General features: G+C 38.6%; 189 protein-coding genes and 2 tRNA genes (1 of these 191 cut by a window edge). 87 read left to right on the plus strand and 104 right to left on the minus strand.

What is annotated here, in order from left to right:
- The first annotated feature begins 142 nt into the window (after positions 1 to 142).
- The 16 genes from MWU82_RS03370 to MWU82_RS03445 all read left to right on the plus strand — a co-directional run bounded on the left by MWU82_RS03370 (position 143) and on the right by MWU82_RS03445 (position 7,613).
- Positions 143 to 445, plus strand: a complete 303-nt coding sequence (locus MWU82_RS03370; RefSeq protein ID WP_247095223.1) for a type II toxin-antitoxin system RelE/ParE family toxin — start codon at positions 143 to 145, stop codon at positions 443 to 445.
- A gap of 76 nt (positions 446 to 521) precedes the next feature.
- On the plus strand, positions 522 to 1,055 hold the full coding sequence (locus MWU82_RS03375) for a hypothetical protein (protein WP_247095224.1): 534 nt from the start codon (positions 522 to 524) through the stop codon (positions 1,053 to 1,055).
- A gap of 189 nt (positions 1,056 to 1,244) precedes the next feature.
- Complete coding sequence (locus MWU82_RS03380) at positions 1,245 to 1,409, plus strand: hypothetical protein (protein ID WP_247095225.1); 165 nt, start codon at positions 1,245 to 1,247, stop codon at positions 1,407 to 1,409.
- Positions 1,410 to 1,424: 15 nt separating this feature from the next.
- On the plus strand, positions 1,425 to 1,928 hold the full coding sequence (locus tag MWU82_RS03385; RefSeq protein ID WP_247095226.1) for a hypothetical protein: 504 nt from the start codon (positions 1,425 to 1,427) through the stop codon (positions 1,926 to 1,928).
- Between the two features lie 76 nt (positions 1,929 to 2,004).
- Positions 2,005 to 2,352: a hypothetical protein gene (locus tag MWU82_RS03390; RefSeq protein ID WP_247095227.1), complete on the plus strand. Its 348-nt coding sequence runs from the start codon at positions 2,005 to 2,007 to the stop codon at positions 2,350 to 2,352.
- 63 nt (positions 2,353 to 2,415) lie between these two features.
- Positions 2,416 to 3,378 carry an endonuclease/exonuclease/phosphatase family protein gene (locus tag MWU82_RS03395; protein WP_247095228.1) on the plus strand — a complete coding sequence of 321 codons (963 nt, stop codon included), beginning with the start codon at positions 2,416 to 2,418 and terminating at the stop codon, positions 3,376 to 3,378.
- A gap of 9 nt (positions 3,379 to 3,387) precedes the next feature.
- Entirely contained in the window at positions 3,388 to 3,597 is a 210-nt protein-coding gene (locus tag MWU82_RS03400) for a hypothetical protein (protein WP_247095229.1), read from the plus strand.
- Positions 3,598 to 3,612: 15 nt separating this feature from the next.
- The gene (locus MWU82_RS03405) at positions 3,613 to 3,801 is read left to right on the plus strand and encodes a hypothetical protein (protein WP_247095230.1); all 189 of its coding nucleotides are present in this window, start codon (positions 3,613 to 3,615) and stop codon (positions 3,799 to 3,801) included.
- A gap of 49 nt (positions 3,802 to 3,850) precedes the next feature.
- On the plus strand, positions 3,851 to 4,162 hold the full coding sequence (locus MWU82_RS03410) for a hypothetical protein (RefSeq protein WP_215950065.1): 312 nt from the start codon (positions 3,851 to 3,853) through the stop codon (positions 4,160 to 4,162).
- A gap of 82 nt (positions 4,163 to 4,244) precedes the next feature.
- Positions 4,245 to 4,487, plus strand: coding sequence for a type II toxin-antitoxin system ParD family antitoxin (locus MWU82_RS03415; RefSeq protein ID WP_103442986.1), 243 nt, complete (start codon positions 4,245 to 4,247; stop codon positions 4,485 to 4,487).
- A complete protein-coding gene (locus tag MWU82_RS03420) occupies positions 4,474 to 4,767 on the plus strand; it encodes a type II toxin-antitoxin system RelE/ParE family toxin (protein ID WP_247095231.1) in 294 nt (97 codons plus the stop codon). The genes MWU82_RS03415 and MWU82_RS03420 overlap by 14 nt, the downstream gene beginning before the upstream one ends.
- 106 nt (positions 4,768 to 4,873) lie before the next feature.
- Positions 4,874 to 5,029: a hypothetical protein gene (locus MWU82_RS03425; protein ID WP_247095232.1), complete on the plus strand. Its 156-nt coding sequence runs from the start codon at positions 4,874 to 4,876 to the stop codon at positions 5,027 to 5,029.
- 7 nt (positions 5,030 to 5,036) lie between these two features.
- Entirely contained in the window at positions 5,037 to 5,372 is a 336-nt protein-coding gene (locus MWU82_RS03430) for a DNA-directed RNA polymerase subunit alpha C-terminal domain-containing protein (protein WP_215950068.1), read from the plus strand.
- 646 nt (positions 5,373 to 6,018) lie between these two features.
- A complete protein-coding gene (locus MWU82_RS03435; RefSeq protein ID WP_215950069.1) occupies positions 6,019 to 6,480 on the plus strand; it encodes a JAB domain-containing protein in 462 nt (153 codons plus the stop codon).
- An 82-nt stretch (positions 6,481 to 6,562) separates the two neighbouring features.
- On the plus strand, positions 6,563 to 6,757 hold the full coding sequence (locus MWU82_RS03440; RefSeq protein WP_247095233.1) for a hypothetical protein: 195 nt from the start codon (positions 6,563 to 6,565) through the stop codon (positions 6,755 to 6,757).
- Between the two features lie 370 nt (positions 6,758 to 7,127).
- Positions 7,128 to 7,613 carry a hypothetical protein gene (locus MWU82_RS03445; protein WP_117018614.1) on the plus strand — a complete coding sequence of 162 codons (486 nt, stop codon included), beginning with the start codon at positions 7,128 to 7,130 and terminating at the stop codon, positions 7,611 to 7,613.
- A gap of 32 nt (positions 7,614 to 7,645) precedes the next feature.
- On the opposite strand, the gene MWU82_RS03450 is transcribed toward MWU82_RS03445, so the two are convergent.
- From MWU82_RS03450 to MWU82_RS03510, 13 genes are read right to left on the minus strand one after another with little or no spacing between them, the layout of a single operon-like run.
- Positions 7,646 to 10,684, minus strand: a complete 3,039-nt coding sequence (locus MWU82_RS03450; RefSeq protein WP_247095234.1) for a TraQ conjugal transfer family protein — start codon at positions 10,682 to 10,684, stop codon at positions 7,646 to 7,648.
- 11 nt (positions 10,685 to 10,695) lie between these two features.
- Positions 10,696 to 11,235 (minus strand): conjugal transfer protein TraO, encoded by a 540-nt coding sequence (locus MWU82_RS03455; protein ID WP_247095235.1) that lies wholly within the window; start codon positions 11,233 to 11,235, stop codon positions 10,696 to 10,698.
- 2 nt (positions 11,236 to 11,237) lie between these two features.
- Positions 11,238 to 12,212, minus strand: coding sequence for a DUF4138 domain-containing protein (locus MWU82_RS03460; RefSeq protein WP_247095236.1), 975 nt, complete (start codon positions 12,210 to 12,212; stop codon positions 11,238 to 11,240).
- 2 nt (positions 12,213 to 12,214) lie between these two features.
- Positions 12,215 to 13,225, minus strand: a complete 1,011-nt coding sequence (gene traM, locus MWU82_RS03465; protein WP_247095237.1) for a conjugative transposon protein TraM — start codon at positions 13,223 to 13,225, stop codon at positions 12,215 to 12,217.
- Positions 13,226 to 13,235: 10 nt separating this feature from the next.
- Positions 13,236 to 13,853: a hypothetical protein gene (locus MWU82_RS03470; RefSeq protein ID WP_187586175.1), complete on the minus strand. Its 618-nt coding sequence runs from the start codon at positions 13,851 to 13,853 to the stop codon at positions 13,236 to 13,238.
- Positions 13,854 to 13,899: 46 nt separating this feature from the next.
- Positions 13,900 to 14,811 (minus strand): type IV secretion system protein, encoded by a 912-nt coding sequence (locus MWU82_RS03475; protein WP_247095238.1) that lies wholly within the window; start codon positions 14,809 to 14,811, stop codon positions 13,900 to 13,902.
- A 7-nt stretch (positions 14,812 to 14,818) separates the two neighbouring features.
- Positions 14,819 to 15,436, minus strand: coding sequence for a hypothetical protein (locus MWU82_RS03480; RefSeq protein WP_147321425.1), 618 nt, complete (start codon positions 15,434 to 15,436; stop codon positions 14,819 to 14,821).
- A gap of 13 nt (positions 15,437 to 15,449) precedes the next feature.
- The gene (locus MWU82_RS03485; RefSeq protein ID WP_247095239.1) at positions 15,450 to 17,984 is read right to left on the minus strand and encodes a TraG family conjugative transposon ATPase; all 2,535 of its coding nucleotides are present in this window, start codon (positions 17,982 to 17,984) and stop codon (positions 15,450 to 15,452) included.
- Positions 17,969 to 18,292, minus strand: coding sequence for a DUF4133 domain-containing protein (locus MWU82_RS03490; protein WP_247095240.1), 324 nt, complete (start codon positions 18,290 to 18,292; stop codon positions 17,969 to 17,971). The genes MWU82_RS03485 and MWU82_RS03490 overlap by 16 nt, the downstream gene beginning before the upstream one ends.
- Positions 18,293 to 18,304: 12 nt before the next feature.
- Positions 18,305 to 18,625: a TrbC/VirB2 family protein gene (locus MWU82_RS03495; protein ID WP_157943811.1), complete on the minus strand. Its 321-nt coding sequence runs from the start codon at positions 18,623 to 18,625 to the stop codon at positions 18,305 to 18,307.
- Positions 18,597 to 18,947, minus strand: a complete 351-nt coding sequence (locus MWU82_RS03500) for a hypothetical protein (RefSeq protein WP_247095241.1) — start codon at positions 18,945 to 18,947, stop codon at positions 18,597 to 18,599. The genes MWU82_RS03495 and MWU82_RS03500 overlap by 29 nt, the downstream gene beginning before the upstream one ends.
- A gap of 9 nt (positions 18,948 to 18,956) precedes the next feature.
- Positions 18,957 to 19,403 (minus strand): hypothetical protein, encoded by a 447-nt coding sequence (locus tag MWU82_RS03505; RefSeq protein ID WP_247095242.1) that lies wholly within the window; start codon positions 19,401 to 19,403, stop codon positions 18,957 to 18,959.
- Between the two features lie 11 nt (positions 19,404 to 19,414).
- Positions 19,415 to 20,098: a ParA family protein gene (locus MWU82_RS03510; RefSeq protein WP_247095243.1), complete on the minus strand. Its 684-nt coding sequence runs from the start codon at positions 20,096 to 20,098 to the stop codon at positions 19,415 to 19,417.
- Positions 20,099 to 21,098: 1,000 nt separating this feature from the next.
- Between MWU82_RS03510 and mobC the strand changes: the two genes are divergently transcribed.
- The 5 genes from mobC to MWU82_RS03535 all read left to right on the plus strand — a co-directional run bounded on the left by mobC (position 21,099) and on the right by MWU82_RS03535 (position 29,958).
- Positions 21,099 to 21,482: a plasmid mobilization relaxosome protein MobC gene (mobC, locus tag MWU82_RS03515; protein WP_247095244.1), complete on the plus strand. Its 384-nt coding sequence runs from the start codon at positions 21,099 to 21,101 to the stop codon at positions 21,480 to 21,482.
- 1 nt (position 21,483) lies between these two features.
- On the plus strand, positions 21,484 to 23,778 hold the full coding sequence (locus tag MWU82_RS03520) for a relaxase/mobilization nuclease domain-containing protein (RefSeq protein ID WP_247095245.1): 2,295 nt from the start codon (positions 21,484 to 21,486) through the stop codon (positions 23,776 to 23,778).
- Positions 23,779 to 23,956: 178 nt separating this feature from the next.
- On the plus strand, positions 23,957 to 25,042 hold the full coding sequence (locus tag MWU82_RS03525; protein WP_247095246.1) for a Fic/DOC family N-terminal domain-containing protein: 1,086 nt from the start codon (positions 23,957 to 23,959) through the stop codon (positions 25,040 to 25,042).
- 265 nt (positions 25,043 to 25,307) lie between these two features.
- Positions 25,308 to 28,484, plus strand: a complete 3,177-nt coding sequence (locus MWU82_RS03530) for an N-6 DNA methylase (RefSeq protein WP_247095247.1) — start codon at positions 25,308 to 25,310, stop codon at positions 28,482 to 28,484.
- Complete coding sequence (locus MWU82_RS03535) at positions 28,456 to 29,958, plus strand: hypothetical protein (RefSeq protein ID WP_247095248.1); 1,503 nt, start codon at positions 28,456 to 28,458, stop codon at positions 29,956 to 29,958. Before MWU82_RS03530 ends, MWU82_RS03535 begins: the two co-directional genes overlap by 29 nt.
- A 147-nt stretch (positions 29,959 to 30,105) precedes the next feature.
- Here the strand turns inward: MWU82_RS03535 and MWU82_RS03540 are convergent, their stop codons facing one another.
- From MWU82_RS03540 to MWU82_RS03560, 5 genes are all read right to left on the minus strand, one after another.
- Positions 30,106 to 30,504 (minus strand): hypothetical protein, encoded by a 399-nt coding sequence (locus tag MWU82_RS03540; protein WP_247095249.1) that lies wholly within the window; start codon positions 30,502 to 30,504, stop codon positions 30,106 to 30,108.
- 21 nt (positions 30,505 to 30,525) lie between these two features.
- The gene (locus MWU82_RS03545) at positions 30,526 to 33,051 is read right to left on the minus strand and encodes a type IV secretory system conjugative DNA transfer family protein (RefSeq protein WP_247095250.1); all 2,526 of its coding nucleotides are present in this window, start codon (positions 33,049 to 33,051) and stop codon (positions 30,526 to 30,528) included.
- A 73-nt stretch (positions 33,052 to 33,124) separates the two neighbouring features.
- Positions 33,125 to 34,681, minus strand: coding sequence for a DUF3991 domain-containing protein (locus MWU82_RS03550; RefSeq protein ID WP_247095251.1), 1,557 nt, complete (start codon positions 34,679 to 34,681; stop codon positions 33,125 to 33,127).
- A 66-nt stretch (positions 34,682 to 34,747) separates the two neighbouring features.
- Complete coding sequence (locus MWU82_RS03555) at positions 34,748 to 35,590, minus strand: hypothetical protein (protein WP_247095252.1); 843 nt, start codon at positions 35,588 to 35,590, stop codon at positions 34,748 to 34,750.
- 123 nt (positions 35,591 to 35,713) lie between these two features.
- On the minus strand, positions 35,714 to 36,937 hold the full coding sequence (locus MWU82_RS03560; RefSeq protein ID WP_247095253.1) for a hypothetical protein: 1,224 nt from the start codon (positions 36,935 to 36,937) through the stop codon (positions 35,714 to 35,716).
- 62 nt (positions 36,938 to 36,999) lie between these two features.
- Here MWU82_RS03560 and MWU82_RS03565 point away from each other — a divergent pair, with 62 nt between their 5' ends.
- Positions 37,000 to 37,839 (plus strand): M23 family metallopeptidase, encoded by an 840-nt coding sequence (locus MWU82_RS03565; protein WP_247095254.1) that lies wholly within the window; start codon positions 37,000 to 37,002, stop codon positions 37,837 to 37,839.
- A 458-nt stretch (positions 37,840 to 38,297) separates the two neighbouring features.
- Here MWU82_RS03565 and MWU82_RS03570 read toward each other — a convergent pair whose 3' ends face one another.
- On the minus strand, positions 38,298 to 38,990 hold the full coding sequence (locus MWU82_RS03570) for a LytTR family DNA-binding domain-containing protein (protein ID WP_247095255.1): 693 nt from the start codon (positions 38,988 to 38,990) through the stop codon (positions 38,298 to 38,300).
- Positions 38,991 to 39,320: 330 nt separating this feature from the next.
- On the opposite strand from MWU82_RS03570, the gene MWU82_RS03575 reads away from it, so the two are divergent.
- The 3 genes from MWU82_RS03575 (at position 39,321) to MWU82_RS24365 (ending at position 40,548) form a co-directional block, all read left to right on the plus strand.
- Positions 39,321 to 39,458 carry a hypothetical protein gene (locus MWU82_RS03575; RefSeq protein WP_247095256.1) on the plus strand — a complete coding sequence of 46 codons (138 nt, stop codon included), beginning with the start codon at positions 39,321 to 39,323 and terminating at the stop codon, positions 39,456 to 39,458.
- 248 nt (positions 39,459 to 39,706) lie between these two features.
- Complete coding sequence (locus MWU82_RS03580; RefSeq protein ID WP_103441856.1) at positions 39,707 to 40,099, plus strand: response regulator; 393 nt, start codon at positions 39,707 to 39,709, stop codon at positions 40,097 to 40,099.
- A 281-nt stretch (positions 40,100 to 40,380) separates the two neighbouring features.
- A complete protein-coding gene (locus MWU82_RS24365; RefSeq protein ID WP_181422910.1) occupies positions 40,381 to 40,548 on the plus strand; it encodes a DUF6747 family protein in 168 nt (55 codons plus the stop codon).
- A 72-nt stretch (positions 40,549 to 40,620) separates the two neighbouring features.
- Here the strand turns inward: MWU82_RS24365 and MWU82_RS03585 are convergent, their stop codons facing one another.
- Positions 40,621 to 42,270: a sensor histidine kinase gene (locus MWU82_RS03585; protein ID WP_247095257.1), complete on the minus strand. Its 1,650-nt coding sequence runs from the start codon at positions 42,268 to 42,270 to the stop codon at positions 40,621 to 40,623.
- A gap of 1,023 nt (positions 42,271 to 43,293) precedes the next feature.
- A tRNA-Met gene (locus MWU82_RS03590) sits at positions 43,294 to 43,370 on the minus strand.
- 135 nt (positions 43,371 to 43,505) lie between these two features.
- Here MWU82_RS03590 and MWU82_RS03595 point away from each other — a divergent pair.
- The gene (locus tag MWU82_RS03595; RefSeq protein ID WP_215950097.1) at positions 43,506 to 43,889 is read left to right on the plus strand and encodes an START-like domain-containing protein; all 384 of its coding nucleotides are present in this window, start codon (positions 43,506 to 43,508) and stop codon (positions 43,887 to 43,889) included.
- Between the two features lie 54 nt (positions 43,890 to 43,943).
- Complete coding sequence (locus MWU82_RS03600) at positions 43,944 to 44,789, plus strand: aminotransferase class IV (RefSeq protein WP_247095258.1); 846 nt, start codon at positions 43,944 to 43,946, stop codon at positions 44,787 to 44,789.
- 10 nt (positions 44,790 to 44,799) lie between these two features.
- Here the strand turns inward: MWU82_RS03600 and MWU82_RS03605 are convergent, their stop codons facing one another.
- From MWU82_RS03605 to MWU82_RS03625, 5 genes are all read right to left on the minus strand, one after another.
- Positions 44,800 to 45,360: a YqgE/AlgH family protein gene (locus MWU82_RS03605; protein WP_215950099.1), complete on the minus strand. Its 561-nt coding sequence runs from the start codon at positions 45,358 to 45,360 to the stop codon at positions 44,800 to 44,802.
- Positions 45,361 to 45,474: 114 nt separating this feature from the next.
- On the minus strand, positions 45,475 to 45,747 hold the full coding sequence (locus MWU82_RS03610; RefSeq protein ID WP_031443811.1) for an HU family DNA-binding protein: 273 nt from the start codon (positions 45,745 to 45,747) through the stop codon (positions 45,475 to 45,477).
- Positions 45,748 to 45,925: 178 nt separating this feature from the next.
- Positions 45,926 to 46,873, minus strand: a complete 948-nt coding sequence (gene fmt, locus MWU82_RS03615; protein WP_215950100.1) for a methionyl-tRNA formyltransferase — start codon at positions 46,871 to 46,873, stop codon at positions 45,926 to 45,928.
- Complete coding sequence (locus MWU82_RS03620) at positions 46,870 to 48,774, minus strand: RecQ family ATP-dependent DNA helicase (RefSeq protein ID WP_247095259.1); 1,905 nt, start codon at positions 48,772 to 48,774, stop codon at positions 46,870 to 46,872. Before MWU82_RS03620 ends, fmt begins: the two co-directional genes overlap by 4 nt.
- The gene (locus MWU82_RS03625) at positions 48,774 to 49,316 is read right to left on the minus strand and encodes an ATP-binding protein (RefSeq protein WP_247095260.1); all 543 of its coding nucleotides are present in this window, start codon (positions 49,314 to 49,316) and stop codon (positions 48,774 to 48,776) included. Before MWU82_RS03625 ends, MWU82_RS03620 begins: the two co-directional genes overlap by 1 nt.
- A gap of 115 nt (positions 49,317 to 49,431) precedes the next feature.
- On the opposite strand from MWU82_RS03625, the gene MWU82_RS03630 reads away from it, so the two are divergent.
- The 3 genes from MWU82_RS03630 to murA all read left to right on the plus strand — a co-directional run bounded on the left by MWU82_RS03630 (position 49,432) and on the right by murA (position 51,783).
- The gene (locus MWU82_RS03630) at positions 49,432 to 49,719 is read left to right on the plus strand and encodes a DUF493 family protein (RefSeq protein ID WP_215950103.1); all 288 of its coding nucleotides are present in this window, start codon (positions 49,432 to 49,434) and stop codon (positions 49,717 to 49,719) included.
- An 87-nt stretch (positions 49,720 to 49,806) separates the two neighbouring features.
- Positions 49,807 to 50,460: a DUF4290 domain-containing protein gene (locus MWU82_RS03635; RefSeq protein ID WP_215950104.1), complete on the plus strand. Its 654-nt coding sequence runs from the start codon at positions 49,807 to 49,809 to the stop codon at positions 50,458 to 50,460.
- Between the two features lie 15 nt (positions 50,461 to 50,475).
- Positions 50,476 to 51,783, plus strand: coding sequence for a UDP-N-acetylglucosamine 1-carboxyvinyltransferase (murA, locus tag MWU82_RS03640; protein ID WP_215950105.1), 1,308 nt, complete (start codon positions 50,476 to 50,478; stop codon positions 51,781 to 51,783).
- Between the two features lie 120 nt (positions 51,784 to 51,903).
- Here murA and MWU82_RS03645 read toward each other — a convergent pair whose 3' ends face one another.
- The 11 genes from MWU82_RS03645 to MWU82_RS03695 all read right to left on the minus strand — a co-directional run bounded on the left by MWU82_RS03645 (position 51,904) and on the right by MWU82_RS03695 (position 58,156).
- Positions 51,904 to 52,380, minus strand: coding sequence for a GAF domain-containing protein (locus MWU82_RS03645; RefSeq protein ID WP_215950106.1), 477 nt, complete (start codon positions 52,378 to 52,380; stop codon positions 51,904 to 51,906).
- Positions 52,381 to 52,449: 69 nt separating this feature from the next.
- Positions 52,450 to 52,896 carry a VOC family protein gene (locus MWU82_RS03650; protein WP_247095261.1) on the minus strand — a complete coding sequence of 149 codons (447 nt, stop codon included), beginning with the start codon at positions 52,894 to 52,896 and terminating at the stop codon, positions 52,450 to 52,452.
- Positions 52,897 to 53,075: 179 nt separating this feature from the next.
- A complete protein-coding gene (locus MWU82_RS03655) occupies positions 53,076 to 53,747 on the minus strand; it encodes a lysoplasmalogenase (RefSeq protein WP_247095262.1) in 672 nt (223 codons plus the stop codon).
- Positions 53,748 to 53,780: 33 nt separating this feature from the next.
- Positions 53,781 to 54,071 (minus strand): hypothetical protein, encoded by a 291-nt coding sequence (locus tag MWU82_RS03660; protein ID WP_215950109.1) that lies wholly within the window; start codon positions 54,069 to 54,071, stop codon positions 53,781 to 53,783.
- A gap of 48 nt (positions 54,072 to 54,119) precedes the next feature.
- A complete protein-coding gene (locus MWU82_RS03665; RefSeq protein WP_247095263.1) occupies positions 54,120 to 54,779 on the minus strand; it encodes a hydrolase in 660 nt (219 codons plus the stop codon).
- A gap of 145 nt (positions 54,780 to 54,924) precedes the next feature.
- Positions 54,925 to 55,467: a DUF3124 domain-containing protein gene (locus MWU82_RS03670; RefSeq protein WP_215950111.1), complete on the minus strand. Its 543-nt coding sequence runs from the start codon at positions 55,465 to 55,467 to the stop codon at positions 54,925 to 54,927.
- A gap of 135 nt (positions 55,468 to 55,602) precedes the next feature.
- Entirely contained in the window at positions 55,603 to 55,833 is a 231-nt protein-coding gene (locus MWU82_RS03675; RefSeq protein WP_247095264.1) for a (4Fe-4S)-binding protein, read from the minus strand.
- A gap of 2 nt (positions 55,834 to 55,835) precedes the next feature.
- On the minus strand, positions 55,836 to 56,129 hold the full coding sequence (locus MWU82_RS03680) for a GNAT family N-acetyltransferase (RefSeq protein ID WP_247095265.1): 294 nt from the start codon (positions 56,127 to 56,129) through the stop codon (positions 55,836 to 55,838).
- Positions 56,130 to 56,177: 48 nt separating this feature from the next.
- Positions 56,178 to 57,056 carry a pirin family protein gene (locus tag MWU82_RS03685; protein ID WP_247095266.1) on the minus strand — a complete coding sequence of 293 codons (879 nt, stop codon included), beginning with the start codon at positions 57,054 to 57,056 and terminating at the stop codon, positions 56,178 to 56,180.
- Positions 57,057 to 57,137: 81 nt separating this feature from the next.
- The gene (locus MWU82_RS03690) at positions 57,138 to 57,728 is read right to left on the minus strand and encodes a Crp/Fnr family transcriptional regulator (RefSeq protein ID WP_215950114.1); all 591 of its coding nucleotides are present in this window, start codon (positions 57,726 to 57,728) and stop codon (positions 57,138 to 57,140) included.
- Between the two features lie 8 nt (positions 57,729 to 57,736).
- Positions 57,737 to 58,156 (minus strand): DUF1801 domain-containing protein, encoded by a 420-nt coding sequence (locus MWU82_RS03695; protein ID WP_215950115.1) that lies wholly within the window; start codon positions 58,154 to 58,156, stop codon positions 57,737 to 57,739.
- Between the two features lie 174 nt (positions 58,157 to 58,330).
- Here MWU82_RS03695 and MWU82_RS03700 point away from each other — a divergent pair, with 174 nt between their 5' ends.
- Positions 58,331 to 59,176: a DUF2911 domain-containing protein gene (locus tag MWU82_RS03700; RefSeq protein ID WP_215950116.1), complete on the plus strand. Its 846-nt coding sequence runs from the start codon at positions 58,331 to 58,333 to the stop codon at positions 59,174 to 59,176.
- Positions 59,177 to 59,321: 145 nt separating this feature from the next.
- Here the strand turns inward: MWU82_RS03700 and MWU82_RS03705 are convergent, their stop codons facing one another.
- The 12 genes from MWU82_RS03705 to MWU82_RS03760 all read right to left on the minus strand — a co-directional run bounded on the left by MWU82_RS03705 (position 59,322) and on the right by MWU82_RS03760 (position 79,930).
- Complete coding sequence (locus MWU82_RS03705) at positions 59,322 to 62,450, minus strand: DUF5107 domain-containing protein (protein WP_247095267.1); 3,129 nt, start codon at positions 62,448 to 62,450, stop codon at positions 59,322 to 59,324.
- A gap of 4 nt (positions 62,451 to 62,454) precedes the next feature.
- Positions 62,455 to 65,778, minus strand: coding sequence for a VCBS repeat-containing protein (locus MWU82_RS03710; RefSeq protein ID WP_247095268.1), 3,324 nt, complete (start codon positions 65,776 to 65,778; stop codon positions 62,455 to 62,457).
- Between the two features lie 265 nt (positions 65,779 to 66,043).
- A complete protein-coding gene (locus MWU82_RS03715; protein WP_247095269.1) occupies positions 66,044 to 67,621 on the minus strand; it encodes a SusD/RagB family nutrient-binding outer membrane lipoprotein in 1,578 nt (525 codons plus the stop codon).
- A gap of 10 nt (positions 67,622 to 67,631) precedes the next feature.
- Entirely contained in the window at positions 67,632 to 70,649 is a 3,018-nt protein-coding gene (locus tag MWU82_RS03720) for a SusC/RagA family TonB-linked outer membrane protein (protein ID WP_247095270.1), read from the minus strand.
- 175 nt (positions 70,650 to 70,824) lie between these two features.
- Positions 70,825 to 71,865 (minus strand): LacI family DNA-binding transcriptional regulator, encoded by a 1,041-nt coding sequence (locus MWU82_RS03725; protein ID WP_215950121.1) that lies wholly within the window; start codon positions 71,863 to 71,865, stop codon positions 70,825 to 70,827.
- 237 nt (positions 71,866 to 72,102) lie between these two features.
- Positions 72,103 to 73,809 carry a sodium:solute symporter gene (locus MWU82_RS03730; protein ID WP_215950122.1) on the minus strand — a complete coding sequence of 569 codons (1,707 nt, stop codon included), beginning with the start codon at positions 73,807 to 73,809 and terminating at the stop codon, positions 72,103 to 72,105.
- Between the two features lie 125 nt (positions 73,810 to 73,934).
- The gene (locus tag MWU82_RS03735; protein ID WP_247095271.1) at positions 73,935 to 76,445 is read right to left on the minus strand and encodes a PIG-L family deacetylase; all 2,511 of its coding nucleotides are present in this window, start codon (positions 76,443 to 76,445) and stop codon (positions 73,935 to 73,937) included.
- Positions 76,446 to 76,523: 78 nt separating this feature from the next.
- Positions 76,524 to 77,072, minus strand: a complete 549-nt coding sequence (locus MWU82_RS03740; RefSeq protein ID WP_215950124.1) for a mechanosensitive ion channel domain-containing protein — start codon at positions 77,070 to 77,072, stop codon at positions 76,524 to 76,526.
- A gap of 4 nt (positions 77,073 to 77,076) precedes the next feature.
- Complete coding sequence (locus MWU82_RS03745; RefSeq protein WP_247095272.1) at positions 77,077 to 78,027, minus strand: septum formation inhibitor Maf; 951 nt, start codon at positions 78,025 to 78,027, stop codon at positions 77,077 to 77,079.
- A 35-nt stretch (positions 78,028 to 78,062) separates the two neighbouring features.
- Positions 78,063 to 78,650, minus strand: a complete 588-nt coding sequence (locus MWU82_RS03750; protein ID WP_247095273.1) for a Maf family protein — start codon at positions 78,648 to 78,650, stop codon at positions 78,063 to 78,065.
- A gap of 4 nt (positions 78,651 to 78,654) precedes the next feature.
- Positions 78,655 to 79,182 (minus strand): HAD-IIIA family hydrolase, encoded by a 528-nt coding sequence (locus MWU82_RS03755; protein ID WP_215950127.1) that lies wholly within the window; start codon positions 79,180 to 79,182, stop codon positions 78,655 to 78,657.
- Positions 79,166 to 79,930 (minus strand): Rossmann-like and DUF2520 domain-containing protein, encoded by a 765-nt coding sequence (locus MWU82_RS03760; protein WP_215950128.1) that lies wholly within the window; start codon positions 79,928 to 79,930, stop codon positions 79,166 to 79,168. Before MWU82_RS03760 ends, MWU82_RS03755 begins: the two co-directional genes overlap by 17 nt.
- Before the next feature lie 485 nt (positions 79,931 to 80,415).
- Between MWU82_RS03760 and ccsA the strand changes: the two genes are divergently transcribed.
- From ccsA to bshB1, 4 genes are all read left to right on the plus strand, one after another.
- A complete protein-coding gene (ccsA, locus tag MWU82_RS03765; RefSeq protein ID WP_247095371.1) occupies positions 80,416 to 83,592 on the plus strand; it encodes a cytochrome c biogenesis protein CcsA in 3,177 nt (1,058 codons plus the stop codon).
- Between the two features lie 157 nt (positions 83,593 to 83,749).
- Complete coding sequence (locus tag MWU82_RS03770; RefSeq protein ID WP_215950129.1) at positions 83,750 to 85,159, plus strand: MATE family efflux transporter; 1,410 nt, start codon at positions 83,750 to 83,752, stop codon at positions 85,157 to 85,159.
- A gap of 53 nt (positions 85,160 to 85,212) precedes the next feature.
- Entirely contained in the window at positions 85,213 to 86,385 is a 1,173-nt protein-coding gene (locus MWU82_RS03775; protein WP_215950130.1) for a PLP-dependent aspartate aminotransferase family protein, read from the plus strand.
- Positions 86,386 to 86,489: 104 nt separating this feature from the next.
- Positions 86,490 to 87,212: a bacillithiol biosynthesis deacetylase BshB1 gene (gene bshB1, locus MWU82_RS03780; protein WP_247095274.1), complete on the plus strand. Its 723-nt coding sequence runs from the start codon at positions 86,490 to 86,492 to the stop codon at positions 87,210 to 87,212.
- Here the strand turns inward: bshB1 and MWU82_RS03785 are convergent.
- Positions 87,209 to 89,293: a tetratricopeptide repeat-containing sensor histidine kinase gene (locus MWU82_RS03785; RefSeq protein ID WP_247095275.1), complete on the minus strand. Its 2,085-nt coding sequence runs from the start codon at positions 89,291 to 89,293 to the stop codon at positions 87,209 to 87,211. The two genes, bshB1 and MWU82_RS03785, sit on opposite strands and share 4 nt — an antisense overlap.
- A 237-nt stretch (positions 89,294 to 89,530) precedes the next feature.
- Between MWU82_RS03785 and MWU82_RS03790 the strand changes: the two genes are divergently transcribed.
- A tRNA-His gene (locus tag MWU82_RS03790) sits at positions 89,531 to 89,606 on the plus strand.
- A gap of 160 nt (positions 89,607 to 89,766) precedes the next feature.
- The gene (locus MWU82_RS03795; protein WP_247095276.1) at positions 89,767 to 90,363 is read left to right on the plus strand and encodes a hypothetical protein; all 597 of its coding nucleotides are present in this window, start codon (positions 89,767 to 89,769) and stop codon (positions 90,361 to 90,363) included.
- An 18-nt stretch (positions 90,364 to 90,381) separates the two neighbouring features.
- Here the strand turns inward: MWU82_RS03795 and recG are convergent, their stop codons facing one another.
- The 6 genes from recG to MWU82_RS03825 all read right to left on the minus strand — a co-directional run bounded on the left by recG (position 90,382) and on the right by MWU82_RS03825 (position 100,180).
- Positions 90,382 to 92,481 (minus strand): ATP-dependent DNA helicase RecG, encoded by a 2,100-nt coding sequence (recG, locus tag MWU82_RS03800; protein WP_247095277.1) that lies wholly within the window; start codon positions 92,479 to 92,481, stop codon positions 90,382 to 90,384.
- A gap of 179 nt (positions 92,482 to 92,660) precedes the next feature.
- On the minus strand, positions 92,661 to 95,213 hold the full coding sequence (locus MWU82_RS03805) for a CHAT domain-containing tetratricopeptide repeat protein (RefSeq protein ID WP_247095278.1): 2,553 nt from the start codon (positions 95,211 to 95,213) through the stop codon (positions 92,661 to 92,663).
- The gene (locus MWU82_RS03810) at positions 95,214 to 97,166 is read right to left on the minus strand and encodes a PKD domain-containing protein (protein WP_247095279.1); all 1,953 of its coding nucleotides are present in this window, start codon (positions 97,164 to 97,166) and stop codon (positions 95,214 to 95,216) included.
- A gap of 179 nt (positions 97,167 to 97,345) precedes the next feature.
- A complete protein-coding gene (locus MWU82_RS03815) occupies positions 97,346 to 98,368 on the minus strand; it encodes a hypothetical protein (RefSeq protein WP_247095280.1) in 1,023 nt (340 codons plus the stop codon).
- Positions 98,369 to 98,483: 115 nt separating this feature from the next.
- Positions 98,484 to 99,050 carry a hypothetical protein gene (locus MWU82_RS03820; protein ID WP_247095281.1) on the minus strand — a complete coding sequence of 189 codons (567 nt, stop codon included), beginning with the start codon at positions 99,048 to 99,050 and terminating at the stop codon, positions 98,484 to 98,486.
- Between the two features lie 110 nt (positions 99,051 to 99,160).
- The gene (locus tag MWU82_RS03825) at positions 99,161 to 100,180 is read right to left on the minus strand and encodes a hypothetical protein (RefSeq protein ID WP_247095282.1); all 1,020 of its coding nucleotides are present in this window, start codon (positions 100,178 to 100,180) and stop codon (positions 99,161 to 99,163) included.
- Positions 100,181 to 100,493: 313 nt separating this feature from the next.
- Between MWU82_RS03825 and MWU82_RS03830 the strand changes: the two genes are divergently transcribed.
- Genes MWU82_RS03830 through MWU82_RS03850 form a run of 5 tightly spaced genes read left to right on the plus strand, consistent with a single transcriptional unit; the run spans position 100,494 to position 105,742 of the window.
- On the plus strand, positions 100,494 to 101,075 hold the full coding sequence (locus MWU82_RS03830; protein ID WP_247095283.1) for a sigma-70 family RNA polymerase sigma factor: 582 nt from the start codon (positions 100,494 to 100,496) through the stop codon (positions 101,073 to 101,075).
- A gap of 4 nt (positions 101,076 to 101,079) precedes the next feature.
- Positions 101,080 to 101,805: a hypothetical protein gene (locus tag MWU82_RS03835; protein ID WP_247095284.1), complete on the plus strand. Its 726-nt coding sequence runs from the start codon at positions 101,080 to 101,082 to the stop codon at positions 101,803 to 101,805.
- Between the two features lie 54 nt (positions 101,806 to 101,859).
- On the plus strand, positions 101,860 to 103,947 hold the full coding sequence (locus MWU82_RS03840) for a M1 family metallopeptidase (RefSeq protein ID WP_247095285.1): 2,088 nt from the start codon (positions 101,860 to 101,862) through the stop codon (positions 103,945 to 103,947).
- The gene (locus MWU82_RS03845) at positions 103,944 to 104,855 is read left to right on the plus strand and encodes a patatin-like phospholipase family protein (protein ID WP_215949938.1); all 912 of its coding nucleotides are present in this window, start codon (positions 103,944 to 103,946) and stop codon (positions 104,853 to 104,855) included. Before MWU82_RS03840 ends, MWU82_RS03845 begins: the two co-directional genes overlap by 4 nt.
- Positions 104,852 to 105,742: a patatin-like phospholipase family protein gene (locus MWU82_RS03850; RefSeq protein ID WP_215949937.1), complete on the plus strand. Its 891-nt coding sequence runs from the start codon at positions 104,852 to 104,854 to the stop codon at positions 105,740 to 105,742. Before MWU82_RS03845 ends, MWU82_RS03850 begins: the two co-directional genes overlap by 4 nt.
- A 12-nt stretch (positions 105,743 to 105,754) precedes the next feature.
- Here MWU82_RS03850 and MWU82_RS03855 read toward each other — a convergent pair whose 3' ends face one another.
- From MWU82_RS03855 to MWU82_RS03870, 4 genes are all read right to left on the minus strand, one after another.
- Positions 105,755 to 106,273 carry a hypothetical protein gene (locus tag MWU82_RS03855; protein WP_215949936.1) on the minus strand — a complete coding sequence of 173 codons (519 nt, stop codon included), beginning with the start codon at positions 106,271 to 106,273 and terminating at the stop codon, positions 105,755 to 105,757.
- Between the two features lie 266 nt (positions 106,274 to 106,539).
- Positions 106,540 to 107,343: an OmpA family protein gene (locus tag MWU82_RS03860; RefSeq protein ID WP_215949935.1), complete on the minus strand. Its 804-nt coding sequence runs from the start codon at positions 107,341 to 107,343 to the stop codon at positions 106,540 to 106,542.
- A 102-nt stretch (positions 107,344 to 107,445) separates the two neighbouring features.
- A complete protein-coding gene (locus tag MWU82_RS03865) occupies positions 107,446 to 109,026 on the minus strand; it encodes an FMN-binding glutamate synthase family protein (RefSeq protein WP_247095286.1) in 1,581 nt (526 codons plus the stop codon).
- Between the two features lie 114 nt (positions 109,027 to 109,140).
- Entirely contained in the window at positions 109,141 to 110,415 is a 1,275-nt protein-coding gene (locus tag MWU82_RS03870) for an amidohydrolase (RefSeq protein ID WP_247095287.1), read from the minus strand.
- Between the two features lie 256 nt (positions 110,416 to 110,671).
- On the opposite strand from MWU82_RS03870, the gene MWU82_RS03875 reads away from it, so the two are divergent.
- Positions 110,672 to 112,993, plus strand: coding sequence for a UvrD-helicase domain-containing protein (locus MWU82_RS03875; RefSeq protein ID WP_215949932.1), 2,322 nt, complete (start codon positions 110,672 to 110,674; stop codon positions 112,991 to 112,993).
- Positions 112,994 to 113,035: 42 nt separating this feature from the next.
- Here MWU82_RS03875 and MWU82_RS03880 read toward each other — a convergent pair whose 3' ends face one another.
- On the minus strand, positions 113,036 to 113,881 hold the full coding sequence (locus MWU82_RS03880) for an alpha/beta hydrolase (RefSeq protein ID WP_247095288.1): 846 nt from the start codon (positions 113,879 to 113,881) through the stop codon (positions 113,036 to 113,038).
- A 47-nt stretch (positions 113,882 to 113,928) separates the two neighbouring features.
- Here MWU82_RS03880 and MWU82_RS03885 point away from each other — a divergent pair, with 47 nt between their 5' ends.
- On the plus strand, positions 113,929 to 114,549 hold the full coding sequence (locus MWU82_RS03885; protein WP_247095289.1) for an L-threonylcarbamoyladenylate synthase: 621 nt from the start codon (positions 113,929 to 113,931) through the stop codon (positions 114,547 to 114,549).
- 82 nt (positions 114,550 to 114,631) lie between these two features.
- Here the strand turns inward: MWU82_RS03885 and MWU82_RS03890 are convergent, their stop codons facing one another.
- The 3 genes from MWU82_RS03890 to MWU82_RS03900 form a co-directional block, all read right to left on the minus strand.
- Positions 114,632 to 115,480, minus strand: coding sequence for an OmpA family protein (locus tag MWU82_RS03890; RefSeq protein WP_031443860.1), 849 nt, complete (start codon positions 115,478 to 115,480; stop codon positions 114,632 to 114,634).
- Between the two features lie 97 nt (positions 115,481 to 115,577).
- Complete coding sequence (locus tag MWU82_RS03895; protein ID WP_247095290.1) at positions 115,578 to 116,582, minus strand: glycosyltransferase family 2 protein; 1,005 nt, start codon at positions 116,580 to 116,582, stop codon at positions 115,578 to 115,580.
- Positions 116,583 to 116,741: 159 nt separating this feature from the next.
- Positions 116,742 to 117,191, minus strand: coding sequence for a type I restriction enzyme HsdR N-terminal domain-containing protein (locus tag MWU82_RS03900; protein ID WP_215949928.1), 450 nt, complete (start codon positions 117,189 to 117,191; stop codon positions 116,742 to 116,744).
- A 26-nt stretch (positions 117,192 to 117,217) separates the two neighbouring features.
- Here MWU82_RS03900 and holA point away from each other — a divergent pair, with 26 nt between their 5' ends.
- On the plus strand, positions 117,218 to 118,216 hold the full coding sequence (holA, locus tag MWU82_RS03905; RefSeq protein WP_215949927.1) for a DNA polymerase III subunit delta: 999 nt from the start codon (positions 117,218 to 117,220) through the stop codon (positions 118,214 to 118,216).
- Between the two features lie 130 nt (positions 118,217 to 118,346).
- Here holA and MWU82_RS03910 read toward each other — a convergent pair whose 3' ends face one another.
- The 5 genes from MWU82_RS03910 to uvrA form a co-directional block, all read right to left on the minus strand.
- Positions 118,347 to 118,709 carry a DoxX family protein gene (locus tag MWU82_RS03910; RefSeq protein WP_247095291.1) on the minus strand — a complete coding sequence of 121 codons (363 nt, stop codon included), beginning with the start codon at positions 118,707 to 118,709 and terminating at the stop codon, positions 118,347 to 118,349.
- 125 nt (positions 118,710 to 118,834) lie between these two features.
- On the minus strand, positions 118,835 to 121,246 hold the full coding sequence (locus MWU82_RS03915; protein WP_247095292.1) for an alpha-ketoacid dehydrogenase subunit alpha/beta: 2,412 nt from the start codon (positions 121,244 to 121,246) through the stop codon (positions 118,835 to 118,837).
- Between the two features lie 162 nt (positions 121,247 to 121,408).
- The gene (locus MWU82_RS03920; protein ID WP_247095293.1) at positions 121,409 to 124,255 is read right to left on the minus strand and encodes a metalloprotease; all 2,847 of its coding nucleotides are present in this window, start codon (positions 124,253 to 124,255) and stop codon (positions 121,409 to 121,411) included.
- Between the two features lie 11 nt (positions 124,256 to 124,266).
- Positions 124,267 to 124,953, minus strand: a complete 687-nt coding sequence (locus MWU82_RS03925; protein ID WP_215949924.1) for a TIGR00730 family Rossman fold protein — start codon at positions 124,951 to 124,953, stop codon at positions 124,267 to 124,269.
- A gap of 94 nt (positions 124,954 to 125,047) precedes the next feature.
- Positions 125,048 to 127,882, minus strand: coding sequence for an excinuclease ABC subunit UvrA (uvrA, locus tag MWU82_RS03930; protein ID WP_247095372.1), 2,835 nt, complete (start codon positions 127,880 to 127,882; stop codon positions 125,048 to 125,050).
- A 121-nt stretch (positions 127,883 to 128,003) separates the two neighbouring features.
- On the opposite strand from uvrA, the gene MWU82_RS03935 reads away from it, so the two are divergent.
- Entirely contained in the window at positions 128,004 to 128,531 is a 528-nt protein-coding gene (locus MWU82_RS03935) for a hypothetical protein (RefSeq protein ID WP_215949923.1), read from the plus strand.
- A gap of 122 nt (positions 128,532 to 128,653) precedes the next feature.
- Here MWU82_RS03935 and MWU82_RS03940 read toward each other — a convergent pair whose 3' ends face one another.
- Together MWU82_RS03940 and MWU82_RS03945 are read right to left on the minus strand one after the other, a co-directional pair.
- Positions 128,654 to 129,373, minus strand: a complete 720-nt coding sequence (locus MWU82_RS03940) for a TIGR03915 family putative DNA repair protein (protein ID WP_215949922.1) — start codon at positions 129,371 to 129,373, stop codon at positions 128,654 to 128,656.
- Positions 129,374 to 129,375: 2 nt separating this feature from the next.
- Entirely contained in the window at positions 129,376 to 129,555 is a 180-nt protein-coding gene (locus tag MWU82_RS03945) for a hypothetical protein (RefSeq protein ID WP_247095294.1), read from the minus strand.
- A gap of 174 nt (positions 129,556 to 129,729) precedes the next feature.
- Here MWU82_RS03945 and MWU82_RS03950 point away from each other — a divergent pair, with 174 nt between their 5' ends.
- The 3 genes from MWU82_RS03950 (at position 129,730) to MWU82_RS03960 (ending at position 133,803) form a co-directional block, all read left to right on the plus strand.
- The gene (locus MWU82_RS03950; RefSeq protein ID WP_215949921.1) at positions 129,730 to 130,497 is read left to right on the plus strand and encodes a LexA family transcriptional regulator; all 768 of its coding nucleotides are present in this window, start codon (positions 129,730 to 129,732) and stop codon (positions 130,495 to 130,497) included.
- 674 nt (positions 130,498 to 131,171) lie between these two features.
- Positions 131,172 to 133,097: a histidine kinase dimerization/phosphoacceptor domain -containing protein gene (locus tag MWU82_RS03955; RefSeq protein ID WP_247095295.1), complete on the plus strand. Its 1,926-nt coding sequence runs from the start codon at positions 131,172 to 131,174 to the stop codon at positions 133,095 to 133,097.
- A gap of 25 nt (positions 133,098 to 133,122) precedes the next feature.
- Positions 133,123 to 133,803 (plus strand): metal-dependent hydrolase, encoded by a 681-nt coding sequence (locus MWU82_RS03960; protein ID WP_247095296.1) that lies wholly within the window; start codon positions 133,123 to 133,125, stop codon positions 133,801 to 133,803.
- Here MWU82_RS03960 and MWU82_RS03965 read toward each other — a convergent pair whose 3' ends face one another.
- Positions 133,804 to 134,598, minus strand: a complete 795-nt coding sequence (locus tag MWU82_RS03965; RefSeq protein ID WP_247095297.1) for an SDR family oxidoreductase — start codon at positions 134,596 to 134,598, stop codon at positions 133,804 to 133,806.
- A gap of 48 nt (positions 134,599 to 134,646) precedes the next feature.
- On the opposite strand from MWU82_RS03965, the gene MWU82_RS03970 reads away from it, so the two are divergent.
- The 4 genes from MWU82_RS03970 to MWU82_RS03985 all read left to right on the plus strand — a co-directional run bounded on the left by MWU82_RS03970 (position 134,647) and on the right by MWU82_RS03985 (position 139,529).
- On the plus strand, positions 134,647 to 135,699 hold the full coding sequence (locus MWU82_RS03970; protein WP_247095298.1) for an o-succinylbenzoate synthase: 1,053 nt from the start codon (positions 134,647 to 134,649) through the stop codon (positions 135,697 to 135,699).
- The gene (locus tag MWU82_RS03975) at positions 135,690 to 136,649 is read left to right on the plus strand and encodes a CPBP family intramembrane glutamic endopeptidase (protein ID WP_247095299.1); all 960 of its coding nucleotides are present in this window, start codon (positions 135,690 to 135,692) and stop codon (positions 136,647 to 136,649) included. Before MWU82_RS03970 ends, MWU82_RS03975 begins: the two co-directional genes overlap by 10 nt.
- Complete coding sequence (locus MWU82_RS03980; protein WP_247095300.1) at positions 136,633 to 137,706, plus strand: AMP-binding protein; 1,074 nt, start codon at positions 136,633 to 136,635, stop codon at positions 137,704 to 137,706. Before MWU82_RS03975 ends, MWU82_RS03980 begins: the two co-directional genes overlap by 17 nt.
- Positions 137,707 to 137,783: 77 nt before the next feature.
- Positions 137,784 to 139,529: a carboxypeptidase-like regulatory domain-containing protein gene (locus MWU82_RS03985; RefSeq protein ID WP_247095301.1), complete on the plus strand. Its 1,746-nt coding sequence runs from the start codon at positions 137,784 to 137,786 to the stop codon at positions 139,527 to 139,529.
- 156 nt (positions 139,530 to 139,685) lie between these two features.
- Here the strand turns inward: MWU82_RS03985 and MWU82_RS03990 are convergent, their stop codons facing one another.
- Entirely contained in the window at positions 139,686 to 141,314 is a 1,629-nt protein-coding gene (locus MWU82_RS03990; protein ID WP_247095302.1) for a carboxyl transferase domain-containing protein, read from the minus strand.
- A gap of 73 nt (positions 141,315 to 141,387) precedes the next feature.
- On the opposite strand from MWU82_RS03990, the gene MWU82_RS03995 reads away from it, so the two are divergent.
- The 3 genes from MWU82_RS03995 (at position 141,388) to ettA (ending at position 144,612) form a co-directional block, all read left to right on the plus strand.
- Positions 141,388 to 142,371, plus strand: a complete 984-nt coding sequence (locus MWU82_RS03995; RefSeq protein ID WP_247095303.1) for a Gfo/Idh/MocA family oxidoreductase — start codon at positions 141,388 to 141,390, stop codon at positions 142,369 to 142,371.
- Positions 142,372 to 142,600: 229 nt separating this feature from the next.
- Positions 142,601 to 142,783, plus strand: coding sequence for a CAL67264 family membrane protein (locus tag MWU82_RS04000; protein ID WP_031443882.1), 183 nt, complete (start codon positions 142,601 to 142,603; stop codon positions 142,781 to 142,783).
- Between the two features lie 137 nt (positions 142,784 to 142,920).
- A complete protein-coding gene (gene ettA, locus MWU82_RS04005; RefSeq protein ID WP_215949911.1) occupies positions 142,921 to 144,612 on the plus strand; it encodes an energy-dependent translational throttle protein EttA in 1,692 nt (563 codons plus the stop codon).
- Between the two features lie 97 nt (positions 144,613 to 144,709).
- Here ettA and MWU82_RS04010 read toward each other — a convergent pair whose 3' ends face one another.
- Positions 144,710 to 145,510: an MBL fold metallo-hydrolase gene (locus MWU82_RS04010; RefSeq protein WP_247095304.1), complete on the minus strand. Its 801-nt coding sequence runs from the start codon at positions 145,508 to 145,510 to the stop codon at positions 144,710 to 144,712.
- A 12-nt stretch (positions 145,511 to 145,522) separates the two neighbouring features.
- Positions 145,523 to 145,987, minus strand: coding sequence for a GNAT family N-acetyltransferase (locus MWU82_RS04015; RefSeq protein WP_247095305.1), 465 nt, complete (start codon positions 145,985 to 145,987; stop codon positions 145,523 to 145,525).
- Between the two features lie 173 nt (positions 145,988 to 146,160).
- On the opposite strand from MWU82_RS04015, the gene MWU82_RS04020 reads away from it, so the two are divergent.
- Positions 146,161 to 147,048 carry a hypothetical protein gene (locus MWU82_RS04020; protein ID WP_215949908.1) on the plus strand — a complete coding sequence of 296 codons (888 nt, stop codon included), beginning with the start codon at positions 146,161 to 146,163 and terminating at the stop codon, positions 147,046 to 147,048.
- 71 nt (positions 147,049 to 147,119) lie between these two features.
- On the opposite strand, the gene fumC is transcribed toward MWU82_RS04020, so the two are convergent.
- The 3 genes from fumC to MWU82_RS04035 all read right to left on the minus strand — a co-directional run bounded on the left by fumC (position 147,120) and on the right by MWU82_RS04035 (position 151,208).
- The gene (gene fumC, locus MWU82_RS04025) at positions 147,120 to 148,517 is read right to left on the minus strand and encodes a class II fumarate hydratase (RefSeq protein ID WP_215949907.1); all 1,398 of its coding nucleotides are present in this window, start codon (positions 148,515 to 148,517) and stop codon (positions 147,120 to 147,122) included.
- Between the two features lie 91 nt (positions 148,518 to 148,608).
- Entirely contained in the window at positions 148,609 to 149,019 is a 411-nt protein-coding gene (locus tag MWU82_RS04030; protein ID WP_215949906.1) for a thiol-disulfide oxidoreductase DCC family protein, read from the minus strand.
- 17 nt (positions 149,020 to 149,036) lie between these two features.
- On the minus strand, positions 149,037 to 151,208 hold the full coding sequence (locus tag MWU82_RS04035) for a DNA mismatch repair protein MutS (RefSeq protein WP_247095306.1): 2,172 nt from the start codon (positions 151,206 to 151,208) through the stop codon (positions 149,037 to 149,039).
- A 241-nt stretch (positions 151,209 to 151,449) separates the two neighbouring features.
- Between MWU82_RS04035 and MWU82_RS04040 the strand changes: the two genes are divergently transcribed.
- Both MWU82_RS04040 and MWU82_RS04045 read left to right on the plus strand, forming a co-directional pair.
- A complete protein-coding gene (locus MWU82_RS04040) occupies positions 151,450 to 152,499 on the plus strand; it encodes a DUF6340 family protein (RefSeq protein WP_215949904.1) in 1,050 nt (349 codons plus the stop codon).
- Positions 152,500 to 152,808: 309 nt separating this feature from the next.
- On the plus strand, positions 152,809 to 153,858 hold the full coding sequence (locus MWU82_RS04045; protein ID WP_247095307.1) for a DUF6340 family protein: 1,050 nt from the start codon (positions 152,809 to 152,811) through the stop codon (positions 153,856 to 153,858).
- Between the two features lie 71 nt (positions 153,859 to 153,929).
- Here MWU82_RS04045 and MWU82_RS04050 read toward each other — a convergent pair whose 3' ends face one another.
- From MWU82_RS04050 to MWU82_RS04065, 4 genes are read right to left on the minus strand one after another with little or no spacing between them, the layout of a single operon-like run.
- On the minus strand, positions 153,930 to 155,750 hold the full coding sequence (locus tag MWU82_RS04050; protein ID WP_247095308.1) for an ABC transporter ATP-binding protein: 1,821 nt from the start codon (positions 155,748 to 155,750) through the stop codon (positions 153,930 to 153,932).
- The gene (locus tag MWU82_RS04055; protein ID WP_247095309.1) at positions 155,750 to 157,459 is read right to left on the minus strand and encodes a phospho-sugar mutase; all 1,710 of its coding nucleotides are present in this window, start codon (positions 157,457 to 157,459) and stop codon (positions 155,750 to 155,752) included. The genes MWU82_RS04050 and MWU82_RS04055 overlap by 1 nt, the downstream gene beginning before the upstream one ends.
- Positions 157,460 to 157,504: 45 nt before the next feature.
- Entirely contained in the window at positions 157,505 to 158,461 is a 957-nt protein-coding gene (locus MWU82_RS04060; RefSeq protein ID WP_247095310.1) for a glycosyltransferase family 2 protein, read from the minus strand.
- Between the two features lie 35 nt (positions 158,462 to 158,496).
- Positions 158,497 to 159,021: a DUF4199 domain-containing protein gene (locus MWU82_RS04065; RefSeq protein WP_247095311.1), complete on the minus strand. Its 525-nt coding sequence runs from the start codon at positions 159,019 to 159,021 to the stop codon at positions 158,497 to 158,499.
- A gap of 167 nt (positions 159,022 to 159,188) precedes the next feature.
- On the opposite strand from MWU82_RS04065, the gene MWU82_RS04070 reads away from it, so the two are divergent.
- The 3 genes from MWU82_RS04070 to mtaB all read left to right on the plus strand — a co-directional run bounded on the left by MWU82_RS04070 (position 159,189) and on the right by mtaB (position 162,150).
- Complete coding sequence (locus MWU82_RS04070) at positions 159,189 to 159,440, plus strand: type B 50S ribosomal protein L31 (protein WP_031443897.1); 252 nt, start codon at positions 159,189 to 159,191, stop codon at positions 159,438 to 159,440.
- A 67-nt stretch (positions 159,441 to 159,507) separates the two neighbouring features.
- Positions 159,508 to 160,683: a GlmU family protein gene (locus MWU82_RS04075; protein WP_215949898.1), complete on the plus strand. Its 1,176-nt coding sequence runs from the start codon at positions 159,508 to 159,510 to the stop codon at positions 160,681 to 160,683.
- 126 nt (positions 160,684 to 160,809) lie between these two features.
- Complete coding sequence (mtaB, locus tag MWU82_RS04080; RefSeq protein ID WP_215949956.1) at positions 160,810 to 162,150, plus strand: tRNA (N(6)-L-threonylcarbamoyladenosine(37)-C(2))-methylthiotransferase MtaB; 1,341 nt, start codon at positions 160,810 to 160,812, stop codon at positions 162,148 to 162,150.
- Between the two features lie 91 nt (positions 162,151 to 162,241).
- On the opposite strand, the gene MWU82_RS04085 is transcribed toward mtaB, so the two are convergent.
- Positions 162,242 to 162,535 (minus strand): GNAT family N-acetyltransferase, encoded by a 294-nt coding sequence (locus tag MWU82_RS04085; RefSeq protein ID WP_072861005.1) that lies wholly within the window; start codon positions 162,533 to 162,535, stop codon positions 162,242 to 162,244.
- A gap of 156 nt (positions 162,536 to 162,691) precedes the next feature.
- Here MWU82_RS04085 and MWU82_RS04090 point away from each other — a divergent pair, with 156 nt between their 5' ends.
- The 3 genes from MWU82_RS04090 to cls all read left to right on the plus strand — a co-directional run bounded on the left by MWU82_RS04090 (position 162,692) and on the right by cls (position 165,915).
- On the plus strand, positions 162,692 to 163,369 hold the full coding sequence (locus MWU82_RS04090; protein WP_247095312.1) for an alpha/beta hydrolase: 678 nt from the start codon (positions 162,692 to 162,694) through the stop codon (positions 163,367 to 163,369).
- A gap of 126 nt (positions 163,370 to 163,495) precedes the next feature.
- A complete protein-coding gene (locus tag MWU82_RS04095; protein ID WP_215949897.1) occupies positions 163,496 to 164,452 on the plus strand; it encodes a lytic transglycosylase domain-containing protein in 957 nt (318 codons plus the stop codon).
- Positions 164,452 to 165,915 (plus strand): cardiolipin synthase, encoded by a 1,464-nt coding sequence (gene cls / locus MWU82_RS04100; protein WP_247095314.1) that lies wholly within the window; start codon positions 164,452 to 164,454, stop codon positions 165,913 to 165,915. Before MWU82_RS04095 ends, cls begins: the two co-directional genes overlap by 1 nt.
- Before the next feature lie 48 nt (positions 165,916 to 165,963).
- On the opposite strand, the gene MWU82_RS04105 is transcribed toward cls, so the two are convergent.
- Both MWU82_RS04105 and MWU82_RS04110 read right to left on the minus strand, forming a co-directional pair.
- Entirely contained in the window at positions 165,964 to 166,479 is a 516-nt protein-coding gene (locus MWU82_RS04105) for a DUF2892 domain-containing protein (RefSeq protein WP_247095315.1), read from the minus strand.
- 1 nt (position 166,480) lies between these two features.
- A complete protein-coding gene (locus MWU82_RS04110; RefSeq protein ID WP_215949894.1) occupies positions 166,481 to 167,365 on the minus strand; it encodes a DUF6263 family protein in 885 nt (294 codons plus the stop codon).
- A gap of 207 nt (positions 167,366 to 167,572) precedes the next feature.
- Between MWU82_RS04110 and rpmH the strand changes: the two genes are divergently transcribed.
- Both rpmH and carB read left to right on the plus strand, forming a co-directional pair.
- Positions 167,573 to 167,734 (plus strand): 50S ribosomal protein L34, encoded by a 162-nt coding sequence (gene rpmH, locus MWU82_RS04115; protein ID WP_026809253.1) that lies wholly within the window; start codon positions 167,573 to 167,575, stop codon positions 167,732 to 167,734.
- Positions 167,735 to 167,835: 101 nt separating this feature from the next.
- Positions 167,836 to 170,688, plus strand: a complete 2,853-nt coding sequence (gene carB / locus MWU82_RS04120; RefSeq protein WP_215949893.1) for a carbamoyl-phosphate synthase large subunit — start codon at positions 167,836 to 167,838, stop codon at positions 170,686 to 170,688.
- 190 nt (positions 170,689 to 170,878) lie between these two features.
- Here carB and MWU82_RS04125 read toward each other — a convergent pair whose 3' ends face one another.
- Positions 170,879 to 172,729: a Xaa-Pro dipeptidyl-peptidase gene (locus MWU82_RS04125; RefSeq protein WP_247095316.1), complete on the minus strand. Its 1,851-nt coding sequence runs from the start codon at positions 172,727 to 172,729 to the stop codon at positions 170,879 to 170,881.
- Positions 172,730 to 173,123: 394 nt separating this feature from the next.
- Positions 173,124 to 173,753, minus strand: coding sequence for an arylesterase (locus tag MWU82_RS04130; RefSeq protein ID WP_247095318.1), 630 nt, complete (start codon positions 173,751 to 173,753; stop codon positions 173,124 to 173,126).
- A gap of 131 nt (positions 173,754 to 173,884) precedes the next feature.
- Here MWU82_RS04130 and MWU82_RS04135 point away from each other — a divergent pair, with 131 nt between their 5' ends.
- Together MWU82_RS04135 and MWU82_RS04140 are read left to right on the plus strand one after the other, a co-directional pair.
- Entirely contained in the window at positions 173,885 to 174,574 is a 690-nt protein-coding gene (locus MWU82_RS04135) for an ABC transporter ATP-binding protein (RefSeq protein WP_247095319.1), read from the plus strand.
- Positions 174,575 to 174,621: 47 nt separating this feature from the next.
- Entirely contained in the window at positions 174,622 to 177,120 is a 2,499-nt protein-coding gene (locus MWU82_RS04140) for an FtsX-like permease family protein (RefSeq protein ID WP_247095373.1), read from the plus strand.
- 95 nt (positions 177,121 to 177,215) lie between these two features.
- On the opposite strand, the gene MWU82_RS04145 is transcribed toward MWU82_RS04140, so the two are convergent.
- Genes MWU82_RS04145 through MWU82_RS04165 form a run of 5 tightly spaced genes read right to left on the minus strand, consistent with a single transcriptional unit; the run spans position 177,216 to position 183,061 of the window.
- Positions 177,216 to 177,728: a MepB family protein gene (locus MWU82_RS04145; RefSeq protein WP_247095320.1), complete on the minus strand. Its 513-nt coding sequence runs from the start codon at positions 177,726 to 177,728 to the stop codon at positions 177,216 to 177,218.
- Positions 177,729 to 177,778: 50 nt separating this feature from the next.
- A complete protein-coding gene (locus MWU82_RS04150; protein ID WP_247095321.1) occupies positions 177,779 to 178,741 on the minus strand; it encodes a metallophosphoesterase in 963 nt (320 codons plus the stop codon).
- A 3-nt stretch (positions 178,742 to 178,744) separates the two neighbouring features.
- Positions 178,745 to 181,189 carry a hypothetical protein gene (locus MWU82_RS04155; protein WP_247095322.1) on the minus strand — a complete coding sequence of 815 codons (2,445 nt, stop codon included), beginning with the start codon at positions 181,187 to 181,189 and terminating at the stop codon, positions 178,745 to 178,747.
- Positions 181,190 to 181,244: 55 nt separating this feature from the next.
- Entirely contained in the window at positions 181,245 to 182,057 is an 813-nt protein-coding gene (locus MWU82_RS04160; RefSeq protein WP_215949886.1) for an aldolase/citrate lyase family protein, read from the minus strand.
- 38 nt (positions 182,058 to 182,095) lie between these two features.
- On the minus strand, positions 182,096 to 183,061 hold the full coding sequence (locus MWU82_RS04165) for a D-2-hydroxyacid dehydrogenase (RefSeq protein WP_247095323.1): 966 nt from the start codon (positions 183,059 to 183,061) through the stop codon (positions 182,096 to 182,098).
- Between the two features lie 674 nt (positions 183,062 to 183,735).
- On the opposite strand from MWU82_RS04165, the gene MWU82_RS04170 reads away from it, so the two are divergent.
- The 8 genes from MWU82_RS04170 to MWU82_RS04205 all read left to right on the plus strand — a co-directional run bounded on the left by MWU82_RS04170 (position 183,736) and on the right by MWU82_RS04205 (position 194,989).
- Entirely contained in the window at positions 183,736 to 184,554 is an 819-nt protein-coding gene (locus MWU82_RS04170) for an alpha/beta hydrolase (protein ID WP_247095325.1), read from the plus strand.
- A gap of 111 nt (positions 184,555 to 184,665) precedes the next feature.
- Entirely contained in the window at positions 184,666 to 185,805 is a 1,140-nt protein-coding gene (locus tag MWU82_RS04175) for a glycerate kinase (protein WP_247095326.1), read from the plus strand.
- A 54-nt stretch (positions 185,806 to 185,859) separates the two neighbouring features.
- Positions 185,860 to 187,074, plus strand: a complete 1,215-nt coding sequence (locus MWU82_RS04180; RefSeq protein WP_247095327.1) for a Tm-1-like ATP-binding domain-containing protein — start codon at positions 185,860 to 185,862, stop codon at positions 187,072 to 187,074.
- Between the two features lie 86 nt (positions 187,075 to 187,160).
- Positions 187,161 to 188,021 carry a phosphoenolpyruvate hydrolase family protein gene (locus MWU82_RS04185; RefSeq protein WP_247095328.1) on the plus strand — a complete coding sequence of 287 codons (861 nt, stop codon included), beginning with the start codon at positions 187,161 to 187,163 and terminating at the stop codon, positions 188,019 to 188,021.
- Positions 188,022 to 188,028: 7 nt separating this feature from the next.
- Positions 188,029 to 188,442, plus strand: a complete 414-nt coding sequence (locus MWU82_RS04190) for a cupin domain-containing protein (RefSeq protein WP_247095329.1) — start codon at positions 188,029 to 188,031, stop codon at positions 188,440 to 188,442.
- A 76-nt stretch (positions 188,443 to 188,518) separates the two neighbouring features.
- A complete protein-coding gene (locus tag MWU82_RS04195) occupies positions 188,519 to 191,860 on the plus strand; it encodes a PVC-type heme-binding CxxCH protein (RefSeq protein WP_247095330.1) in 3,342 nt (1,113 codons plus the stop codon).
- A 174-nt stretch (positions 191,861 to 192,034) separates the two neighbouring features.
- Positions 192,035 to 193,498: a potassium/proton antiporter gene (locus tag MWU82_RS04200; protein WP_215949879.1), complete on the plus strand. Its 1,464-nt coding sequence runs from the start codon at positions 192,035 to 192,037 to the stop codon at positions 193,496 to 193,498.
- 372 nt (positions 193,499 to 193,870) lie between these two features.
- The gene (locus tag MWU82_RS04205; RefSeq protein WP_247095331.1) at positions 193,871 to 194,989 is read left to right on the plus strand and encodes an adenylate/guanylate cyclase domain-containing protein; all 1,119 of its coding nucleotides are present in this window, start codon (positions 193,871 to 193,873) and stop codon (positions 194,987 to 194,989) included.
- A gap of 135 nt (positions 194,990 to 195,124) precedes the next feature.
- Here the strand turns inward: MWU82_RS04205 and MWU82_RS04210 are convergent, their stop codons facing one another.
- The 5 genes from MWU82_RS04210 to nirB all read right to left on the minus strand — a co-directional run bounded on the left by MWU82_RS04210 (position 195,125) and on the right by nirB (position 201,080).
- A complete protein-coding gene (locus MWU82_RS04210; protein ID WP_247095333.1) occupies positions 195,125 to 195,502 on the minus strand; it encodes a hypothetical protein in 378 nt (125 codons plus the stop codon).
- A gap of 105 nt (positions 195,503 to 195,607) precedes the next feature.
- Complete coding sequence (locus tag MWU82_RS04215) at positions 195,608 to 197,452, minus strand: ATP-binding protein (protein ID WP_247095335.1); 1,845 nt, start codon at positions 197,450 to 197,452, stop codon at positions 195,608 to 195,610.
- A 30-nt stretch (positions 197,453 to 197,482) separates the two neighbouring features.
- A complete protein-coding gene (locus tag MWU82_RS04220) occupies positions 197,483 to 198,070 on the minus strand; it encodes a DUF4202 domain-containing protein (RefSeq protein WP_247095336.1) in 588 nt (195 codons plus the stop codon).
- Positions 198,071 to 198,094: 24 nt separating this feature from the next.
- A complete protein-coding gene (nirD, locus tag MWU82_RS04225) occupies positions 198,095 to 198,472 on the minus strand; it encodes a nitrite reductase small subunit NirD (protein ID WP_215949874.1) in 378 nt (125 codons plus the stop codon).
- A gap of 91 nt (positions 198,473 to 198,563) precedes the next feature.
- Positions 198,564 to 201,080: a nitrite reductase large subunit NirB gene (nirB, locus tag MWU82_RS04230; RefSeq protein ID WP_247095337.1), complete on the minus strand. Its 2,517-nt coding sequence runs from the start codon at positions 201,078 to 201,080 to the stop codon at positions 198,564 to 198,566.
- Between the two features lie 126 nt (positions 201,081 to 201,206).
- Here nirB and cobA point away from each other — a divergent pair, with 126 nt between their 5' ends.
- The 6 genes from cobA (at position 201,207) to MWU82_RS04260 (ending at position 211,204) form a co-directional block, all read left to right on the plus strand.
- Positions 201,207 to 201,974, plus strand: a complete 768-nt coding sequence (cobA, locus tag MWU82_RS04235) for a uroporphyrinogen-III C-methyltransferase (RefSeq protein WP_247095338.1) — start codon at positions 201,207 to 201,209, stop codon at positions 201,972 to 201,974.
- A 206-nt stretch (positions 201,975 to 202,180) separates the two neighbouring features.
- Positions 202,181 to 203,599, plus strand: a complete 1,419-nt coding sequence (locus MWU82_RS04240; RefSeq protein WP_215949871.1) for an MFS transporter — start codon at positions 202,181 to 202,183, stop codon at positions 203,597 to 203,599.
- A gap of 232 nt (positions 203,600 to 203,831) precedes the next feature.
- Positions 203,832 to 205,115 (plus strand): alginate export family protein, encoded by a 1,284-nt coding sequence (locus tag MWU82_RS04245; RefSeq protein WP_247095339.1) that lies wholly within the window; start codon positions 203,832 to 203,834, stop codon positions 205,113 to 205,115.
- A 225-nt stretch (positions 205,116 to 205,340) separates the two neighbouring features.
- Positions 205,341 to 206,012, plus strand: coding sequence for a response regulator transcription factor (locus tag MWU82_RS04250; RefSeq protein ID WP_215949869.1), 672 nt, complete (start codon positions 205,341 to 205,343; stop codon positions 206,010 to 206,012).
- 210 nt (positions 206,013 to 206,222) lie between these two features.
- A complete protein-coding gene (locus MWU82_RS04255; RefSeq protein ID WP_247095340.1) occupies positions 206,223 to 209,756 on the plus strand; it encodes a nitrate reductase in 3,534 nt (1,177 codons plus the stop codon).
- Positions 209,757 to 209,767: 11 nt separating this feature from the next.
- A complete protein-coding gene (locus MWU82_RS04260) occupies positions 209,768 to 211,204 on the plus strand; it encodes a rubredoxin (RefSeq protein WP_247095342.1) in 1,437 nt (478 codons plus the stop codon).
- 134 nt (positions 211,205 to 211,338) lie between these two features.
- On the opposite strand, the gene MWU82_RS04265 is transcribed toward MWU82_RS04260, so the two are convergent.
- Entirely contained in the window at positions 211,339 to 213,000 is a 1,662-nt protein-coding gene (locus MWU82_RS04265) for a glycosyltransferase family 39 protein (protein WP_247095343.1), read from the minus strand.
- 479 nt (positions 213,001 to 213,479) lie between these two features.
- Between MWU82_RS04265 and MWU82_RS04270 the strand changes: the two genes are divergently transcribed.
- Complete coding sequence (locus tag MWU82_RS04270) at positions 213,480 to 221,012, plus strand: gliding motility-associated C-terminal domain-containing protein (RefSeq protein ID WP_247095344.1); 7,533 nt, start codon at positions 213,480 to 213,482, stop codon at positions 221,010 to 221,012.
- A gap of 2 nt (positions 221,013 to 221,014) precedes the next feature.
- Complete coding sequence (locus MWU82_RS04275; protein ID WP_247095345.1) at positions 221,015 to 222,013, plus strand: PorP/SprF family type IX secretion system membrane protein; 999 nt, start codon at positions 221,015 to 221,017, stop codon at positions 222,011 to 222,013.
- Positions 222,014 to 222,067: 54 nt separating this feature from the next.
- Here the strand turns inward: MWU82_RS04275 and MWU82_RS04280 are convergent, their stop codons facing one another.
- The 3 genes from MWU82_RS04280 to MWU82_RS04290 all read right to left on the minus strand — a co-directional run bounded on the left by MWU82_RS04280 (position 222,068) and on the right by MWU82_RS04290 (position 225,538).
- Entirely contained in the window at positions 222,068 to 223,033 is a 966-nt protein-coding gene (locus MWU82_RS04280; protein WP_247095346.1) for an amidohydrolase family protein, read from the minus strand.
- 64 nt (positions 223,034 to 223,097) lie between these two features.
- Entirely contained in the window at positions 223,098 to 223,469 is a 372-nt protein-coding gene (locus MWU82_RS04285; RefSeq protein WP_247095347.1) for a high-potential iron-sulfur protein, read from the minus strand.
- 50 nt (positions 223,470 to 223,519) lie between these two features.
- On the minus strand, positions 223,520 to 225,538 hold the full coding sequence (locus MWU82_RS04290) for a PVC-type heme-binding CxxCH protein (protein WP_247095348.1): 2,019 nt from the start codon (positions 225,536 to 225,538) through the stop codon (positions 223,520 to 223,522).
- Between the two features lie 510 nt (positions 225,539 to 226,048).
- Between MWU82_RS04290 and MWU82_RS04295 the strand changes: the two genes are divergently transcribed.
- Complete coding sequence (locus MWU82_RS04295) at positions 226,049 to 227,686, plus strand: sulfatase (RefSeq protein ID WP_281502398.1); 1,638 nt, start codon at positions 226,049 to 226,051, stop codon at positions 227,684 to 227,686.
- A 134-nt stretch (positions 227,687 to 227,820) separates the two neighbouring features.
- On the opposite strand, the gene MWU82_RS04300 is transcribed toward MWU82_RS04295, so the two are convergent.
- Both MWU82_RS04300 and MWU82_RS04305 read right to left on the minus strand, forming a co-directional pair.
- Complete coding sequence (locus MWU82_RS04300; protein ID WP_215949860.1) at positions 227,821 to 228,039, minus strand: hypothetical protein; 219 nt, start codon at positions 228,037 to 228,039, stop codon at positions 227,821 to 227,823.
- 12 nt (positions 228,040 to 228,051) lie between these two features.
- A complete protein-coding gene (locus MWU82_RS04305) occupies positions 228,052 to 228,540 on the minus strand; it encodes a DinB family protein (protein WP_247095349.1) in 489 nt (162 codons plus the stop codon).
- 311 nt (positions 228,541 to 228,851) lie between these two features.
- Here MWU82_RS04305 and MWU82_RS04310 point away from each other — a divergent pair, with 311 nt between their 5' ends.
- Positions 228,852 to 229,811 carry a YafY family protein gene (locus MWU82_RS04310; protein ID WP_247095375.1) on the plus strand — a complete coding sequence of 320 codons (960 nt, stop codon included), beginning with the start codon at positions 228,852 to 228,854 and terminating at the stop codon, positions 229,809 to 229,811.
- Between the two features lie 156 nt (positions 229,812 to 229,967).
- Here the strand turns inward: MWU82_RS04310 and MWU82_RS04315 are convergent, their stop codons facing one another.
- A protein-coding gene (locus tag MWU82_RS04315; protein WP_247095350.1) for a T9SS type B sorting domain-containing protein crosses the window boundary here: on the minus strand, positions 229,968 to 230,686 show its 3' end. It continues 11,635 nt past the right edge of the window; the window shows 719 of its 12,354 coding nt (coding positions 11,636-12,354); the start codon falls outside the window, past its right edge; the stop codon is at positions 229,968 to 229,970.

Below are 230,686 nucleotides of genomic sequence, written 5' to 3' on the forward strand. Positions count from 1 at the left end.
TACGTCAGAGATATTATTCGTAAAGATCAGGAGCGAAGAAAGCGTATTGTGGATTTGAACGAAGCCCTCATCGATGGGATGGAGAGCGGGCCATCCGATGCGACTATAGATAGTATTTGGGAGGAGGCTATAAATGAGCATAATGCCGGAGAATAGATATGTCATTAGTGTCAAAGCAAGGAGTGACATTAAGTCCATTGCCAAATACACGATAAAGGAATTCGGGATTAGTCAATCTTTGAAATACGCAAAAGGCTTAAAGGATATTTTGGGAGAATTGGCAAATAACCCAGATATGGGTAGAAGATATGTTGCCGTCAAAAACCAAATGCTTTTGAGGTATCGATACAAATCACATATAGTTTTTTATTATATCGACACCAAAGGTATTTTCATAGTTAGGATCTTAGGTGGTAAGATGGACTTTCCAAAACACTTAAAGTAAAGTTTAAATAAAGGATTATTATTCTACTTTTGAACAGTTCGGTTTTACGGGGAGGAGTTCATTATAATAAAAAAATATGTGTAAGAAACTACTAGTTTTTGGGATAATAGTGTTTATCAGTCATAATATTTTTTCTCAGAAAGACAAATTTAAAGACTGGCATCCTACCGAAATTGAATATTACAAAAATCTAAAAAAGTTGGCATACCATGTCGGGGGGAAACCTGACGCTGATTTTGAAATTTCTAAAGATTCCATAATTCAGAAATACATATATATAAATGAAGAATCAAAGGATTCGATTCATAAAAACACAGTCTATAGTATTGAGTATAAAAATGGATTGTTCAATACTTATTTTACGAAAGCAATTGATAAGCACGGTTTAGAGAACTTAGATGCCCAACCTTTAAGGTTCTATAAAGAAACGGACTCGATTTATCGTCCTTTTAGAAAAGCTTTAAATAAAGTGTCACAGTATGTTCTAGTATATTATCTAAAAGGAAGCCCCGAAAAACCTATAGGAACTCTGGTATTTGAACCGAAATCAAAAAAATTGGCTTCTTGGATTCTATTAAGTCAAGGAAGCTCGGGGTGGTTTTATTTATAATTGTTTTCGAAATTTTAAGTTGGTTATAAGATATATGCCTGTTCTTATAAGTTACACTGCATAGTAAACACAATCATTTATAATAACCACTTATGTAATATAGGTCTCTTGAAACTGACCTCCCCCGCCCCCGTTAAACTAAACAGGCCATAATTCAAAATCATTACTTTAGTAAAGTTTAAATAAACGATGGGAAATATTCAAATTAAAGAGGTAAATAGAAAAAGGGCGCTTTTCAAAAAAAGCGGAAAGACTTGCGACCACAACTATGAGACCCTTCGAGAATATGACCTTGGAGGGAATACAGGAGATTTAATCTGCTCCAATTGTTTTAAGGTAGTTGGTTATCGCTAATATTATAAATAAAGGATGAACTTAATTCGAGAAGGCGCTTTTATAACAGAATTAATTTTCCAAGCTGAACTTGTATCACATTCTCACGAGCGATTGAAAGATTCTGTTGAGGACTTTGATAAAATTGCTGTTTGGTCTTGTATTCAATCCATTTTAATATCATCAGGTAATATTTCTAAAATTCTATGGCCAATGATATCTAAATATAAAGAAAGAGGTATACAACTTAGGGAACTTCTGAAAATTGATTCCGAAAGTATTTTAAAAAATAGGAAAATCAGGAATAAATTTGAGCACTATGATGAATTATTAGATAATTTTTTTAAAGACAAGAATAATTACTCTTATACTGATTTAGCAATGAATCCGTCTTTAAGTTCATCCATTGGAGAATCTTGTCACAGAGGATATAACTCTTACAATAATACTCTTGTGATTCATGGAGAAATTCTAAACTTAAATGATATTGTAGACGCTGTTGAGCAATTAAAGCTTAATTGCAAAAGCTTATTTACTTAATAAGATATTGAACAAATTGAATGGTTGATTATATTATCTTAACATTTATGAATTAAAAGTTCAAACAAACGATTTTATGGAAGATTGGAAAAGTATGGTTCGAGATCTCCTCGGGAGACATCGCGAAGAAATATTATTAAACTGTAGAGCTACACTGGAGACATTTCCAGATTTGACCAAACAAGATGAGGAGAAAGAATATTTTCAAAAACTTCATAACTCAATTTGTGATCAATGGAATGAGTTTCTTGTTAACAGCAAAAAAAGTGTTCCCTTCAAAGGAAATCTTGAGGATTTCCCTCAAAATGACCCTTCCTTTCTTGGCGAGTATTGGAAAATTCAAATGGAGGTTGATAAAATTTATGGGGATAGATTCAACAATATGGTAAAAGCTGTATGGAAGAATAAAACTAAAGTTCAATAAAACGATTTTCAAATATTAAGGTTTTTGCAATGTTTACCTGACTGATAAGCTTAAAATTAAATAATGAACTCCATAACCGACATTCCGCCCATTGAGGTCTTAGAAAATCTTGATCTATTACGATCAGATCTGGAATCAAAGATCCCACCAAAAAAACTTGACCAAAATTTATTGATCGCCTCATGGAATATTCGGGCCTTCGGTAATTTGACCCGAAAATGGGATTCGGATGAAAATGATTCTCCCAAGCGTGATCTTCATTCCATTCTGTGCATTGCCGAGATTATCAAAAGGTTCGATGTGATCGCGGTCCAAGAGGTCAAGGACAATATCAGGGCCTTACGGGATACACTCAAAATACTTGGTCATAATTGGTCCTTAATACTTACGGATGTTAACAAGGGCAAGGTTGGTAACGGGGAACGCATGGCCTACCTGTTCGACACCAGAAGAGTCCAAATGTCCGGACTTGCCGGAGAATTGGTTGTCCCGGAAGAATGGGAGGACGACATAAATGATGGCGCATTGGCGAAACAATTCGTACGATCTCCTTACGCTGTAAGCTTTCAGTCCGGTAAGCACACTTTTATTTTAGTGACCTTGCATATTTTATACGGGGACAGTCGAAAAAGCCGTATCCAAGAGTTAAAGGGAATCGCGAAATGGTTATCAAGCTGGGCGAATGACATGAACGCCTATCATCATGACCTGATTGCCTTGGGAGATTTCAATATAGATGAACGCGGGGATCTTTTGGATAAAACATTCTTATCGGAAGGATTGTACGTGCCCCCTCAGCTTCGGAAAAAGGAAGTGACGAGATCGATTTTTGACCAAACCAAGTACTATGATCAAATTGCTTGGTTCGATGGCCCGCCGAACGGACCAAAGCTTTCAATGGAATTCCTGAACGGAGGCAACTATGATTTTGTTCCAATAGCACTTCAAAACCGTGGGTTGACCAAAAACAGCCTTTCTTGGCTCATATCGGACCATTATCCGCTATGGGCGGAATTCAAAGTTTAAAATAACGAAATGTTAGAAGATGGATATAGGTCTCATAGATATAGTGATATATTGGACAATTTAAACGAGAATGGTTTTCTGACCACTGAGGATGTCATAAGGCTGCTAAAAGAATTTACCACCACCCAAAAAATTACTTTTGATTGCATAAGCGATGAAAAGGCTCAAATCGTGTCGGAAGCATTAATTGATAATTATAATCGGTCAAAGTCTAATTAAACGATTATCAAGAACATGAGATATAAAGTTGCTCAAGGCATAATAAGCTTTGTTATTCTTACATTAGTTGGTTGCACAAAAGAGGAAGAATGTACAAGGATTGATAAAATTGGTGGTGGATTATTGCACGAACAGGAAATTGAAGTCCCATGCGATTTTCCAGAGCCCAAACCCTTAGGCACGCTTCCAAATCAAAAAATCTAAATTGGGGTGAAGTAATCCCGAAACATAAAGTCTAAATAAACGATATTACATGACCATAAAAAGAACCAATCATATAATTCATGATGATGAAGTTGAAATAGATTCCTTTCAATTGCAAATAATGTTTGGTCCTTCATATAAAGAGGACATAGAAATTGCGGTGAACTCTATATTTTGTAATTGTGGTGCCCAAAGTAAAAAGTTGGTCAACTATAAAAGTTATCTAAATAACCTTAATGACGTTATTTTAAAAGGGTTGTGCAATTCTTGCAATACCTTTGCCGCAAGATATATCGAGACGGGAGAGCGCAAGGGCATCGAGAAAATCGCAAACCGAATCAGAAAATTAAACAAAGCTTAAAATTCAAATAAAGGGTGGTTAGAAAACAAGTATTTTTGATTATGGTGCAAAAAAGAACTATATTGCACCATAATTTAAAATTATGGAAACAGTAAGAAAATCAATCACTTTTACCGATCAACAGGATGGTTGGATAAAGCTTAGGGTTCAGGCGGGGGACTTTACCAATGATAGTGAATACATAAGAGATTTGGTAAGAAAGGATCAAGAACAGAATATGAAGCTCCTAGAACTTAAAACTGCCATAGATGAAGGGTTGCAAAGCGGAAGAAGCAATCTGAAAATAAGCGACATTATCGCAAAAGTGGATAATGGGGAATTATAGTTTATCTGCAAGGGCACAATATGACCTAGTGGGTATGTATAAGTACGGAATAAAGTTTTTTGGCCCTGACCAAGCGACCAAGTACTTACTCGATCTGGAAGGTTTTTTGGAAGAACTAGCTGAACGACCAGAATTGGCCAAAGATACCTCGACAATTGCCGATTCCTTAAAATATTTCAGTTATAAAGCCCATGTAATTTTTTATCAATTTCACAATGCAAACGAAATTTTTATTATCAGGATTTTGGGCAAACGCATGAACTTCATTGAACATTTATAAAGTTTAATAAAATGATGAAAGACCAAAAGGGCATATTGATAAAATGCATCAAAAATGATGTCCCGGCGTTCGTGACTGTCGGTCACGATTTATTTACCGTGCCAACTTGGAGGCCTATTATCAGGTCGCAAAGGAAAACGGGGCGGATACCGAGTTTTTGAAGGACATGAATCTTGTCGTACAGGAAATAAAAGATTTTCAACAGCAGGAACCGGATAGGGTACGCATACCCAAGCTAAAAGCGTTCGAGATCGAAAAATAAAAAGAACATGATCACTTACTATGAATTTTTGGAAGCCCTATCCACCATAAGAAAATTCAAGAAACAAGTTCCTCTCCTTTATAAGGAAATGGAAGAGGAGGTCAACTTGATATCCAAATTTGTCAACGTTGACAAGAACACCAAGATCTGCCAATTGCCGTTGTCCACCCGGGCATTGAACGTATTGAAAGCAATAGACCATATCGACATATGGGAAGGAACGACCCAGGACTTGGCCAAGCTCTCGATGAAGAAACTTTTGGGCACCAAGAATGCAGGAAGAAGAACTGTCGACGAGATAAAGGAACTTTGTCTGTTCGCCAATCTGCAAATGAAACCTTAGCACATTAACCTTCTAGCCAAACTTTCAGCAGTTCTTTTGCTACTTGTAATAGTTCTATTGAATTTACATTTGTAAATATGTAAATTATTCCCAATCCCAAACTTACTTGCCATCATTTCCATTTAGGAAACTTTATCTCTATTTTTTTTATTCTTATCATTTTTTCCATTTAAAAGACAACCATTTTGACCCTCTACGAGCAAGATATCCATTTGATATATGCAAAAAAAGGACATCGGTTCGAGTTAGCGTGTAACATGAACATTGGGGTTCCGTACTTGCGTAAATTTTCAGGAGTAAGGGATCGACTATGGGCGGAATCGTCCTAATATCAATATTTTATGGTTACAATTAATTTCTATACCGATCTAACTGGGTTCGTTTTAAAAAGGGAATCGAACCCTTCCAAAATGATCTGGGAGTTTCTTATTTATAAGGGTAGGTGCCAGCCTAAAAATTCATTTTTCATACTTATGCCGCAATTTAATCAAGCCGCATTTGCCCTGTCCATGTAGTATTTGAAAAAATGGGGTATCCCTCCTCTCGGGGGAGCCCACCACAATTTTTTAAAATCTCCACATGGACTTATCCCCACCGCTACGCTCCTGTTGATTTTTTCGCCGCATAATCTTAAAAACATACTATTATGAAAGACATTCGAATCGCAACCTTTAAAGATTTCGTTGGAGAGCTAACGGCCATTTACAGGAGAACAGAACTACCCACTTTTCAAATAACCTCTTCGAGTTCCGTGAGAGAGTTCATTTATCCATATTTTGACGATGTAATGGACGATCACGAAGAAGTGAAGGTCATACATTTGAACCGTAAAAATCAGGTGGTGAACATACACCATCTAACATCTGGCACCGATAACGGTTGTCTCATTTCGACAAAGGATGTGCTGCGACATGCAATCCTGATCAAAACAAGCTCCCTGATCCTGGTTCACAACCATCCATCTGGCAATCTGAAACCTTCAGAAGCAGATAAACAGATCTCCAACAAATTGAGGGAAGCCTCTAAGTTGGTGGACATATCAACCCTTGACAGTATAATAATCACCAGGGAGGGATATTACTCCTTCGCAGATGAAGGGCTTTTTTAAGTCCTTCATTTTGATTAAAATATATAATTTAAATTGTACGCTTTTAAGTACATTTGTAATAAGTTCAAAAATCTATACCATTATGGATTATAAGTTTGTGCCCCTAAGAAATTGGTTGTTGGAACGGGAAGCTCTCTCTATTAGGAAGTTGGAGGACAACTGTAAAATGCCAAGGGATACCCTACGCCATTTCCTGAATGAACGAAGGGACTTTCCGGAAAAGCATTATGAATCTTTATTGAAAGAGTTGGTAAAGTATGGGTTTCATCGCGATTAAATCCTCTACTTAAGAATTTAAAGAAACAAAACCCTAAAGCCAGAGCCATGAGGCCACGCAGGGCAACAGGTGTTACACTAAAGGGTTTTTGTAAATTTATGGAAGTTTAATTAAATGAAGATATAATTAGTGTTTTTTAGTGTTTTAATTATTGCCATACCTACGCTCATAATATTTATCTTTATGTAAAGGTCTAAAACATGTTCTTATGAAATGAGCCATGAAAATTCTTGATATCAACCGAAATCGAAGATTCACGAACTCCAAAATTTAAAATAAAAACTCGTGAGTACATGATTATTGGCGAATTACACCCGCCTGAATGAAGTAGTCGGGCAGGTCTGACCTTTTAAAAACAAAAAAATAACAGATGAAAATTATTACTAATGTTTTTCTCATTTTTTCTATTTTGATATTTTTTGCATGTAGTAATGATAATGATAATCTTTCAGAATCGGACAAGGCTCAAGCCTTACTGGGCCAATGGGAATATCAATCTATTATGACCGATAGGGCAGTGGATATCAATGGCGACGGCACCTCAAATATAGATTTGTTCAATACTCAGGAAATCAAACAATGTATCAAAGATAATTTGACCTTTTTTGCTGAAAGGGGAGAAGGCGAGAAAGGTGTTTATAACATTAACGAGAACGGGCTTGCTTGTGATGGAAATCAAGCTTTTACTACGATAGAAACCGACACTTATCAACTCGTAAACAATAATCGTATCGTTTTTGAAACACGAAATGAAATGAAGATAATGGAGTTTACCAAAAATAAACTTGTGGTAGAGACCCAGGATAATCTTGGCGGCACCGATGTTTTGGTAACCATTATTCTCAAAAAAAGTTAATTCCCATAATGGTTCTTATGTTACCTTTTCCTTTAGACTCTTATTATTGACCCCCTTACGGTATTACTCCATTGTCCATTACTGTCCTGTACCCTAACCTCATAATCTTGGTCTAGATACTTAAGTCTATTCTCTCTGGGTTCTTCCTCTAGTTCAAAATAACGTTCAACACCCGTTCCTCTGGCGTCATTGTAATTGAATAGCATTGTATCCCATCTTCTATCATCAATGTTGTAAATACGAACCTCCACCTGTTGTAAAGTAGCACCGTTGTACGCTTCGGAACAATTTGCAGCAAAACAGGTATATATCCGAACCACGTAGTCACAGCCATTTAGACCACCACATCGTATATTATGCTTCTCTCCTTTGACGGCTGCTGTGGGCTTTTTAAGCATTAATATCGATTCACTGGTGGTCTGTGATATGCCGGTTGAATTCTCGACACGGAAATTAATAGTAAAACTGTCGTCGATTTGTGGATAAAACTGCATCGCAACAGACCCGTACTCCAGGGGAATAACCTCACCTTCCCTATATATCTTTCCCTGATGGTTTATATAACCCCCATTCATATCGGCGAATTCAAATGTCATTTGGTACATGACAGTTGTATCGTGTCCAGAGGCGGCATTTGTGACCACATTCAATAGGAAGGGTTGATTTTCATATTTATCTTGGGTTGATTGGCCGATAGTAAGATCAAAAAATTCTTCATACTTTTCAAAATTGATATTTACATCTGCTGTTTTTTCAACCTCTGAAGATGATCTGACCGTAAACTCAATATTATGGTTGGATTCAGATATACCAGTATACCTTCCCTGGAAAGAGCCAACTGGAACGTTAAAACTTTCACCTGCCGCATAAGTATTGCCTTGAAATTCAAAGCTACTGTTGCTGCCTCCGGATGAAAAATACATCACATAGCTATCTCCTCCGATGCCCAATTCGGTAATATTGAAATTAATATCTACAGTTTCTCCAATATAAACCTGTGATTGTGTCGCATTTGCTGTAAAATTATAATTCTTTGGCGTTACGCCGATGGATATGGTAACCGTTTTTTCCAGACCGGTATCGTTTTGAACATAAAAGGTTAAATTGATATTGCTCTCGTCGGTACCTTCCAGACTCCAGTTGAAATTTCCTTTGGGAATATCATAAATATTTCCTGCACTCACTTCTGTGCCATTTTCATTCCTAATAAGGGCATTGCCGTTTGAGCTATATCTGATATTATATTCTGAAGAACCAATACTTTCCGAAATGTTGAAGTTAAGCGAGGTGATCTCCCCGACTGAAATATCTGTTTTTTGACTTCCACCTGTGAACAGAAAATCCACTTGGTTGTAGTTCACCATAGTATTCGCAGTATGAGTCACGTTTGCACTTGACTCTACACTCAGAACTATATCATGCTGACCAGCTTGGGTACCAGTATAGACTACATTATTGTTATTTGGTACAAGTTGAAATTTTTCGCCTGGTCCGTATTCTATTCCGTTTACTCGAAGTGAACTATTTCTGCCGGATGAATAAAAGGCTTCATAAGTATCATTGGTTCCTTCAGGTATTTCATTGATGTCAATAATTATATCTACTGGTAAATTTGCAAACTCGGAAGTCTTTGACGGGGTCATACTCAATGTAAAATCGTTCTGTTTAGTTTCAAGGTCAATATTGACCGGCCCCACTTCCTGACCGTAATTGTCGGTTACAATAAATGAAATTTGGTGCGAACCTAAACTTTCTGGATAATAAAAAAGTGAAAAGTTGCCAAGTTCCACTGGATAGCCTGTTGAGTTCTGTAGGGTGTTGTCATGGATCCCGGTCAGCCTTCCGTTGCCCTCCACAATTTCATAGGAAATATTGTAATCTATATTCTCTGTGTTGCCATTGGATTTAATATTAAAATTGAGTTGAGTACGCTCATTTAAAAAAACTGAATTGCTTTCTGAATTACCGGAAAAAGTAAATGGGATGTTCGCCACCTCGATTTCAACGCTGTCCTGTTTTATCTGTCCGTTGGAATCCCTCACATCAAAGAATATTGTCCGTTTTCCCAGTTCAGTACTCGTAAAAGTGAAATTGTAGGAATTGGGAATTATAGGCCTAAATTTACCTGGATCCATTACGCCACCGTTCTGGTCGCGCACGGTACCTGCACCTTCGCTAGTAGATGAAAAGGAATGGGTAATTTCATATGCTACGTCAGATTCTTCGTCTTGGGTCCTCAGATCTATGGCGACGGCCAAATTAGTATTCAATTCCACTTGGGTCGATGCAGCAGTGGCATTAATTGTAAAGCCGAGGTTAAGTACAGTAATAAGAAGAACCTCGGTCAAGGTAGCACCATCAGGAGCTTTGGCCGTAACGATTAATTTATGTTCGCCCAAGGTATCTGGAAGGTATCCCATCTCTGAAATTCCTTTTGGTAAGTTAAATGGCTTTCCAGCGTCAAAGGCTTCTTCTTTCAAATAGAGTTTCCCGGTTCCATTTTCTATCTGATACGTTATTTCAAATTCCCCTTTATTATCGGGGTTTTCAGTTTCCTTATCCCTAAGTAGTGTAACGTTCACAGGATTCTTGGAATTGATGATAAAATCGTTGACCCCTTTGTTTAGCAAAAAGCTAAAACTGGCGTATTTGGCATAGTGCAATAGTTCCAATTTTTTCTCCCTGGCATTTGAATCCCAAGCAATGAAGTTAATTTTATGCATGCCTGTATCGATGGCTACATAATTATATGACCACTGCTTGTCTATAATGTTCAGCGTATCATTCTCAAGGATAGTATCGCCTAACATGTTCATGAAGTATCCTTTGCCATTCAAAGTCGTAAATCGCGCATAATAATGAACAGTACTTATTTCTTTTTCAGGAACAATTGAAAATAAAGTTTTGGCACTTTCAAAAACGAAACTGGCTTCAGGCTGTTCAATGGAGAAATCAAAATCAAAATCATCCAAAATTGTATCCTCAAAATCCTTGCTACAAGCAATGATAAGCACTGATATTAAGGCGACAAGCCCCAGCACTACTTTAGTTACTATTTTGTAGTTTTTCATCTTCAATGAGTTTAGAACAGAAAATAGCGAAGACCGATTCCGACATAAGGATAAAAATTTCCTATATCGCTATTGACGTGATAGTATTCGTTGGCCTTTAGTAAAAAGGAGAAATCATTGCTGAGGGTTATTTCCCCTTCCAGTCCCAAATAGGCTCCATATATAAATTGACTTTTAGCATCTATGATCGCTCCGTTCTCAAGCAAGTTGCTGCCATTGTTAATGACCTCGTATCCGATAATTGCCCCACCGCCAAAATTGAGGGCATACCGTTTAAAATTTTTCTGTTCCCAAATCTTGATGAAGTATCCGGGCTGTACAGTGAAAATGTTATAAGGAATATCAAACGTACCTTTATCCTCTGCAATGGCGGCGAATATGCTTAATTGCACATAACGCTCTCTGTTTACGTGGTAATTGAACGTGGCCATTATACCATAGCCATCCTCCGCGTAACCCCCGCTTATTCCGATCGATGAAGCATAATTGCCGCTTTGCGTGTATGCCGTTGTCGTAATGAAAAGTGCCAAAAAGGCTATAGAGTTCCTCATTTTTAAAAGTTTATGGGATTATTGATAATTTCATGGCCAATGCGCAATGAAAGATTGCGGTTGCCGGACTCTTCGTCCAATTCCACCAGAACCTCTTTTTTCTCATCCAAGGCAAACTTTTTAAATACCACAACAAAATGGTTCTCGCTTTTTCCTGCAATGGTTTTAGGTTGTTTATATACAAAAACCGGTTTGAGCTCCATTTTTTGGTTACTACTGCTATTTTTATAGTTGGTTGCAATTTGATGCTTTATAAAATTGATATCCATATCAAGGCCTTCCTTGTTTTCTATCCTATATTGAAAATAAAGCTCGTCCTCGTTATAGTATACACCTTTTAGCCATAGGAAAACATTGTCCAATCTAGAAAAATACCGACTGATTTTAGGCTTGTCGAATTGCATATAATAACATCGAAGGCGATAATATTCCAAGGGGTCGGATAGGTACAATTCTTTGGTAGCACTATCTTTAAAATTACCAGCAACTATTTTGTCGGAGTTTTTAATATGAGAAATAGTGTCCATTTTCTCCATTTCATTGTTAAGCTTCTCAGGTGTTGCTATCTGCCGCTGATTTTCATTCCTTTTTTCAATTGGTTTTCCCTCAATGTTGGCAACGGCCATTTCTTGAGTGATGTACCATGTCGTTTTTTCCGGAACCGCAACCAATTCCAATACAAAATCGTAAACGTTTCCAGTATAAGTAATGACCAAATAGTTGGTTACATTTTCTTTTTCGATGGCGAGTTCATCGTAATAGAGTTTTATTATTCGGCCACTAAATTTGCCGCCTTCCGGTTTTGGTAAGTCCACAATAAAACCGAAATCGTTGCCGATACTACTTTCGGAAATGTTTTCAGGAAAAATAAGAATGGTCTTGAAGTCCTTGGATATCTGCAAGGTATCGCTAGAGGCTTGGCCAACCAACGCACACCCTGAAAATAGGACCGATATGAGCAATAGTGCCTTCATCATCACTATATTTTTTTTGGTTTTAGAATTACACGGTCTCCATTTACCAAAAGTATCTTGTCTTTCTGTTTGTATTTTTTCTTTTGGAAAAAATTGCCAAAGGAGCGTACCAGGTTTTGTGCCAATGGAATTTCTACTGTTTCGCCGACAGCCTCCGATAATTCGTTTACACTTTGTTGTTGAATATCAGCTGTGAATTCCTGCAACAATTGACCAGCTCGCTCATTGTGCAGTCCGACCATGCCATCTTCCTGATCAATTGCGGTCAATTCCATTGCTAAATTGTCAATATTGGTTATTTCCAATAAAACCCTTGATCCTTTCACGTTGGCTGTTGCGTATACAAATGTATTCCTAGGGAATCGCCTACCCTTGTAATAGATATCATCCTTTAAGATCAGGGTAACACGGTTACCAGGTAAAATAAACTGGTCACGGTAAATTGCTGCATCGAATGCTATTGCATTTGTCTTTGAGTCGGTGGATGGTTCTGTATATGGAGCGGAATAATCCTGACTACGGGCAAGCCTTTGATCCCTTGCCTGCATCAATAGATTTCTGTATTCCAGTTTTTTTTGTGCATCCGTGGTTTTGGAAGTGTACTCGGGAATAATTGTTTCGGGATATGAAGTGTCCTTGACACTCCTATTGCTACTGTTTTCCTTTTCATCCAAAGAAAAGTTATTGAGTTCCTCTAAAATACGTTCTAAGGAATCATTCTCATTCTTGGTTTTTAAAATGCTCTTGAAGAGTCCTTTTGACCTCAATTGATCAAGTGAATCTTGTTGTAACTTTTTGTAAATATCGTTAGGTTTCGTAGCATCGAGTTGTTTGTTATGGTCCGGCAAATTATTGTTGTACGCATCGTCATTGTTACTTTTTTGCTTGTCCTTGCCCATAGTACTGATACTGGTCATTACAAAGAATACTGCCAGAAGAACTATAATAGGGGCAAAGAAAGCGAACAGTCTATGCCGTTTTATCCAAAGATTGAATTGGTCAATTTTGCGATTCATAGGTTCGTAATTACAAATCTTGGTTGTTTAAAACGTCGAACTTTATAATCTTAAGTCCGTTCAAATTATTTGGAGTTGAGTTGGTCTCTACCAAGTACCCTTTGGTTATCATATTCCGATATTCCACATTGCCACTCTTTAAAATCCTTTGTTTTCCAACGAATCGAAATAGAAATGGATATTCGGAGTAATCCACGAAAATTGAATCCTTTTCTATCTCTATCGAATAGCCACTTTTGGCGATATCCTCGTAATAGTTTTGATCGATCAAACGATTGTACAGCCTTTGTACCGAATGATCGGCCATATACAGCGCCTTATCTTCGATATTTCTCTTGATATGGCGTAAATCGGGTTCCAACGCAAAAAACAATTCATGGAAATTGGCAATATGGCCTTCACATAAAATATCTATTGCCCGCTTGTAGTCCTTTATCCTGACGGCAGCCAGCTTCTGGCCGTTATCGAGCAGATAGAAATTGTTTTTGGCGCTCTCGTTCGTCTTGTAGGTATAAAAGATATTGAGGATAGTGGTTACGAACGTGAGAATTAAAGATACATATAGCACTTTATTACTCCTACTACCAATCTTGCTTAAATCGTTGAAAATCTTATAATTACCGTCCATCTGTTTTTTTGATATCGTTTAAAGTCAATTTTTATCGTTAAACCGCTTATTGTATTAAGGTTCTTACTCCCTTTGTAGCTCCTCCCGTGTTTGCATCAACTGTCGTTTGTGCTACTTTTTTCACATAGTGTTTTGCCTGATCCTTCAAATGGCCGGCACTAACGCTCATTCCCTGGACGATGAAGTTGGATAATATTGGGGCCTTTAGATAAACAAAAACGTTCATCAACATCAATAAACCACAGGTGAGCACTAAACCTAAGTTCGCATCTCTTTCTGATAGTAGTGAGTCTATGAGCTTATCCAACACGTGCAACATGAAGTTATCGATAAGGTGAAGCATGGGTATCCATAGGCAGACACTCATGAATTTTTGTAGCCATGCCTTCCACATGCCTGAAAATACAGGGATGAAGGATAACCCTATATTTAATGGCCCAAATATTATCAACACGAACAAATAGACTACGGACATTGCTTTTATTCCCACGAAAACAACGGCGGAAATAACGGATGCAATGGCAGTAACACCGGAAGTGAAAGCCCCGAGAACAAGTACTTGTATAGCCTCCGGATCTCCTTGTAGAAGTACCCAGGAAACACCAAAATCTACCATAGCTGTTGTCTGGGCCACCAAAATTTTAATATGGAGGACGTCCCATGAAATATCATTAGCCTTTAGGGACATTCCAATTCCTTGGTAGAATTCAAGAATGGTCCTTGTCAGGGCCCGATAATTAAAAAGGACAAAGGCCAATGGCATCCATTTGAGATGTTCGAAAATATCAGCTCGCTTATCCTTATTGAGAAACACTAGAATGGCAAAAACCGAGATACCAATACATGCGAAAACCTGACCGATTTCTATCATCGGGTCTACAATTTCGTAGGCATCCAAAATATATTGATCAAAAAGTTCATTGACCGATTCCCGTATTCCTTTGTCAGTGATGTTCATACCATGATTAGTTTTTATTCATATTGATCAGTGTGCGGCGAGATTCTCGGAGGGAATTGATTTGTGATAGTTTATGATTGTAAACAATTAGGTTGTCCAAAATGGTTTCCAGTTTGAGGTTAATGGCTTCGACCTTCTTTAGCCGTTCCTCGGGCAAAATGATGGCTTTGGTATTTATAATTTCATTGCATTGTTGAAATAGATTTTTAGTCTCCAAAAGAGCATTGGTGGCATAACCAATAAATTCATCGATTTCCTTTCGCTCCAAATATTCCAATTCTTGGACTGTCTGTTTGGAAGTTCTATATGCTTCGAGAATCTTAGTTTTTAGTTCTATGGCCAAGCTCACATCAGTCGATCCGGTCACATATTTGGGTGCCTGTTTCTTAGCTTCTAGCTCTTCCTTCAGAATTTCTCTGGATTTAGAGGTTTCATTATTGTTTTTCTCCATTAGATTAATCAACTGAGACAAGTTTTTGTTTACAGCTTTTAGCTCTATGTTGATATTCATTAGTTGGCTGTTGACCATCCCGATGCTAGTGTTGGTGGCAACATCTGTTACTGGAATCTGGGAAAAAAGCGCCAGGTGCAGCAATAGGCTCAGAATTACTGGAGTTAGTTTCATTTTTTTTTTGGTTTTATGGAGTATTGTCAAAGGCATATGCCTTAGCCGTCAACTCCCAATTTTTATGATTTTTAGTGTATAGTTGTTTGATCTTGGCACTTTCGTTGGGGTTGGTTTCATAAATACACTTTTCTTCCAAAGACGTTTCCACGCCATACACCTTTACCTTGTCCATCCAACAAAATGCAACCTCACGGAATTTCCTGTCTTTTGGTAGGTCTTTGTTGAGAGTAAGAATGAGTTGTTTCTGTTTTTCACCCAATCCCATTAAGGACTGTATTTTATCAAAGGATCGGGCAAAGTCGCGCATATCCAAAAACACTTTTATATGCGAATTGACCACAATAGCATTTTTGATGATTTCCGAGGATATAAAATCATCAACTTTTTGGGAAATGAAGATTGGCTGGCCGCCCAACTTTCTGGCCATTCTGGACTGGTTGTTAAAGTAGTGTACAAGTTCCGGTCTTACTAGAGCCTTCCAGGCTTCGTCGACGGCCAGTATTTTATTAATGGATAATTTTGTAGGGTCGTGCATCTTCTTGTTGAATATTTGCATAATCATCAAGGCGGTAATAGGAAATAGCAGTTCGTTATCAATCAATTTGCCCAATTTGAAATAAACAATCTTTTCATCACTTAGGCTGGAAATCCGATCGTCCAATTTGTTCAGTAAGCTTCCCCTAGTGCCATTGGCATAGTATTTTTCCAAAAGGAACATGAACACATCAGGATCGAACTTTTCCTTTGGGACTTTTTTAGTTTTAATATAGATTGCAATGTGGATTTTCCAGTATTCAAAAAAGGTATCGAACTTATAATTTTTGTCTCCATTTTTCCACATCCATTCGTAATAGTCGGTAATCAAAAATTCCAAAACGGTATTTGTTATTTCTGATCCGCCTATATTCCCATCCTGACCAGTAATCAATTTTAGAAGGGTTACAAGGTAGACTAGCTTTCCTTGAGCTAAAGTTTTGCCCTTGACGTCACTTTCAAGAGAATCATATTTGTCCAATAAAAAGGGGTTGAATGTAAACGGCTTTTCATCATCGTGCTGCAACGTTACACCGCCAAATACTTCAGTAAGTCTATCGTATGAGTTGCCATCTTCCATAATTATGGCCTCCGCGCCCTGTCTTAGTTCGGAAGCAAAATAATGATTGGCTAAATAAGACTTGCCACCACCTGATCCCGAGGCAATCAACATGCCCCGATTGAAGATCCAATCTTTTTTTTCCGGTTCCCTGTACACAGATACTGAAAGGGGTTGACCAGATATTCGGTCAACCAACCGCAATCCATCAACAGCCCTGGTTGCATCTTTATAACCACCTTCAAAATAGAGTAGGGCAGTGGCCATATCACTGGGCATGGGCATGTACATATCGGAAGATATCCCGATTGCGTTTCCGGCTACACCTGCAAAGAAAAGGTTCTTACGGTCTATGGTGTTGTGTTTGGCATTTATCCTTAGTTTTTTGAAAGCGCCTGTAATGGAGTTTTCCATTTGCTTGGGCTGATTCCCTACTTCATCAAAACCAAAAACATTGAGATGGTAAAAAACAGATTCCTTATGATTTTCCAAAATTTCTTTGGTATAATCATAAATCTGGTCCGCATAGATGGCATTGCTGTCATCTTTTTTGCCATTACCGAACCGTAGAAAGCTTTTGGCTTTTTTTCTTAAGCTTGTGAGGACTTTTTCTTGATTTGGAATATAGATATATTGGTTAATAATGTGCTCATGGGGAACTTTGAAACCTAAAGAAAAAAGATTACCTATAGGAAACCGGTTTTGTCGGGTAGTGAACTTTCCATAAAATTCGTAGGTACCGATATGGTCCTTATTAAACTGGTCCAAGTTTTCAAGGGTAAAAAACTGTCCTTGTTTATTTCCCACATGTATGGTGTTGTTGTCAAAATCTACATCCACCAGATTTGTGTTATTTTCCTTAAGGCCAAAATATTTGGCGTAAAGTCCATTTTGGGAAAATAAGTCGTTGTATTCAAGAATATGCGATGCTATGAGTCCGGAGGAATTGATCAGATTGTTCACGTTCTGTACCTGAGCTTCAAAATCTGCTAGCAAACTACTATTGATGAATTCATCGGGAACGGTTTGGGTCAAATAGAAATCCCGGTTTTTCTCTAAAAAGGAGTTCGCCCGTTTGCAACTGTATTTGATATAGTTTTCTGGAACAACACTGATATATAAATAGTGCGTTCCAACTAAATAGGGGCGACCTTGAAAATGTTTTTCGTTTGCCCTTTCCATCATATCGCCCTGCAGTCTTTCTGATATGGGCGTATAGTTTTCCTGGAGGAAGAAATCTTGCCTATGCAAGAGTCTATTTGGGCCTAAAATATTTATGATGTTCAAGAAAAGTTCTTGAAGGGTACCATAGTCTTTGGTGTCCAATGTGAACACTTCGGGTAGAATAAGCTGTAATGGAATTGTTAAACATCCCCTTTCTTTTGATATTAATGCCTGCCGTTCATATCCGTATATAGGGAATGCATCCCAAAGAGCTACCTGTTTTCCCATAACAATAGATTTTTATAGTCATTGCCTATTTTGATGGAATCAGGTTTGGAAGCATCTGCAAGTTTTTTGATAAAGCCATTGGCACCATAGGTCTTGGAGTAAAACAGCAAGATCATGAATACTACGACAATTGCTATACCAGTAATTAGCATGGCAAGCAACATAGAAATAAAGGTGGATAGAATAAGACCAGTTATAATGGCTGCTGTACCAAGGTATATACAGTAATAAATGTATTTTGCATTAAGACCTTTGTAATAGACATCTTTTTGCAGCCCTTTCTTTATAGGAATGTGGCAGTTTTCCATAATACGGGAAATTTAGATGTTAGCTATTTCCTCACCTATGGCGATCAGAGCAAAAAAAATGGCGATACCTATAATAATCTTGCCCAATTTATTGGCCAGGTCCGTCTGCTGATCTCGAATATAGAGATAGGTCAAACCGGTTATGGCAATGGCCACGCCAGCAATAACCTTAATAATATCGACAATTTCCCTGGAGAGGTTTTTCGAATCGTTCTTGAAATCCTGTGCTTCCTGAAGCAGTTGATCGAATTGACCATAGGAGCACACGGTTATGGATAACAGAATTAAAAATAGAAGAAATGTTTCAATTTTCGGATTCCGGCGGTATTTCATCGGCCGTATCCTTGTTGCGGATGACTTTGAGTTTTTCATGCTTTTTGCGAGTTATGGAATTTGAATCATCTTCAAATGAACCCTCTCTAAAAGCTTCCAAAAGTTTAGAAGTGTCTTCTACTTCGTTTATCTGGTCGAGTACAGCGTTTAAATCGGTCTTATCATTATCTGATTTATATACAAATTTATCATTTAAACGCAAATAATCTAATTTTTTCGAATGTTTTTTTGTCTTTGTGCTTTTTTTGGATAATAGCACCCACATGATATACCCGTACCAAACAAGGGCAAGACCGAACAATATGTACCAGTAACTGCTCAAATTTCAGTTTTATTTTTGCTCAATGAGCGTAATTAATTTTTCATAATTTCTATTCGTAAAATCCAACAAAACCTTTCGAATCAAATCGTTCCTTGAGGTTTTGACACCCATTTTATAGGAGATACCCATTGCCAGTTTTTCGTATTTCATTGCACAATCGCTGTTGATGGTCATAAAAAAGGTTTCTTTTTTATTTTTCAATTTATCGGTTTGCAATAATACATCCAACTGCCTTCCGATATTATGGTTATTTTCAGAAGGACTATCTTCCTTCGGTTTCCTGTTTTTCTCCAATTTGTTGATAGCATCCTCTTTTTTAACGTTGATGGAAGTGGTTTGTTGTTTTAGGCCCATACGATCTAGTTTGAGCTGTTCTAGCGTGCTTGATGTCTCTTGATTTTTATTTGCCATTTGCTCCAGCAGATCAAGTGTGGTGATTTTTTTCTGTTTTCCCATTGAAATCTAGTTTATAAATTCGATAACTGTTCTAATTCTTCGAGGAATTTTTTAATATCCATATCCCCTTCTTCCTTATTTTCTGGAATAGGGTAGAGGGTATTCCTGTATTGTTCCTTGTATATAGTCCTGTCCTTGACCACACTTCGCATTATAGGGATGCCGGCTTCTTCGAACTGTTGACGGAGCAATGAAAACTTGTTTTTCCTTACCAATTTATACTTGTTGAAAAATAAGTTGACACTTTTGAGTACCCGCTCCTCATTGTCCAGAAAGTTGTTCTTTAAGGTAAAATAGAAATTGGAGGTGCTGTCTATTTCCAATTCGTCGTGGGTAAATGGGATGAAAATATGTTCCACATATAACAGGCCCTTGACCATTTCTACGTTGAGACTACCGGGTAGATCCAGTATAATATAATCCATTAGACCGTAATATTTCATTATTGTGTCTTGGATGGATACAACGCTGACCCGTTCGATGGTGTAAGGCTCCAATTCCTTAATTTCCGAAGCATCCAAGAAACTAAGTTCACGCTGTCTTTTTTTATAAATCGAATACTGTGGATTGTCACCATCAAGGAGCACTACCTTTTTTCCTTTTGCATAATGAAGATTGGAAGCAAGGATAAGGTTTAGGGTCGTTTTTCCTATACCACCTTTTTCACCCACGATACTTATAATTTTTGTTTCCATGAAATAGATATTAGTTTTGATATATACATATATTATTGAGCCGTTATAAGTATATATTGGAATATGAATATATATTAATAGAGATATATTGACATATAAACATATTTGAATATGCACCTATATTTATATTTAAATATATGTATATAATTAATTAATAATCAGGTTTTTATAATAAATAATTTAATGTAGGATCATATAAAACCATATCAAAACAGATAGGTACAGTGGGAGGTTCCATATGGTTTTATGCATTGGTTTTTGCTGAGGATTTTTGAACTTTTTACTAATCATGTAGAGGATATTATTACCACTTTTTACGCCTGGATAGAGTTTTGGTTTTTCTTTCATCACCTCAATATGGTTTATTAGTGAAACTCAATTTTGAGAAGTCAGTAAGACGCAATGAAAATTGAAAGTTGAACTAATCCCGCCATTTTCGGCGGGATCTAAGTTCAATGCCTTGACCCTGGGGTCGATTCCTATTATGGGATTCAGGGCAAGCCCTGAGGTTTAATACCTTTTAATTAGGTTTTTGAAGGGACGGGAATTAATATAATGCTGGTTTCTGTATATTTCCAAATCCCTCCGGAAGTCGAGCAACCCTTCCACTACAACCCTCCCCATGCGGACACGCTTCGCCGGTCCACTCGAGAAGTCTTTCCGTTCCTGTTTTCCTCGACACCCTCGGGACCGCACAAAAGTAAAAGCGCCAAAAAAAGTCGCTTGACCTTTTTTCGCCCAACCCACAAAAAAAAGTTGTATTTCGATGATTCTCCTCATTTCCAATACATCAAATAAGACCATATAATTCTTATGCCTGTACCCATTAATATCCATATGGCTTGATATGTATTTGAAGTGTAAAATACTGATTATTAGATTGTTGTAATCAATTTTATTCTGCTATATTTATCCGTGTAGACGGATAGCAAGTTATGTTTTAAGCATCTTAAAACGCCTACTTCTGACGAAGTGAAAACTGATAATATAGAGGGAGAAAATGGCAATCAACAAAGGCGGGAGAAAACGTTTGGGGGACAGGAAGCGGGAGCATGCCATAACACTTAGGTTCAATGGCCAGGAACTTGAAAAAGTAAAGACTATCCTGCAGTCCTATAATCTTGATTTTGCTAAAAGGGGATCGGTGGGACCATTTTTGAGAAAGCTTATCCTAAACAGGGAAACGATAAAAGAGAAACGAGTTCCAGATGAAATATCGAACCTCAATTACCAATTGAACAAAATAGGATCCAACATCAACCAACTGGTAAAGGTGGCCAACTACAAGAATATGCGAAGCCCAAATGCTTGTCTAGATCGGGAGATGCAAAAGGTCAGCGAACTGATGATAGAACTTATAGAAACGATCAACAACGAAAATTAAAATGATAGCAAGGATACTATATCGGAATAATGTGCAGGGGATTATGAATTATGTATTGGGCAAGGCGGATAGCACTATACTCGGCTTCCAGAACACCTATTCGGAAACCGATACGAACACAGCATTTTTCGGTAGGGTCCTTTACTATCTCGGCAATCGGCACGATTCTGAAAGACGATATGTACATGCAACTATCAATCTTCCGCGGGGAGAATATTTGGATGACATGGCCTTTTTTGAACTTTCCAAAGCTTACATGGAACATATGGGCTATGGAGAACAACCTTATATGGTGGTACGCCACCACGATACCAAGCACGAGCATGTCCACATCGTCTCCACCACCATTAAGGAGGATTGTCTGCAGATAAACCTTTCCAATGATTTTAAAAGGAATGTAGCCACCCAAAAATACCTTGAAAAACAGTTCGGCCTTTCCCCGTCTCCTGATAAACGACAGGACAGGGAGCTACCAATTTATGGGACCCCCCAATTTAAGAATCAGGACATTAACGGGGTTAGGTTCTATATACAGGACATTACAAACAACATTCTACAGAAGTACAAGGTGCGAAGCTTTAAAGAATTGTCCGAAATATTGATACCGCACCATATCCATTTAAGGACGGTAGACCACAATGGCAGGGATGGCGTAGCTTTTGGGGTCGATGTAGAAAATGGCTACAGCTCAAGATTTATCAACGGCTCTACCGTACATCCTCAATTAAGCGGACCAAAACTGCAAAAGGTTTTTGAGCGGAACGTAAGTTCCAAGCTATTACCTATGGTCAAAAAGCGTTTGGAAAAGCAAATAGTGACGACATATAAATTGTTCAAGAACATTCACATGGAAGACCTGCCGGATGTATTTAAATCCTATCAGAATCTGGATTGTGAATTGCTTTACGGAAGGAAAGGCCAACTAAGTGACATTATTATCTATGATAAATCAGGATTTATATGTAGAACTTCGGAAATAAGTTCGAAGATAAATTTTGCAAACCATCCACAGCTAAACAGTTCCGAGAATGGGCAAACCAGCATAGATGTCGATAGCAACCAGTTTGTTCTGGAATTACAAAAACTTATAAAAAACGCCTTTTACAAAGCCTATTTCGATGCCAATAAACGTGATATGCTGTTATCGGAATTTGTATCGCTCAAAAGTTTTAAAGAGGTGCTTCCCTTTTTGGCGAGTTCGGAAGGATATGCATTTCTAAACCATTACATACCCGAAAATAATTGTAGTACCTTGTTGATTTCGGTACAAAAGGAATTTGAGAGCATACGCGATATGTTGGGTATAACGGAATCAAAGAAAGAACTCAAAATACTGGAAAACAGGGTTTCGATTATAAAAAAGGTATTGGAAGCCAATGTATTCGATATTTCGGGGAGTAAAAGTACCTTATTTCATTTGTTACAAGGTTTGGGCCTCAAATATAGTAATGGCGCTATATCCTATATCAACTCTGATGTCCATTCGGTTAAGATGTTCCTGGACAATTATTATATACCAAATGAGAATGAAGCCTACATATCCTTTGGTTGTATCAATCAAAATGAAAGGGTATTGGAAATGTTAATGGAAGAAAAAAGAGCTAGGGCTGCCGATTTAAACGCTACCGCTTTTTTCCTTCCAATGCTATTGCCCCAACTATACGGTTCAATGACATCGGATTATGGAAAGTGGTATGAAAAACATAGCTTAAAGGCATATCTCCATAAAACGGAACGGCTTCATTTGCATTACGAAAAATCCGCAATCGATTATATAAAACTGTTCAACGCCAAGGGATTTCATTTTAAGCAAATTGAGGATGATATTTGCATCAGCTCTATTTATTCCAAACATGGGGTCAGTATTCCGTTAGCATCAAAAACCCAGGCATATCTTAAATCGATCAAGAATTTGGATCAAGTATTGAACGAGCAATCCAAAACAATATCCAACATATTGGATGAGGGTAGGGGACAACTCAAAAACTTATGGCTTTCCTATTTGATAGAAAAAGAATTATACGGTAAAGCTGCTTTTATGATGATCTACGATAAATTACGTCCAAATTTGGACAAGGACGTTATCGAATACCATTTAGAAAAAGGGTTGAGGGAACAGCTACTTCAAGTATCCAAACGAAAGTTAAATGCACAACAGACAACTATTTGGCGTAGGAGTGCCTTTGTCTTCAGTACGTTTTTAGGAAATAGACCATATAAGGATGAAGAAGTATTTAATGGATTTAAGGACGAGTTTACAGATTATTCCAAACGTAAAGGAATTTACCTTTATTGATTAGTCGATTCTGTTCCGGAAAACATTTAAATCATAATATAGGAAATTAATTGCGCAAGATTAGATTAATTAGGTTTTGAACAGGAGTAGGTTTTACCTCTGTTGTTTAAACAAAGGTAATTTTTTGTTATATTTACCCTCGTTAATAAAACGCAAGTAATTATTACCCTTTTTCAAAATGGCAGCATTTAATAGAAATACACCCTACAATAATTTACCGTTATTACCACCAAAGACGGCATTGGAAACTACTAATGTCTTGCGAAAGACCATTGATGCCAGTAGGGCATTGGCACAGCTAAACGGTATGCTCACCAATTTGCCTAACCCTACGCTGTTTTTGGATACTATACATTTACAAGAAGCAAAAGCAAGTTCCGAAATAGAGAACATCATAACTACCAATGATGATCTGTACAAATCTATAGTGGCGGACAAAAAGTTTGATAACCCTGCAACGAAAGAGGTGATAAGCTATAAAGAAGCCCTTTGGAATGGTTTGCGCGATATAGAAAAGCGTCCTTTTATTAGTACCAATTTGTGTATTGAAATTGTTCAAAGTATTAAAAAGAATACCGCTGGCATCAGAACAACACCCGGAACGGCTTTAAAAAATGCCAAAGGTGAAACTATCTACACACCACCTACAGGCGAAAATGTGATACGAGAGAAATTGGCAAACCTCGAAACCTTTGTTAATGGTGAAGATGCAATAGATCCATTAATCAAAATGGCTTTAATGCATTATCAATTTGAAGCCATTCACCCCTTCAATGATGGTAATGGGAGAACAGGGCGTATTTTATTGTTACTCTACTTAAAACTTGAAAAATTGCTGGATACACCTGCTATTTATTTAAGTGAGTATATTATAAAAAATAAGGCTCACTATTATAACAAATTACGTGAGGTTACCGAAAATAATGCATGGGAATCGTGGATATTATATATGCTCGATATGGTAGAATATACTGCAAAAAAGGGATTACAGCGTTTAAAGGACGTAACCGATTTAATGCAAATAATGACCACTGAAATTAAAGAAACCTTGCCAAAAGTATATACTAAAGAGCTTGTAGAAATATTATTTAGATTGCCATATACTAAAAGACAATTTTTGATCGATGCCAAATTAGGAACACCCAAAACTGTTGGTAATTATCTAATAGCATTGGAAGAAGCTGGGTTTTTAATATCTGAAAAAGTAGGTAAAGAAAAATTATATCTCAACCATAGGTTAATGGCTGTTTTAGAGGCATCCTAGGTGTCTAAAATCGTTTAAGGAAATGAAACGTATAATTGATATTTATAGAATTTTATGAAAGCCCATTTGTTGAAGATTCACCTCAAAACCGCAATCTAGAGGGAATACAAAAAGGTGACATTTAGAAAAACTGATATTGGTTGGACACATTGTCATAAATAAAATAGAATTTTGTAAAAAAGACTATTAGCATATAGGTACTTAAAGTGTTAATGCTAATTAAGTTTTACTATTTTAGAGGCTTAATAATACTTCAAGATAGTTAATGGCATTATTCCAAACATCCGTACTTAAATCACATCTCGCTTTACTTAACGAAGCAGCAGTCGATAAAGCATATAAAAAGTATCAAAAATACTTCTGGAACACCGCGATACAGGAAAATATCAAAAGTGCAAAAGAAGAACAATATCAAACGACATTTCTTAATGAATTATTCGTTAATATTTTAGGCTATACCTTATTTCCTAACCCTAACTCAAACCTGACCACAGAGTTTAAAAACGAAAAGAATGCACGCAAGGCAGACGGTGCAATTCTAAAAAATGGAAGTGCTATTGGAGTTATTGAATTAAAAGGCACCAATACAAAGGACCTAGAAAGCATCCGTAAACAAGCGTTCGATTATAAAGCTAATCAAAAAGGATGTGTCTATGTAATCACATCCAATTTTGAAAAGCTACGCTTTTATATCAACGATGCCATAGAGTTTGAAGAGTTTGATTTGTTCGCACTTTCACAGGACAGATTTAAACTACTGTATTTATGTTTACATATTGATAGCATTCTTAATAACACTTCACTTAAAATTAAGGAAGCATCTGTTGTTAAAGAAGAGGAAATCACTAAATCTTTTTATAAGGATTATTCAATTTTCAAGCGTGAACTATACCGTGATTTAGTTAAAAGGAATGCTAAAAGTGTAAAAATCAGGTTAGGGGCAATTGAAGGTATAGAAAATCAAGAAGATGTTACACGTCTAGAGAAGAATGTAAAATTAACCTTGTTCAAAAAGTCCCAAAAACTTATAGACCGTTTCCTGTTTGTATTTTTTGCAGAAGATAGAATGTTGTTACCCTCTAATTCTACGCTTCAGATATTAAATAAGTGGAAAGATGATTGGGATTTCGGCGATGAACGTCCTTTGTACAATCTTTTTAAGCAGTATTTCAATTTTCTGGACATAGGGCGCAGGGGAACAGAAAAACGGGCGGAAATCTACGCTTACAACGGCGGGCTGTTTAAACCGGATAACCTTCTTGATGCACTGGAAATCGACAATCACCTTTTGTACAAATACACAACCAAATTATCTAATTATGATTTTGAAAGTCAGGTAGATGTCAATATACTTGGGCACATTTTTGAAAATTCTCTGAATGAAATTGAAAGTGTTAACGCTGAGATAGAGGGTGATAATTTTGATAAACAGACTAGCAAGCGTAAAAAAGATGGTGTTTTCTATACACCAAAGTATATTACCAAATACATTGTAGAAAATACAGTTGGTAAACTTTGTGAAGAAAAGAAAATTGAGTTAAACTTCCACGAAGAAGAATATTTTAAAGGTCGTAAGAATCGTAATAAAACTACCATCGAAAGGCTTGTCATAATTCTTGATGAATATCGAGATTGGTTGTTACAACTGACAATTTGTGATCCTGCTTGTGGTTCTGGTGCGTTTTTAAACCAAGCTCTTGATTTTTTGATTAAGGAACATATCTATATTGATGAACTAAAAACCAAAATTTTAGGTGGTGGTTTGCAGTTTCCAGATATTGAAAACACCATTCTTGAAAATAATATCTACGGAGTAGACCTTAATGAAGAAAGTGTGGAAATCGCCAAACTATCTCTTTGGCTTCGTACAGCTCAACCAAGGCGAAAACTAAACGATTTAAGTAGTAATATTAAATGTGGAAATAGTCTGATCGATGATAATAAAGTTGCTGGTAATAAGGCTTTTAAATGGGAAACTCAGTTTCCCGATATTTTTACAAATGGAGGTTTTGATGTTGTTATTGGGAATCCGCCTTACGTACGTGCAGATGCACCTGGTAATGAACCGAAATTAAGAGATTTTCTCGTGAACAGCTCAAAGTTCAGAACGTTATCTGGAAAGTGGGATCTTTATATCCCTTTCATTGAGCTATCTCATTTAATTACAAAACCCAAAGGACTTATTTCTTTAATAATTCCCGACGCCTATTGTCATTCTGAATATTCGAAGTCATCGCTAAACACTTTTACTGATAATAATTCTCTTTTTGCAATTGACTATTTTCCTGATATAAATGTATTTCCAAACGTTGGAGTGCATAGTGTTATAGTTACTTTTATAAAAAATCAGACTTCCATAAATTACTATAAACATATTCATAATTCGAATAAGGAGGTATCAACAGTTAGATATACGAAATACCCAATAAGCTTTCGTTATGATTTTAAAGAATCCTTTTTAACAAATTCGAATCTAAGGGAAATATCTGATCTCTTTTATATTTCTAAAGGAATAGTAGGAAACAGTGATGAAAAAAAATTTAAAGGTGAATTTAAGGTTGGAGATTTAATTTCAGAGAATCAGAATGAGCTTTATTGCCGATTATATTATGAAGGAAAGAATATTTTAAAATGGGTTTTGGATGAAGAGCGATTTATAGAGTACAATACAGAAAGGTCACCAAGTAAATGGAGTAGAAAAGGATTTTCCGAGCTATTTACAACCCGTAAAATAGTTGCTATGCGGAGTCCTGGGCAAAATCCAAGATCTTTTATAGATAATAATCATGGGTTTTTTAATGAAAGTGCTATAGGCTTTGTGCGTTGGTGTGATTTAAAGAATGTGGAAAACAATTCTATTTCTCAGCAATATGAAGATAACCGGGACAAAAAAGAATTCATTTCCGAAAAGTACAGCCTCGAAGAATGTCTTGCGTATTTCAACTCTAAATTATTTAAATATGAACTTAACGCCAATAGAAGAAGTAATATTCATATTTACCCAGATGACTGGCGTAATCTAAAAATTCCATACTCAAATAGCGTTGAGCTGAAAAATATTGCAATCGATGCTATTAAATTTTCCTCCTTGTTTCATAAGGCATCTACCTCGTTTTTAAAATACCTCAAGTCAAAATATGAACTTGAAAAAACATCCAGAAAGCTCGAAAGTTGGCACGAATTGAACTTTGGAAACTTCATCAAAGAACTCAACAAAGCCATCAAAAGCACGAACAAGATAAGAGTGAATGAAAACCTGAAACCTGTCTCTGAATTAACCAAAAAAGATGAATTTGAATGGATGCAAATTTTTGAGGAGAACAAGAAGAAAGCACAAGAACTTCAAACCCAAATAAACGATACAGAAAAAGAAATAGATAAGATGGTCTATGAGTTGTATGGGTTAACAGAGGATGAAATTAGTATTATTGAGAATAGTTAGATTCTCCCAAAGGAGATCAATAATAATTATTAAAATGACTCGAGTATATTTAGATAGCAACATTTTCAGATATTTAAAGGAAGTTGAAAGATATCCTTTATTCAAGAAATTGATTTCCTCAAAAGATGATTTAATCTACTACTATTCATTTGCTCATTTATCAGATTTATCAAGAGATAAAAGTGAAAAAAAGTTTGAAGATCTTCTTTTTATGGAGCAAATAGTTGATACAAATTTTCTTAACCTTTATCCAGACGAAGAATTTGTTAATTCCCAAATTGCCACTCCATTGGAAGCATATAATAGTTGTGACTTTTCATCAATTAATGAAGTTTTAAATTTTCCAGAATTAATTAAGGAAATGAAGATTAGGGACGGCGATTCTCCTGAAATCAAATTAGCTAAGAAAAATTTTGAAACAATATTACATGTGCCACTAGAATCTCTTGGATTTCCAAATTTAACTGATATCATAGGGGATGACAACCCAGTCAAAAAACTATTGCCCAAACTTCCAGAAAATGGAACTCTTCAAGATTTAATTCAAGGGATGCTAAACTCCTTTAACGATTTAATTGAAGATCCGTCTATTTGGAGGGAGTTCAGGAGTTTTTCTATTCAATATTTGGGTCTTCAAAAGTTTGACCTAGATATAAATAGCGTGGATTTCAATAATCTATTAAAAGACACCCCAATACAAAAAACTTTTTTAGAGTTTGTTGAGGATACTTTCAAGCACAACAAAGATCTAGAAAAGCAAAGGCAGTTTAATTTTTTTATTAACGCTTATAATTGCTTGAACCTACTTGGCTTGGACAAAGAGAGAAATAAGAAAGTGGTTTTTTCTAGTTTTCAAAACGATGCTCAGCATGCCTTCTATGCTTCTCACTGTGATTATTTAGTTTCAAATGATGAACAGCTTTTAATTAAAGCCAGAATATTGTATGAGTTATTTAATATTGAAACAAGGGTTTTGAATTTTATTGAGTTTGAAACTTTAATTAATCAAAATAAAAAGAAAGAATATAATTTTAAATTATTTCAAGAACAATTACTTGATCTTTTTAATAGTGGGGAGGTTGTAAATGATTTTAATACTGAAGAACAGAATAAAAGAGTTATTGTGTATAGGCTGAAATATAAATTCTTTGGATTTTTTAATTACCTAAACCTCGTAATAAAAAATGAAGAAAATCCTGTTTTCATTTTTTACAATGAATCAAACAATTATTCAAGATTTATGTCATTCATTGAGTTTTCTAAGGTTACCAATAAAATAATCTCACTATTGGGCCCAGACAATTATTCTCAAGAACAATTCACAGAAGAGGATAAAAAATTAATAATCGAAAATAACTGGCAGGGGAGGGCTTGGAGGTTTCAAAATGATTCTTATTATTTAAATATTAATGATTCTGAGAAAAAATTTGTTTTTTATTATATTCCAGATCATAAGATATCTGTGCCCACTTAAATCTTGACCAGTAATTAACAAACGGAATTGTAATAAGGAAAAACCCAACCCCTAAATAAATTCAGATTGGGCAACACTGAACTCAAAAAATCAATGGTAGTTTAAATCACCATTGGGCCTTTGTGCCAACTTTTAGAATCATTCTATTTAAATCTTCTTCTTAAACTCCGTAAGGGCGGTGACAATAGCAGATTCCAACTCCTTGTATTCCTCTTGTACATCGGTCTGGTACACTACATTCTCCCCAATATTGCCCTTAGGAATAAACTCGTTATCCTCCGTAAGAATCCACGCTGGATTATACCCTAGCGAGTAATAATATAAAACCAATTTTATAGTGGTCAAGGAAATGGCCCCACGTTCTACATTGACCAAGGTATTATAGTCCATATCAAAACGTTCGGTTATCGATTTAATGGAAAACTCGCTGGAACGTTTATTGCCGGTATCCTTTTCGATAAGCTCTTCGCGAATCATTCTTAATCGTTCGCTGATGTATGCGAAATCCTCAGTAGAGGCTCTCATCATCTCCTCAATATCTTTCATATTTTTAATTTTAAATATAGATTATTCCTTATACATTTCTATAGGATAACTTGACAATAAGGTTTCCAAACTTTCCAAAGAATCAGTAAATATGTCTGTTTGAGTAACCGCCGAAACGCTCTCAAAAGTAGGTGTTTCATATTGCCTGCGAAAGGCATCTGCCAACTCTCTATTGGATTTACTGCGGTATTTCTTCATAAAATCTTTTGCAATGACCTCGTCCTTTTCCAAGGATGCCGCTATTTTATCGCCAATTTTGTGTTCGTCAAAAATAGCCAACTTTGGTTTATTTCCAGTACAATGAACATATTCCCGTTCAACAAGCTCATTGATATCTTTGATCACCTTCAGAAAATTATCGTCCAAAATCCTATTTATTTCCTGGTCTATATACATGCGATCTACCAGCTTGGCAATATAGTGCTGTACATTTTCTATAGGGTCGGAATGATTCTTTGTCAATTCCTCCAACTTTTGTAGATGGTCGAACAATTTTAGCTCATGGGCCAAAGGGACAAATTGCATTTGCTTTATATGATTATCGTATTGATCTTGTGCAAACTTCTTAATGTAAGTCGTATAAAAGTGCAAATAATTCGTTTGACCAAAATCGAGGTTCCGTACAACATCAAAATAGTCAAGGCTGTGTATCAGTTTCATCTTGGAATCCACTAGTTCCTGATGATTTGCACTTTTAAATTTGTTATGCACTGGTATTTCGTATTTCCCTTGAATTTTTTTGGATTCCATATTGGGTTTTAGCAACCCAAAACACAGTTTTTGTTCAATAGGGTTTTCAAAGGTATCTGCGACAATGCCCCCAAAATGGCCTGTAGACATACTAGTAATCTTGCTTTTTGGCAACAATTCCGAAAGAATGGTACTGAAATTTACAGTGGTGTCGTTGTTGGAAATTGCCTTGCTTTTTTTTCCTTGATGGATACGTCCAAATATCTCACTGATTCTTCGGGCCGTTTCCCCTTTTGCAGCTCCACTGAACACATTGGAGCAGTTGTCAAAGATGACCTCTGCCAGTTCCCTGCCATAGTCGGCAATCAATTGTGTAATGCTTTGTATACCCAACACGGTGGCCACATAATGAGATCTTCCGGTATCGATTATCTTGCGAAGTCCCATAATGAAAACGGTTGGGAGTTCATCCAGGATAAGACCCAAAGGCCTACAGCCAGGTTTATTTACCACTTGCAAAACCTTATTAATGTAGAGGCCTATTGGAGCGGCATAGATTTCGGAACGGTCGGGATTATTTTGAATACAGACTATTTTAGGTTTTTGAGGATTATTGATGTCCAATCGAAAATCGTTACCGGTCATAATATAATAGATTTCCTTGCTTGCCAGCATGGAAAGTGATATTTGGGCGCTTGCGGTCTGACCGGCCAACTGCTGACCCGCTTGCCGCTCCATGGCATCCTTGAAAGGAATCATCAGACTGCGGACTTCTACTTCCCTCATCATAATTTCCAACAAGTATTCGATATTTATGGTAGATAACGTTATGACATGGGGCAAAGTGCAGATATTCTCACCCGTCTCCTCGGATTTTTTCTTCAAGTACCAGATCAGCCCCGAAACAAAACTAATGGCACTTTTGGAAAAGAAATCACTGCGCTTTATCCAATCTTTGTTCAGATTTTTCATGATAATTGTAGCAGCATCTGCGGCATCGGTCTGGTTTCGCATTAAATATGGGTCGATAGGGTTACAGCGATGCGATTTTTCTATATTGTCAAAACTCAAGGTATAAAACTCGGGTAGTTTGGATTTTTCTTGGACATCGTTTGTGCGCTCCTTTTTTCTTCGCCAATAGTTGTAGGCAACCTTACTAAGCGTATCGAACTTAAAATCATAAATCAATAGTGTAAAGTTCTTTTCTATCATTTGCTCTATAATCTCTTCGATAAGCGCGAAGGATTTTCCACTACCTGGTGTGCCTATGACCAACAAGGCCCGGAATAAATTGACAAAATTTATCCACCCTTTTCGCAGTTGCCCTTGATATTGGTATTCATAGGGAATGTTTACGGAATACTCTGTATCTATGCGTTCTTCCATCTGCCGGAACGTTTCGTTCCGATCGTTAAAAGGGTCATCCTCGGCATCATTGACAAAGTCCATCACTTGGAAAATATGTACCGAACCAGAAACAGAAAACAGGAAACCGATATTATATAAAATCAAAGAGCACCAGAGCAAACTGATTTGGGAAGGTTTAAAATATCCTGTTATAAATAACAGTACACAGCCAATTCCAAAATACGTTAGGCCGGTCAAAAATGATTTGCCCTCCTTTTTTCTGGGATTATATAGCATTACCGAACCTAAAATGAACATCAATAACATTGTTCTTCCGGGTAAGGGTTCTTGCAAAGGCTTAAATCGAATAAGGAAATCATGTATGATTTGTGAAAGTTGTGAATCACATTCCAGATATTGCACGATCGGGTAATAGGAAATAAAGCCTATAATAGCAAAAAAGGTTACCGAAAGTAGCATGGCCGAGAATGCCAGATTCTTGTCGTTCATTATGAAATTAAGGTGTTATAATTTACTTAGTATAGATTGCCCTTTATTTCTTCTATTATGGGGCTCATGAGTGTCATTCTATCGAGTTTTGTAAGTTATTGTTCTTCTCTATTCTGTCATTCCTTTTTTCAGAAGCAAGGGTGGCTTTTTTCTTTAAATGTGCGCTAATTTCATTTAAGGGAATGGTATAGCTAAATTTCAATCCAAAATCGCATTCCACACTTTGGTTGTTTATGGCCTTTATGATGCCATGATTAGGGCCGCCCTCAGGGCCTTTTGTTGTTCTCAATTCAATTTGATCCCCTATGTTCATAAAATCAGCGCTTACATTCTCCATTTTGATATATTTGGCCTTCTTCGAATCCATAAGGTCATCGTTCCAATCCTTGCCTTTTGATTTATGGACAGTGGCCCGGAACGGTAGCTGAAAATCGGTAATGGTTTCTATCAAGGATTTGAACAGATTTTTTCCTTCTTCAAGCTGATCGTTATTTATGATTTCTGGTAAGGAAAATTTCAATACAATCTTGTCTTTATATCTTACCCATTTAACCGAGCAGAGCATAGGTTTGTCCCCTCCTAGTGGGGATGATAATTTTTCCTCCAGCAAGGTGATAGGATTGGTCAGTTGATCCGCGACTTTTGAAGTGTTGTTAAAAGTTAGGCTTACATTTCCATGGCTATATGAACTTTCCAAATATACATTTGGATTAAAGCGGTTGATAAGGCTAGTAAATAACTTTATGTCAAACTCGAAACCTTTGACATCATTGTCCATTATGGATACCATGGACACCGTATTTGTTTTTAGGTAAGGTTCGATTAGCTGACCGAAGAACTCTAACTTTTTTTGATAGACGTTGCCACTAAAGGATACATAAAAATTATCTGGACCACCATGTAGTTCATGGTAGGAGAGGAGGTCTATCCCGCTTTCCGCTACTATAATTTTTGAAGGATGCTTGATGGGGTTGGAATAAAACAGGAAATGATCTTTTTGGTTCAAGACTAGACGAAACTTCTTAATTCTATTCTCCCTACTGCTCCTAAATGATTTGTTGTAAAGGATATAATTTTGGGGATGGTCGTTCAAATCGTACTTTGGAAAGGCAATATTGGCGAACTGATAGCCATTTTCCACAGTGGGATACGCATTATAAATACGGCCCTTAAATATAGGGCTGTTTAAAGTTGTCTTGGAAATACCCCGTTGTAGCCTTAGATAATTGGAGTTTCGCAATGGAACGATATTAAAATTTTCCTCCAAGGATTTCCTTACTACCTTGGAACTTCGAACTTTCATAGGGGTATTTTCCATATAACCAAGCCCATTCACTATTTCGAGACCGGCCTGAACGGCTTTATAAAAATTAATGTTACGCTTCATCAAGTACATAAAGAAAAGCCCTTTGTCCTGGGAATCATTTCGGTTAAAATAGGTTACGGGTTCCCTGGCCATTTGTAGAACAATGCGATCATTGTCGTTCTTAAATTCCATGGAACCTGCACTTTTTTTTATCAATTTGTACCCATTTTGATGTAGGTGCATCGGAAAATTGGCCTCAGTATTGATTTTTGAAATCAATCTTTTATAATATTCAGGGTCATCTAGGTAGTTAGGACTTTGCATAGGAAGGATGTAAAATGGCCGACATGCTTGGCGTGTCGGCCATTTGCTTGAATTAGTATAAATGAGTTACATGCTTATGGCGTTTTTAGGCTGTTTCTTTTTTTTTTCGCCGTCAATGGTTTTGTTCTCCTTGGCCTCTTTATCCAAAACATTGGTTTTGTCCAAATTTTTGTAAAGAAAACGTTGGTTTTTAGCACTCCATCGAACCATATAGGTCAAAGGTCCTTTTTGTGTCTTTCGAATGGTGATCTTCACTTCTTCCCCTTTGTTCAAAATATCTGCCTGTTGCTTGGTCAATATTTGTCCCAGAACATACATATTTGCTGACACAGCCGGTTTTGTACGGATATCGTTCAGTTTTGGCTCGTAATAGGCCAGTTTTTGGAACGTATCGCCGCTCAAGGAAGTGCCAGTAAACTGAATGGTCTTGCCTTCTTGTACCATGGCACGGTATTCATCCTTGGTAAATTGATATTGAAAGGCATTGGCATCTTCAAGTTTAACCTGTTCCTTACGTTTGATCTGTACATCCAGTCTGGATCCGTAAGTGGAGTTGTATAGCATTTGGACCATCTTGACAGTTTCCTTTAATTTGCCGTCGTTGATGTACGTTGTCTCGATCAACTGCTCCTTACCTTCTAGAATTGACTCTTGAATGTTGGGTTCCAACTTCTCAAAACTTATGTAAGCGCCTTCCAAACGACTTTTTACATCGGCCTCGGCAAATTGTTGGTCCTTGTTTTTTTGGACTTCCACATTTCTGCTGTCCTTCAACATTTCAAAGGATGGATTATTACCGGCTTTTATTTTGAAGGTTTTATCGTCTATGGATATTGCTTCGGCCTTTTGCCAAACCTGATTGACATTGACGAATACTTTTTGAATCGTGTTTTCTACTTGATTTTCCATTTTTGAGTGATTTTTAATTGTTACGGAATTTGAATTTGTTACTTTTGAATAACTTTCAAATCAGGAGTGATTTGTGAGTTACGGAATTTGAAGGAAAGAGGGCGGGAGCGCCCTTTTTCCATTTTATAGTGCGATTCTATATTCTTTCAAATGCACCTCCTTCCCTTCATTAACTTGGTTTTGGGTATTTTCCCATTCAGTATACCAATTGTCAGACTTAGGCTTTAGAATATCTATCGTCTTGTTCAGATAGTTTTTGTAATACGACCAGACCAATAATTTAATGGCGTTGGATTCAATGGGCAAACGAACTTTAATGTCTTCATTATCCTTGGAAACCAGAATACTGTATTTGTTCAGCCTGTTTTGGTCGATGATTTTATTGAACTTCAAAAAGCTTTGGGCCAAGTTTTGGTTAAAGCGTCTGGTATGGTCGTAGAAGCGGGAGAAAGATTTTTCCTTTCCCATGGGGAAGCGTAATAGCATATCCCTATCGGTCAAGGTCAAATTAAAATCGGAATCATTTGTATATGATATAAAATGGAGGTCTCGCAAATAGCCCTCTATTTTTTTATTTCCCGTGAAGCTTAAAAAGAGTTTGTCCACTTTCGTTAGCCTTTGTATCTGGAAAAGTATATCGGTCGTCTGGGAATTTATCGCTCCCAATGCCATGTATACTACATTTTTTAATTGGAATTTTTTATGGAATGCCAAAGCCTCCTTAGGATCTTTAAAAAGAAAAAGGCCCTCTATTCTCTTTGGAATATTGGAGTACCAAAGAGAGTGTTTTATAGCTGACTCTTTGTAAGGAACTACTTCTTTGTCCGTATCTAGGAAATATCCGCAGACCTCGTTCTGCAGATTATACAAAGGAAATAGCGGACCACCTTCATGATTTTGGAAAACACGCCCCGAAAAGGGAATAGAGCTTTCCACACCATGATATAGGTCTTTGGAAGTATCTTCGAAAGGTGACCTGTAATATAGAAAGTGATTAAAATCCTTTGGTACTATTTTAAGAGTGGATTCCGGGTTATTGGCTATTAGAAGGGTAATGGTTTCCAATACTTTATTATATAGGTTATCTACCTTATCCCATATCAGTTCCTTGCCAATGCCTTCAACCTTTGATCCATGCTCAGTAATCAGGTCAGATGCGGATAGTTTTTCCTGTGGCCGTTGCACCTTATAATAAAAATATCCTTTTTCAGTATTTATGATCACATAGTGCTCACCGCCCTTTTTGAATATATGGTGGCTATTTTCGGTTTGTACTAGTTGGAACCCCAAATGTTCAAAGAGTTTTGGAAGGTGTATTAGGTGGTCTTCTATAAGCCAGTTGTTCATCTTGTTTAGAAATATTTGCTTATTTGTATTTAAATAATAACTTTGTGTATAAATACAAATATATGATTTTTTTCGAACCCACAACTTATTGGAGGAAAAAATTGAACATCACCAAACCGGATACGGATAAAACCTGGGGTAGGAGAGAGCTAGCTTATTTCCTTTTTCTAATTCTCATGTGCCTGTTCTATATAATATGGCACAGTGCGGATATTTCAACACAACGACTTAAGGACAACGCAATAACAATGGACCTGTATGAAGAACGCCTTCAAATTAATTTAGAATCTACATTAAAGGATTCGGTCCTTGTAGAAAGGGAACGTAATGATTTGCTAATGGCAATTGAAGAACGAATAGTTGCATTTTTATACCAAATTCCTGATTTTTCCTATATTGGTTCTTTAGAGACATACCTAAAATACCGACCTCAGTTGTTAGAGCAATTTCCATCTGCAGTTCCGTTAGAGAAAGGCAACTATTCTGTTACGAGCAACTATGGCATTCGCATCCATCCAATTTCTGAAAAAAAGAAAGAACACTATGGAATCGATTTGGCCACCGCGAGTGGAAAATATGTTTATGCATCGGCATCAGGTACCATTAAGGATATCTTATATTCCAAAAAAGGCTACGGTACACATATTATCATTAAACATCGCTTCGGTTTTGAAACTTTATATGGACATCTAAATAAGGTGCTTGTCCAAAAAGGTCAAAGGGTAAAACAACATGAAATCATTGGTACGGTGGGTAGTACTGGAAGCTCCACTGGAAACCATCTACACTATGAGATACTGAAGAACATGCTACAAATAGACCCAAAACTTTCATTCAATCTAAAGAAGAATATTTATAGCCATTTAATTAAATCAAACACCATCAAAGATGGAGTGGAGTAAAAGAAAGTGGTGGATTCAATATTCTAAATTTAAGTATAGTTATACACCTAAAAAAAAGTATTAAGGGGTCTACTCCTAAAATCGTATTTTTTGAATATAAAATAACAGATGTTAGAATCAGATATTACCTAGTGCCCAACTGGTTTTTTTGTAGATAGGGGAAAAACGACTGGATAGCTTCTAAGCAATTTTCAAAGGAGTGGCAAAGGGATTGGTGTATGCCAAAAGTGATTTTAAATATCATGGTTATACCACTGTTTATAATTTAAATAGGATATCTTGACTGTTGCCAGAATCAGGAGCTCGATCCAAAAATATAAAATAACTAATTTTGGTTATGGCTTAACCTAATTATTAGATTTCATCTCTATAATAAGTATTTTCATAAATATCTATAACATGAACACGAGAGCTTCTTAAAGCTATCGTGTTGGGAATCTAAATACCTTGAATAATCTTTAAACATTATAAAGTGCATCAGCCAATTCGTTTTTTTTGTGTCGGCTCAATGGTACCTGTGTTCCAGCTACTTGAACAATTTTACTGTTAAATTTTTCAATTTTTTCCAAATTCACGATATAGGATTTGTGTATCCTTAGGAATTTATCCCCTGGCAACTGTTTTTCAAAAGATTTCATAGTAGAAAGAATAACGATATTACCTTCATTGGTTACCAATTTAACATAATCACCAAGAGCTTCGATCCATTTAATATCGTTTAGTACTACCTTGCGTTTTTTTAGGTTACTTTTCACGAAGATATATTCTTCTTCCTCGTTTGACTTATGAATCTGCTCGTATTTGGCCACAGCTCTTTTTACAGAGGCATCAAAACGGGATAAAGATATAGGTTTGTACAGGTAATCGGTTACATCATAATCAAAGGCTTTCAGGGCATAATCAGTTTTACCGGTAATCAAAATTACCTGTGGTGGGTTGTCCAAGGATTCCAAAAGATCGAAACCACTGATGATCGGCATTTCTACATCTAGGAAAATAAGGTCGATGTCATCATTTTTGATACCGCTTTTTGCTTCAATGGCATTGCTGAACTCGGCTACCATAGCCAGGTTTGGATGATTGTTCACTAATCTTGCTACGGCGATTCGCTGCATAGAGGAATCGTCTACAATTATACATCTTAATTTCATGATAGGTATATTCGGGGTTTAAATCACAGCCAATTTACTTAAATAGCCATTTCAGCCTGTCAAAATGATGTGAACGGCACCTAAAATGTTGCGTAGATGCAGGTAGTGATTGTTTAGGAGTTTGGTCGAGTCCATTTATGATTAATTAATGCCCTTCATAACCTAAATTTGTGACTGTTCTTCAATTTCAATCCATAACCTCTTATTGGACAGGTGACCTGTTAAGAACATATTGATTTCTTTGAATATGCTTTTTCCCTGTTAACTATTTTTATTATTAGATTTTAAAAATCTTGAACAATTTTGCTATTCTATTTGAAAAATAGTAGAATGGAACTGCAATTTTCAAATACCGTAGATGTCAGAAATAACCTATTTTCACATTCCAACTTTGAATTTGTAACCATCTTAATGGTAATAGTGGACGAGCTGGGAAGGAAATTGAATAGACTGGTAATTGCCAGATAATTACGTTCGTTTTGTAACTATGATAAATCAAGTAGCAATTACACCGAACTAGGTATTTAACGGTTGTTAAAAATGGATGACTAAAACACCGGCTAAAGAATAAAAAGAACAAAGTTCTGATAGACGCACCTCATTTATGAAGCTTTCTTGTTACAGCGAGAATATGGACCTTTTGAACGTTTACCAGTTAGAATATATAATTAATTGATAATTCTTTCTCATATTTACAACTATTAAAATTCTCAAAAATGGAATTGAAAGTTTGCATTATAGATGACGACTTAGTGTCGCAATTCGCGTCAAGATATTGCATAGAACAATCAATTTCTAATTGCAGGACTATAGTTTGTGATACTGCGGAAGAAGTTTTGAACATGTTTGCCCATCCTGTAATAAATAAAGAGGATGTGCCGGATTTAATATTTCTAGATTTGGTCATGAACGGCATGGACGGTTGGGAATTTCTTGATACTATAAAGATTGGCAGCAATGTTTTACAAAAAACGGACATCTATATTCTATCCGCCTTTTCAAATTCGAAAGACCGGACAAGGGCTAAGGAGCACCCCATGATAAAAGGGCATTTTGACAAACCACTTTCCAAAAGCATTATGGAAAAGATTCTTCATTCAAAAAAGTAATAAACGAATCGTTTTTCAAAACTGTACATTTGAGAATTGCAAGATCGTTATGCTCTTGCATAGCAGTGTTCTTTCAATTCATTTCATCCAAAGTTTATTGTAATTTCATAGGCTTCCCTGAAAATGCATAAAATGCAGATATGAATTCGTTGAAGTGCCATAATTCCTGATGAATATTTATTTTTCTTCATTAAACCGTATTTATTGACATCTTGTAGAAAAAGAAAGTTCAAGGTAAATTACTGCGATACCTTTGCATCCAAACCCCTAAACAATTTGGTATGGAAACAATTTTACTTTTTAAAGAAATATATCTCAATGGATTTAAGCAGCTGGGAAGTTGGCTAGTAAAAAGCTATTTCAAAGCTTTTTCATGGTTCAGTTTTGCTATGTTTATAGTAGTCCTATATGCATTTGGGTACAGATTAATTACTGGATTCTCTTTTTGAATGATTTAATAGAATTAAGAATTAGAAGATTTGATCCTTCCGTCGCTTTTCGGAAGGATTTTTTTATAAAAACTAAAAATATATTTTAAAGGTAGTACCTATATTCTCTTTACTTTCAATAGTTATAGTTGCATCTAGAGCTTCTAATTGGGATTTAACTAAAAAAAGACCAATACCTTTACCTGAAATATTTCTATGAAATCTTTTATACAGCTTAAATACATTCTCACCATGTCTATTTAGATTGATTCCTATACCATTGTCTTTTATCACGAGCACTTTTTTATCATTTTCAATAAAAGTTTCAAAATGGATATAGGATGATACCCCATCCCGCCGATATTTTATGGCGTTGGATATAAGTATATTTAGTATGCTTTTTAAGTAAAATCTTGAGAAGTGTACCTGATGCCAAGCTAATAAAATGAGCGATATTTTAAAATCATTTGAATCCAACAGCGTTTTGGAGAAATCCTTTTTGACCTCATTTATCAAAGTTAAAATATCAACTTCCTCGAGCTTAACCTTTCTATCATCTATAATGGATACATACTCACCCATATCTTTGGTGAGTTCCGTAATACTTTCGGCAATTTGACTTAGTTTTGGAAGAAGATCATGTATTTTTTTTTGGGGATCTTGTTCTTTGTTGATCATTGATACAATCAATGACATGCTTGTTACAGGAGCTTTAAGGTTATGCGAAACCAAATAATTAAATTCACTTAATTGCTTGTTTCTGATCGTTAATCGACTATTTATATTGGAAATTTGCTTGTTGTGTTTGTCTAATAGATTTCTTTTTTTGTAGAGCAGCGCATTCTTTGTTTCCAATTCATTGACATACTTTTCTCTTTGTTGTCTGCTATTTACAATAAAGTAAGCTATGGTCAATAGCATGGTAATAGTTATAAAATTGAAAATACCGATACCAAAATAAAGGAACTTTAAATTGGCGAGTAAAAATTTTGGAGGTAATTCTTGAACAACTTTCCAATGGTAAGGAGCAACTATTTCTAATGGTGTATCAGAACCAAAATTCAACACCTCATTCAGACTTAACGTCTGAACAGACCATATATGATCATTGCTCAAAAAGGTGGTATCCTTTTTAAATAACTGGCCGGAAAGACCATATTTTTGGTTCAGAGGAACTACTGAATCCGATATTTCAAATGGAATTTGGTTTATATAGGTATTGGATGTAATTATATTCAGGTTATCATCCAGTAGATAGAAATTATTATCAACTATGTTGGTTCTCAGTTGGTTAAGAATTCGATCCATTTTATAATTGATGACCATAACACCTATCTTTTTTTTATTGCCATCAAAAATGGGTTGTACTGCCCGAATAACAGGTTTATATGGTTTTTCAATTTTACCATTTTCCCTGTTCAAATTAATTTGAGATAGGTAAAGTTGCCCGTATTTAAGGCCAATACCCTCTTTAAAATAAGAGCGGCTACTTTTGTCCTGCAACTCTCCAAATTCTAAAGAATCGATTCCTTTCCGCTGCACACGAAAAAATTCCTTACCATTTAAGTCAAGAAATCGAAACTGATCGTAAGGGGTAATTCCCTTAATAATTTCAAGGTATGGTTCCATGAAGGCCCTATGGGTATTCAACGGGTCAAAGTCTTTAGGAAACTTCAGTTTTGACCAATAGTTGGCATTTTGTATGGGTACCTGAAAAAGATCTATAAAAGATTTTCTCTTCATAATTGTTTCACGCTCTTGTAACAACGAGAAATTTTTTATTTGTACGTTTTTTTGATAGATGAATAGGGCCGAGGAAAATACTAAAAGAGGAAAATAAAGTATTGCGAAAATTTTAAATACCTTTTTCCACATAAAATCAACCTATTAAATTATTCCGTTTATTGTACAAATAACACACGGGATTGGAGGTTTGTAATTACACTAATATAAGAAATATTCAGATTGTCGGATAGTCTTTCGCTAATAAACTTAATCCAAATAATTTACGGACCGGACCAAAAGTTTTGAATCCAATAAGACTGTATAGTTTTAAATTTTGCCCCTAAAGATAAATTCTGAGGTTAATCATTTGTAAGATAAAATTCATTGCATTTAGAATTTAACTCATTGCTAATTATTGTGATTGATGTTGGCTGTCAACAGTCAACTTTTTTTACACATATTCAGTTTTTCACTCGGCAAAAGTTATCAAATAGGTTTGTTGTTTAGAGTGGAGCTGCGCTTGAAATTAAAAAACAAATCCACTAAGTAATCACTTTCTTCCAAACATAAGATTCTAGTAACTAGCAGAAACTTATTTTAAAGCATTTAGAGGCCAGCAAAATGGTTTTGTCTGCTATCCCACAATATTCCGATTTATCAGGAAATAAAATCAAGGTATAGCGGTTTAGAAGGAGTAGCATGTTTTCTATATGTCCAGCTTTGAATCCAGTGGCATCAACAAAAAAAAACGAAAATAAATTTAAATACAAAGGAGTCGATTTTAAGAATCTAGTTTCCTATTTATATTATAATTCGGCGCAAATCGGTCTTTTTGATCGACTCATCCAAATAGGTTTTGGGCATAATCCGTGCGGTAAACTAAAGTTTAAATCAAATTATTAGTAAAATGTGATCCAAACAATTGGTAATAGGTTTTTTGAAGTGAAAGTGTTACTATGAAAGCAAATTTTAAAATGTTGTACATATGTTGTACAGAAGTAAAAAACCCAAGAGTATAAACTCTTGGGTCCCTTGTTTTATTGGTAGCGAGAGGGGGGCACGATCCCCCGACCTCCGGGTTATGAATCCGACGCTCTAACCAACTGAGCTACCTCGCCATGCCGTTTTTAACGGGTGCAAATATAAAGTTAATTTTCTGTCCTATCCAAATTAGATTGCTAAAAATATTATCTCAGTTTTATTTTTTAATCATTTATAAATATATATATTGTCCGCCATAAACACTATTCAGAATGAGCGATAAAATTAAATTTGAAGTTGAATTCGTAATTCAATCCTCACCACAACTACTATATCAATATATATCTACCCCCTCAGGACTTTCCGAATGGTTCGCAGATAACGTAAATTCCAGAGGTGAAATGTTCAATTTTATTTGGGATGGCTCCGAAGAGCAGGCAAAATTATTAAAGCGCAAGAGCGATGAATTTGTAAAATTTACCTGGGTAGCGGAAGAAGATGATAGCTTTTTTGAAATGCGCATTATCGTAGACGAAATAACCAAAGATGTGTCTCTTTTTATTACCGATTTTGCAGAGGAGGATGAAGTGGACGAATCTAAAATGCTATGGGAGAACCAAGTATCCAGTTTAAAACAGGTATTGGGTTCTGCCTAATACATTAATGGAATATAACGTATCTTTGGCCTTGATTTTTTCAAGGCTTTTTTTATGGTTAATTTTAACGGAAACCTACTTTCTAAAAACTCATCTTACCTTAATCACGATAATAGGGGACTCCGCTATGGCGATGCCCTGTTCGAGTCTATTAGGGTAGTAAACGGAAAAATATTCTTTTGGGAGGACCACTATCTTCGGCTTATGGCTTCCATGCGGATTCTGAGAATGGAAATCCCCATGAATTTTACCATGGAATTTCTGGAAGAACAAATGTTGGCCTGTGTGGATGCCAACGGCCTGTTGGAGAAACCGGCCAGGATACGATTTACCGTTTTTAGAAATAACGGCGGACTATATCTGCCGCAAACCAATGACGTCTCTTATATTATTGAGGCCAATGTTTTGGATTCCCCATTCTTTACCCTAAATAATGATGCCTACGAAGTAGAGCTTTTTAAGGATTTTTATGTGAACCCGGATATGCTTTCTACCTTAAAGAGCAATAATAAGGTAATTAATGTGGTGGGCAGTATTTTTGCTTCCGAAAACGGATATCAGAACTGTCTTTTGCTGAACCAGGAAAAAAAGGTGGTGGAAGCCCTTAATGGCAATCTCTTTTTGGTAAAAGATCAACATATTAAAACCCCACCCTTAAAGGACGGATGCTTGAACGGAATTGTGCGCAAGAAACTGATCGCTATTTTAGGTTCCCTGGATAAATACCAATTTGAAGAAGCTTTTATTTCTCCATTCGAGCTGCAGAAAGCGGATGAACTTTTCATAACCAACGCAATCACCGGTATTCAACCCATTACAAAATATAGAAAGAAAGAGTACGAAACTAAGGTAGCTGCCGATTTATTGGGCAAACTTAATGCGGCTGCAAGGCTAAACTAAGTATCCTTGGTTAATTTAGGTTAGGGTTTTCAGGGGCATTGGACCATATCAGGTAATTTCCGCCCAATTCCATCATTTTTTCCTTCCAAAAAGCGTTGGAAGATTTTTGTATGATGGAACTTTCGTAGACATTTTTTACCACGACCCATGATTTTGAGTGCAATTCCTGGTCCAACTGTAAAGAGGACCAACCGGAATATCCCAAAAAGAAACGGATATCGTTTTCAGAAATGACCTTATTATTGATCAGGTCCACAATAGAACCAAAATCTCCGCCCCAATAAATTCCGTCCGAAATTTCAATGCTATTTTCTATCAGATCCGGGACCTTGTGGATAAAATAAAGATTATCCTGTTCTACCGGACCGCCATTGTATACCTGAAAAGGCAGATCTATTTCGGTAACCAGATCATTTATACTATAGTCCAAAGGCTTGTTCAGAATAAAACCAACAGACCCCTCATTGTTATGCTCCGCCAACAGAACTATAGATCTGTTAAAGGAAACATCACCGGAAAGTGTAGGCTCAGCAATAAGGAGTTTGCCTTTTTTTGGTTTTTCAGCGACCATATTTTTAGTTCTAGTATCCCTAAAATAAAACAATTCCGTTAATCTGAAAAGTCTTTTGTACAAAAAAAGCACTTCCGGTTAGAGAAGTGCTTTCTATGTATAATGATATTATGATTAGTTTACTGCACCGCTCAAATCAGCACCTGCCTTAAACTTCACTACATTTTTAGCTGCAATTTGGATAGTCTTTCCAGTTGATGGATTTCTACCTTCTCTTGCATTTCTTTTAGATACAGACCAAGATCCGAAACCTACTAGAGATACTCTACCACCTTTTTTTAGAGAACCTTCAACGTTTCCTAAGAAAGATTCCAATGCCTTTTTAGCTGCGGCTTTAGTAATGCCAGCATCAGCTGCCATTGCATCGATTAATTCTGTTTTGTTCATAATTTCGATAAATTAAGTGTTATTAATTATAATTAAATACTTCAACAAATTTATACGGATTTGCCATTAACGCAAGTAAAATGGGGGGAAATCCGCAATTTTGTTGATAACTTGAAACGTTTGTTGATAAAGTAGGGTTTTTTTTACGATTTCCCACACCCCCAATGAACATGGGGGTTTACCCAACATAGGTGTTTTTAGCCAATTTTAATCCGTTTAACACCTCTTTGGTGGTCATTTTTCTTTTACCGGGCAATTGAATTTCCAATAAATTGATGTAACCTCCCTTTACGGCTACTTTCAGTTCATTTTTGGTAAAAGCAATGGTCCCGACCTTTAATTGGTGTTGTTCCAAATCCTTTTTGGCGGAGTATATCTTTAGGAAAAGTTCATCCTCCCCATTGTACATGGTAGTCCAGGCAGTAGGGTAGGGACTTAATCCCCTAATAAAATTATATATGGTAGCAATATCCTGGTTCCAATCTATTTCACAGGTCTCTTTGTGCAGCTTATATGCCTCTTTTAAAGGCTTATCTTCCTGTTGCTTGGATGGTGCTATGGCTTTGCTCTCCAATTTATGTATGGTTTCCAATACGAGGTCCGCTCCCAGATGCATCAGCTTATCGTGCAAGCTGCCTGCGGTATCTTCTTCGGAGATACTGGTTTTCTTTTGAAGTAATATGGCTCCGGTATCAATTTTATCATCTATAAAGAAAGTGGTCACCCCCGTTTCCTTCTCTCCGTTTATTATGGCCCAATTAATAGGGGCCGCTCCGCGATATTGGGGCAGGAGGGAAGCATGAAGGTTAAAAGTGCCCAGCTTTGGCATATTCCATACTGCTTTGGGCAACATTCTAAAAGCCACCACAATCTGAAGTTCTGGTGACAATCCTTGCAATTCCGTAATAAAATTGGGATCCTTTAGGTTGGTAGGCTGCATTATTTTTAGACCATGTTCCATGGCATATGCCTTTACGGCAGATTCATGTAATTTTCTTCCTCTGCCTGCAGGCTTGTCCGGCGCAGTAATTACCCCCACAATATTACAATCGTTTTTTACTAGCTTGTCCAAAATGGCCACGGCAAAATCCGGGGTGCCCATGAACACTATTCGTGGTTTGCTCATCTTTTGATTATTTCGTACTGGTTAATAGAATTCACGCTTATTCTCTGCTCTTCCAATAATCTTTGTAAAGCCAAAATAACGGAACTTTCCTTATAGGTCAATAATTTTATCAGCCCTCTGGAACTTTCTTTTTTGACCATTAAAATTTGTAAAATATCCTGTTCTATGATTTTAATAATGTCATTGTTTACAGGATTTTTTTGAAGGCATACATCACATTTACCACAGTTGTCCTTGGTAGTTTCGCCAAAGTAGTTTAGAATATGCCGACTTCTGCAAAGCTTGGAATCCTTTATATAGGTCAACATACTTTCTACATTGTCCTTTTTAACCTGCTGTATCTGTTTTATTTTTTTGGCGAAGATATTGATCGTGCGCTCATCCTCCCTGGGAACCAAAAATGTAATTTCCAGATCGCTATGTTGGGCATGGTATTCAATAATTTCATCCTTTTCCATTTGTTCCAATACACTTATTACCTCCTTTTCGCTTGTATTGGCCTTTCGAGAAATCAATAGGGGATTTATCTTGGTCTCAAAATCGAATATTCCCCCGTAGGTTCTCAGAATGGTTTGGACTATGGTTGCCGATGGCCGATTTTTTTCCAGGTAATCAAATATTTGATGCTTGGAAGCTATCATACGTATAGTCGTTCTTTGCGAAAAAGCTTCGGTTAGGGATATCACGGAGTTTTGGTCCAACAGCCTTAAACCATTATACGTTAATGTAGTATTTAGCCTATAGATTTCGCAAAAGGAATTAAAGGGCAATTGAAAAGTTTCGCCACTACCTTCCCCAAAGGGGATCTGAAAATAGTTGGCCAATTTTCGATATAATAATTTAAGGAAGTCAACATCTGGTAGGACCCCTAAAAATTGTTTGCGCACCTGGGCCTCATCCATAGGGTTGGTAATTAAAACGGCATTTGCCGGCTTTCCGTCCCTTCCGGCCCTTCCTGCTTCCTGAAAGTAGTTTTCCATACTGTCCGGAATTTGGTAATGTACAACAAGGCCAACATCGGGCTTGTCTATCCCCATTCCAAAAGCGTTGGTGGCCACCATGATCTTCACTTTGTTTTCCAACCACTGGTTTAATCTGGTATCCTTGTCCTTTTTGGAAATACCACCATGAAAAAAGGTAGCCGTATGTCCTTGCTGGGATAGGTAATAGGCCAATTCCATGGTCATTTTTCTACTGCGCACATATATTATGGTACTCGTATTGGTCTGGGCACATAATTCTTTAAGACGGTATTTTTTGTCCTCTTCCCAACAAACGCTAAAGGTAATATTGTTCCTGGAAAAGGAATCCTTCACTATCAACGGTTCTTCCAAATGTAAATTTTGGCAGATATCCTTTACCACCATGTCCGTTGCCGTGGCGGTCAACGCTATCATAGGAACATTTGGCGCCAATTCCTTTAAAATATGGCATTCCAAGTAGGCAGGTCTAAAATCGTTGCCCCATTGACTAATGCAATGCGCTTCATCAATGGCAATAAGGTTAACGTTCATTTGCCTGATGCGCTCCTGCACCAATTCCTGCTGTAGTCTTTCTGGAGACAGGTACAGGAATTTATAGTTGCCATATAGGCAATTGTCCAACAGGTTGTTCACTTCATCAAAAGAAATGCCCCCGGTAAGGGCAATGGCTTTTATACCCAATTTTTTTAGGGTGTCTACCTGGTTGCGGATCAAGGCTATTAGTGGCGATACCACAATACAAATACCTTCACGGGCCAATGCCGGTACCTGATAGCACAAAGATTTTCCACCTCCTGTAGGGAGGAGCGCCAAAACATCCTGTCCATCCAATACGGCGCCTATGATGTCTTCCTGGGAATTCTTAAAATCCGGAAACCCCCAAAACTTCTCCAATATATCCTTAGGGTGCTGATGCACTATAGACTTTTTAGTTTATTATGTATAAAGGTAACTCTTCCGGCTACGGTTTCCTTGGGTACATTTATAATATTGTAGCCGTATCTGGCGTAGGCTTCTTCCAAAAAGGTATGGATACGCACTGCCTCTTCAAAATTTTCATAGCGCTCATTGTCGGACTCGTGTATTTCCTTCCAAGGTGGCAATAAAAAAACGTGGTCGTATTGGTAATTAATGCAGCTCTCAACAAAATGATCTCCATAAGACTGACCAAAACAATCCATATAGGCCACTACGTCCGGAATACCCCGATCATAAAAAACAATGGGTTTACCTACCTCGTTTGCAGCCTGGAATTGCCGGATCCTGCCTTCGATAATTCTTTCACTAAATAGCAAAGGGTCCGAAACGAATAACTGTGGTATACCTTGCTGCCTGGCTTCCAGCGTAATCTCGCGGGATATCTCACTAAAACAAAAGAAGCCTTCCTTTTCAATTTTTTCTATGACAGATGTCTTTCCTGTACTGGGTCCACCTGTAATGACAATTCTTTCTAAATTCAAATAGCGCGTTTAAAATTCGGTATTTACATGCGTAAAATGGTGTTGCAAAGTAATGAAATAGCCTTAAGATTAAAAAATTGACAACGATACTTTATATATTTGCAAAAACATTGGCATGGATCAGGATAAATCAGAGGAATTTTATGGTAGATTAAGGGACCAATTGGCGGAAAGTAGCAAATGGCCTTCCAATTACCTATATAAGTTTATAGTCCCAACCGACACGGAAAAAATAAAACAGATTCAGGATATTTTTGATAATACGGGGGCAGTAATCGAATCCAAGCAATCCAAAAATGCAAAATATACCAGTTTGAGCATTACCGTTAACCTTAAAAATCCTGATGAAGTAATAAAAAAATATAAGGAAGTAGGGAAGGTAAAAGGGGTAATATCACTCTAAAATAGTATTTCTAGCATAATTTTGTTAATTTGCAGACGTTATAAGAGCACTTCCTTATCATAAATAAATAGCAATAAATATTTCAATTTGAATTTAGTAGAAAACTTAGAATACAATACTGAGCGACCAAAGCTCATTATACCCGAGTATGGGCGCCATTTCCAGAAAATGGTGGACCATGCCATCTCCATCGAGGACGATGAGGAACGTAACCGTGTGGCCCAGGCCATAATAAGTGTTATGGGCAATATTCAACCACATTTGAGGGACGTTCCCGATTTTCAACATAAACTATGGGATCAATTGTTTATCATGTCCGATTTTAAATTGAACGTGGACTCGCCATTCCCAATTACCTCCAAGGAGACCTTGCAAAAACGTCCGGATCCATTGGAGTATCCTCAAAATTTTCCAAAATATAGGTTTTATGGAAATAACATAAAACGTATGATCGATGTGGCCGTTAAGTGGGAAAAAGGCGATATGCGAGACGGGTTGGAGTATGCCATAGCCAATCACATGAAAAAGTGTTACCTAAACTGGAATAAGGACACTGTGGACGACAAGGCCATATTTAAGCATCTTTACGAGTTAAGCGATGGACAAATAGATCTTGCCAAGGAAGGGGAAAACTTGACAGAAAGTGGACAATTCCTTAAAAATCGTGTGGCTAAAACGCCTAGGACCAGTTCTGGTAAAAAAACGCAAAGAAATCAAAACCGCGGTAAAAAGCGGTACTAATCTTCTCAAACTTTAATGGGAACATTTAAAATAGAAGGCGGTCATCAATTACATGGTGAGATTACACCGCAAGGGGCAAAGAATGAAGCTTTACAAATACTCTGTGCCGTACTACTTACTTCGGAAAAAGTGTCGATTACCAATATCCCTGATATTGTAGACGTAAACAAACTGATATCCTTATTGGAGGATTTGGGGGTTAAGATCCAAAAGAAAGGTCAAGGGTCCTATACCTTTATGGCAGATGACATTAATTTGGAATACCTGCAATCTGCCCAATTTAAAGAGGACGGTAGGGGCCTTAGGGGATCTATTATGCTCGTAGGCCCATTATTGGCGCGTTTTGGCAAGGGATATATTCCCAAACCGGGCGGTGATAAAATAGGACGCAGGCGATTGGACACACACTTTGAAGGTTTTATAAAATTAGGGGCAAAATTCAGATACAATAAGGAAGAGCACTTTTACGGTGTTGAAGCCGAAAAATTGAAGGGCACCTACATGCTTTTGGATGAAGCTTCGGTTACAGGAACAGCCAACATAGTTATGGCGGCTGTTTTGGCAGATGGCAAAACCACCATTTACAATGCAGCCTGTGAACCTTATTTACAGCAATTGTGCAAAATGCTGAATAGGATGGGAGCCAAAATTACAGGAATCGGCTCCAATCTGTTGGAAATAGAAGGGGTTGATAGCCTGGGAGGAACAGATCACAGAATGCTCCCGGATATGATCGAGATCGGTAGTTGGATAGGCCTGGCGGCCATGACAAGGAGTAACCTGACTATTAAAGATGTTAGTTGGGACGATCTGGGGCAAATTCCTACTGTTTTTAGAAAATTGGGGATACAGCTGGAGCGAAAAGGGGACGATATTGTTATTCCCGAGCATAAAGATGGTTATGAGATCCAGAACTATATTGATGGCTCCATTTTAACCGTGGCCGATGCGCCATGGCCTGGACTTACGCCAGATTTGTTGAGCATTATTTTAGTGATGGCTACACAAGCAAAAGGGGAGGTATTGATCCACCAAAAGATGTTTGAAAGCCGTTTGTTCTTTGTAGATAAATTAATAGACATGGGGGCCAAGATTATTCTTTGCGATCCACATAGGGCTACCGTTATTGGACATAACTTTGAATCCAGTCTAAAAGCCACCACCATGGTGTCTCCGGACATTAGGGCCGGTGTCTCTTTGCTGATAGCAGCCTTGTCTGCCAAGGGCACCTCTACCATACACAATATAGAACAGATCGATAGGGGTTACGAAAATATTGATACGCGTTTGCGAGCTATTGGTGCCAAGATCACCAGGGTTTAACCACGGTTATAACTTAATATGAAATAAAAAAGGACTATCAATTAGATAGTCCTTTTCTATTTTGAGGATTAACAAGCGTTCAAATATCTAAATATAAAAAACACAATTGTGTTAATGAGCCTATGCACTTATATGGCGACTTATTTTCTCACCTATACTTAATAAGTCACTAACTTCTTCCTCCGTAAAATCATAAGGAACAGGTTTGGCTATTCCCAAGGTTCCATACAGTTTTCCATTGAGCATCATTGGGGCTGCTATAGAACCTTCTACCTTTGTTTCTTTGGCAGCAGGACGTGCTACCCCTGAATCATCGGTTTGTAGATTACACATTTCTACCGGTTCACGCCGCTCCGCCGCAATCCCTGCCATACCTTTACCTATGGGAATCTCGGAAAGTTTGGGGATTAAAAAGGGAGGAATGCCTTGATGTGCCTGAACCTTTAACAATCCCGATTTTTCATCCAGAAAATGAATGGTACCAGTGGTACAGTCAAAAGCGGAAATTACAGTGGAAAGGACTTCCTGCCAATTAGTGGTTTCATTATTAAGGAGGGTATCTATTACAGTGTTCCGTTGCGCATTGTCCTTGTTCATATGCTTTAATTTATTTTTTTCATTATTACCCAAATTTACTAAATCTAGTTAAACTATTGTCCAGGTTTTTTAATCGTGTTTGGCGTTATTGACTTCGATCCAATAGCCTTCGGGATCTGTGAGGTATATCTGTCGTACCCCATCTGAACGTAAGGTAACCGCCCCTTTTGTCCCTGGCCAATCCTCATATTCAATGTTGTTATCTACCAAATGTTTAATAAAGGTTTCCAAGTTGGGTGTCGATAAACAGAGGTGCATGGACTTATGTTTTTTCATGACCACCGTATCCTTATAGATCAGGTGCAGCTGTGAATTGCCCTGGACTTGAAACCAACGGAATCCCGGTGCCTTGTCCGGGTGTGGAATTTCCTTTAATTTTAAAATATTGGAATAGAAATCTGCAGTAGTGTCCAGTTTATTGACGATTAAAGAAGAATGGTCTATCTGGAAATCAAAGCCTTGGGCATTGACTTGCAATATAAAAAAACTGAGAAGCAGAAATAATGGCTTGTGCATGTGTATTAGGTTTTAATTTTAAAAGTAATTATAAGGTGTTATTTTCTTTAGGTTATCTGGTTTATAAGGCAACGTAAACTTTAGCAGGAAAGAAAGGTAAATAAAAATGAATCAATTTATTGAAGCTAATCTACTTTTGTGGTAATTTTTAGGAAATTGTTATTTATTCCATGTTCAATTCAGTCTTTACCAGCCAATAATCCACGGACTATTAAATATTGTGCCGTGGCATAAGTGCCCATGACCAGAATATGTGATCCCGGTACGGTTATAAGAAACTTATTGATGGCCAGGATGCTATCGGACAAGATAAAGAATACTGCTCCAATAAATACCAATTTGAAACTTGTTGGACCTACCTGGTCCTTTCTACTATAGGCCGTAATGGCCATTGCTAGAATACCCAGGACATAAATAATTACAGGAATTTTTAACGTGCCTAAATTATCCTGTAGAATTATGAAAAGGGTAGTGCCGTAGACCAGCAGCAATATGGCAACCAAAGGCATTTTCTTCTTTAATATGCTTTTGCCCTGGATAAGAAATACCAAGGCATAAGTTATATGGGCAAGGAGAAAAGCTATTAGTCCAAGCATAAAATACATAGACGAGAGATGATCATAGAGCAAGAATATGTCTCCCACTAATGAAAAGAAAAGAGCCAACAAGATGTAACGATAGGTCTTTTTGGCTAGTTGCCTTCCGTATATCCCAAAAAACAATATCAGCGAAAGCAGTATACTCGGTTTGGTCAATTGTCTGAGGCCTTGAAAGTGCAAGTATCCTGTTACCAGATCCAACAGCACCAAAAGAATAAATACGCCAATAAAGGCATTCTGCCTTGTTTTCATGCTAAAAAATTAATGTTCCAATGGCTAGGTTTGTTAAGTATATAGTTTTCTTTTTCGGACCACAATAAAGCAGAGGCCCAACTGGAGGACTACGGCGATGGCGTTGGTAAGCCAAAGGGCTACGGTATTAAAACGAATTCCGTAAAAGCACCAAAACAGATAAATAAATACCCAGCCAAAAATAAAACCGTTAGAAAGGCTACTGGGGCCCTTATAACGGTATTCTTTATAGACCTGTATAGCAATCACCAGACAGGCACTTAGACCTGCTACAATTCCTATGCTTTCAAAAATGTTCTCTGGGATACTGTGTATGATATTCATGTAATAAGGGCTAATTGTTTTATGTTTGGATTGATTATCGCCATTTAATTATTCGCTTCTATATTTTAACATGATGTCCTTGAACAACTCACTGGTGGAAGGAGGGGTATAGCTAATGGCATTGGCACCCGCTTCTATAGTTCTTACAATGTCCTCCTCTAAATGTCCTCCTGTGGCCAATATGGCTATGTCGTTGTCAATATCCCTAATACGCTTAACAATGTCCGCAGTTTTACCGGCTCCTGATACGTTAAAAATATCCACCCCGGCGGCTATTCTACCTTTTATATCATCCTTTTCAGAGACAATGGTGATGGTCACTGGAATATCAATTTTAAGTTTTAATCTCGCTATAAGTTCATTGGGAGTGGGTTTGTTCAGGACAACCCCCAAAGCACCTTGAAACTCTGCGTGCAAAGCCAGTTCCACCGATCTTTTACCTGTGGTAATTCCGCCTCCAACCCCACAAAAGATAGGCTTGTCCGCTGCCAAAATTAAAGCATGACTAATTAAGGGCTGTGGTGTAAAGGGATAGACGGCAATAATGGCATTGGCATTGGTGTTTCTAATAATGGCAACATCTGTACTGAACAGGAACGATTTTAGCAATTGTCCAAAAACCCGTATTCCGGAACAAGAGTTGATTACCTCCGGCACCTCCACGATATTTTTTCTTAGCTTACTACCAAAAGAAGGTACCTTGATCATAATGCAGCATGAATTAGGTTAAAAGAAATAACAATAAGGATGGTAAATTGGCCTTTGACTAGAGCTTATTAAATATAGTCTTTTTTTTAATTGGTACAGACAGGGAGTTTTAATGCCAAGTCAATTTAGTGCCTGAATTTAAAGCCTACAATTTTATTCCCCGCGTAGTAAAGGAGATTCCCTGTTGTCCTGTGGTAGAAATCATCACGGCTTCGAAAATAGGCTCGTGATTATTCGATTCTACAGCCCAATCAAAAACAAAATTTGCGCCTGTTCCCCCGTATTCATCATCTTGATCAATAACAATTTCAATGGTTTCCAAAGGCTTAAGAAATATTGGTTTGTTAAAATAGGTGCGGATAAGTTCTCCCTGGGTATTGTAATATTCAGCTTTTAAAATATAAATGGAATCTGTATTGCTTACATTCCTCATACTTGCGGTAGCCGTTAAATGATGCAGTGTTCTTTCTGTTCCATCATATATGGATGAGTATATGGACAAATAGGAACTACCTTTTATAAGTGAGTCCTGAACGGGTAAGGCCATATATCTCTTTTCCCAATTAATAGGATCTATATGACTGACCTTCTTTTCCTCGGAACAACTAAGGATCAGTAACAAAGTGCAGAGGGCTAGACATATTTTTTTTCCTATAAAATGGAAACTTCTGAGAAATATAGTAATCATTCTTTTAGACTTCGTTTTAAACATTACATCATTAAAACTTGAAACTAATGCTCCCTTTAGGAGCGCTTAGTCCTGCATAAAGATACTCTTTAATTGGAGAATCGTGCATTTCAAATTAAGGATAGATATAAGTGTTCAACTTTTTCTGTTCATGTAAAACGAGAGGGCACCGGACGGACATTTCATGATCTGGGATTTCAATTGTTCGGTCGTAGCCATCTCAGGCTTTATCCACGGTTTCCCTTTTGGATCGTATACCTCTGGCAAGGTTTTGACACATACTCCGGCGTGAATGCATTTTGAAGGTTTCCAAACTACAGTAATTTCACCATTGGTGTATTCCTTAAAATTTTCTTTCTGTTCCATAATTAAGCGATATTAATTCCTTTTAAAACCAACTTTTTCCAATCAGGGTGTCTTTTTATGTAGGAAGCTACAAATGGACACATCGGAACCAAGGTCAATTCCTTCCTTTCTATATCTATAAGAACATCTTTCACTAGAGCGGAGGCCACCCCTTGCCCTTCCAATTCCTTTGGAACCTCTGTGTGGGTAAGATAAATTTTATCTTTTGCCTTTATATATTCAATTTTGGCAATAACGCCATCAATATGATACTCATATTGCTTTCTTTCCGTATTGTCTATTAATTTGTAGTTCATACTTATCGTTATTATTCGTCCTGTATATTCCTATTTCTAATTTACACTTTATTCCTCCAAATAGCCAAATTTGCCCAAATTATAATCTTTTATGGCCTGGGCTATTTCCTCACGGGTATTCATTACAAAGGGCCCTTGGGCGGCTATAGGTTCGTTAAGGGGTTCACCACTTAAAATTAGAACAATTGATTTCTTCGTAGCCTCCATACTAAAATCTTCACCTTCATTTTCGAAGAGCACAAAATGATTTTCGGCTACGGTCTGCGTTCCATTCACATTTATTTCCCCAGCAACTACCAGCAAGGCGGTATTATAGGCAGCTGGAAAGCTAAAATCCGCTTTACCACCAACTTCTAGTCTCGCATTGAACATATTGACAGGGGAAAATGTAGATGCCGCACCTTCAATATTTTTATAGTTCCCGGCTATGACTTCAATTACCCCTTTATTATTTTCCAACTGATATTTATTTATCTGGGCATTGGTTATTCCCTGATATTTCGGGGTAGACATTTTGTACTTGGCCGGAAGGTTTACCCAAAGTTGTGCCATTTGAAAATAGCCTCCTTCCTTGCTAAATTTCTCTTCGTGATATTCTTTATGAAGTATACCAGAGGCTGCGGTCATCCATTGTACATCCCCCTCGCTAATAACGCCACTGTTGCCAGAACTATCATGATGGGCCACTTTCCCCTGATAGGCTATGGTAACCGTTTCAAAACCCCTGTGAGGATGTACACTTACCCCTCTAGGCTTATCGGTAGGGGGGAAGTAAAACGGGCTATTGTAATCCAGAAGGATAAAGGGGTCCATTCTTTCCATATCCAACCTATAGCCACTGGGGATAAAATTATGAACTCTAAACCCGTCTCCCACATAGTGTGGCTCCCTTGGCGCCACTACTATTTCTATATTCTTTGTATTCATCAATATCTATTTAATAATTATATAGCAATAATACAAGGATATAGGGTCCTGTGCATTGATGTATGATAAGTAATATATTCCCTAGTTAGGTTTAAAGTTTTTATGGGCCAATTCTTTGCGTACCCTGCTAAGACTCTCCGGGGTAATGCCCAAATAGGAAGCAATCATCCATTGTGGCACCCTTAATGTTAGATCTGGGTATAATTTAATAAAATTCATATATCTCCTCTCTGCACTTGCGCTCAACAAAAGATTAATTCGTTTTTGTTGGTGTCGAATGTGGTTCTGAAGGGCTATTTGATTATAGTTCCTAAAGGAAGAGCTTATTGCACTAGCTTCATTTATAAAGTCCGAATTTATTAAAACTACCTTGGTATCCTCTATGGCATCGATAAACAGGTCTGAAGGTTCATTAAAAAAAGCAGAACTCCGATCGGAGACGATCCAATTTTCGGAACCAAACTGAATAATATGCTCCTTGCCGCCGTCGTCAACCGTATAGGAGCGTAAGAGGCCGTTTTCAACAAAGAAGAAATGTCTACAAACTTCACCCGGACGCAAGAGCACCTCGCCTTTTTCAATATTTCTGAATTCTACTTTTTTGATAAGCAGCTGAAATTCAGGTTCCGCTATGTTCGCCTTGGTCTTTAAATACTTAGTGAAATTTTGCATGTAAATATTTATTGGGAATGTTTGTGTTTATAATAAAGGTAGGATGATTCTATCATTTTGGATAGTACATCCATATTAATATCTGATAATCGTTTTATATAAAGACAGGCTTTGCCCGTTTTGTGGGGACCCAATTGATCCAAAAGCTTCTGATTATTGGAAAATCCTGACATGATATAGATTGAAAAATTAGATTTTCTAGGGGAAAATCCTGTGATGCACATATCTCCTTCCCGACCAGAATCGTATTTATAATGGTAACTGCCAAAACCGATTATACTTTCACCCCACATTACTGCCGGTTCTAGGGTAATGTTTTTAAACAATTCCAATAATGCATGGGCATCCTTACGTTTTTCTATACCCACAACGGAGTTTAAAAAAGCCATAACAGATTTATTGTTCGGTTTAGTTTTGTTCTCCGTCATCCCTTGCAAATTGGTGTACTATAAATTTACTAAAAAAGGAGTAAAGCAACATAGGGTATATTTCATTATCGCTTTGGAAGATATTATAATTAGTTGGGTATAATACGACTGACCCACTTCCAGATTAGGCTTTTAATATGTAATTTAGCATAAACATTCTAAACACTTATTAACATGAAAAAAATAACACTTTTAGTACTAATGATTGCTGTATCCTTTGGAGTACAGGCACAGATCAACACGCCGCAACCGAGTCCGTCCTCGACACTTGTTCAGAAGGTTGGATTGACCGATGTAACGGTGGAATATTCCAGGCCATCCATGCGTGGAAGAACCATTTTTGGGGATTTGGTACCTTATGATAAATTATGGAGAACAGGGGCCAACGCCAGGACAAAGATAACCTTCAGTGAAAACGTAATGATAGGAAATCAAGAGCTTAAAGCTGGTTCTTATGCCATTTATACTAAACCGGGAGCTGCAGCCTGGGAGGTAATCTTTTATACCGAAGCCGATGGCGGAGGAACACCGGCAACCTGGGACGAAAGCAAAGTTGCTGCCAAAACAACCGCTCAAGTACAAAATCTGCCATTTCAGGTTGAAACTTTTACGATTTCTATCGACGGCCTTTCTGATAACGCTGCCACTTTAGGCATGTATTGGTCCGATGTATATGTAGGTGTTAAGTTTGATGTTCCTACGGACAAAGCGGTCACTAGTTCCATAGAAAAAGTAATGAAAGGTCCGGACGCCAATGATTATTATGCCGCTGCCGTATATTACATGAATTCCGGTAAGGATATCAATAAGGCCAAGGAATGGATGGATAAAGCCATGAGCATGACGGAGAAACCCGCATTTTGGCAATTAAGACAACAGTCGCTAATTTATGCCAAAGCAGGCGATAAAAAACAGGCTATTGAAACTGCAAAAAAATCACTGGCCGCTGCCGAAGCCGCTGGTAATGCCGACTACGTTAAGATGAACAAAGACTCCTTGAAAGAGTGGGGGGCTAAGTAATATCTTTGTACCGAATATAAAAAGCTCACTTTTCCGTGAGCTTTTTTTTTGGAAGATTTGTATCTAAAAATCCCTTGACAAATGGTTCGTAATTCCAAGGATTATAGTACTGACCGTTAATCTATTATCCCTCTGGTAGGTGCAATCAATATTTGCTGGCCGCTTCCATTATCTTCAGCGACGGATTGCTTAAAACGTTTTTGTTTCTTAATTCCTGCAGTGAGGCAGTATCATTATGGTACAACGCCAAAACCATCTTGCCCATTAAGCTGGAATCGATATTTGAAATTCTATTTATGGAAGATTCCAATTCCGAGTTCTTCGCCAATTTTTTAAGGGACAAAAGTTCAAACAGGTCATTGGGGGTTACCACTTTCTGTTTGTTCTTATTTTTAAAAGACAATATACCGTTCAACAACTGTGCACTTTTATTTGAATCTTGGAGCATTTCATAATTCACTGCAAGCAAATAATCCTGTAGCCTTTCATCTGCATGGAAAGGTTTTCCAACTCCCAGGTTTTCTGGCCATTCTTTTGACGATTCCAAAAGGGATATGGCTTTATTGTATTTCCCGGATTTCATATTGTTCAACGCCATTAAAATATGAGCCTCGGTATATATTTTTTTACTTTCTGAAGCATGTTCAAAAGGTAATATCAATATATCCTTTAGGACTTCAATGGTTTTTCCATACTGATCGTTCAATAGGGAGGATTTCGCATAAATCAACCCGATATTGGCATTTTTGGGATATTTGGCGTACGACTTTTTAGCCAATTTATATGCAGGTTCAATTTTATCATTATCTAAATAGAATTGAACTACTTCCTCCCTAAGTTTCCAATCAGAACTGTTTAGCTGCAATGCTTTTAAATAATCCTTTTCATTGGCTTCGTAATCCTTATTTTCCAAAATTCGTGCCCTGAAACGATAAAAAATATCGGAATCAGGTTCATTTCCAGAATCCTGTAGAAGCTGTAACCCCAAATCCTTTTGTCCAACGGCGATATAGTTCTGCGCCAAGTAGTATTTAAATTTCCAATTTGCATTTTGGGAGATGGCCCACTGTAAAACATCAATGGTTTCAGGCCTGTAAGGGAAAACAAAATCAACCGGGGCTGCTATGGCCCTATCCAAGTATTCATTACTAGGCCAACCGGCCATATCCTGGGCCAAATAAGCTGTCCAAAGATGTATTTTGGCATTCGCTGTTTTGGACAATTTTAGAATCTCCATTGCTTCCTGTACCAATCCTATGCCCTTGTAATAAATGGCCAGTTCCAGTATGGATTCATCGGGAAATTCATTGCTGATCTCCTTCGGCATACTAATAGAGCCGCGCCCAGATTGAAATTGGGATTCTAACAGGGCAAAGTGATTCAATGGATCTATTCTAATTAGTTCGTCATATTCTTGATTAAATGCATTGGAGTTATTGTTTTTCCTATGCAACAATAATTTAATTTTTCGTGCATTTAGGTTGTAGGTATTGTAATCCAATGCCTTATTGGCATATTGCTCCACTTTTTCAAAATTTTGAACAAAAAAATAAATTTCGGCCATTTGGGCATAGGATACAGATCTATACTTAATGCTTCTGGCTGCCCAGCCAAAAGATTCCAAAGCATTTATAGTGTCATTTAGGGAACGATATATAATTCCGGCCAAGTAATTGGCTTCTGGGTTATAGGTATCCAATTTTAAAACCCTATTAACATATTTCAGGGCTTTGTCATAATTCGTTTTCCGATATTCCAAACCCGCCATTTTCAACAGTCCTTCTTGATGTGAGGGGTCAATATCTACCAATTCATTTAATTTTTTGGCGGCAAGTTCATAGTCCCTAAACTTTAGGGCCTCCCAACCTTCATGGTACAATTGTTGGCTCATGGAAACCTTTACTGCTTCATCATCAATAAACGGACGCTTTATGAGGGTGCTTTCACCATTTGAGGTATAAAATAATTTTTTATCACCTAATTGCACCACTATTTCCCCGGAGTCCTCCAATGGAAGCTCTTTGGAAAATACTCCCATAGGCTTTAGGCTAATTTCCTCAGAAAAAACTTCTTTCCCATTAATGGATACCCGCAAATTGTCTCTTAAACTTTGAAGGGCATTGATACCAATATAGATTCCTGCATCCAATTCCTTAACGTTTAGGACACCGTATTCCGTTGCATCTACCATGCCACCAATTTCCTTGAAAGGAAACCAGATTTCTCTCCAGCGGTCCATGACATAGGGTTCAAAATTGGCTTGGGAAATAGGATTGATTTCTCCGGGAAAATATTGATTAAGAAGTCGCCCCGCCTGGAATTCCATATACTGTCCATCGGTGTCCGTTAGTAAATCCTCCCAAATAGCTCCCGACCTTGCCATGGACCATAACCAGAGTTTCTGTCCCGGCATCTCTTCATAGGGTGCCCAATGGCCAAAACCAAATTTTCTATTGTGGTAGTATCCGCCAAAAAAGTCCTTATAATCGCCTACAACATGCTCGGAAATATCCTTGTCAAAATTATTGTTTTTATAGAGGGAAAGATCTCGACCTTCTGCATCTATGGGCCATGGTTTGGCTGTTCCTCCATGTTCCAAAAATTGATTCCCTGGATAGATGAACTCCAAATCGTCCGAAACCACTGCTGCAGCGGTCATCCAATTGTAATAGGATTGATCTATAGGGGAGCCATTGTACCAAGAGGCATTGGTCTCAAAGTAGGCCTTGTCCTTCTCGAGCCTAATTTCTACCCTCCAATCTGTACTTGATGGGAGGTCAGCACTGCCCACGACACAGCTTACACTGCCATCTTCATTAGTTTTTACCACATAATCTACCGGAGTAGCAGTGGAGGGATGATGCCCTATAATTCCAAAATTGAATTCAATACCTCCAGAGGTCCAAGGTCCGCGCATTGAAATATTCCGGAATTTGATTACTTCATTTTTATAAAGGAATTCCTCACCGGTACTTTTCTCTATAGCTCCCCAGACTTTACCACCTATTTCAGGCAGGACAAAGACTTTAATGAATTCATTTTCTAAGGTAACTACCTTCCAATTTTTCTTCTTTGCTATATTTTCATAACCTTCATACTTGAAATACGGAAAGATTTTGGCATTGTCCGTCAGGATAGGGACAGGGTTAGGTTTACTATAGTCATACGTTTCCAAGGACATCATTTCCTCCTTTATGGTCACAGATGGCGATTGTGCCATGGTTCCGAGACATAATCCCAATGCAATTATTACGCTGATACTCTTTACTTTCACTTTGCTATTTTTTAGTTGATTCTATTTTATACATTGCTATGGCATCATTGTTTCTTACAAACAACACTACCTGAGTTTTATCGGCCAAGGTAATTTTGGTGATGTCCCTTATTTCGCCGTCAATATTTAAACCACTTTCCAGTACAGTTGAAGGCTTAAAATTGCCTTTTCCGTCACCAAATAGGACCAAGCCCTTATTGGCATCATACCTTCCAAATTTCACCCTGGTTCCAAAAAAATTACCACCAACAACCAAGTCTTCGTTGCCATCATTATTAAAATCACCCTTTAATATCCCATATATTGGCGAAAATTGTGTTTCTACTGGCAAGGGAACGAGTTTAAATTTTCCATCACCTAGGTTTTCCATATAACTGGTATTGAAATTTTTAGCTTTTAAGACCATGGCCCCTTTTAATTCATCTGGGCTAAAAACATCGGTAATTTTCGCTGAGGCATAATCTGAATAATTTAAATATTTTCCTTTGAGACCACTTAATTGCCCCACCAAATCATCTTTTGAAAAAACAGGAAATTCTTCTCCCAGATTATAAGAAGTCATTATGGGATCCAAGGAACCATTGTTATCAAAGTCTTTGGTATATAAACTAACCGGCTCAGCTATGGACGTTTTTAATTGAGAATTTCTACCGAAGTTTCCAATAATATAATCCATATCACCATCCTTGTCAAAATCCCCTTGTTCAATGCTGTTCCACCATCCTTCAGAATCTTTCAGCCCATTGTTCTCATATACTTCCACAAGTTTACCACCTGCATTTTTGAATGTTCTGATTTTCATCCATTCACCTACTAAAATTAGATCATTAATAGTATCGTTATCAAAATCGGTCCATATAGCATCTGTAACCATTCCGGGGTATTCAAGATCTGGGTTTATAGTAAATGTGATATCCGTAAAAACGCCTTTACCATTGTTCTGCAAAATATAACTTCTTGGTGCTGTGGGATATTTGCCAGGAACCAATCTACCACCAACAAATAGGTCCAAATCCCCATCCCCGTCAATATCATTGGCTTTTACACAGGAACCACTAGTAATCATTTTAGGCAATCCTGTGGTGCTTTTTGCAAAGTTGCCCCTGCCGTCGTTAATGTACAGTCTATCTTGTAGTTCACTGGAATCTTCCTCAAAATCGTTTCCTCCGCTTACCACATAGAGATCTATATCCCCATCGTTATCCGCATCGAAGAAAAGAGAGCCAATATCTTCCGATTCCTTATCAGTAAGGAATGTTTTTTCATTTATGGCCAGGAACTTGCCTGAAGACATTTGCTTAAACATTCGGCCTTCACTTCCTTTGGCACCGCCTACATATATATCTTCCAAGCCATCATTATTTACGTCCGCTTTGGTAATTGTTGGTCCTTGGGTAGATAATTTATGGGGGAGTAACTGTTCCCGTTTAAAATCGTTATAATCATTCTCCAAATGCCGGTAGGGGATAAGACTGTCTAAAGTTATGTCCGTAAAAAAGGTTTTGCCAACTATTGCTTCGGAATTATTCTCCACTAAAGCCGCATCCTTTTGATTTAGGGTAATTGTTTGATCGGCCTTTACATCGGTCATAACCTGAACCCTGCCATCAGGCCAAATAATCTTAAGTTGATCTACGGACACGGCATCCCCAAGTCCAAAAATCAGATTAAAATCTACGGAAGATTGAAACCCTCTAGTAGGCATAAATTCTTGCATTAGTAATTTGTTTCCAACAGTTAAAGTGACTTTGGAGCCAATGCCCGAGGTGTTTTTTCCTTCACCCTTAAAATTGATTTTTAGGTGGTGGTTGGTAGTATGTAGTTCACTATTGTTTCTGTAAACAAAGGGGTATTCATCTATATTATTGACAACAAGATCTAGATCTCCATCATTGTCCAGATCGGCATATACGGCTCCATTGGAGAGCGATTTCTGATTTAAGCCCCATTCTTCATTAACTTTAGAAAAAGTAAGGTCTCCGTTATTGTGGTAGGTATAATTCTCTTCAATGGTAGCAGGCATATTCTCCAATAAATCTGTAATGGCCGTCTCTACACCGGTTTTATTTTGATTGATCCTATCCTGAACCGCAAAATTCAAAAAGTCCATATTGGTGTAATCGCGTTTTACTCCATTGGTAATAAATAAATCCTTAAAGCCATCATTGTCCAAATCAGTAAAAAGTGAGGCCCAACTCCAGTCGGTATTGGAAACTCCTGCGAATTGGCCAATTTCGGAAAAAGATTTCCCCTGATTGTTCAAATGCATCATATTCCTCATGGTCTGGTAATAGAATCCGGATTTCTCCAAAAAACTGTTTTTATCATAATTATCCGGACCGGACACCATCTTTAAACGGTAATTATTTTCTGGAAGCATGTCCAAAGTCATAATTTCCGGAAAGCCATCATTATTGATATCAGCTACATCCGAACCCATGGAGAAATGGGAGGTGTGTCCAATATATTCTTCGAGACTTTCAGTAAACGTGCCATCTTGATTATTGATATACAAATAGTCCTGTTCCTTAAAATCATTTGAAATATAAATATCTGGCCAGTTGTCATTATTCAAATCCGATACGGCTATACCAAGTCCGAAACCCAACACATTTGAAACAAGTCCGGCAGAATCACTTACATCAACAAACTTTCCATCATCGTTTCTATAAAGTCGGTCTTCATAGGCAGGATTTCTTTGCTGCTTTAGGCTATTGGATATTTGTCTAAAACTGGAATATTCCTGTGAGGAATGGTTCACCACATATAAATCAAGGTCTCCGTCCCGGTCATAATCAAAAAAAGCGCCTTGGGTGGAATAACCACTATCATCAACACCGTATTCTGTAGCTTTTTCAGTAAAAGTTAAATCTCCGTTATTAATGAATAATAGGTTCTTTCTTTTATAATCGTCTTTGGCAGCTGATCTACAGACATAAATATCCAATAAGCCATCCCCATTAACATCGGCCATAGTAGTTCCGGTATTCCACAAGCCTTCAGCAAATACCCCTGCTTTTTGCGCAACTTCTTCAAATTTAAAATTCCCTTTATTGATATATAACCTGCTTCCTACCATGCTGGCCGTGAAATAAAGATCCGTAAGACCATCATTATTGACATCACCAGCACTTACCCCACCTCCATTGTAGATATATCCATAGGTTAAAATATTAAATTCCTCGGTTTCCTGTAAAATAGGTTTAAATGTAATTCCAGTTTTGTTGCCCGGCATTAGGGAGAACATTTTGCTTTGATCTACACCTTGGCAAGAAAAAATAAATAGTGTTGTGACAAGCAGGCATATTTTGGTGATATTTTGAATCATATATATAAAGAATTAATCAACATAGGCTCGATTTCATGAATTATATTATAAAACCAAAAGCTTATGATATAATGGTAATAATTACAAAAGGTAAGTTAATTAATTCTATGGACTCACCACTATAAATGATTGGGATATAAAAGAATTTCTTGGACATTTATATTAATTATTATAATTGGTCAATAGCATAATCAAATAAAAAAAACCTGTGATTTTATAATCACAGGTTTTCATTTTGTTTACTATTAAATTAGATGTTTGAATATCAAAAGTTTGGTCCGCCAGTATCCCACCAAAGTCTTGTTCCAATTTCATCCGGTCCGCCTAATTTGGCTGTTGCATCTGCAACACCCGCGGCATTACCTTCGCGTTCTGTATTTACGAACGGCATTCTTTTTATAGCCTCTCCATCAGGAATTATACCCCAATCGGAATTACTACTATTCTGGTACACTGGAGGTAATTTAGGATAACCCGTTCTCCTGTAGTCTACCCAAGCCTCCATTTCGTTGGTATAGGCAGCGATCCATTTTTGGGTTATAATTTTCTCCAATTTGACCTCATTGCTCGCGGCCTCATCCCAAGCAACTGTTGTAGTGATCTGGTTAACAAAATCATTTACAGAACCAGTTGCCACAGGGTCGTTATAGTCTATAGGCAGACTTGTATTGTCCGCTAAATAGGCATCAACACCACCTGCGCCCCATAATTCAAAGGAAGCTCTAACACCCGCCTCATAGTTGGCTTGTGCATCTCCAGCACCGGCCCATCCTCTTAAAGCAGCTTCTGCCTTAATAAAGAATACTTCGTCGGCACTCATTACCTTACGCGAGGTAACCTTCGTTGGTTTGTTAAAATCTTCGTTTATTTTGGAGAAGCTCAATCGGTCATCCTTGGCAACCAATTCAGCACCGTTACGGATACCTTTATAAGGCCAATCTGGGTGATCCGTAACCAAAGTCAAATCATCTACAGGCTCAAAGAACGGCGCAATACGGTTATCTTTGTAGCCTATCAAAATAGATTCCATTGTAGCACTCATTCTGGTATCGCCCCATTCATAACAGATTTGTGCAGGGTGAAATTTTGCGCCATATAAAGAAATATTAAAATTGTCCTCATTGGTCTCAATTAGTCCTACTGGATCTGCCATAGCTTTTTCCCCTTGAGTTTTGGCTACATCAGGAGCTACCTTGGAGATACGCATGGCCAATTGTAATCTTAATGAATTGGCATATTTTGCCCATTTACTAACATCACCACCATAACTGGCATCAAACTCATTTAGACCAACATAGTCCGTATTGGCACTGAATACAGAGATAATTCTGTCCAGATCACTAAAGAAAGCATTATATAATGTTTCCTCGCTATCATAAAGGGCACTTCCTGTAGATCCATAATTGGTATAAAGAATTGGTCCATAATAGGTAGTAACCCTGGACATGGATACAATTCTAATCAAATTGGCCCATTCTACGAACACGTCATATCCATCAGCTGCGGCAATATCGATAACTTGTTTGGCAGGAGCCATAACATTGTTATATTCCCTAGCCCAGTAACCATTCCAACGTATATAGTAGGTAGTGTTGTTTACACCGCCAACAAATGGAGTAGGAGTGGCCAAATGCTGCGCAAAGGTAACATTGGTCAAGTTGTGATCTACCTGGTTACCAAATATTTGGCTAAGCATAGAGGAATAAAACGCTCCCACATGATTAAAATCCTGCTTTAATGATTCACCGGATATTTGATATGGATTTGTATTCGTTTCTTCAAAATCGTTGGTACAGCCGCTAAAGGCAATGACCATTGTAATTAGATATATTAACTTTTTCATCTTTTATAAATTAGAATGTTACTTTTAGATTAAATCCATAAGTTCCTGTTGAAGGAAGATTAAAGTTATCCAATCCCTGAGCATTTTGATTGGTACTCATTGCCAATTCTGGGTCGAAAGGAGCGTCTTTGTAGATATAGAACAAATTGTTTCCAATGAATGACAATGATGCCGCAGATATCGGTAATCCTAATTTTGACACATCAATATTGTAACCCAAAGAAAGTTGGTTAACCCTAATATTGGTACGGTCATAAACATAGGCCTCCCCAACACCGTTTCTATCACCTATGGCCCTAAACCAAGTTTCGGAATCCACAGTTGTTATGGCTGCTCCAGAGGTCTGGTCTACACCATTAACAGTAACACCACCAGCATCCCTTGCATCTGCAGTTCTTTGGGAAACTCCGGCACCGTCCAACATGGATTCGGTTTGACTAAACACATTACCTCCAAATTTACCATTTATTTGCATGCCAAGGGTAAATCTCTTGTAACTAAAGTTGTTGTTCCAGCCTAGGGTCCAGTCTGGATCCAAATTGCCAACTAGCTCAGTAGTTGGTGTCCTTAAAGGTTTTCCACCATCAAACAAGATTTGTCCTTGATCGTTCCTTAGGAATTTCAATACATATAAGTCATTGAAGGCTCCACCTTCTACCAATTTGGATTGATAACCTTCTGAAGATCCAAGATTGATTACTTTGTCATCATCAGGTCCTATATCGACAATTTTATTGGTGTTATTGGTAAAGTTAAAAGCTGAAACCCACTGAAAATCATCAGTCTGTATTGGAGTAGCGCTAAGCGTAATTTCCCAACCTTTATTGGTGATTTCCCCAGCATTGATGAATTTGGTAGTATAACCCCCCTCAGATTCGGACTGTAATAAAGGTACTTGAATAAATTGATCTTTACTAGTTAGACTATAATAGGTAATGTCCAATCCCAATCTGTTTTGAAAAAATCTCCAATCAGCACCAAATTCCAAACTGGTAATGATTTCAGGTTTCGCATCCAAAAATGGTTTTACCGTATTTCTGTCCACACCACCGTTACTACTAATTGTATTTTGTGGATTGATTCTGTTAAAAGGTACTTCGTTACCTACTTGGGTATAGGAAGCCCTTAATTTACCGAAACTAACAGCCTCTGGCATAGTGAACATTTCACTAATAATACCGGTTACACCAACAGAAGGATAAAAATAGGAGTCATTTCCTGTTAGGGCCAAAGTGGAAGCCCAGTCATTTCGTCCAGAAAGATCCAAGAATAACATTTCCTTATAACCCAACTGTATGTTGGCAAACGCACCTTGCTTAATAACAGATCCGTCATAGGTTGAACTTACCTGAACGTTAGTCGGAAGGTTTTGAAAAGTGAACTCATTAGGATAAAGTAATCCTATGGTACCAGTATTTACGCTTACACCGTCTCCGTAAACCGTTTTCTGATAACTTGCTCCCAATACACCGTTTAAACTGAAGTTTTCACTTAAATCCGTATCGTAGCTAAGAATAGCATCGGTATAGACCAATTGGTCATCATACTTTCTGTAATCCCAAGCACCTTTTGGGTGTACATTAGTAGAGTTGGAGGTAGCAGCGTGCTGTTGTTCAAACTCTTTTACAGCATAATCATAGTTACCCCTAACCTGTAATTTAAGCTTTTCGGTAATATCATATTCAAGACTTAAACTTCCTATAACCCTTTTATTTTCATCGGTTTTAGGCTCTTTGTTAATTATCCAATAAGGATTGGATTGATGGTGATCCACAACAAACCAGTTCTGTGTATATAAGTTTCTGTCAGCGTCGAAAACCTCGTAATTGTCTTTAAAGCTATAAAAATTTCGCTGTCTTGGAAACATATATAACCCTGTTAATGGGTTTAGGTAGTAACCAGCAGGCAACCTGTTTTTAGTTTCTTCCAAAGCCATAATAACACTGGAAGTAACAGTTACCTTGTCATCGAACATCTTGGTAGATTGCTTAAAGGTAAAGTTGTTCTTCTGGTATTTATTCTCCGGTGTTATACCAGAGGCAGATATATTACCATAGGAGAAATAGGCTGTAGTCTTATCATTTCCTCCACTAACGGTAACTGTGTTGTTGAAGTTATGACCAGTTTGGAAGAATTCTTCTACATAACTGTTTTGATAATCACCTGGGGTTGTAGACCAGCTTTCTTTGGCATTGCCATTTGCTCCGTATTTAAACTGTAAATCAGGCAGTTCAAGATAGTGTTCAAAAGTATAACCAGAATTTAAGCTAACGGTAGTTTTACCAGACTTACCTGCCTTGGTGGTAATTACAACCACCCCGTTGGCACCTTGACTACCATAAAGCACGGCAGCGTTGGAACCTTTAAGAATACTGATACTCTCAATATCGTCCGGGTTAATAGCTGAAAGACCGTCACCGGCATCAACTCCTCCCCACATTCCTGGTTGGCCACCTTTGTTGTTGGCCATAGGAATACCATCAATTACAAATAATGGTGAGCTATCACCACTCAAGGATTTGTTACCCCTAAGAACGATCTTGGTAGATCCACCGGCACCAGAACTACTTTTCTTAATTTCAACACCAGCAGCCTTACCGGATATACTGTTCATGAAATTAGGATCCCTAGTCGCCGTCAACTCATCTGCCCGCACGGTCTGCTGTGCATAGGTTAGAGTTTTTTCTTCCCTCTTAATACCCAATGCAGTAACAACAACTTCCCCGAGTTGTTCTGCATCTTCTTGCATAGATACATTGTAAGTATTAGATGCACCTACGGTTATCGATTGGGATTTCATTCCAAGAAATGAAAATACCAATACGTTTCCGCTTTCTGCCTCAATGGAATAATTTCCATCAAAATCCGTCTGTGATCCAGTTGTGGTTCCTTGAACAAGTACGTTTACACCTGGTAGTGGAGAACCATCCGTAGCATCGGTGACCGTACCTGTCACCGTTTTGCTTTGCGCCAGTAACGGATAGGTTCCGAACACTAGTACAAAAAATAATAGCAATTTTTTGACCATAATAAAATTGTTTGAGTTAATAATTTAGTTGTTTGTTAATATTAAGTTAAGAGTGAAATTAATCTTTTTTTTTTATAAAACAAATAGTAAAGGTGTTAATGTGTTCGAGCACATTAAATAAAACCTTATTTTTTCTAAGGCTAGTGCCGAATAATAATCGGTTTAAACAAGCTAATTAAATATAATAATGTGCGTTTTCTGTGGTAATAATATCTATAGGTAATAATTCCCGTGGGGGTAAGGGCTTTCCGAAAAGGAAATGTTCAGCTAAGTAATTAACACTCAGAAAAGCCTGTCTTTTTGGTTTCTGGTGAATTAAGAATTTTATGGCCCCTTGTTTAAGATACTTTATATTAGGCTTTAATAAATCATACCCTATAATTTTCCCATCCTTTTTTCCTAGACTTTCAAAAGCTTCTACCAACATATATGCTTTTGAATTGGTTACAAAAAAGGCACTTATATTGGGATTGCTTTTTATAAATTGGGATACCTCCAGATTAAAACTGGTTCTATCGGCAGAATTAAACGTTTTGGATACAATAACGTGATTGCTGCCCTGCTTTTCTGTAAAAAACTCTATAAACCCATTTTCCTTTGATTGCATATGGGGTTCTTTGTTTATATGAATGATAGCTATACCATCATTCTTTTCAATTATTTTCTCCATTAAACTTGCAGCAACCCTGCCACTTTGTTTAAGATCCTGACCTATAAAAATTTGCTCCTTAAAAGTGTTCATATGGTTGTTGAACAACACAACCGGAATCTTGGCTCCACAGCATTGTCCCAAAACCACTTGGGACTCATTTTCAAAAATGGGAGCCATTAAAAGAACATCGGGCTGGGATAGAATAGCTTCCCTTGATTGGTCCATAAAGGAGGTTCTATCTGTAGGGTCGTAAAAATATTTACTTATTAGTATTCCAAAAGGGGTAAATTGATCTGCGGCCTCTACAACTCCTTCATACGCAGGAATCCAATAGGGATCCTTTTCCGGGTCTGGAAGCAAAACATGTATACTATAGGTCTTATTTTTTTTAAGGTTCCTGGCAATGGGATTGGGCCTGTAGTCTATTTCCTTAAGTACTTTGTCCACCTTCTCGAAAGCATCTTTGGAAACCTTGCCACGTTTATGTAATACCCTATCTACTGTTCCCTTGGAAACACCTGCCATTTGGGCAATGTCCTTTATAGTATATTTCTCCTTAATCATTATAGTAGTTGATGCGGGAACAGGGTTTTATTTTTGGCATATAAAGAAACTCTTAACAGTTTGCTAACATTAAATATAGAAATAATCCCAAGAAATTACTTAAAATTTTCGAGGACTTGATCAATTTTCAGTATATCTATGCTATCAAACCTACTTGTATCCAAGTAAAAATGGATCTTTAATAGTTTAATTGTGGGTATACGTCCAATACGAATACCATTAAAATGATGGGAAATATTACGCTTCTATTGGTGGATTTTTAAGAAGACGATCAAAACCTTCCAATATGGTCGCCAATACTATTATTAAGCAGCATCCGAAGGCATTTAACCATAAATAGGACATCCAATCGTAACTCCAGCCAATTATTACGATACATTGTGTTATTAAGGCCGCCACAAAAACGGCATTGCCCTTAATGAATTTAAGAAAGAAGGCGATCAGAAAAATACCTAGAACGTTTCCATAGAATATGGACCCTATAATATTGACTAATTGAATGAGGTTATCAAACAAGTTGGCCACACAAGCAATTGCAATAGCTATAACTCCCCACATAAGGGTAAATAACTTTGAAACCTTCACATAATGGGCCTGTGTAAATTCACCTTTCTTATTTCTTTTATATAAATCCAAAGATGTAACGGTTCCCAAAGCATTTAATTCAGAGGCGGTTGAGGACATTGCAGCCGAAAGAATCACGGCCAATAAAAGTCCTATAAGTCCTTTAGGAAGAAAATTTAAAATAAAATGAATAAACACATAATCCTTGTCATTGGTCTCTACACTATCATCGGCCATAGAGATTAATGCTTGGGCTGCCTTTCTATTTTCCTTGTCCTTATTGTTTATACTCACAATGTTTTGTTTGGCAACTTCAATGGCATCGTACTCCTTAAGATCAAGGGCTCCTGAGAATTTATTTTGGGCCATTCTTTTTTCGCTCTCCAATAACAAATGTTCTTCTTCCAATATTTTATAGTCCTCCGAATAGGAAGATTCCATTATGGCATTGGTAGCAGCTGGATTGAAGTTTAAAGGAGAATGGTTGAATTGAAAAAATATAAATACCATTACACCTACCAATAGGATAAAGAATTGCATAGGTATTTTTAGCAATCCATTGAAAATTAGTCCAAGTTGACTTTCCCGTACTGTTTTACCTGAAAGATACCTTTGCACCTGACTTTGGTCCGTTCCAAAATAGGCCAAGGCAAGAAAAAGACCACCTGTAATTCCACTCCAAAACGTGTACCTACTTGTGGTATTGACACTAAAGTCCAAAATATTCAATTTATCGCTGGCCCCCGCAATCTTCAAAGCCTTACTAAATGTAATGTCCTCCGGTAAATAACCAAGTATAAAAAAGAATGCGATAAACATCCCTGTCATTATAATGAACATTTGTTGTTTATGTGTAACACTTACAGCTCTGGTTCCGCCCGAAACGGTATAAATTATAACAAGAATACCTATTAAAATATTTAGGGTTCTTAAGTCCCAGCCAAGGACGGCGGAAAGAATAATTGAAGGTGCAAAAATGGTAATACCGGCAGCAAGGCCACGTTGAATTAAAAATAATAATGCCGCCAAGGTCCTTGTTTTTAAATCAAAGCGGTTTTCCAAAAATTCATAGGCGGTATATACATTGAGCCGATGATAAATAGGAACAAAAACAATACATATGATAATCATGGCCAACGGCAGACCAAAATAAAACTGAACAAACCCCATTCCATCATGAAAGGCCTGCCCTGGAGTAGACAAAAATGTTATGGCACTGGCCTGTGTCGCCATTACGGAAAGACCTATGGTCCACCATTTGGCATCGTGACCGCCAAGTACATAATCCGTTACATTCTGGCTTCCTTTTGTTTTCCAGACACCATATCCAACAATAAAAATAAGGGTTCCGACAAGTATGATCCAATCTATTGCAGCCATTTTATCGGTTTCCAGTCATTATTAAATAAAAAACAATAATATAGAGGATATTGAGCACCAATACCAAGGTATACTCTTTTTTCCAATCAAATTTTTCGAACATAATGATTCTTGTTAGATACTGCTTATTTTTGGGTCTCTTGTTTCAAGGAAAGTAGGTTGGCGAACAGCCTATAAGCCCCGGTTACACCCGCTGGCAACTCCCTGAAAAAACTTAAACCCGTATAAATATAGTTCCCCTTACCGTAAGGTGCAACTAATAGACTACCAGATAAAGCTGGTTCCCCTTCATCGTTCATTGAAAGTATAGGAGTAAACTCCTTGGACCATTCATCTGGGAAATACAGACCACGTTCCTGTACCCAGCCATTAAAATCGTTTTGGGTTATTTTATTTGGATAGTTGACAAGGGCATGTGTTTTGGCCAGTATGTTTACCTTGGAGGTTTCATCCGTAACCCTATCACGGGAAATGGATAAGGGGTAGGGGGCAAGGTTATCCATGTCCAATCCATTTCTGCCAGCTGTGTTATACTGAACAATTAGGTTGCCACCTTCCTTTACATAATCCAATAAATAACGTTGTTTAAATTTTAATTCATCCACCACATTGTATGCCCTTATACCAACAACAATTGCATCAAATTTGGCCAAGGATCCGGCCTGTATGGTAGTAGGGTCTATTTTGTCTACCTTATACCCAATTTGTTTAAGACTTTCGGGTATTTCATCGCCAGCCCCGTTTATATATCCTATATTTTCTCCATTCTTATTAATGTTCAATCGAACCACTTTGGTTTCGGAAGGCATCAACACAGATTGCTTGGGAATATGGTCATAGGATATTTCTATCAATTCTTTGGATATTTCCTTGCCATCCACTTTAATTATAGGAGAAATATAATTTTCATCCTCTGTGGAGGGTGGAGTAAGAAGAAAATTCAATATTCGTTGGTCTCCCTTTTTTGCTATTTCAAAAGGTTTTATTTCCTGATCCACTTTCCAACCTTTTCCAAAGCACAGCTGTAATTCCCCCTTTACATTGTCCTTAAGTGCTTTTATGGTAACAGGAATTTCCTTAGGTTCGGAATTGGCAAAAATGATTACCTTATCCTTAAAACTTGCCGTTGCCTCCGGTAATATTTCAAAGGGTTGATATATTTCCCCTTTTTCCGGTTTGGAGTATCTGTATACAATTGGCTTTTTAATATTTATGGTAAATCCGTTGAATTCCATTTCAAAATTTACCTCAAAGGCATTGGGAGTTTCCGGTTTTCCAATTAGATTTTGGTCCTTTACCGTATACATTCCAGTAGTTCCTTTATTGTTCAACCAATAGGGACTTGTGTAGTCCTTCTTGCTCGGAACATTTATATTTATTTGGAACAACTCTTTCTTATTTTCTTTAAGGGCTAATTTTTTATTTATAAGATTATCTGTGCTAGTGGAAACAGATATAAGATTAATATCGGCATTGCTTCTATTCAATGCTTCAATATCAATGGCGATATTACTTCCGGGATATGTGTTGGATTCTGCTGCAGTTGCTTCCAAATACAGTCCACAAACAGATTGGATAATGTCTTCCAACTCCTGTTTCTTGATTTTTTTCCAATGCTCGTCCTTTATTTGTAAGATAGCCTTATATCCTTCAATAAGCTGTGGCAGATGTTTTGACGGTTGGGCAAAATCAAAATTACTTTCAATTTCATATAAAATCTTCCCAACAGCTTCCCCACCTTCAACGCGCGACCATGTCGTATTTATTCCGTCGAAAATATCGGATTTATTATTTGGGAGGTCTCCCTTCAAAAGTTCTATATACTCATTCTCACTACCTCGCGTTGCCAATCTTCCAAAACCTTGGCACAAATGCTGGCTACTGGCAAGTGATGCTATTTCGTTGTTGGATACCCCCCTTAATGGATAGTAGACCCCAACATCCAGATCGATCATTTTGGATTTGTCCGCTTTTTGAAATTTGTCCTCGCTGCCATAAAACCACCAGGAGGTATTAAAAAAAAGTCGTTTTGGTTGCCAAACGTCTGTGCTTTTTAATTGTTCCGGATACATATTTGGATTGTTGGCCAAATCGAAAGCCTCAAAGCTAAGCATGGCCGAAGAGGTGTGATGGCCATGGGTAGAACCCGGAGATCTATGGTCAAATCTATTGATCACAACATCCGGTTTAAAATTGCGTATAATCCAGATGACATCACTTAACACAGCCTCCTTGTTCCAGATTTTAAGTGTTTCATTCGGGTGCTTGGAGTAACCAAAATCATTCGCCCTAGTAAAAAATTGTTCTCCGCCATCAATACGCCTAGCAGCCAACAATTCTTGTGTTCTTAAAACCCCCAACAACTCCCTTAGTTCGGAACCAATTAAATTTTGTCCACCATCCCCTCGGGTTAGCGATAAGTAAGCAGTTTTAGCCTTTACTTCATTGGAAAGGTAGGAAATTAGCCGTGTATTTTCATCATCGGGATGTGCAGCAATGTACAGGGCCGAACCCAAAAAATTTAATTTTTGAATGGAATGAAATATGTCCGAAGAAGTATTTTTTTTAGGTGCTTGAGCGTCAATAAGTTGGCATGAGAGTAGTATCCCAAAAAAGAATACCCAAGGAAGGCGCATATAATATATGTTTTAGTTGGTTCCCAAATATAAAAATATAAAATCCGAAGCCGTAATATTTACAACTACTTTAACACCTTAAAGAACCTCGCTGCTTTCCAAGGAATCTTCATAGGTTTGTGCCAAGGCTATTGCCTTCTGAAGCATCATGTTATTGGGGTAGGTAAATAATTCTCCATTTTGCCTTCTAAGATGAATATGAAAGGCCCTTATATCCTCAATTAGATATACTTCATTGGGCAATTCAATTTCCTTATCCATTATTTTAATTTTATCACCTATTTTAAATGGAAATGAGAAAAATAGAATAACCCCGGCAGTAACATTGCTCAATATGGACCATTGGGCAAAAAGGGCCACTCCTATAACAGCAAAAACCGAGGAAAATACCAGGCCGATATCCTTCATTTCTACCCCCCAAATCAGAATCAAAGCAACTATTCCAAAAGTCGTAAGGCCAACAGTGGAATATTTAACGATCAAGCGCGTACGAACCTCATTAATATCGCTTATTTTACCAACTTTTTGTATTGCTTTAGTACCTAAATACTTTAATATTAAAAGGACCAATAAGCATATACCCGTGCCTAATAGTTCATTTTTGTACTCCAAAAATAATGTTTCCATAAAATTATAATCCTAAACTATCGCGCAAAAATACATCACTATTTTTGTTTTCCTGCCAATAAGCCCTTTTTAATGTTTTTATTTTCGTTGCCTTGGTAGTAAGTGTTTGAGAATTGGGTCCAAACCCACTCTTATAACTTTCGGACCAGTTTTCAATGGTATGCGGGAAGGATTTCGAAAAGCTGATCGCCAAGGTTCTTTCCAATTCTGGATAGGTAATTTTGTAGGTATTCACATTTGCTTCAGTACTCAATTCAGCATTGGCTTCATAAGCTTTTAGTGGTTTGTGAGCCAGGCGCAAATATTCCATAGAGGGAACCATTTTTATAATACCAATAGGAAGCTTGGTGGGGTTGATCCTTATTTTATTCCAAATTTCATTTTCTAAATCCGTTTTATCCAATGTTATGGTTTGATCCCCTTCACTCTCAAAATAAGAAAAGGATTTTACCTCAAATTTATCCCTATTGTTCATCTGGGTAAATACCTGGCCGCACCACTCCTGCACGGATGTTGTGAGTTTGATGGCATGTTGATTATCCGATACGGGATAAAAACTACTATTCATTATAGAGTAGGGGTAGATGCCGGTTAAGAATTTTTTGGTGCTATTAAGTTTAAGTACAGAAACGTTATTGGGACTTGATTGATCTGCCTTCACCTGCTTGTCCGCTAAAAAAGGTTCGGTAACATATATTAAAACCGCACTACCATCTCTTAGTTCACCATAACGGGCCTGTTCCAATTTATATGAAGTTATTTCTGCTTTCCCTGCATACCAATAATCCTTGAACTCATCGGATAACTGATTTTTTGCCGGTTTAACTTCGGACATCTTCATATCATTGCCTATCAGGGAAAGGTTTTCAGATTCTTTGGTATTTTCCTTACAAGCACTAAAAAGAACCAATAATATTATTATGTGTACAAAGATGAAAGTAAAAAGCCGTTGCATAGTAATTAAATTTTTCTAAAATTATTCAAAATAACCTAATCCGCCATGGCCATTAACGTTTTGTAAACCAATTGGGTCGGCAGGCCTACCACATTGGTATAGGAACCCTGAATTTCTTCAATTCCAATAAGTCCTATCCAATCCTGAATGCCATAGCCACCAGCCTTGTCAAACGGATTATAGTTCTGAATATAGTTTTCTATTTCACCGTAGGTCAATTCTTTGAATTTAACCCTTGTGCATTGATTTACAATTTTTTGCCGGTCCTTGGTTGTAAAACAAACCGAGGTAATTACTTCGTGCCAATCGTTGGAAAGTGTCTTAAGCATAGAAAAGGCTTCCTTAAGATCGGCAGGTTTTGCCAAAGAGACATTGTTGTGCCAAACCACGGTATCGGAAGTTATGAGGATATCTTTGGTCTCCAGCTTATTTTCATATCCAGCGGCCTTTAATTTTGCCAGATAATCCGAAATTTCCGCACCCTTTAAATGATCTGGATATATTTCGTTTACATGTATTGGATGTACCGTAAAATCTATTTCCATTTCCCTAAAGAACTGTTGTCTTCTAGGGGATGCCGACGCTAGTATAACCCGATATTCCTTTACTTTGTTGTTGGACATATGGTTAATCGTTCTTGGCGCTGAAATTTTCGGCCCAATGCCCCCTCACTTTCAATACTTGTTCAATAACATCCCTTACACAGCCATCACCCCCGTGTTTATGGGAGATGTATTTGGACATCGCCTTTACTTCTGGCACAGCATTTTGTGGGCAGCATGGAATACCCGCCAATCTCATTGGTGGAATATCGGGGATGTCATCACCCATATAAAGAACATGCTGTGGATTAATATTATAAATATCCAAATATTCATCAAAAGGGTCTATTTTATGATGTGCCCCCATGTGTATATCGGTAACTCCCAACCCCCTTAAACGCAATCTCACGCCTTCGTTGGTACCACCGGAAATGATGCAGATATTATACCCTTGTTGAATGGCCACTTTTACAGCATAGCCATCCTGTACATTCATAGTCCTTAACATTTCCCCGTCCGAGGTGATCATAATTTTGCCATCTGTAAATACACCATCCACATCAAATACAAAAGTGGTTATATCCTGAAGCAGTTCCTTATAACTTTTGTCCATATTTCTCTCCTATCAATTTGCTTAACAAGCTGTAAATATCCTGATAATTTTTATTTTTTAACTGATTTAAATGGCTTTCTATAGTCTTAACATCGTTTCTTTTGGCTGGTCCGGTTTGGGCATCCAAGGGAGCTAGATAATCTAACTTATTCACGGTTTCTTTAATCAAAGGCTTTAACATGGAAAATGGCAAATTATGTTCCGTGCAAATGTCATGGCCGATCGTAAACAGATAATTGGTGAAATTATTTACGAAAACTGCTGCTAGGTGAAGCGATTTCCGTTGCTCGCTCGTAATCTCGTGCACTTCCAAACTAATGAGTCCCGCCAATATCTTCAACAGGTTCATGTCGCTCTTATCTTCGCCCTCAATACAGATCGGCACCTTTTTAAAATCGATTGATTTGCCCTCGCTAAAAGTTTGCAGCGGATAAAAGACCCCTCTATGATTTAAATCTCCAAGAGATTTTAAGGCAACACTTCCTGAGGTATGGGCCACTAAACCTTTTTTCTTCTTTAGGAAAGGTGCTACCTGGGCAATGGCATCATCACTTACGGCAATTATATATATATCTGCATCGGTAATTTTGGTGAAATCCGTCCCTGTTTCAACCTTATCCTTAAAATAGGCGAGGTGACCTTCGTTCCGACCAATAACCTGTAAAACATTTATTTCATCTACCCTCAAAAAGGCATTGAACAAATGCTTGGCAACATTGCCAGTTCCCAATAAAACAATAGATATCATATTCAAAAGTAAATATTAAATCAAAATTATAGGATTATGGGCGATAAGTTTTTTGAATGTTATTATTCAATAAGTTCCAAGGGCGACCAACGAGGTATTATTGGATGGTAAGTTCTGATGAAATGATTGGCAGCAAACTAAAACTGTCTTGTCTATGTTTTAATTCTTCACTTTATACAGTAAAACACTTCTTCGTATTTATATAAAATATTATGTAACCTAAACCTCTTCATATGTGTCCAAATGCAAATTGATTTAGCTACTGGTAGATTTGCACCTTGAGCCCTAAGGGAACCAAACATACCTTGAAAATGCAAAAGCACTTTTTTTTCAATTTACAATTGCATTGGGAAAGGGGTCTGATTTTATCCATCAAAAATTGCAACATGTTTTAAAAAAGTAAATACTCAATTAACAAAACATTTAATAATTAAACTCCTATAAAAATGTATTTTTGCATGTTTAAATCAAACCTTCTTGCCAAAATGATTGAACTCCTTAAAAAAATCTTCTTTTCCACACGTTTAATGGCTGTTTTATTTATTGCTTTTGCTACAGCCATGGCCTTTGGAACTTTTATTGAAAGCTGGTACAGTACGGAAACTGCAAGAATTTGGATATACAATACCACATGGTTCGAGGCCATCATGGTATTTTTTGTTATCAATTTTATTGGGAATATTGCTCGTTACAATCTATTAAGGAAGGAAAAATGGGCAGTACTTTTATTACATCTCTCTTGGGTTTTAATTATTCTTGGGGCATTTGTTACTAGGTACATAAGCTTCGAAGGAATGATGCCCATTAGGGAAGGAAATACGGAAAATGTTTTTTATTCGGACAAAACCTTCCTTACGGTATATGTGGATGGGGAAATTGAAAATGAGCCAAGTCGTAGAATTTTAGAAGGTGATATTTTGGTGACCGCAGAGGCCCTTAAATCCAATTTACCCTGGAATTCCGATTTTAACGGACAACCATTTACCATATCCTATGCGGGATTTATTGATGGTGCCAAGGAAGGCTTGATCGAAGATTCCAATGGAAAAGAATATTTAAAAATTGTTGAAGCGGGTGATGGACAGCGTCATGAACATTATTTGGAAAGTGGGGAGGTTACCAACATTCATAATGTGTTGTTTTCCCTGAACAAGATGACCGAAGGTGCCATCAATATTATTGAGTCTGATGGTGAATATCAGATTAAATCGCCCTTCGAAGGACAATTTATGAGAATGGCCGATCAATTGCAGGGAGAATTGTTGAAAGATAGTCTTCAAACACTGCAGTTAAGATCTTTATATACTACTGCAGGCATGCAATTCGTAATTCCTGAGCCAATTATCAAGGGATCTTATGGGGTAATTTCCATTCCAGAGAACGAAAAAACGGAAAATGACCTAGATGCCTTGATCGTGGATATTAGCAGTAACGGTGAAACTGTCCGCAAAAAATTGTTGGGAGCAAAAGGTGTGGCCAATTTTTCCGGGGAATTTGAAGTAGGAGGTTTGGACTTTAATCTTTCCTATGGATCCAAGGTGTATACCCTGCCTTTTGGAATTAAATTAAACGATTTTATTGCCGAAAAACATCCAGGAACAGAGAATAGCTATGCTTCATTTATGAGCAAGGTTACCATTGAGGACGACCGTCCATTTGATTACGATATTTATATGAACCATATTTTGGACCACAAGGGGTATCGTTTTTTTCAAGCTAGTTTTCACCCAGATGAAAAGGGTACCGTATTATCGGTTAATCACGATTTTTGGGGTACTTGGATAACTTATATTGGATATTTTTTATTGTATGCCGGGCTTATGGGCATTATGTTCTTTGGTAAGACCAGGTTTAAAAGTCTGGGTGCTTCCTTGGAGAAACTAAAAAACAAAAGATCCAAATTGGCTGTACTTTTTATTCTAGGAAGCAGTCTAAATATGTTGGCGCAGGAAAATGTGGAGGTAGATTCACATGCACATGATAACACTCCTACTGCCCAGCAGGTAGATTCCTTGTTGCACGCTATGACACCATCCAAGGAGCATGCTGCATCTTTTGGTAAATTGGTAATTCAGGATGCCGGTGGGCGAATGAAACCCATAAATACATTTTCCTCCGAATTACTGAGAAAACTAAGCCTAAAGGACAAGTATACCGACTTTAATTCCGATCAAGTATTTCTATCTATGATGCTCAATCCAAGGATTTGGTATTATGCAGAATTTATTGCTTTGGACAAGAAAGGACAAAATGATAGTATTCGTAAGATCATAGGTCTGGAACATGGCAAAAAATTTGCAAAGGCTACAGATTTCTTTGATGAAAAAGGGCAATACAAATTAAGTTCTTACCTTCAGGAAGCCTATGCAACCAACACCCCAAACCAATTCCAAAAAGATTTCAAGAGTTTGGATGAACGTTTGGTGCTATTGAATAGAGCGTTGGGAGGTGAAATAGTCAAGATATTTCCATTGCTTAATGACGACAATAATAAATGGATCTCGGCAGTGGAATATAGGGGAGGCCAATTCCAAGTATCGGATTCCCTTTACGCCAATTTTATTAAAAATGCCGTTCCCTTCTACCTAATGAGCTTGGAGAAAGCAGTGAAAACGGGCGACTACTCCGAGGCCGATAAATTGTTGGCCGCGTTCAAAAAGAACCAGGAAAACCACGGTAGTGAAGTATTGCCATCGGAAAATAAGATTAATGCGGAAGTATTTTACAACAAGGCCGATATATATAATAAGCTTTATAAGTATTATGCCCTGTTTGGTCTGTTAATGTTTGTTCTTCTGGTATTCCAGATTATTAAGGATAGAAAGGCACTCCGTTTTGGCATAGCCGGTATAAAAGTCCTAATTTATTTGTTTTTTATTTTGCACACCCTTGGATTGGCAATGCGGTGGTATATTTCCGGACATGCACCATGGAGTGATGCTTATGAAAGTATACTATATGTTTCCTGGGCAACACTGGGTATGGGGCTGCTGTTCAGTAAAAAGAGTGATATGACAGTCGCTGCGGCCACTTTTGTAACTTCTATGTTGTTGTGGATCGCCCACCAGAGTTGGGTAGACCCCTCAATAGCCAATCTAGTGCCCGTATTGGACAGTTACTGGTTAATGATCCACGTGGCGGTTATTGTTGGTAGTTATGGTCCCCTCACCGTGGGTATGATCCTAGGAGTGGTGAGCCTGTTGTTGATTATAATGACGAACGACAAGAACAAGGAAAAAATGGACCTGAACATCAAGGAACTTACCATTATAAATGAACTGTCCTTAACGGTAGGTCTGGTTATGCTGACCATTGGCAATTTCTTGGGAGGGCAATGGGCCAATGAAAGTTGGGGTCGATATTGGGGATGGGATCCCAAGGAAACTTGGGCATTGATTTCCATAATGATCTATGCATTTGTGATCCATACAAGATTGATTCCTGGTTTACGTGGTAAATGGATGTTCAATTTCCTAAGTGTAGTTGCCTTTGGAAGTATTATGATGACCTATTTTGGGGTAAATTTCTATTTGGTAGGACTTCATAGTTATGCCAGTGGGGCACAGGTTATTACCCCTACTTTTATTTATTACACCGTTTTTGGGGTAGTGGTATTGGGAGCTGTAAGTTATTGGAGACATAAAAAATTCTATGCCAAGTAATTTTGAAATGTTCTTGATTTAGTGCAATTTTGCTTCATTATGAAGTAAAGGAATTATGTTTTTTATAGATGTCATAACAGGAATGTTAAGAGTTCATAGGGTGAACTTTTAATTATTCATGATGTTTATTTTCTTCGTTTAACATAATTTCACACACATGCCGGATACAAAAAAACTTACTCCAAGTATTCTATATAAGTATTTTATTATTGCCTTGACGGGCAAGGACTCTGAGTTTACTACTGGGAGCATTAGAAAGGCCATCTTTATGCTTTCCATTCCTATGGTATTGGAAATGTTGATGGAATCTATTTTTGCATTGGTTGATATTGCCTTTGTATCTAGGGTCAGTGTCAATGCCGTAGCTACAATAGGCCTTACGGAATCCGTGATTACATTGATTTATGCCATTGCCATTGGTTTAAGTATGGCTGCAACGGCAATAGTAGCTAGAAGGGTTGGTGAAAAAAAATTACAAGAAGCTAGGGAATCGGCGGTACAGGTAATCCTTTTAGGGATCACTGTGGCCATTATCACCGGAATCTTTGGCGCTATGTACTCCAAGGAAATCTTGGGTCTAATGGGGGGGAGCCCTGAACTTATACAAGAGGGCCAAGGATACACCCGGCTGATGCTGGGAGGTAATATCACTATTTTGCTTCTGTTTCTTATAAATGCCATTTTCAGAGGAGCGGGGGATGCCTCGGTTGCCATGTGGATATTAGTGCTGTCCAACGGTCTTAACATTATTCTTGATCCAATTTTTATTTTTGGATGGGGACCAATTCCTGAATATGGAGTTATGGGCGCTGCAATTGCAACCAACATTGGCAGAGGAACTGCGGTTTTGTTTCAATTGATAATTTTGTTCTATGGATGGAGCAAAATCAAGATTCGTATATCGGATATTGTAATCCGAATTAAAGTGATGCTAAACATCATTAAAGTTTCTGCTGGAGGTATTGCTCAATTCTTGATTGGAACGTCCAGTTGGATTTTTTTAATGAGAATTATGTCCGAATTTGGCAGTGAAGTCCTAGCCGGTTATACCATAGCCATTAGGGTTATAATGTTTTCCTTAATGCCTTCTTGGGGGATGAGCAATGCTGCGGCAACTTTAGTGGGGCAAAATTTGGGTGCCAATCAACCTGAAAGGGCAGAAGAATCTGTATGGAAAACCGGTAAGTATAATGCCATATTTATGTTTTCAATTTCATTAATATATCTATGCTTTGCAGAAAAAATTATTATGCTCTTCAATACCACTCCACAAGTGGTTGAATATGGAACCTTATGCTTACAGATTATTGCGGCAGGATATGTATTTTATGCCTATGGCATGGTGCTAACACAAGCATTTAACGGAGCTGGGGATACAGGAACCCCTACCAAAATTAATTTTTTAATATTTTGGGCATTTCAACTTCCCTTCGCGTATGTTATGGCTATCACTTTTAATTATGGGGCAGTTGGAGTATTTGCGGCAATTTCAATAGCCGAGGTTTTGCTTACCGTTATCAGCTACATACTTTTTAAAAAGGGTAAATGGAAAAAAATTAAGGTATAAGCTAATTTTGTAACTTTATACACCATTATTTTTTATCAATTTAAATAGATAGAATGAAACAGCAAAAAAAAGGCCTTAATACCATCTGTACCCATTTTGGACAGCTGGAGGACAAGGAATTTAAAGGAGCCATTTCCCCATTGTATATGGGAACCGCCTATGCCTTTGAAGACATCGATGTTAAGCGCTACCCAAGATATTTCAACACTCCCAACCAGGTGGCCTTGGCCAAAAAAATAGCGGCCCTGGAACATGCCGAGGCTGCATTGATTTTTGGTAGCGGTATGGCCGCCATCAGCACGTCCCTATTGGCATTTTTAAAGGCGGGGGACCATATAGTAATACAAAAGATTATTTATGGTGGCACCTATAACCTAGTCGTGGAAGAATTTGAAAAATATGGGATATCGTACTCTTTTACGGATGGTTTTGGTGCTGAAGATTTTGAAGCAAAAATTAAGGACAATACCAAAGTTATCTACATTGAGACTCCATCAAATCCTTTATTGAATATAACCGATTTAAAGGCTGTTGCCGATATTTCAAAAAAACATGGTCTTGTATCCATGATCGACAATACTTTTGCCAGCCCGGTAAATCAAAATCCTATTGATTTTGGTATCGATGTGGTAATACATAGTGCTACAAAATATATGGGCGGGCATTCCGATATTTGTGCGGGAGCCGTAGCTTCAACGGAAGCGAATATAAAAAGGATATTCAGTTTGGCTAAAAATTTTGGAGGTAGTCTTAGCGATTACACCGTTTGGTTATTGGAGAGGAGTATTAAAACCATGGGTATCAGGGTAAGGGCCCAGAATGCAAATGCCCAAAACATGGCGGAATACCTTTATGCCCATAAAGATATATCTGCGGTATATTATCCTGGCCTGCCTTCACATCCGGACCACAACATCGCAAAAAAGCAGATGAAGGGCTTCGGAGGCATGTTGTCATTTGAGCTGAATGCTGATTTTAATGCTTCCAAATTTCAAAAGTCCCTAAAGTTGATAAAACCTGCCATGAGTTTGGCGGGAGTGGAAAGTACTGTACTTTCCCCAACCTTAACTTCACATTCCCTTTTGAGTGCTGAAGAGCGAAAGCGACAAGGAATTGCCGATGGGTTAATACGCTTTTCCGTTGGAATAGAAGAAACAGAGGATTTAATTGCAGATATTGAACAGGCCTTGGAAAAGGTAAGGAAGGAAAGGGAATTGGCTATTTAGATTCACGTACGCCCTAACAATTGGAGAAAACATACAATTAATAAAATTGAAGTTTTACGAGAGTTAATTTGAAAGCTTTCAAGAACAAAGTAGACATAGATTAAATGAAATTAGACATATTAGTATTTGGCGCGCATCCAGATGATGCCGAACTGGGAGCAGGAGCAACAATAGCAAAAGAAGTGGCCAATGGTAAAAAAGTAGGTATAGTAGATTTGACCCGTGGGGAATTAGGTACCCGTGGCTCTGCCGAAATTAGGGATAAGGAAGCTGCAGCCGCTGCTGAAATTTTGGGGGTTACTGTGCGTGAGAATCTGGAATTTGCCGATGGTTTTTTCACAAATGACAGACAGCACCAATTGGAAATAATAAAAATGATCCGAAAATATAGGCCCGATACCGTTTTGTGCAATGCTATAGACGATAGGCATATAGATCATGCCAAAGGCAGCAAATTGGTAAGTGATGCATGTTTTTTGAGTGGACTAATAAAGATCGATACTAAAATTGATGGGGAGGAAAAGTGGCAGGAGGCTTGGAGACCTAAACTTGTACATCATTACATTCAATGGAAAAACCTTGAACCGGATTTTGTAGTGGATGTATCGGAATTTATAGATCTAAAGGTTAAAGCCATAATGGCCTATAGTTCCCAATTTTACGACCCAAAAAGCAAGGAGCCGGAAACGCCCATCAGTAGCAAAAACTTTATAGATAGTGTTGTTTACAGGTCAAGAGACCTAGGCAGAATGGTTGGCATAAGCTATGGGGAAGGTTTTACTACCGAAAGATTCGTTGCTGTTAAAAGCCTTGACAGCCTTATTTAGGCCGATTTTTGGAATTGTTTTTTGCCTTTGGGAACGGTGAAATAGAAGGTAGATCCTTCATTGATTTCACTCTTGACCCATAAGGTGCCACCATTTTTTATCACCATTTCACTACAAAGGGATAGGCCAAGCCCTGTTCCTTTTTCGTTATTGGTACCATAGGTGGTAATATTGGTGTTTTTTGCTAATATTTGCTCCTGAACGTACTCGTCCATACCAATCCCGTTATCCTTTACAAATACTTCCAAATAATCCGGCCTATCCACATAGCCAATCGTAATATGTCCGTTATTGGGGGTAAATTTTAAGGCATTGCTCAAAAGGTTTCTAATCACAATATCCATTTGATTTTCATCGGACCAAATTATGGCCTTATTGACTATTAAATTGTCCATTGTAATCATTTTGGTAAATGCCAATTCACTTAGTAAATTAATATTGTTCTCCACTAGGGCGTTTAGATCTACATTGGCAGGGTCGGTGGTAGCTTCCCGCATTTGCGATTGACCCCAAGTAAGAAGGTTGTTCAAGGTAAAGGAAATACTATTTACGTCGTTCTTTAATTTGGGAATAAACTCTTTGAACTCTGATTCTTTAATATCACCGCTGTTCAGTAATTTTAATAATCCCTCCAGAGCTCCAATAGGACCGCGAAGATCATGGGCAATAATAGAAAAAAGTTTGTTTTTGGTGTTATTGGTTTCCCATAATTCGGCCTCTCTCTGTTCTAGGTCCTCCTTTTGGCTTTCGAGTTCCCTGTTCAGTTTTTTCAGGATTTTTTGACCCCTTACCACTAAAAATGCTATTGCGCCCATAATTATAATAAATAGTATGGCTACATAAATATAGAGGCGCTGTTTAGCCAAGGCTTTTTCGTTTTTTAGTACCAATGCTTCTTGCTGATTCTTATGACTGATTTCTGTTTTCAGCATCGTCATGCTCATCTTGTTCTCATCCCTGGACAGGGTATCGGATATTTGTCTAAAAATTTCATGATATTTAAGGGCTGCAGCGTAGTTTTCCTGATTTTTATAAACTTTGTAAAGGGTATTGGAGCATTTTTTCATTCCCTCCATAGATTTAATAGTGGAGGAGATTTCATAGGCCATCATGGCATAATTATGTGAAATACTGTCTTTTTCCAGTCCAAAATTAGCTTCGGCCATCCCGTTGTACAAATCTATTATCCCTCGGTCATCCTGAAGGCTTTCATGTAGTTCCACACTTTTGTCATACCAATATAATGCCCTGGTATATTGCTTTTGTTTTAGGTATACTTTGCCCTTAACTTCATAAGCATAGGCCAACCAATCCCATGCCTTACCTTCTTCGAAAATTTTGATACTGCGGTTTATCTTAAAAAGGGCATTTTGAAAATCCCCTGTTTCAGCATAGATGGAAGCCACATTGCTCATGGTCTGTGCTGAGTTTATATCATTTCCTATCTTGATATTTATTTTTTCAACCTTGTTATAAAAATATAGGGCCTGATCATAATCTTTTTGGGCAGCGTATAAATCGGCTACATTTTCATATAGGATCGACTCCATTTTTTTGTTGCCAGAGGACTGTGCCAGTTTAATATTCTCCAAATAACCGAGTAGGGCAGTGGAATAATTGCCACTATAGACGTTTTCATTCGCTAATTCATTGCCAATTCGTAAGGTTAAATCATAATTATTATCTTTTTTGGCATTGATCAATGCTATTTCATAATTATCTATTGCAATGCTGTGTTCACCTATATCGGAATAATAAGTCCCAAGGTGGAATAAAGCCTCGCTTACTCCTTTTTTATAATCTATGTTGCTACTTAATTTCTGGGCTTCGCTTGAAAGCAATAAGAGACTATCCGGATTCAAGTATCTAAGCTTGGCGCCAAGATCCATTAATAATCCTATGTATATGGTATCCTTATTGACCTGTTTCTTCTGACTTCGTAAAGTGGTGATTTTTTCCCTCAATTCTCCAACAGAGGGTTCCTGGGCGGTGTTGACCCCACAAAAGAAAAGGAAAATCCAGAACACGGTTATTTTTAATTTAATCTCCCGTGAGCTTATATTTAATGCTTTAAAAGACATTTATCCTAATTTATCTGTTGATAAAAATATCTTTCCTTTAAAAAATAGGCTAATTTATGTTGTGAAAGTGCGGTTTTTTGTGTGTTTCGTCCAGTATTTTGAGTATTTGGTCGATATATAGCGTAGAAAAATATGGTATAATTCGGGGTATGAGCATTTTATAAAATGATATAAAATAATCTGAAATTTATTTTGAACGATAGCACTAAAGATTTATCTTTGCCACCGCTTACAAATGGTGGTTGTAGCTCAGCTGGTTAGAGCATCGGTTTGTGGTACCGAGGGTCGCCGGTTCGAACCCGGTCTTCCACCCAGAAATATAACCCTGTCAGAAATGACAGGGTTTTTTTGTGGCATACAGTTTCATTCTTATGGGAACCCTTAATAACAATGTAGATTTAGTATATTTACTTTATAAATAGATGTGGGCAATCTATAAAGTGGATTGCTGGTGGACAATGGTAATCAATTATATGTCATATAAATTATTCTTCCTTTTATTCTTACTTACCAATTGCTTATTCTCACAGGTGAATACCGTGGAGTGGGAACCAGCTTATAAGTTCAAAATTGAGGATTTTCAAGGCTCAAAAACAGCTATTAACAAGTATATAGACAAAGTATTGGTACTATCTGGGGTTATATTGGATTTTGAATTTCAAATGTCCAATGTTGAATTTATGTTTACAAAGAACTTCAATTCCAAAGTGAGTTGTACATTTCATAAGGATGCAGCAGTGATAATGGCTCCGGATAGTTTGGAAGCTAAAAGATTGATAACACTTGTTAAATTCGATTTTGATCTCTCAGAGCTTTATGCCAGAAAGATTAGAAAAGAACTGTTTCAGAACAAAAAAACCTTTTCCGATGCAACGTTTTTTCAACCTTATTTTGATAAAATGATAGCAGAACGCAATAAGATCAGTTCAAGGGTCTATTTGGAAACGGATTTTGGCAACAAGTCGGCAATATTGGAAAAAGAGCATGAGGCCGTTAAAAAGGAACTGATGGAATTTTCTGATTTCTGCAAGGAATGCAAGCCCCCAAAAAACCGCAATAAAACTAATTGACCAATCCTATTGGCAATCTCAACTAATATAATTCCAAATATTCTTGTACTTCACCAATTGCGTATAGGCATGGAGTATAACGGGATGCTTTTGTAAAGTAATATCTTCCTTTAAAATTTTTAGGGCATGGTATCTTGCCGTTTTTAAAATATCGTTGTCCTTGATAATATCGGCTATCTTAAGATTAAGTACACCACTTTGCTGGGTTCCCATTAAATCCCCTGGACCACGGAGCTTTAAATCAACTTCAGCAATTTGAAATCCGTCATTGGTGCCTACCATGGTCTCCAACCTTGTTTTGGAATCTGAGGACAGCTTGTGTCCGGTCATTAAAATACAAAAACTTTGATCGGCCCCACGACCAACCCTGCCCCGTAATTGGTGGAGTTGTGACAACCCAAAACGCTCCGCACTTTCAATGATCATTACCGATGCGTTGGGAACATTAACGCCTACCTCAATTACCGTTGTGGCGACCATAATCTGTGTTTCCCCCTTAACAAATCGTTCCATTTCATAGTCTTTGTCAGCTGGTTTCATTTTACCATGTACAATGGAAATCTGATACTCGGGCATAGGAAAATCCCTTGCTATACTCTCGTAACCATCCATAAGGTCTTTGTAGTCCAAAGCCTCGGATTCCTGAATTAAGGGATAAACCACATATACCTGTCGCCCCTTTTTAATCTCGTCCCTTATAAACTGAAATACTTTCAAGCGGTTGGAATCGTACCTATGGACCGTTTTAATAGGTTTTCTTCCCGGGGGAAGCTCATCTATGGTAGAAATGTCCAAATCGCCGTATAAACTCATTGCCAAGGTTCTGGGAATAGGGGTAGCGGTCATAACCAAGATATGGGGAGGGATATCATTTTTGTGCCATAACTTGGCGCGCTGTGCAACGCCAAATCTATGCTGTTCATCCACAATTGCAAGGCCTAGATTTTTATATGCAACCTTATCCTCCAGCAGGGCATGGGTACCAATTAAAATATGGAGTTCCCCATTTTCCAATTGTTCATGAATTACCTTTCTGGCCGATTTCTTGACCGATCCAGTAAGTAGGGCAATGTTAACGCCAATATCTCCTAGAAGATCCTTTATGCCCATAAAGTGTTGGTTGGCCAGAATTTCCGTAGGCGCCATTAGGCAGGCCTGGTATCCGTTATCTATGGCGAGTAACATGGTCATGAGTGCCACAATAGTTTTGCCCGACCCTACATCTCCCTGAAGTAATCTATTCATTTGTGCGTTGCTGCCCAAATCGGCCCTAATTTCCTTTATTACCCTTTTCTGGGCATTGGTGAGTTCAAAGGGCAAGTGATGCTCATAAAAAGTTTTAAAAAGGGTTCCGACCTTATCAAAATTATATCCCTTTATTTTCTGTTTATGCATTAAGTTTTTGGAAATCAGCTGTAGTTGTATATAAAATAATTCCTCAAATTTTAGCCGAAATTGTGCCTTGGCCAATAATTCCTGATTCTTTGGAAAGTGGATATTAAAAAGTGCCTCCCCTTTAGAAATAAGGCTTAATTCATTTATGAGGCTAGGGGATAGGGTTTCCTCAAATCGTCCTTTGGTCTCCAAAAATAATTGCTGTATAAGTTTGTTGGTCACCCTATTGGTCACACCCTTGTTGGCCAATTTTTCGGTGGAAGGATAAACAGGTTGCATATATATTTTTAAGCCCTTTTCATGGTCTTCCCACAATTCCATTTCTGGATGGGGCATGGAGAAGGTGCCATTGAACCAATTGACCTTTCCGAAAATAACATATGGAATGTTTAACTTGAGGTTTTCCCTGATCCATTTTTGTCCCCTGAACCAAACCAGTTCCATTTCTCCCGTATCATCAATAAATTTGGCTACCAATCGTTTACCTTTTTTTTGATCAACCGTTTTAATGTTGACAATCTTCCCAACAATTTGAACATCCGAACTGGTCCGCTGTAATTGGCTAATTTTATAATATTGGGTTTTATCAATATAACGATTGGGAAAAAGATTAATTAAATCCTGATAGGTATGTATTCCAAGCTCCGATTGTAAAGTCTCGGCACGGTTGGGACCAACGCCTTTTAGATAGACAATAGGCGTTTGTAGTACATTGGAATTCATTGAAATATACCTGATTATTAGAAGCCCTACTAACAGTGGTTGCAAAGTAAGATAGGACGACCGGATTTTATGATGCTATTTTTGACCAGACTAAAATAGCAGTTCCGTCAAACAACTGCAAGTGTGGGTTTATTATTATCGGTCCACTATAGCAAAAGTAAACCATCCTTTCTTCACTCTTATTTTTTCTTTAAACCAATTATTATTGCCAAGAATCCGACAAACAGTAGTGAAGCACCCCACCACCAAAAAGTGTTATGCGCATTTTTATTGGAATCAAGGGCTCCGTAATACGCAAAACCATTCCAGTAATAGGGCGATTTTTTAGAATTGGGAATATTATTATCCCGTAGGTAGGACAGCTTTGCTGTATGATTCGATTCAAATACAGATTCTGTAGACCTAAAAGATTCATAAAATCGGGACATTAACGATGCAGTGCTCTGGTCGTTTACTTTCCAGAGCGAAAAAAGTACAGAGGAGGCACCAGCATACTGAAAACCACGGGCTACACTGATAGCTCCTTCCCCTTTTTGGAGTTTACCTATTCCGGTTTCACAGGCACTTAAAACAATGGTCTTGCCACTCATATCCAAACTGTGTAATTCAGGCAAGTAAAGCAGATCATCATAGAATTGTACAAAGGCGGGGACTACAAAATCACCACTGCCTGCATGGGTAGATAAATGTATAAGGTCGTGGTTTTTTGCCTTCTGGATAAAATTTTCTTTTGTGGCCCGGGACTCCAAAACCAATTCTGCGGACATGGCGCCCCCAAGTGCTTTTGCCTCCTCCTCCGAATAGGATAATTCCTCGGGACTTCCTTTAAAGATGGGGAAAATTCCTAAAACCGATTTTTTTTTGTTATTGGATATTGATGTAAGATATTGGTGGGCATTAACAGCATACGCTACCTTTTTCGATACCGCTAAAAAGGGCATTTTGGAAAACGACGTGCCTTTTGTGGGTTCGGTCAAAAGCGATTCAAAAGGAAGGAAGTTCAATAGTCCATCAGGGATCAATACTAGATGCTTTTTATTCAAAGCGTTCTGTAATTGTAGCACCTCAAATAGCTCATATGCAGTTTTTGTAAAGTTTGAAACCTCATTATTTATAGCTTTTGGACCATCAAATAGATGTACAAATTTCAAAATATAAGAGGACAGTTCTTCTGTATCGGGAAGTTGGTACATCCGTATTCCTGAATCATCGATTGTAAATTGATAGTTGCTTTTTGTCCCTAAAAAATAGGATTGTAGTACCGCTTCATCCGTTTTTAACTTGTTTTGCAATTCAACTAGATCTAGCTCTGTCTGAAACATTTTAGGCAAATTGGATTGTAGCAACTTAATTTGCCGATCTACGTCTGCCAATTCGGAAATGAAAGTTTCCAATATTTTGTCATTCAAGTTTTTGAATTGTGCTCGCAATAGCTGGTCGGTGAGCTTATCACGGTCTCGTAGGAGGTTTTCCAATCCATTGGTTTTTCCATCCTGCTGTTTATTAAGCATCGTTCTTTCCGTCAATACCATAGCCTTTCCCTGTTCAGAATAGACAAAGGCCCTTTCGGCCCACATTGGATCCTTGGTGTGGGAATAGTGCTTCCATATAAGGTCTATACATTTTTCCGTTCGATGCTTTGCGTCTGCCCGGTGTATTATTTTGGTTTCTTGGGATGTATAGTCCTCTTGCAGCAAATTTGCTACATAAAATGCCAGATCATACGCCCTCAAGGCATCCTTTACGGTTTCAGCGGTAGCCGCGTAGGCATCAAAAATGCGAAGAAAATTACGATCCGGAAATAAAATGGTTTCATCAGGAAGGTTCTGCCCAGAATGGGAGGGAAGCATTACCGTCAAAGCTTTTTGCAATGTGTTTTGAGCATCAAGGGTACGGCCAATTTCCAAAAGCAATTCGGCCTCCTCTACCAATAGGTTTACCCATTGGCGGGCAGATACGCCTTCATCGTTCAAAAGTGCTTTTTTCGCTTTTTCAAAGTAATCCAGAGCCATTTCCTTATGGCCTTCTTTAAGCACTATAAATGCAAGACTTTTAAAGGAATTGACATGATTAATTCCTCTCAGTGCAGTAATTTCTAAAAGCAGCTGTTTGGCTTTTTCAAAATCCCCGACCCGAAAATATGCGGTAGCAAGGTTATTCTTCAAAGCCGCTGCGGTCCCCAGAGGTATGCTTTTCTTCTTCAGGGTTTCATTGATCAACAAATACGATCTCTCATATCTGGATGTGGAATTGTAAAGGGCAGATAGCGATAATACAGTATTGAACAATAGGGAATTATTTGTGGTGTTTTTGGCATGGGAAGCGCACTGTATCAATAATTCTTCTGCTTTCAAATAGTCTCCCTGTCTTATATAAATAGCTGCCAAAGGAACAGCTGCATTTACATAAATATTGTAATCCGATAATTCGTTGGATTTGAAGCGATGATAGGCATCTTCATAGTTTTCGATACTTTTGGAAAGGTCGCCATATTTTTCAAAGTAATAACCAAGATTAGATCTGGCTATAACCAAAGCAAGTTGTTGATCAGGGGATTTGGCCGTTAAGCTGAAGTTATTGGAATAACTTACAAGTCCTTGAAGATTTTCAATCGTTGGCTTTGCCACAAGATTGTCCAATTCTTTGTAAAGTTCGTCCGTCGTAAGTTGGGCCGAACTCCAGAAGGGAAGCGCCCAAAAAACACAGACGAATATTTTACTAAGGTTTTTCAATTAGAAGCGCCATAAGGCATAGAGTTGCCAATAGTTAAAATCGGTTTTATTGTTCATGACATAGCGCGCACCCAAACTTGGTCCCAATCGGGAAAATCCTGCAGTAAAGTCCAACAAGATACCTGTTCTCCAGTTGGTAAAGGATTCCTTCATGGAATTGGTATCCGTTTTGGAATCCATTAAAAATTGGTCCGTATCACCTTCGTAATATTCGACGGTTACACTATTATTGGCAGTATTGCTAACATTAATATTAGATTGCACACCCGCGCCGATACCAATGTAATTATTAATATTATATCGAAGCAAAACCGGCACCTCCCAATTCACACTTTTTTGTTCGGTAGCGGTAATGGTGCGTTGTAACTGTATGCTACCGTTTCTGGGGTCATCAACCACTTGGTCAACACTTGTGCTACTGGTACTGGAATTAAAACTATTACTGAATTCTGCCTGTCCATAGAAACGGTACGGCTTGTAGGGAGAGACCACGGCACTTAAAAAATAGCTTTGTGCGTTTTCTACCTTAGGATAGTAATTATATCCCGCTTTGATCCCGATAGAAATACCTGGTGTAAACCGGGTTGTTGCGTAATTGGTTATTATAGGTTCATTTTTATCGAAAATAATCGCAGTGCGACTCTTTGTTTTCTGCTTGTGGAAGTCTTTTGCAAAACGGATGCTATATTTTACAAATCCCTTGGTGGAATCTTTTTCCTGTACATTTTTTTGTTCCGTTCCAGGGAGATAAATATTCTTAAAAGTGAAAATGGCCTTGTTCTTCAAGAAAGTGGTATCCAAACAACTGTAGCGCACCGGTTCTTTCGGACAAATTGGACATGCCGGATATTGGTCCTCCAATTTTAAGGTAGCCATATCCAACATTTCGGGAATATCTGTTTCCAAGCGGATAGTCCGTGCCGGTCCCTCCCCGTTGTTCTGAAATTTTATCTTGTATTTCAAGGTCTTAAAACGCACCAAACGGTAGTTCATCAATACCCCATTGGAAGACATTTTATTAGGGTCATGGGAAGTCACGATTTCCATTTCCATATCTTTTACCGTATGGTCACCGTAATTATTATCGGGTACGTAAATACCTCTAACCGAAATAATGGCACTGGTATCCTTTATCATTTCGGGAGCTGTGCGCATGGTCAAAAAAACATTTCTTTCTTCACCAGGCTGCATATTCTCAAATGAAATTGATTTTTGTGAGCGATAGGCTTGTTTAGCTTCCTCCATACTTAGCGGAAGGTTGGTTTTTTTTGTAGAATCCTGTGCCTGTGTGCTATAAGAAACCAGTTCATTTTCTATTGAAGTCAAAAAGGTTTTTGTTGGATTATAGTCTTTATTATAGACCATCACATCCGTAGGAACCAAACTTTCACCATGGTGTAACCTAATTTCAGGTTCTAAGAAGTTATCGTTCTTAAATGCCATTTCGTTATAAAACAGATGAATATTACCTGAAGATGTGTAGTTGTTGGTGTTCTTGTAGCTTACGATCATGACCATTTCTTCATCTATCATTGGCTCTCGATTGCGTTTCAACATGAAATCGTCGGTCATGGTAGCCAGATCGTCTACGTTCTTTGTAATTTCGTTAATGACCACCTTTTTAGGTCTGGTGGCCGGTGGTTTCCCTGTATCGTAATTGTTGGTTGCCCAGAGTTTTGCCTCATAGCTACCCGTTTTTTTATAGGTATGTTTTGGGTCTTTTTCGGTACTATAAGTGCCATCCCCAAACTCCCAATAATAGCTATAAAAAGCCTTTGGTGCCCCTGCTATTTGTTGTAATGGCGGGGTATCGGAAAGAAAGGATACCTCATTGCCATTGGCATCATACCCAATATTGGCGTAACGTACCACTGTATCGTTGGCAACCGGTTCCTGGGCCTGGATAATAGATCCGAAAAATAACAGGAAAAGTAATGTGAGTTGTTTTTGCATTGGAGCGAAATTGGGTTTAACATTTAAAACTCCCTAGTAACTAACGTTTTCTATAACTCTTTGGTATATGTTAAAATTCTTTTGTAAGATTAAGTAATTATAGAATGGTGGCCTAATACCGGCCACCATTCTTGAATAATAATTCAAAACCAATTCATTGAATAATGTATGTCCTATTATTATGGCAAATTGTTTATCAGGGCCTTAAGCTGGGCATCCGATGTAGTTGCCGTTTCCGATAAATTAAAGGTAATTGTCCCGTTGTCCACAATGGTTACCGCTTTTATGGCATATAACCAGTTTCCGTTGTCTTCACTTACAAAGATGACATGAGCCTCTAAACCGATAGGAATTTGACCATAGTGTTCTGTAAACAATTCCAGATCTTCATCATATTTATCCAAAAAGGCCAAGGCGTTTGGTTCTCCATCATAGGAGATATAAACGGCACTGTTTTCATCATTAAAGCCTTCCGGCACATCAACCAAGAGTCCTGTTTTTGGTCTGGGATCACTTGCAAAACGATCAACATTGGTCCACCCAAATTCTTGGAAGAAGGTATAATAGGCGTCTCCCTGAGTTATACCTTTACCTATTTCTATACCAGGCATATTTCCTTCATCATCACGAATTTCATCCCAAATTATATCGTCACATCCCACGGCATTATCGCAATCTTCACCAATGGTACCTTTCCATAATGACATTTGGTTATCGGCACCACCGGTTAAATCAACAGGAATAACTACCTGCATATTACAACCTAGGTTCAATTGATCTCCTCCTTGCGTGGCATTGACATAAAATTCGCCGCCTGAGATCATAATAGCTTTCCCTCCGTCGTCCATTCTGCCCATTGTTGTTTTGTTGGTCAACAACATATTACCCCTGTCATAAAGTTCTACAATCTCAACAGCTACCTGCCCAGTAACGGCATTCCCGTTTTTTGTTAAACAAGTACCATTAATGCTTATTTGGGTTCCATTTTCGGTTGTAAAAACTCCCATTCCAGAAGCATCGAACTGAAAATTTTGGGTCAATTCTGCCAAGGCATCCGCTTTCAGGCCAGCAAATGCCTGCGGTGTGGCCGCTTGGAACGGAATTCCCTGTTCGTCCGTTTGATCGCCTTCTTCCCTTGAACAACTGGCCATTGTTATTACTGCCATTGCTACCATTCCGAATAATTTTCTAGTGTTTTTCATAATTGATTGTTTTAAGATTTTTTTATTTAATGTTTTACATCCTTATATCAAGAGGACTTCAGTTTTGTTACCCCTGATTTCTAATTTTTTTTTCGAAAACTGTTTTTTAAAGGGTTTATTTAAAGATTATATCAATATAGGGCACCCCAAAGTCTATTGCCGGTCCGCCATTTTGATGAAAATTTGAACCTGTAATGGTCATTATTCCGTTACTGTATGGAAAACTCATAGCATTATTGGTTGCCAATCGTCCAATAGTATTTCCAATGTTCGCCCCCCAATTGGTTTGAATTCGTTTTATGGTGTAGGAGGTTCCTGCTACTAGGTTAATGGTAGCAGAAGGTGTGACATAAGAAGTTCCTGTAGCCGAGAAAATGTGGGAACCAGTGTATATGGTATTTGTTGTAGTGTTGTCCACTATTTCTATAACATAAGGTGTAGTGGCAACACCTGATTGACTCTGATACCCAATTTCGCATACTTCCTTGGTTGCAGATAGCATAAAAGTATATTCATGTATTTCAGTGTCATACGTTACATTGTCCGAATGACCGGCACTGATCATACTTTGATAAAGTGTTTGGAAGTCCGAAGTGGAATTATCACAAAACACTGTGGGGTCACCGTCATCTGGAGTACAGGACACAATTCCGAGAACTAATATTAGCATCAATTTTTTCATAATAGGTTATTTTAAATTTGTATTGTTTATTGTTTTATATTTCTATATCAACAGTCCTTTGTTTTTGTTACCCTGTTTCCTAAACAAATTTTGTTTTTTGTGTATTACAGTTATGGCAAAGCGTTTATCATGGTAATCAGTTGGCTCTCGGTGGTCGTGCTCAAATCGCTTTCTTCGATAACTATAGTGCCATCTGCAATTATTGTAACGGGGTTTATGGCATATACCCAATTGCCGTTGTCCTCACTAACAAAGATGACATGACACTCTAGACCAATTGGAATAATACCGGTATGCTCGGAAAATAATCCGGTCTCAGGGTCATAGGCGTCCAAGTTGGCAAGTGAGCCTGCCTCCCCATTATAGGACAGATAAAGCGCACAATTCCCATTATCAAAACCTTCAGGTACCGCTGCCCATAACTTCGTCTTAGGTCTAGGGTCATTCCAAAAACGGTCAACGTTTGTCCATCCAAAACTGTTGAATAAGGCCATATATAATGATTGCCCGGCAGCACCTTGACCAATGTCTATGCCAGCTCCTAGGCCATTACGTTTTTGCTCTACCCAAGTAACATCATCACATCCGGTTTCAATATCACAATCCATACCTATTAGGCCGTCCCAAAGCGTCATTCCAGTATCATCACCTCCGGTAAGTGCCGTTGGAACGAAAACTTGCATAGGGCAAATAAGTTGTAGCAACTGTCCATTTTGTGTAGCTTCAATAAAAAATTCCCCTCCTGTAACCAAAAGTTCCTTGCCTCCTGTAGGAGAAAGACCCATAGTAGTTTTATTGGTGGCCAGCATAGTCCCTCTATCAAAAAGCTCTATTACTTCCACATCTACCATGCCTGTAACAGCATTACCATTTTTGGCTAAACAGCTTCCGTTAATAGTTATCTCAACACCCTTTTGGGTCGTAAAAGTTCCGGAGCCATCCACATCTATTTGAAATGTTTGTTTTAGATTTTCTAAGGCGGTAGCTTTAAGATCCGTGAAATCTTGGGGAGAAGCCCGTTCAATTGTTACGTCCAAAATATCGTTATCTCCATGTTCATCTTTTTGGCAACTTGTCATCAAAGCCACCGTCATTAAAAAAAGTCCTAAAATTTGTTTTGAATTTTTCATGATTATTATTTTTTGTTAAGAATGATTTTTTTGATTGTTCACCCCTATATCAATGTGCTTTGGATTTTGTTACCCCATTGGTTTAAAATATTTTCATTTTATTAGGTTCTATTATGGATGCGAGGAGTTATTTGGTGATACCAAGGGGTCTTCTTTATCTATTATTTGCTAATTTCCTAGGACAACATCAGCCAATACCTTTTAATGGGCCAGAAAGAGAATGGCTGGGGTTCTGTAAGCTTTGTAGAGCCGATACTTTGTTTTACAAGAAAGGAACCCAGAGTTTTCTTATTTTAGGCAAAATTTTCAATTCATGGCAGGATCAAGCATCCATCCCGATCAGAAGTACATAGAGGGTTTATTGATGAACAGTCCGTTGGTGATTAAAAGCATCTATGATCGTTTTGTCCCAAAGGTGGTGGGGTATATAACTAAAAATAGCGGCAATGAAGATGCCGCAAAAGATGTTGTCCAAGAGGTATTGGTAGCAATTTATAATCAAGCCAAACATAAAGGATTGCAATTGACCTGTCCGTTCGATGCCTATTTTTTCCTGCTTTGTAAACGGCGATGGTTGAACGAAATCAAAAAAAGTTCTTTAAAGGAGGTAACAATAAACGAAGAGGTTGTATCTATAAATGACGATGCACAACAACTGGCAGATGAATTTGATATTGAACAACAAAAGAAGTTGGTGTTCAATCGCATGTTTCAAAAACTAGGGGACGCCTGCAAAGATCTATTAAAAGCAACTTTCGAAATAAAATCGATGGATGAAGTGGCTCAAAAACTGGGAGTAACCTATGCCTATGCGCGAAAAAAGAAATCCCTGTGCATTGGCGAATTGACTCGAATGGTACAGGAATCGTCGGAATATAAAAACCTAAAAGCCTAAAATCATGAACGAATTGGATTTAGAACTATACGAAGCATATCTCGACAACACCCTTGATTCGGAAGCAAAAAAGGCATTTGAAGCCCGTTTGTTGGATGATGCATCTTTTAAGGCATCTTTTGATTCCTATAAGGAAACTTCTGACTACTTGTCTGAAAAATTCACCTACCAGGAGGATTTAAACGCTTTTGAAAATAATCTCAAAAATATAAGTAAGGAGCATTTTACCAAAAAAGCATCCCCCAGTTACAAAACTGAAATATGGAAGTACGCAGCCGCAATTGTACTGTTGATCACTATTGGAGGTTATTTTCTTATGGATAATAATCAGCCGCAGTATAATGATTTTGCATCCCAACCCACTATTTCATTGGTACAGAGAAGTAGTGGAGACCCTATGGCAAAAAAAGCAGAGAATGCTTTCAATAACAAGTCCTTTAAAGAGGCAATTAATTATCTAAATGAACTATTGGGTAATGACCCCAACAATCAAGAATTGTTGTTGTATAGAGGTATTGCCCAAATTGAAACTGCTGCCTACGGCGATGCCTATAAGGATTTGGACAAAGTTGCGTCTGGTAGTTCGGTTTATAAAAATGAGGCCTTGTGGCAAAAAGCCTTGGGACTTTTGAAGCAAAAGAATTACAATAAGTGTAAGCTGGTTTTGATAGAAATACCACCAACGGCCGATGAATATAATAAGGCACAAAACCTGCTTAAAAAATTATAGTCCGTATGCCATAATTAATTTAACAAGGCCGTACCAAGGTCTTATATTTGTAGTATGAAGCATTTCCTTTTTGTTTTTGTTTTTCTGACAACCCATTTACTTTCCGCCCAGCATCAGGACAAGGTAGATTTTATTCAGGGAAAAGTACATATAAAAATAGATCCCAAGGACGAAACCATTATGGGATCCGTAACCTACAAATTGAACGTCCTACAAAAAGTGGATACCGTTTTTCTTGATGCCCAAAATCTAAATCTAATAGAGGTCAAACTCAATAATAAAAAAGTTAAGCCCACTAATAACGGCAAAAAAATCGTAGTCCATAAACGCTTTAAGGCCAATAAAACCTATACGTTGGATATCACCTATTCTGCCAATCCCAAACAGACCGTATATTTTTTAGGTTGGAAGGACGACATTCTTGGCAACGAGCAGGTCTGGACCCAAGGTCAAGGAAAATATACCAGTCACTGGCTTCCCAGTTTTGATGATATGACCGAAAAGGTTGAATATGACCTCAATATCAGCTTTGATAAGACATACGAAGTAGTAGCAAATGGTGCCTTGGTCGCGACCAAAGAATTGGACGGATTGAAGAAATGGAGTTTTAATATGGACAATCCAATGAGTAGCTATTTATTGGCTTTTGCCATTGGGGATTACCATAAGAAAGAAGTGGAATCCACTACCGGGATTCCCATTGGTCTATATTTCTACCCAAGTGATAGTGCCATGGTGGAACCTACCTATAGATATACTACAGCGATTTTCGACTTTTTGGAAAAGGAAATAGGAGTGGCATATCCGTGGCAGAATTATAAGCAGGTACCTGTTAGGGACTTTTTATATGCGGGAATGGAAAATACAGGGACCACAATTTTTTCAGATTCCTATGTAATGGATTCCATTGCATTTAACGACAGGAACTATGTAAATGTAAATGCCCATGAGATGGCACATCAGTGGTTTGGTGATTTGGTTACCGAAGTGGACGGTGGTAGCCACTGGCTTCATGAAGGTTTTGCTACCTATTATGCCCTGTTGGCCGAGAGAGCGCTTTTTGGTAATGAATATTATTATTGGAAATTATACGAATCGGCAATCCAATTACAGGGATTAACCAAAGAGGATAAGGGAGAAGCCCTAATTGATCCCAAAGCCAGTAGCCTTACTTTTTATGAAAAGGGAGCATGGGCGTTGCATATGTTGAGGGAACAATTGGGGGAGGAATTTTTTAGTCAGGGAATACAACAATATTTAAATACGTACAGATTTAGAAATGCCACTGTGGATGACTTTATTAAGGTTATGGAGTTGGTCAGTGACACTGATTTGGGTGCGTTCCGGAAGCGATGGTTGGAGGATAAGGAATTTCCTTTTGGGGAGGCCAAAACAAGCTTGGTTCGTGAATCGGAGGATTTGAGGAATTTCTTCGGGCTGCAAAAGAAAGTGATGACCAGTAGCATGGACAATGAATCCATTATAAAAAAGTATTTGGAAAGCACAAATTCCGATCAATTAAAGGCCAAAATCATTAAAACGTATTACAAATCCCTATCCCAGGATTTTATAAAGGAATTGTTAAGGATTGAAAGTGTGCTAGTTAGGCAGGCGCTGGCCACTTCCACAGCACAGTTGCCACTGGATCTAAAATCTGAATATGAATCACTTTTGGACGATAGGAGTTATATTACCAAAGAGGAAATGTTGTACAAACTTTGGATAAATTACCCGAACGAAAGGGAAAAATACTTGGATAAGACCAAGGGGATCATTGGCTTTTCAAATAAGAACATTCGCATATTATGGCTCACCCTGGCTTTGCTCACCAAGGATTATGAATCCAATAACACCAACGAGTATTATTTGGAACTCAGTGGGTATACTTCCCCTGTATACCCCTATGAAGTTAGGCAAGGCGCATTTCAATTCTTGGAGCAATTGATTGGTTTTTCAGACAACAATTTGTTGGATCTTGTAGATGCAACCCAGCATCATTCTTGGCAGTTTAGAAAATATGCCCGTTCATTATTGGACCAACTTTTGGAAAAAAAGGAATATCGGGATAGAATAGATAAATTGAGAGTAAAATTTAATAAGGAGGAATTACGTTATATTAGCAACAAACTGATTTCGGAATGAGAGCATTGGTAATTTCTGGTGGTGGTAGCAAGGGTGCATTTGCCGGTGGCGTAGCCCAATACCTGATGCAAGAATTGAACCACAATTACGATTTATTTTTGGGCACCTCCACAGGCAGTTTATTGATTTCCCATCTCGCCCTACAAAAAATTGAAAAAATTAGGCAGGTCTATACTTCGGTAAATCAACATAATATTTTCAGTAATTGTCCCTTTGTGATAAAAAAGAAATATGGCATAGAGACCATTGGGATCCATCATATAAATGTGATGAAAAATTTTTTCAAGGGCAGCAAGACTTTTGGAGAAAGTCATAATTTACTTCAGTTGATCAAGAATACTATTTCCATTGAAGAATTTGAGCATTTAAAAAATGGTCCTTTGGATATAGTGGTAACCGTCTCCAATTTGTCGTTGAACCAGGTAGAGTATAAATCCATCAATGACTGTACCTATGAGGAATTTTGTGAATGGATATGGGTTTCCTGCAACTATACCCCATTTATGTCCTTGGTAAAAAAGAATGGATGTGAATATGCGGATGGCGGATTGGGCAGTATGGTTCCTATTGAAGAGGCTATTAGAAGAGGGGCAAAGGTAGTGGATGCCATAATTTTGCAAACAGAGGTTACCCAATTAAATAGAATGCCCTCCAAGAACGTATTTTCATTACTTACCAGTATGTTTGCCTTTATGTTGGATAGAATAGAACAACAAAATATTAGGATAGGCAAGTTTGTAGCCAACCATAACGATGCAATAATCAACTTCTATTATACGCCCACTGTACTCACTACCAACTCTCTTATATTTGAAAAGGAAAAAATGACGGTATGGTGGGAAAGTGGATTTAATTTTGCCAAACATAAAAACTCTGAAACCAACCTAATAGAGACTGGAATTCTATGAAAGCACTCGTAATTAGTGGGGGAGGGAGTAAAGGGGCCTTTGCTGGTGGCGTGGCCCAATACCTAATGGAAGTTGAAAAACGGGAATATGATATTTTGGTAGGTACCTCCACGGGCAGTCTTTTAATTCCTCAATTGGCCTTAAACCAAATTGACAAACTGCATGATATCTATACCAATGTTAGTCAACGTTCCATTTTTAGCCTTAATCCCTTTGTCGTACGAAAAAAAGGTGACAGGGAATATGTCTCCATAAATTTTCTAACTACCATTCTCCAATTTGTAAAGAGCAAACGTACTTTTGGAGAAAGCAAGGCTCTGAGAAGGACTATTAAAAAGAATTTTAGTGAAGCGGAATTCCAGAGGTTAAAAAAAGGACGAAAAGATGTAGTCGTGACGGTTTCCAATCTTTCCAAGAACAGGATCGAATATAAATCCATTAAGGATTTTTCCTATGATGAATTCTGTGATTGGATTTGGATTTCATGCAACTATATTCCTTTCATGTCCTTGGTAAAAAAAGACGGATTTGAATACGGCGATGGTGGGCTAGGGTGTGTTGTTCCCATTAGGGAAGCCATAAGACGAGGAGCTACGGAAATAGATGCCATTATCCTTGAGTCCGAAAATATGGAACATAACAAGGTTTTGGGTAGAAACCCTTTCTCACTTATGTTAAGTATTTATGGTTTTGTTTTGGACCAGATAGAATATCATGACATATCTGAAGGGGTATTGGCGGCAAAACATAATGGGGTGCAATTAAACTTATATTACACCCCCACTAAATTAACTGAAAACTCCTTGGTCTTCAATAAGAAACTTATGTCGCTATGGTGGCAACAAGGGTATAGGTACGCACAGGAAAAATTTTCCAGCGTTGTTTAAGGTAAATTTTAGTTACCAGAGTTCCCCAATTTCCTTTTTAACGTAAGCCAAAGCAGTTGCCGAAGGAGAGCTTTTTTCCATGGTTTCATTTAGAATATCCTCACGGAGCTTGTCTGCCGAATCCGATTCGCTCATTCCTGCCTTCCTGATCATTTGTATGGTGGCACTTTTTGCCGCCTTAATTATATTCCAACATTCATCGGTCATATAGATTTGTTGGGATAGGTTATGCTCAAATTCATTTTCGATACTTTTGATCAGCAAATTTTCATAATCGTTTTTATTGCTGTTTTTAGGTCCTACCCTTACCACCAAACTAGGAATTGCAATTCTCTCCAGAAACAGGGCCATTCTTTCGTAGGCTTGTAATCTAATAGGCAAGGTGTTTTTTTGACTGTCTTTATGCAGTAGGTATCGTCTTCTACCTTCTTCGTTTCTGGTATGTAGTCTAAAAAAATAAAAGGCGACCACTCCGGTTACTACAGCGGGTAACAAATAGGCAAATAGTTGAAAAATTTCCTCTCCACTCATTTTGTATTGGTATTTTTTGGTTTGTTGATTATTTAACGGCTTATTCCATTAAAAATTATGGTAGGTTTCAATTTTTTACCTGTCACCACTATAATTGGATTAATCTAACCTAGGTCATAAAAAAAAGCGCTAAGTAGCGCTTTTTAAATTGTAATGACTGTTTTATCAGATTTTATATTGCGGTTGTTGAATTGGCTTTCCCAGAGGGAGGTGCTTAAAACTATTCACCATAATATGTTCCTGACGGTTTCAATAAATCTAATGACTTATTTCATGCTCTCCTTTACCAATTTAAAGAATTCATAAAATCTTGGTTGTACAATGATTTCGGTAGCAGTTTCAATACTGTAAAGTCCTAATTCCGATTTCCCTGTGGCGATGATTCGTTTGGGCTCTATTTGATATTTGCTTTCCAGGATCCTAGCTACAGCAGCAGCTTGTTGGGTTCCAATTTCCCAGTTATTCAATTTATTGTCCTTGGATTCCACCAAGTTGCTATTGCTTACAATTTGAATATCCATTGTAGGGTTGGCTTTCAAAATACTTCCAATCTTGGCAATAATAGCCTCTGCCTTGTCCTGTACTTTAAAATTCTTGGAATTCTCCCCAAATATATAACTGTTGTCCATTACCACCGCTACGGCACCATTGCTGACAGTTATCTTGGGATCACTGCCCAATGTTTGCTTAAATTGGGTAAAAACAGCTAGGGTTATAGAGTCGTGACTGCTCAATGCATCATTGATAACCCTCAATTGCGCTTCCTTTTGAACAAGGCTTTCCAGGGTGCTATTTATATGGTCGGATCTCTTATTGGAGGCTTCCGTAAAACTATTTAAGTTTTTTAATAGATTGGCATTGGTTTCCTTAAGTTCATTTACCTGTGCTTCATAGGACTCCACTTTGGCCGAAGCAATTCTTTCTTCGCGTTTGGATTCCGACAGAGCTGTTTCAGACTCCCTTAACTGAGATCTTAGACCATCTACTTCCAGAATAAGATCTTTCTTGCTTTGTGCCTGTGAAATGGATATGTACATTAAAAAAACTAAAATGGTAAAAATTCTTTTCATAGATAATATTTGTTTATTTGAATATTCGGGTAATTCTAATTGGTTGCGTTACTGCAAGGATATACAATTTGATATTACGTGCAAAATTAATATTATATTTGATTAAGGGCCAATCTTATTTTTCATATACTCATTGCCTCCCAAATTTGGGCAATTATAAAGATCCTGTATTCCTGAAAAAGGTACTACAGCCTTATTATATCCATAAGTAGAGGATAACGACCTGTTCAAGTCATTGTCATCCACATTTACCTGTATATCATCCATAGTAAACTGACAGGGATGTTCATAACCAGCAGCATGCGTTATTTCCAGGAATTCCTTTCTAAAGGTTTTGAAATATTGGGACAATCTATCAGATTTCAGAGGAACATTTATTCCGCCCTGCAACCATTTACTTTGGGTAGCTATTCCGGTCGGACATCTGTTGGTATGGCATACTTGGGCCTGGATACAACCAATGCTCATCATGGCTTCCCTAGCTACATTTATACAATCTACACCCATGGCAAATGCCATAGCCGCTTTTGCAGGGAACCCCAATTTTCCACTTCCAATGAACACTATTCTTTCTGTTAGATCGTAGTTTTTAAACAATTTATAAAGACTGGAAAATCCGTATACCCAAGGCAAGGATACATGGTCGGCAAAACTTGGAGGGGCAGCTCCCGTTCCTCCCTCACCGCCATCAACGGTGATAAAATCCGGTCCCTTTCCTGTTTCTATCATCAATTTGGCCAATTCCTCCCACTGATCCAATTTGCCAATGGCTCCTTTTAAGCCAACGGGAAGACCTGTTTGTTCAGCAATATCTTCAATTAACTGCATTAATTCCGGTACAGAATTGAAAGCCGAATGGGTAGCTGGGGACAATACATCCTTGCCCATAACAACGCCTCTTATTTCGCTGATTTCATGGGTTATCTTTGCGGCCGGCAACACCCCTCCCTTACCCGGTTTTGCTCCCTGTGAAATTTTAATTTCAATAGCTTTGATGCAGGGGTTATCCAACACCAATTGTTTCATTTTTTCCATGGAAAAATTTCCATCTTCACTTCGTACCCCAAAGTATCCTGTTCCAAAGTGGAATATTACATCCCCACCTTGTTTATGATAAGGGGAAAGACCACCTTCCCCAGTATTCTGATAAGCGCCCGATTTTCTTACTCCATTGTTCATAGCATCTACTGCAGCAGCAGATAATGACCCAAAACTCATGGCTGAGACATTGATTACGGATGCAGGCCTATAGGGCTTTTTACGTTTGTTGTAAGATCCAATGATTTTGGCACAGGGTAAAAAACAGGGATCGGTAATGTTAGGGTGGTTCCCTGGAAGTTTATAAGCCATCATCTGGTTCTTGACAAAAATATGTTGATGTGCATAAATGTCCCGGTCCGTTCCAAAGCCTTCGTAATTATTTTCCTTTTTCGCCGAGGCATAGATCCATCCCCTCTCTATACGGTTGAACGGAAGTTCTTCCCTATTGTTGGCAACGAAATATTGTCTCATTTCAGGACCAATGCTCTCCAACCAATACCTTAAATGTCCTACAATAGGGAAGTTATGTGAAATGGTGTGCCCTTTCTGCACAAAGATGTCCCTGATGGCCACCACAACCAAAAACACTATTATCCATGCCCACCAAGGTAGGTTAGCTAGGATGTTTAAAATTGAATCCATATTTGAAATTTAAGTTTTAAAGATGACTTGAGTGATTATAGAAAATAGGCCTTGTTTCCAAACTACAGTTGCCTCAATAAAAAATTGGGCATCCTCATTTGTTTTACAAAGTTTTTAATTGTTCAGGAAGTCCAAACTCATTTCTGTTAGTGCCTTTACCCCAAGAATCATTCCATTTTCGTCTATGCTGAAGTCGGGCGTATGATGTGGAAAGGATGCCGTATTTCCAGGAGTCATGCCTCCCAAGAAAAAGAAGAATCCAGGTACCTCATTTTGAAAATAGGAGAAATCCTCACCACCGGTTACGGCCTTTTGTATTTGTACATTATCCTGTCCCGCGACCCTTTTTAAGGTAGGCAACATTTTAACTACCAGTTCGGGATTGTTAAAGGTAATGTCCGTATTACTTTTTATCTCAATAGTGGCCGTACCACCATATGCCTTGGCAATGTCGGGTACCATTTCTTTCATTCTCTCGGTAATCTGCTTTTGCATGTTATAGTCCAAGGTTCTTATGGTTCCGATCATTTCTGCACTTTCAGGGATAATATTGAAACGGACACCACTCGTAATCTTGCCCACACTAATTACCGCTGCTTCATTGGTAAGGTCAACTTCCCTACTAATAATGGTCTGTAGGCCATCTATGATCTTGGCACTAATGAGAATGGGGTCTATACCCTTCCATGGTTGTGAACCATGGGTCTGTTTTCCCTCTACCTGAATAACGAAGCGTTGCACGGCTGCCATTAGTCCTTCAGATTTATACCTTATGACCCCAACTGGGGTAGCGGAATTAATATGAAGTCCAAAAATAGCATCCACATCCGGGTTTTTAAGAACCCCTTCCTTGACCATTAATAGTGCTCCTCCTTCTTCCCCAGGAGGAGGACCTTCTTCGGCAGGTTGAAAAATAAATTTAATGGTTCCTTTGATTTTGTCCCTATTTTTGGACAGAATTTCCGCAACACCCATTAGGATGGCCGTATGGGTATCATGACCACAGGCGTGCATAACACCAACCTCTTGTCCTAGAAATTCCGATTTTACAGTAGATTTAAACGGAAGGTCGTTTCTTTCCGTAACGGGCAAGGCATCAATATCGGCCCTTAAAGCAATTACTTTTCCATTTTTATTACCTTTTAGTATCCCTACAACCCCAGTTTTGGCAACTCCTGTTTGTACCTCTATCCCTAAGGATTTCAAATGCGATGCTATTTTTTCAGCGGTATTGAACTCTCTATTGGATAACTCCGGATTTTGGTGAAAATCTCTCCTCCAATCTATAACCTTGGGTTCAATACTCTTATATTCCTTTTCAAAATTGTATTTCTGAGCCGAGGAAATTAAACACCACAAAAGCATTGGGAGAATTAAATATAACTTCATACAACTAAATGGGATTTAAAATTTTAGATGCCCAAGACTTAATTGTCTTAAACACTGACCTTAGTTTTTAATAATTTTACATATGGCAACATCATAAAAAGTGTTGTTTTATGTAAAATTGGATTTATAGGATAAATATATTCAAATTAGTACTATTAACTCGGTTGGATTATCACAAATATTAAAGTTGATTTTTTGATAAGGCTATTTATGGTTAAATTCACCGATCGTAACGAGCTTAATATCTACATACGTTTTGGAGAACTATATTAACGAATTAAATGAAGCCCAGAAGGCTCCTGTTTTGCATAAGGACGGGCCTTTGATGGTGATTGCAGGGGCCGGCTCCGGTAAGACAAGGGTATTGACTTACCGTATTGCTTATTTAATGAGCCTAGGAGTGGATTCCTTTAATATTTTGGCTTTGACCTTTACCAATAAGGCAGCTAGGGAAATGAAGAAGCGTATTGCCGATATTGTTGGTACTTCCGAATCCAAAAATTTAATGATGGGTACTTTTCATTCCGTTTTTGCCAAGCTTTTAAGGTTTGACGGTGATAAGTTGGGTTACCCCGCCAATTTTACTATTTATGACACCCAAGATTCGCAACGTCTCTTATCCGCTATTATTAAGGAGATGGGCCTGGATAAGGATATTTATAAGTATAAGCAGGTACAAAATAGAATATCTTCCTATAAGAACAGCCTCATTACCGTAAAAGCGTATTACAACAATCCAGATTTGGTAGAGGCAGATGCCATGGCCAAACGCCCCAGGATGGGCGAAATTTATCAGAACTATGTAGATCGTTGCTTTAAGGCCGGTGCCATGGATTTTGATGATTTATTGTTAAGAACCAATGAGTTGTTGACAAGATTCCCTGAAGTTTTGGCCAAATATCAGGATAGGTTTAGGTATATTCTGGTAGACGAGTACCAGGATACCAACCATTCCCAATATTTGATCGTTAAGGCACTGTCGGACAGGTTCCAGAATATTTGTGTGGTAGGGGATGACGCCCAGAGTATATATTCCTTTAGAGGAGCAAACATTAGTAACATCCTTAATTTTCAAAAGGATTATGACAATGTTGGTATGTATCGCTTGGAACAGAATTATAGGTCCACCAGGAATATTGTGAATGCCGCAAACTCCATTATTGCCAAGAATACAAATCAATTGGAAAAAGTAGTATGGACTTCCAATGATGAAGGACCTTTGATCAAGGTGCACCGGAGTCCAACGGATGCCGAAGAAGGACGATTTGTATCTGGAACTATTTTTGAAGAAAAAATGCAAAACCAGATGCCGAATGGTAATTTCGCGGTATTGTATAGGACTAACTCCCAATCAAGGGCTATTGAGGATGCCCTAAGAAAACGTGATATACCATATCGTATTTATGGGGGACTTTCCTTTTATCAGCGGAAGGAAATAAAGGACGTTCTGTCTTATTTGAGATTGGTCATTAATCCTAAAGATGAAGAAGCGCTTAAGCGTATTATCAATTTTCCTACACGTGGCATTGGACAGAGTACTTTGGACAAACTTACCGTTGCCGCAAATCACTATAACCGTTCTATTTTTGAGGTTATGGAGAACCTGGACAGAATAGATTTAAAGATAAATTCTGGAACTAAAAGGAAATTGGGCGACTTTGTAGCCATGATCAAGAGCTTTCAGATCATGAACGAAAGTGCCGATGCCTTTACCTTGGCAGAACATGTAGCCAAAAAATCCGGAGTATTGTTGGAATTCAAAAAAGATGGCACTCCGGAGGGAATAGGGAAGATGGAGAATATTGAAGAGCTGTTGAACGGTATTAAAGATTTTGTTGAAGGGCAAAAGGAATTGGCAGATGCCAAAGGGGATATTGGCGAGTTTTTGGAAGATGTAGCCCTGGCAACAGATCTTGATAAAGATACAGGGGATGATGACCGAGTGGCTTTAATGACGATTCACTTGGCCAAAGGATTGGAATTTCCATATGTATTCATCGTGGGGATGGAGGAAGATCTTTTCCCATCTGCCATGAGTATGAATACCAGGAGCGAATTGGAAGAGGAAAGGCGCTTGTTTTATGTTGCATTGACACGGGCGGAAAAACAGGCATATTTAACCTATACACAGAACAGATATCGTTGGGGCAAACTGGTAGATGCAGAACCCAGTAGATTTATTGAAGAAATTGATGAAAAATTTGTGGAAAATCTTACCCCAGTGGTAAGATCCAGATATACCCCCTTAATTGATGTTGATATTTTTGGCGATGTTGATAAGAGTAGATTAAGACAGAACAAACCTGTACAAGGAACTCCACCCAGTGGTGTTAAGCCCAATGAAAATCAGTTGCGAAAACTCCGTAAACTAAAACCCGAACTTGGAACTCCTGTTGGAAACACCAATTCGGTAGATCCAAATTTATCAGAAGGTTCATTAGTAAACCATACTAGATTTGGTAGGGGACAGGTAATAAAAATTGAAGGGGTTGGAAATGACAGGAAGGCTGAAATTAAATTTGATAAAGGAGACATTAAAAAACTTTTACTAAGGTTTGCCAAGTTGGAGGTACTCTAATTTCAAAGGCGCCGTAGAAAGCTTTTATTACGCAAGGATAGACTATAAATGCTCTTGGATAAAAGCCTTTAATTTAATAGTCGTGTCCAATAGATCCAAACCTACCCAACCGTGACCTCCGTTAGGGTATAGGGTAAATTCGTGCTCTACGTTTAATTCCATTAATCCATCCCGTAGACTAATTCCTTGGGAATTTGGAATTAATGGGTCCTGTGCCCCATAAAATAATAGGGTGGGAGGAGAAGTTGTGGTTACCTGATATAAAGGACTCACCTCTTCCAAAACTTCTGGATCATTCCCAAATTGATCTAAAAGGATCCTTAATTCTTCATTTGGAGTACTTATGTATGCCTCGTCCAACAGATTCGTAGGCCCAACAATACTGCAGACCATCTTCACCTGCTTTTTGGTATCGTGTGCATAGCTCCATAACAAGGAAAGGTGGGCTCCGGCACTGGCTCCAATAAATCCAATGTCTGTGGATATCTGAAACTCCTGAGCCTTATTGCGCAATTGGCTTACTACAAGATTTATATCATCTATTTGCATGGGATATGGAGGATTGTTGTCATCCGCCAATCTATAATTCATGTTAACTACTGCAATACCGGGTAATTGACTCTTGATAAAATCCTTAAATGCATCCATTTCGGATTTATCACCAGCAGCCCATCCTCCTCCATGTATCAAAATCAGCACTTTAGTATCCTTGGTCCTATTTTGTGGAAGATAAATATCATACTTTTGATGCAAATCGGAACCGTATTCCAAATTCATCATGGTTTTGGCTTCCAAGGCGGCAATTTCCGGGGCAATAGAATCCTCCGAACATGAGCTAGTGACAATAAAAAGGAAATTTAAAAGTAGGATGAAGACGAACTTATACATGATAATATTATTTCTTAAATTGATAACGTCTTTTTTTAACTAATAATATGGCAGAATTAATAAAAATATATCCAGAAAATCCAAATCCCAAGGAAATTAAGAGGGTAGTGGATGTACTAAAAAAGGGAGGGCTGATTATTTATCCAACAGATACGGTGTATGGCTTGGGATGTGATATTACAAACACCAAAGCCTTGGAAAAAATAGCACGGATAAAAGGGGTAAAATTGGCCAAGGCGAATTGGTCCTTTATATGTGCCGATCTTAGTAATCTTTCGGATTACGTAAGACAAATTGACACCTCTACCTTTAAAATTCTAAAGCGGGCCCTACCTGGACCTTATACTTTTATACTTCCTGGGAACAATAATCTACCCAAAGAATTTAAAAAGAAAAAAACGGTGGGTATTCGTATTCCCAATAATTCCATAGCCAGGACCTTGGTTGAAGCTCTGGGAAACCCTATCGTTTCAACCTCCATTCGAGATGAGGATGAACTATTGGAATATACTACCGATCCGGAATTGATCTATGAGAAATGGAGAAATCTGGTAGATATAGTCATTGATGGTGGTTATGGGGACAATATGGCCTCTACGGTAATAGATTTATCTGAGGATGAACCCAAAGTGGTCAGGGAAGGAAAGGGCAGTTTGGATATATTTTAAGAAAAAAAAGTTTTCAACTGAATATAGAGCAAAAAAAAAGCGACCCATTAGGTCGCTTTTTAAGTTGAATAATTTATTATTCTTAGTTGATCTTAGGATCTTTCATTCCCTCTTCGATCATACTGTAGAATTGATCAATTTTTGGAAGTACAACAATACGTGTTCTTCTGTTCTTAGCCTTGTCTGTTGGGGAAACAGGAATATATTCTCCTCTTCCTGCAGCAGTCATACGCTTAGGATCAACACCGTAATCTTTTTGTAAAATACGTACAACTGAAGTAGCACGTTTCACACTTAAATCCCAGTTGTCATATAAAACACCGCTGTTGTATGGATCAGTATCGGTATGACCTTCAACCATAAATTCGAAATCTGGTTTGTTGTTAACCACTTGGGCAACCTTACCTAAAATTTCCTTAGCTCTCTGAGTTACGTTAAAGCTACCGCTTCTAAATAAAAGTTTGTCAGAAATAGAAACAAAAACAACTCCTTTTTCTACACTGATTTCAATATCCTCATCATCCAAGTTTCCAAGAACACCTTTTAAACTTTGTACCAAAGCCAAGTTTACAGAATCTCTTCTAGTAATGGCGTCGTTCAGTTTTCTTATAGTTAAATCCTTTTCTTTTAAACTTTCCAAGGATTTCTCCAAGTTATCGGCACCTTTACTTGTAAGAGTGGTAAGGTTACCCATATTATTAATTAAGTCTTGGTTGTTGGCTTTAAGGAAGGCATTCTGATCTTCCAAAGTCTGCATTTTTGAAGTTGCAGCAGCCTTATCTTCTAAACAGGTATTTAATTTAACTGTCGCGGAATTTAATAAATCCTGTGCTTCTTTCGCTTTGGCTTCCATATCCGCATATTTCTTTTGCGACACACATGAAGACAACAAAAGGGTAATACCTAAACAGCCTAAAATGATTTTTCTCATAGTTATGATAATAGAATTAATAATTTATAATTTAATTAGGTTCGTTTTAATGTTGGCAAAATTATATAAAACGCAATATTTTGCGAGACCAATTTAGTTAATCTTTTACTAAATTGTTAAAAATTTTTACATGATTTATATAATAAGCCCAAACAATAGATTTTATAGCGTAGTAATTACCTGTAAAATAGGCCTTTTCGCGTTTGTTGTATAAGGTCGAAAAATTTTTGTAAAAACTAAAATGGGCCTGCAATATTGCCCAAAAATGCTTAAACCTGCCTTGAAAAATAAAATTCAGCCCCGCTAGCCCATCCAATACCAGTCTCAAAAGTATTATTGGGAATACTTTTCTTGCAGGAAGATTTTTAACAAGGGAATACAGGGAGTTCCTAAAGTTAAGAAAAGTCTTTTTTGGATTCATACTACTTAAGGTTGAACCACCTACATGATATACTTCTGAACCTCCAACATAATAAACTTTGTGCCCCTTATTTTTTGCCCTCCAGCATAAGTCTATTTCCTCCTGATGGGCAAAATAATCCTCATCAAATCCGTTTAGTTCCTGGAATACATCCTTCTTTATGAACAAACACGCTCCGGTAGCCCAAAATATTTCCTTTACGTCGTTGTACTGACCATTATCCACTTCCAATTCATTAAAAATACGTCCCCGGCAAAATGGATAACCAAATTTGTCAATAAACCCACCTGCGGCACCGGCGTATTCAAAATGGGCCTTGTTTTTATAATCCAATATTTTAGGCTGAACAATTGCCGCTAGGGGGTTGTTCTCAAATTCCTTTATTATTGGGATAAGCCAATCCTTGGTTACTTCCACATCGGAGTTTAAAAGACAATATATATCGGCGTTTATGTGAGGCAGAGCATCATTGTATCCCTTGGCGTAACCCCCATTGCTCAAATTTTGGATGATACCTATCTCTGGGTATCTCTTTTTAAGGAAGGCGATAGAGCCATCTGTAGAGGCATTGTCGGCGACATAAACATCGGCTTCCTTGGAGAATTCCGTTACGGAATGTAGAAACTTTTCCAAAAGCGCTTCTCCGTTCCAATTAAGTATAACTACTGCTATTTTCAACATTTTCTATAATGCCCAAAACAACAGGCATATATTCAAATTTAGAGGTTCAGATTAAGTCGGCAATGTAAAGAAATAAATTATAAATGACTATGAATATTTTGATAACCAATGTCCACAGCACCTAATTTTTAATGGATAATTGAATAGTTGGGCTATCCCTTACTTAGGTCTATAGTCCGGAATATCCGTAAGAAAACTATATTGCTCCCTCTCAAAATCCATGCTACAAAAAAAATGGTCCAAGCCGTTGGTAACCATTAAATATTTGGCTTTGAGCAAAAGGTTATATCGGGCAATTTGGTCAAAAACCACTTGGTCTATTTTAATATCGGGCGATTTGCATTCTACCAGAATTTCGATACTCCCGTTCGGATTGAAGACGACCACATCGTATCTTTTTTTTAAGTTATTAATTAGCAATTGCTTTTCAACATTGATATGGGCCTTGGGATAATTTTTGTCTGAAATTAGATTATGCACTACGTGCTGCCTTACCCATTCTTCAGGTTGTAAAACCACAAATTTTTTGCGTATGACATCAAAAATATAGATTTTATTTTCCCTATTTTTGAATCGAAAGGGATAGGACGGATAGTTTAATGGTTGCATTGTGCAAAGTTGATGATTTTTTTTAGATGGATGAGGTAAAACAAATTGTAAGCAATATAAAAAAAGGGGATATAGCACCAATATATTTTCTGACAGGTGAAGAACCTTACTATATTGATAAGATAGCGGAGTATATTGAAAAAAGTGTCCTAACGGAGGAGGAACGGGGATTTAATCAGGTTATCCTATATGGTAAGGAAATTACGATAGAGGACATCGTGAGCAATGCCAAGAGATATCCCATGATGGCGGAGCGCCAAGTGGTCATTGTTAAGGAGGCGCAACATCTATCCCGTACCATAGAAAACCTTGTTTCCTATGCCGATCAGCCCCAACCTTCCACAATATTGGTATTATGTTATAAATACAATAAGCTGGATAAACGTAAGAAGTTATATAAATCCATTAAAAAATCGGGGGTAATATTTGAAGGCAAAAAGCTATATGAAAATCAAGTAGGGGATTGGATTAAAAAATCCCTGCATTCTCGAGGCTACGGCATTACTTTTAAGGCGGCCAATTTATTGGTCGAGTTTCTTGGCACCGATTTGGGCAAGATAGATAAGGAACTCGAGAAATTGTGTTTGGTTGTCCCAAAAGGAGTTGAGATCAACCCGGAAGCCATCGAATCCAATATTGGAATTAGTAAGGATTATAACAATTTTGAACTTAAAAAAGCAATAGGGGAGAGAGACGTTGAAAAAGCAACTAGAATTGTCAATTATTTTGCCCAGAATCCAAAGGACAATCCGTTCGTTCTAACAATAACCCTTTTGTACTCTTTTTTTATACAATTGCTTTCGTATCACGGCTTAAAGGATCACTCCCCAAAGAGCGTTTCCACCGCCCTGGGCATAAGACCATTTTTTGTTTCTGAAATTCAGACAGCGGCAAGAAATTATCCCATGAGACGCGTTAGTGAAATTATTTCCAGTTTAAGGGAATTGGATGTTAAGGGCAAAGGTGTGGGATCCAACATTTCACAGGCGGACTTACTAAAAGAATTATTGATCAAAATATTCTAATCCCATTCAAGGTTGAGTGGCACAGGAGCAAGAAAAATATTCCAAAATGTGTCCACATGGAATAAATCGCGTACCATAGATCGCAAGGACCGAAAGGCCTTGGGCAGTAACAGAATTATTGCAGTAATATTTACTTCTTATCCAGGCTATATTTTCCAGGCCCCAGAATAAGTATTGAGATAAAGGCAACCAAAAATAAAACGGCCTTTTCTTTTACAGGGAAAGGATCAGCTCCGTGAACGATCAATGCTGCAACCAACATGGTTATTATAGTAGGAACTGTTGCCCAACGTGTTTTAAAACCAACAATAATCAAGATTGGACAAATAAATTCCCCTATAACCGCAAGAAATAGGGAAGGGGCGGCGCCAATTCCAATGGGATCTCCAAATTCAAAATTACCGCCAATCAGTTTTTGAAATTTAGGTAGTCCGTGGGTAATCATTACAATAGCGGAAGAAATCCGAAGAAATAGTAGGCCTAGGTCTTTCATTGGGGGAAATAGGTTTTAAAAAATTAATAGATTTAAAGCCACTAAAAGTAACCATTAGTTTTTTAAAAACAAAAGGAATTATGATTGTCCAATTATTTTTAAAAACCTTGAAAAGGGTGTTACAGCTATCTCAATTTAGGAAAATCAGAAGGATTTGATTCGTGCATTATAGAATATACCTTTTCAAATATATCCTCGGAGTTAGGTTTGGAAAAGTAGTCTCCATCTGTGGCATAAGCCGGTCTATGTGCCTTTGCAGTAAGTGTTTGGGGTGCACTGTCCAAATATTTATACGCTCCCTGTTTCTCAATAATTTCATGTGTTAAATAGGCGGAGCAGCCTCCTGGGACATCTTCGTCTATAACCAACAACCTACTAGTTTTTTTAATACTCTTAAGAACGTCCTGACGTAAATCGAACGGCAATAAACTTTGGGCATCCACAACTTCGGCATCGATACCAACTTCTTTAAGTTCTTCAGCTGCCTGCATCACTATTCTTAAGGTAGAGCCATAGGAAAGTAAAGTAATATCCGCTCCAGTTCTAACTACTTCAACAATTCCGATCGGTGTACATATATCCCCAAGGTTATTTGGTTTGGGCTCTTTTAATCGATACCCATTTAAACTCTCGATCAACAATGCCGGCTCGTTTCCTTTCATAAGGGTATTGTAAAAACCTGCAGCCTTTGTCATATTTCTTGGCACTAAAATATACATACCCCGCAATAAGTGGATCAATCCACCCATTTGTGAACCAGAATGCCATATCCCTTCCAATCGGTGCCCACGGGTCCTCACTATCAATGGAGCCCTTTGTTTCCCAACGGTCCTGTAGAGCAGTGTGGCCAGATCATCGGTCAATGTAAAAAGGGCATAGAAAATATAATCCAAATATTGAATTTCCGCAATGGGTCGTAATCCTCGCAGCGCCATTCCTATACCTTGCCCAATTATACTTGCCTCCCTAATCCCAACATCGGCCACCCGGAGTTCCCCATATTTCTTTTGCAATCCTTCCAAGCCTTGGTTTACATCTCCTATGGTTCCACTGTCTTCCCCAAAAATCAATGCTTGGGAATATCTTTCAAAAAGAGAATCAAAATTGTCCCTAAGGATAATTCTTCCATCTACTTGCTCGGGATCTGCATCATAAGTAGGGACAACCTCAGGAACACTCAAGGCATTATTGCTTTGTTCGTTGTACAGATGGGAACTGAACATGGTTTGGGATTCCTCTAAAAAATTCTTGGTCCAAGCAGCCAAAAGATCTTTTTCTTTGCTGCTTTCGCCCAACAAATATCGCATCGCCTTTCTGGCTTTGGAAGCCATATCCTTTTTTATAGGCTCTTCAATGGCGATCAGATCGTTTTTTAATTTGGTGATAAAAAGTTTGTTCATACTGGAGTTGGCAGCATTTTCCAATAAGTTCACCAATATTCTTTTTTGCTCCTTATGCGGTGTCAAAAACTCTTCCCACGCCTCTTTGCGGGCGCTTCGAACCAGTCTTTTAATATTCTTTTCAAGCGATTTTAACTCTTCTTCCGTGGAAATTTTGTTTTCCAATATCCATTCCCTGTATCGCTTATTACAGTCATTTTCCTTTTCCCATTGCAAACGTTCCTCACTCTTATAACGCTCATGTGAACCCGAGGTAGAATGTCCCTGCGGTTGCGTTAGTTCGGTTATGTGGATTATAACAGGAACATGTTCGTCCCTGGCAATATCAGAGGCATTTTCATAAGCATGGATCAAGGCCGTATAATCCCAACCCTTAACTTTTAAAATTTCATAGCCCTTATGGTCCTTGTCCCTTTGAAAACCAACTAGAACTTTTGAAATATCTTCCTTAGTGGTCTGGTGTTTTGCATGAACGGAAATGCCATAGTTGTCATCCCATATACTTATCACCATGGGCACTTGCAATACCCCGGCGGCATTTATGGTTTCAAAAAAAACGCCTTCACTAGTACTGGCATTACCAATGGTTCCCCAGGCTACTTCATTGCCATTATCGGAAAATTTGGAACTGTGTTTAACTTTAACGTTCCTATATATTTTAGATGCCTGGGCCAAACCTAGCAATCTTGGCATTTGTCCCGCAGTACAGGAAATATCAGCGCTGCTATTCTTTTGTTTGGTGAGGTCTCTCCAACTGCCATCTTCGTTTATACTATAGGTGGTAAAGTGACCTCCCATTTGCCTACCGGCACTCATGGTTTCTTTGGTTATATCGGTAGTGGCATATAGTCCATGGAAAAATTCCTTAGGCGTAAGAAGCCCTAAAGCCATCATAAACGTTTGATCCCTGTAATAGCCGCTCCTAAAATCGCCATCCCTGAAAGATCTGGCCATGGCCAATTGCGGAAGCTCCTTACCATCCCCGAAAATTCCAAATTTAGCCTTTCCGGTCAGAACTTCCCTTCTGCCCAATAGGCTACATTCCCTGCTCGTAACTGCAATTTCATAGTCCTTCAATATTTGTAATTGAAAATCGTCAAATGAAATATCGTTGCTTGCTTCGGAATCTATATTCATTACGCTATTGATGGTTTATCGCAAAAATATCAAATCAATATGGTTTTTGCAACCTATGGCAGAGGATAATAATTAATAATTCTTTAAAGAATATCGAAGTGTATTTTTAAAAATTAAGAATATCGTAAAAATAGATTCGATATTTGAGAATATATTAATAATTTAGAACCATTTCCTTGTAAATAATCCGGTTAAAGTCCTTGGGCTAAAGGTTATAACAAATCTAATTTTTTGATCGTATTGCGGTTGCGATATCTCCCAACCATTGTTCGAGTACAATGGAAAATAAAGTTCAAAATAATCTGTCAACAGATTTAAACGAATACCGGAATCGTATACAAAGCGTTCTTTTAATCCTTTATTTTTCACAAAACCAAGGTCACCGTAAACTTCTATCCACCGCCAAATATTTACACTGGTATTAATGGTTGCCATCCAATCATTGGCAAAGGGGTTTTCCAATTTGGATTTAAAACCGCCCTCGGCAACGATGATCTGTTGACTATATATTCCAGATCCTTCGGATCTGCCCAAATACTCATAATCGAACAGGTAGTCTGTAGGTCTATCAAGGGAAAAACTAAAAAAATCCGTACTTCCAGCCGTTTCATTCCTAAGAAACTTACCGGCGAAAAAACGCAAATTAAACTGCCTATTGTTCTCAAAAAGTTTCCGGTATTCCAATTCATACGCAAGCTTGGTAAATTTATCGGAATACTGCGCATCCACAGACCAGGACAGATAATTGATTATATTATTGGTGGTATTATAATATTTTGCGTTGAATACATTATAATCTGGATCCGTTTCCAGTCCCAAACTTTGAAGATTGGGATCTATGTCCCTGAAAACACTAATAGACCTAAATATCAAGGCTTCCCTTTTGTTAAGCAAAAGATTACTGGGCCTCCATCCAAAACCTATAGAAGGACTCACAGTGCTATAGCGCGAGTTTTCCTGGAAATGGGAAGTAGATCCCCTTAGGGAGTAGTTGGTAACGTATAAACCGCTTTTACCGTGGTATTGGCGAAAATTAAACTTACCATAGCCTACAAAAGTCTTTTCATTAGGGGCATAGGTAGGTGCCAGATCAAAAACGAATGGTCTTTCCAATAAGGTTTTATTATGTAGTCGCATGCCAGGTGAAAGTCCGTCATACTTATTGAATCCCAATACCGGAACATAAAAAACTTGATTGTAGTAAGGATCCTCGGCATCCTTAAAAAACTGGAATTTTAGTTTTTTGTTACTTGAAAAGAAGCCGTTCAAAGATTTCCAATTATCCCTTTGATTAAATTCCGGAATGGTCTGATCATAATTTAAAACCAAACGATCTTCCCCGTTCTTTGGAATTCTAAAAGCTTGTTGATTGGTAATGTCCGTAAACCAATAATTTGAAACTACAGTATCGTTTTTTATCCCAAAAAGTGAAATTGGTACATTGGTGCCTTCCTTGTTTTTTAAGATGACCACCAACGAATCCTCCATTTTCCGCACTTTTTTTATTTTAAAGTCGATCTTTTGGGTAGTCGACACATATTCGTCAAAAAACCAATTAATATCCTTGTCGGAGTTTTCTACGACTATGAATTTAAAATCTGCGGCTGTGGATGGCTTTAATCTATAATTTATGTAAAATTCCTTCACACTGCGGTCTACATGCTCTTTGCCCGTATAATCCGCCAAATAGGCCAATCCCAATCCTGCCTTGTACCTGTTGGCTATTTTTTGATTGAATTTTACCAGCGAATCGTTGGGGGTAGTGAGGGACTGATCTATATTTCTTCTAGCCGACAACATATGGAGCAGAGGATATTGTTCATTAAAATTCAATTTGGCCAAATGAAAATTTCGTACACCCCAAATTTTGGATAATTTGCCCAACAGTTTTTGATCTGGATAGTAGTCCTCCACAAAACCGATCATTAAATAGTTCAGAATGGCATCGGTAACCCATTTTTCGCTTCTTGGATCTACGAACATCGTTTCCTTTATAAAGCTATTGAGAGCTGTTTTTAGAAACTTCATTTCAAATTGAAACTGTTCCTCATAGGGCCTAATAAAGCTTGGAAGTTGGTTTATTCCATATAAAGGGTCCTTATTATAATCCAATTCAGAAACCAATAATTGTTTATGCGGAAAATCGCCCAAATTTTCATAGATATATTTTGATACCCGATTGATGGATATTCCCGAAGATATTTCATCGTACTTCGGAGACTTCAGGTCGGTGAAAATAGTTATCTCCGGCGTTACATGTTTTACAAATTGTTTGGACGGCCTAATAATTATTTCCCCACTTTTTTGATTAATTCCCTGAAAATAAACATGTTGAATATCACCTTCTAGGTTTTTGCCCAATTCATGAAAATTAGAGACTGCAAATAAATTTTTAGGTATAATAAGTTCTATGGACGTATTGGCCATATCCGTATATAGATCTTCCAAATTCTTGTTGGAATACAAGTGCCATTCTCCATCATAAACAGCAGGGGTGAGGTACCAATCCTTTAAATAATATCCACCCCTATTATCATATCCGTAGGTAGTAAATTTATCCGAAGGCAACTTCACCTTATAAGTAATAAATATTTTAGTGGATTCTTTGGGGGGTAGGGGACGGTTCAGACTAATTTTTATAATATCCCTTCCCGGGGCATACTCCCAATCCAAACCTTGGTAATTATCATCAACGGTACTTGTAATTTTGGTATTTCCTCTTTCTTCCTCCTTGGCAAGATGTAACCCTTTTTTAAATTCCTCAGAAAATCTTTTGGCCAAGGCCGTGTTCTTATTGGCATAGGCATTGGCCCAATCATTAAAATAAATAAACTCCAAGGTGTCCTTGGAATTATTTTCGTAAATAATTTCCTGTTGAATATTGAAGGTTTTGTTTTCAACATCCAGGGTAGCCGTAAGTTTATTGGAATGTTGGGCTATAGAAAGACCATTGATAAATACAATTATCAACAATAAAATAGATTTCCGAATGTATTCCAACTTCCTCAAGAATCTTGTGTTTAGAAATTAGGGCTCAATATATTTCCTTTGTAAAAGGAATCTATAATGTCCACCACTTCTTTTTCCGTGTCAACTATTTGTATCAAATCCAGATCATTGGGACTAATATTCCCCATTTTCAGCATAGCATCCTTTATCCAGTCCAATAATCCATTCCAAAATTCCGAGCCCACCAAAATAATAGGGAATTTCTCTATTTTGTTGGTCTGTATAAGTGTAATTGCTTCGAAAAGTTCATCCAACGTTCCAAAACCGCCTGGCATAACCACAAAGCCCTGGGAATATTTTACGAACATAACCTTACGGACAAAGAAATAATCAAAATCCAAACTTTTATCCCCGTCAATATAAGGGTTGTCATGTTGCTCAAAAGGCAGGTCAATGTTTAGTCCAACAGAGGTGCCCCCAGCCAAATGTGCCCCCCTGTTCCCAGCCTCCATTATCCCTGGACCACCGCCGGTAATAATTCCATAACCGGCTTCAGCAATACTCTTGGCGACACTTACCGCCAATTCATAGTATTTTTCCCCTGGCTTTGTACGAGCGGACCCAAAAACGGAAACGCATGGGCCAATGGCGCTCATTTTCTCAAATCCGTTCACAAACTCGCCCATAATCTTGAATAGGGCCCAAGAATCGTTTGTTTTTATCTCATTCCATCCTTTGTGATGCTGTTCTTTTCTCATGTTAGAATATTATCCTTAATCAATTTAGACTACCATTTTCATAACGTTATAATGTAGTTTTGAAGAAAATAGTATCTTTAATTGACAGTTAATTTCACAAACCTAATTCTTTTCTTAAAAATTTTGAGGTGTAACTCTTTTTATCAAGGGCTACTTCCTCCGGAGTACCTTCCGCAACTACCATACCACCATTTCGACCACCTTCGTACCCTATATCTATAATATGGTCTACCATTTTTATCACGTCCATATTGTGTTCAATTACCAGAACGGTATTTCCCTTGTTTACCAGCTTGTTAAGCACATGCATCAATACCCTGATATCTTCAAAGTGTAGGCCTGTTGTTGGTTCGTCCAATATATAAAAGGTATTTCCTGTATCTCTTTTGGAAAGTTCTGTAGCCAACTTTATTCGCTGCGCTTCTCCACCGGACAGGGTAGTAGATTGCTGGCCCAAAGAAATATATCCCAGTCCCACATCCTGAATAGTTTTTAACTTGCGATAAATTTTGGGGATATTTTCAAAAAACTCCACCGATTCGTTAATAGTCATCTCCAGCACATCGGCAATAGATTTGCCCTTATATCTTATCTCCAAGGTTTCCCTGTTAAAGCGTTTCCCATTACAGGTCTCACATTCAACATATACATCGGGAAGAAAATTCATTTCAATTACCCTAAGACCTCCTCCTTGACAAGTTTCACAACGCCCTCCTGTTACATTAAAACTAAAACGACCGGGCTTGTAACCCCTAATCGAAGCTTCTTGTGTTTTGGCAAAAAGAGATCTAATTTCACTAAAGACACCGGTGTAGGTGGCAGGATTGGACCTTGGTGTTCTTCCAATAGGAGACTGGTTAATATCTATAACCTTGTCTATATGTTCCAAGCCCTTAATTTTCTTGTAGGGCATAGGGACTTTTACTCCATTAAAATAATAAGCATTTAAAATAGGGTATAGGGTTTCGTTGATCAAGGTAGATTTTCCACTGCCCGAAACACCGGTTACCCCGATCATTTTTCCCAAGGGAAATCGTACAGAAACATTTTTAAGATTATTTCCGGAACAACCGGATAATTCCAAGCTGTTTCCATTTCCTTCCCTACGTTTTTTTGGAACTTCTATTCTTAGTTTTCCGGAAATATAATCGGCTGTTAGGGTATTATGGTTTTTTAGATCATCAGGCTTACCTTCCGAAATTATTTCCCCTCCATGCTTTCCGGCCTTTGGTCCAATATCTATGACATGGTCTGCACGTTCTATCATATCGCGGTCATGCTCTACCACAATAACCGAATTACCGAGGTCTCTGAGCGATTCCAAGGACTTTATCAATCGTTCGTTATCCCTTTGGTGCAGACCAATACTGGGCTCATCCAGAATATAAAGAACACCTACCAATTGCGAGCCAATTTGGGTTGCCAATCTAATACGCTGTGCTTCCCCCCCTGAAAGGGATTTACTACTTCTATTTAAGGAGAGGTAATCCAGGCCCACATCCAAAAGAAATTGGACCCTTGTTTTGATTTCCTTTATAATTTCCTCTGCAATTTTTAATTGATTGCCTTCCAACTTTTTTTCTAGGCCATTAAAGAAATCCGCCAATTCCGCAATATCCAAATTGGATAGATCGGCAATATTATTGTTGTCTATTTTAAAATTTAAGGATTCTTGTTTTAACCTAGTACCTGCACAGGTTGGACATTTAATTTTGTCCATATACTCCTTGGCCCAACGTTTTATGGACGTGGAGTTGGCCTCATTAAATTGACTTTTGATAAAATTGGATATGCCTTCATAATCTATTTTATAGAGGCGCTTTACCCCCAAAGTTTTTGAGTCTACCTCGAAACTTTCCTTTCCGCCATAGAGCAATACACTAATAGCGTCCTCAGGTATTTTTGCAATTGAGGTGGTAAGTTCAAAATTATATCGCTGCGCAATAGTTTCTATCTGTTTAAAAGCCCAAGAATTTTTATATTCGCCCAAGGGTGCAATGCCGCCCCCTTTGATGGACAGCTTTTTATTTGGGAAAATTTTGTTTTCATTGACCTCATAAATATGTCCAAGCCCATTGCAATCGGGACACATGCCTTTTGGTGAATTAAAGGAAAAAGTATTGGGTTCGGGTGAAGGATAGGAAATTCCAGTGGTGGGACACATTAAATCCCTACTAAAATACCGGGGCTCATCCGTACCTTCTTCCAAAATCATTAGTACATTTTCTCCACTGTACATGGCCGTATTTATAGTTTCCGAAATACGTTTGTCCAATTCGGTACTCTCCTCAATTTTGAGTCGGTCAATAACTATCTCTATATCATGGGTCTTATAACGGTCCACTTTCATGCCCTTTATAATATCCTTGATTTCCCCATCTACCCTTACCTTAACGAAACCTTGTTTGGCAATTTGTTCAAATAGTTCCCTATAGTGTCCTTTTCTGGATTTAATGATAGGAGCCAGTATATTTATTTTCTTTCCCCTATAGGAAGATATGATCAATTCCTTTATCTGCGCATCATCATAACTAACCATCTTCTCCCCGGTATTGTAACTGTACGCATCTCCGGCCCTTGCAAATAAAAGTCTAAGAAAATCGTAGATTTCGGTAATGGTGCCCACGGTGGACCTGGGAGATTTTGAAGTTGTCTTTTGCTCAATGGCAATTACCGGAGATAGACCATCTATCTTGTCCACATCCGGGCGCTCCAAGCCACCCAGAAACTGTCGGGCATAGGCCGAAAAAGTCTCAATATACCGCCTTTGACCTTCAGCATAAATGGTATCAAAGGCTAAAGATGATTTGCCGCTTCCAGAAAGTCCGGTAATAACGACCAGCTTTTCACGGGGTATGGTAACGTCTATATTTTTAAGGTTGTGCACACGAGCGCCTTTAACCTCAATATTCTCTTCGTAATTAATCATTTTCATAGCAATGTGCGAAGTTACGACTTTGACTCCTAAAAATGAAGTAGGTGCTATTTAGTTTTTTGTAGATTAAAAGCTTAGCTATAAATTAGCGTTCTTAACTTTAAAATATTTTTAAATGCAGCTTTTAGGAATAGGTTCCAGGATTAATCACAGCGAATACGGAAAAGGGGTAGTTACCAATGTAACTTCTAAACATTATTGGGTTACCTTTATGGACAATGGTTTGGAAACCATAGAATTGGATTCTAATTTTGAAGTTATAGAAGCAGTGGAGGACGAAGTGGATACCATAAGTTTTTCCGAAGTGGAACAATCGTTGATTTCTATTTTAAAGCGCTGGAGCGATGCCAGTTCCGTTACCCCAATTGCCGATAAATGGAAGGGTGGGAGCCTAGTTTTAAAACCTGGCGATACCAACTTATCCGAAAAAGAAATTCCAATAGACACCTTTTTTCACAAAATAGTCATGGTAAGGGACCGAATAAGGGTAATGGAGCAGAAAATAAATAGTAGTAATAATTTGGATGACCAGGAAAAAGTTGACCTACAACAGTATATAACCAGAATTTACGGTAGCCTAACTACATTTAACGTGCTCTTTAAAAATCAGAGCGATAATTTTGTAGGAGAAAAAACCAAGTAAGCTAAACTAGCTATTTATACTGCAAATAGATTACCTTGCATAGAAGGCACTTAGAAACACGCCTAAAACCTGGGACTGTGGGTCTTAATTTAAACACTGTAGGAAATAAACGCGGATATTAATTATACCGCCGCCTTTTCACCTATATCGGCCATCTCTGATTTTCCGGAATATCGTGAATGTGAGTGCAATTTGTTATTTATCAATTGTTTTATGTTGGTATAGGAAAGATCTCCTGTGCAATCATAAGCCGATAATTCCAAGGAAATAATTTCAACGGTATAAAGGTTGTAATAAATGGCATACTTTCTTTTGCGATCGTACACCATAAATTCCTGACCGTGGAATTTTGACCTGAAGTATTTAGAAATAAGTGGTAGTACATCAAACCCAGGAGAAACATTGGAAAAGTAGACCTGATCTTGTGATATTTCAAAATTTGCAATAGCTTCTATTCTATGTTTTTCCCGAGCCACCATTCTGGAGTGTTGCTGAATTTTTAAAATAATGTCAGACATTCCTTCTATAGGATCTTCATTGGGATTGGCATACATAGAACGGATGTACTGGTAAAGAAGAAGTTCAATGCCCTTTGTTTCGCTTAAAAAGGCAAAATAAATAGACTTAATGACCGAATTACTTTTGTTCTGAATGCTGTTCCACACCCGTCTTGCCTTATCCATTTGGGTAAATACAGTTATTGCCTCCGAAAACAGACCTTTTTGAAGCTCCTTATTCTTTTGGATGTTCGCTACCGGGATTTTCTCCTCAAAAATTTTGAAAACCGTAGTTAAAAAACCATTGAAACTGCCGTCGTAAATTAAAACCTTAGGATTTTCCATAACTAATCAAATAAACTTAGTTGAACACTTAATTCTTTTTTTGAACGTCTTCTTTCGGTCTTTACTAAATGACCTTTGGCCAAACCAATCCCCTTCTTAGAACTAATTGAGATAAAGTCATTATCCTCCATCCCGGAAAAGGCCAGACTACTTAATGTTTGATGCAAATCGTCCAAAGTCATAATTTTATATTTGTAATTATTCCAAATATATGGATTATTTCCTAATTATGGAAATAGTCCAATAATTTTTTTGGATATATTCCAAATTACGTATATTTGAAGCTATTAGATATAGTCTTTTACCTAAATAGGGGGGTATGTCTATGTCAACTATATGAATTTAAAAACTGTACAATGAACGAGGATATGGAAATTGTGACCAAGCGTTTTACCGATTTACGCCGGGAATTGGGGTATACCCAATCTGATTTTGCCAACTTGCTTGGTATTTCAAATACCACAGCGGACATAGAAAGGGGGCGTACCAAATTATCGGGAAAAGTAGTGGCGGAATTGCTCAAGCAATTCAAAATAAATCCACTTTGGCTGTTTGGTGATAGTTCCCAAAAGTATCTAGCGGTTACAAATATCAGTGTTATTCCCAAGGTGGTTACGGTAAATTCATCCGAAAACGAGAATATGGTATTGGTAAACGCTAAAGCCGCAGCCGGATACCCACAAAATATTCAGGACACCAGTTGGTACAAACAGCTGCCTGCTTTTGATATTCCCTTGCCAGAATTCAGAAATGCAACTTATAGGGGTTTCCAAATTGAAGGGGACAGTATGTTGCCCAATCTAAAGCCAGGGGAATGGGTATTGGCCAGAGCCGTTGAAGGTCTAAAGGATATTAGTCCCAATAAAATTTACGTTGTGGTATTACAGGATGCCGTTTTGGTGAAAAAAATTGAAAAATCTCCCAATCCGGCCGTAATTTCCTTAATATCCTTAAATGAAAACTATCCTCCATACAGCGTTAATACAGAAGATATACAAGAGCTGTGGCAAGTTAGTAGCAAAATAACCTTTGGGGTGGATGCCACCTCCGAGAAGGGATTGCTAAGACAATTGCAGGAATCTATGGATGAGCTAAAAAATCAATTAAAAAAAGTCAATAATTAATATAGTTCTATTGATGGGCTAAAAGAGAGGTATCCGGTATATTATTTTTAGACAAGTTATATCCGGTAATAAAAAATTTTCGAAAGTGGTTATCCCTGATTGCTTCCGGACAGGATGGAGCTGGATCCATCCAATAATTTAGCACTTAAATAAGATTTGTACCAACTAATTGTAAGGTTTCCCTTATAGGCTAATTATCCGATGAAATGCTTGTTATTATCGATGAAATGCAAGATTATCTTCAATTTCCAACTTTCACAACAAGATCGTGGTGTTACACAACAAAATTCTAAATTTCACATTTCTACAATATATTTTTGAACTGATAAAGAGTCCCAAATCTTATCATTACATATATAAAAAGGCTGTGCAATTAATTTGTATCGCCTTTTTTATTTTTGAATCTTCCTATCGGCATAAAAAGTTGAAGGATAAAATAATGGTTAACTTGCCCACAAATCACTTAATTTGTTTTGTGTTATTATCTGGCAAGTAATGATGATGGTAATTAGGGATATGAGGGGTACAACAATAACCCTGCTTTGGCGTTTGTAGTATTGTGTCCCAATATGCCGAAGGCTTATATAATTATTAAAAAGACCAAGAAGTAATTAAAATTTTTAGACAACAATTGAACAATGGTGAAGTCTTTTAATAAAATATTTGTTTCATTAATGATTTGTTCATTGTGTTTTTGGTATTCTCATGCCCAAGACTCTTCAACCAAACCGGATTATTTTCAAGAGTTCCAAAATAAGAAAGGAGTACAGGAAAGGTTCGACTATTTCTTTGGGGTCCCCAATCGCTATCTTGAGGATTCGGCCTATGACTGGCAAGCCGCGGTAAATGTATATCACAACAATGCCCAAAAAGTAAAGGATTCAATAAGCATCACTAAATATGAGCTTATGCAATCCCAGCTCTATTATGATATTGGCGACTTTAGTAAAAGTGTGGCCATTGCAAACCAATTGTACAAGAAAATTGAAAATTTGGATTTACCATCCAAAAAAATTCTTTTAGATCTCATAGACAACAACTATGCTAAATTGGGGTTATACGATCGGCAATTTGAAATAAGAAATGAGAAAAAGAATTTAGGCCTTACGGATAAGGTTATTTTCTATGATATCTATTCCAACCTTGGACTTCACAGAAAGGCAATGGACGACTATATCAAGGACAAGCTAAAAACCATAAGGGAGGATGATTATTTTGGCCAGGCCCAATATCAGAGCAACGTTGGAAACTACCTTCTTTTGGATATGTCCATTCCAACAGCTTTAACCTATTACAAGAAGGCAAAAGGATTTATTGATGTATACCTCAATGATATTAGTAGGGAGAAAACAGAACAAGAAATTAGCAAAGGCAATTTATTGAAAGCCATTATAGAAGGAAATATTGGTAAATGCCATGCCCTACTCAAGGAATATGATATTGCCATTCCTTATTTGGAAAACTCCATTAACCTGATCAATGAGCACAATAAGGGTAAGTTCTCGTCGGACAAGGTAGAAAACACCTTGGAGTTGGCGGATTGCTATTTACAGAAAGAAGACTATGAGAAGGCCAAGGAATATCTTTTGGATGGGCAAGATCCTGTTAAAATAGAAAATATCCTTAGAAGAAATAGATTATTAGCGGCCTATTATGACCGCATAGGCGATTATAAAAATTCGGTCGACTATTTAAAAAGAAATGTACGCATCAGGGATTCTTTAAATAGAAATGAATCCTCCATGAAAAAGCAACAATTGGCGGCGGTGGCCGGACAAGAGATAGAGTACTCCAAAAAAATGATGGAGCAGCAGAAAAAGGACCTAGAGCAATCCCGAAGCGATCTACAGGCCAAAGAGGAAAGAATAAACATTGTTTTTATTTCATTGATATTTACACTTTTGGGATTTGCCGGTTTAGTGTTTGCCTATTTGAAAAGTATTAAGAACCAGAGACTCATTGCAGATCAAAAGCGCATAATAGAGGCTTCGCTGGTAGAAAAGGATTCGCTTTTAAAAGAAATTCACCATAGGGTAAAAAATAACCTGCAGATGGTATCCAGCCTACTTAGCCTACAAACAAAAAATACCCGTAGTAAAGCTGCTATTGAGGCGTTGGAAGAGGGCAAGAGCAGGGTAAAGGCGATGGCGCTTATCCATCAGAAACTATATCAGAACGATGATCTCTCCGTAATAGAAATGCAGGGTTATATAGAAAGTCTTATTAACAGTGTACAATCGGTTTACAAAAAAGGTGGCCATAATATAAATATTACCATTGATGCCGAAGGCGTTGAGTTGGATATTGATAGGGCAATTCCCTTTGGACTTATTTTAAATGAATTGGTATCCAATTCATTTAAATATGCCTTCCCGGACGATGACGAAAATGGAAAAATTTATATCCATTTAAGAAAAAATGGGGGACAGGGCTATTTTGAGTACACGGATAATGGTGTAGGACTGCCAGAAGATACTGATGATAGGGCCAATTCCTCCATGGGGATAAGGTTAATGAATCGTTTGGTAAATCAACTTCAATCTACTTTAAATATCGATAAAACATCTGAAGGAGTTCGTTTTTGGTTCAATTTTAAATAAATTTGAATAAAAAACAGTTCAACTTATGCAAATTACTTTTCTAGGCCATTCCTCTTTACTTATTGTAACAGGTGGAAAAAGGTTACTGGTAGATCCATTTATTTCAGGAAATGATAAAGTCAAAGGTAAAATCGACATTGAAGATTTAAAACCCGATTATATCTTGGTTACCCACGCCCATCAAGACCATACCTTGGATGTTGAGGAAATTGGAAAAATGAGCAATGCCACAGTGGTAAGTAATTATGAGATTGCCACTTACTTTGAAAACAAAGGACTAAAGGCTCACCCTATGAATCACGGTGGGAACTGGAAGTTCGATTTTGGCACCCTGAAATATGTAAATGCCATTCACACCTCTTCCTTTGCCGATGGGACTTATGGTGGTCAACCAGGGGGATTTATTCTATCATCCGAAGGAAAGCACATTTATATAGCTGGTGACACGGCCTTGACAATGGATATGAAACTAATTCCTATGTCATTTCAATTGGATCTTGCTGTCTTGCCTATTGGCGATAATTTTACGATGGGGGTCGATGATGCCCTTTTGGCATCCGATTTTGTAGAATGCCCAAGGATATTGGGTTATCATTACGATACTTTCGGGTATATTATAATTGATCATAAGGAATCCATTCAAAAATTTTCCAAGCATGGCAAGGAGCTTATTCTTTTGGAAATAGGGGGATCTTTAACGGTTTAGCTATCTCACTTTACTTCGAAGTACAAGCCTGTGGAGCAGTTTAGGGAAGAATCTTTTCATATAGATACCCATTACTTCTTTCCGGCCAATGTAAACTTCGAATTTCTCTTTTTCTATGGCATTGACCATTTTTTTGGCAAAAACATGGGGAGATAGCCCATTTTTAGTAGCCATATCATTGTCAACTTGGGGAGTCCCATCTGCTGTTAGGGCATTTATGGCTACATTGGTATTTACAAAACCCGGACATACCATAGTTACCTTTATATTGTCCTTTTCATGTTCCATGCGCAAAACATCAAAAAAACCATGGAGAGCGTGCTTGGCCCCGCAATATCCGGAGCGATAAGGGGATCCAAATTTTCCCATTAGGCTGGTTACGGTAACAAAATGACCATTTTTTTGGGACACAAAATAAGGAAGGATTGCTTTGGTAAGTGCAATGGTACCCATGTAATTTACGTCCATTAATTTCTGATAAACTAGCAAATCGGTTTCCATAATCAAGGAGCGTTGGCTTATGCCTGCATTATTAATCAAAAGGTCTATTGATCCATAAAAAGACAAAGCTTCCGTAACTTTTTCAGACATTTTATCCCTATCCATCAAATCTAATGGGAGTAGGGAGATAAGATCGCTATTGGGGCAACGGGCATTTACTTGTTGTAGATCTATTAATTTCCTGGAAGATATAATTAGTTTATAGCCTTTGCGATTAAGTGCATAGGTCAGTGCCTCGCCTATACCTGATGAAGCCCCCGTTATCCAAACTACCTTATCTACTTTTGTTTTCATTTTTTTCATAATTGGAAAAAAAGATAGTTAAATTTGATTTTATATTTCATGAAAGCGACCTACAAAAAATACATTTTAGAATTTAAACGTCCCAGTGGTACTTCCAGGGGTATTATGACCCATAAAGAAACCTTCTTTATTATTTTAGAACAGGATAATAAATATGGAATTGGGGAATGCGGTATATTAAGGGGGTTAAGTGTTGATGATGTTCCCGATTATGAGGACAGGCTAAAATGGACCTGTGACAATATCCATTTGGGCAAAGAGCAACTGTGGGAAGCTTTGATGCATTATCCAAGTATCCAGTTCGGGGTGGAACAAGCCTTTTTATCCCTAAATTCCAAGGATCCCTTTTTACTTTATCCTTCAGAATTCACGCAAAACAATAGGCCTATAGCAATCAATGGCCTGATTTGGATGGGAGATGAACACTTCATGCACCAACAGATCCAGCAAAAGCTGGTGGAAGGTTTCAAATGCATAAAATTAAAAATTGGAGCCATCGATTTTGAGAAGGAAATAGCGTTATTGAAATCCATTCGAAATAAATACAGTGAAAATAAAATCGAATTAAGAGTTGATGCCAATGGTGCATTTATCCCTTCGGAGGCCATGCGCAAACTAGAACGCCTTTCCCTTTATGGACTACACTCCATAGAACAACCAATCAAGGCGGGCAACGCCAATGAAATGAAGGAATTATGCTTTAATTCTCCAATCCCTATAGCCTTGGACGAGGAACTAATCGGTATTAAGGATGTAACGGAAAAGGAGAAACTTCTACAAACCATAAGGCCGCAGTATATAATCCTAAAACCAAGTTTGGTAGGTGGGTTTAGAGGAAGTATGGAATGGATAAAAGTTGCGGAGAAGTTAAATATAAAATGGTGGGTTACCAGTGCGCTGGAAAGCAATATTGGCCTCAATGCCATAGCCCAATGGACTTATACATTAAATAACCCTTTACCTCAGGGATTGGGTACCGGTGGTCTATACACCAATAATTTTGAGTGCCCGTTAAAAGTGAAAAATGGAACAATATTCTATGAAAAAACTGGGAGTTGGGATAATAATTTAATAGAGAATATATGTATATAGAACAGGGATATAAAGGAAATCATGAATCTTGGCGATACCTTATAGGAATTTTGATCATATTTATTGGCTGGCAACTTTTGGGGTCCATTCCACTACTAGGGGTCATAATTGTTAAGTCTATTGGTGGGGAGACTTTTCCTACGGATGTTACCGGAATGTCCCAAATGGTGGGAAGCAATTTATTTTTATTCTTAATGCTTATTTCTTTTGTATTTGGCCTTTTGGCAACATTTCTTACCGCTAAATATGTTCATCGGCAAACCATAGTTTCCCTTACCACAAGCAGAAACAAAATAGATTGGAAACGAGTGTTTTTTGCTTTTGGACTTTGGGGTTTTATAACCATTTTGATTACAGGTTTGGATATATATCTATCCCCAGAGGACTATGTTTTTAATTTTGAACTAATACCTTTTGTCATATTATGCCTTATTTCCGTATTCTTAATCCCGCTCCAAACCAGTTTTGAGGAGTATTTTATGCGGGGATACCTTATGCAGGGTATTGGATTGATGTCCGGCAAAAGATGGGTTCCTTTGGTGATCACCTCCATGATTTTTGGGTTGTTGCACCTTTTTAATCCTGAGGTTGAAAAATTGGGCTACGGAATAATGGTTTATTATATAGGTACCGGATTTTTCCTAGGGATTTTGACCCTAATGGATGAAGGATTGGAATTGGCCATTGGTTTTCATGCTGCCAATAATTTATTGACCGCCCTTTTGGTGACCGCAGATTGGACTGCCTTCCAGACCGAATCGCTCTATAGGGATATATCGGAACCGGAATTGGGCTGGGATGTATTTTTGCCCGTTTTGGTAATCTACCCCATACTCTTGTATGTATTCTCCAAAAAATACGGCTGGACCAATTGGAAAGAACAACTTACAGGTGATGTGCAAAGTCTAGAAACTGTACAACTAAATAAAGAAAGTGATTCCAACCTTTAAAAATATCCATCCTAAATTTAAATACAACGGAATCCATTACGATTTTGGAGTTTTAAAAGAGTTGGCCTACAGTCTTGTTAAGGAAGGTCAAGTGTACGAGAAGGGTATAGGAAATTTTCTTTTGGATTGGCTGGATGATTCAGATTCTCTTATAGTCCATACCTCTGGATCTACTGGTGTCCCTAAAGCAATTGCCCTGAAGAAGGAACATATCGTTAATTCTGCCTTGGCCACAGGGGCATTCTATAAAATGGGACCTGGAACTAAAGCCCTTCAATGTCTGTCCGCCGACCATATAGCCGGGAAAATGATGTTGGTCCGAGCCATGGTACTGGGTTGGGAAATAGACATGGTGGAGCCCTCTTCCCATCCTTTACAATTCACTACCAAGCATTACGACTTTGTTGCCATGGTGCCTTTGCAGGTACAGGGGTCCATATCACATTTAAACCAAATTGGCACTTTAATTATTGGGGGAGCACCCATTTCCCCTGAATTAAAATCAGATCTTAACAAGGTAGATACGCGGATTTTCGAAACCTATGGAATGACCGAGACCATTACGCATATTGCCGTGAAGGAGCTTGCGAAAGGCCCTGAGGACTATAATTTTAAGACCCTTCCGGATGTTGTTCTTTACATAGACCCTAGGGGTTGCCTAGTGATCGAAGCACCAAAAGTTTCGGACACAGTTATAGTAACCAATGATTTGGTAAAACTTATATCACCCGCTGAATTCCAGTGGTTGGGAAGGTATGACAACATAATTAATTCCGGGGGAGTAAAATTAATTCCCGAACAACTGGAAACCAAGTTATCTGTATTGATCGAATCTAGATTTTTTGTGGCGGGCATCCCTGATGCTATCTTGGGCCAAAAATTGATATTGGTGGTAGAAGGAAATATTGATAGGGAGCAATTACATATGGATATCAAATCCCTTAAATCAATTTCCAAATTTGAAATTCCCAAAGAAATATTAGTCGTACCCCAATTTGTAGAGACAGGGAGCGGAAAGGTAGATAGAACCAAAACATTGTCAAAATATAAGATATAGAGGCTCAGGGGTTTATATTAAAATAATTACTTAAATTGAAGAATTGAATATTCCTTTCAAATTCTAAAGTTTACCGAATGGTCCGGATTGTTATCAGTATTACTTTTCTCTGTGTTTTCTTTTTTGGGACCTCTCAGGAAACTAAGATTACCATTAGAGGCAAGGTCACACATTTGGGCCAAGCTTTGCCCAATGCCAATGTGGTCATCAAAGGTACTACGGTTGGTACAAAAACGGATGCCAAAGGAAAATATAATATCGAAGTGTATCCTGGAAATTTATTGGCTTTTACCTATTTGGGAATGCAAACCATTGAAGTAGCTGTTGATGGCGTGAACAACGTATTGGATATAAAACTATCTGAGAATGTAGATGAATTGGATGAAGTTGTGGTAAAAAAAAGAAAACGTAAAAGCCAAAAAGAACTTCTGGCAGATTACCCCACCAACACTAACCTAATTAAGTCCTCGTGGGGAATTATGGACAAGGACCGCACTTCATATTCAATACGGGTCATTGAAGGCAAAAATCTAATGCCAGCAGGGACAGATTTTTTGGATGCCCTACTTGTATGGGTTCCCAACATACTTATTGATAGGGTAACCAACCCCTTGGACCCACTTGTTTATCTGTCACAATATGCCAGTACAAAAGTCCCTGTAATATATGATGTTGACGGCTTTGTATATGAACAGGCACCGACATTTATTTCAGTTCAAGACATTGAACGTGTTGCGGTACTTACCCGTAACGGTGCATTTGCCAGATATGGTTCTAGAGGTGCTGGCGGAGTCATTATTATAAATACCAAGGAGCAGACCCGCATAGATGAACTAGGGGTAAAGAGAATCTACAACAATTCAGGGTTGAGGGATAGTATTTATGATCAGTTAGCTATAAAGCCGGCATATGTTCCAGAAATTCCTGACTATATTAAAGAATATTCTTTGGCCGATACGGAAGAAAGGGCTAATCAAATATTTGAAAATCAAAAAACAAGGTTTACCGACTCTCCCTATTATTTACTTGACCTTTCCCAATATTTTAAGGACACCTGGGGAGACAACAAAAAATCCCAAGCACTTCTGGATACCATGGCCCACCAATTCGCCCTTGACGCCATAGCGCTAAAAGCATTGGCCTATAGGTATGAAAAACTTGGATTTTCGGAGAATGCCTTACAGCAATACTTGGCGATTCTGAAATTGAAACCAAGGGATGCCCAGTCGCACAGGGATTTAGCCAATGCTTATGATGAAATAGGGAATTACCAAAAGGCGATTCATATTTATTCCCGTTATGAGCTGGCCGTCAACGATCTAGATTCTGTTCCATTTGACAAATACGGTACGGACGGGCTTATGACTACGGAACGGATGAATATTATTAAACTCAACGCAGGGAAGTTTTTTTTGGAAAGTGGGTCCATGGAAGAAAGTACTTCAAATCCTGAGAGTAGGGTATTATTTGAATGGAATAACAGTGCAGCCGAATTTGAATTACAATTTGTAGATCCAGAAAAGTATTACGACAGTTGGGAATATACTGTTGAAACCAAAGAAGCCGAATTGTCCGCAGCAATTTTAAAAGGATACTCCAGTAAACAATTCTTTTTGGACGACGACCTAAAAGGGGAATGGGTGGTCAATGTTTCTTACTTCGGAAATGGTTCCCAAGACCCAACTTACCTGAAAGTAACTACATTTTTTGATTACGGTACTTTGGAGCAAAGGAAGGCTACCAAGGTTTTCAAACTCGCTGGGATTAAGGAAGATTCTTATTTATGTAGAATAAATACGGATTCGAAATTATTTATTGAATAAACCTCGTTCCTTTGCAGGGGTGCAAATCCGCCTATTGTTACTTCTACACATTGTTACATTTCCAAATTTTTTCATTTCCAAATCTTCAAATCCCCAAATAAACACATTGTTACATTAGTACATTTGCTCATTGGTAAATTTCCACATCATCAAATCCTAAACCTGTACCACCCCCATATTAAATGGCTTTTCAATAGGGGCATGGTTGGCTGCCTCAATGCCCATCGAAATCCATTTACGAGTATCCAAAGGATCTATTACGCCATCTGTCCATAAGCGCGATGCGGCGTAATAGGGCGATATTTGATTGTCATATCGCTCTTTTATTCTATTAAAAAGTTCGTTTTCTTGGGCCTCAGTTATTTTCTCGCCCTTCTTCTTTAGCGAAGCTGTTTCTATCTGAAGTAACACTTTGGCCGCCGAATTACCGCTCATTACCGCCAACTCGGCGCTTGGCCAAGCCACAATCAATCTAGGATCGTAAGCCTTTCCGCACATGGCGTAATTTCCTGCTCCGTAACTATTGCCTATAATAATGGTAAATTTAGGAACAACAGAATTACTGACCGCGTTCACCATTTTTGCCCCATCCTTTATAATTCCCCCGTGCTCACTTTTACTACCCACCATAAATCCGGTAACATCCTGTAAAAAAACCAGGGGAATTTTCTTTTGGTTGCAGTTGGCTATAAAACGCGTGGCCTTATCCGCAGAATCGGAATAGATGACCCCTCCAAATTGCATTTCCCCATTTTTGGTCTTTACAACTTTACGCTGGTTGGCAACGATACCCACTGCCCATCCATCTATGCGGGCATATCCCGTAAGTATAGTTTTTCCGTAACCTTCCTTGTATTGTTCAAAATCTGAATTATCTACCAGACGATTAATAATTTCCAGCATATCGTATTGTTCGGCCCTGGATTTTGGAATGATGCCATAAATATCATCTTCCTTTTCCTTGGGTTTTACCGCTGGGATCCTGTTATATCCCGCCTTGTCATAATCCCCAATTTTGCCCATAATGTTCTTTATGGTATCCAAAGCATCTTTGTCGTCCTTCGCCTTGTAATCCGTTACTCCACTAATTTCACAGTGGGTTGTGGCTCCCCCCAAGGTTTCATTGTCTATAACTTCCCCGATAGCTGCTTTTACCAAATAGCTTCCGGCCAAAAAAATACTCCCCGTTTTATCCACTATCAATGCCTCATCGCTCATAATGGGAAGATAGGCCCCACCTGCAACACAACTACCCATGACAGCTGAAATTTGAGTAATTCCCATACTGCTCATTACAGCATTATTTCTAAAAATTCTACCAAAGTGTTCCTTGTCCGGAAATATTTCGTCCTGCATGGGAAGGTATACCCCGGCACTATCGACCAGGTAAATAATGGGCAAGCGATTTTCAATGGAAATTTCTTGGGCCCTTAGGTTCTTTTTTGCGGTGATAGGAAACCAAGCTCCTGCTTTTACTGTGGCATCATTGGCCACCACAATACATTGTTTGCCCTGTACAAAGCCAATTTTTACTACAACGCCTCCGGAGGGACATCCACCATGAGCCTCGTACATACCATCACCTACAAAAGCCCCAATTTCAATCGACTCCCTGCCCTGGTCCAAAAGATACTCAATACGCTCCCTGGCACTTAATTTACCTTGGGCATGCTGTTTTTCCAATCTGCTTTTCCCGCCTCCAAGTTTTACCTTGGCCAGTTTATGTTTTAATGCTGATAAAAGTAATTTATTGTGGTCTTCGTTCTTGTTGAAGTTGATATCCATGTTGAGACGCCTTTCTTTTGCGCAATAAAGATAAGGAGTTATATTTATTAACTTTAACTAAATTATATTCTAAATGAGTGAAAAAGTAAGATGGGGAATTATAGGATTGGGTAATATTGCCCGTAATTTTGTTAAGGACCTTGCTCTGGTCAACGAAGCTCAAATTTACGCAGCGGCTTCAAGAAATTTGGAAAAGGCCAAGGGGTTTGCCGAGGAATATAATATTCCTAATGCCTTTGGAAGCTATAAGGAACTTTTCGAGTGCAAGGAAGTTGATGTGGTCTACATTGCTACGCCGCATACTTCGCATTGCGAGCTATCCATAATGGCCATGGAACATGGCAAACATGTGCTATGTGAAAAGCCAATGGGCATAAATAGGGCAGAGGTCGAAAAAATGATTGCGGCAGCCCAAGAAAACAAGGTTTTTTTAATGGAAGCCCTATGGAGTAGATTTAATCCTTCCATTAGGAAGGTTAAACAAATGGTAGACTCTGGAGATATTGGTCCATTAGCATATCTACATGCAGATTTTGCCTTTTACGCCTTGGATAGGGACTTTGAAGGAAGGGTGCTAAATCCAAAACTTGCTGGAGGTTCATTATTGGATATTGGCATTTACCCTATTTTCCTTTCTTATTTACTTCTTGGTAAACCGGACCAGATCTTATCCACCTCCAACTTTCATGACAATGGTGCCGAGGTCCAGACTTCAATGATCTTTAAATACCCCAACGCCCAGGCAATTTTATATTCAGGTTTTACGAGTAGATCCGAAATGAAAGCGGAAATATCCGGAGAAAAGGGAACTATATATATACCAACCAGATGGCATGAAGCACAGGGATATACGGTTGAAATAAATGGAGAAAAGGAGGAGTTCAGCATGCCAACTACCGGTAGGGGGTATTTTTACGAAATAAAGGAAGTTCATGCCTGTCTCGACCAAGGGAAGTTGGAAAGCAGTCTTTGGAGTCATAGGAACAGTCTTGATTTAATAACCTTAATGGACACCGTTAGAAAACAAAATGGAATTGCATTTCCATTTGAGGAATAAAGGGTATTAAGCCCCTAGGCAAGACCTGAACTCCTATTAGGAGACAATCCAAGGGTAGTGGATTTAAACCAGTAACCCCGCTAAACAAGCGGGATTCGTTCGACCATCGTATTTCAATGCGCCTGTGGCTTCTGAAATACGTGTTTCACGAATAAAGTTTTTTTGTAAGGTCATAAATTCTTGTAAAATTTACGATATTTGAGGCTCTACAAACCAAACCAGTTAAAAAATGGGAATGAATAAGAATACAGTGCTTGCATGGGCAACCTTTATAATGATAATTGTAGGTCTTTCGCTTATAGCGTTGGGTGCTTTTAGATACGATGATGTAGCCGGATGGGGGTTTGCCTCGGTTGGTATAGGTTTCTTTGCAATTGCATGGGTATTTAATGCACTAAAGGGCAGGGTATAAACGGCCACTGCGGATTTAGCGATTTGAAAATTGAAGGCTAACTTAGCACCATATTGGAAAATTAACAGCTAAATACTACTAGTAACCGGCCTGCCACTTATAATTAGAATAATCACAATTAATAATACATTTAAAATATGTCGGACGATAAGAAAGTAATTTTCTCGATGTCTGGGGTTACTAAAACGTATAAAACTGCCAATACCCCAGTATTAAAGAATATTTATTTAAGTTTCTTTTACGGAGCTAAGATCGGAATTTTGGGTCTTAACGGTTCTGGTAAATCTACCCTGTTAAAAATAATTGCAGGTGTGGACAAGAACTTTCAGGGGGATGTGGTTTTTTCCCCAGGTTATAAGGTAGGTTATTTGGAACAGGAACCTCTATTGGACGAGAATAAAACCGTTTTGGAAGTGGTGAAGGAAGGTGTGGCAGATACTGTGGCCATCCTGGATGAATACAATAAGATCAATGATATGTTCGGACTTCCCGAAGTATATGAGGATGCAGATAAAATGCAAAAACTCATGGATAAGCAGGCCGAACTTCAGGATAAGATAGATGCTACCAATGCTTGGGAACTTGACAACAAATTGGAAGTTGCCATGGATGCCTTACGTACCCCGGACTCCGATAAGAAAATCGGAATACTTTCCGGAGGTGAAAGAAGACGTGTAGCGCTGTGCCGATTGTTGTTGCAAGAACCTGAAATTCTATTGCTGGATGAGCCTACAAACCATTTGGATGCGGAGTCTGTACATTGGTTGGAGCACCATTTAGCAGAGTACAAAGGAACCGTTATTGCAGTTACCCACGATAGGTATTTCTTGGATAATGTAGCCGGATGGATCTTGGAATTGGATAGGGGGGAAGGCATTCCTTGGAAAGGAAACTACTCTAGCTGGCTGGACCAAAAATCCAAGCGTATGGCCCAAGAAAGTAAAACAGCCTCCAAAAGACAGAAAATACTGGAAAGGGAGTTGGATTGGGTAAGACAAGGGGCCAAAGGTAGACAGACAAAACAAAAGGCGCGTTTACAGAACTATGACAAATTGATGAGCCAGGACCAAAAACAATTGGATGAAAAACTGGAGATATATATCCCGAACGGACCTCGATTGGGGACCAATGTAATAGAAGCCAAGGGTGTAAGTAAGGCCTACGGGGATAAATTACTTTATGAGGACCTTAATTTTAAATTACCACAGGCGGGCATTGTAGGTATTATTGGTCCTAACGGGGCTGGTAAAACCACTATTTTCCGCATGATCATGGGTGAGGAAAAACCTGACAAAGGGGAGTTTGTAGTTGGGGAAACGGCAAAAATTGCCTACGTGGACCAGAGTCATTCCAATATAGATCCCAATAAAACCATTTGGCAGAATTTCAGCGATGAGCAGGAATTGATCATGATGGGCGGTAGACAGGTAAATTCCAGGGCCTATTTAAGTCGATTCAATTTTTCAGGAAGTGAGCAGAACAAAAAGGTGGAAATGCTTTCCGGTGGGGAGCGTAACCGACTGCATTTGGCCATGACCCTTAAAGAAGAGGGCAACGTACTTCTCTTGGATGAGCCTACCAACGATTTGGATGTTAACACCCTAAGAGCCTTGGAGGAAGGTTTGGAAAATTTTGCCGGTTGTGCCGTGGTCATTTCCCACGACAGGTGGTTCTTGGATAGGATTTGTACCCATATCCTATCGTTTGAAGGTGATTCCCAAGTGTATTTCTTTGAAGGATCGTTCTCTGAATACGAAGAAAATAAGAAGAAACGTCTGGGAGGAGATTTAATACCTAAGCGACTAAAATATAAAAAGTTGGTACGCTAATTCAATTGACCTATTTAATAATACGCTGTTGTCATAATTTCTTGTGACAACAGCGTATTATTTTTAACAAATATAGACCCCCAGTATTGTAAGACCCTTAATAATCTTCCTTGGGATACCAATCCAATTGTACTACCTCAATATTGGGATTCTTATCATTTACCAACGCCTTAAATTTGGCCACATCCCCAACATCGGGCTTTCCTCTATAATGATAGGGATAGACCTGCTTAGGTTTAAATTCCAGTACGGCGTCCGCAGCACTTTCTACAGTCATAGTATAGGGAAGGTTCATGCATACAAAGGCCTTATCTATATTCTGTAAGGCCCGCATTTCAGGAATATCCTCGGTATCCCCGGAAAAATATATGCGTTCATTATTTTTACTGAGCACATACCCATTACCTCTTCCTTTAGTGTGAAAATCCTTAGCTTCTTCACGTAGGTTGTACATAGGTATCGCTTCAATGTTGATACCATAACGTTCTTTTGCTTCCCCATTATTTAAAATATCCAGTTGTGGCGTAAATTCTGACGGAATCTTATCGGCTACCGCCTGTGGAACAATTATCTTGGCTTTTTGGGTATTCAAGGCCTGTAAGGTTTCCAAACTAAAGTGATCGCCATGGATGTCGGTAATCAAGATCAAGTCCGGTTCCTTTGTAGCTGCAAAAGCATCCTTGCCTCCAACGGGATCTACATATATTATGGTACCATCCCAATCCAAAACCGTAGTAGCGTGTTCTATCGGCGTGATATCAATACTAGAAATCGTATTTTCCGTCTTTAGGCCTATTGCTTCCGCTTTTTCTTGGCTGGACTTGGATTTCTCCTTACATCCCATAGTCAATAGACCCATAAATAAAGCTGTTATAATAAGGTGTTTTGAATGGCGCATAATTAGCGTATTTTAAATTATTAATAATTCCATTTTAATGTCGCTCCTGGCATAAGGGAGATTTTTTTCGATTTCAATTTCTTTAAAACCATACTTTCTATAAATATAAAGGGCGTTTTCCAATTTGGTGCTGGAGTATAAAATTAATTTCTTCCAGGTGTTTTGTTTCGCTAAATCAATAGCAAAACGAAGTAGGGCTTGACCAATTTTTAATCCCTGATAATTTGGGTCTACAGCCATTTTACCCAATTCATATTCGTCGGTTCCCAATTCTATCAATGCAAAACATCCAACTATTTTGTCCTTGTACTTTGCAAAATAAATATATCCACCTTTATCAATAATGCTGGATTCACAATTTTCCAAAAGAAAGGTGTCCTTAGGTTCCACATAAAAGTACTTCTCCAACCAAGCTACATTAAGTTCCTTAAACCTCTTGGCATATTGGGATTCAAAGAGAATTATGTTTAAATCCATCTGTATTAAATCAATATACCCATAAAGTTAAGGTAAGCATTTTGTATTATTTGGAAGATATGTTAATTTTTTTTAACTAAAAAAATCTAAAATCCAAACCTGATCGTATATAGAGTGTTACAAACAAATAATTTTAAGGTTAAAAAAAAATTAAATAATTAATAATTACAATTATGACTGAAACAAAAAGTAATAATGGATTGAAGGTTATTGCAGGTTTATTAGGTGTAATTTTACTTGGGGTAATCATTTACACAGTAAGTTTATATCAGGATAAACAAAAGAACACTGCATTACTTACAAAAGAAAAAGAATTGGTTGTTGAAGATTTGACCAGTTTAAAATCAGAGTATGACAAAGCTATCTTGGAAAGCAACGCTACCAATGAAGAATTGGTTTCTGCTAGGGATAACATTGCAAAATACATTGATTCCGTTAAGACCATGAAAGCCGATATTGCCAGTCTTTATCGTTACAGAAAGCAAGTAGGGATCTTGACCAAAGAAAGAGAGCAATTAATAAGAAAAGTAGATTCTTTAACCAGATCCAATACTTTCTTGGCCATGCAAAGGGACAGTACCTATGTTGAATTGGAAAAACAAACAGTTTTCAATGATTCCTTAGTAGTACAGAACACTCAGTTGGCAGATGTTGTTTCCAAAGGTTCAGCTTTAAATTTATCCAAATTTTCTGTAGATGCAGTTAAAGAAAGAACAAGCGGAAAATTGGTTTCTACTTCTAGAGCTAAGGCTACCGACAAATTAAAAGTTTGTTTCACTGTTGCAGACAACGTAATTGCTCAAGCTGGTGACAGACAATTCTTTATTGAGGTTTTGGATCCACAAGGAAATGTATTGGGAGAAAGTTTCTCTAAAACAAGTGATTCCGGCGCTTCTGTAACTTACAGTAAAGGAACGGAATTCTACTATGAGAACCGCTCTTTGGACGTATGTGATTTCATTAACAAGCCAGCAAGTGAATTTCAAAAAGGGAATTATATGGTAAATGTTTATGATAACAATCTAAAATTATTGGGGACTTCCAAGTTTCAATTAAAATAAGGAACACTATCCATTTAAATAAAAAGGCCAATCTTTCGGGATTGGCCTTTTTTAATTATTGACTTCAAGTATTAATCCAAGGTACCTACCATATCTTCAGGTTTTACCCACTCATCATATTCTTCAGCGGTTACATATCCTAAATTAATAGCCTCTTCCTTTAAAGTAGTACCATTTTTATGGGCAGTATTGGCAATTTCCGCAGCCTTGTAATAACCTATTTTAGTGTTCAGGGCCGTAACCAACATTAAGGAATTGTTCAAAAGTTGCTTAATTACATCGTGGTTAGGTTCTATACCTACGGCACAATTCTCGTCGAAACTAACACAGGCATCCCCTATAAGTTGGGCAGATTGCAATATGTTCGCTGCCATCATAGGTTTAAAAACATTTAGTTCATAATGCCCTTGGGTTCCACCTACGGTTATGGCTACATCGTTCCCCATCACTTGGGCACAAACCATGGTCAGCGCCTCACATTGTGTTGGATTTACTTTTCCGGGCATAATAGAACTACCTGGTTCGTTCGCGGGAATAATAATTTCACCGATTCCTGATCTTGGTCCGGAAGCCATCATTCTTATATCATTGGCTATTTTATTTAGACTTACCGCCAATTGCTTTAAGGCACCATGTGTTTCTACTATGGCATCATGGGATGCCAAGGCCTCAAACTTGTTGTCAGCAGTTTTAAAGGGTAGTCCGGTAAATCTGGCTATATATTGTGAAACCAATACATCATAACCTTTGGGAGCATTTAAACCGGTTCCTACGGCAGTACCTCCAAGCGCCAATTCACTCAAATGATCCAAGGTATTGTCCAAAGCTTTTAGTCCATGATCCAGTTGGGAAACATAACCGGAAATTTCTTGGCCCAAGGTTAGGGGAGTGGCATCCATTAAATGCGTTCGCCCTATTTTTACCACCTTGGCAAATTCCTTGGATTTTTTATCCAACGTATTCCTAAGTTGCGTAATTCCCGGTATGGTAACTTCAACAATCTTTTTATAGGCCGCGATATGCATTCCGGTAGGAAAAGTATCGTTGGAAGACTGCGATTTATTTACATCATCATTGGGTTGAATCGTTTTTTCACCTTCCCCTATCTTTTTCCCAGCCAATTCATGGGCCCTATTGGCGATAACCTCGTTAACGTTCATGTTGCTTTGGGTCCCCGAGCCGGTTTGCCATATTACCAAAGGAAATTGATCATCGTGCTTACCATCTAAAATTTCATCGCATACTTGGGCAATTCGATCTCTTTTCTCTTCAGAAAGTACCCCCAACTCAAAATTAGCGTAGGCCGCCGCTTTTTTTAAATAGGCAAATCCATAAACTACATCCAAGGGCATTGATGCCGCCGGACCAATTTTAAAATTATTTCTCGAGCGTTCGGTTTGAGCTCCCCAATATCTGTTGGACGGCACTTTAACCTCGCCCATGGTATCCTTTTCTATACGGTATTCCATAATTTAAATTGAGTTTATTGATAATTACAAATTTACATTTATCTTGTTAAGTAATAAAATTTCCAAATGGGATAAGAAGGTACTTTTCCTGTTATAAAAACTTAGATTTTAGTTCCGGAGTGGGAATCATACAGGCATCCTTTTTACCATACCATTTATACCTGTTCTTGGCAATATAGTCATACACCCAGTTTCTTATTTTTTCGGGTATCCATTCGAACACGCTTGTCAACTGCCAGACTCCTCCAAAAGACTGGGCAATTTTAAGGGCTGCGGTAGATTTGGTGTAATAGGCCACACCTGGCTCTATTAGAATAATGGAATCGATCTGGGAGGTATCTATCCCGCGTTCTTTAACTAAATTCTTTCCAATTTCGCTTTGCAGTGCTGCAAACTTATACGCATTGCTTTTATCGTGTTTAATAACGTACTGGACAGAACTATTGCAAAGGTTGCAAACTCCGTCAAAGAGAATTATTTTATTATTTTCAATCATTTCCATAGTGGTCCAACCACTTTTTACATTTTTCTTTCTACCAATTCCAGTTGGTCTACCGCAACATTAGTGGTAAAAATACCATAGTTGACAATAGCTTTGTTCTTTTCCAAACTATCTATACTACCTACGGCCTTTCCATCCATAAGGCGTACACGGTCGCCTACTTTAAATACCGGACGTGGCTTATTTTTTTCCTTTACTTCGGCTTTCTTTTTCTCAACTTTTTTCTTTTCGCGGATTACCTCCACCTTTTTTATCACCTCTTGTTCTACCTTGGCCTTCTTTTCCTTTTGGGCCTTTACTTCTTTTACAGTTTGTTTTTTGCGCTTACTATTCTCGGTTTCCACAATACGTATCAATTCAGAAACCAAATTACGCTTCTTTTTATCCTGAAAATATTTTTCCGCAGCCGTATTTACCTTATTTCCCAAATAGATCATCCGTTGGTTATGGTCGTACAGTTCCTGATAGTTTTCCAATTTGGATTTGATCTTGGAATTAAGGTCCTCCAATTTTTGGGCTTCCGTCCTGGCCTTGGATTCCTCTTCTTGAAGCCTGGAACCGGTTTTCTCCATTTTACTACGCTCCTTTTGAAGTTTGGCAATGGTGGCATCAAAACGGACCTTACCGCGCTCTATTTTCTTTTTAGCCTTGTTTATGAGGCTATAGGGAATGCCATTCTTTTGTGCCACTTCAAAAGTAAAGGAACTACCGGCCTGTCCCAATACCAATTGATAAGTGGGTTCCAACGATTTTCCATCAAAAAGCATATTGGCATTGGTAACATGGGGCAATTCATTGGCCAATAGTTTCAGATTGGCATAATGGGTGGTAATAACCCCGTAGGCACCTCTTTCATAGAACACCTCCAAGAAAGTCTCGGCCAGGGCACCACCCAATTCCGGATCACTCCCGGTTCCAAATTCATCGATCAGAAAAAGGGTCTTGTCGTTGCATCTACGCAAGAAATAATTCATGTTCTTCAATCGGTAACTATAGGTGCTGAGATGGTTTTCTATGGATTGGTTGTCCCCAATATCGGTCAGTACATTATCGAATAAACAGACCTTGGACCGCTCATGTACTGGGATCAACAAACCGCTCTGCAGCATTACCTGTAAAAGACCAATGGTTTTCAGGGTAATACTTTTTCCCCCGGCATTAGGTCCCGATATAACGATAATTCTGTTCTCGGAATGCAGGGCAATGGTTTGTGGATATGTTTTTTCTTTTTTGTATTTATTGCTCAAAAACAACAAGGGATGATAGGCATCCCTTAAATAAAGCTCCCCATTTTCACTAATTTCTGGCAAGAGAGCATCCATTTCCAGAGCATATTTTGCTTTGGACGCCGTAATGTCGATATGAACCAGAAAATCTTGATAAGCATATAATTCAGGCGCAAAAGGCCGTATACGGTTGGTTAGATCGTTCAGTATTTTTTGTATCTCCTCCCGTTCCTCGAATTCCAGGTTCCCGAGTTCCCTACTGTACCTAAGGGTAGCCTCCGGTTCAATGTAGACAATACTTCCAGTTTTGGAGGTTCCCATAACGGCTCCCTTTACTTTTTTTCGATACATGCTCTTTACGGCAAGTACCCGTCTATTATCTACAACGGATTCCCTGATCTCGTCCAAAAGTTCCGAGGCGTGATAGGTATTGAGCGCAGTGGCAAAACTTTGATTTATTTTGCCCTTAACCACAACCATTTGAGAACGGATATTTTGTAGGTTGTTGGAGGCATTATCCTTTATTTCCCCAAATTTATCTATGACAGCCTCAATATTTCGAGGAATTTCAGTATTCAGGGTAACACTATCGGAAACGGCATAAAGCAGGGGATAGTACTCCTTAAATTTTAAAAAGAACTTAATATGGGTTGCAACTGTGGTACAAATGGAACCTATTTTCTTGAATCCACCTACTTCCAAAGTGGTATTCTCAATTTTAAGGAGTTTCAACTCCGAATTAATGGCATCAAAGTTATGATTGGGAATCCTATTGTCGTTGGAGTAAGAGGCCAAATACTCGGAAGTCTGTCCCAAAACGTCCAATAATTCGGTTTTCTCGGATATTGGTTCCAAATTAGTTACCTGTTCCTTTCCGAGCTCTGTGGTGCATCGGGCAGCCAATTGCAGTAGAACGGTATTAAACTCGAGATCTTGAAGCGTTTTTGAACTTATTTTATTCATTTATTCAATTTTCCTTTCCATAAGGATTTATAACCTTCAAAGGTAAGGAATAGGTGCAATATGGGAAGACTGTAAATGCATGTATTTGTTGCCATGGTCCACCTTTTTTTAGTCTAAAGACCTGACCAAACTATAGAAAAGTAGAGGAATGTTGGTTCCTAGAACAATATTTTTGGCACAGTATATGTTTTATAGCTAGGCTATTACAATAGTTTTATTTAGTAACCACTAAAACCACCACATGAAAAACCATAAATTAATACTCGGATATATTGGTATAGGAATTTTATTAATGTCCTGTAGTGCCACCAATAATTTAACGATGGGAGCCACAGAACCAGCCATAGTGCATCTTCCCAATGATATACAGAGAATAGGTATTATTAATAGAAGTTTGCCTTCTGAAGGCAATAAGCAAATTGACAAAATAGACCAGATATTGTCCGCCGAAGGACTTAATCTCGATAAAAAAGGGGCCGAAGTTGCCATTAACGCTTTGTCCGATGAATTGGCAGGCACAGGAAGGTTCGAAGAAATACTTATTTTGGATAACGAAACTGAAATAAGAAAAGGACTGGATGTCTTTCCGGCCAGCTTGTCCTGGGAGACAATAGAAGAGATTTGTGCGGCCAACGGTGTTGATGCTATTTTTTCCTTGGCATTTTATGATACGGATACACAGGTTTCCTATAAACCATCCGTAATGCAACTTCCCAATAGTTTGGGAGTTAAAGTGTCGGTACCGGCCCATGAAGTCACTCTGAACACACTTATAAAAAATGGATGGCGTATCTATAACCCCCGTACCAGACAAATCGTGGACGAATTTATGTACACAGACCATTTGGTATCCTCAGGAAGAGGTATTAACCCGGTAAAGGCAATAGAAGCCGTAGCTCGCAGGAACGAAGCTGTTGAAGAGTTAAGCAAAAATATTGGTTATGCCTATGGGTCCAGGATATCCCCATATAGACATAGGATCACTAGGGACTACTTTGTACGTGGAACCGACAATTTCGTAGTGGCCAAAAGAAGGGCACAAACCGGGGATTGGCAAGGTGCTGCCCAACTTTGGGAAAAAGAATTGGGTAATTCCAAGTCGAAAATTGCAGGAAGGGCCTGCTACAATATGGCGATAATAAATGAGATCAACGGGGATTTGAATGCCGCCATGGATTGGGCTTCAAAGTCTTACGCGGATTATGATAATAAGGATGCGCTTAGATATTTAAATATTCTTAAATACCGATTATCACAAAATGAAGTCTTGGAGCAACAAGCATCGCGATAAACTTAACTGTCCTCTATAAGGAATATTTCATTGGAATATAACAACTTAAAAGTCCGTTATCCATAAAATTGGAAACGGACTTTTTTAATTAAATACATATTCTTACAACAAAACTACAGTTTCGGCAATGTTTCTAAAACTAAATCAAAAACGCTGTTACAAAGGCAATTTTCCTGAAAAAAAGGCAAAATAGCCCTAAAATTCAATGGTTTAGGGGAGAATGGACAATATTTCCCCTATAAAATGAGTTTTACAAAGGTTATGATATTACGTCTAATTTTTTTTAAGATCGAATTTATTTTACAAAGCATGAGCAAGTTTTGTTTCCAGTTTTTTTTATTTAGCCTTATAGCTTTAACTGTAGGTTGCGGTTCCACTAAAGAAATTGTACTTCAAACCATGGAACCTTCACCTGTACATATTTCTCAAAAAATTAAAAGGATAGGCATCGTTAATAGGAGCATACGACCAGAGGTAGAAGAGGATGAAACAGGCCTTAACAGAATGGTGGCCGCCGAAGAGCAATGGCTTTTGGAGCAGGGGAGGAATGCTGCCCTTACAGGATTGTTCAACGAATTGCTAAAGGACAATCGTTTTGAAACTATTAAAATCCTGGATTCGGTACCTCAAGAAATTTTGCATTTTGAGATGGTAAACGATTCTATTTCATGGACCTCTGTCGAAAACATTTGTAATGCGTACGATGTGGATGCCATATTTTCTATGGCCTTTTTTGATACGGAAACCACAGTATCCATAAAGAAAACATCTATGATGCAACCAAACCTCATGAGGGTGAAGGTAAAGGTACCGGCCCAAGAGCTTACCTTGGAAACCCTTATTGAAAATGGATGGAAAATATACTATCCAAAATCAAAGGAAATTATTGATGAGATAGTATTTAACGATCAAATTATATCCAAGGGGAAAGGCACCAATCCTTTAGAGGCTTATAAGGCCATAGAGGGCAGAATGGAAACCCTTGTGGAACAGAGCAAGGCCACGGGCAGCAACTATGGACAGCGACTATTACCGTTCGAAAACAGTGTTGAGAGATCATATTTTGTTCGTGGCACCACCAATTTCGAACAGGCTTGTGTGTTAGTGGAAAATGGGGACTGGCAGGGAGCATCACAACTTTGGGAAAAGGAATTGGATAATTCCAATTCCAAAATTGCCGGCCGCGCCTGTTACAATATGGCAGTTATGCACGAAATTAATGGCGACTTGACTGCAGCTATGGATTGGGCATCAAAATCCTATAAGGACCATAAAAACAAGAATGCCATGGAATATTTGGATATACTTAAATATAGGTCTTTCCAAAACCAAATTTTGGAACAACAGGTTTCTAGATAATTATACAATCAAATAGTCCAAAGTACAATTATCAAGTGGACCACCACAATGTTTTAAGGCTTGTACAAGCCTTAAAAAGACTGCATGGTGACCAACTTTTTGTAAACTCCATCTTTTTCCATTAGTTGTGTATGGGAACCTTGTTCCACAATCTCACCCTTTTGCAAAACTACTATAGTATTGGCATTTTGTATGGTGGAAAGCCTGTGCGCTATGACAATGGAGGTTCTATTCTGCATCATTTTTTCCAAAGCATCCTGAACCAATCTTTCGCTTTCCGTATCCAAGGCAGAGGTAGCCTCATCCAGAATCATAATAGGCGGGTTTTTAAGAACGGCCCTGGCAATGGACAGCCTTTGTTTTTGTCCGCCGCTTAATTTATTTCCGCTATCCCCAATATTGGTATTATATCCTTGGGGCAGCTCACTAATGAAATCGTGGGCATTGGCTATTTTAGCGGCTTCAATTATTTCTTCCTCCGTGGCATCCTCTTTTCCGAGTCCAATATTATTTTTAACGGTATCGTTGAATAAAATAGAATCTTGGGTAACAAGTCCCATTAAATTGCGAAGTGATTTTTTGCTAAAATCCCGAATATCGATACCATCAATTTTTATCTCACCCTCATTAACATCATAAAAGCGTGTCATTAGGTTGGCAATTGTACTTTTTCCGCTTCCGGATTGGCCTACCAGTGCTACGGTCTGGCCTTTGGGAACCTTTAGGTTAAATTTTTTCAGCACATACTCATCCTCATATTTAAAGGAAACATTTTTAATGTCTATTCCTTGTTCAAAATTGGGTTTTACAACAGCATCCTTCTTTTCAACAATTGGATTTTCGGTTTCCAAAATTTCCAAAACCCGTTCTGCAGCCGCATTTCCCTTTTTCACGCCGTAGGAAGCCTTGCTAATCGCTTTTGCAGGTGTAAGAATTTGATATGCCAGACCCATGTAAGTAATAAAAACACTTGCTTCCAATGATTTTTCCACCAAAACCATTCTTCCACCATACCATAATAAAATACCTATGACAGTTATACCCAGAAATTCGCTTGACGGGGAAGCTAAATTTTGCCTATTTAACAGACTATTTGAAAATCTATAAAATCTTGAGGTTGATTTTTGGAAAATAGAATTGAAACGACCTTCAGCATTAAAAGCCTTAATAACTCTTAAACCACCCAAAGTTTCTTCAAGAATTGATAAAAAATAACCTTGCTCTTTCTGAACCCTATCTGACTTACGCTTTAATGATTTTCCAATTAAGGAGATAAGAAAACCTGATAAAGGAAGAAAAATAAAGACAAATAGAGTTAATTTAGGACTAAGGGCAACCATAGCGAGTATTGTAAAAACAATGGTAAGCGGTTCTCTAACTATTAGTTCCAAAACGGATAGAAATGAATGTTGAATTTCCAATACATCGGAAGTAATTCTTGCAATTGTATCTCCTTTTCTTTTTTCCGAATAAAAACCAATTGGCAAGTCTATTGTTTTGGCATAGAGTGCATTTCGTAAATCCTTTAATACACCATTTCTAAGAAAGGTGATAAAGTACATAGCTAGATATCCAAAAAGGTTTTTTAAGAAAAACATTCCTATAACCAATGCAACCATAGTCATAAGTAACTGTCCTTGATCTTCACTTAGATTCTCCGTAACATAATAATTAAGATATGTGTCCAAATACTTTTGAACATCGCCAATACCCGTCCAAATTGGTTTTTCAGTAACCGCTTCCGTTTGTTTAAAAAGTACGGTTAACATTGGGAACAATGAAAGCATTGCGAGAGTACTAAACAATGCGTAAAGTATATTGGCAATAATATTTAAAAAAGCATATTTTTTGTAGGGTTTCGCAAAGCGAAGAATCTTTTTAAAATACTCCATTAACCTATATTCAGTTCTTTAAGGATTCTTTCAATTTTAGCATCCAACTCAGCGTCTACTTTTTTGTAATCGGCCGCGTTCTTCAATTTAGTGTTGATACTAAAATAAAATTTGATCTTAGGCTCCGTGCCACTGGGCCTGGCAGCCATTTTGGTGCCATCTTCGGTAATGTATATCAATACATTGGATTTTGGAATATCTATTGGGGTTACCTTACTTGTTATTACGTTTTTAGAAGTCGCCGTATTGTAATCTTCAACGGTTACCACTTTGGAACCATCGATAGCTTCAACGGGATTGTCCTTGAAATCGATCATCATTTGTTTAATTTCTTCCGCTCCCGACATTCCTTTCTTGGTCAAGGAAATCAATTTTTCCTTAAAGAACCCGTAGTCCACATAGCAATCTATAAGGTCCTTGTAGAACGAACTGCCGTTTGCTTTGGCGTTGGCGCCTATTTCACAAGCCAATAGGGTAGAGGTTACCGCATCCTTATCGCGTACAAAATCCCCTACCATAAAACCAAAACTTTCCTCGCCACCACCAATAAAAGGCTGGTCCGGGAAATCCTTGATCATTTTGGCTATCCATTTAAAACCTGTAAGGGCGGTCTTGCATTCCACCCCATAGCCCTTGGCCAAAGAGTCCATCATTGGCGTAGAAACAATGGTGGAGGCAATAAATTCTTTTCCTGTAATTCCTTTTTTCTTCCTTTGATCCAACAAAAACTTGGTCATCATGATCATGGTCTGGTTGCCGTTCAAAATCTTCATTTCGCCCTCCAGGTTGCGCACCGCCACTCCTAGACGGTCACTATCCGGATCGGTACCAATAACCATATCCGCACCAATTTCCTCTGCCTTTTTAATGGCCATGGATAGGGCCTCGGGCTCTTCAGGGTTTGGCGATACTACAGTTGGAAAATCACCATCTGGTTTGGCTTGTTCCTCAATAACGGTAACATTTTTATACCCGGCCCTTTTAAGTACCTCAGGGATTACGGTAATAGAAGTTCCATGAAGGGAGGTAAAGACAATTTTAAAATCGTCTTTGCCCTTGGCATTGAAGTTCCCATTTTTAACCGATGCTTCAATAAAGGCTTCATCTACCTTTTTGTCTATTAATTCTATTAAACTTTCATCCGCATTGAATTTGATGTCCTCAAAAGCAAGGCTATTTATTTCGCTAACTATGGCACCGTCCTGAGGTGGTACTATTTGTCCCCCATCTGTCCAATAAACTTTGTAACCGTTGTATTCCGGTGGGTTATGCGAAGCCGTTAAAACAATACCGGCGTGGCAGTTAAGGTATTTTACAGCGAAAGATAGTTCAGGGGTAGTTCGCAGTTCCGAAAAAAGGAAGACTTTAATACCATTGGCAGCAAAAACTTGGGCAACGGTCCTGGCCAAAGTGTCACTATTATGTCTACAGTCATAGGCAATGACTACTTTTACCTGTTCCTTATTATAAACTTGCTTTAAGTAGTTACTAAGGCCTTGGGTACTTTTTCCCAAAGTGTACTTATTTATTCTATTGGTACCGGCACCCATAATTCCCCGCATCCCACCAGTCCCAAATTCAAGGTTCTTATAAAAGCGGTCTTTTAACTCTTCGGTATTGTTGTCAATTAACTTTTGAATCTCGTTTTTGGTCTTGTCGTCGAAAAAATCGGTCAACCAATTTTTGGCGTTTTTCAGTATGGCTTCCATAGTCATTTGGTGTTATATGTTCTTAAAAATACAAAGAATATTCATTTATTTTTCGGTCAGATTTATTTCTTCGGTGATATTGTAACGGGTTTCATTCTTGCGAGATCTTACCATTATTTCGCCTAAAAAGCCTGCAAGGAAAAGTTGTGTTCCTATAACCATGGCTATCAGTGCAATATAAAATTGTGGTCGCTCCGTAATGAGTCGCCCAAAAGGGTTAATAAATACTTTATCTATACCTAAATAAAGGGCAAATCCAAAACCAATGGTAAACATTAGGACTCCCAAAGCACCAAAAAGGTGCATAGGCCGTTTTCCAAACTTGGAAACGAACCAGATGGTAATCAGATCCAAAAAGCCATTTATAAAGCGGTCCATACCAAATTTGGTCTTGCCATATTTCCTGGCCTGGTGCTGTACTACCTTTTCATCTATTTTATGAAATCCAGCACTTTTGGCCAAAACGGGAATATAGCGGTGCATTTCCCCAGAGACCTCAATGGTTTTTACAACCTCTTTCTTATAGGCTTTTAGTCCACAATTAAAATCGTGCAGCCTTACCCCGGAAGTTTTGCGTGCGGCCCAATTAAATAACTTGGAGGGAAGGTTTTTACTGAGTATGGAGTCGTATCTTTTTTTCTTCCATCCTGAAATAAGATCAAAGCCCTCTTGTTTGATCATGTGGTATAATTCTGGGATTTCCTCAGGGTTATCCTGTAGATCCGCATCCATAGTGATCACTACATCGCCTTGAGCTGCTTTAAATCCGGCATGAAGGGCCTGTGATTTTCCAAAATTCTTTAAGAAGCGTATACCCTTAACATTGGGATTGGACTTGCCCAATTTGGTGATAATGTCCCAAGAACCATCGGTACTTCCATCATCAATAAAAAGTATTTCATATAAAAAATGATTGGATTGCATTACGCGTACAATCCAATCATGCAGTTCTGTCAACGATTCTTCTTCGTTAAGTAAGGGAATTATTATAGATATATTCATTCGGTACTTATGGAAAATCTTTTCAAAAGTACAAATTACTGAATAGTTTCTTTCTTTTTTAAAATTAAAGCAGGAATAAGTGATAATATAAAACTTGACACTACTATATAAACCAATCCAAAAACGATTTGCATTGATGTTGTTGAGAATTTTTTGGCCATTTCCATTTGGGCATCAATTTGCGCTGGAGTCATTTTAGGATTTTCCATAAGCAAGCCCTTTTGGTATTCCATGGCCTTGTTCATCATTTCAGGGTCAATTACCCCTGCGAGGATCTGATTGAATATAATCCCAATGATACCAGCTATCAAACCAATTCCCACACCAACTTTTAATCCTTGCCCAAAGGACATAAAACCTCCATTGTCCTTTTTAAATTGCACCATGCCAATAGCGATAACCGCGATGGTTATTAGAAGGCTAACACCCATTACCATAGGGCCACCCTGATAATGCATATCCAACGAATATAACATCAATAAAAACGCTACACTTATGGCGCCTAGGATAAGTCCATAGGTTAAAGCATACTTTCCAGTTTTTAGTTTGGTTTCTTCCATGTTGATTAAATATTTTATAGTTTTTATGGTTAGTGGTAACAGAGCTAAATTTGTTACATTTAAAGGTAGCTAATTTTTATTTTTCTTTTTTGAGGTTTTAAGTTGTTCTTTTCAGAAAAATATTTAAATTTGCACCTCGAAATTAAGCAGGAACAAACGTTTTTACAATGAAAAAAGATATACATCCAGGGAATTATAGATTGGTAGCCTTTAAGGACATGTCCAATGAAGAGGTTTTTATCACTAAATCCACAGCCGATACCAAAGAAACTTTAGATGTTGATGGAGTTGAATATCCATTGGTTAAATTGGAAATTTCAAGAACTTCACATCCATTCTACACTGGTAAGGCCAAATTTTTGGATACTGCAGGACGTATCGATAAATTTAAAAGCAAGTACGAGAAGTTCAAAAAATAATATTTTCTTTACAAAAGAGTTATTAAGTCACGCAGTTGCGTGACTTTTTTTGTTATAATTTAGTTGTATGAACTATATTCTTTTTGACGGTACGGTAAGAAGGGCCTTGTTGCCGTTCACCTTTACCAGACCGGTTGCAGATATTAGGATAGGAATTCTCACCATCAGGGAAAAGTGGGAAAAACACCTAGGTAATACTATCACCACTATAACCGAGGATTATCTTTCGGAAAGATTTCCTATGGTGGAAATGGACGAGAACGTACTTATAAATGCTTCCTTTTTGCCCAATACCGAATTGGTGGACCTGGTAACCAATTTAAATGAAAAGGAAGCTGTGTTCTTAGGTGAGGAGGTTATAGCCTTTTATACCAAGGAGACTCAGGAAGAAGTTGATTTTTCAACCTACACCCATATTGAATTTGAAGGTCCCGTACTACGGATTGAAAATACCTGGGATATCTTTTCAAAAAATGGAGAGGCGATGCAGGCAGATTTTGACCTGTTGACCAAGGGCAGAAAAAGTGCTCCCATCTCCAAGACCAATAGTTTGGTGAACCCGGAGAATATATTTTTGGAGGAAGGTGCCAGTGTTGAATACAGTATATTAAATGCCTCCGAAGGACCTATTTACTTAGGCAAGAATTCCGAAGTATGGGAAGGCAACCTTATTCGAGGTGGTTTTGCCCTATGCGAAAAGGCGGTGGTGAAAATGGGTGCCAGAATCTATGGCCCTACTACCGTGGGCCCCTATAGCAAAGTATGTGGCGAAATTTCCAATTCCGTGCTTATAGGATATTCCAGTAAGGGCCATGAAGGCTATCTTGGCAATTCGGTACTGGGGGAATGGTGCAACATAGGTGCCGATTCCAATAATTCCAATTTAAAGAATAATTACGCTAAGGTTCGCCTATGGAATTACGATACGGAGAAATTTGAACAGACCGGACTTCAGTTCTGTGGCCTCATGATGGGCGACCATAGCAAAACGGCCATAAATACCATGTTCAATACCGGAACGGTAATAGGTGTAAACTGCAATATTTATGTGCCCGGATTCCCTAGAAATTTTGTTCCCAGTTTTAGTTGGGGAGGTGCCTCCGGTTTCACTACATACCAACCACAAAAGGCTTATGAAGCCGCAAAGGTAATGATGGCGCGTAGGGGAGTGGAATTCAATGAAATGGACGCCAAGATATTGGACCACGTTTTCGAAGAAACCAGGAGGTGGCGTAAAGATTAACTTCAACGTAATAAATTAACCAAACCCTTGGCAATACCATATGGGTTCCCAATTATTGGTATATTTGCAAACGATTTGGATCAATGTATAAGAAACCGAAATGAATTCGGTCAAAGAAGAACAATGATGAAGAAAAAGGTCGCTTTCTATACTTTGGGCTGCAAGCTCAATTTCTCAGAAACTTCAACCATAGCTAGGGATTTGGTAGAGGAGGGCTTTGAGCGTGTTGATTTTTCCGAAAATGCGGATATGTATGTCATCAATACCTGTTCCGTTACGGAAAATGCGGATAAGCGATTTAAGTCGATCGTCAAGCAAGCACAAAAAAGCAATCCAAATGCATTTGTTGCAGCCATAGGCTGCTATGCACAGCTTAAACCGGAAGAATTGGCAGCAGTAGACGGTGTTGATCTGGTTTTGGGAGCCACCGAAAAATTTAAGATAGCAGATTATGTCAATGATCTTTCCAAAAACGATTTTGGCCAGGTACATTCCTGTGAAATAGAAGAGGCCGACTTTTATGTGGGCAGTTATGCCATTGGCGATCGAACCAGGGCATTTTTAAAGGTACAGGATGGCTGCGATTATAAATGCACCTATTGCACCATTCCTTTGGCCAGGGGGATTTCAAGAAGTGATACCCTTCAGAATGTATTAAACAATGCCGCCGAAATCTCATCAAAGGGCATCAAGGAAATTGTACTTACCGGCGTCAATATTGGCGATTATGGAAAAGGAGAGTTTGGCAATAAAAAACATGAGCATACTTTTTTAGATTTGGTAAAAGCGTTGGATAAGGTAGAAGGCATACATCGCTTACGAATTTCTTCCATTGAACCCAATTTATTAAAAAATGAAACTATAGATTTTGTGGCGCAAAGCAATTCCTTTGTTCCCCATTTCCATATTCCGCTTCAGAGCGGTAGTGATGCCATTTTAAAATTGATGAGCAGAAGATACCTCACCAACTTGTATGTGGATCGGGTTAAAAAAATTAGGGAAGTTATGCCAGACGCCTGTATTGGAGTCGATGTCATTGTTGGATTTCCTGGGGAAACCGAAGAACATTTTTTGGAAACCTATAATTTCCTTAATGAACTGGATATTTCCTATCTGCATGTATTTACATATTCTGAAAGGGACAACACCAAGGCAACGGAATTAACCGGAGTAGTTCCCAAAAAAGTAAGGAATAAGAGAAGTAAAATGCTGAGGGGGCTCTCTGTTAAAAAAAGAAGGGCTTTTTATGAAGGACAGTTGGGCGCTACAAGAACGGTATTATACGAAGCCGAAAACAAGGAGGGCTATATCCACGGATTTACCGAGAATTACGTAAAAATAAAAACACCATGGAATCCAAGCTTGGTGAATACCTTGCACGAAATAAAACTTACGGAAATTGATGATGATGGTATGGTAAGAGGTGTAGAAGTTGGCAGTATGGTATCTGCCCAGTCCTACAATTAATTACCTCCATTGATATGGTCAACTATTTTTAGTAGGAATCAAACACTAAAACAAAAAAAAAACCTCTCGATTATGAGAGGTTTTTTTATCGTTATATTCTAATTCCTACGGGAAGCATTTCTTTGTATTGTCGATTCTTTCTCAAGAAACCAGCAATTTGAGGGCTAGTAGGCACCACTCTTAAATTTTGTTCTTGGATATGGCTCAAGACACTTTTAATGAACTCTTCTTTAAAACCTTCCTTTGTTATTTCCTCAGGAATTACAAGTTTTGTTAAAAAAACTTTACGCTCTTGGGAAGAATACTCAATTTTAGCCAAGTGGCCGTCAACCCTGGCTTCAAATTGTCTCAAGAAACCATTGTCCTTAATTTCTACTTCATTCATATAGTTTGATTTTAAATAATGACTAATTTTGAATTATGATCATAACGTTCTCAAATTACAATCTAGGCTCATAAACTAAATAAACACATAAGCAGGGACGAAAAAGCCAAGAAAACAAAGTTAGTGAAAAAATAGTTATTATCCTATTAAAATAGTATGCTAGAAAACCAAACGGTCCAAAATAAAAAACATGTTTATTTCATGCCCGGCATGGCAGCCAACCCCTCCATTTTTGACAACATAAACTTACCATCGGAAACTTTCGAAAAACATTTCCTGGATTGGTCAGTTCCCGATAAGAATATTAGCCTGGAGGACTATGCCTTAAAAATGTCCAGTCTCATTAAACATGAGGATGCAGTCCTGATCGGGGTTTCCTTCGGTGGTATTCTGGTCCAGGAGATGGCAAAACACATTAAAGTAGGAAAGGTCATTATTATTTCGAGCGTCAAAAGTAATTCGGAATTGCCCAAAAGAATGATTTTTGCCAAGTATACCAAAGTACATAAGCTATTGCCTACCGGGTTAGTAAACAATATGGAATTATTGGCAAAATATGCCTTTGGCGAAACTGTCCCCAAACGTCTAGCACTTTATGAGCAGTATTTGTCCATCCGTGACAAATATTATCTGGATTGGTCCATAGATGCTATAGTAAATTGGAAACAAACCCATTACATGGAAGAAATAATTCATATTCATGGTGAAAATGACCCTGTCTTTCCCATAGGACATATAAAAAATTGCATTACAGTCAAAAATGGGACCCATACGATGATTATTCACCGGTCAAAATGGTTTAATGAACACTTACCTACAATTATTTTGCAATAAGGCAGTTCTATTTAATATCTTTGAAGTAGAAATAGGCACATGGCATGAGCTACCCAGGTAGGAAATCTGCCAATCCAATGTAGTAAGGCACTTAAGAAAATTTAGAAATTTAAAACAATTGAACAGATGAAGGTTATAAAGAATATTTTAATGATTTTGGGAGTTTTTTTCGTAGGAAGCACCTTAATTTTTGCGGTGCAAAATCAGTACAAGGAAACTGCCATGCTGGTCGAGAAGTCGGAGCCTAAAACAAATGATGGGGAGGAAGTGGGCTATCGTATAACAGCCATTGAGATTCCTGAAGATTTGAATTTCGCAGGTGAAGCGGTGCCTTTTGATGATCCAGAGATTATGGAACGTGTTGATCGCGAGTTTTTGGTGAATACCTATTGGCAGTCAAATGCCCTTTTGCTTATGAAAAGAGCCAATAAATTCTTCCCTATAATTGAGCCTATCTTAGCAAAAAATGGAATTCCGGACGACTTTAAATACTTGGCATTGGCAGAAAGCGGGCTTCAAAACGTGGTTTCTCCTGCAGGGGCCACAGGCTTTTGGCAGATAATGAGTGCCACAGGAAGAGAATACGGCCTGGAAATTAACAGCAATGTAGACGAAAGGTACCACGTTGAAAAATCGACTGAAGTAGCCTGTAAATACCTGAAAAGGTCGAAGGAGAAATTTGGCAGCTGGACCTTGGCTGCGGCAGCATACAACGCCGGGGCAGGAGGAATCCAAAAATATATGGGTATACAGAAAGCGGACGGCTACTATGATCTTCTGTTGGGCGAAGAAACAGGTCGCTACGTGTTTAGAATATTGGCCATTAAGGAAATACTATCCAATCCAGAGAAATACGGTTTTCATCTTGAAAAAGAGGATATGTATACGGCAGTTCCAACTTTTAATGTTGAAATTAATGAACCTGTGAGCAATTTTGCCGATTTTGCAAACCTTTACGAGATCAACTACAAAATTTTAAAGCGACATAACCCTTGGTTGAGGGAGCCACATTTAAATAATTCTTCCAGGAAGAAATATACTATAGAAATCCCAAATAAAGGATACTACAAGATTTCCAAATAATGGTCTCTTTCCTAAAGGATAACATTTGGCCATTTCTTTTAGGGATTAATTATTTGTTGGTTATCATTTTTTCGGTCTTAATCGTTCTTAAAAATAGGAATCCGGTTAAGACCTTGTCTTATATATTTGTTTTGGCAACATTACCCTTTATTGGGCTGCTGGTCTATTATTTTTTTGGTCAAGATTATAGAAAGGACAAGATTTTCGAAAAAAAATATGTCGAGGATAATGACCGACTAAAAAAATGGCGCAGCAGCTTCAGCCTCAATAATTCGGAAAGAGAGGATTTAAAGGAATTTCTTGGAGAAGGTATTTTTAAGATATACCGATTAATGCGGAATAACGAAAGGGCCGTGCTCACCTTTGATAACGAGGTTGATATCCTGATAAATGGAGAGGAAAAGTTTAAATATCTGAGGGAGGATCTAGAAAATGCCAAACACCACATACACCTGGAGTACTTTGTGTTGTTCGACAAAGGATTGGGAAGTGAGATTATTGAACTTCTATGTAAAAAGGCCCAGGAAGGAATAAGTGTTAGACTTATTTATGATGACGTAGGAAGCAATATTTCCAATGCCTACAAAAAGAAACTTTCAGACAGCGGCGTGAAGCATTTTGCGTTTATGCCTGTGTTGTTCTCCAACTCTACCAGCAAACTGAATTATAGGGACCATAGAAAGATAGTGGTCATTGACGGTAATATCGGATACGTTGGTGGCATTAATTTAGATCAGAAATACGACAACACCTTTAATAACGAAAGATACTGGAGAGATACTCATTTACGCATTAGGGGAGGAGCCGTAGGTGCCCTTCAATCCTCTTTTGTTTTAAGTTGGAATTTTGCTGCCAAGGATGCGATGGAAATCGAGAAAATTCTACTCCCGAAACAAAAGTCCGCTCCACAAAAACCTGTAGCAGTACAAGTTGCGGCAAGCGGTCCTGACAGTGATTGGGCCAATATAATGGAAGCCATGTTTTGCGCCATTAATTCGGCACATGAAAGTATATTGATCACAACGCCTTATTTTATGCCCAATTCAGCAATACTAACGGCTCTGACCACAGCAGCAAGAAGTGGGGTAGAAGTAAAAATTATAGTGCCGTACGAATCGGATTCAGTGGTGGCTCAATACGCCACTGATTCCTATATTGAGGAATGTTTATTTTCCGGCATCTCCATACATCGCTATAAAAAAGGGTTCATACATGCCAAGACCTTAGTTATAGATGATATGTTCTCCAGTATTGGTACAGCCAATATGGATTACCGAAGTTTCTCCATGAATTTTGAAATAAACGCCTTGTTATATAACAAGGACATCAATCAACAAATGCGAAAGCAATTCCATTTAGACCTTGAGGACTGTGACGAAGTTACCTTGGAACGTTGGCAGAACAGAAATATAATTAGACGACTAAAGGAATCCTTTAGCCGACTTTTTGCCCCCTTGCTTTAGATATCATTAGTATGGGTAGGACACCAAAACCGTTTAACCCCACTGAAACTAGATTTTTTTCAATTGCTGCTGCATCATCTTGATCTGTTCGGCAAGCATATTTTGTTTGTCCAGTTTCTTAGCTTCATTCAATAGGGTAGTAGCCTCTCTTTTTCTACGTTTTTGCATGGCAATACCAGCAAGGCTCAATTTTGCCATTGCCACATCATAATCCATGTTAAGTCCAAATTTTAATGCTTTTTTAAAGTATTTTTCGGCCTGGGTAAGGTTGGTCTGTGAGAAAATAATACCATTTAGGTAATTATAATAACCATTTTGCTTTTTGGTAAGGGCGGCATCAGGATTTTTAATTTTATCGAGCCATTTTTTTGTGCCGGCCAAATCCTGCTTCCGCATTCTTAGGAATGCCAATAAAATTATTTCATTCCTATAATATAGAAATATAAAAATAGAAGAAAGGAGAAGCAAAGAAATCCCATTACCAATATTACCTTCTACAAATTGGTATACTGCATAAGCTATTATTAGCGCAGCTATAACTAGTTTTAAATTTTTATTGAACATATTACTTATTAATTAATTGGTACGTTATTTTAGATTTAATAGTGGTCGGTATTTCTTGTCCGCCCATTTGTGTCATTGTGGATATCCCAGTAGATGTACCCTCTACCAGCATATGCATAATAAAACCGGTATTAGAATCTGCTGTTAAGGTTGTGGTTTGTGTACCGCTAAGTTTCATAATGGTATTGGCATCCGTTACGTCCATCAACACCGCAGCTTTGCCGCTAATCTTGACCTTGTTGTCAACGATACTCTTAAGGGTCCACACATTGGTTGTCTTTAATTTGCCATTGTAGACATTCTCCCATTTATCGTTTATATTGACTTTCTTGTCGGGGTAAATAAAGGTCATTTGCTTGTAACTATTGGACAAAGCCTCAGATCCAAACTCATTTTCCAAAGATTTTTTCATCATATTGATCGAGAATTCGTCCTCAAGACCAGAAGCCCTTGCCATTTTGGAAACCAGACTATCACCACCTTGAACCTTCAATATATTTCCGGTCTTTGCTAAAACCATTTTCACTGGGTTGTTCAATATGGTATTGAATACTTTGGATTGCATATCCTCATCATTAACCTCTTTGGCCTTGACATTCATTAATTCCCCTTGGATACTAGAGGTCATTTTTAAATTTAAATCCTTAAATGTCAATGCTACCTCATAGCCATTATTCAGCTCCCCCAGCACTTTAAATTCCAATATACCATCTATGTGGTTCGTTATTTCATGGGTTGCACCATCCAATTCCTGGGTTATAATCTGCTCGGCATCCTGCTTGATCTTAAAAACATCTCCCTTTTTTAAGTGATATTGCAATGTGGTTTGTGCATAAACACCCATATTGCATAGGATGCAAACCGTTAAAAAAATAAAGCGCTTCATGTTAAATTGTCATACTGGTTAAGCCGTTGCAAAAGTAGTAAAATCCTGTGGGCCTTATAGTGGGCAATCCTAAAAAAAATATTTTTTTAATTAGATTTGCCAATGCAAAAACTCTTTGTATATTTGCAGCCGGATTTTGCTGTCGATGAAGCAAAATTAAAGATTGTCAAAAAAGAAATTTAAGCATACTATAAAAAATACGCTACGATGAGCAAAAGAACATTTCAACCATCAAAAAGAAAGAGAAAAAACAAACATGGTTTTAGGGAACGTATGGCTACTGCCAATGGTAGAAAAGTTCTTGCTAGAAGAAGAGCTAAAGGAAGAAAGAAATTATCTGTATCCTCGGAGCTGAAGCACAAAAAATAATGATAGAATTGTTTTTTTAAAATAACAAGGTGTTACTTTTTCCGAAGTAGCACCTTTTTTTTGTCCAATTCCCTTTTTCATATATATAAATAACTAGTAAAATGCCCAAAAGAAAAGATTTAAACTCTATTTTAATTATTGGTTCTGGACCCATCGTTATTGGTCAAGCGTGTGAATTTGATTATTCAGGTACACAGGCGTTGAGATCTTTAAGAGAAGATGGCATAGAAACAATCCTCATCAACAGTAACCCAGCAACGATCATGACGGACCCAACCATGGCCGATCATGTATACTTAAAGCCATTGACTACAAAATCTATTAGGGAGATTTTGGAAAAACATCCCAATATAGATGCAGTCTTACCTACTATGGGGGGGCAAACAGCATTGAATCTTTGTATTGAAGCGGATACTAAAGGAATTTGGGAAGATTACGGAGTAAAGATCATAGGTGTAGATATTGACGCCATCAATATTACGGAAGACAGGGAGAAATTCCGTGAGCTAATGCTTAAAATTGGCATTGGAATGGCACCTCAGGCCACTGCTACATCCTTTCTAAAAGGTAAGGAAATTGCTCAAGAATTTGGATTTCCATTGGTTATCAGGGCTTCCTATACCCTTGGTGGTGCCGGAGCTTCCATAGTTTACAAACCAGAGGATTTTGACGAACTTCTTAGTCTTGGTTTGGAAGTTTCCCCAATACACGAGGTCATGATAGATAAAGCCCTAATGGGGTGGAAGGAATACGAACTGGAGTTGTTAAGGGATAAAAATGATAACGTAGTTATTATTTGTACCATTGAAAATATGGACCCTATGGGAATCCATACAGGAGATTCCATTACGGTAGCACCAGCTATGACGCTGTCTGACACTACCTTCCAGAGGATGAGGGATATGGCCATTAAAATGATGCGCAGTATAGGGGATTTTGCAGGGGGATGTAACGTTCAGTTTGCAGTTAGTCCAGATGAAAAGGAAGACATTATCGCTATTGAAATCAATCCTAGGGTTTCCAGATCGTCAGCATTGGCATCAAAAGCTACTGGATATCCCATTGCCAAGATAGCCGCTAAATTGGCTATAGGGTATAACTTAAATGAGCTGAGCAATCAGATTACAAAATCTACCTCTGCCTTATTTGAACCTACTCTGGATTATGTAATCGTAAAAATACCACGTTGGAATTTTGATAAATTTGAAGGTTCGGATAGAACTTTGGGTCTCCAGATGAAATCGGTAGGAGAGGTAATGGGCATTGGCCGATCTTTCCAGGAAGCCCTGCACAAAGCCACCCAGTCTTTGGAAATTAAGAGGAACGGACTTGGAGCAGATGGTAAAGGATATACCAATTATGATGAGATTATTAGCAAACTCACCATCCCAAGTTGGGACCGTGTCTTTGTAATTTATGATGCTATTCAGTTAGGGATTCCGCTGAGCAGGATCCATGAGATCACTAAAATAGACATGTGGTTTTTAAAGCAGTACGAAGAACTTTATCAACTGGAAAAGGAAATTACCAATTTCAGCATTGAAACACTTTCCAAGGACCTGCTTTTGGAAGCCAAGCAAAAAGGGTTTGCCGACAGGCAGATTGCCCATATGCTGGATTGTTACGAGAGTGAAGTTTATAATAAACGTGTTGCCCTTAACATTAACAGGGTTTACAAACTGGTCGATACCTGTGCTGCGGAGTTCAAGGCTATGACCCCTTATTATTACTCTACTTTTGAGGCGGAAATAGAAACCCCGGACGGTAAGAAATATGTTGAGAACGACAGTATTGTAACCGACAAGAAAAAAATTGTGGTCTTGGGCTCAGGGCCCAACCGAATAGGACAAGGTATAGAATTTGATTACTGCTGTGTACACGGTGTATTGGCCGCTTCGGAATGTGGCTATGAGACCATCATGATCAACTGTAATCCCGAAACGGTTTCCACGGATTTCGATATTTCGGACAAACTATATTTTGAGCCAGTATTCTGGGAACACATCTATGATATCATTAGACATGAAAAACCAGAGGGTGTCATTGTTCAACTAGGGGGCCAAACAGCCCTTAAGTTGGCGGAAAAGCTGGACAAATACGGCATTAAAATAATAGGTACAAGTTTCAAAGCCTTGGATTTGGCAGAAGACAGAGGAAGTTTCTCCAACTTATTGGCCGAAAACAATATTCCATTCCCTCAGTTTGGCGTGGCAGAAACTGCCGATGAAGCTTTGGCCCTTTCAGACGAGTTGGACTTCCCATTGTTGGTTAGACCTTCATATGTTTTGGGGGGACAGGGAATGAAGATTGTGATCAACAAGGAAGAATTGGAGGAACATGTTGTAGATCTTCTAAGGAAAATACCAAATAACAAATTGTTGTTGGATCATTATTTGGATGGCGCCATAGAGGCCGAGGCCGATGCCATTTGTGATGGGGAAGATGTTTACATCATTGGAATTATGGAGCATATTGAGCCATGTGGAATTCACTCAGGGGATTCCAACGCCACTTTGCCACCATTTAATTTGGGCGAATTTGTGATGCAACAAATAAAGGACCATACCAAGAAGATTGCCTTAGCGCTAAATACGGTTGGACTAATAAATATTCAGTTTGCCATCAAGGATGATATTGTATACATCATAGAGGCCAACCCTAGGGCATCCAGAACGGTACCATTTATTGCAAAGGCCTATAAAGAGCCTTATGTAAATTATGCAACCAAGGTGATGTTGGGGGAGAAAAAAGTAAAGGACTTTAATTTTAATCCGCAATTGGATGGCTATGCTATTAAGCAACCGGTATTTTCCTTTAATAAATTCCCTAACGTAAATAAGAATTTAGGACCCGAAATGAAGAGTACCGGGGAGAGCATTTTGTTTATAGACAGTCTTAAGGACGACGAATTCTACAACCTGTATTCTAGGCGTAAGATGTACTTGAGCAAATAGTTTCAAGATATATGGATACTGGAAGGGATTCACTTCCATGAAAATAAAAAACTCCTTTTTCTATTAATTTAGAAAAAGGAGTTTTTTTTGTTATGGTAGATAAAGGTCCGAGTTAAACCATTAAGTTATACAACTCAAAAATCTATTTGGGAAGACCAAACTAGTCCAGAGAATATTCCTTATGAATCAATTATTCGGTCGCACTTTCGAAAGCTTCCTCTCCACCTACAATAGGCAAGGTAAAAGTTGTTTCATCCAAATCCACCGATAATTCTGTACCAGGATTTGGCAAAAGCGTAAATTCCCTGTCACTTGAGAAGATCATAAGTGCAATTTGTTGGCCTTTGGGTATAATCTGATCATCCGGTATCAAATCAAAAGTTAGATTGTAGAACTGTCCAGGCACCAAAGGTTCACTATGGGTAAGGGAACTGTGGTTTTGTGGGTCTGCCCAACCACGGGTTATAATGTTATCCGTTATTTTCACATTCTTTCCTTCATTCCAAGGCAAGGAAACCAACCAAACCGATAAATTAGCGGCAACTTTGTTGCTCGCCACAGAAATACTAATTTTTGGAGTTCCAGATAGGTGAATATCCTTCTTCAGTATTGGCGTAATAAAAAGCAGGCGATGATTGGTATTCTCTGCCTTGGCCAAGGTTTCTCCAGAAAAAGAAAAATTGTCCACTAGGGTTTCCACACCTTGATCCGGTTTCTTTTTAGTACTTAAGACACCTTTCTCCGGAGCACCTCCTTCAAGATATAAAGTTACAGGTGCCGCTTCCGGATTTGGATAATCTTTATAAGGTGTTGGATTTAGCTTATCATCATTCTCACGAACAATCCAAGCTTTGGCATCTTCTTCCACACCATTTTCAATACCATGCAAATAGCGGGTAAACCACCTGTTCATAAGGGTTAGCGGAGGCTCACCTCCATGTCCGTTCTGGTGATAATAAATTTGGGTGGGCAAACCTTTATCCTTTGCTGCCTTATAAATTCTATAGCTATGCTCCGGCATTACATTCCAATCGTTAAATCCGTGCGCCATCAATAAAGCGGCCTTCATGGGTTCCATATCATTCAAGTAATCACGGCCAGCCCAAAATTCGTTGTAATCTCCAGTGATCCTATCCATACCGTTTTTCATTTCGGTATCCCTAACAACCTTATTGTTATGCGCACGTTTGGACTCGTCCCCGCTGTGTATAAAGTCGTAAAGCACATCTATGTCCTCTCCTAAATACCCCCCTGGAGAACGCACAAGGCCATTGGATCTATAGTAGTGATAATAAGAAGTATTTGGAGCGATGGGAATAATTGCCTCCAATCCCTTAACTCCGGTTGTAGCGGCGGCCAAGGGTATGGTGCCATTATAGGAAGTACCGGTCATACCAACTTTTCCCGTAGACCAATAGGCTTTTACCTTTTCTTTACCATAAGGTTCCGTATAACCTTTAGCCCTACCACATAACCAATCTATAACGGCTTTTGGGGCCAAGGACTCATTGTCCCCACCCACTGTTGGGGAACCTTGGGACAACCCTGTACCAGGGGAGGAGGAGTGAACCACGATATAACCACGGGGAACCCAGGTTTGAATATGTGACTTGGAAATATAAGGTCTTTTCCCGGTCCTGACTACCTCGGGGTGCAAACGCTCTTTAGGAGTATCACCCAATTCATGCCGTACATCCCAAAAAATCTCATTCAAATTGGAAGCCACACCGGCAAAATAAGGACTACTAATGTAAATGACCGGTAATTTAAGTCCTTCCGTTTCAGTTTGGCCAGGTCTAGTGACCGAGACATGCATTCTATCTTTCTTACCATCCCCATCAGTATCAAATCCTGTTTCAACCCATAGGTCATGTGTTATCCATTTAGATTCATCACTAAAACCAGGTACGACCTGAGCTTCTCCGTTCTCAAAAATTGGAACAGATTTCTTCTCCAATAAAGTTTCACTTTTCTGGGCGCTAACTATGGTTAGTACTCCCAATAAAAATGTGAATACAAATGCAATTTTGTTTTTAATCATAATCGACTTTAAATTAATATATAGAATTTAGGTTTATATTATATGGGAGAGTAGGTTGTTGATTCAAGACCAATTATGGTTCGAAATAAAATAGGTTGCGACAAATATTTTTGGTTAGGCAATTTACTGGAGGCTTCAATCCTCACACCGATTAATGGACTGGTTACATTTGCCCCAAAAGTAATCGATATTTTGCTTGGAAAGGAATTTTCAACCCACATGTAGACTCGCACTGTATAGCAATTATATGGCACGAATATACCCAAAAATTGTGGTACAAGGTTTCCAATAAGTTAGCCAATCTATATGATTTATTACTTCCCAGCGATTCAATATGTAGACAGAAAATTCAATAAAAGGCAGATAGGGTCTTCTTAAAAAGGCTATATCGACATCACTCAGTAATAATTTTAGCAATTATAGGCCATATGTTATTGGCTATAATCTTTTGTCCTTCGGCTGTGGGATGTATACCGTCAGGTTGATTTAGTTCTGGATCTCCTGCCACATCCTCCAAAAGGAATGGAATTAGACCAATATTGTTCTTTTTGGCAAGGTCTGGAAATATATCCTTGAATTCGCTAGTATAATCCTGGCCCATATTGGGGGGAATTTGCATTCCAGCCAGAATAATGGTCGTATTGGGATTTTTTTGTTGCACCACATCTATAATTTCCTGTAAGTTCCCACGGGTTTCTTCCAGTGATATGCCACGTAGACCATCATTGGCCCCAAGTTCCAGAACAAAAACCTCTATATCGGCATTAAGTACCCAGCCAAGCCTATTTTTTCCACTGGCCGTTGTTTCCCCACTTAAACCGGCATTAACTACTTTATAGGACAGTTGCAGGGAATCTATCTTATCTTGTATCAAAGCGGGAAAAGCTTCATTGGGGTCAAGGCCCATACCTGCAGTAAGACTATTTCCAAAAAACAAAATTACCTTACTTTGGTTCTTTTCCTCAATCTTGTTTTCAATAGCATTTTCCTCTTTTTCTCCAGCATCGGCCTTCTTGGTTGCCATATTTCCGCAAGAAGTAAAAAAAATAAATAATAAATAAGAAAATCTTAACAAGGTTCGCATGGGATATTGGATTAAAATCAAAATCATTTCAGTATTTTGCCTACTTAGGAAAACCTTGAAATATAAATTATATGCCAAAGATATTAAACGTAAACAATTTAGGGAAAATCTATACGAGTGGCTCTAAAAAACTTACGGTATTGCAAGATATTACTTTTGATGTGGAGGAAGGGGATACTTTTTCCATTGTAGGCCCTTCTGGAAGCGGAAAAACTACATTGCTTGGTATATGTGCAGGTCTGGATCAACCGGATTCGGGTACGGTGACCTTGTGCGGAACTGAATTAGGAAGTTTAAACGAAGATGAGAGGGCCATACTACGCAATAGGAATATAGGATTTGTTTTTCAGGATTTTCAACTACTACCAACACTTACCGCTTTGGAGAATGTGGCCATTCCGCTGGAATTAAGGGGAGATAAAAACGCTATGAAGAATGGAATGGAACTATTGGACAAGGTAGGTCTTCAAAATCGATTCCATCATTATCCATCCCAACTCTCGGGTGGGGAACAACAGCGCGTTGCCTTGGCCAGGGCATTCTCCAACAATCCTTCCATATTATTTGCCGATGAGCCTACCGGTAATTTAGATGCTGAAACAGGGGAAAAGGTGATACAATTACTTTTTCAACTTAATGCTGATGCAGGCACCACCTTGGTAATAGTTACCCACGATTTGGAATTGGCAGCCAAAACAAAACATATATTAAGGTTAAAGGGTGGTAGAATTATTGCCAACCAAGAAACAACGGCATTGTGAACGAACATAATTTCAATTCAAAGTCCGGGTTTCAATGGCTGCTAAAAATGGCTTGGCGCGATGGAAAAGCAAGTAAAAGGAAACTTTTTCTTTTTATGGCTTCAATTATTATGGGGATTGCAGCGGTAGTCTCTATCCAATCTTTTGGCGATAATCTTAAAAAAAATATCTCCCTACAGTCCAAATCCTTAATGGGGGCCGATTTTATAATCGATAGTAGGAATCCACCAAATGAAAAGGTTCTGGGAATAATGGATTCCCTTGGCGGGGCCAATGCTAAAGAAATAAATTTTCCTTCCATGGCTGCTTTCCCAAAAACAGGAGCTTCCAAATTGGTACAAGTTCGTGGAATTGAAGGCGGTTTTCCTTTTTATGGTATACCGGAGACCATACCCTTAGCAGCAGCAGATAACTACCAACAAAATGGTGGAGCTTTGGTAGATGCCACAGTTATGCTGCAGTATAACCTACAAGCCGGAGATAGTATTAAAATAGGGGAAGTTACCTTTCCAATTGCCGGGTCACTAAAATCGATACCGGGTAGCTCTGGGCTGTTCAGTTCTGTGGCGCCTCCCGTGGTGATTCCCTACAGGTTTATTAAAGAAACAGGATTGATACAAAAGGGCAGTAGGTTAGATTACGAATTCTATTTCTTCCAGCCAGATACAGATCTAGATATACTGGATAAAAAATTGGATCCCATATTGGATGCCGAAGGTGCCGATTTGGATACCCATACCTCTACGAGTGCCAATTTGGGTCGCAGATATGGAAATTTTGGAAAATTTCTTAATCTGGTCGCTTTTATTGCCCTCCTTCTCGGTTGTATTGGAATTGCAAGTGCCATCAATATTTATATAAAGGAAAAATTGAGATCGGTGGCTGTTCTTAAATGCTTGGGAGCAACAAAAAAACAAACTTTCTTAATTTATCTACTGCAAATTGCAGTGCTTGGATTGTTGGGAGGAGCTATAGGCACCGTATTTGGTATAATTCTACAGCAAATATTCCCATTACTTCTAGGGGACCTGTTACCGGTAGATGTACAATTGTCCTTGACACCGAAGGCAATAGCCATGGGACTTCTATTAGGTCTCTTCATGTCCGTCCTTTTCGCACTCTACCCTCTAATGGGAACCTTGTATGTCTCGCCCCTTCAAGCTTTAAGGGTACAGGAAGTGGATAGGTCAAGGTCTAGGCGGGGTCTTATTTTGGTCTCTTTGGCTATTTTAAGCTTCTTGTTTCTTTTTTCATATTGGTTATTAAAGGATTGGAAATATTCCTTGTCTTTTGTTGCCGGCATAGTAGTTACCTTTGCCATAATGGCCGGTTGGTCCGCATTGGCCATGAAGGCAATAAAAAAATATTTTCCAACTTCTTGGGGTTTTACTGCCCGTCACAGTTTATCGAACCTTTTTAGACCGCAGAACCAAACCTTGACCTTGGTCTTGGCTATTGGTATAGGCACCTTTTTGATCAGTACCCTATATTTTACCAAAGACTTTTTGTTGGCAAAATCTTCCATGGGAACAGATGCCAATAGCCCCAATATAATTCTTCTGGATATTCAAACCGAACAGAAAGAAGCCGTAGCCAATACCATACGGAGCGACGGTCATCCTGTATTGACGGATATCCCGATTGTTACGATGAGGGTCAACAGCATAGATGGCAAGTCGGTAAACGAGATAAGAAAGGATACAACTTCCACAATAAACTCCTGGATATTGAACCATGAGTTTAGGGTAACCTATAGGGATAGCCTTATCGCCTCCGAAAAATTGGAATTTGGGGAATGGGTTCCAAAAGTAACTTCTAGGGAGAAAATACCTATCTCCGTGAGCGATAATTTTGCTAGGGATGCCAAGGTGGAAGTGGGGGACGAGCTAAGCTTTAATGTACAGGGGGTAATTATGAATACTGTTGTGGCCAGTATAAGAACGGTGGATTGGGGCAGGATGCAACTAAACTTTTCCATTGTATTTCCTTTGGGTATTTTGGAAGAGGCTCCGCAATTTACAGTGCTTACCACCAATGTACCCGATGAAAATGCATCGGCAAAGTTGCAGAAGGAATTGGTTAGGGTATTTCCCAATGTATCCATTCTGGATATAAGGCAAATCTTGGTGGTAATTGAGGGCTTGTTGAACAAAATTTCATGGATTATTAATTTTATGGCATTTTTTAGCATCCTTACTGGAATAATAGTGCTAATGGGTGCCGTAAGGACCAGTAAATATCAGCGAATACGTGAAAGCGTGCTGCTAAGGACCATTGGTGCCAAGAGTAACCAAATACTTAAAATAGTCGCCTTGGAGTACCTTTATTTGGGTATTTTGGGAGGTTTATCTGGAATTTTGCTATCCTTGGTAAGTAGTCAGTTACTAGCTTTTTTCGTATTTGAATCAGCTTTTACGCCATCCCTATTTCCATTTCTGGTACTGTTCCCAGGAATTACTTTGTTGGTCTTATTGATAGGTTTAACAAATAGCAGAAGTGTTATAAAAAGTCCACCATTGGAAGTTTTACGGAAGGAGGCCAGATAGCGAAAATCTTTACGATCTATTTATTCTGTTTAAATTGAATAATTAAGAGGGAGATGACCAAAGAAAACAACGGTCTGTTTATCCCTTAATTATTTTTACTTAAGTAGATAAAGGACTTTAGCTTTGTCGAGGTCCGTTTTTGAGTGTTGCCTTAACTCCAAAAAATATTCCAATTGCCATTTTTGGGTAGATTGTGCTGTTTTATTGGTAGGTCGGGACCAAGGGGGGTAAACCCGAAAACCTCGTTTCCCTTCTTTTTTATAATGGGATACTATTCCTTTTTGTATTAGGGCGGCTTTAGGAAATATAAATTGACCTGTATGTGGTCCTTCTTGGATATTTATTACGAATAAATCTACCTTATCGGTCTCTTCATAAGGAGTTGTTTCGCCATTCGCACTTCTTTTCCACAAGGTTACGAATTGTCCTATTTTTTTTGGAGTGATTTTAGCCTTTCTTGATATAACCCGTAACCCATTCAATTGAAATGAGGAGGCTTCATATTCTTTACTTTCCTTATCCAGTACATAGTTTGATACCGTTAGGCCGCAAGGTGTATAGACCTCTTCAATAATAGTAATAAAATCCGTATTTGTTCTAATCTTCATTTTGATATTTTGCCTCAAAATGCAACCAATTTAGCAAACATTTTTATATATTAAATATTGTTTTCCGCTAATTTAAGTCTTTCGGCTTCCCAACCATGATCCACATATTCCCATGAAAAATCGTTTCCACTTATCTTAATTTTAACAAAGCCTTCCTTGGTATTGTGCCTTCTTCCTTTCCAACCGTTCCCTGCAATGGAGCCTCCCGTTAAAAAATGAAATCGGTCATTAATGAATCCGTATTCCTTCCAATGAATATGACCTTGTAGAACCAGTTTTAAATTATGGCCTTCCAATATCTTAAATACATCGGAAGCATTGTTGACCGTTCTACTACCATCGCTGCCGTTTAGTTGGGAATAGGTGCATATCATAGGTATATGGGTAGTAATGATAATGGGGGTGTTTGTATCCACTTTTGCTATATCTTCCTTTAGCCATGCCAACTGTTCTTCATGAAAGATACCCTGATATCTTTTGTTTTCGGTTACATCCAAGGAGTTCAAGGTTATAAAATGCCAGCCTTTATGATCAAACGAGTAGTAAGTATCCCCAAAGTGTCTTTCCCACATTCCGTATTTATAATCGGGATGATCTTCAGATTCCGGACTTTCCTCATAGATAGCAAAAAGATCGTGATTGCCGATACAGTTATAAACTGGCATATTAAAGCCCTTGCTCATCTCTTTATAGAGGGTGAACAATGATTCACTTTGTTCATAGTTACCGCGCATGGTGTCATATACAAGATCCCCTCCTGTAATTACAAAATCTGGATTCAATTCATTTACCTTGTCTATGGCCATTTGAAACCCTTTGGGTGCATTCATTTCCGGTTTTATGTGTATATCCGTTAGAAAAGCAAATTCAAACGCATCCTCATTTTCTTTTATTACTTGCTTTTCCTTTGAACTTTCACAGGACATCTGTGTAAAGGGTATGGCTACAGCAGCCAAGCCCGATTGAAGCAAGAACTTTCTTCTGCCATCCATGTTTTTCTTTTTGTCCTCCATGACTTACTTTTTCTTTAATTCATCTTGGTTTATAATCCAAACTTCGGAAACTTGGGATCCCCGTTCCCCCTCTCCACAGCTCCATTCCAGTTCCAGAATTCCGTCCTCTAAAGCATTGGCAGGAACTTTAAACTCGTATATGGGCTGGTCTCCGGTGGTGATGTAGTCGTGTATCATTATGTTCTCTGCCATCAATTTAATTTTTGAACGAAATCGCCCTGTATAACCTACCTTAATTAAATAGGAGCCATTGGGATCCAAATCGGGGTACACCATTTTTAAAGGTTCGTCATATAGGGCCGTAACTTGGTTCATCCAAGATAGGGGAGTAGTATGGCCGTCAAAGCCTACCGCCGTTATCTCGTGTACCCATTCTTCACCTCTCAGGCCAACCCCAAAACCGACCCTTGGCGATTTCAACCCACCTGGGTCTTCTTCATAGCTATAATTGGAAACTACCCTGTTCCAACTTCCTGCTGTCCCAAAATTATCATAATATCCACCGGGACCCGGGTTATTCCGCTCCAATAAATTGGCTATTGCTTGTAATTTATCGGCTTCATCCCCGTGCTTTTCGATTATGGAAAGCTGGTCCAACAGCCACATACCATCGTTCAAGGGAACATCAATATTATCTATAAAATTTCCTCGCCCAGCAGCGGCAAAGTGTTTTTCTACCGTTAATTGGGCGCCTATACTTTCAAATAGATCATCGGCCAAGGTATGGCATCTATTTTTCCATTCGGGCATAACAGGTTGCAACTTCGCCATATATAAGGTCGCCTTGGCTTCCTCCATTGCTTTAACTGGCCCCAAAGATTTAGCAGCAGACAATATTTCCCTCGCCTTCATTTCCAATTCTGTCTCATAAATCAACCTTCTGTATTGATAAGCGTCGAAATAAGCTCTTATGAGTCCCATTTGGAAACGAAAATTACCCAAAACTTCCTTTGTTGCATTTTTTTCCAGATCCTGCCACTGCTGCAAGGTTCTAATTACACCATCGTTGGTAAGTAGGGGACCTTGAAGGTTTCTTTCCAAGGCCTTTAATCCTTGGGACACAGTCTCTGTATATTTAGGACCAATAAAATAGCGCGCATAATCCCGTAAAGTTTCCATAACAGGTGTTTCGGGGTCCCAATCCTGGTCGCTCCATATCATTTTATTTACATCATCATTGGTACCTTCGGAATAACTTATACTTCCCTGTGCATATTGGTCAAAGGCATTATGGATTATTTTTTGGTCATTAGGCCTAGGATTAATACACTCCCTCCCTAGGGTAATGGCATAGGCCAAATCCCAATGTGGTTTAGGATATTGACTGCTCAGACTATGGGTTATATCCGGGTATCTTCTTATAGGAATTCCCGGATTTAGGCGCTCCCTAATTTCTTTGATCGGCGTTTTTATCCACGGTCCAAATACAATACCACCAAACCAAGGGTACTCTTTGTTTACATGCTCATAAAAGCTTTCGAACCAGGCATTGGTGGGCCTAAAAACCTGAGGAGAAACCCATATTTTGGCATTTGGATGGTATTCGTGCAGCACTTGGGCTTCCTTTTCCAGCCAATTGAACAATTCATCCGGCTCCAGATCCCCGGGATCCCCACCCGGGACAAATAGGGCATCCAATCTGGGCACGGCTTTGAATACCTGGCGGCGCTCCTCAATTTCCAACCTCAAGGAATCGGGACTTGTATAGTCCGACCCTAAATTGGGATACCACATCCAAACATCCATGCCATATTTATCACAGATTTTAGATTGTTCCGCTATCATTTCAATTGCCGGGATCTTCATATGTACACTAGTGAAGTCATCATCGGTGCGGGGAGGCATTATTTCAATACTATTTGCTCCAAATATTGCCAGATCCCTTATATAATTATCGAATTGTTCCACAGAAAATGCGTCATAGGAATTGGTTTTTGGTCTATATCCCAATTGGTGACCCCGTATTGGAAAGGCCGGACTGGAAGCTATATTCAGACCAGAAGGCAGTAAAATTTGTCCCTGGGATATCTCCAATTTTCTTAAAAGCTTTCCGACCCCATATAGCACACCTCTGGAATCCTTCCCTACCACGAGGACTACATTTCTTTTGGGAACTACTACTATTTTATAACCTTCCGCCTTTATTTCTGGCATAGTGGCCAGGTACTGCCTGTATCCTAATGGTAATTTATCAAGTTCCTTTTCAAGTCCAATAACAATAGCACTTTGGGCTTGTTTTGGTATTTTATTTCCCTTAGACAATGCAATGCTACTCCTTTTGCTTATTTCCTCCTGTAAAATAGTGATGGCATTTAGGACCAGGAGATCCTTCTTCTCCAAGCTGATTATTTTAGCGTTACCCAAATCGATCATTTGTCCAAAAAGGACAGATGGATTAATGAAAACAAACAGAATTAAGAATGCGGATAGTTTAAAAATTCTGTTCATATAAATTAATTTAATTATCTAATTATGAGACATTTAATATATGTTAACTGTATTATTATATGGCCAACTCGCTGCCGGCTGACAAATTGTGGCTATCGCCTACTGCCTTTTTAATGTTATTAAGATCCTCAGAAAGTTTTTGACTAAAAAGTCGCATATCCGAACTGTGCAAAACAATATTGGCACCTTCCTTGACATATTTTATCTGATACTCCGGATGGGCGGGAAAATGTATTCCTGCAGCAAGCCCTTTTCCCCTTGCCTTGTGTATTATTTCTTTCACCGCCTTTTCAAAATCGGGGTGATCATATTGTTCCGGTAGACCCATATTTATGGAAAGATCATGAGGACCTATAACGATGCCGTCCAAACCAGGTACACTAAGAAGCTCGTCCAATCTCTGAACCGCTATGGTACTCTCTATGTTTATCAAACACAAACTGTCCTGATTGAAGTTCTGCAAATAAGATTTTAATACTGTTGATAATTCTTCCTTTCCGGTAAGCACATTTTGAAGTCGCTCACCCTTCAAGGGTCTATATTTGGTAGCACCTACTATTTGTTGTACTTGACCTATATTTTCGATATATGGGGCCAGGACCCCAACAGCCCCTGCATCTTTGGCCATACATGCCGCATAGGGGTCAGGACTTGGTATACGAACAATTGGATCCATACCATGAGCGCTATACACCTGACATAGAAAGGTAAGCTCCGTTCTGTCCAAGGGAACATGTTCGGTGTCCAGAAAAACAAAATCCAAGCCAGTGCCCTTTACTACCTTGGACCAAATAGGGGAAGTAGAAAGAATACAGGTCCCGTAGATATTTTGGTTGTTGCTTAGTTTTTGTTTGAGGTTAAATGGCATTGGTTAGTATTTAGTGTTCCTTGTACAGTGATATATGATTAATTATTTACCACATTTATCGGGTTCCCCTTTATAAAAGCTTCTAAATTTTCAAGGGCCGTATTCAACAATCTATTCCTCGACTCTTTTGGGGCCCAAGCAATGTGCGGGGTTATGATACAGTTACTGGCTTTTAGTAATGGATTGTCCCTATCAATAGGCTCTTTAGAAACTACATCTAGGGCCGCACCGGCCAATTTTCCATTGTCCAAAGCTTCTTTTAAATCTTGCTCAACGATCAATTGTCCGCGAGAGGTATTTACAATCATGGCTCCGTCCTTCATTTTAGAAATATTGGAAGTGTTCATAATACCTTCGGTTTCCGGGGTAAGTGGACAATGTAAACTTATTACATCCGATTTAGCCAAGAGTTCATCCATATCGACCTGTTTACACGTATTGCTCTCCAGTTCAGGTTTCTTTCTACTCCCAGAAGTCAAAATATTCATTCCAAATGCCTGGGCCAATTTGGCCGTAGCTTGTCCTATTCTCCCAAAACCGATAATGCCCATTGTTTTGCCATCCAATTCTATAAGCGGATAGTTCCAGAAACAAAAGTCCTTGCTCTTGGACCATTCTCCTTCCTTAACGGCACGATTATGATCTCCTACATGATGGCACATTTCCAAGAGGAGGGCCATGGTCATCTGCGCCACTGCCGTTGTTCCATAACTGGGTACATTAGTGACCACAATACCTAATTCTTTGGCGGCATCCACATCAACGACATTGTAGCCTGTGGCCAACACCCCAATATATTTTAACGAAGGTACTTTATCCAAAACCTCTTTGGGCAAAGGTGTTTTGTTGGTAAAAATAATCTCTGCATTTCCTATGGCTTCAATAATTTTACCGTTTTCGTATTCCGTTCGGTCATAGATAGTAAGTTCTCCATATTTTTTAAGCTTCTCCCAACTAAGATCTCCTGGGTTTAAAGTGTATCCGTCTAGAATAACAATTTTCATATCTTATTCACTAATTAATTTATTATCGATAATTATTACTTCACAAAAATGGTCCCAAAGCTTTTTTTTGAACCTAAAGTTAAGAGAGAAATTACTTTTTATTTCCGCCCAACAACCAATTTTGATATAAACTATACATTTAGGTAAATAGAACCAAATAACTGGTTATTAATTATTTTATTAAATAATATTATTTTTTGTACGATACAAGCGTATTTACCGAAACGCCCATCAATTGTCCAATAAAATATACAGCCAAAGGTCAAGGATGATTAAATTGTTGCCTGCACTAATTACACTTTTTTTAGTCTTATTTAAGCCTAATCAATACAACGAACCTATCAAAGAACACCCTGTGTTTCCTACAAATATAAAATATATAGTGAGGGTATACTAGCCTATATTTTATCCAATTCAGATTAAATATTGACTTTCCCGCTATATAATCGATGATGGGCTTGCACGCCACAAGGTTTAATCAATTCGTTTATTCCTATAGGGATAACACCTTACAATCTTGAATTACTTCAAAATGATTCATTTCCGGTCCAAAAAGTATCAATTCTGAATCTATTATTGTTATTTACAGAGAAAAGGATAATTTTTTTAATCTGTTTTTATGATATTAGAGGAATATTCATAACCATATAACCAACCTAAACTGAAGTTAAGCCATGAGAAATCTAGTAATTTACATGTTTGTGGCAGTATTGCCACTGTATGCCAATGCTCAGGCCCTTAGTTATAAGACTGTAGAAAACGTATATTACTACGATTCCCAAACGGCAGATCAAACTTCGTATATGAAAGAAAAAAGTCTGTTGGATGTCTATTATCCTGAAGGGGATCACAAAGTCCCGGTGGTTATCTGGTTTCATGGAGGAGGTTTAACTGCTGGTCAAAAGGAAATACCATCTGCTTTAAAGGATAAAGGATTTTGTGTGGTCGGAGTAGGGTATAGGCTTTCCCCAAATATAAAGGCCGAAACCTGTATTGCCGATGCTGCCGCAGCCATTGCTTGGGTATTTAAAAATATTGAACGTTATAATGGCGATCCCAGTCAGATATTTGTCTCCGGACATTCAGCAGGAGGTTACTTGGCCTTAATGGCCGTTATGGATAAAAGCTGGCTTAAGAAATACAATTTAGATTCCGATCTGGTCGCAGGACTAGTGCCCTTTAGTGGTCATACCATTACCCATTTTACGATAAGAAAGGAACAAGGTATTCCGGGAGAACAACCTATTATTGACAAACTAGCGCCCCTATACCATGTAAGAAAAAATGCACCACCTACCTTATTAATTACCGGAGATAGGGAAAAAGAGATGCTGGGGCGTTATGAGGAGAATGCCTATTTCTATAGGATGTTGAAAGTTGCCGGCCATGAGGACATTACCCTTTACGAAATGGACGGTTACGGACATAATATGACGGGACCGGCATTTCCTTTATTGGTTGATTTTATAAAATCCAAATCGAATGTGGACTAGAAAGATTTGATATTTTAAAAAATGGATATAATTTTTCACGTGCCAATATTTTGTACATTATTCCCTTGTATTTATGAGTCAAAAAAATAACCTGGAGCCAATCAGCATATAATGAAAATCGTAATAGCCCCTGATTCTTTTAAGGAATGTTTATCAGCGCAGGAAGTGGCCACCCATATAGCCATAGGAATTCGAAAGATAATACCTAATGCAGAAATCTTTGAAATCCCGATATCAGATGGGGGTGAAGGCGTACTTGAAGCGCTTATAAATGGGGTTGGTGGCCGTAGAATATCAGTTTCCGCAATGGATCCCCTTATGCGTCAATTAAAAGCTGAATACGGTATTTTGAAGGATGGAAAAACAGCCGTTATTGAGATGGCCAAGGCATCTGGATTGGAATTGCTTAAAGAACATGAAAAGAACCCTCTTATAAGTACAACCTTTGGTACGGGACAATTGATAAAGGATGCGTTAAATAAGGGGTGTAATAAGATAATTATCGGTATCGGTGGAAGCGCCACCAATGATGGGGGAGCTGGAATGGTCAGGGCACTGGGAGCCACCTTCTTGGATGATAATGGTGAAGAGATTCCTGAGGGAGGTGGAAGTTTAGAAAGGTTGAAGAGCATTGACTTGTCCAATTTTGATAAAAGAATTCAAAATTGCGAGGTAATCGTTGCCTGTGATGTATCCAATCCCCTTACCGGTGCAAATGGTGCCTCCATGGTTTATGGTGGCCAAAAAGGCGGTAGTAAGCAAGATTTGGAGTTCTTGGATAGTAACCTTGCCCATTATGCCAATAAAATTAAGGCCACCCTTAATATAGATGTTTCCGAGATTCCCGGAGCAGGAGCTGCTGGTGGCACCGGTGCCGGATTAATGGCATTTTTGAACGGCAAACTGGTAAATGGAATAGAATTAATTCTACAGACCATAAAAATTGAAGAATTTATAAAACAAGCCGACCTGGTCTTTACCGGCGAAGGTAAAATAGATGGACAAACCCTGCATGGCAAAACTATTTCAGGGATTGCTGCAATGGCAAAAAAACATGAGGTACCTGTAATTGTGCTTACTGGAAAAATAGGGGAGGGAATTGAAGAAATATATAACATAGGTGTCAGTGCCGTATTTTCCATAGTAAATCAACCTATGGATTTAAAGGAGGCTATAAACCAAGCCCCTGTGTTAATTCAGGACTGTACCAAAAATGTAATGTCCGCCATTATGTGTTTTAATAAGGATTAAGATCAACGGATTTATATAACAACAAAGACTTTGGAACACTATAAACAATCATCATTGGAAAGAAGTATTATTATGGTTGGTTGCTTCGATACCAAAGGTGAGGATTTTGGATATCTATATACTTGCTTAATACAGCACGGGGTAAACGTAGTTACCATAAATACAGGTGTAATGGGCTCTACTGACTTATTCCCTGTACATTTTGAGGCTGAAGAGGTAGCCAAAAGAGGTGGAATTACATTATTCGGGTTACGTGCCCAAAAAGACCGTGGTAGGGCTATTGAAGTTATGGGAATTGGTGCCGCAAGTATAATTGAAGATCTTTTTTCCCAGAATAAAGTGAATGCCGTAATTGGCATGGGCGGCGGCGGCGGTACTTTTATAGCTCTAAAAGCTATGCAGGTTTTACCATTTGGTTATCCAAAATTATGTATTAGCACATTGGCTACGAAAGACTTGTCCGCACATATTGGGAGTAAGGACATTACACTTATGCCTTCCATTGTAGATGTCGCCGGACTAAATAGCGTTAGTAAAGTAGTAATTCGTCAGGCGGCGGCGGCGATTACCGGGATGATGAAGACCTCGGCATCAAATAACGATAAGAGGGAGAAATCCATAGCCATTAGTGTTTTTGGAAACACTTCCCTTTGTGTGGACAAATGTTCTGAATTATTGAAATCCAAAAGATTTGAGGTGTTGGCATTCCATTCCGTTGGTGTTGGAGGCAAGACCATGGAGGGATTAACATTGGATGGTTACTTTGATGCCATATTGGACATTACCACCACCGAATTGGCAGATGAACTTTGCGGTGGAATATGTAGTGCAGGACCGGACCGTTTAACCGCTGCTTCCAAAACAGGAATTCCCCAAGTTGTAGTACCCGGATGTTTGGATATGGTAAACTTTGGCCCCATGGATACCGTACCAAAAATATATAAGGACCGACAATTATTCAGCTGGGCTCCCGATGTAACCCTTATGAGAACCAATGAGGAAGAAAACAGAATTCTAGGAAAAATAATGGCCGAAAAACTCAACAAATCCTTGGCCCCAGTGACAGTACTACTCCCAATGGGAGGGATATCCAAAATTGGAGGGGTTGGAGAAGTATTTCACAATCCGGAAATAGACCGGGAATTATTTAATTCCATTAAAAGCAATACCAAAAAAAATATAAAGATAATTGAAGTTCAGTCGAATATAAATACTGAGGAATTTGCGGTGCAGGCCGTAAAATCCTTATTAGAAATAATGAAAGATTAGAATGTCGATAACAAATCGATTCAGTCGAAGGACAATCGAATAGGAATATTAACCAAAATCAACTAATCAAAACAAAAAAGGAAATTATGCCAAATCCATGGACAGGGAAAGGAAACCCCTACACAAAACAAGAAGTTAGAGATAGATTACAAGCAGTAGTAAATCAAAATAAAGCCATTATTGCGGCCGGTGCCGGTACCGGGATCAGTGCCAAATTCATAGAAAAAGGAGGCGCGGATTTAATCATTATCTACAACTCGGGCAGGTTTAGAATGTCCGGACATGGTTCAACGGCAGGTATGATGGCCTATGGGGATGCCAACGCCGTGGCCATGGAAATAGGGGAATTTGAGGTTTTGCCCGTGGTGGAGGAAATTCCTGTTATCTGCGGTGTGCATGGAAGTGATCCCCGAAGAAGGATGTGGCATTTCTTGGGAAAAGTAAAGGATATGGGATTCTCCGGGGTAAATAACTTCCCAACACATTCCATCATTGATGGTCATTTTAGAAATGTTCTTGAAGAAACCGGAATGAGTTTTCAAAAAGAAGTGGATATGATAGATTTGGCCACTAAAATGGACCTATTTTCTATAGTTTATGTTGGTAAACCGGAAGAGGCCGTACAAATGGCCGATGTGGGTGCCGATGCCATAATTGCACATGTAGGGACTACAGTTGGAGGATCTATAGGAGTCACCAATGCTTCCGCATCTATGGACGATGCCCTGGAGCGCACCCAAAAAATTGTTGATGCTGTAAAGAAAGCAAATCCCAACGCATTTTTATTGGCGCACGGCGGACCAATAAATACCCCTGCCGATGTAAAATACGTTTTGGAACACTGCAACGGTCTTCACGGCTTTGTTGGCGCATCGTCCTTGGAGAGAATGGGGATAGAACAGTCATTGACCAACTTGACCAAAGAGTTCAAAGCACTGACCCTATAGTTTGTTTATGGAAAGGAATTGGAAATTTGTCAAAGAAAAAGATCAGATGTTCGAAAGGGCCTTCGGGCGGGATCATCATTGGCATTATCATCCCGAAATTATAAAACAGGCCGACTCCTATATGGTAAAGGTAGTGATGCCGGAAGGAGGGGGACACAACTTTCACGTTCACCCCGAAATGCATGAAATTCTATATGTACTTAAAGGTACGGCTGAACAATGGATAGAGGATGAAATGCAATTATTGGAGGTAGGTGACTCCGTTTACATCGGTGCCAATGTTGCACACAGTACTTTTAATGCCGGACAAGGGGAATTGGAGTTTTTGGCTATCCTATCCCCTCCGGAAGGATGGGAAGCGGGTACTGTGGATGTAAGTGAAAATGCACCTTATTCAGAATATCGTCCACGGATCGAATGATCTAAAATTTAATCTTTTTCTTGAAGCTATCTCATTTGCATTTGGCTGTAGTAATTTATAATATAAAATTTTGAAAATGAAAAATGTAACCGCTTACCTTTCAATGTTATTGTGTGGAATAGTCCTTTTATGCAGCTGCTCCGGGGAAAAGGAACCGCCCCCTCCGTTGACCTACTCTGGGGAGAATCCAAGGGTTCAGGATCCATTAAGTCCTGAGGATTCCCAAAAGCATATTCAGCTTCCGGAAGGATTCAAAGCAGAGTTATATGCCGCAGAGCCCAATATTATTAACCCCATCGCCTTTACTTGGGACGAAAGGGGCAGACTGTGGGTGGTACAGTCCAAGGATTATCCACATGGACTGGCCAATGATGTTGGTGGTGATAGGATTACCATCTGCGAAGATACCAATGGGGATGGCAAGGCCGATAAATTTACCGATTATGCTACCGAGCAAAATCTAACAACGGGAATAACCTTGGTAAAAGGTGGGGCAATTGTGTCGCAAGCTCCCAATATGGTTTTTTTGGAAGATACCGATGGGGATGACAAAATGGATAAGAGTACGGTTCTGTTCGAAGGTTTTGGAACTTGGGACACTCATGCAGGGCCATCCAATCTGCGTTATGGGGTTGATAACATGATATGGGGTTCCGTAGGTTATTCCGGTTTCGAAAATCAGTTTCAGGGCAAGCCTGTAGAATTTAAAATGGGCGTTTACAAATTTGCCAAGGATGGTTCCTATTTTGAACCTGTAGGGCAATTTAACAACAACACCTGGGGACTTGGTTTTAACGAGAATTTTGAGATATTTGGTTCTACCGCCAACAATAACCATTGTTGTTATGTTGGGATTCCCATAAAACACTACAATTATTTAAATAAACTACCGGCTTGGGCGGTCAATGCCGATTTTATCCAAGGGCACTATGAAATTACCCCTGTAGGTACCATTCCGCTACAACAGGTAGATGTCCGTGGGGGTTATACAGCAGCTGCTGGGGCCAATTTCTATACCGCGCGAAACTACCCGGAGGCCTATCAAAATCAAATGTATGTTTGCGAACCTACCGGTCATTTGGTGCATATTGCAAAAATAGTCAAGGATGGGGCAGGGTACAAAGAGGTCGATGGTGGCAATATTTTTGCCAGTACCGATGCTTGGACAGCACCAGTTTTCACAGAGACCGGGCCAGATGGGAATTTATGGGTAGCGGACTGGTATAACCCCGTAATCCAGCATAACCCCGATAAGCGTGGAATGGACAACCAGATCTGGAACGCGGATAAGGGAGAGGGCAACGCCCATAAAAATCCTTTGCGCGATTATGGCCATGGTAGGATCTACAAAATTACCCATGAAGATGCTGATGATCCGGATATCACTTCTTTGAATCCCGAGGATGATAGGGAACTTCTGAAGGCCCTAAAAAGCGACAATATGTTCTGGAGAACTACTGCTCAGCGTATTATAGTAGAAAATAAAAAAGTATCCCTTATTCCGGATTTGATCAAATTGGCAGCAGACCATAACAATATTGATAAAAGTGGTCTCAATACCGGTGCCTTACATGCCCTATGGACTTTAAAAGGCCTAGGCGCACTCAACGGCTCCAATGCCGCCGCCAACGAAGTGGTCGAAAAAGCATTGACCAGTAGTCCCTATGGGGTTAAAAGGGCCGCACTGGCCTTATTGCCTTCAACCAAAGAAAGTAGTGAAATCCTTGCGCAATCAGGCCTTTTAAGTAGTACTGACGCACAGATCAAGCTTGCTACGGTACTTCGTGCGGGGGAATTGCCAGAATCCAACGCCTTATATGCCGAAATAGAAAGGTTATCCCAAGATACGGCCAGTACTTCTGACAAATGGCTCAATGCTGCTATAAAAATTTATTTCAGGGAATTGAACTTCCAAGAGGTAGATCCTTCAACAGTAGTTATGGTAATACCCTCGGCGGAAGAAAAAAAATCTACATGGAATTATACTACTGTCGAGCCTGCCGATAACTGGACGAAATTGGAATTCGATGATTCCGATTGGAAAAAGGGCGCTGCCAAATTTGGAGGCGACAATATGAAACAGGTGAGCACTCCTTGGAGCAGCTCTGATATTTGGATGCGGCAAGAAGTGATCATTAATGATGAAATTACGGAACCTGTTATTAAAATAGCCCATGACGACGATTATGAAATTTATGTCAATGGTCAACTTATGATATCGGAAACCGGTTCCAGTGAATCTTATAAATACATAAAACTGGACAAGGAGAAAGGTGAATTATTCAAGAAAGGCAAGAATTTAATTGCCGTTCACTGTGTTAATACTGGTGGAAATCAACATATTGACTTAGGTATAGGCAAGGTGGGCAAAATTAAGGCCGATGTAACCTTTGTACTCAATACGGTAAATCAGGAAATGGCTTATGATAAAAAGACACTTCACGCCACTGCCGGACAAACAATAGAGATTGTCTTGAACAACAAAGATCAGATGTCCCATAATTTGGTAGTCATCCAACCCGGTAGTCTGGATACTTTTGGGGCCATGGTAGATGGGTTTTTGAAGAACCCCGATGCTGAAAAAATGGGCTATGTGCCAAAATCAAGATATGTGCTGGGTGCAACGGATATGTTGACACCAGGGGTTACAGGGTCCGTAATTTTTAAACTTCCGGACACTCCGGGAATATATCCCTATGTCTGTACTTTTCCAGGGCATTGGCGAATGATGCAGGGCGTAATCGTAGTAACAGCCCCAGGGTCCTACATTTCCGAAAATAAGGATGCCCATAAAATTTCCGCAATGGGCGGTGGTGGTTCCCATGACTTCCTTAAGTTTTTTGGTATAGCAGATGGAAAAATCCTTAGTGAAGGTGGGAAAAACACAGTAATCTATACCGAGAATTCAATGGAATTGGGAACCTTGCTTCCAACTACAGATGTGCTATTACTTAGCAACAACAAACCTTTGGACAAAAATACCAGAAATACCATTATGTCCCGTGTAAACGCGGGGAAAATGAATATGCTCATCTACCATCCAAGTACCTGGTATAATTGGGAGGACTGGCCGGAATACAACAAAACCTTGGTTGGCGGGGGATCCAGGTCCCATGAAGATCTACAGGAATTTGAAGTAAGGGTCCTAAAGCCCGATCATCCCATAATGAAAGGCGTACCCTCCAAATTCAGGATCGTGGACGAATTGTACCGATGGGAAAAGGATCCCGAAGCTGAAATAGAGGTTCTAGCGGTAAGTAGAGGCTTAAAATCCGGAGAAGAATATCCCACGGTATGGATCGTAAAACATCCAAAGGCGAAAATTGTCGGGAATACTTTAGGGCATGATGAAAGGGCCCACGGGCACAAGGCCTATCAAACTATTTTAAAAAATAGCGCGGATTGGGTAGAAAACTAGTATAGAAAAAAATCGTAATTCAGACATTATCAGTGACTAAAGTGGGGTTCAAGAGCACGGAAGAATATTATAGGTGAAATCTATAATACTGTGGATTTAAATCAATATTCGATTTTTATTACAATCTTTAATAAGAACCCTTATTTTTACGGAAATACAATTTAGTTCGGCATAATGAATTTAACCATAGAAAATATAGTCTTAGTCGGTTCAATACTTCTTTTTATAAGTATAGTTGTTGGTAAGACTTCCTACAAATTTGGGGTCCCCACCCTGTTGCTCTTTTTGGCTATTGGAATGTTGGCTGGTTCCGATGGCATTGGGGGAATACGTTTTGACGACCCCAAAATTGCCCAATTTATTGGAATTGTATCCCTTAATTTTATTTTGTTTTCCGGGGGACTGGACACCAACTGGGAAGCAGTTAAGCCCATTCTTAAGGAAGGTCTGGTCCTTTCAACCTTGGGCGTTTTACTTACTGCACTGTCCTTGGGCACCTTTGTTTGGTTGATAACCGACTTCACCATATACGAAAGTATGCTGCTGGGTTCTATTGTATCCTCCACGGACGCGGCTGCGGTATTTTCCATTTTGCGATCCAAAAGTCTCGCCTTAAAAACCAATCTTAGACCTACCTTGGAATTGGAAAGTGGTAGTAACGACCCTATGGCCTATGTATTGACCCTTGCTTTCTTGACACTGGTAATTCATCAGGACCAAAGCATATTTTCCATTATACCTTTATTTTTACAACAAATGATTTTAGGTGGAGCAGCAGGTTTCGGTTTTGGAAAACTGAGTAAATATATAATCAACAGTATTAAACTCGACTTTGAAGGGCTCTATCCCGTATTGGCAATAGCACTCATGTTTATTACATTTTCTGCAACCGACTTTGTTGGTGGAAATGGATTTCTAGCCATCTACATATGTGCTGTATATCTTGGCAATCAGGATTTGATACATAAGAAAACTATTCTAAAAATGTTCGATGGGCTGGCTTGGTTAATGCAAATTGTACTCTTCTTAACCTTGGGCTTACTGGTATTTCCTTCACAAATTATTCCGTATATAGGAATAGGCTTACTTATTTCGTTATTCCTCATTATTGTAGCCAGGCCTCTTAGTGTATTTCTTAGTCTGATCTTTTTCAAAATGCGGATGAAAAGACGATTTTACATTTCATGGGTCGGATTACGTGGAGCAGTACCCATCGTATTTGCTACTTACCCTCTTTTAGCTGGAATAGACAAGGCAAATATGATTTTTAATATTGTGTTCTTTATCTCGGTAACCTCTATTTTAATTCAAGGAACTACACTCTCCATTGTAGCTAAATGGCTGGGAGTTGCCATACCGGAAAAAGCAAAAAGATTAACAACAACAGATCTCTTGTTTTCCGAAAACCCCAAGACAATTATGAGAGAAATTGCTGTAGGCACTGATTGCTATGCGGCAAACAAAAAAATTGTTGAATTGGGTTTCCCCAAGAATGCCATAATTGCCATGATCAAAAGAGGGGACAAGTATATTACCCCAAACGGATCCACCGAAATTAAAAGCGACGACACCTTAATTGTTCTTGCCGATCAACAAAGAATCATAGACGAAGTATACAAAACCCTTAGGATAAATTAGTACAATTTTTCAAATTTTTCCATGCTATCTCCTTCATAACCCGTTTTGTTTCCTATACTAGAATTATAAGGTAATTACCACATACTTATGTGATTGCAGCATACCTATATCTCCACGAAATTTGCACCAAAATATTGTGACATGGGAACATCTAATTTATATAGGTTCCTGGTACTATTCAGAAATCCTAAAGGTTTTTATTTAATTATGTGCTCATGAATACTCTGGGAGACATAGATAAAAAATGTCCCACAATATGTTGAAACTTTAAATGTCTGGAAAGGTTTAATTGGATAACTCCAGTACTTAATAGACGTAGCCAGAGTCTGGGCAAATAATTTGGTATGGAACGATAATTAAAGAGGGCAAAAAATGAATAAGCAACTTAACTCCTACAAACCCGGTGCAATAAATATGCATAAGATTATTACTATTGCGGTTTGCTGGATACTTATTCAATTTCTCCTTTACGTAAACGAATACTCCAATGTCAGTAATTTAATAGAATTAAAAAAACTTTCCGGCACCTATGAGTTTTGGCCCGGATTTTTTAATTCTCTGCACATTCATACCCTTAGTGGTATAGTTGGTGGGTTTATCCTTGTAGCGGATATGCCCTATAAAAATAAGCAGCGACTTTTAAAGTATGGGGTATTGGGATACGGACTACTATTTGTTATTTCCTACCTCACATTGTTTTCCTGCATTTTTGTAATACTTTATGCCTATAATTTATTTTTATGGGATGTTGACATAGCCTTCTTCCATACCCTAAATACCTTGAGCCCTAAAATAAAGGCGATGTCGTTTTTTGTTTCAATAGTGCTATGGGGAATACTTGTGTCTATAACACAGTTTATGTCCAATATAAATGAAATACTAGGGAAAGGAATTCTATGGAGATTTATTTTAGGACACTTTAATAGTCCCAAGGAAGAGGAACGCATATTTATGTTCCTGGATTTAAAAGGGGCTACCACCATAGCAGAGAAAATGGAAAGCAAGTTGTTTTTTGAAATGCTCAAAGAAGTATATTACGACATTTCTACGCCCATTGTAGAAAGTGATGGTGAAATTTATCAATATGTTGGGGATGAAGTGGTAATTACATGGCCAATGGAAAAAGGATTAAAAAACAACAACTGTTTGATGAGCTTTTTTAGAATAGAAAACAAGATTCAAGAAAAACAGCTAAAATATCTTAATAAGTATGGCGTAGTACCAAGTTTTAAGGCAGGAATGCATATAGGTAAGGCCACGGTAGGCGAAATTGGCGTAATCAAAAAAGAAATTGTTTACTCTGGAGATGTCCTTAACACCACTTCCCGAGTGCAAGACCTATGCAATTATTTCAATGTTAAAATTTTAATTTCAAACACCTTGTTGCAGTTGTTACAACTTAGTGGAAAATATATCAATATCCCCATAGGGGAAATAAGCTTAAGGGGCAAGGAAAATAAAATCGTACTAAGCACAATTGCACAAGTTTAAATATTGGTAGAAATTAAAGATGGAATAATCAATTTTAGGTGTATAAAACCATATTCGCTTACCAACAAGAATTAATATTTCCCCTGTCCAACATTATGGCGTACAGCGATCCTATAATTTGGTCCGTATAAGTTATTACACCTCTTTTTTGTCCATCAAAGGATTAGGGTAATTATCGGATTGATCTTCTATGGTTTCATCCAAACAGACAAAATCCTTTTCCAAAAGTAGAAATAGCTCCTTGCCCTTTTCCAAGGCCATGGTATGTTGAAATCCAACACGATCACTTTTTTTCCAAACCAATTTATCCTTTTCGGGAAGGTACATAATGATGGTGTCGTTTTTAAAATCGGCTTCCAGATGGGAAATATTCTCCTTGCTCCGCAATACATATTTAAAGATGTATTCCTTAAACTCTGTCTGCTCCTCATAGAATCCAACGTCACAAAATGTTGCTACCTCTGACTTGGTTAGTCTATAGCGTATTGAGTTTCCTTTTATCCTTATTTTCATACTAGATTTGGTTTAAATAACTTCTTCCCTTGCTATAGGTTCCATTACTTTGCCTTAGTTGCCAAGTCGATACAACCTAAAGAAAAGTCTGGATTTGGGCAAAAATTATTCCTCTGCGGCCATTAATTCCCCACTATCCGTTTTATAATTAATGGTTACTCTGGTACCTTTACCCGGAATGGAATTAATAAAAAGACGCCCGTTGATATAGTTCATTCTCTCCTTCATAAAGAAAAGTCCCATTCCTCCTTCGCTTGTATTTTTGGGTACCTTTCCCAATATGGAATCGTCAAAGCCTTTGCCATCATCGTCGATGACTACACTTAAAACATTGTCATTATAATTAATGGTAACCAAAATATAATTGGCCTCGGCGTATTTTATGGCATTATTCACCGCTTCCTGTACTACCCGATAAATATTGGTTTCTGCCAAGGAATTAAAACGAATGTTCTCCTCTGTCTTGTTTTCGAAAAGTATATTTTTACCGGTAAGCTTGGAGAGTTCATGGGTCATTTTGTGCAAAGCGGGAAATATACCATGATCACTCAGCTCAGGAGGGGTGAGGTTAAAGGTGGCCGTGCGAACCCCTTTGATCAAATCACTGGCAAGACTTTTTATGTATTCTATCTTTTCGGCCGTTTTTTCTTTATTGGATAGATTGATCGATTCTATATTAAACTTCAAGGCCGTTAGCATTTGTCCAATGCCATCGTGGATATCTTTGGCAATTCTTTTACGCTCTTCTTCCTGACCTTCTACAATCTGGCTAGCCTGCAACTGCTTTTGCCTCATGGTCTCCTCATAATTTTCTTTCGTCAATTGGGCAACTTTCAATTGATTCTTTTTCCTTTCAGTAATATCGGAACACAAAATTAAAATAGACTGTTGGGCAGATTGGTGCATTGGAATAATGGACATATCCAACCATAACGAGTCACCTTTGGTTGTTTTTATCTTTATTTCCTCGGTCCTTATATTCTTTCTATTGCTTTTCAATACTTCCATCAAATATTGTTGTTGCCCTTCATCCGTGGTCAACATTTCGTACAATGGCTTATTTACATCCTGATCGTTACGCCCAAGGAGTTCATTGAACTTTTTACTTATAAAGACAACATGGCCATCTTGCTTGGCGCTTGCGAAAAGGGCGGCATTGTCTATCACGAAATTTAGTTCTTGTAATTCCTGAAGTGATTTTTCCTTTTCATTGAAAAGTTTTTTTATTTCCTGCGCACTTTCCTCAGATTTCTTTTGGGTGATCATCAAATTTTTGATGGTATTTCTAATTTGTACGGAAAGAGGTTTAAAGATGAAAAATATCTCCAACAACAATATCAATAGTGAAAATGCCAATAAGAGATACTCCTTGAATTTTAAATTTTGTAGATGTGTTTTGCTAAGGGCATCATATTTATTGACAATGGTATCCATCATCGCCAAAAAGGCACTTTCGTTTTTTAGGACGGCATCAATATTCGACTGATTTGGAATGGAATTTCCATTTTCCTTATAATCACTCAAAATATGCTCTACTGCACTAACCATAGCATTGTAGTGCGGGTCTATATTTTCAAAAAGGACTTTTACCTCCTCTTTTTCTGCCTGTGAAATACCCATGGCCATATCACCAAATTGCAATGTCTGATGGGCGTTCTTCCATACCGATAGGGTTTCACCCAGTTCAGTAATAACCTGTGCCCGCTGTGAAGCCTCCGAGCTTTCCTTTAACAGAAGTACTTCTTTTGTCAATTTTTGACTGTAGGCCCTTTGTCTCCCCGCAATGTTGATTACTTTGGAATCATCCAATTGCGAATTTAAATGATTTTGGATAAGAATTTGGGCAACAATGATACTCAAGGCAATAGCGGCCAATGCCAATAAATACCACTTCCGGATCCTTTGAAAGATGGCAGTATCCAGGGGAGCTAGGTATTTATCGTCGTTCATTTCCTAAATGGTGTTGCTCAAAATTAGACCCTATTCCTTGAGGGCTTTGCCTATTAAATCCAGGGATTCCTTGGACAAGGGTAGTTTCAATGCTGCATCATGACCTTTTTTGGACATTTTTCGCCATGTTTTTTGAAGGATATCAATCAATTTTTCCTCGGGGTATTTATGCGAAAATGGCTCAAAATAGAATTCGAGGAATACTAGACAAATTACATCTTCCAAGGTCTGTGTCTCTGCCTTCTTTTTAAGTTGTTTCTTTTCGAGCAAAAAGGCTACCATATCTATCATTTCTTGATCATAGCCCACCTCCTTAAGAATGGCACCGGCCTTCTTTGCATGAAATTTTTTAAGATCCTGCCTCCATTTTAAATAGCCCGTCCTGTTCATTTCATAGGATTCCCTAGGAATTTCCCACCTACAGATATGTTGACATCGAGCCGTAAGCTGCAGGGATTCCGGGGCCTCAGGATCGAATGTATTTAACTTCTCTGTCATTCTCATGGCGTACAACAACTCCTTGGGATACTCTTTGCCCTTCCAAACTTCCACATTGGGATCATTCGCATTTGCTTCGTCAAATAACTGGAAGGCTTTTTTTAATTTTTCTGAGGCCATAATTATCGTTGGTTTTTCCCAAAGCTATTCAGAAAAACCAATATAAACAAAGTCGCCCTCTATTTTAACCGGATATGTTGCTATGCGGTTCAAATCCCCATTGAGATGCTTTCCCGTTTTTAAGGAAAAAGAATTTTTATGCAGCGGACAGGCTACCTTGGGTTCGCCTTGGTCTTCTCCTATCATTCCGCGTGAAAGTACCATTTCCATTTTATGGGGACATAAATTCTGGCAGGCATACCATGTGCCTTCCCGTGTAAAATTAAAAACTGCAATTTGCATTCCCTTATATTTTACACAAGCGCCACCATTTTTTGGAAATTTTTCTACAGGGGCGGCCTTAAACCAAAGACTCACTTTTTCAGACTCCACTGCTTCGTAAGTGTTTAAAATTGAAATCATCTGTCTATTTTTTTAAAGGTCGTATTGCTGGTTGACCTGTTATTGAACATATTTTTAAATTGGTTAGGTACATTGGGATCCAACCATATAGCTAAACCCACGCTTTGGGCATTTTTTGCTCTCTCAAGGAAACAAATTCAATGTTGTCATCGGTTTCTTCGGTATTTACAAAATGAGTGTATCTTGACCTTATTTCTGGATTTTCAACGGCCTCTTTCCATTCACATTTGTAGGTATCCACCAAATACTGCATTTCGCTGTCCAACTGATCTGCAATACCTAGACAATCATTTATAACCACATCTTTCACATAATCTATACCGCCATCAAGTTTATCCAGCCAAGCAGCTGTGCGGGTTAGGGGAGGAGCGGTTTGTATATAGTACATTAAAAATCGGTCTACATACTTGGTGGCCGTAATCTTGTCTACCTTTTCGGCTAGCAATTGTGCGTGCTGTGGATTGGCTCCCCCATTACCACATATATAAACATTCCATCCACCTTCAACGGCTATAAAACCGAAATCCTTGTTCCTGGCTTCCGCGCATTCCCTGATACACCCGGAAACACCTCCTTTAATTTTATGTGGGGAACGAATTCCTTTATATCGGTTTTCGATATCAATGGCAAAAGTTACACTTTCGTCCATCCCATATCTACACCAAGTAGAACCTACACAACTTTTAACTGTTCGTAGCGATTTGCCGTAAGCTTGGCCCGTTTCAAAGCCCTCCGCAATCAATTCCTCCCAGATAAGGGGTAGTTCATGCAATTGGGCACCAAACATGTCTATACGCTGTCCGCCTGTAATTTTGGTATACAGATCGTATTTCTGTGCTATTCTACCTATGACCAAAAGCTGTTTTGGGGTAATTTCACCGGCCGCAACCCTAGGAACCACCGAATAGGTTCCGTTCCTTTGAATATTGGCCAAATAGCGGTCATTAGTATCCTGTATAGTTGCCTGCCTATTGGCCGTTTCATTATAAATACTAGCGAATATGGAGGCCACAGCAGGTTTACAAACTTCACATCCATGTCCTTTTCCAACCTCGTCCAAAAGCGAATCGTAGTCCTCAATTTTCCTAAGTTTTACAAGATCGTAAAGTTCCTGTCTGGAATATTCAAAATGCTCGCAAATGGACTCCTTAACCACTTTTCCAAGGGATTTAAGGGTTTCCTTTACCAAATCGTCTACCATTGGTTTGCACCCGCCACAACCAGTGGTAGCCTTAGTGGCTTTGGAAATTGCTTTTACACTTTCGTTACCATCATCTTTTACCGAGCAGCATATTTGTCCTTTGGTAACCGCTTCACAGGAGCATACTACCGCTGTATCCGGTAGGTCCATGGCGCTGCCAAATGACATATCCTCACCACCGCGACTTCCCAAAATAAGATTTTCAGGATTTTTGGGCAAGGGCATTTCATTGAGATACATCTGCAAGAGCATGTTGTAATCTTTGGCATCACCTACCAAGATTCCACCCAGAAGCCTTTTGCCGTCATGACTTACATTAATTCTTTTATAAAGACTTTCCGTTTTGTTTTCAAAAATGATAGAGTGACCTTTTTCGGCCGGCATAAACGGAGTTCCAAAACTGGCCACATCCACACCTATCAATTTAAGCTTGGTAGACATATCTATTTCTGCTGCCATCACAGTCTGCTCCACGCCAAGAATTTGATCCACGGCAACACCAGCCATTTCATATCCAGGGGCAACCAGACCATAGATCATTTGGTTGTAAAGGGCAATTTCTCCAATGGCAAAAATACTGGGATCCGAAGTTCTCATTTTATTGTCCACGACTATTCCTCCTCGGGTACCCATTTTAAGACCGCAACTTTTTCCCAGTTCATCCCTAGGTCGTATCCCTGCTGAAATAACCAACATATCAACGTTTAGGACATCGTCCTCCCCAAATTCCATTCCTATTACATGACCGTTGCCCAAAATTTGATTGGTAGCTTTGCTCAAGTGGATATTGATTCCCATAGATTCCAGTTTTACCTGAAGCACCTTGCTACTTCTGGTGTCCAACTGTCTGGGCATTAATTTAGGGGCAAATTCTACCACATGGGGTTCCATACCCATGTCCATAACAGCCTTGGCCGCTTCCAGCCCCAATAGTCCACCTCCTAAAATGGCGGCCTTTGGTTTTTTTACGGTTTTCTTTATTTTGTCCGCATAAGCCAAAGTATCCTCCAAATCTTCTATTGTCCTATACACAAACACTCCGTCCTTATCCACGCCATTTATTTGTGGTACAAATGGACTAGAACCGGTTGCCAATACCAAATAATCATATTTATAGGTCTTTTCGCTTAGTGTGGTTATTGTTTTGGAATTTCTATGAATATCCGTTACTCTCTCATTGGTATAAAGTTCAATGTTATTTTCCTGGTACCATTCCCTTGGAGCCATGGTTAAACGTTCCGCATCACCATTTTCAAAATACTCACTTAAATGTACCCTGTCATAGGCAACTCTTGGTTCTTCTCCGAAAACAATTAGTTTAAAGGAGTCTTGGTCTACTTTGGCTACAAATTTCTCACAGAATTTGTATCCAACCATTCCATTTCCAACTACAATTACGGTCTTCATACGTATACGTTTAAATGTTACGTAGCAATATTACGTATAATTACGTAATTATTATATGTTTTTATGAAAATAAATACGTAGGTTTGTTGCGGAATTCTTAATTGCACACCAAAAAAAGTAGAAATTATGAGTACATCAAAAGACCCAAAAGTTAGTTTAGTCGGTGCTGGTCCAGGAAGTAGCGACCTTATTACAATAAGAGGATACAGAACCTTGGAAGATGCAGATATCATTTTATATGATGCTTTGATAAGCACGGATTTGCTCAAGGATCTAAATCCCGATATTCCAAAAATTTATGTAGGGAAAAGATGTGGCGAGCATTCCCTAACCCAAGAAGACATTAATAAATTAATAGTGGAAAAGGCCTTTAACTATGGACATGTTGTTCGTTTAAAAGGAGGTGATCCATTTGTTTTTGGCAGAGCCAGTGAAGAATTGGAATACGTGGAATCCTTTGGAATACCCGTTACTGTGGTACCGGGGGTAACCAGTGCAATAGCCGTTCCGGCCAGTCAGGGTATTCCGGTAACCAGACGGGGAATTAGCAGTAGTTTTTGGGTGATGACCGCCACAAAACGTGATGGTTCCTTTTTCGAAGATCTAGAACTAGCAGCTAAGTCATCTGCCACAATGATCATATTAATGGGTGTACGTAGATTTTTGGAAATAGCTGGTAAAATTGAAGAACATAGAAATGGACTAACCCCTTTTGCTGTTATACAAAATGGAACTGTTGAGAATGAAACTTGCATAACAGGACTTCTAAAAGATGCAGGCTCACTAGTCAACCAAATAGATATTACACAGCCTGGAATAATAGTGGTTGGGGAGGTAGTAACCGAACATCCGGCCTTTTTTGAAGAGGAAATCCAACGGGCTCTCCACTATTAAACAACAACCTAAAGCCGCTCATTTACAATACTGCAATAAGCTTACCTAATTAATTGCAATTTCACAATCAGAAGCTTAATATATTCTCACCTTCATAAAAACACTACTTATTTCCAATATTACGTAATCTTTATAAGTAATAATACGTAGAAATACGTATTTTTGAATTGTTAATTGAAATAACTAATCCTATAAACAATTCAGTTATGAAAGAATTTGTCTCTGCTAAAGCCACGAAATTAGAACTTTTAAACTTAAGGAGTCTACCAATACGTACATTTTGGATTACCTCCATTGCCTTTTTCATTTGTTTCTTTGCCTGGTTCGGTATTGTACCTTTTATGCCCGACGTGGTTAAAGACTTGGGATTGACACCTACACAAAAGTGGAACTCCATAATATTGGCGGTTTCCGGAACAGTATTTGCCAGATTGCTAATTGGTAAGTTATGTGATAAATATGGTCCCAGATTATGTTATACCTATTTATTGATTCTGGGTTCCATCCCTGTTATACTTCTAGGTTTTGTACAAACACCGCTTCAGTTTCTAATTTGCAGGTTGTTTATTGGTTTTATAGGCGCTTCCTTCGTTATAACCCAATTCCATACTTCCATAATGTTTGCTCCCAATATAGTGGGCACTGCAAATGCTACTTCCGCTGGCTGGGGTAATCTGGGCGGAGGGGCCAACCGTTTGGGAATGCCATTGATCGCAGCAGGAGTTGTTAGTTTTGGAATTGCCGATGAATTAGCTTGGAGATATTCTATGGTAATTGCAGGGGTCATTTGCTTCTCTATGGGACTTATATATTATTTCTTTACCAAGGATACCCCAGAAGGCAATTTTGAAGAATTAAAGTTAGCAGGCAAAATGCCGAATTTAAAGAAAGATGAAGTATCCTTTTTGAGTACGTTGAAGGATTACAGGGTCTGGATCTTGTTTTTAGTTTATGCTGCTTGTTTTGGAATTGAGCTTACCGTGTATGGTACCATGGACGATTATCTTCAGAATAGATTTGGCCTGGATAGATCCACCGCAGGAAATTTGGTATTGTCGTTTGCCCTAATGAATATTTTTGCCAGGACTTTAGGGGGCTATTTCGGAGACTTGTTCGGTAAGTTCCGTGGCTTGCGTGGTAGGGTAGTTTTTCTTGCCCTGATCTTGGCTACGGAAGGACTAATGCTTTCTATCTTTTCAGTGACTACTAGTTTGGTATTTGGTATGATATTTTTAATCGCTTTTAGCCTCACCGTTCAAATGGCGGAAGGCGCCACTTTCTCTGTTGTGCCATTTATTAATAAAAAAGCCATAGGATCCATTTCCGGTATTGTAGGGGCAGGAGGAAACGTAGGGGCCTTTTTGGCCGCCATGTTATTGAAATCCAAATCGGCCGTGGCCGAAAGTGCTGCCATAGCCGCTAACAGTGAACTGGGAGAGCAGGCTGTAAAGGCTGCCCAAACTACTGCTGCCGCTTCAGCTGTATCCAGTGGATTTTTTGTCATTGGAGGATTTATAGTAATCGCAGCCCTACTATCCCTGGCCATTAGGTTTGCAACCGCCGATGAAAAGGCTGTTATTGATGAAACCAAGGCCGAACTTTTATTATCAGGAGTCGATAAATAGAAAGAGAAATGAACTAATGTTCCTGTTGTGACATTTTACCCAAAACAAATCACACTAATAAAATTTATATCGGAATACGGAATGGATAATTGGAATTATTTCATTCCGTAGTTCTGATGAAAATATAAAATATGCCATAATAATTCTTCACATGAGCTAGGTGGATCAATGGCAAATCACTCCCAATATTCACTGGTTCGACTCCTAAAAAATTAATACATATAAACAACAGATGAAAAGAATATATCATTTATTAACCCTAATGGCCCTCTATGGACCAATTTCCAATGCACAGTTTACATTGGATGGAGAATTTAGACCTCGTACCGAATTACGTCACGGTTTTGGCAGTCTAATAGCAGATGATGCCGATGCCGGTTTTGGTGTTTCAACCCGTTTGCGTTTAAATGCAGGCTACGCTATAGATGCCTATAAATTTTATGTAAGCCTTCAAGATGTTATGGTTTGGGGAGAAAATAGGCAACTTCTACCGGATGATGAAAATAATTCCTTTGCCGTATTTGAAGCCTGGGCCGATATAAATCTGGGAAGTGGTTTTTCTACCAAATTGGGACGACAGACCTTGGATTACGACGATCAGCGCATATTGGGCAGTGTTGGGTGGACACAACAGGCACGTAATCACGATGCCGCTATTTTACAATACGCCAAGGAGAAGTTTCAATTGGATCTAGGATTGGCCTATAGCCAGGATTATGATAACCCCAGTGGTTTTCAATCGGTAGGTACCGCCTATAATACAACTGGATTCTTTTCCTATAAAACCATGCAATATCTTTATTTAAAAGAAAATTGGAAAAACTTAAGCGGAAGCCTATTGTTTTTGAACAATGGCTTCCAGAATTTTGAAACCGATGGGACCACGCCAGATGGGATAAGTAATCTGCAAACCCTAGGAACACATATCGACTTTAAAAAAGGAAGTTTCGGGGCTGCATTGAACGCCTATCTTCAAACCGGGGAAAGACAGGGCACCATTGATGTAGGAGGCGCCTATTTGTTGGGACTGGATATTAACTACAAGGCATCTGCCAAAGTAGGCCTTGGAGCAGGTATGGAAATCATTAGTGGTAATGACGCCAGTACAAGTGATAAAACAGAGGCTTTTTTCCCCCTTTATGGTACCAATCATAAATTCAATGGATTTATGGATTATTTCTACGTAGGCAATCATGCTAATTCCGTTGGACTGTTCGATATTCATGTGAGTGCCAATTTCAAACTTGGGGAAAAATCAAGTTTAATGGTCAAGGCACTTAACTTTAGTGGTGAGCAAGCATTACCAAGTGGGGAAAAATCGTTGGGCACAGAATTGGATCTTGTATTTTCGCAGGCATTCAACGGTTATTCCTTACAATTGGGTTATTCCCAGATGTTTGCCAATGACGGTATGTACGAACTAAAAGGCATCACGGAGGATGCCTCGGCCAGTAGCCAAAATTGGGCATGGGCCATGTTGGTCATTAAACCCAAATTTTTGAATACTTCCAAATAAGTAAATTATTATCAAAGCCCCGCCAATTGGCGGGGCTTTTGTTTTAAAACCCGACCTAAAAATTATCATTAAAAGCTTTTTTATTAAAACGTGGCACCATAATAAAACCATAGGTCAAATGCCATTACCATTAGGGTTTATAATCAAAATTTCAGTATCTATTTTCACCGTATGAATACTTAGTTTTAATTTTATCCTATATTTGTTTTGAAAGAATAGACTATTGTGAATAAAACGACACGTATTGTATTGGCCGACGACCATTCCTTGGTAAGGGATGGCATTAGAGCGTTATTGGAAGAAGATGATAATTATGTGGTGATCGGTGAGGTCTCCAATGGCAAGGAAGCCGTTCAAATGGTATTGGATAAAAAACCGGATCTGTTGATTATTGATATCCGAATGCCCGAAATGAATGGTATAGAGGCGGTGGAGGAACTCAAAAGAAATTCTTCGGCAACCAAATGTATTATACTTTCCATGCACGATTCCGAGGAATACATCCTAAAATCGGTAAATGCCGGAGCCAGTGGTTATCTCTTAAAAGATACCGGAAAAATGGAATTTCTTAAGGCCATTTCCACAGTAGAACAAGGCGGAAAATATTTCAGTGGTGATATTTCCAATGTTTTGGTAAATAATCTGTTGAGTCAGGGACAGACAAAGCAGGAAAGCAAGCCCCAGACAAAAAATGGAAACAACTCCTTTGGGATTACAAGTAAGGAATTACAAATCCTGGAACTCGTCCTTTCAGGGCTTACCAACAAACAAATTTCTGAAAAACTTCAAAAAAGCAAACGGACCATTGAAACACATCGCTTTAATCTAATGCGAAAAATGGGCGTTAATAATCTTATGGACCTAGCCAGAAAGGCACAGGAATATAAACTGATTTAAAAATCTATATTAACTGGTTTTTTTGTTGATTTACAGCAGTTTATCATGTTTTTGATCCATGCTATATTCTGTAATAGCCAATGAAAGTCCGTTTTTATTGTCTTTTCATCAATATTCTGCTTAACTATTATCAATAAAATACTACGTATTTATACTTAATTTGGTAATTTTAGATCATTATTAATCGGCCTCTTTTAATACTAGGATTTTATGCAGAAAAAGAACGAACATAAAACTATTTGCTCCTATTGTGGGGTTGGGTGCGGCATTGTGGTGGAACAGGACTCCAAGGGCAATATTAGCGTTGAAGGAGATCCAGATTACCCGGTGAACAAGGGCATGCTTTGTTCCAAGGGAAAGAACCTCAATTATGTGGCACAGGATACCAGTGATCGTATTTTGTATCCGGAAATGAGATGGAGCAGGAATCACCCCTTGCAAAGAGTTTCTTGGGATACTGCTTTTGACAGGGCCGCAGCCGTATTTAAGAGCATTATTGAAAAACATGGCCCGGATAGTGTAGGCTTTTATGTTTCGGGTCAGTGTCTTACTGAAGAATATTATTTGGTAAATAAACTCACCAAAGGTTTTATAGGCACCAATAATATTGATACCAATTCCAGGCTCTGTATGAGTTCAGCAGTAGTGGGTTATAAAAAAATGTTGGGAGAGGATTCAGTGCCCATTTCATATGAGGATATAGAACTTTCCGATTGTTTTCTTATCGCCGGGGCAAATCCAGCCTGGTGTCACCCCATTCTTTTTAGAAGGATAGAAAATCATAAGGAGAAAAATCCCGATGTAAAAATTATAGTCGTAGATCCGCGTAAGACGCAAACCTGCGCTGCAGCAGACCTACATTTACAAATATTACCTGGGACGGATGTTATTCTGTTCAACGCCATGGCCCGTTGGTTGATAGAAAAGAAAAAAATAGACAGAAACTTCATTAAAAAGCATACCGTAAATTTTGATGCCGTAAGGGATAGTGCCTTTCAGCTTTCTTTAAAAAAGGCAGCCGAACTGTGTGGTGTTTCCGTAGAGGATATTAAAAAGGCTGCAATGTATATTGGCAATGCCAAGGCTTTTATAAGCATGTGGACCATGGGTCTAAACCAGAGTGTTATTGGAGTCTCTAAAAATGTTTCTTTAATGAACCTGTCCTTACTTACCGGGCAGATCGGAAAACCAGGGGCCGGACCTTTTTCACTTACGGGACAACCCAACGCAATGGGGGGTAGGGAAGTAGGTGGAATGGCAAGTTTATTGGCTGCGCACAGGGAATTGGGCAATCCAAAGCACCGTAAAGAGGTGACGGATTTCTGGGGAGGAAAAGAAATAAAATCCGAGCCTGGTTATACTGCAACCGAAATGTTCGATGCTCTGGAAAGTGGTAAAATGAAAGCAGTTTGGATTATTTGTACCAATCCCATTGTAAGTATGCCCAATGTTCACAAGGCAGAGAAGGCTTTAAAAAATGCCAATTTTGTAGTGGTTCAGGATATTTCCCATAATTCCGAGACTACCAAGTTTGCAGATCTGCTTTTACCTGCTGCCGGCTGGTTGGAAAAGGAAGGGACTATGACCAATTCCGAAAGGCGCATAAGTTATCTTCCCAAAGTGATCGATGCCCCAGGGGAAGCTTTACCGGATGCTGAAATTTTATGGAAGTTCGCTCAAAAAATGGGGTATCATGGTTTTGATTATAAAAATGCCAGTGAAGTATATGACGAACATTGTCTTTTAACAAAAGGCACAGAAATAGATATAACGGGCCTTTCCCATGAAAGATTAAAGAAGGAAGGTAGTTTTCAATGGCCAGTTCCCCACGACACTCATATGGGTACCCCTAGATTGTTTACTGACTTTCAATTCTTCACCAATGACAAGAAATCGCACTTCAATGCGCCCGCTTCGCTTTACAATAAGTCCGAATTAACAACACCAGAATATCCGTTAATACTCAACACAGGCAGGGTAAGGGACCAATGGCATACCCGTACCAAAACCGGAAAGGTAAAACGTCTGCTTACCCATATTCCGGATCCATACTTGGAAATGAACAAAGTGGATGCCTATTTGAGAAAATTAAAGGAAGGGGATATTGCGGTAGTAAAAAGTAGGAGGGGAGAGGTCCAGGTTAAAGTTAAGGTGAATTTTGACATACGCGAAAAAGTGGTATTCCTGCCTATGCATTGGGGAAAAGTACTCAATAATGATTTTGGGAGGGCCAATAATTTGACCAATGATCTGGTCGATCCCGTTTCCAAGGAACCAGATTTCAAGTATTGTGCCGTAGAAGTGGTAAAGTATGTTAAACCCAAACAGAAGATTGTGATTATCGGGGCCGGAGCTGCAGCCTATAGATTTATTCAAACCTATAGAGAAAAAAATGAAACCGATGAGCTCCATGTTTTCTCCAAGGAAAAGGATCCGTTTTACAATAGGGTATTGCTCCCAGAATATGTGAGCGAGGAGCTCTCATGGGAAGCTCTAGAAAAATTAAAAAAAGGAGAACTTGAAAAATTGGATATTACCCTTCACCAAGGTTTAGGGGTAACCAAAATAGATAGGAAAAATAAAACCATCATGGACGACAATGGTTTTGAACATGCTTATAATATCCTTGTAATGGCAACAGGTAGTAGGGCCTTTGTTCCAAGTGAGGTGCAAATAAATATGCCGGGCCGTTTTACTATGAGAGAACGTGGGGATGCAGATAAATTACGTAAATATTTAGAGGATACCGGCCTTCCCTCAGAAGAACAACATGTCGTTATTGTTGGAGGTGGGCTTTTGGGACTGGAGCTGGCGGCAGCGCTTAAGAACAGAAATGTCAATATCAGTATCATTCAACGTGCCCCTAGATTAATGGAAAGACAGTTGGATAGAATTGCGAGCCGACTGTTGGCCGAGGATGTCAGTGATCGTGGAATTAAAGTCTATTTTGATAATGAGGTAAGTACAGTATTTGAGGAAAGAGATGACAAAAACACTCTTTCCATTACCTTAAAAACAGGAAGGACTATAAAATGTAATGCCATCGTTTATGCCATTGGCACCCGTCCCAATATTGAGTTGGCAAAGCATTCCGATCTTAAGACAGGGAGGGGAGTGGTAGTCAATGAATATTTACAAACCAGTGATCCCAATATTTTTGCACTTGGGGAGATTGCCGAATTTAAAAATGCCCTTTTTGGCATAACGTCGGCCGCCGAGCAACAGGCCGATACCGCCGCAAAATATATTTTGGGCGATTTTAGCAGTATCTACAATGGTTCTATCCTCATGAACATTTTAAAGTTCGAAAATCTGGACCTCTGTAGTCTGGGGATGGTGAATGCTCCCTTGGATGATAATAGTTATGAGGAAATTATTCTAATGGACGTCAGCAAGAAATACTACAAAAAATGTATCGTAAAGGATGATACCCTAAAAGGTGCTATCCTCATGGGTGACAAAAACGAGTTTGCCGAATTTAAAAGATTAATTGAAGAAGAAATTGAACTATCGGAAAAACGGAACGAGTTACTTAGAGGGCAATCAAATTCTGTCCCTTTGAAAGGAAAATTGGTATGCTCGTGCAGTCAGGTGGGAGAGGGCAATCTAATTGAAACAATTAATGGGGGATGTGAAGACTTCTCAAAACTGTGCTCTGAAACTGGAGCTGGGCTTGGTTGTGGAAGTTGTAAACCGGAAATACAGGATATTTTGCGCAAGCAATTACAAACAGTTACCTCATAAAATATATCGCTATGAATGATGATTTACACCGAATATTGATCAAGGGAGGGGTAACCTCTCCCGGAGAATTAAAGGATATCATTGCCATGTTGGAGGCAGGGGGGCTGAAAGAGGTATTTTTTGGATCACGGCAAGATTTGTTGTTCCCTTTACAAAATGCCAAGGAGGAGCAATTGGAACAAATTTCAAAATTCAACACCGATATCGTTAGCGATAGAAGTTACCAAAATATTGTAACTTCCTATGTGTCGGCCGATATTTTTGATATGACCAACTGGCTGAAGGGGTCCACTTATCTGTACATTTTAGAGGGTTTTGATTATCTACCTAAATTAAAAATAAACATTACCGACCCCAAGCAACGCTTGGTACCTATTTTTAATGGCAACCTTAATTTTATTGCTTCGGATAGTGAGGATTATTGGTACCTTAACATTAAACTTCCACACTGGACCAAATCCGTTTATTACCCTGTCTTAATTTATAGTTGGGACATCCATACCGTAGCCAAGGCTATTGAGGAAATATACCAGGACATCGCGGATATAGACGAACTTTTTTTTATTCTCAATAAAAAATTGGATACGAATAACAGAACTATAGAACGGGAGCTGGTGGTTCCTTACATTAAATTTCCGTATTACGAAGGAATGAACAGGATGGGGCTGGATCAATATTGGCTGGGGCTTTACTGGCGAAATAATAGATACGATCTTGATTTTTTAAAAAAATTATGTGGCTTTTGTCTGGACAACAGCATTGGAAAAATATGTATAACACCATGGAAGTCCTTTATCATAAAGGGAATTAAAAGCTCCAGTAGACCCGAACTGGAACGCTTTCTAGGACAGAAAGGAATCAATATTCGCCACTCCCAATTGGAAATGAACTGGCACCTTCCGGTAGACGATATGGAGGCATTGGAATTGAAAAAATTCTTGGTGCTGAGTTTTGACCAGAACGACATCAGCACCTACGGACTTACCTTTGGAATAAGTAATGAAACGGGGAAGAGGACACATTTTTCATCTGTAGTAATTGAAAAAAATACCCAACCTACCATAGTCAAGGATTTTGCAGTAAGGCCTACCTACAACGTTTTACATTTTAAAAATTTTGATCCCAATACCCAAGAATATAAAGTCTACGCCCAAGACGTGGATAAGATAGAGTTGCCAGGTCTATTAATGGAACTGAGCAAACATTATTTTGATCAATTGGGAAGGGCGGTATCTAAAAAAGAATCCCCTAAGAATAGCAATGTGGATATTTTGAAAGAAGTTTATCAATGCAGCTCTTGTTTCACCGTTTACGACCAAACTTACGGTGATGCAAAAGCGCAGGTAGCTGCTGGAACACCATTTACAGACCTCACTGAGGATTATTGTTGTCCGGTTTGTTCCGGCCCCAAATCGGGATTTGAAAAAATGAAACTACAAATATTGTAATACCTCCAAAGCCATAATATTTGGGTCGGCAAAATTAAAGATTGACTTGTAGATATAGGAAATATTATGAGTTCTGACCCTCCTGTTGTGGTTTTCTGCTGAAGCCGGGTAGTTAGGAGTAGATTTACAGCCAATTATTTATTATATAACACCAGCCATTTTACAAATTCCTGTCGGTTCTTGAAGTGAGGTTCCAAATATTTCAATTCATCCTTAAAACCCCTTTTTTTATTAATAATTAAGTATGTATTTGGACTTCGAGTAAGCGAATCCAAGCGGGAGACCATTACAGCATCATTTATATCCCAAAGGTCATCTTTCCATTCTTGGTTCTTCTGAAACTGAACTTCCCGATTTGTGGTGTTATTCCTTAATTTTAAAGTGATTGGATTGTCCCCTGAATACACAGGTATGGAAGATAGCAGGTAATCATACACAACAATAGTCTTATTTTCTTTTGGGGTAATTTTATTAATAAACCCAATCATTTCCTTGGTGGAGTTGAAGGTTGACCCGTTGTGAGACATTATCGAGGTTGATAATAAAATTAAGGCAACCCCAAAACTTGCCCCCAAAATCGCCGGCTTTTCCGGGATACCCTTATCTACATAAAGAAATAGGGCAACAAAGACGATTACCAAAATAATACTGATGACCAATGTTGCTGTAGAAATCTGAATAAATTCGGGCTTCAAAAGCCAAAGCCCTAGAATCCCCAAGAACAAACAACCAATCAGGAAAGCATATGCCAGATTCAAGATATTTCGGGTAGCATTTGTAACCTTGAACAGTTGTACTGCAACTAAAATGGCCAACATCCAAAAAATTGGAAGGATATACAGTACTAATTTAGTCTTGAAGACCGAAAAAATCAAGAACAGGCAAACACTTGAAATCAACAATAACCTATCTTCCCTTCCTATATTCAAGAATTTATTGGTACTCCTTTTAAAATTCTGAGGAATGATCCACCACCATGGTAGCGTTAGCCCAATTATTAAGGGAATGTAAAACCAAAATGGCTTGGATCGATTAAAGGAGTGGGATGCAATCCGGGACAAAAGTTGCTTTTCCACAAAATAATGCCACAATCCTGGATTGTTCATAACCACCATAATATACCAGCTTGAACCAAGAAGAAGACAAAGGCCAAATCCCAAGATATGATGAATGCTAATTTTTGAACTGCGTTTGAATATTATCTTATAAACGATAATATAGGTCAGAATAAACAAAAGTGCTACAGGTCCCTTGGTGAGCAAGGCCAATGCTACCAATACATAAAACAAATAAAGTGCAACTATTTTGCCCTTGCTGGTATAGTACTGCCAACAATAGAGAGCCCCAAGAATAAAAGTGGTGAGATAGGCATCCGTTGTTAAGTTACGACTAGAAATAAGTACTAGGGGCATAGCAAAATATACAAGACCGGAAGTAATGGCTATTCTTCTGTCATTGTAAAGCAATTGGGCCATTCCATATACCAAAGCCATTTGAAGCACAATAGCAATTTGAAGAAAGAACCTAGCACCAAACTCATTAACCCCAAAAATACGATAGCCCACGGTAGTTATATAGTAGGTTATTGGAGGTTTATGAAAGTGAAAAATGCCCAGAAGTTTTGGATTGAGATAGTCCTTGGAGTTAAGCATTTCCTTGCTGATCTCAGCATATCTGGCCTCACTGGTCTCCGCCAGTCCATAGGAACCCAAGCCCGCCAGCAATATAGCCAATACAACGGTCAAGAAAAACAGATAATACCTATTCGTGGCCACTCCGGATAACATTGTTCCCATTTAAGTAGTAAAAATACGGATCTCAAATTTTAAAAAGGCAAATTGTTATGTTATCATAATAATAAATTAAATCGATGGAACATACCTAATAGAGTAATGTACCCAGGTGCTCAGGAGGGTTTCAAGTTATTCTGAAAATAACATTTAACCAATGTTTAGGAATACATCCAATCTATTTTTCTCCCTAATAATATTCACAATCTATCACAAAAAAACACCTACCTGGACATGGTTTTTTACACGCTTAAAAGCGGTATTTAAAACCTATTTTTAAGTCCCTTTTTCCCTGCTGAAATTCTACACCATTCATTGTCCAAACCTGCCGTACACCACAATAAAATGTAGTTTCACAACAAAACCATAATTCAGGACTTTAATGGTAATAAGTAATCGCAATATATACATCCTCTCTCTCGTTATAGGGTCTTTCCTACAAAGTGGATGAATTCACTGGGATTATAATATTAAGGGGCAAAATCATGATAAAATCGACCAAAAAACTACTACTGCTAATTTTGTTGTTTAGTTTTAATGCCTGGTATGGCAACGCTCAGGTTGCTACCAGTGTACAATATACCAATTTCAATTCCTGTGGTAGTAACCTTCCACAAACGGAACTAAATCTTGGAAATTTGGTGCTGTCGGAAACTCTGGCCACGGATTTCGGCTCGGGTACCTTTACCTTCTATATTCAGGCTCCCTCTAATTTCGAAATTAGGGCAACTACCTATTCTGAAACGGGAACCGATATTACCAGCGCTTCCGTTACCCAAGACCCAGGCAATGCCTCCAGATTGGCCGTAACCATAACTACCAACGCCCAAGGTTCCTTGGATGTATTTACCATAGAAAATGTAAGGATTCAACTTATACCCGGTTCAACTACCACTAACGGTACACTAAGATATGTTTTGGCCGGTAACGCCAATAAGATAAACGCACTTGCCGACAATCAGACCCTTGCCAACGTTTCTTTCACCGCTCTCACAGGAGGAACAGGGGTTAACCAACAGGTTTGTGCCATCAACGACGTACAGAATATTAGTATTACAGGCTCCAATATAACCCAAAGCAGAACCTTTGAATGGGAAAAGGATGTTAGCGGAACTTGGACAGCCATTGCCAATTCCAACACGGAGATTCTGGTAGTGGACAAGCCTTCTTTCCCAAATGGAATAAGTAGATATCGCAGATTGACCACCTTTATGGTCAACGGGGAGTCATGTACCCAGGTCAGTACCACTGCAACCATTACCGTTAACGAAATATACGCAGGAACTATTACTGATGGAACCGGTCAAAATGTTTGTGCCACCCAGATACCGGCACAATTGAGTACCTCTGGCGATGTGGCGGTGACTCCTGCCGGGACCACAACTTATCAATGGTACAAAAATGATTCCGGCCCTTGGGAACTAATCTCTGGAGCAACGGACAATTTCTATCAACCAAGCGCTTTATCCAAAACCACCTCTTTCAAAAGAAGGGTCACCAATGTTTTAAACGGATTTAGTTGTTATAAAGAAACACCCGCGGTTTCCATAATTGTAAATTCTGCGGTATTGGGAGGTACAGCCACCAATCAGAATATATGTTCCTTAAGCGAACTACAATTGTTAACTATAAATAATGGCGAAAACAATGGTACCTATCAATGGCAGAAATACGACGGCAGTAACTGGGTAAACATAAGTGGTGCCACACAAAGCAACTATAACGCCAGTGCCAACCTGAATCCTGGAACAGAGCAATTTAGAAGGGTTACCACGGTTTCAGGGGCAAGTTGTCAAGGTATTAGTACAGTGGCCACCATTACCTATACCAATTTTGCCGTAGGTAGTATTACAGGCGCTGAAACTGTTTGTTATAATGAAGCTCCAAGTGCCATAACATCGGATACGAATGCTTCGGGAACAGGTACTATTTCATACCAATGGGAGCGATTTGACGGAAGTTCATGGGCAGCAATTTCGGGAGCCAATAATGCAGACTACCAGCCAAGCGCCCTAACCCAGACAACTAGCTTTAGAAGACAGGATAACATACTCCTAAACGGGTATAACTGCTCGGACTACACCAATGAAATAGAGATTACCGTACTCGGTCAAATCAGTGGAGGAACTGCCAGCGCAGACCAAACTATCTGTGCAGGGGAAACACCCAATGCAATAACTATTAACAATGCCACAGCAGCAGGTCCCAACATTAGCTACCAATGGCAATCGGCTACCACTGGTAGTTTTACAAATATTAGCGGTGAGACCAATGCAGTTTATAATTTCTCTGGAGCACCTGCTGTTACAACAAGATATAGAAGACAAACCATAGTTTCCAATAACGCCAAAGTATGTTTCCAAAACTCTACTGTAAGCACTGTTTTTGTAAACAGTCTTAATTTGGGGACAATTGGCAATGATCAAAATGTTTGTGCAGGACAAGCACCCAGCACCATTATTAACGTAGGAAATACTACCGCGGCCGGTAACCTAACATATGCATGGGAAGCCTCGACCGACAATGGAGCAAGCTGGAGCCCAATAGCTTCTGCCACAGGTTCTACTTATACCCCTGGCGTACTAGCAACATCTACCAAATATAGAAGATTGGATACCACCACCTTAAACGGAAAGGTGTGTACGGGCTACACCAATGAAGTCTCCATAATTGTAGCTGGAGCTATTTCAGGAGGGGAAGGGTCAGCGGACCAAGCCATTTGTGAAGGCGATACCCCAACAACCATTACAGTTTCCAACGGTACACCTGCAGGTGTAGGGATTAATTTCCAGTGGTATTCGTCCACCGATAATGTCAATTACACTTTAATGAGCGGGGAAACTGGTGAAGAATTAAATTTTTCTACAGGATTGACAACATCGACCTATTTTAGGCGAAATGTTACCAACACCAACAATGGCAATACTTGTGAGGCTTCCAGCCTTCCCACCTTGGTTACCCTAATAACCTTAACTGAAGGGTCTATTTCACAAACCCAGACCGTTTGTGGCTCTGGTCTTGTGGCTCCAATTACAAGTACAGCCAATGCTACTTCCAATGGAACCATAAGCTATACTTGGCAGAGTTCTCCGGACGGAAACACTTGGTCCGATATTGCCAACACCAATCAAGCTACCTACACTCCTGTAAACAATGGAGATTTACAAACTTACTATAGAAGAAAGGCCAGTTCAACATTGCAAAGCATTACTTGCGAGGCCATAACCACTCCGGTTATAGTTTACGTAAACAAATTTGACAATGCATCCAGCCATAGAATCACTTTTTCTTCCGGGGCAACCGGAACTACGGAGGTATGTAATGGTGGAGATCCACAGGCTTTTAGCACTAATTTTCCGTTGATTGCTTCTGGAACCGTAACCTACCAATGGCAGATTTCCAGTGATAATATATCATATTCTGATATTGCAGGAGCTACCACGGTTAGCTACGATCCACCTGCCGTAACACAGGACAATTACTATAGAAGAATTACCACTTCTACCTTAAATGGCCTCTCCTGCAGTGTAACCAGTAATGTACTGACCATCATAAATGGAGGGAATGCCACTGGTGGTACTATCGGCACTACCAATCCTAATGGCGTAACTCCCACTACCAATGAAGAAGTAATTTGTAAGGGGGACGATCCTAGCCTAATAGAGGAATTAGCTCAGTCTACAGGTCAAACATTGACCTACCAATGGTATGCCAATGGAGCCTTGATCCCAGGAGCAACCGGAATAAGTTATGACCCACCGGCCAACCAAACGTTTACAAAAACTTATATAAGAACCACTACCAGTACGGATATTTCCGGGGTGGAATGTGTAGTGGACAGTAACCCTGTAACGGTTTTGGTACCCCAAGCGGATAATCTTGGAAACAATATCACCATCTGTTATAATACCATGGCCCCAACCTTGGGCAACCCTAGCGCCATAGAAGGACTTCCTTATTTAACTTTTGAATGGTATGAATCCACTGATGGAAGTACCTTTAATAAAATTAATGGAGCAACTAGTGAAACCTATACTCCTGCAACTCCATTGACGGCTGATAGATATTACCGTAGGGATTACTTGGCCACAGTGGAAAGTATAGCCTGTGAACCTTCCTATACTCCAAGTAATGTGATTAGGATTTTTGTCAATGATGTGGACGGTGGTACCATTTCCGGAGATCAAAAAATATGTTACGGGGATGATCCTTCCGTTTTAGGGAATACCGTAGACGGAACTGCCGAAGGAGTATTGAAGTATCAATGGTATTCCTCAACGGATAACACAAATTGGGGAATAATAAACGGGGCTGTAAACAGTACCTATGACCCCATTGCCGGTAGCTACCCAACAACCTATTTTAAAAGGACTGCTTCTTCCACACTTTACGGTGTAGTTTGTACGGAAGATAGCAATACTATAGTAGTGCAGGTTACAGAACCACTGTTGCCAGGAACCTTAGTGAACGATCAAACCATCTGTGAAGGGGTTGTACCTGGCGCCTTAACGGTAACCGGTGGTAGTACCTATGTAGATCAGACCTATGACTGGTATGCTTCCACCAATGGTAGCGTATGGACAGATCTGGCCGTGCATTCTGCTTCTTATACACCGCCAGTCCCAACCTCTACCATGTATTACAAGAGGACTATTACCAGAACCAGTTTGGTAGACCAAACCTGTGTTGTGGAGACCAACCCTATAAAAGTTACCCTTAATGATGTTTATGCGGGTAAAATAACGGACAATCAATCGGTTTGTGAGGGAAGTCAGCCTTTGGCCATTGTGGAACAGGAATCTGCAACGGGTGCAGGTGTACTGACCTATCAGTGGTGGTCATCCCCGGACAATCAAACCTACACTGCCGTAGCTGGTGCCACGCAGCCAAATTATACCCCTCCAAGTACCCTTACTACCTCTACCTACTTTAAAAGAGTGGTTACCAGTACGGTGAACGGTGTGGCCTGTGCGGATGAAACTTCGCCAAAAATTGTAACCGTAATTCCATACGCCATCATAAATAATGATGCCATTATTGCCAATGACATTACTAATGTAAGCTGTAATGGAGGAAATGACGGAAGTATTGTGATACCGAACTCCAGAATCACTGGTGGTAACACGGCCAAAAAACAAATAAATACCATATCATTGTTTGGTACACCTACAGAAGGCAATACCTATAGTATACTAATTGATGGGAAGGTTTATGAACATCAAGTTACCTTGAACGGTGTTAATCAGCCGCAGGATAACAATGAGGTAGCTGCCGCAATTGTACAGAAAATAACTGCTGCAACCGGCGCAAACCTAAGTCCGGCCGTAGCAACAAGCAATTTCAATGAAATTACCTTGACCGCCAAGGTTGCAGGAATTGGATTTACGGCATATGTTAGTACGGGAACCGACTCCAATGTAAGTGCTTCCAATGTAATCACCCAACCAAATTCGGTTGCCAACACTTATGTATGGTCCAAAATAGGGGATAACAGCTTTACAGCCTCTACCTTAAGCATAAGCAATCTTACCGCCGGAGCCTACCAATTAACGGTTTACAATGAATTCTGCGGAACCACGTCGACTCCGTTTATAGTATCTGAACCCGAGGTATTGACATTGAATATTGGGGATACCTGTAATACGGCCATTACTGCCTATAGTACAGGAGGTATAGCACCTTTTACCTTTACGCTTACAAGGCCAAACGGTACAACCTTGGTGCAGACATCCAACAATCCAAATATTACGTATACCAATTTAACAGGTGGCGCTATTTACAATATAAGTGTACAGGATGCCTCTTGTGGAATACAGGAATCGCAATCCGTAACCTTGCCAATGGGGCTACAATTTGACCAAGCTTCGGTAGTAGTTGAAAACGCCACTTGTTATGGTCAAAATGATGGTAGCATTAGCTTAAATATTGGAGCTACAACAGTAACCGGGGGGAAAGCTCCTTATAACTTTAGTTGGACAGGCCCCAATAATGCCAACTTTACCACTGAAAATATTAGCAACTTGGCGCCAGGGGTATATGTACTTTCCGTAACGGACCAGCTTGGTTGTTCAGCAACCTATACAGCCAACGTGGCTTCAAAAGCCCAATTGGAAATCAGTAGTGTTCAGGTTATCAACCAGCAATTACAATGTGCCGGTGATGCCAATGCTGAAATAAGCATACAGATAAGTTCTGATCCTAGCAGCCAATTACAAATAAACTGGTACAAAAATGGAACAAGTTATTCTACCAACAATACTAGTCTTACCAATTTGGGTGGAGGCAGCTACGAAGTAGTAATAATTGATACCAACAGTGATGCCAATACCCCATGTACGGTTAGACAAACATTTGTTATTACTGCTCCGACCATATTTAGTGCTACTGAGGTAACCAATGGAAATACCAGTTGTGTGGATGCCAATACCGGACGTGATTTTACTTTTAGGGTGCAGGGAGGTACTTCACCTTTTCAATATACTTTGGACGGTGGAACTCCTGTAATCTTCAGTAATAACCAAACCACAATTAGCGCACTTTCCAATGACAGTCATGTTATAGAGGTAACCGATGCCAACCAATGTGTTGTACAAACGTTTACCATGGATAGTTATGAGGCCATGGATTATACCGGCTCGAAATCTTACACTATTCCACCTTGTGAAGCTGATTATGCATTTAGTCTGAATACCAATTTAATTACTGGTGGAAAACCTTTTGTAGACGGAAGTAACAACCCATACTACTTTTATGATTGGAGAGGTCCCAATAATTTTGTTGCCCAGGACATTACTAGCTTTGATGCGGTGCCAGGCTCATATTGGTTGACCATAACCGATAGTAATGACTGTTCTTCAGAAGAAATTGAGTTTACCTTTAATACTACCTATTCACCAATTGTTGTAAACAGGACAATAACTCCGGTAAGCTGTGGTGCTACCAACGACGGGGCCATTTCCATTACAGTAAGCGGTGGTCTAAGACCGTACAGTATTAGATGGGAAAAAGAAACAGCCGGTACAGCAAATAATCCTGACCCTGTGTTTACTCCTTTCGGTCAAAACATAACTCAATTGAGCGGATTGGAAGAAGGAAGGTTAAGGCTTACCATTACAAGTAACATAAATGGTTGTACCAATTCCGATCCAGCCTATTATTACCAGGAAATCATTACCATTAATAAGGCAGAATCGCTTCAGCTGATAGACGGACCATATCTGGATGAGTCACTTTGTTTAGGCAATCCCGGTAGCATTTCTGTATCGGTTTTCAACAGTCAACCAGGCAACCTAAGTTTTTACTATGAAGGCGCCCTAGTGCCATCCGTAAAAACGGGTACCAATACTTATTCTGTTCAAATTGGGAATCCGTTGGATAATGCCACCCTTAATGTTGTAAATGACCAAGGGTGTGGATTAACCATGCCGATAAGTGCTGGGGTAACAGACCCTTCATTTACCTATAGCTCGGACGAATATGAAATTACAGGTCTTTTGATGGCCAAGGAAGATATTCGATTCAGCATAACCAGTGAAGCAGGATATGGCAATGCCTCATGGGATTTTGGAGATGGAAGTCCCATAATTAATGTGGATCCGGAGGTGGACGGTATTATGACCACCCATAAATATAGTTACCCTGGTATTTTTACCACCACACTAACTTTATTTAACGCAGAAGGTTGCAGTAAAACTGTTGAACAGGACGTACAGGTCGGTAATGGCTATGACGTAATGTTCCCCAATGTATTCTCTGCCAATGCGGATGGAGTAAACGATTACTTCCAAGGTGAATTTACCGGTATAGCCTCGTTTACCTTTCAAATTTATGATATGTGGGGCTCATTGGTGTACAGCGTTGCCTATGACTATGAGAGCATGCCCGCCAATTGGGGTTGGAACGGAAACTACAGTTCGGGAAAACCTTACAAAAACACTTCCTTCAGATATCTGTTTGTAGGAACCACAAGAGATAATAACCAAATAACCAAAACCGGCGAAGCCTCAATATTAAGATAGAGATGAAGAAACTTAATCTAATAACCCTACTAATTATTCTTATTACGTTGGGGGCCAACGCTCAGGAAAAATTTGTGAACAACTTAAGCAAGGTGCCGGCTTCCTTAAACCCCAGTTTTCATGCTTTTAAGGATAAAACTAGGATAGGGGTCTTGGCCGAATTTGCCAGTCAGAGCCAAGGAAACCAATCCCAGCATAAATATGCCTTTGGCTCAACGGCCTTTGAAGAATACAATTTTCAACTGGGCGTAGATCTGTTCAACAATAACCTGAACAATTCAGGATTTAATTATACTTCTGCGGCATTGAGCTATATGTACAAATTGGTTTTAAAGAACGATTGGATACTATATCCTGGAATAACTGCCGCCTATAGCAATTACAGATATGATTTTAACAATCTTACCTTTCAGGATCAAATAAACATATTTACGGGTCAAATTAGTGCCAATACCATTGATCCCATTACGGCTTCCGAAAATATCGGCTATTTGGATATGGGGGCTTCGGTATTGATACATAACGATATAAATACTCTTTTTGGGCTTTCCCTTAAGCATTTGAATCAGCCACGAATATCTTCCAAACAAAGTGAAAATAACGTGAATTTAAACATGCTTATTTCCGGGCAGTTTGGTTATGAAATGGATATCAATAAATATGGACAGGCCAAATTGCCAGAGCATTCCTATTTATATTTATTTAATGCAGTGTCTATACAAGGCCCAAATACTAGATTGGATTTTTATCAGGATGTTACCCTTGGCAACTTTAGTATTGGCATAAACGAACATCTCAGTTATTTGGAAAATGCTTCCTTTTCCGAAATAGGTTTTGCCACCAGCCTTGCCTTGGAAACATTTGAATTTGGGTTAAACTATAGATTGCCCTTTGGTGGCGATGCCAAGCAATATATACCCAATTCGCTGGAATTATTTTTGGTTTTTGATATTTCTAGATTTAAGGAGCGTAGAAGATCGGATTACAGTAAGTTCTATTAACCAAGGCCTACTTGACCATTCGTCAAATCATTATGAAATAGAATATTCAATTGATTATAGACGGAATAAATTCTTTGCATTTTCATATAAAATTTTGCGTTCGATTGGCTTAGATACCAGTTTACGTATCTCAGCAATATCTAGGGTACCGGAACAACTATCCGGATCCGATCCTGTGGGATCCGCACAATCACTACCGTACAATAACTTGTCTTTGTGCCTTTCCAGGAAAAACCTGGCGTGGTCTTCATCTCGGGTAAGCGCATTTAAACCTGAGCCAGCAGAAAGATCGCCATACATGTTGGGATAATCACTCAGATATCGGTCTGTAATTCCTCCTGGTGTAACAGGGTTTTTAGGATACAGGACTGATTGGTCCATATGATTTTTGTCAATATTGGCCCACCAGGTTTGGGCATGGCCGATGAAATTTACTTTCGGATATTTCTCCAGCATTTTATAAAAGCGTTCGAAGCCATAATTATACATTTCATGCTGCCAATGCATGAGTACCGGTACATTGTAGTTTTCTGCCAATTGGTAAATTTTTTGCATCTCGGTCGAATCACATGTGACACCAAATTTCAATTCCCCAATAACCACCGCACCCAATTTTAAATATTTTTCAATCTCATAAAGACCATCTTTCATATCCGGAACAGCACATGCCCCAAAGCGGAATTCCTTCTTATGTTGGCTTGCAAATAAGTAACACTCTGCATTTCCTCCTGCTTCTGCCTGCAATCCATTGGCTACGCCCTGGTGAGTTGATGGCGAATTTACTGGACGCCCTGATGGTAAAAGAATAGTAGTAGTAATGCCCATTGCCCTTTGATGTGCCAGCAGCTGTTCATCTGTGCGTTGCACGTAATGAGTATGCTGATGAATGTCAATTATTGGTTCTTTTTTGATGCTTGAAATTCCATTAAACGCGTTTAGTTTTAAAGAGGTACCAAGTGCAAACAAACTAGTACCTGCAATAAATTCTCGACGGGAAAAACTTTTTTTTGACTGTGACATAAGAACTAAATTAATAGGGGAGTGGTTAAAACATTTTTTACTTTTTCCATTTGATTTTTTTTAATTATGTAGTAATGGCCGCCCATTGAATACAATGGCCCTCGACATAAACGGGTCCTTTAAATAGGATGCATCCCCCACATTTTTTATCCGGCTTCGCAGGAATATAGAGCGCGCAATTACCACATGAATTATTAGGAACGGCAGATTGTTTTACATAACCCAAGCTTTCGCGCTTTTTAATTTCCCCGTCACTTACATCTGTTAGGTCCTTACAAGGGTCTTTTAAATTGCCTTGTATCTTGGTCTCACTTTCATCGCCGGGTGATTCATTTTTACCGCGACAGTTAATAAGTAGCATACCCCCTATAAATAAACCACCGCTACTAAAACATTTATTTATAAAATTCCTTCTGGAATTGTTCTTTATGCCCATTTTTAAAACTGTTTATTTAATAGATATATTTAGATGTTATTAGCTACTGTTCATTTAGTATACAATTCTATTAAATCCTGGATTGCTTTAGGGACATTGCCCTCTGCTTCCAATGAAATAGATTTTAATTTTTCTTTTAATGAATTTTCCAAGCCGGCTGATTTTTCAATTCCTTCCACCAATCCCTTAATACTTGCCGACTGCAAGCCTGCTGTATTTGAAAGTGAGGATTGGGCCAGCAAGCTTAATAAACCTGAGATCTGGTTTTTATTATTACGTGCACCAATGACATTGGAACAAGTCTCAATAAAATTCAGTTTCCACGATGAGGCGTCCTTAAAAAAAGAATTCCTCTCCAAGATTTTTAAAAGGTCTATACCCGAACCAGCTTCTGAGCTCAACACTGCAGTCCTGAACCATGAACTCTGACCATGTAGCTCCAAGGCTTTTGCCAGTGCGGGTATCACCGCTTTATCTTTGAATTGGCCTAAACTCAAAGTAGCTTGGAAAGCGACCCTGATCGAAGGGTCATTGATCATTTCCGCCAACTGGGATACACAATCGGGAAAGCGTTCGGAAAGTATCGCAGCATTTTCTCTCACTCCTGCTGAAGGGTCTTTCATTGCAGTCATCACAGTAACAGCATCCAGAGCATCCATTCCTTCTAAAACATATAGGGCATGTAATCTGAATCTTGGATTTTCGCTTTGGGCAAACAAGGCTCTTACTTCGGGTATTACACTTTTATCCTGGCGCTCTAAAAGAAGCCTTTGAGCTGTAAGATTCCACCAACGATTTTCATGCTGCAACGCTTTAACCAGCTCGGAAGAAGATACTTTAGTGAGATTGGGGTTCACTGGCTTATAAGGACCAACATCCTTAGGTACAATTCTGTAAATACGCCCATATTCATTCCCGGCATCGAAATCCATGGTCTCTTGTAAGTCTTCAGGAATAGACATTGGAGTCTCAATATGCTGCCGGTACATGTCCATAATATACAGATAACCATCAGGGCCTACTGAAAAATTTGCAGGACGAAACCATGAATCCGTAGTTGCCATAAATTCTTTATCTTTTTCCTTTTCTCCACGCTTTGCTACCATATAAGGTAAACCATCAACAACAGAAAGAATATCCCTGTGCACCAAGCTGCCTGCAACATCGCCTGTGAATATATTGCCATAATATTCTTTTGGAAACTTATCGCCATCGTAGTACGTACCACCTGAAGCCCCTGTAAAATGACCCCTTGCATATTCTACCCTGTCAAGGTTATTTTCCTGGTAATTCTTATTACGACGGTCGGTACGTTCCTGTCTCCAGTACGGCGTTTCACTTAACTGGTGCATAAGCGGATCATGGTCCGAAATATTTTGTATCGTGCTTTTAGTTGAAGCTGGCAGATAAGGGTTTCTTTCAAGGTATCTCAAAGGAACTACCACCTCACGGATGTGTAAGGAATTCGCTGTAAAAAACCGATGGCCCCAATCGTCAATGGCAAGGCCAAACTGACCTGGGCCTGTACTGCGTTCAAATTCATTGCGGTCTAGCCGGAAGCGAAAATCGGCACCCTGCACATTTAGCCGGGGTGCATCGGGTCGGCGGCTAAAACTTATTTCACCTGCTTGCCCACCATTGTTTGCATAGATCCAGTTATCAATACCAAAACGAAGATTGGTGATTTGCACTTCTTCATTCTTATTAAAAAAGCCGCTAAAAAGAATCTCTTTTAAATCTGAACGTCCATCTCCATCAGTATCCTTATAATATGTGATATTGGGCGCTGCACATACCAGAAGGCCACCCTTCCAAGGCAATACACTTGTTGCCTCCCTAAGGCTGTCTACAAAAACGGTAGACGTGTCGGCCCTTCCATCGCCATTAGTGTCCTTTAACATAACGATTTTTCCTTTTCCTTTTACAGAATCGTCCTTGTAGGCATCCAGCATGCCGACAACGTAAGCATTTCCATCTCCATCATACTGCATGGACACCGGGTCTATGACCAATGGTTCCGATGCGAATATTTCTACCTTAAAGTTTTCTGCCAACTGAAAAGTTTTCATGGACTCTTCCGGACTAAGCGGTCCTTCATACAGAGGCTTTCCCTCACAAGAAACCAAGATGATCAATATTAATATTAAGAATTGTACATTAATAGCCAAGTACCCGATTAACCTGCTACACTTATTTTTGTTCTGCCTTATTTTCTTGTGAGAGAAATTTATGGTTGTTACTTTTTTCAGAATTAATTATTTGAAAGGTTAATATTATCCTTATAGCATAAAATTAGGTGATCAGTATCCTAAAATACTAAAAAAAAGTGCATTCGGAATTATTGTTGTCCGAGGAAAATCTAAAGTAGTGAAAAAGGCCATGTTATTGCCTTATTATATAGTTTTGGGCCTCCATTAATACAAAAGACTCCCTAATGGTCCAAAAAACTTAATCGGTATTTATTTAAACATCTGTAAACTTACTAAAGCTTAAAAGGATTATTTTTATAATCCGAACCAAAAATTATTATTTTGAAAAAACCAAATACTCCAACCGCCTTATTATTTGTATTAGTTGCCTTGTCACTTTTCTCGTGTGGGGACAGGACCGCAGAACGGGAAATAACAAAACCCAATATAATATACATCATGTCCGATGACCATACTACCCAGGGCTTTGGTATTTATGGGAGTAGGCTGGCCGGATTAAATCCGACCCCAAACTTGGACAAGATTGCCAACGAAGGAATAATTTTTGACAATTGTTTTGTAAACAATTCCATATGTACTCCGAGTAGGGCTTCTATTATTTCTGGACAATACCCGCAGACCAATGGAGTTTTGGACCTAGAAGGTATTATTGGGGTTGATAGGCAGTATCTTCCAAAAGAGATGAAGAAATTGGGGTACCAAACGGCCATTGTGGGTAAATGGCACCTTCATGACGAGCCCGCAGCTTTTGATTACTATAAGGTTTTGCCCGGGCAAGGAGACTATTTTGACCCCGAATTTCTAGTGAGGGGTGAAAAATCATGGCCCGATAATGTGGTAAAGACCAAAGGGCATTCCTCGGATAATATTATGGATATTACCTTAGATTATTTAAAAAACAAGAGGGATCCCAACAAGCCATTTTTCCTGATGCACCATTTTAAAGCTCCACATGACGATTTTGAATATGCACCCCGATATGAGGAATATTTGGCCGATACTTTTATTCCCGAACCGGAAAGTCTATACAATAATGGCAATAATGGATCAATAGCTACTAGGGGCAAAAACGATTCCCTTACCAGGATAATTGGATCCTCCGTTTCACACCGTAACCTAATTCGCCATCAGGCCAACAATATATATTGGAACGATACCACTGTTTATAAAAAATATAGGAATGCAAGAGATATTGCCCCATCGGAATATGTAAAGTGGGAAATGACAGCGGAAGAAAAAGACTATACTAGCAAAGTCTACCAAGATTATTTAAAGAAATACCTGAGATGTGTTAAGGGTGTGGACGATAATGTAAAGCGTTTGTTGGACTATTTGGAAGCGGAAAATCTTTTGGACAATACCATTATTGTCTATACCGGGGACCAAGGTTTTATGTTGGGCGAACATGATTACATAGACAAAAGATGGATGTACGAAGAATCCATGCGCATGCCATTTTTTGTGAGATATCCTAAATCCATTGCAGCAGGAACACGTACCGATGCTATTATCAACAACACAGATTTTGCCCCCACCTTGATTGAATTGGCAGGGGGGAAGACCCCTGATTATATGCAGGGCCACAGTTTTAAAACCATATTGGAAACAGGACAGGAACCTGATGGCTGGCAACAGGCCACATACTACCGTTATTGGATGCATATGGCGCACCGCCACCAAAACCCCGCGCACTTTGGTATTAGGACGAAAGACCATAAATTAATATTTTTCTATGGAAAGTATTGGGCAGATACCGATGACCCAAATACCACCTGGAACAAAGAGAGCTGGGGCAACGACTTTAGCAACCACACTCCTCCAGCCTGGGAGTTTTATGATTTGAAGAAAGACCCCAATGAAATGAATAACGCCTATAACGACCCTGCCAATAAAGCGGTAATTGCCAATTTGAAGGAACAACTAATCAAATTGAGGGAAGACCTCAACGAGACCGATGCAAAATATCCGCACATCCAAAAGGTAATAGATGCGCATTGGAATGATTGAAAAATGACCTATTCTAAAATAGATGCACAGCGTATCAGAAAGTTTCAAAAGAACTATCCTGAAAGATATTTCCATTTAAAGAAGTTAGTCTAGGATCAGTCCAATAAATTTTCATCTATAGCAGCCATAAGTTATTAATACAATTCCTCACAAAAAAAACCATGATTGTTCAAAAGACTGGTTATGGAAGTTGCCGTGACCATATGGGTTTCGACCCGGAGGATATTATCACAATCCTCCAGATCAAAATTCCAATAGCCCTTATTGGCAACCAATCTGTTCAAATCTGGTTTCAAGACTTTCACTTTCCGTTTACTGTTAATTGACGTCTTAAATACCAATACTTCTTTCATGTTGCAATTCAATTAGCGTTCGTAAAAGGCAGGTGGTTCTATTCCCAAAGTTCTTAGATAAACGTAAGCTTGTCCTCTATGGTGAATTTCATTGTCTATAAAGTAAAAGATAGAAGACCTTACCGTACAGTCATATTGACCAAATATTTTGATGTTCTGTTGAAATTGCTCCTCCTTGATCTGTGCCCAATAAGTATTGATTTCCGCGGTAGCCTTATCCCAAAGCTCCAGTAGTCGGTCTTTTTTATTACCGTGTTCCAAATGCTCATTAAAAGGAGCTGACTTTCCAGTAGCAATTTCCTTTAACCCGGGTCCGGCTATTGCCAATAACTCCATAACCATTTCGACAAATGTGCGCATACCCCCAATAGTATGGCTAAAAAAGGCCTCTTCAGGAAAAACTTCAATAGTCCTACGTGTCAGCGCCCTATGTCCTTGCCAATGATCCAGCAATTCTTGTGATGAAATAACTTGCGGGGTCTTGTTCAATGTAGTGTGCATAGTTTAATTTTTTAAGTGATTAATATTTCATGACCAAAATTAAATATGGCTGGTGACAGCCCTATGTCAGTAGTAAAAAAAATATTTAAAAACCCTAATATCAATTGGTTACAAGTGAAGATATAAATAAGAATAACTATGTTGACATAAGGTTGTCACCTGGCCTGCTTTAATTTGTAGACTGATTTTGAAAATATCGGTGCGCGAAATTTTAACATAGTTAATCCAGTAACCATATGGACAAAACAAAGTCGATTTTTGAATTATACTTTTATTTGAAGTCCTATCTTTGGGATATATGTCAGGCAATTATGGGTAGAGATACGGTAAATCGTTTTGATCGTATAGTAGCGATCTTGGTGCAATTACAGTCCAAACGTATTGTAAAGGCGCAGGAGTTGGCGGACCGATTTGAGGTAAGTTTGCGTACTATTTATAGGGATATTAGAACCCTGGAAGCCTCTGGTGTCCCCATTATAAGTGAAGCGGGTGTTGGCTATTCCATTATGGAAGGCTATCGGCTACCCCCGGTCATGTTTACGCGTGAGGAAGTAGGCAGCTTTGTGGCTGCCGAAAAACTAATGCAGAAGTTTGTGGACAAGTCGCTTGGCAGCTATCATCAATCTGCAATGTTCAAGCTAAAGTCTGTTTTAAGGGGCAGTGAAAAAGATTGGATTTCTGCCTTGGAGTCCCAAATATCCGTAGATCCATCACAACAGTTGTTCAATGAAGATTTGCCGAACGCGCTTGAAATTCTTTTTGAAAGTATAGCTGAAAAAAAGCAGGTATTCTTAAAATATCACTCCATGCAGAGCGAGCACCCTTCCGATCGTCATATAGAACCTGTGGGACTATTTCATGAAAATAATTTTTGGTATGTTCTGGGGTATTGTCACTATAGAAATGATTATAGACAATTTAGAACGGACAGGATGTTGGGCATTGCAAGAACCTCTCTTTCCTTTACCGGAGAACACGGGAGCTTGGATGAGCATTTGAGTAAAGATGTTAATGCTCAAAAAACCAGGGTAAGAATATTGGTGGATAAAAACATTGCCAGGTTTATTAACAGCAATAGGAAACATTACGGTTTTATATCTGAAAAGGTGAAGGGCAAAAAAGTAGAAATGACATTTATGACATCGGATGTAGAACATGGATTTCCTAGGTGGTATCTCATGTTCGGGGATTATGCCGAGATCATAGAGCCCGAAGTTCTAAAACATCGTGTTAGGGCCATCTTGGAAAAAACGGTTTCCAATTTAGAGTAGTTTTTTATTGTATGGCTAACTCTATAAGACATAAACTCTATTTAATTAGTTTTCCTTGAAGCTAACTGGGGGTTTCGCAGGTTTTAATTAAGTGTGGCAGTCCAATAAAAAAGCCCTTCGCTACTAAGGAAGGGCTCATATTCTATTTGAAATATATTATCTGTACAAGGTAAAATGCCCTACAAATTCTCTCTTATCTTCTTCACCATTCAATTTAATAATGTACCAATAGTCCCCGCTGGGTAAATCTACCTGATCGTAAAGGCCGTTCCAGCCTTGTTCATTATCTTTAATGATATAAATCTGCCTACCGTAGCGATCATAGATTTTAATAAAAATGTCTGGAAATTGCTCAATATTCCTCGGAATCCAAAAATCATTTTTTCCGTCACCATCAGGGGTAAAGAAATTTGGAATTTCAATATCAATGAATTCCATATATATCGACGCCGTTGTCTCACAACCGTTGGCATCCACAACTCTTACGGTATAGGTATCCGTTCTACGAATATTAAAGACATTGTCCTCACCATTGTTCTGACCATCAAAATAGTACGTATAGCCTTCCTTGCCACCAGTTGCCAAAGCACTGATCTCATTTAGGTTGCTTTGTTCCAAAACGAGTTCCAAAGGTTCAAAACCTTCTACCTCAAAGCTTAGGGTATTGATACATCCGTTGACATGGGCCAGGGTAATATAATGACTGCCAGGTGCCAAATCATTGAAGTTGGCCTCCAACACTAAATCGTTGGGATCTGTTGAATCCAAGGCATACATAACATCTGCTGCAACAGCATCATCCTCTAAATTTAGTTCTATGTAATTGTTGGGAGTATCCCCTGTACATTCATAAATCACTTGTACCTCGGCATTAA

It is taken from the genome of Arenibacter sp. S6351L, assembly GCF_023016025.1.
Lineage (GTDB): Bacteria > Bacteroidota > Bacteroidia > Flavobacteriales > Flavobacteriaceae > Arenibacter > Arenibacter algicola_B.

Bases quoted from the DNA above. Each gene is read 5' to 3' on its own strand.
- MWU82_RS03610 (WP_031443811.1), bottom strand. From the start codon at position 45,747: ATGAACAAAACAGAATTAATCGATGCAATGGCAGCTGATGCTGGCATT.
- MWU82_RS03840 (WP_247095285.1), top strand. From the start codon at position 101,860: ATGAAGCATTTCCTTTTTGTTTTTGTTTTTCTGACAACCCATTTACTT.
- MWU82_RS04240 (WP_215949871.1), top strand. From the start codon at position 202,181: ATGAAAGAATTTGTCTCTGCTAAAGCCACGAAATTAGAACTTTTAAAC.
- MWU82_RS03560 (WP_247095253.1), bottom strand. From the start codon at position 36,937: ATGAACAACTGGCTTATAGAAGACCACCTAATACACCTTCCAAAACTC.
- mtaB (WP_215949956.1), top strand. From the start codon at position 160,810: ATGAAGAAAAAGGTCGCTTTCTATACTTTGGGCTGCAAGCTCAATTTC.
- MWU82_RS03695 (WP_215950115.1), bottom strand. From the start codon at position 58,156: ATGACGGAGAACAAAACTAAACCGAACAATAAATCTGTTATGGCTTTT.
- MWU82_RS03865 (WP_247095286.1), bottom strand. From the start codon at position 109,026: ATGGATTCAATTTTAAACATCCTAGCTAACCTACCTTGGTGGGCATGG.
- MWU82_RS04085 (WP_072861005.1), bottom strand. From the start codon at position 162,535: ATGAATGAAGTAGAAATTAAGGACAATGGTTTCTTGAGACAATTTGAA.
- MWU82_RS03670 (WP_215950111.1), bottom strand. From the start codon at position 55,467: ATGATTACTATATTTCTCAGAAGTTTCCATTTTATAGGAAAAAAAATA.
- MWU82_RS03410 (WP_215950065.1), top strand. From the start codon at position 3,851: ATGACCATAAAAAGAACCAATCATATAATTCATGATGATGAAGTTGAA.
- MWU82_RS03520 (WP_247095245.1), top strand. From the start codon at position 21,484: ATGATAGCAAGGATACTATATCGGAATAATGTGCAGGGGATTATGAAT.
- MWU82_RS04095 (WP_215949897.1), top strand. From the start codon at position 163,496: ATGAAGGTTATAAAGAATATTTTAATGATTTTGGGAGTTTTTTTCGTA.
- MWU82_RS04000 (WP_031443882.1), top strand. From the start codon at position 142,601: ATGGGAATGAATAAGAATACAGTGCTTGCATGGGCAACCTTTATAATG.
- MWU82_RS03485 (WP_247095239.1), bottom strand. From the start codon at position 17,984: ATGGGAAAACAGGTAGCTCTTTGGGATGCATTCCCTATATACGGATAT.
- MWU82_RS03885 (WP_247095289.1), top strand. From the start codon at position 113,929: ATGGCAGAATTAATAAAAATATATCCAGAAAATCCAAATCCCAAGGAA.
- MWU82_RS03955 (WP_247095295.1), top strand. From the start codon at position 131,172: ATGATTTGTTCATTGTGTTTTTGGTATTCTCATGCCCAAGACTCTTCA.
- recG (WP_247095277.1), bottom strand. From the start codon at position 92,481: ATGAATTCCAATGTACTACAAACGCCTATTGTCTATCTAAAAGGCGTT.
- MWU82_RS04135 (WP_247095319.1), top strand. From the start codon at position 173,885: ATGCCAAAGATATTAAACGTAAACAATTTAGGGAAAATCTATACGAGT.
- MWU82_RS03585 (WP_247095257.1), bottom strand. From the start codon at position 42,270: ATGAAGAGAAAATCTTTTATAGATCTTTTTCAGGTACCCATACAAAAT.
- MWU82_RS03890 (WP_031443860.1), bottom strand. From the start codon at position 115,480: ATGAGAAAAATCATTTTAGGCTGTTTAGGTATTACCCTTTTGTTGTCT.
- MWU82_RS04065 (WP_247095311.1), bottom strand. From the start codon at position 159,021: ATGGAAGAAACCAAACTAAAAACTGGAAAGTATGCTTTAACCTATGGA.
- MWU82_RS03910 (WP_247095291.1), bottom strand. From the start codon at position 118,709: ATGAAAGACCTAGGCCTACTATTTCTTCGGATTTCTTCCGCTATTGTA.
- MWU82_RS03750 (WP_247095273.1), bottom strand. From the start codon at position 78,650: ATGTCCAACAACAAAGTAAAGGAATATCGGGTTATACTAGCGTCGGCA.
- MWU82_RS03605 (WP_215950099.1), bottom strand. From the start codon at position 45,360: ATGGTCGCTGAAAAACCAAAAAAAGGCAAACTCCTTATTGCTGAGCCT.
- MWU82_RS03570 (WP_247095255.1), bottom strand. From the start codon at position 38,990: ATGAAATTAAGATGTATAATTGTAGACGATTCCTCTATGCAGCGAATC.
- MWU82_RS04175 (WP_247095326.1), top strand. From the start codon at position 184,666: ATGAAAATCGTAATAGCCCCTGATTCTTTTAAGGAATGTTTATCAGCG.
- fmt (WP_215950100.1), bottom strand. From the start codon at position 46,873: ATGAGCAAACCACGAATAGTGTTCATGGGCACCCCGGATTTTGCCGTG.
- MWU82_RS03455 (WP_247095235.1), bottom strand. From the start codon at position 11,235: ATGAGGAACTCTATAGCCTTTTTGGCACTTTTCATTACGACAACGGCA.
- MWU82_RS04170 (WP_247095325.1), top strand. From the start codon at position 183,736: ATGAGAAATCTAGTAATTTACATGTTTGTGGCAGTATTGCCACTGTAT.
- murA (WP_215950105.1), top strand. From the start codon at position 50,476: ATGGGAACATTTAAAATAGAAGGCGGTCATCAATTACATGGTGAGATT.
- MWU82_RS03690 (WP_215950114.1), bottom strand. From the start codon at position 57,728: ATGCAAAATTTCACTAAGTATTTAAAGACCAAGGCGAACATAGCGGAA.
- MWU82_RS03470 (WP_187586175.1), bottom strand. From the start codon at position 13,853: ATGGACGGTAATTATAAGATTTTCAACGATTTAAGCAAGATTGGTAGT.
- MWU82_RS04125 (WP_247095316.1), bottom strand. From the start codon at position 172,729: ATGATTAAAAACAAAATTGCATTTGTATTCACATTTTTATTGGGAGTA.
- MWU82_RS04205 (WP_247095331.1), top strand. From the start codon at position 193,871: ATGAATAAGCAACTTAACTCCTACAAACCCGGTGCAATAAATATGCAT.
- MWU82_RS03685 (WP_247095266.1), bottom strand. From the start codon at position 57,056: ATGAATACAAAGAATATAGAAATAGTAGTGGCGCCAAGGGAGCCACAC.
- holA (WP_215949927.1), top strand. From the start codon at position 117,218: ATGGATGAGGTAAAACAAATTGTAAGCAATATAAAAAAAGGGGATATA.
- MWU82_RS03775 (WP_215950130.1), top strand. From the start codon at position 85,213: ATGAAACAGCAAAAAAAAGGCCTTAATACCATCTGTACCCATTTTGGA.
- MWU82_RS03545 (WP_247095250.1), bottom strand. From the start codon at position 33,051: ATGAACGACAAGAATCTGGCATTCTCGGCCATGCTACTTTCGGTAACC.
- MWU82_RS03555 (WP_247095252.1), bottom strand. From the start codon at position 35,590: ATGGAAAATCAAGTAGAAAACACGATTCAAAAAGTATTCGTCAATGTC.
- MWU82_RS03395 (WP_247095228.1), top strand. From the start codon at position 2,416: ATGAACTCCATAACCGACATTCCGCCCATTGAGGTCTTAGAAAATCTT.
- MWU82_RS03965 (WP_247095297.1), bottom strand. From the start codon at position 134,598: ATGAAAACAAAAGTAGATAAGGTAGTTTGGATAACGGGGGCTTCATCA.
- MWU82_RS04275 (WP_247095345.1), top strand. From the start codon at position 221,015: ATGAAGAAACTTAATCTAATAACCCTACTAATTATTCTTATTACGTTG.
- MWU82_RS03440 (WP_247095233.1), top strand. From the start codon at position 6,563: ATGGATTATAAGTTTGTGCCCCTAAGAAATTGGTTGTTGGAACGGGAA.
- MWU82_RS04305 (WP_247095349.1), bottom strand. From the start codon at position 228,540: ATGCACACTACATTGAACAAGACCCCGCAAGTTATTTCATCACAAGAA.
- MWU82_RS03970 (WP_247095298.1), top strand. From the start codon at position 134,647: ATGAAAGCGACCTACAAAAAATACATTTTAGAATTTAAACGTCCCAGT.
- MWU82_RS03660 (WP_215950109.1), bottom strand. From the start codon at position 54,071: ATGAATATCATACACAGTATCCCAGAGAACATTTTTGAAAGCATAGGA.
- MWU82_RS03445 (WP_117018614.1), top strand. From the start codon at position 7,128: ATGAAAATTATTACTAATGTTTTTCTCATTTTTTCTATTTTGATATTT.
- MWU82_RS03950 (WP_215949921.1), top strand. From the start codon at position 129,730: ATGAACGAGGATATGGAAATTGTGACCAAGCGTTTTACCGATTTACGC.
- MWU82_RS04155 (WP_247095322.1), bottom strand. From the start codon at position 181,189: ATGAACAGAATTTTTAAACTATCCGCATTCTTAATTCTGTTTGTTTTC.
- MWU82_RS04075 (WP_215949898.1), top strand. From the start codon at position 159,508: ATGAACTATATTCTTTTTGACGGTACGGTAAGAAGGGCCTTGTTGCCG.
- MWU82_RS03850 (WP_215949937.1), top strand. From the start codon at position 104,852: ATGAAAGCACTCGTAATTAGTGGGGGAGGGAGTAAAGGGGCCTTTGCT.
- MWU82_RS03700 (WP_215950116.1), top strand. From the start codon at position 58,331: ATGAAAAAAATAACACTTTTAGTACTAATGATTGCTGTATCCTTTGGA.
- MWU82_RS03460 (WP_247095236.1), bottom strand. From the start codon at position 12,212: ATGATGAAGGCACTATTGCTCATATCGGTCCTATTTTCAGGGTGTGCG.
- MWU82_RS04310 (WP_247095375.1), top strand. From the start codon at position 228,852: ATGGGTAGAGATACGGTAAATCGTTTTGATCGTATAGTAGCGATCTTG.
- MWU82_RS03435 (WP_215950069.1), top strand. From the start codon at position 6,019: ATGAAAGACATTCGAATCGCAACCTTTAAAGATTTCGTTGGAGAGCTA.
- MWU82_RS03480 (WP_147321425.1), bottom strand. From the start codon at position 15,436: ATGAAACTAACTCCAGTAATTCTGAGCCTATTGCTGCACCTGGCGCTT.
- MWU82_RS03935 (WP_215949923.1), top strand. From the start codon at position 128,004: ATGCAGCTTTTAGGAATAGGTTCCAGGATTAATCACAGCGAATACGGA.
- MWU82_RS03665 (WP_247095263.1), bottom strand. From the start codon at position 54,779: ATGATCAAGGTACCTTCTTTTGGTAGTAAGCTAAGAAAAAATATCGTG.
- MWU82_RS04050 (WP_247095308.1), bottom strand. From the start codon at position 155,750: ATGGAGTATTTTAAAAAGATTCTTCGCTTTGCGAAACCCTACAAAAAA.
- MWU82_RS03385 (WP_247095226.1), top strand. From the start codon at position 1,425: ATGAACTTAATTCGAGAAGGCGCTTTTATAACAGAATTAATTTTCCAA.
- MWU82_RS04150 (WP_247095321.1), bottom strand. From the start codon at position 178,741: ATGGAGGACAAAAAGAAAAACATGGATGGCAGAAGAAAGTTCTTGCTT.
- cobA (WP_247095338.1), top strand. From the start codon at position 201,207: ATGAGTACATCAAAAGACCCAAAAGTTAGTTTAGTCGGTGCTGGTCCA.
- rpmH (WP_026809253.1), top strand. From the start codon at position 167,573: ATGAGCAAAAGAACATTTCAACCATCAAAAAGAAAGAGAAAAAACAAA.
- MWU82_RS04255 (WP_247095340.1), top strand. From the start codon at position 206,223: ATGCAGAAAAAGAACGAACATAAAACTATTTGCTCCTATTGTGGGGTT.
- MWU82_RS03845 (WP_215949938.1), top strand. From the start codon at position 103,944: ATGAGAGCATTGGTAATTTCTGGTGGTGGTAGCAAGGGTGCATTTGCC.
- MWU82_RS03380 (WP_247095225.1), top strand. From the start codon at position 1,245: ATGGGAAATATTCAAATTAAAGAGGTAAATAGAAAAAGGGCGCTTTTC.
- MWU82_RS24365 (WP_181422910.1), top strand. From the start codon at position 40,381: ATGGAAACAATTTTACTTTTTAAAGAAATATATCTCAATGGATTTAAG.
- mobC (WP_247095244.1), top strand. From the start codon at position 21,099: ATGGCAATCAACAAAGGCGGGAGAAAACGTTTGGGGGACAGGAAGCGG.
- MWU82_RS03770 (WP_215950129.1), top strand. From the start codon at position 83,750: ATGCCGGATACAAAAAAACTTACTCCAAGTATTCTATATAAGTATTTT.
- nirD (WP_215949874.1), bottom strand. From the start codon at position 198,472: ATGATTTCAATTTTAAACACTTACGAAGCAGTGGAGTCTGAAAAAGTG.
- MWU82_RS04020 (WP_215949908.1), top strand. From the start codon at position 146,161: ATGACTGAAACAAAAAGTAATAATGGATTGAAGGTTATTGCAGGTTTA.
- MWU82_RS03645 (WP_215950106.1), bottom strand. From the start codon at position 52,380: ATGAACAAGGACAATGCGCAACGGAACACTGTAATAGATACCCTCCTT.
- MWU82_RS04015 (WP_247095305.1), bottom strand. From the start codon at position 145,987: ATGGATTTAAACATAATTCTCTTTGAATCCCAATATGCCAAGAGGTTT.
- MWU82_RS03900 (WP_215949928.1), bottom strand. From the start codon at position 117,191: ATGCAACCATTAAACTATCCGTCCTATCCCTTTCGATTCAAAAATAGG.
- MWU82_RS03370 (WP_247095223.1), top strand. From the start codon at position 143: ATGCCGGAGAATAGATATGTCATTAGTGTCAAAGCAAGGAGTGACATT.
- MWU82_RS03550 (WP_247095251.1), bottom strand. From the start codon at position 34,681: ATGCAAAGTCCTAACTACCTAGATGACCCTGAATATTATAAAAGATTG.
- MWU82_RS03860 (WP_215949935.1), bottom strand. From the start codon at position 107,343: ATGAAAAGAATTTTTACCATTTTAGTTTTTTTAATGTACATATCCATT.
- MWU82_RS03730 (WP_215950122.1), bottom strand. From the start codon at position 73,809: ATGGCTGCAATAGATTGGATCATACTTGTCGGAACCCTTATTTTTATT.
- MWU82_RS03990 (WP_247095302.1), bottom strand. From the start codon at position 141,314: ATGGATATCAACTTCAACAAGAACGAAGACCACAATAAATTACTTTTA.
- MWU82_RS03530 (WP_247095247.1), top strand. From the start codon at position 25,308: ATGGCATTATTCCAAACATCCGTACTTAAATCACATCTCGCTTTACTT.
- MWU82_RS03785 (WP_247095275.1), bottom strand. From the start codon at position 89,293: ATGTCTTTTAAAGCATTAAATATAAGCTCACGGGAGATTAAATTAAAA.
- MWU82_RS03940 (WP_215949922.1), bottom strand. From the start codon at position 129,373: ATGGAAAATCCTAAGGTTTTAATTTACGACGGCAGTTTCAATGGTTTT.
- ccsA (WP_247095371.1), top strand. From the start codon at position 80,416: ATGATTGAACTCCTTAAAAAAATCTTCTTTTCCACACGTTTAATGGCT.
- MWU82_RS04160 (WP_215949886.1), bottom strand. From the start codon at position 182,057: ATGCCATTTAACCTCAAACAAAAACTAAGCAACAACCAAAATATCTAC.
- MWU82_RS04185 (WP_247095328.1), top strand. From the start codon at position 187,161: ATGCCAAATCCATGGACAGGGAAAGGAAACCCCTACACAAAACAAGAA.
- nirB (WP_247095337.1), bottom strand. From the start codon at position 201,080: ATGAAGACCGTAATTGTAGTTGGAAATGGAATGGTTGGATACAAATTC.
- MWU82_RS03735 (WP_247095271.1), bottom strand. From the start codon at position 76,445: ATGCGCCTTCCTTGGGTATTCTTTTTTGGGATACTACTCTCATGCCAA.
- MWU82_RS04165 (WP_247095323.1), bottom strand. From the start codon at position 183,061: ATGAAAATTGTTATTCTAGACGGATACACTTTAAACCCAGGAGATCTT.
- MWU82_RS04265 (WP_247095343.1), bottom strand. From the start codon at position 213,000: ATGGGAACAATGTTATCCGGAGTGGCCACGAATAGGTATTATCTGTTT.
- MWU82_RS03810 (WP_247095279.1), bottom strand. From the start codon at position 97,166: ATGCAAAAACAACTCACATTACTTTTCCTGTTATTTTTCGGATCTATT.
- MWU82_RS03725 (WP_215950121.1), bottom strand. From the start codon at position 71,865: ATGATTAAGGAGAAATATACTATAAAGGACATTGCCCAAATGGCAGGT.
- MWU82_RS03450 (WP_247095234.1), bottom strand. From the start codon at position 10,684: ATGAAAAACTACAAAATAGTAACTAAAGTAGTGCTGGGGCTTGTCGCC.
- MWU82_RS04140 (WP_247095373.1), top strand. From the start codon at position 174,622: ATGGCTTGGCGCGATGGAAAAGCAAGTAAAAGGAAACTTTTTCTTTTT.
- MWU82_RS03760 (WP_215950128.1), bottom strand. From the start codon at position 79,930: ATGATATCTATTGTTTTATTGGGAACTGGCAATGTTGCCAAGCATTTG.
- MWU82_RS04105 (WP_247095315.1), bottom strand. From the start codon at position 166,479: ATGTTCAATAAAAATTTAAAACTAGTTATAGCTGCGCTAATAATAGCT.
- MWU82_RS03595 (WP_215950097.1), top strand. From the start codon at position 43,506: ATGAGCGATAAAATTAAATTTGAAGTTGAATTCGTAATTCAATCCTCA.
- MWU82_RS03405 (WP_247095230.1), top strand. From the start codon at position 3,613: ATGAGATATAAAGTTGCTCAAGGCATAATAAGCTTTGTTATTCTTACA.
- MWU82_RS03490 (WP_247095240.1), bottom strand. From the start codon at position 18,292: ATGGAAAACTGCCACATTCCTATAAAGAAAGGGCTGCAAAAAGATGTC.
- MWU82_RS03795 (WP_247095276.1), top strand. From the start codon at position 89,767: ATGTCATATAAATTATTCTTCCTTTTATTCTTACTTACCAATTGCTTA.
- MWU82_RS03390 (WP_247095227.1), top strand. From the start codon at position 2,005: ATGGAAGATTGGAAAAGTATGGTTCGAGATCTCCTCGGGAGACATCGC.
- MWU82_RS03650 (WP_247095261.1), bottom strand. From the start codon at position 52,896: ATGCACAAGCCATTATTTCTGCTTCTCAGTTTTTTTATATTGCAAGTC.
- MWU82_RS04245 (WP_247095339.1), top strand. From the start codon at position 203,832: ATGAAAAGAATATATCATTTATTAACCCTAATGGCCCTCTATGGACCA.
- MWU82_RS04010 (WP_247095304.1), bottom strand. From the start codon at position 145,510: ATGCGCCATTCAAAACACCTTATTATAACAGCTTTATTTATGGGTCTA.
- MWU82_RS04090 (WP_247095312.1), top strand. From the start codon at position 162,692: ATGCTAGAAAACCAAACGGTCCAAAATAAAAAACATGTTTATTTCATG.
- MWU82_RS03870 (WP_247095287.1), bottom strand. From the start codon at position 110,415: ATGAAGTTATATTTAATTCTCCCAATGCTTTTGTGGTGTTTAATTTCC.
- MWU82_RS03540 (WP_247095249.1), bottom strand. From the start codon at position 30,504: ATGAAAGATATTGAGGAGATGATGAGAGCCTCTACTGAGGATTTCGCA.
- MWU82_RS03825 (WP_247095282.1), bottom strand. From the start codon at position 100,180: ATGAAAAATTCAAAACAAATTTTAGGACTTTTTTTAATGACGGTGGCT.
- MWU82_RS03655 (WP_247095262.1), bottom strand. From the start codon at position 53,747: ATGAAAACAAGGCAGAATGCCTTTATTGGCGTATTTATTCTTTTGGTG.
- MWU82_RS04220 (WP_247095336.1), bottom strand. From the start codon at position 198,070: ATGGCCTCAGAAAAATTAAAAAAAGCCTTCCAGTTATTTGACGAAGCA.
- MWU82_RS03755 (WP_215950127.1), bottom strand. From the start codon at position 79,182: ATGGACAAAAGTTATAAGGAACTGCTTCAGGATATAACCACTTTTGTA.
- MWU82_RS03855 (WP_215949936.1), bottom strand. From the start codon at position 106,273: ATGAGTGGAGAGGAAATTTTTCAACTATTTGCCTATTTGTTACCCGCT.
- MWU82_RS04055 (WP_247095309.1), bottom strand. From the start codon at position 157,459: ATGGAAGCCATACTGAAAAACGCCAAAAATTGGTTGACCGATTTTTTC.
- MWU82_RS03720 (WP_247095270.1), bottom strand. From the start codon at position 70,649: ATGGTCAAAAAATTGCTATTATTTTTTGTACTAGTGTTCGGAACCTAT.
- MWU82_RS03580 (WP_103441856.1), top strand. From the start codon at position 39,707: ATGGAATTGAAAGTTTGCATTATAGATGACGACTTAGTGTCGCAATTC.
- MWU82_RS03835 (WP_247095284.1), top strand. From the start codon at position 101,080: ATGAACGAATTGGATTTAGAACTATACGAAGCATATCTCGACAACACC.
- MWU82_RS04260 (WP_247095342.1), top strand. From the start codon at position 209,768: ATGAATGATGATTTACACCGAATATTGATCAAGGGAGGGGTAACCTCT.
- MWU82_RS04030 (WP_215949906.1), bottom strand. From the start codon at position 149,019: ATGGAAATGATTGAAAATAATAAAATAATTCTCTTTGACGGAGTTTGC.
- MWU82_RS03430 (WP_215950068.1), top strand. From the start codon at position 5,037: ATGATCACTTACTATGAATTTTTGGAAGCCCTATCCACCATAAGAAAA.
- traM (WP_247095237.1), bottom strand. From the start codon at position 13,225: ATGAATCGCAAAATTGACCAATTCAATCTTTGGATAAAACGGCATAGA.
- MWU82_RS03880 (WP_247095288.1), bottom strand. From the start codon at position 113,881: ATGTATAAGTTCGTCTTCATCCTACTTTTAAATTTCCTTTTTATTGTC.
- MWU82_RS04290 (WP_247095348.1), bottom strand. From the start codon at position 225,538: ATGAAAACTTTTCAGTTGGCAGAAAACTTTAAGGTAGAAATATTCGCA.
- MWU82_RS03715 (WP_247095269.1), bottom strand. From the start codon at position 67,621: ATGAAAAAGTTAATATATCTAATTACAATGGTCATTGCCTTTAGCGGC.
- MWU82_RS03420 (WP_247095231.1), top strand. From the start codon at position 4,474: ATGGGGAATTATAGTTTATCTGCAAGGGCACAATATGACCTAGTGGGT.
- MWU82_RS03525 (WP_247095246.1), top strand. From the start codon at position 23,957: ATGGCAGCATTTAATAGAAATACACCCTACAATAATTTACCGTTATTA.
- MWU82_RS04200 (WP_215949879.1), top strand. From the start codon at position 192,035: ATGAATTTAACCATAGAAAATATAGTCTTAGTCGGTTCAATACTTCTT.
- MWU82_RS03945 (WP_247095294.1), bottom strand. From the start codon at position 129,555: ATGACTTTGGACGATTTGCATCAAACATTAAGTAGTCTGGCCTTTTCC.
- MWU82_RS04210 (WP_247095333.1), bottom strand. From the start codon at position 195,502: ATGAAAATAAGGATAAAAGGAAACTCAATACGCTATAGACTAACCAAG.
- MWU82_RS04215 (WP_247095335.1), bottom strand. From the start codon at position 197,452: ATGAACGACGATAAATACCTAGCTCCCCTGGATACTGCCATCTTTCAA.
- MWU82_RS03680 (WP_247095265.1), bottom strand. From the start codon at position 56,129: ATGAACTACAAATTAATAGACAATACGGAAAGAAAGCAATATGAGTAT.
- MWU82_RS03915 (WP_247095292.1), bottom strand. From the start codon at position 121,246: ATGAATATAGATTCCGAAGCAAGCAACGATATTTCATTTGACGATTTT.
- MWU82_RS04130 (WP_247095318.1), bottom strand. From the start codon at position 173,753: ATGGCAACCAAGAAGGCCGATGCTGGAGAAAAAGAGGAAAATGCTATT.
- MWU82_RS04285 (WP_247095347.1), bottom strand. From the start codon at position 223,469: ATGGGCATAAAGAACAATTCCAGAAGGAATTTTATAAATAAATGTTTT.
- MWU82_RS03375 (WP_247095224.1), top strand. From the start codon at position 522: ATGTGTAAGAAACTACTAGTTTTTGGGATAATAGTGTTTATCAGTCAT.
- MWU82_RS03575 (WP_247095256.1), top strand. From the start codon at position 39,321: ATGGAACTGCAATTTTCAAATACCGTAGATGTCAGAAATAACCTATTT.
- MWU82_RS04060 (WP_247095310.1), bottom strand. From the start codon at position 158,461: ATGAATATATCTATAATAATTCCCTTACTTAACGAAGAAGAATCGTTG.
- uvrA (WP_247095372.1), bottom strand. From the start codon at position 127,882: ATGATTAATTACGAAGAGAATATTGAGGTTAAAGGCGCTCGTGTGCAC.
- MWU82_RS03600 (WP_247095258.1), top strand. From the start codon at position 43,944: ATGGTTAATTTTAACGGAAACCTACTTTCTAAAAACTCATCTTACCTT.
- MWU82_RS03510 (WP_247095243.1), bottom strand. From the start codon at position 20,098: ATGGAAACAAAAATTATAAGTATCGTGGGTGAAAAAGGTGGTATAGGA.
- MWU82_RS03535 (WP_247095248.1), top strand. From the start codon at position 28,456: ATGAAATTAGTATTATTGAGAATAGTTAGATTCTCCCAAAGGAGATCA.
- MWU82_RS03815 (WP_247095280.1), bottom strand. From the start codon at position 98,368: ATGAAAAACACTAGAAAATTATTCGGAATGGTAGCAATGGCAGTAATA.
- MWU82_RS04110 (WP_215949894.1), bottom strand. From the start codon at position 167,365: ATGAAGCGCTTTATTTTTTTAACGGTTTGCATCCTATGCAATATGGGT.
- MWU82_RS04280 (WP_247095346.1), bottom strand. From the start codon at position 223,033: ATGTCACAGTCAAAAAAAAGTTTTTCCCGTCGAGAATTTATTGCAGGT.
- MWU82_RS03675 (WP_247095264.1), bottom strand. From the start codon at position 55,833: ATGGAACAGAAAGAAAATTTTAAGGAATACACCAATGGTGAAATTACT.
- MWU82_RS04070 (WP_031443897.1), top strand. From the start codon at position 159,189: ATGAAAAAAGATATACATCCAGGGAATTATAGATTGGTAGCCTTTAAG.
- MWU82_RS03925 (WP_215949924.1), bottom strand. From the start codon at position 124,953: ATGAGAAAAGAACAGCATCACAAAGGATGGAATGAGATAAAAACAAAC.
- fumC (WP_215949907.1), bottom strand. From the start codon at position 148,517: ATGGAATACCGTATAGAAAAGGATACCATGGGCGAGGTTAAAGTGCCG.
- MWU82_RS03505 (WP_247095242.1), bottom strand. From the start codon at position 19,403: ATGGGAAAACAGAAAAAAATCACCACACTTGATCTGCTGGAGCAAATG.
- MWU82_RS03995 (WP_247095303.1), top strand. From the start codon at position 141,388: ATGAGTGAAAAAGTAAGATGGGGAATTATAGGATTGGGTAATATTGCC.
- MWU82_RS04145 (WP_247095320.1), bottom strand. From the start codon at position 177,728: ATGAAGATTAGAACAAATACGGATTTTATTACTATTATTGAAGAGGTC.
- MWU82_RS03975 (WP_247095299.1), top strand. From the start codon at position 135,690: ATGTATATAGAACAGGGATATAAAGGAAATCATGAATCTTGGCGATAC.
- MWU82_RS03960 (WP_247095296.1), top strand. From the start codon at position 133,123: ATGCAAATTACTTTTCTAGGCCATTCCTCTTTACTTATTGTAACAGGT.
- MWU82_RS04300 (WP_215949860.1), bottom strand. From the start codon at position 228,039: ATGAAAGAAGTATTGGTATTTAAGACGTCAATTAACAGTAAACGGAAA.
- cls (WP_247095314.1), top strand. From the start codon at position 164,452: ATGGTCTCTTTCCTAAAGGATAACATTTGGCCATTTCTTTTAGGGATT.
- MWU82_RS03830 (WP_247095283.1), top strand. From the start codon at position 100,494: ATGGCAGGATCAAGCATCCATCCCGATCAGAAGTACATAGAGGGTTTA.
- MWU82_RS03400 (WP_247095229.1), top strand. From the start codon at position 3,388: ATGTTAGAAGATGGATATAGGTCTCATAGATATAGTGATATATTGGAC.
- MWU82_RS04190 (WP_247095329.1), top strand. From the start codon at position 188,029: ATGGAAAGGAATTGGAAATTTGTCAAAGAAAAAGATCAGATGTTCGAA.
- MWU82_RS03565 (WP_247095254.1), top strand. From the start codon at position 37,000: ATGATTTTTTTCGAACCCACAACTTATTGGAGGAAAAAATTGAACATC.
- MWU82_RS04040 (WP_215949904.1), top strand. From the start codon at position 151,450: ATGAAAAACCATAAATTAATACTCGGATATATTGGTATAGGAATTTTA.
- bshB1 (WP_247095274.1), top strand. From the start codon at position 86,490: ATGAAATTAGACATATTAGTATTTGGCGCGCATCCAGATGATGCCGAA.
- MWU82_RS04270 (WP_247095344.1), top strand. From the start codon at position 213,480: ATGATAAAATCGACCAAAAAACTACTACTGCTAATTTTGTTGTTTAGT.
- MWU82_RS03415 (WP_103442986.1), top strand. From the start codon at position 4,245: ATGGAAACAGTAAGAAAATCAATCACTTTTACCGATCAACAGGATGGT.
- MWU82_RS04045 (WP_247095307.1), top strand. From the start codon at position 152,809: ATGAGCAAGTTTTGTTTCCAGTTTTTTTTATTTAGCCTTATAGCTTTA.
- carB (WP_215949893.1), top strand. From the start codon at position 167,836: ATGCCCAAAAGAAAAGATTTAAACTCTATTTTAATTATTGGTTCTGGA.
- MWU82_RS04035 (WP_247095306.1), bottom strand. From the start codon at position 151,208: ATGAATAAAATAAGTTCAAAAACGCTTCAAGATCTCGAGTTTAATACC.
- MWU82_RS03740 (WP_215950124.1), bottom strand. From the start codon at position 77,072: ATGGAAACATTATTTTTGGAGTACAAAAATGAACTATTAGGCACGGGT.
- MWU82_RS03745 (WP_247095272.1), bottom strand. From the start codon at position 78,027: ATGCAACGGCTTTTTACTTTCATCTTTGTACACATAATAATATTATTG.
- ettA (WP_215949911.1), top strand. From the start codon at position 142,921: ATGTCGGACGATAAGAAAGTAATTTTCTCGATGTCTGGGGTTACTAAA.
- MWU82_RS03475 (WP_247095238.1), bottom strand. From the start codon at position 14,811: ATGAACATCACTGACAAAGGAATACGGGAATCGGTCAATGAACTTTTT.
- MWU82_RS03895 (WP_247095290.1), bottom strand. From the start codon at position 116,582: ATGTTGAAAATAGCAGTAGTTATACTTAATTGGAACGGAGAAGCGCTT.
- MWU82_RS03495 (WP_157943811.1), bottom strand. From the start codon at position 18,625: ATGAAATACCGCCGGAATCCGAAAATTGAAACATTTCTTCTATTTTTA.
- MWU82_RS04195 (WP_247095330.1), top strand. From the start codon at position 188,519: ATGAAAAATGTAACCGCTTACCTTTCAATGTTATTGTGTGGAATAGTC.
- MWU82_RS03820 (WP_247095281.1), bottom strand. From the start codon at position 99,050: ATGAAAAAATTGATGCTAATATTAGTTCTCGGAATTGTGTCCTGTACT.
- MWU82_RS03985 (WP_247095301.1), top strand. From the start codon at position 137,784: ATGGTCCGGATTGTTATCAGTATTACTTTTCTCTGTGTTTTCTTTTTT.
- MWU82_RS03710 (WP_247095268.1), bottom strand. From the start codon at position 65,778: ATGATTCAAAATATCACCAAAATATGCCTGCTTGTCACAACACTATTT.
- MWU82_RS03630 (WP_215950103.1), top strand. From the start codon at position 49,432: ATGGATCAGGATAAATCAGAGGAATTTTATGGTAGATTAAGGGACCAA.